The organism is Priestia sp. HNGD-A6 (genome assembly GCF_045784335.1).
In the GTDB taxonomy this organism is placed as follows: domain Bacteria; phylum Bacillota; class Bacilli; order Bacillales; family Bacillaceae_H; genus Priestia; species Priestia zanthoxyli.
This window is the reverse complement of sequence record NZ_CP138621.1, coordinates 3423358-3654043: the sequence shown is the minus strand read 5'-3', so window position 1 is coordinate 3654043 and position 230686 is coordinate 3423358. Positions and strand designations below refer to the sequence as shown.

Here is a 230686-nt window from a genome sequence, read left to right as displayed (position 1 = left end):
CAGGAGCTAGAAGCAACTACATATATGAAGCCTCCGTTCACCATGCAAATAAAAAAATCCGAACGAATGTGATTCTCCATCAAGAATCTCAACTCATCGTTCGGATCTTCTTCAACTAAAATATCTTTATTTCAACCTCTATTCTATTTTTAAAGGTTACGCATATGAATGTAAACCTGCAATAACTAGGTTCACGGCCACTAAGTTGAACATGATGATGGCAAATCCGCCAACTGCCAGCCAAGCTGATTTTTCACCGTGCCACCCTTTAGACAGCCGAAGATGAAGAAAAGCGGCATAAAATAAAAAGGTGATCAGCGCCCACACCTCTTTGGGATCCCATCCCCAAAAGCGCGTCCAGGCCATCTGAGCCCAAATCATAGCGAAAATAAGTGCTCCTAATGTAAAAATAGGAAATCCAATCGCCACTGCTCTGTAGCTTACTTCATCAAGCAAGTCGCTGTTTACCTGCTTCACAAGCGGCTGCAGTGCGGCTCCAATTCGCTTCCGTAAAATAAGACGAATCAGCCAATATAAGACAAACCCACCGGCTAACGACCAAATAACCGTATTTAATTTTTTAGCATTGATAATAGCCGGCATATCAACAAGCGGCTGTATGTCGTTCCCGTCTGTCCACTCACTTTGATGAGGCCCAACTAGCGGAACCATATGATATACGACTTGCTCTTGTTCGCCACTTTTATTAACCCAATTAAATGATGACTCGTAGTGAGCCGCATTAAAAGCCAGCGTCACCTCTACAAACCCAAGCGTACTAATAAGCGTATACAGGATGAATTCCAGCCAAAATGCTTTTTTATTTCGCTTGGATTGATCAATTGTTTTGATTAAATAAATCAATCCTGCAACAAAGCTAATGGAAAGCACGGCTTCACCCGTAGCTGCGGTTGTAACGTGAATATGCAGCCAATTCGTCTGGAGAGCTGGTATCAGCGGCGTAATTTCAGTTGGAAACATGCTTGCATAAGCAATGATTAAAAGAGCCACCGGCAAGGCAAAAAGTCCAAGCATGCTAAGACGATAAATAAAGTAAATAACAATAAATGCGCCAACAAGCATCATGCCAAAAAACGTCGTAAATTCAAATAAATTACTAACAGGAGCGTGGCCTGATGCAATCCATCTTGTAATGAAATAGCCAATCTGTGCAATAAAACCGATGATGGTAACCGCAATTCCAAACGTTGCCCACTTTGTTTTCTTTTGAGCTGCTCGCTTATCTCGAATAGCTCCTCCGAAAAAAAAGGTTGCAACTAAATAAGCAATAAACGCCACATACAGTAAATTACTACTTATACTCGCGTAATCCATGCTTTTTCCTCCTATTTTGTTTCTTTATCATTTTGGTCCTTCAGCTGTGTGAGGGATGTGGATTCTAATAAACCATTTAATTCTTTTTTAAGACCATACCAGTTTTTATTTGTATGTGCGGCCAACCATATCTCATTATTGACTTTTTGAATCCACATGCGGCGATGATTCCAATACATCCCTTGAATCACACCAATCATAAAGATGGCTCCGCCAATCCCTAAAAACCAAAGCGTATAGTCTCTGCGAACGGTTAATCCCGTTACATTTTTCGTTTCCACACCAGCAAAGGTCATTTTATAATCGTTATTTCCTAGTGGTTCCAAGTTCTCTCTAATTCCAACAAAAGCAACTTCGCCTTTTTTATGCTGAGGCGTAATCATTTTAAATACAAAAGCCGGGTTGTTAGGCACTCTTGTTTTTGTATTTGGGTTTCCTTCATCATCAAAGAAAAAGTCTGGAAAGTAGCTCATGAGCTTGACTTTATATCCGTTTTTTAAATCATATGTTGCTTTTGGATTATGTAAATCTACTGTAAGTGAACCAACGTTTTCATTTGCATTTTTATCTGTTAAATGGAAAGACATAGAGCTAAACTCATTTAACTTGAAGTCCACTTGGTACATGGCATATCCTTCAAACTTAAGCGGCTGATTCACACGAATCTCTGAATCTTTTATTTTTTTTAGCTTTGGATCTGCTCCCGGTATAAGCTTTCCTTCGCGCTTATACAGACTAACATCCGCTTCATATTTTTTGGCTACTTTATTATTCCCTGCACGATCAATTGCTTCTTGAAACACGGCGCTTTCGCTATCTTTATCATACGTTTCCACAGTAAAACGATGGTTTTTCAAAAAATACTCTCCGTTCGTCCCAGGAATAACTTTTGTTTCACCTTCACGGATCCAAAGAACTTCATCTATATACATACCTGGTACAAATCTAAGCATAGCACCTAGTAAAAAGATAATGAGACCGATATGATTAACGTATGGACCCCATCTTGAGAAGCGTCCTTTTTCAGCCAGCAGATTGCCCTTTTCTTCGCGAATAGAGTATCTTCTTTTTTTCAGCATGCTTTTTACATGTTCATAATCTTGATCCGTCCACGATGATGAAGTGCTGTATAAACGCTGTCTCTTTAAGAAGTTTGGATGTTTTGTTACGCTCTGCTTTTTTAGAGCTCGGTACAAAGGCACTACTCGATCTAAACTGCAAATGACTAACGACATTCCTAAAGCAGCAATTAAAAGCAAGTACCACCACGATTCATAGAGATGATGAAAACCTAACTTATAATAAAGCTCTCCTGTCCATCCATATTCCTTTTGATAATACTCACCTGCTGTCACATTAGGAGGTATGTAAGCTTCTTGAGGATAAATGGTTCCGACTGCAGACGCAACAAGCGTCACAATAATGATCCAAATGCCTACCTTTACAGAAGAGAAAAAATTCCATATTTTATCGATAACTGTTTTATTGTACGTTTGCGATCGCCTTGCGCTTCCTTCATAACGCATATCTACTAATTTTTCAGTTGTTTCTTCTGCAATTGGTTTACCACAGGCTTCACACAAAATCGTACCATGCGGGTTAACGTGTCCACATTCACATTTTACGTGTTTCATTGTCAACACTCCCTATGGTTTAATTTCTTCCATATATTCTTTTATTTTAGATTCTTCTAATCCGCCAATAAAGCTGTCTACAATCTTTCCGTTTTTATCAATTAAAAACGTAGTCGGAAGAGGATCTATCCCGTACGCACCCAACACTTGTGAATCTTTATCCATCAAAATTGGAAAAGATAGCCCATACTGTTTAGCAAACTGCTCTACCGCTATATTCGTTTCTGCAACGTTAACAGCTAAAATTTCAACGCCTTGCTTTTTATATGCTGCATACTGCTTTTCCATCGCCGGCATCTCTTGTTTACAGGGCTTGCACCATGTTCCCCAAAAATTCAAAAAAACTCCTTTGCCTTTGTAATCTGATAGCTGATGAGTTTCTCCATTAATATCTCTTAATATAAAGTCAGGTGCCTCATCTCCTACCGATACCTTTTGTTTATCAGCAAAAAATTGAGCATAAAGGGTATATCCAACCGCGCACAGTAAAACTGCTAATATAACTGTTCGAATAATCAAGCGCTTTTTTTTCATAGCACGAACTCCTTTTAACCGCTTTCAATACGCTTTTTTTCTACCATTATATCATTTTTTTGGTAGTGGCTTTCCGATAATATTTCGACGTTTCTGTGAAGTCTTCCTCTCATTCTACAAGTTCGACATTTTTTCAAAAAACCTTGCTTGATTTTCTAATTCACGACATTTTTCATAAAAAAAACAGGTAAGTGAAAATTACTTACCTGTTTGAGACATTGAATATAATTGTTTGACTTCATGAGCCGTAAGCTCGCGTGCTTCTCCTGCATTTAATCCGCGTAAGTCTAAAGGTCCGTAGCGCTCACGTTTTAACTTTAATACAGAATGTCCGATTGCATCGAACATGCGACGTACTTGACGGTTTTTCCCTTCGTGAATCGTCAGTTCTACGATTGCCGTCTGCTTGCTTTTATCAATGGAAAGAACTTTTGCACGAGCTGGTGCTGTTTTTCCGTCTTCAAGCATCACTCCGCGCTGCAGCTGTCTGATGCTTTCACGACTTGGGATTCCTTTAATTTTAGCCACATACACTTTATCCACTTCAAATTTCGGGTGCATTAGCTGATTAGCAAATTCACCATCATTTGTTAAAAGAAGTAGACCCGACGTATCATAGTCCAGACGTCCAATCGGGTAAATTCTTTCTTCTACATGCGGAAAGAAGTCAACGACTGTTTTTCTTCCTTTGTCGTCGTTAGCAGCTGAAATCACGCCTCTTGGTTTGTATAGCATAAAATAAACGGGCGCTTCGCTTTCTACCGGCACTTCGTCTACTTCAATTTTATCGTTAGGACCTACTTTCGTGCCCAATTCTTTTACAACTTTTCCATTTACTTTCACTCGGCCTTGGCCGATTAATTCTTCAGCTTTACGTCTTGATGCTACACCTGCGTGAGCAATCACTTTTTGTAATCGTTCCATTAACACTTCACCTCTTGTAACATCTTACTTGTTTACGAAGTAATACACAAGTCTATTTGCCACACAGAGGTAGAATTTTCGATTTCTTACCGGCCAAATACAAGGATTACGATCACAACTGATGCAATAATCCCTACCAAATCCGCCAGTAAACCAACCTTCAGCGCATCTCCCATTTTTTTAATACCTACTGCTCCGAAATAAACCGTTAAAATATAAAACGTGGTATCTGTACTTCCCTGCATGGTCGATGCCAAACGACCGATAAAAGAATCAGGTCCATATGTAGAAATTAGATCCGTTGTGATACCAAGAGCAGCCGTTCCAGATATCGGTTTAATAAGAGCTAAAGGTACAATTTCAGCCGGAACGCCGACTGCTTGCAGCATAGGTTTTAAAACAGATAAGAAAAAATCAAGGGCTCCTGAAGCTCGAAAAATAGAGATGCTCACTAACATGCCGACTAAGTAAGGAATGATGGAAAAAGCAATTTGTAATCCGTCTTTCCCTCCCTCTACAAACTTTTCATACGTAGGAATTTTTTTGTAGGTTCCATAAAGTAAAATACATCCTACGATAAGAGGAATAAACATCAATGATACTTGATTAAGCATCGTCATTTTCGTTTTCCTCCTTTTCGCGTACGTCGATAATAAAAGAAGCGATCGATGATGATAGCTCCTATTGTAGCTACAACAGTTGCTAAAAGCGTAGTACCCACAATTTCAGTAGGATTAGCCGAGTTATACGTAATTCGAATGGCAATAACTGTGGTCGGTATAAGCGTTAAACTGGTTGTGTTAAGTGCTAAAAGTGTGATCATAGAACGGCTTGCTTCGTCTCTGTCGCCGTTCAGTTTTTTAAGCTGCTCCATCGCTTTAATACCAAGAGGAGTTGCCGCATTCCCCAGCCCAAACATATTCGCCATCATATTGGACAATATGTATCCTAAGGCCGGATGATCTTTTGGAACATCAGGGAAAAGTCTAGTAATAATGGGTCGAAATAGTTTCGCTAACTTGTCGAGAAGCCCTGCACTTTGAGCAATATTCATCATACCTAACCAAAAGACCAGCACGCTGATTAACCCAATGCTGATGGTCACCGCTTCGCCTGCTCCTTGAAAAATTGCTTTGTTTACATCACCAATTTTCCCATTTATAATTGCAAAAACAATTCCGATAATGGTCAGCAACATCCAAATAATATTAACCATCTGTTTTGGCTCCAGACTGAATAAACATTAATCGCTTCACTCGATCAAAGAAACCTTCTTGCTGCTCGGCCTGCTTTTCGAAATAAATAGGAACACTGTCAATCGTTTCTCCACTTCTATAAATATCGAGCTTCCCTACAACATTGGGAACTTTCCCTGTTTCTTCCCACTGCTTTTTAGGCTGAATTAACGTTGTTTTCACTTCTACAGAGCTCTGTTCTTTCTTTGTAAGAGGATAGACGACATTTCGTTTAATATACAACTGATCTTTATAGAAAGAATCTTTTATATCTGCCAATTCGCCTTTTGCAGCTAAACTGGTCATATCATATTTATCAAATGCATTTTCATACATGGAAATGTGATCGTTCCAATCATCTGGCGCATTAATCGTTACGGCGATTAAATCCATTCCATCTTTTGTAGCAGTTGTCACAAGCGTTCGTTTTGCTAATTTTGTATATCCTGTTTTTCCGCCAGTACAGTATGCATATAGTGTTGTCAGCAGTTTATTTTTGTTTTTCCACACTCGATCCCATTTCTCTTCAGGGTGCTTCATTCGATAGACTTTTGTTCCTGAAATCTCTTTGAAAATTTTATTATTCATTGCATAGCGCATAAGCAGAGCCATATCGTGCGCTGTTGAGCGATGATTTTCATGATCGTCTAATCCATGCGGATTTTGAAATGTTGTATTCGTCATGCCAATTTCTTCTGCTTTTTTATTCATCAAATAAACAAATCCATCTTCGCTTCCTCCAACGGCTTCTGCGATAGCTACAGCAGCATCATTACCTGAGCGAAGCATCAAGCCATACACTAAATCTTTTAATTTTATTTTTTCACCTTCAACTAAATACACAGAAGAACCTTCAACGCCAACTGCGTTGTGGCTAACGGTAACTTTTTTATTTATTTTGCCAGATTCAATCGCCAGTATTGCTGTCATAATTTTTGTGATGCTAGCAATTCGGCTAACTTGATCTGCATTTTTAGCGTATAACACTCTTCCTGACTTCTGTTCCATCAAAATAGCACTATGAGCACTTACACTCCCTGCTGCAGATGATACGGAAGGCCAACCGCTGAGACATAGCAATACAATAAATAGATAGATGATACTTTTTTTGCTTCTTTTCATGTCATCCCCGTCCCTCTACCTGTTTGTACAAGTTTATGCTCGTCTTTTTTGGTTATGAATGAAAAGATTTGTCCATACAAAAAAGAACATAGAAAAACTCTATGTTCTTTTACGGTTTCACTTCATTTCTTGAAACGATTGAAAAAATAAATCTGCCTCTTGATCGGTTCCTTCTTGTAACAAATCTTCTGGAAGCGGCGGCAGCTCTTCGATACTTTTAAGCCCAAAATAGCCTAAAAATTCTTTTGTCGTTCCGTATAAGATGGCACGCCCTGCGCCTTCCGCTCGTCCCACTTCTTTTAACAGAACCTTTCCAATTAAAGTTTGAAGAGGTCTTTCCGTTTTCACTCCGCGAATCTCTTCGATTTCAGCTCTTGTAATTGGCTGCTTATACGCTACAATAGCTAACGTTTCAAGCGCTGCTTGTGACAATGATTGATTAGCAGGAGCTTCTACGAGCTTCTCAATATATGGTGCATGCTCTTTTTTTGTAACAAGCTGATAGGCCCCGCCTATTTCAACAAGTGTAACTCCTCTGGACTTACACTCTTGCTCTAAGCTTTCCAAAGCACCTTGAATGTCTTCATGAGGCTTTTCTATAATCTCAGCTAACCGGCTAATAGACAGACCTTCATCACCAGAAACAAAAAGTAAGCTCTCAATAATAGCCTGTAAATTATTCGTTGTCATTCCTCTTCATTCCTTTCTCGATACGATACATAAAGCTCGTCTAGATTGTGCTGCTGTTCCACAACGATTTCATTTTCTTTCATTAATTCCAGCACAGCTAAAAACGTTACAACAATATGATCACGCTCTTGATAAGGAAACAGCTGATAAAAACTTTTTTTCCCTTTAAAGGCTTTTAATTCATTCACAATTTCACTCATGCGCTTGTCAATTGGAATATCTTGTCTTGCTATTTTCGTCTGCACAGGCTTTTTGTTTTGCTTTCGTTTCATTAACTTTTGAAAAGCACTTAGCATATCATACAGTGATATATCCAATCCTTCGTCCTGAGGCTGCGTACGTTCTTCTGCATTTATTTGCACATTACTTGGAGGTTTTGTATACACATGACTTTGGTCTTCTTCCAGCTTTTGAAGCTCTACTGCCGCTTCTTTAAACTTTCGATATTCAATTAAGCGCTGCATCAATTCTTCACGCGGATCTTCTTCATCGACCATTTCAATTTCATCCATATCTTCTTCATACGTAGGCAGAAGCATTTTACTTTTAATTTGAAGCAAAGTTGCTGCCATGACTAGATACTCACTGGCAACGTCTAGCTGAAGCTCATTCATTGTATGTATAAACATCATATATTGCTCAGTAATTGTCGCTACTGGGATATCGTAAATATCAATTTCAAATCGGTTAATCAAATGCAGAAGAAGATCTAAAGGTCCTTCAAACGCATCTACTTTTACACTGTACTCCACTTTTATCTCACCAACACTTTTCAATTGCTTATCATTTCTGCTGCTTTATATAACGTTACTATCATTAGTATAGAGGATTATAGACACATGTCCAATACAAATTAACGTAAAAATAGGTCATTTGCCCATACAAAAAGTTTAAACATACATATGATGTCAAGGTAATAACATTTTCAAATGGCTGAAGGAGGAACTCGCATGGGTGAAAAATCTTGTGGATACGGTAGCGGTTTCGCTTTAATTGTTGTACTGTTTATTTTATTAATTATTGTTGGTTGTTCTTGCTTACGCTTCTAACCACACATATTGAATAAAAACAAACGTGTTCGCCATACCTTGAGCACGTTTGTCTCTTTAAAGGCACAGCGCTGATGAATAGCTAATTTTTGTGATACACTACATATAGAGTCTTACCAGGAGGGAACAAGATTGTATTCACAAGCCTATATTGATTATTTAGTTCATTTTCATGGCGACCGGGATTACTTTGAATGTCATGAACTGCTAGAAGAACACTGGAAAAAAGACGAAAGAGGACACCGCAATATTATTTGGGTTGGCCTTATTCAAATTGCTGTTTCACTCTATCATCATCGACGTCAAAATTTCGCCGGAGCCAAAAGAACGATGCAAAAGGCACTGGCAATTTTAACGAAGGAAGAAGAAAACATTGCACAGCTTGGACTTAATTATCCTTCACTGCTTAAACTTCTTCGCAAACAATTAGCTTTAATCGATACCTATCAGCCATATAAAAGCATTAACTTACCTATTGAAGATCCAGCATTATTACGAGCTTGCAAACAAAGAAGCACTGATAAACAGCTTGTCTGGTTATCAGCTTCTAATCTGCAAAATGATGCGATTGTTCATCGTCACAGTACACGAGATCGTTCAGATGTGATTGCGGAAAGACAAGCGAACTTATTGGCAAAACAAAACAACAGGTAGCTAGAAGCTACCTGTTGTTTTATGATGACTAAGATGTGAAAGACGCTTTCGCACCTCAACTAATCATGCTTTTTTTTATTCATCCGCCTGACACTTTTCATAAAAAGGAGCGATGATTTCACTCGGCTTAATTTGTGCAGTCGTATACATTTCTTTAAGAGCTTTAATCATTTTTTTGCCAATGCCCTGTTGGCGGTGTGAAGGGTTTACACTGACGTGTTGAACCTCAATCAAACTTTTATCGAGCATGGAAATGCCAACAATTCCAATAATATCTTCTTCTTGCTTCCAAAGATACAGCTGCCAATGTTCGTTTTGCTCATATTCTTTCATCGTTTGTTGAAGTTTTTTTAAATCTTTTTCCGTAGGTACAAACGATAGAAGACCCATGGCAATTTTTTCATAGTTTCGTTTATAGCGAATAAGCATACGATTCTCCCTCGTCCTCAAACTTTCCTACAAATTAATGCGCTGCGTTTTTTACTGCTTTTATCATACAAAATTTATAAGTAAATAGCAATATTACACAAAAGCTTGTCATATGTCACGCGTGTATGAGAAACCTAATCTATTACGCTTTTTGAGCTGTTGCGCGAAGAAAAAACGCCGTAACCCCCTGTAAAAGGTTGTTATGACGTTTTATTAGCTGATATCCATTTCTAGCAGTATGCTCTTATTCTTCCCAGACTTTTACTTCTTTCATTACGTCGCCATTTTTCATTTTCAACACTGTATCAAGTCCTTCTGTTACTTTTCCAAATACAGTGTGAACACCGTTCAAATGAGGCTGTGGCTCATGAACAAGAAAGAACTGACTGCCGCCTGTGTCTTTACCAGCATGCGCCATTGATAGAGAACCCGCTTCGTGTTTGTGAGGGTTTCCTTCTGTTTCACATTTAATTGAATAGCCAGGGCCGCCAGCACCTGTACCAGTTGGGTCTCCTCCTTGAGAAACAAATCCAGGGATAACGCGGTGGAACGTTACGCCGTTGTAGAATCCTTCATTAGCTAACTTTTCAAAGTTTTCTACTGTTCCTGGTGCTTCGTTCGGAAATAAATCGATTAGAATTTTTTCACCATTTTCCATTAAAATACTTGCTTTTTTCATATAAATGACCTCCAATATATGTATTAGTACCGCTACAGGCTCTATCTTCCCCGTCAAAGCGGCAAAACGTAAAAGTTGTAAATGCCACCTAGAGGCAGAACACTTACATTTATAAACTCACTCTATTCTACTACAAACAAGCTCATGAATTCAATGAATGCACTTTTTCACTTTCTTATCGTAGGGCTCTAAATAAAAAATAGTAGTTGTGAGATGAAACTTTTTATAGTATCATCCGTCTAATACAGTGATGGAGATACATAGATTTCATTTTATATAGAAATCTACGCCTCTAGACTGATTTATGGGAAAATGATGAATTGACTCTGTTACTTCAGACCTGCCCGTATTATAATAGGGCAAGTATGGGATTAAAGGAGGAAAAAGGTTTGAAATTAACGATAAAAGCAATGATGGTGACATTAGGTCTTCTTCTATTCCTAACCGCACCCTTAAAAAGTTTTGCAGATGCTGCTCCGGGCGATGTGATTATTACATTAGGTCAGGACTTAACCAGCTCTCAGAAGCAACAGGTATTAAATGACCTTGATGCACCAAGCAATGCTCAAACAGTAACCGTGACAAACCAAGAAGAGCATGAATACTTAGGTGACTTTATTCCAAAGGCTACTATTGGATCTCGTGCTATTTCATCTTCTAGTATTACCCTTGGTTCAAAAGATTCTGGTTTAAGCGTATCAACTCAAAATATTAATGGTATTACAGATGACATGTATATTAATGCTTTAATGACCGCCGGCGTTAAAGATGCAAAAATCCAGATTACTGCTCCATTTGAAGTATCTGGTACAGCCGCTTTAACAGGTATTATGAAAGCATATGAAGTTCAAACAGATCAAAAAATCCCAGAAGAAGTAAAAAAAGCAGCCAACGAAGAGATGGTCCAAACATCTGAACTTGGTGAAAAAATCGGTAAAGAAAAAGCAGCGCAGTTTATGGCAACGATTAAAGAAGAAATTGCTAAAGAAAATCCTCAAACAAAGGACGATTTACGCACGTTAATTCAGCGCGTGGCTGATGATTTAGGTATTAAATTAACAGATTCAGAGCTTAATACACTGGTTGACTTTTTCAATCGGTTAAAAGATATGAACATCGATTGGAACCAAGTAAAAGACCAGCTTTCTGCGACCAAGGAAAAAGTAACAACATTTCTTCAGTCAGAAGAAGGCCAATCATTTCTTGATAAATTAAAGCAATTCTTTGTTGATATTATTGATGCTATTAAATCGTTATTCTCATAAAAAAGAGCCTCTTGAACAAGAGGCTCTTTTTTTACGTTAATCACTCGTTACTTTTTTACCGTCACTTTGTATTTCACGTCATTTTTTACAATGTCTTCATACGTTTCGCGTTTTACGACTAGCTGTGCTTCTCCATCTTCTACGAACACGACAGCTGGCTTTGGCAAACGGTTATAGTGACTTGCCATAGAATAACCGTATGCGCCTGTACAAAACATCGCTAATAAATCATCTGGGTTTGCTTTTGGAAGATGTACATCCCACATCAGCATATCCCCCGATTCGCAGCACTTACCTGCGATGGATACGAGCTCATCACTCTCATCATTCATTCGATTGGCAATGACCGCTTCATATTTCGCTTGATACAGTGCGGGACGAATATTGTCGTTCATGCCTCCATCAATCGCTACATATTCACGTACATTCGGTACGTGTTTACGAGAACCGATTGAATACAGGGTCGTTCCAGCATCTCCTACAAGAGAGCGCCCGGGCTCAATCCAAATTTCAGGAATTTCTACTTCTAACTGTTTGGACTGCTTTTTGACCTCTTCTATAATAACTTCCACATACTGAGAAACAGGGATAGGCTGATCTTCTTCCGTATAACGAATGCCAAAACCCCCGCCTAAATTTAATACTTGCGGAACAAATTTTATACGTTGTTTCCACTCTTTCATTTTTGCAAAAAGCTTTTGAGTCGCCATAATAAATCCCGTTGTTTCAAAAATTTGCGATCCTATATGACAGTGAATCCCTAAAAGTTCTAGCCCCTTGCTATTTTGCACAAGACGCACAGCTTCGTCTGCTTGACCGTTTTGAAGATCAAATCCAAACTTCGAGTCTTCTTGCCCTGTCAAGATATAATCATGTGTATGAGCTTCAATTCCAGGTGTTAATCTGAGAAGAACAGGCATCTTTTTTTGATACTGTTCCGTTATTTCCTCAAGCAATGCAATTTCATAAAAATTATCAACTACAATGCATCCTACATCTTCTTTGACGGCCATTTCTAGTTCTGCTCGGCTTTTATTGTTTCCGTGAAAATGAATCCGTTCTTTTGGAAAGTCAGCTGCTAAAGCCGTATACAGTTCTCCCCCCGAAACAACGTCTAACGAAAGACCTTCTTCATGAACGACTTGGACCATTGCAATTGTCGAAAAAGCTTTGCTTGCATAAGCGACCTGTGCTTTCACCCCATGCTTTTCAAATGTTTCTTTAAATCCTCTAGCACGCTGCCGAATTAAAGCCACGTCATATACGTAAAGTGGTGTCCCAAAATTAGATGCTAATTCAACTGTATCAACTCCACCAATTTCCAGATGCCCCTGCTTATTTATGCGACTTGTTCCGTGTAAAAACATGTTTAGACCCCGTTCCTGTGTATAGTGTAAAAAAGACAGTTAACGGCAATTCGCTGCTAACTGTCTAAATATTTATTATTTTCCATATTTAAAACAAATCTATCACATCTTCATACAGGTTTCAACCACATATTTTGTTTAAGGTTTTGCAGGCTGGCGGTCTTTATCCTGCGGATGCACAATACTAGGTCGCGGATTCGCTCCAGGAACCGGTGTGCGGATGAGAATCTGCCACAAAGCCTGCGGATTAAATGGAAGAAACGGCCACAAATAAGGCGTATTTAATGATTTTAGTCGCGCCATGTAGAGAATGATACACGTTGTCGCAATAAGAAACCCTGGAGTATGAAAGGCCGCCACAAAAATTAACAGAAACAATCGCAGCATTTTATTTGCTACCGCTAACTCATAGCTTGGCGTCGCGAATGAACCAATTGCTGCAATAGCTACATACAAAATAACCTCCGGAACAAAAAGACCTACATCAATAGCAATTTGCCCAATAAGCGCAGCGGCAATCAAGCCCATCGCCGTGGCAAGCGGCGTCGGCGTATGAATGGCCGCCATCCTCAGAAATTCAATCCCAAAATCAGCTAGGAAAATTTGAACAACAGTTGGAATATTTGTTGCTTCGTTTGGTCCAATAAACTGCAATTTTGACGGCAGCAAGTCTGGCTCAAGTACAAATAACAGCCATAACGGTAATAAGAAAAGAGAAGCAAGAATTCCTAAAAACCGTATCCAGCGGATAAACGTACCGACAGAAGGAGCCTGCCTGTATTCTTCCGCATGCTGCACGTGATGAAACAGCGTAGTTGGCGTAATAATAACGCTTGGAGACGTATCGGTAATAATGATCACATGCCCTTCTAGCACATGAGCTGCTGCTGTGTCCGGTCGTTCTGTATAGCGTACCATTGGAAAAGGATTAATTCCTTGTTTGACTAAGAACTCTTCAATTGATTTGTCAGCCATCGGCAAACCATCTATATCAATTGCTTCCAGTTCATCTTTTATCAGTTTAACCAGCCCTGGATCAGCTACGCCATTTATGTACCCAATCGCTACGTCCAGTTTTGATCGTTCGCCTACCTTCATAATTTCAAAACGAAATCTTCCGTCACGAATTCGTCTTCTTGTTAACGCTGTATTGATAATGATGTTTTCAGTGTATCCATCTCTTGCTCCGCGAATCACTTTCTCTGTATCCGCTTCTTCAGGGGATCTGCCAGGATATGTACGCACATCGACTTCAAAGCCAACTTCTTCACCGTCAATTAAAACGAATAGCAGTCCTGATAAAACCGATACCATTCCATCATCCAGCGTCTTTAAAGGCTTGACTTGCTGATGAATAAGACGGTTTTCAACAATATCCTTTAACTTTGCCCGTTCAACTTCATTATCATTAATTTGAATGAGTACTTTTGCAATTTCAATAATAAATGAACTATCACACAGCCCCGTTACGTAGTAAATATGAACTTCTCGATCCAAAATAAGCAGTTTACGTACGCCCACATCAAAGCTTGTGTTCATACTAGCGTTTTCCTTGAACCACTGATCGTTTTTTTGCACTTTTGAAAAAATAGCTGTTTTCTTCTCTGCTAGCTTACCCAAACGAACCGCTCCTTTCTAAAATAAGCCTTGCTGCTTTTTCAGTAATAGGACATCCCAGTTTGACATCATCCATCCTAGCCATTTTGCCGATATCTCCTATTCCTACAACTAAGGGAATATCGAGCTGATCCAAGCAGTAAACTGTATCTCCATTAATTCGTCCGACTTCTAACTCTTGAATTCCGCTTTTATCCACGCCGTAATGCGATATTTCCCCAAAACGATCAATGGTCACATCCACTCTTGTCCATTCGCTTTGATGAGTTCGTGATGCAACGGCAATCACTCCAAGAACTTCTACTTGAGGATGCTTTGCTACATGCAGCAAAGCAATTTCCCCAGGTCCTTCCTCTAAGAAACCGCTATCGTCGAACATCACAAAGACAGGATCATATGGTGCTTGAAGAATTAAATCTACCGTTTGACTACCTGTTAACGTAGTAGGGTTTCCATATGACCTCGAAATGCACCTGCCACCAACCGATTTAGCTACATGCTCAATTGCTTTGCGCGCATATTCATCGCCATCGGTTACAATAATGATCCTTCTTTTTTTCATAATCTTTTATCCTTTCGGTTTAAAGATTAACGCGATAATAAAAGCAAATAAAATAGCTGCTGAAATTCCAGCGGAGGTAAGTTCAAAAATCCCAATCCCAATCCCGATAAATCCATGGTCATCTGCTTGCTTCATCGCTCCGTGCAGCAAGGAATGACCAAAGCTTGTAATTGGAACCGTCGCTCCGGCGCCAGCAAATTCAATCAACTTATCATAAAGACCAAATCCATCTAAAATCGCTCCTGCAACTACAAACGAACTCATAACATGCGCTGGAGTAAGTTTAGCAAGATCCAGCAGCAGCTGCCCAATAACGCAAATGATTCCTCCTACAGCAAAAGCTATTACATACTCCATTGATCATCCCCCTCCCCAATATGTTCTAAGACGACGCCATGAGCAATCGTTGGAATTGACTCTTTTTGCTGAATCATCGTTGGACTTAAAAGAGCTCCTGTTGCCACCATAAACACTTTCTTTAAGTTTCCCGATTTTAATTCATTTAAAATATGACCATACGTGACAATAGCCGAGCAGCCGCAGCCGCTTCCTCCTGCAAATACATTTTGGTCGGGGCGATATACCATTAATCCGCAATCATTATGATTGGTTGATATATCGTAGCCTTCGTCCTTGAGCAGCTGTTTTAAAATTGGACTGCCTACACCAGATAAATCTCCTGTTAAAATAAGATCATACTCGTTTGGAGCGACGTTTAAGTCTTCCAAATGCCTTTGAATGGTATCCGCAGCAGCTGGTGCCATAGCAGAACCCATATCGTTTGCGTTTTTAATCCCATAATCCATTACACGCCCAATCGTTGCAGACGTGAGACGCACAATACCTTTTTCTTTCGAGACCAGTGCTGCCCCTGCTCCCGTAATGGTTGCCGTTGCCGTATCTGGTTTTTGTCCTCCGTACTCGGTAGGATTTCGAAATTGGCGCTCAGCGGTTGCGTTATGACTGCTCGCTGATGCAATAACACGATTAGCAAATCCCGCATCCACAAGAGCTGCCCCTGTTGCCAGCGTTTCCATTGATGTGGAGCAAGCGCCAAACATGCATAGAAATGGAATTTGGTTATGCCTGGCTACAAAATTAGCCGTTACGTTTTGATTTAATAAATCTCCAGCCAAAAACAAATCAATGTCTTCATAGGATAAATTTATTTTTTGCAAGCAGGAGTCAATGGACTCCGTCATCAGTCTTCTTTCAGCTAACTCCCAGTTGTCTTCTTCACAGTGCAAATCTTTATGTGTAATATCAAATGTTTCTCCCAACGGTCCATCTGCTTCTTTTGGCCCTACTGCTGTTCCTGTAGCATTAATGTAAATAGGATTTTCATAAACCCACGTTTGCTTTCCAGTTTTTCTCATAATCCCCCTCTTTTCATAGCAAATAAGTTTTAAAAAGGTAGCGAATGATTCCTACAACGTAAGCCGAAACCGTCCCAAATACAATGACGTTTCCAGCCAGCTTGAACATGTTGGTCGCAACGCCGAGAACAATTCCTTCACTTCGATGTTCAAGCGCTGCACTCGTCATGGAATTGGCAAAACCCGTAACAGGAACGGCTGAACCTGCACCTGCGAACTGACCAATACGATCATATATCCCAAACCCGGTTAAGAGCGCAGATATTAAAATAAGGGTTGCGACGGTAGGATTACCTGCATTTTTTTCATTAAAGTCAAAAAATGCAATATAGAAATTTTGAATTGCCTGTCCTAATGTACAAATGATCCCCCCTACCAAAAAGGCCTTTAGGCAATTTGCCACATATGAAGGTTTAGGCTGAAATGGTTTAATGCTTTCTTGATAGTTATCTTTTAATTTTTGATTATTTGCCATGTTACATACATCCTTTTCTTATTGATTAACAAAATAAATCCAATGAAATAATGACCCGCATACTTTGCCTAGTACAATGGCCATTAACAATAAAATAAGCTTGCCTTCCATTCCTATTCGTTTCGTTAACGTCGGCAATACATTAAGCACTTCTGTTAAAGCCGCTGCCAGCATCCCAATAAAAATACCGCTCGTTAGACCTATGATCATAATAAGCACCGCAGGAAACTGCCACGTGTATTGATGAAGACTGCACCAACCGCCTGTAACGGCACCACCTACGACTCCCCACTCATATGCTTGAATGTATTTCATGGTTTTGGTCAGCTGCATCAAACGCGGAATAATGCCCAGCACCGTTAAAAATGCTACAAACCCAGCACCTGCAGCCAATCCTCCCGCAAGTCCAATTACAATGGTCATCACAATGTTAATGATCATCAATTTTTTTCATACTTTCTTTATTCTCGTGCATAATGACGTATTGATCTAAGTCTTGCTGGTAATTAAACATTTCGACTTCGAGAGGACTAGGCTCTTCATTAATTCGTTTTCTAAAGACGTGGTTAAAAAACAGAATCATTCCCAACCCTAAACCGATAGAGTAAGGCACTTGAATCAGCAAAGGCTGCTTATCTCTCAGACCGGTCAGCATATAGAACAATTTTTGATGTACTTGTCTCATACTCACATCTTCGTGAAAGTTCATAATTGCTAAAGCAGCTCCGATGAAGAGAAGAAACCAAACAGCTAGAAAAAACAAAAAGGAATATTGTCTCTTTTTATACACGACCTCTACAATTGTTTGAGCGGGTCCAATCGTCTGAATGTCTAAGTGCGGATACTGAGAGGCAACTTTTTCAATTACCTTCATTAAATCAACAATGATAATATTTCGATCACTCATACTTACTTGATAGACAATTAGCTTTTCAATTTGTTTTTGAACAGAATCTCCTGCTATAACCATTGCTAATTGTCCAATATTTACAGCTTCATCAGGTTTTACTTGAATACGATGCCTCATTTTAAGATAAAGAACGTTTTCCATTCATATCACACCTTACGATTCATTATCTCCCTGTACGTGTAGTATGGATTTTCTTAAATTTTCTAATTCACGTTTCTGAACAGACCATTAATTACCAAATAAAAAAAGCAATTCGTTTCACTATTCTTCTTTGAATAGCAAAACGGATTGCTTCTTAAGTATTACGTATCATTCATATGCAGCTTCATTTGTTTTAAGATTTTCTTCTCAAGCCTCGATACCTGAACCTGAGAAATTCCCAGCCTTGCGGCCACTTCGGACTGAGTTTGATCTTTGTAATACCTCAAATAGACAATGAGCTTTTCACGCTCATCAAGTTCTTCAATTGCTTCTTTTAAAGCAATTTTATCAAACCACTTCGCTTCCGTATGATCAGCAATTTGGTCAAGAAGGGTAATTGGATCTCCATCATTTTCATAGACGGTCTCGTGAATAGACGAAGGAGCACGATTAGCTTCTTGAGCTAGCACTACTTCTTCAGGAGTGAGATCCAAATGTTCTGCAACCTCAGCGACTGTAGGGACGCGTCCAAGCAATTTGGAAAGCTCGTCTTTTGCTTTACGTATTTTATTGCTCATTTCTTTCAGAGAACGACTAACCTTTACCGTGCCATCATCACGAATAAACCGCTGAATTTCACCAATAATCATTGGAACAGCATATGTTGAAAATTTAACATCATACGATAGGTCAAATTTATCAACGGACTTTAATAGTCCTATACATCCAATTTGAAATAAATCATCGGGCTCATAACCACGGTTAATAAAACGTTGAACAACCGACCAAACGAGCCGCATATTTTTTTGGACGATTGTATCTCGTGCAATTTGATCACCTTGCTGACTGCGCTTGATGAGGTCTTTAACTTCATGATCCTTTAAATACGGTTCGTTTTTATTTTTTTTGACCTCCACATCCATTGGCAAGTCTCCTTAATTACATAGCGCTTTACTATTTGTTAAGTGCTTTTTTAAATATAAGGTCGTACCTTCTAATACAGTAGACTCTACTCGAATTTCGTCCATAAAGTTTTCCATTATGGTGAAACCCATTCCAGAGCGTTCTAGATCTGGTTTCGTTGTGTATAAAGGCTGCTTTGCTTCATCCACGTTATCGATACCAATTCCTTCATCACGAATCATCAGCTCCACTACACCGTCTTCATGAAGCGTCACAGAAATATATACCACACCATCCGGATTGCTTTCGTAGCCGTGAATAATAGCATTTGTTACTGCTTCAGATACGACTGTTTTAATTTCTGTTAACTCATCCATTGTTGGATCTAACTGTGTAATAAATGATGCTACCGTGACGCGGGCAAACGATTCATTTTGACTAAGCGCGGAAAATTGGAGGTTCATTTGATTTTTCATTATGCCACCCCCAATTTTTGAAGCGCGTTTTCTTCATTAGGTTCAAAACGAATAATTTTAAATAAGCCTGACATATTAAACAAACGTTCTACAGCAGGAGAAATAGCGCATACAACCATTTCCCCACCGTTATTATGAACTTGTTTGTATCTCCCTAAAATAACCCCCAAGCCAGAGCTGTCCATAAAGGTTAAATGCTGTAGATTTAAAATCAAATGGCTGATAGATTCCTTCTCTATCGCTTGGGTGATTTTGCTTCTTAGCTCTTCTGCCGTATGATGATCTAATTCTCCTGTTAATCGAACCAACAAGACATCTTGTTTGAATTCCAATTCAATTGAAAGACTCACTATACAAACCTCCTCGGAAATCTTATAGTCAATCTTTCGCTGCCAACAGAATAGAATCCTTCTCACCGACAAAACTAGTTCTATTTCGTCACATTTAGCTGTTTAAGATGTTTGAGAGAAAATAGAGAACGTACGTTTAAATAGCTTCCACCAAGAAGCAGCATCGATATCTTCTTTTGCAAGAAGCGGTGAAGAACTCATTACTTTGTTATCCTTCTTAATGGTCAACGTTCCAATTTTGTCGCCTTTTTGAATAGGCGCATTTAACTTCTCGTTCATTTTCACTTCTGTTTTAACATCTTTGGCTGCATTTCCTTTTTTCAATAAAACAGAAATAGGCTCTGACGTAACGGCTGTTACCTGATCTTCACTACCCTTGTTTACATCTATCTTGGCAATAACGTCTCCTTTTTTGTATAAAGGCTTCGTTGTATATTGACTGAATGCGTAGTCTAACATTTTGGTTACTTGATTATTGCGATCTTTTGGCGTGCTTGCACCGAATACAACCGCTAACACACGCATATTTCCCTTTTTAGCGGTAGCTGTTAGGCAATACTTAGCTTGACCTGTAAATCCCGTTTTGAGTCCATCAACCCCGGGATAAAACTTCACTAAGCGATTCGTATTTACTAACCAAAACTTCTTATCTGTATCCGTGCGTAAATAAGCTTCGTATTTACTTGTATAGTTAATAATTTTTTCATACTTTAGTAGCTCTCTGCCCATCATGGCCATATCATGAGCTGTACTATAGTGATTTTCTACAGGCAGGCCTGTCGGATTTTGAAATTTTGTATGAGTCAAACCAAGCTCTTTCGCTTTTTGGTTCATCTTTGCTACAAATTTTTCTTCTGATCCAGCTAAATATTCAGCCATTGCCATAGAAGCATCGTTACCAGAACCTATCGCAATCCCTTTTAGCAAATCATTTACCGTCATTTCTTCTCCGGGCTCTAAAAAGATTTGTGAGCCTCCCATTGAAGCGGCATATTCACTTGCTCGCACTTTATCTTTTAAGGTAATTTTCCCTTTATCCAAAGCCTCCATAATTAAAATCATTGTCATAATTTTAGTCATACTGGCAGGGGGAAGTTCTTGATTACTATTTTTTTCGTATAGAATTTTTCCTGTATCCCGTTCAATTAAAATAGCTGATCTAGCACTGTCAGCAAGCTCAGAACTCTTTTTTTCTGCGGCTAAAACAGGTTGCGTCATAAGTGGAAATAAAAATATGACAACGAGTAACTTTACAATAGTTCGCTTCATCTCCACAAACCTCCATTCTTTATACAACCTATTTTTTCCAAGGTATAATCGATTTATACTAAACGAAATAAAAAAAGCATCGAGAAATTCTCGATGCTTGAAGTCATATTTTCTTCTTATTTTTGATCAGCTGGAAGTTGCTTTACTACTTCTTTTACAAGCGATAAAAACTGCTGTTTTACTTTTTCAGTCGTTTCAATCACTTCTTCATGATTTAAAGGCTGATCTAAAATACCAGCTGCCATATTAGAAATACAAGAAATACCCAGTACTTTCATACCTGCATGGCGTGCTACAATAACTTCTGGTACTGTAGACATACCGACCGCGTCTCCCCCGATAATGCGAAGCATGCGTACTTCAGCAGGCGTTTCATATGTTGGACCTGTATTTCCTACATATACACCTTCTTGTAAGGCGATATTTAAATCAGCTCCTACTTTCTTCGCTAATTGACGAAGGTCCTTGCAGTAAGCAGTTGACATATCCGGGAATCTTACGCCAAAATCAGAGTCATTAGGTCCAATCAAAGGGTTCGTTCCAAAGTTATTAATATGATCAGAAATAATCATTAAGTCTCCTGGATTAAAGGATTCGTTTACTCCGCCTGCTGCATTCGTTACAATCAACGTTTCTACACCGATTTCTTTCATTACGCGCACTGGAAATGTTACTTTATCAAGGGCGTACCCTTCATAAAAGTGAAAACGTCCTTGCATAGCTACAACCGGTACGTCATGAATGGTGCCAATGACTAATTGACCAGCGTGACCTTCAACTGTTGAAACCGGGAACTCAGGAATGTCGTTGTACGGAATTTTTACCGCGCCTTCAATTTCGTCAGCTAATACCCCTAGTCCAGAACCTAAAATAAGACCAATGGTTGGTGTAACAGCTGATTGATTTTTAATATATGCTGCTGCTTTTTCGATATATTCTTTTTTCATACTCCATTCCCCCTGCTTAATTCAGCTCTTGTAAAAAACTTTTTCCATGCTTAGGCATTGCTACGCCAAAATTTTCTGCTACCGTTGCGCCAATATCCGCAAACGTTTGACGAATAGAAAGTTCTTTTCCTTCTTTCATGCCTTTATTGTACACAAGAAGCGGCACGTATTCACGCGTATGGTCTGTCCCATGATGAACAGGGTCATTTCCATGATCAGCTGTAATAATCAATAAATCATCTTCTTTTAATAAATCAAATACTTCTTCCAAGCGTGCATCATATTCTTCAAGCGCTTGCCCATATCCTTGTGGATCGCGGCGATGGCCATAGAGAGCATCAAAATCAACTAAATTTAAGAAGCTCAAGCCTGTGAAGTCCATGTTTAATGTATCAACTAGCTTATCCATGCCGTCCATATTCGACTTGGTACGAAGAGATTTTGTGACCCCTTCTCCGTCGTAAATATCAGAAATTTTACCAATAGCAATAACATCGATGTCATTGTCTTTTAATTCATTCATTACTGTACGTCCAAAAGGCTTTAATGCATAGTCATGACGATTGGATGTACGAGTGAAGTTACCTGGTTCACCTAAAAACGGGCGAGCGATAACACGTCCAATCATATATGGATCATCAAGCGTTAATTCACGAGCAATCTCACAAATTTTGTACAATTCATCAATTGGAACAATTTCTTCATGAGCAGCAATTTGCAAAACAGAATCCGCTGATGTATAGACGATTAAGTCACCTGTTTCCATATGCTGTTTTCCTAGCTCATCTAAAATTTCTGTACCAGATGCTGGTTTGTTCCCAATAATTTTACGACCTGTTTTTTCTTCTAATTGTGAAATCAGCTCTTCTGGAAATCCGTCTGGAAACACATTAAAAGGCGTATCAATATTAAGGCCCATAATTTCCCAATGACCTGTCATTGTATCTTTTCCGGCAGAAGCTTCCTGCATTTTTGTATAGTAAGCGAGCGGCTTTTCGGCTCTATCAATTCCTTTAATTTCACGGATATTGCTTAGACCAAGCTTAGCCATATTAGGCATATGAAGACCGTTGCAGTGTTCTGCAATATGACCAAACGTATCGGCACCTTTATCATTGTATTTTTCAGCATCCGGTGATTCACCGATACCTACTGAATCCATGACAACTAAAAATACGCGTTTATATGTATGCGCCATTTTATTCCCTCCAAATATCAATTTATTTATTCTCTATAAAATTCCCGTTTGGAAATAATTTAACCATCTTCTCTTATTGGTCAGAAGTCTGACCTCTCTATTAGTATAGACGCTTTTTATTTTTTTGTACACAGGAATGAAAGTGTTCTCAATCAAAAAAACCAATGTCTATGAACTTACTGGACATTGGGATCTTCCTACGCTCGCGGGTGAAACTGATTGTATACATCTTTTAAACGAGCTTTTGTGACATGTGTATAAATTTGAGTGGTCGAAATATCCGCATGCCCGAGCATTTCTTGAACAGCTCTCAAATCCGCGCCGTTCTCTAACAAATGAGTAGCAAACGAATGGCGTAACGTATGTGGAGTTAATTCTTTTTCAATTTTTGCTTCAGAAGCTAACTTTTTTAATATTTTCCAAAACCCCTGCCTTGTCAAGCGCCTTCCATGATGATTAACAAAAAGTGCTTTGTCCTGTTCCTTTTGCTTTGTTAAAATACTCCGGCCATGCTGTAAGTACTCTTCAATCGCCTCTGTTGCCAACCTTCCGATGGGGACAATTCTTTCTTTATTCCCTTTTCCGATACACCGAATAAATCCCATCGTCAAATGTGCATCATCAATATTTAAGTTAACGAGTTCAGATACACGAATTCCAGTAGCATAAAGCAATTCAAGCATCGCTTTGTCTCGTATGCCAAAAGGCGTCGAAGTATCAAACACATTCAACAGCGCCTCTACTTCCTCTGCATTTAGCACTTTTGGCAGCTTGCGCTCAAGCTGCGGAGTATCAATATGAACGGATGGATCTGTATCCGCTGCTTTTTCTCTTAGTAAGAATTGATGAAAAGATCTAGTTGAAGCCACATGTCTCGCAATCGTTTTAGATGACTTTTGCTGATCACTTAAATATTTCAGAAAATTAACGATGTGGAGTCTTGTTACTTCATTAAATGATTTCAGCTGCTCTACATGCTCTAAATATTGAGCATACTTTTTTAAATCTCGTTCATACGAATCAATCGTATTTTTCGCCAGTCCCCGCTCTACTACTAAATAATGAATAAAATCTTGAATTTGATCATTCAATAGCCTCTACTCCCCGTTTTGATAAAACATAAATAAACGCTCCAGCCACGTCTGATCTTTGTTCACACTTGCTTGCATGACTTTAACTGCTGAACCCGACGGCTCATCATAACGTTTATAATTTTGATACTCTTGAGATACCCATATCATTCCAAAATAAAACAAAAGAGTAAACCCGGTAAATAAGATAAATACTTTACATGTATTATATACCATTTCAGCCCATGATTTCATGAAACAATTCCTCCAATTTTTGATTCTATTAGAAGATATGCCAATTGGGACAGGTTTTATACATGTTTCTTGCCTTTATACGCTGAGTTCTCTCCTTGTCATTTCCTTCCTTTCTATAAAACCATATAGCTTGTAACCTCGTTATTTTTTCTATTTATGTACAACAAAAAACCTTCTCCATTATGGAAAAGGCTTTTACTGCTTGTCTTCTTTATCCTGACAGCGATGGCAAATGCCATGAAATGTCAAGCGGTGATCTTTAATTTTAAAATTCCATTGCTTTTCCACAATTTCTTCAACGTCTTCAAGCAAATCTTCTTGAATTTCGTCCACAGATCCACATTCCATACACACAAGGTGATGATGAAAGTGTGCGGCTCCTTCTTGTCTTAAATCGTAGCGAGAAACGCCATCGCCAAAGTTTATTTTATCAACAATTTTAAGTTCAGTTAACAATTCTAACGTACGATAAACAGTTGCCAATCCAATTTCCGGAGACTTTTCCTTGACGAGGAGATATACATCTTCGGCACTTAAATGATCCTCTTCATGTTCAAGAAGTACTCTTACAGTCGCCTCACGTTGAGGTGTCAATTTATAGCTAGCTGAGTGCAACTGCTGCTTAATTCGCTCAATTCGACTTTCCATAATTATTCCCTCCCTCGCCATTCACTAATCCATTATATCAGATGTGTCGAGGGTGTCAAAATAAAGTTATTCTTAATAAGAAAAAAGAATTCTTTTTATTTAATACTTATTCTTACTTATTTAATAGAGCCATTACACTTTTCATTAAAGTAGGTGATACATAAGCTTCAACTGTAGCTGCACAGGCAACCAAACATATCATTGCAATCATCGTGCCGCTATAGCGTAAAAAGGATGCAGAAATAGGCTCCGCTGCTTTTTTAAAAAACTGCTGCCGCACGAGCTTCAAAGAAAAGGCAACTGAAGCTGCAGACAGAATCAGAAATGCCGGTATGAGAAAGATATTTTGCGGCATAACAGATACAAAAGATAGCGCAAACCCAGAGAGTCCCATTTGATTGACTAAAAAGCCTACGGTAAAACCAATCACCATTCCTTTTAAAAACAGCAGAATTAACACTACAGGCAAACCAATAATAGCAATTCCTAGTATCCAAATGAGCCCTAAGTATTTAACATTGTGAAAAAAACTTTGCTGAAACATTTCAACGCTGCTTGCTACTTCCCCACTCTTTACCTGTCCGAAAAACCGGTTTAAATAGAAGTACAGGTCTTCTTTTTGATCAAGCGTCAAACTATTTACAACAATAGCCCCAAAAATGATTCCCATTAAAAACAGCACGGTTACAAATAAATAAATAGAACTGTTTTCTTGAAAATGTCTTGCATACGATAATGGCAATTGTTTTTTTCTCATCGTCTTCCTCCTATTAATCGCTTAATAGAGTGTATGATAGAGTACAAAAACTATGCCAAGAATCTTTTAAATCTATCACATAAAAAAGAGATTAAGACATAATGAAATTAATCTAATCTAAATAAGAACAAATGAGATAGTATGGATAGCTTGTGACACCGCTGTTGATTTTCATGCAAGGCTTCGCTTTCCGCGGGCGGCCGGTGAGCCTCCTCGTCGCGTACGCTCCTGCGGGGTTTCACCTATTCCGCTTTTCCCGCAGGAGTCTTCGCCTTGACCTCCAATCAACCGCTAGAACCAACTACATAAATGAAAGCTACGTTCACCATCAACTTAAAAAAATCCGAACGAATTTGATTCTAAATCAAGAATCTCTATTTATCGTTCGGATTTTTCTTCAACTAATATATGGTTGTCACACATTTTTTAACCTAGAGATACGCGCATGCCTGTTTTTTCTCACATCAAATGACGTTTCAATGTAAACCTCTAAATTGCTAGATTGCCGTACGTATGTAAAAGAAAAAACTCTCTTACTCTCCTAATCCGCTTTTTAACTGTAAGTACTGCACAGCATATGCTGTTTTTGCATCGTAAATTTCTTTGTTTTGAATAAGAGTAAGGGCCTCATCTACAGTAACTTCCATCACTTCAACAAATTCATCTTCGTCCAATTCCGCTTTGGTGGTCATCACTTTTAAATCTTCTGCTAAATAAACGTGAACCAACTCATCTGCAAAACCTGGCGATGTGTAAAAAGAAATAATATGGCTAAGGGAATCTGTTGTATAGCCCGTTTCTTCTTCTAACTCACGTTTTGCCGTTACAATCGGCTCTTCTCCTTTTTCCAGCTTGCCGGCTGGAATTTCCACTAAAATACGATCCATCGGTCTGCGATACTGTTTGACCATAACCATTTTATGATCGCTTGTTAACGCAATGACAGCGACAGCTCCAGGATGCTTAACTACTTCTCTTGTACTCGTTTTTCCGTTCGGAAGCTCTACTTCTTCTAAGTACAAATCAATCACTCTGCCTCCAAACAGCTTTTCAGAAGACCGCATTTTTTCTGTTAAATGATCCATTTTCTCCACCTCGTTCTATTTTTTTGACTCTTACATATATTCTATCATACGAATCTTGGGAGGTAGAAAAAATGAAAGTTTATGTTCACGAGAAGCAAATCATTTTAGTCGGTAAAGCATGGGAAATTAAGCAAAAGTTAAAAGAATACAGCGAACAATTTCAGTATGTTGATGAGTGGACGAACGCTATCTCTCAAAATTTTAATTCTTACAAACAACAAGCAGACTGCAGACACTAATTGTGCTGCAGTTTTTTAATCTTCTTATTTGAGTTTCTCTCTATCATAGCGCTACAATAGATAGAAACAAGTAAAAAATAAGGAGTGGCATATATGGAAAAAAGACGCTTAGGTACTTCAGATTTGCTGGTCAGTACATTAGGTTTAGGATGCATGTCTCTTGGCACGGAACAGAAACACGCTGTCAATATGATTGATGAAGCTCTGGAATATGGCATTAATTATTTTGATACAGCAGATTTATATGACTTTGGCTTAAACGAGGAGTTTGTGGGACAAGCTTTAAAAAACCGCAGACATGATATTGTTTTAGCCACAAAAGTAGGAAATCGCTGGAATGATGCAAAAGACAGCTGGACGTGGGATCCGTCTAAAGCTTACATAAAAGATGAAGTAAAAGAAAGCCTGCGCCGGCTTCAAACGGATTACATCGATTTATATCAACTGCACGGAGGGACTGTTGAAGACAATATTGAAGAAACGATTGAAGCATTTGAAGAATTAAAACAAGAAGGCGTCATTCGCTACTATGGTATTTCATCTATCCGCCCGAATGTGATTCGAGAGTATGTGCAAAACTCTTCTATTGTCAGTGTCATGATGCAATACAGCTTGTTAGACAGACGTCCTGAAGAAAGTGCACTTCCCCTTTTGCACGATAACGGCATTAGCGTTGTAGCCAGAGGTCCAGTAGCCAAAGGGCTGCTAACCGAAAACGGAGAGCAAAAGCTTGCTGCATTCGAAGGTAAGGGATACTTAGACTATAGCGGTACGGAATTATCAAAAACGATTGAAGCATTTCGTCACGTACGACCAAATCACTCTCTGAATTCAACTGCACTTCAATACTGTTTAGCTAATCCTGCGGTAGCCTCAGTTGTAGCAGGAGCAAGCTCTTCTTCACAGCTTCGTGAAAACGTAAAGGCTGTCGAGACCTCCCCGCTACAGCCTACTGAAGTGAGCAAGCTGCACTCGATTTTTAAAGCAAATCAATATGAAGCTCATCGTTAAAAAATAAAAGCGCCTTTATCGGCGCTTTTATTTTTTAAACTCGGACCAGTTCATATCACTTTCATTTAACAGTTCTTCAAACGATTTATTTTTTTCTTTTTCTTTTCGAATTCGAGCAGCTTCTTTACGTTCTGTTTCTTTCTGCTCTTCTTCTTTTAAAGAAAGCGCCTGTTTTTTAGCCTGAAGCTGTTTTAATAAGCTATCATTTAGCTGATCTTTGATACTGAGCTGATCATTTTGTTTTTGTGCTGATTGTTTTTGCTTTTTTTTAGCCATCACAATTCCCCCGCTACTTTAATTGAGAGATATTGTATCATATTCTTGCTTTTGTTACCAAAAATCAAAATGCATCTAGTTTTACATGTTCATCAATGATTAAAGTTGGCTCTGTAGACTGTTGAATATCTTCTACCGTATAGCCTTTCGCTACTTCGACAAGTTTTAGGCCTTCTGCCGTAATGTCAATTACCGCTCGATCTGTAATAATACGATCTACTACCCCTTTTCCTGTCAGAGGGAGGGTGCACTCATTTAAGATTTTAGGTTGGTCTTTTCTCGTCACATGTTCCATAATAACAATGATGCGCTGCGCTCCATGAACTAAATCCATTGCACCGCCCATTCCTTTAATCATTTTTCCAGGAATCATCCAGTTAGCTAAGTCACCAGTTTTTGAGACTTCCATGCCTCCTAAAATCGCAATATTAATATGCCCTCCGCGAATCATGCCAAACGATTCAGCACTGTCGAAGTAAGAAGCCCCTTTTGTCGCCGTTACGGTTTCTTTACCTGCATTAATTAAATCAGGATCTACTTCTCCTTCTTTCGGATATGGTCCAATGCCTAACAGACCGTTTTCGGACTGAAGCACAACCGTTTTATTATCTGAGATATGATTAGCCACAAGCGTTGGAATACCAATTCCAAGGTTTACATAAAATCCGTCCAAAATTTCTTTTTCAGCACGTTTTGCAATTCGCTCTCTCACGTTCACGCCGTTTTCAATCATGAAAAATCTCTCCCCTTTTGTTATTTTTGAACGGTTAAACGCTCAATACGTTTTTCTTGTTCACCAATAATTAACGATTGAACATATACACTAGGTGTGTGGATAATATTTGGATCAAGTGAACCTGTTGGATGAAGTTCCTCTACTTCTGCTATCGTCACTTTTCCTGCTGCTGCAATCATTGGGCTGAAATTGCGCGCTGTCTTGTTATACACTAAATTCCCCATATGATCGGCTTTCCAAGCTCTAACCAAACTAAAATCAGCTTTTAACGCCTCTTCTAGTAAATATTCTTTCCCATCAAACACACGAACTTCTTTTCCTTCAGCAATGGGTGTTCCCACTCCCGCTGGTGTATAAAATGCAGGTATGCCCGCTCCGCCGGCGCGAATCTTTTCAGCTAGCGTGCCTTGAGGTAGCAATTCTACTTCAATTTCTCCTGACAATACTTGTCTTTCAAACTCTTTATTTTCTCCCACGTAAGAGCCAATCATCTTTTTAATTTGTTTGTTTTTCAGAAGCAGTCCAAGTCCCCAGTCGTCTACGCCGCAGTTATTTGAGATTACGGTTAAATCTTTTACCCCCGTTTCAACTAACGCTAAAATCAAATTCTCCGGAATTCCACATAAACCAAAACCACCGACCATCATCGTAGCACCGTCGTGAATATCTTTCACCGCTTCTTTAAACGACGTATGTACTTGTTTCATACATAACCACCCCTTCGTTATTTTTGAAAACGCTTTCTAATCTATTATAAAAGATTTTTATTTCTTTTTAAATATATATATAACTAAAAATTATAATTTAATCATTTTTTTGTCAAAAAAGTTATATTAGTAGACAAAATTCAAAGAAAAACAAAAACGCCACGAGTTCCAAAGCAGTATGTTTGGAATCTGTGGCGTTGTGATATAGCTTTAATGTTTGTTAAAGCTATATCAAAAATTAAGGACGTTCAACGATTGTTGCAACACCTTGGCCTCCGCCAATACATAACGTTGCTAAACCAAGTTTTGCGTCGCGTTTTTGCATTTCATGAATAAGTGAAACCAGGACACGTGTACCACTTGCACCAATAGGATGTCCAAGCGCAATTGCTCCACCGTTTACATTTAAAATATCATGGTTAAATTGAAGTTCACGATCCACAGCGATTGACTGTGCAGCGAATGCTTCGTTTGCTTCTACTAGTTGAACGTCTTCTAATGAAACAGCAGCTCTTTCAAGCGCCTTTTTCACTGCGCTTACAGGACCGATTCCCATAATGCTTGGGTCTACTCCAGCAGTTGCATTAGCTTTAATAGACACTAATGGTGTTAGGCCTAACTCGTCTGCTTTTTTACGGCTCATTACCACTACTGCAGCTGCACCGTCATTGATACCAGATGCATTACCAGCTGTTACTGAACCGTCTTTTTTGAAAGCTGGACGTAGCTTTCCTAGACTTTCAGCCGTTGTGCCTGCGCGTGGGAACTCATCTTGTTCAAAAATTGTTACTTGGCCTTTTCTTCCAGGCACTTCTACTGGCACAATTTCATCTGCGAAACGGCCAGATTGAATAGCTGCTTCTGCTTTTTGCTGACTTGAAGCTGCAAATGCATCTTGTTCGTCGCGAGTAATTTCATATTTATCACACAGGTTTTCAGCTGTAACGCCCATATGGTAGTCGTTAAATGCACACCATAATCCATCTTGGATCATGCTGTCGACTACTTTTTGATCGCCCATTTTAAACCCGTTGCGTGCATTTTTTAATAGGTATGGTGCTTGGCTCATGTTTTCCATTCCACCAGCAACAATCACATCAGCATCCCCAGCAAGAATCGCCTGTGTAGCGAGATGTACTGCTTTTAGTCCTGATCCGCATACTTTATTGATGGTTAATGCTGAAACAGTTTCAGGTAACCCTGCTGCTAAAGTTGCTTGTCGTGCTGGATTTTGTCCTAAACCTGCTTGTAAGACATTTCCCATAATAACTTCATCTACTTCGTTTGCTGATACCCCTGCTTTGTTTAAAGCTTCTTTGATTACAGTACCACCTAAAGTTGTTGCGGATACATTTTGTAAGCTTCCCCCAAAGCTGCCGATTGCTGTACGTACAGCGCTTACAATGACTACTTCTGTTTGACCCATGTCGAAAACCTCTCCTTACTGTTTGATTACTGTGATTAACTGTCACTTGTATTAATTTCGACATCGCTTGCGAAATTCCTCTTTTTTTGTAAAAATTTATAATTTTTATTGAATTTTAATTTTTTAGAATTAAAATAAATATTAGTAAGCGTTTACATTGTGGGAGGAGAGCGGTTTATGGGATTTCCTGAAAAAGTAACAATTATAGAAGTTGGTCCACGAGATGGACTTCAAAATGAAAAAAATTTTGTTCCAACTGATAAAAAAATTAATTTTATCAAAAAATTAAAAGAAGCTGGACTATCTGAAATCGAAATTACATCCTTTGTTTCTCCAAAATGGGTTCCTCAAATGAAAGATGCTTCTACTATTGCACCTATATTCCAGCCTGATACATGCCGAAACATTGTACTGGTGCCGAATCAAAAAGGCTTGGAAAAGGCACTGCAAGCTGATTGCCGCTCGGTTGCGCTTTTTATTGGCGTAAGCGATACTTTTAATCAAAAAAATATTAACAAAAACACCGAAGAAGCTGTTCAAACGCTGCTTCCTCTCATTCAGCAGCTTAAGCAGCAAGAATGTTTTATTCGCACCTGCATTTCCACCGCCTTTTATTGCCCATATGAAGGAAAAATAAATGAACGTGACGTGCTGAGCCTTTGCGAAAGCTTTGTGGAAGCTGGAGTAGATGAGCTAAGCGTTGCCGATACAATTGGCATGGCAAATCCTAAAGATGTATTTTCACTTTTCTCGAAATTAAAACAAAGTTTTTCCCACACGCTACTTGCTGCGCACTTTCACGATACGAGAGGATTGGCTATTGCAAATATCTATGCAGCTCTGCAAGCCGGTATTAACAGGTTCGATTCATCCGCTGGCGGGCTAGGAGGATGTCCATTTGCTAAGGGAGCAACGGGAAACGTAGCTACCGAAGATCTTGTCTTTATGCTTCATGAAATGGGTATTTCCACTTCTATTAATGAAGAAAAGCTGCTCGAAGCGGTCGATTTTATCGCTCCTTACATTTCAAGACCGATTGAAAGCAAGCAATACTCTTTATTTGCACAGCGTTAAAAATTAGGTTTTTATGAGAGCGATGCTATAATAACTAATAGCTATATTAACAAAAGGAGCCGCTAATCATGAAAAAATGGCTATTATTAGTAGGAAGCGTTCTCGGAGCATTTGCCGCTCTTGGCATCTTTTTTACAAATCAAATGATGTACATCCGTAAAAAGACCGACAAAGTTATTATTGACCGCGATACGGAAGATGGCTTTTATGATGAGAAAGTCTATAGCACTCTTCCTAAAGAAGCATTTGTACTTCCTTCTTCTCTAGGCTATAACATAGCTGGGACCGTTATTAAACAACACGATCACAACCGATTTATGATTCTTTCGCATGGAGTCACAGTTCATTCACTGAATTCTATGAAATATGCTCGGCTTTTTCTGAAGCTTGGATGGAACGTCGTTCTTTATGATCATCGCCGTCACGGCAAGTCTGAAGGGAAAACAACGAGCTACGGCTATTATGAAAAGCTGGACCTTCAATCTGTTGTTCACTGGGTAAAAGAACAATTCGGTTCAACTATTTCCCTTGGGATTCACGGGGAGTCTATGGGAGCTGCGACCACTCTTTTGTATGCTGGAATGGAAGACGGAGCTGATTTTTATATTGTCGACTGCCCTTTTTCAGACTTGGAAGAACTTCTTGCCTATCGCTTAAAACAAGATTTCCATCTGCCCAAACAGCTTGTGATGCCAGCAGCCAATATTATTTTAAAATGGCGAGAAGGCTATTCATTTAAAGACGTATCCCCCATTTCAGTCGTAGATCAAATAAAACATCCTGTTCTGTTTATCCATAGTAAAGAAGATGACTATATTCTTCCTAAAATGACGGAGCAGCTGCATGCCAAAAAAATGGGTGCAAAACGGATGTATTTGGCACCTGTAGGCACTCATGCCCGCTCGTATGCTGATAATCCAGGGGAATATGAACAAGTTATTGAATCATTTTTAGAAAAAATACAAAAAGAAGCGCATTAAAGCGCTTCTTTTGTTTTATCGATGAATGACATGCGCGGATTTAAAATTTGAGAAGGACATTTTAGCATAAACGCATATGCACTTTCATTGTAGTCAACCGTCATATTATCATCTAGAAATACTTGCTTTGTTTTTTCGACAAGAACGGGAACAAAATTCGTCTCGATGGTCACATCATCGCTCTCTTTTTCATCAACAATCCATAGCGTCGTTACACCGCTCACCACACAGCCGCATCCATCCGTATCGTATTTCAATTTTAAATATAGTGAAGAATCTTTTCCGTACTTTTCTTGTATTTTTGTTATTGCTTTATCTGTAAAGGTAATATTCATTTTCCTTTAACTCCTTTTAAACTAATTGTATAAACAAACGAAAATTGCTTATATAATGAGTATAATACACATCTTGCTTTCATTAAACTCTGGCGCTTCATATAGGTGTGTACAAAAAGGAGGTTTTTCTATGTCAAGAGTACAAATTAAAGTAATGGATAACGGTTCTTTCCGTGTCACTGGAGACGTTGAATTAATTGATGCAGACGGCAATAAATTTGAAACAAAGCCGACATTTTCACTATGCCGATGTGGCCAGTCGCAAAAGATGCCCTTTTGCGACGGAAATCATAAAGGAAAATTCGACTCTTGTGTGCGCGCTGCAAAAGTTTTAGACGAGCAGTAGATTCATAGAAATACAGCTTTACTGAACGAAAGCATTAACGAAAAACATTGATAACCTGTGATTAAAGCACAGGTTATTTTCTATTAAACGCATCCCCTGCCAATTTTTCTACGAGCCCCGGGGCAAGCTGGTACACCTTCGAACCCATGTTCATCCACTTAGGCAAGTTGACTTCTCGTTTTGGTTTCCCAATAATATTGACCGTTTTTTCAGCTACGTATTGAGGTGTTAACATAAACTTTTCTACACTTTTTTCATAGTTTCCTGACTGATCCGCTATTGAAAAAAAGTTGGTTTGAATAGGACCTGGATTCACTGCGGTTACATAGATATCCGTTTTTGCTAATTCCATTCGCAGGCTGTTGGTAAACCCTAGCACGGCATGTTTAGAAGCTGAATAGCCACTGGATTTAGGCGTTGCCAGTTTGCCTGCTTGAGAAGCAATGTTAATAATATGTCCTTTGTTTTCTTTTAGCATATAAGCTAAAATTTCTTGTGTACATGCAATTAATCCAATAACATTGACTTGAAACATTGATGCAATTGTCGAAATGGATGCTTCTTTCACTTCTTCAAATACACCAAAGCCTGCATTATTAATCAGCACATCAACACGCTTAATTTCACTTATCATTTTCTGAACAACACTTCTGACTTCCTCTACGTTCGCTACGTCAGCTTTATATATGTAAGAGGTAATCCCATACTTTTGATTAATTTGCTCAGCTACTCGCTGCAGCTTTTCTTCTGTACGTGCAAGTAAAACGGGGACGCCCCCTCTTTTGGCCACTTCATAAGCTAAATGTTCTCCAAGACCTCCTGAAGCGCCTGTAATCACGACATGTTGGTTCTTTAACGAGGATTTCAAATATAACACACCTTTTTTGTAAGTTAAGAGCACACAGAATAAATAAGCGTACTTTCCTTTTCATGTGTACTGATTTTATTTGCATCTTCTAAAAAATCGAGCTGACCAATTGTTTCAGAAAGAGTTAGCCCTAGTTCTTTTTCATAAATAGTAGGAAATAGCTGTTTGCAAATATCAAACGCTGTTTGAGGGCGTTCTTTTATCATGCTAAGCACTTTATCCGCTCGGTCGCTTTGCTTTTGTAACCTCTCTTGTACAAGTTCACGGACATGTAATACTTCATCTCCATGACCTGTATAGATACAGCTTATCTCTAAGTCAAGCAGACGTCTTAACGAATGATTATATTGAAGAAGCGTTTTAGGCCGCTCGCCGCTTGGTTTCATAGGAGGTTCAATAAGCGGATTAGATGAAATATGCTTTAACAGCAAATCTCCTCCAATCATAACCGCTGTTTTTTCATTGTATAATGCAATATGGCTTTGAGCATGACCGGGCACTTCAAGCACTTTCCAACTCTCTAGGCCCGGAATGTAATCTCCTTCCTGCACAGAAGTCGTAAGAGAACGGTGACATGAATACTTCATTGATGCTTTTAAACGTTTTAAATAGGGGCGAAATCTTTCATCTACGCCCGCTTTCGTAAAGTGATCTTCAAAAAACGCATCGTACCACTCAAAAAAATCCGGATTCTGAGAGATCCAAGGCTGATTTTTCGCATGACCGACTATGGCGATATCTTTATCAAAAAAATCAAGCATTCCTACGTGATCAGGATGGTGATGAGTTAGGACAACTTGTTTAATATCATCTGGTTTTAATCCTATTTCATTAAGCTTTTCTTTAAATACAGACCACGCTGCCTCCGTTTTAATACCAGCATCGATTAGCGTAACGGTCTGACCTTTTATAACAAAAACATTCACATCTCCTACCGCAAAAGGAGTAGGCAGCACAATTTTATACAATTGCTCATTCATCTGTATTTTTGCTCCTTTACCATCGCATTTTCTTTTAAGTTTACACGATTTTTCCCCTTATTTATACAATTGCTTTCGTTTTCTGAAAATTACATTGACATCCCTCTCTTTTTCATTGCATAATGACAGAAATATAGTGAAGTTTTATTCATATCTTTAGATAACTATGCATTTTATAAAGAAGAGATACACAAACACAAACCTTTAACAGATACTGAAATTTCAGTATCTGTTTTCATTGGATAGCAAATGACTGGAGGAAATTTTAATGAAAACGGATTTAAACATCGCCTTTATTGGAGCTGGATCAATGGCTGAAGCCATGATCTCAGGGCTGCTGTCAGATAAAAAGCTTCGCCCCAATCAAATCACCGTAACAAATCATAGCAGCGATAAAAGACTTCACGAACTTCGAAACGCCTATGGAATTAACATTACGCGTAATCATGCCTTGTTAATAGAAAAAAGCGATATCGTCGTGCTTGCTATTAAACCAAAAGACGTAGCCGAAAGCATCAATACGATTAAGTCCTATATTCGTCCCCATCACCTCGTTCTCTCTGTTTTAGCGGGTGTATCGACTGCCACAATTGTAAACTTGTTTGACCAAGAAGTAGCGGTTGTAAGAGCTATGCCAAATACATCTGCTTCTATTGGATTATCGGCTACAGCCATTGCACCCGGGAAGTTTGCTACAGCGGAGCATATGAGCGTTACTACTGCTTTATTTGAAACGATTGGTACGGTTACAACTGTAGAGGAAGAGCAGCTTCACGCTGTAACAGGACTATCTGGAAGCGGCCCAGCGTATGTCTATTATCTAGTAGAAGCAATGGAAAAAGCAGCTGAAAAACAAGGCTTGGATACGTCAGTGTCAAATGAACTAATTCTTCAAACGCTTATCGGTGCTGCAGAAATGCTGAAACAGTCACCTAAAACACCGGCCGTACTTCGAAAAGAAGTTATGAGTCCTGGAGGTACAACAGAAGCAGGAATCGAACAGCTTATTTCTCATAACTTCCAAGAAGCGATGATGCAGTGTATTGAACAAGCTACCATTCGCTCTAAATATTTAGGAGATACGATTGACGAAAAAATCTCGAGTAAACGTTCGTAAAGGTTCACCTCTTTCTAAAAAAAGAAAGAGGTTTTTTTATGATTAAAAATGGATAAGCAGATTATGTGAAAGATATTTCAATGCGGTGATATAATAACTTTTGTTTAGAGTATCGAAATAATTGGAGGTTAAACCGAATGACAACAAAACTATTTTCACCTTATACAGTGAAAGACGTAACATTAAAAAACCGAATTGTAATGTCACCAATGTGCATGTATTCATGCGAAAAAGAAGACGGAGTAGTAACCGACTTTCATATGGTTCACTACACAACTCGCGCGGTTGGACAAGTAGGTCTCATTATGGTTGAAGCCTCAGCTGTCGTCCCACAAGGTCGTATTTCAGCTCAAGACTTAGGGATTTGGAATGATGAGCAAAGAGATGGATTAACAAAACTTGTGACACAGCTAAAAGAAAACGGTGCAAAAACGGCCATTCAACTTGCACACGCAGGACGTAAAGCAACTGTTGAAGGCGATATTTATGCTCCTTCTGCGATTGCTTTTGATGATAAAAGTAAAAAACCTGTGGAAATGACCACAGAACAAATTCATGAAACGATTTCTGCCTTTAAAGAAAGCGCTCGACGCTCAAAGGAAGCTGGATTTGATATTATCGAGCTTCACGCGGCACACGGTTATTTAGTACATCAATTCCTATCACCGCTAAGCAATAACCGCAGCGACGAATATGGCGGCAGCGCAGAAAACCGCTATCGTTTCTTAAAGGAAATTATTGACGCTGTGAAAACAGAGTGGGACGGTCCTTTATTTGTCCGTGTTTCTGCTTCTGACTATACAGAAGGCGGATTAACAGTCGATGATCACGTTGTATTTGCAAAATGGATGAAAGAACAAGGCGTCGACTTAATTGACGTTAGTTCCGGTGCTCTTGTACATGCTCCAATTAACGTATACCCTGGCTATCAAGTTCCGTTTGCAGATAAAATTAAGCAGCAGGCAAATATTGATACAGGCGCAGTTGGATTAATTACAACTGGACGACAAGCTGAAGAGGTTTTACAAAGCGAACGCGCTGATTTAATTTTTGTTGCGCGCGAACTTCTGCGCGATCCGTACTTCCCGCGCACGGCGGCAAAAGAATTAAATGAAACACTTTCAGCACCCGTTCAGTACGAACGCGGATGGTAAAAAAAGCCGAGGATATCCTCGGCTTTTTTTATGAAATCGTAAACCTTTTTAAGTCTTCTGCTATATCGGTATTCGGAAAAATTTCTTTTGCTCCTTCTGCTAACTGGCTGACTGCGTCTCCTTGGTAACGCGAACTGATATGAGATAAAATAAGACGCTCGGCCGATGCTGTTTTAGCAATTTCAGCGGCTTCTTTTGCAGTAGAATGAAAATAGTTGTAAGCAAGCTCCTCGTCTCCCGCTGCAAACGTAGCTTCATGGATTAACACATTCGCATGCATAGCAAGCTGAACACTTTGCGTGCACCTTCTTGTATCTCCTAAAACCGTGATGACCTTCCCTTTTTTAGGTTCTCCTACAAACTCTTGTCCATTGATTAGACGCCCATCTTTTAATACTACTTCTTTCCCTTCTTTTAACTGCTGATAATGAGGCCCTGGGGGAATATTCATTTCTCTTAAACGCTGAACGTCCAGTGACCCTGGCAAATCTTTTTCGACAACGCGATATCCATAAGATAAAATGCCATGTTCAAGTTTGCCAAACTCCACTGAAAAAGTTTCATCTTCAAAAATCGTTCCACTTTCACTTTCCTCTTCTATTTCAACAACCTCTAGAGGATATTGCAGATGAGTTTGACTTACAGCAAGCGTGACTTCAATAAATTCTTTAATTCCTTTTGGCCCGTATACAGTAAGCAGCGATTCTCCGCCTTGAAACGAACGGCTTCCAAGGAGTCCAGGTAAGCCATAAATATGATCACCGTGAAGGTGCGTAATAAAAATTTTCTCAATTCGTCTCGGTTTAACGGTTGTATGTAAAATTTGATGCTGCGTTGCTTCTCCGCAATCAAAAAGCCACACCGCCCCTCTTTCTTGCAAAAGTTCGAGCGCAAGAGATGAAACATTCCGCTGTTTTGCTGGTACTCCTGCACCCGTTCCTAAAAATAACAATTCCATTTTCTACTTCCTCCTTCACACGCACAAAAAGCCTGTAAGTATATTATACAGGCTTTTTGCAAACTTACCTATTTGATGCTGTCAAGCGCATACGTAATAGTAGCTAATAACAGCTCAATATCACTTTCCTCAATGTTGAGCGGCGGCGAGAGCGTGAGAACATTATTATAGCCGGCTACCGTTGCTCCATTTTTCCCAATAATGACTCCTTTGCTTTTACATTTAGCAATCACTTCATTTACAAGATTAACGTCTAGCGGTTCCTTCGTTTGCTTATCAGCTACAAGTTCAATTCCGATTAAAAGCCCTTTACCTCTTACATCTCCAACGTATGGGTGGCTATCAATAAGCGACGTTAGCTCACTTAATACGTAAGCCCCGAGCTGTTTAGAACGATCAAACAGATTTTCTCTTTCCATAATTTCTAAATTCTTTAATGCCAGTGCACACGCAGCCGGGCTTCCTCCAAATGTATTAACGTGGCGAAAATACTCGTACTGATCGCTATCTTTGAACGCTTCATAGATTTCTTTTTTAACAGCAGTTGCCGAGAGCGGAAGATATGCGCTTGTAATTCCTTTTGCCATGGTAATGATATCTGGTTTTACATCGTAGTTCATAAAACCAAAGGCTTCTCCTGTACGTCCAAAGCCGCAAATAACTTCATCTACAATTAGAAGTGCACCGTGTTTTTCACACGTTTCTTTTACGCCTTTCATATAATTTTGAGGCGGTAAAAGAATTCCTCCACCTGTAATAATTGGCTCCATAATAACAGCGGCAATCGTTTCGCTTAGCTCCCACGTCATGACATTGTCAATATCTTTTACAGATTGAAGCTTCTCTTTTGGCGCATGGTAGTCATCTTGCCCTCGGTATGAATCAGGCGGCGCAACGTGAATAAAGCCAGGAGCAAGCGGTTCATATTTATATTTACGCTGAGCTTGGCCCGTTGCTGCTAGTGCGCCCATTGAATTTCCGTGATACCCTCGGTAACGTGAAATAAATTTGTAGCGGGAGTGCTCTCCTTTTTGCTGATGGTATTGACGCACAATTTTAAAAGCCGTTTCATTTGCTTCAGATCCGCTATTTGAAAAGAAGATAACATAGTCATCACCTAGCATTTCATTTAGCTTCTCTGCTAGTTTGATAGCAGGTACGTGAGATTGAGTGAGCGGAAAATAAGCCAGTTCTTTTAGCTGCTCGTAAGCTGCGAGCGCTAACTCATCCCGTCCATACCCGGTATTTACACACCAAAGCCCTGCCATTGCATCTAAATAGCGATTTCCTTGTTCATCTGTAATCCAAGCACCTTTTGCTTTTGTAGCTACCATCGTTGCATCCGGACTGTATGGTTTCATTCCATGCCATACATACTGCTCATCTTTTGCACGCAGATCTTTTTCATTTTGACTGACCTGTACCATCTTATCCACTCCCAAATCGCTAGCGCGGTATTTTTTTCTGTATGAAAAGACTTCGACAAAATGCCGAAGCCACTTGCTATATTCATCTATATGTTAAAAGTCAAAGCGTGATGTAACCATCTTTTTACGTGTAAAGAAGTTCAAACCGTCTTTGCCGTTTACATGCAAATCTCCGTAAAAAGAGTCTTTCCAGCCGGAGAATGGGAAGAAAGCCATCGTAGCAGGTACTCCTACGTTAATGCCGAGCATACCCGCATCTGCTTCTTCTCTAAATTGACGCACCGCTTTTGCATCTTTTGTATAAATCGTTGCTCCATTTCCAAAACGAGATTTTTCCATATAGCGAAGTGCTTCATCTAATGTGTCAGCGCGAAGCAAGCTTAGTACAGGTGCAAAAATCTCTTCTTTAGCAATGGTCATATCAGGAGTTACGCGGTCAAAAATGGTTGCTCCTAAGAAATTTCCTTCTGCATGTTCATCCATTTCTTTACGTCCGTCACGAATGAGTTCCGCCCCTTCTTTCAGGCCAAGTTCAATATAATCCAGCACCTTATCACGGTGCTCTTTTCGAATCACAGGCGTTAGAAGCACTTCATCATCAAATCCGCTTCCCATAATTAATTCATCTGCTTTTTGCTTTAATTTTGCGACGAATTCATCTCCTTTTTCACCAACTACGACCACGGCGCTGCAAGCCATGCATCGCTGGCCGGCACTTCCATAAGCCGAGCTGATAATATGGGATACCGCTTTATCCATATCGCAGTCTGGCATCACAACATGATGATTTTTAGCTCCGGATAAAGCCTGAACTCGTTTCCCTTGAGCTGCAGCTTGTTCATAAACATACTTTGCTACCGGCTGCGATCCGACGAATGAAATCGCTTTAACTTTTTCGTGCTCTATTAATCCATTCACGACATCATGTGCCCCGTGTACAATATTTAATAATCCATCCGGTGCTCCTGCTTCTGTAAAAAGTTCAGCAAGTCGCGTTGCTAAAAGCGGCGTTCGCTCAGACGGTTTTAATACAAACGTATTTCCACATACAATGGCAAGCGGGAACATCCACAGCGGTACCATCATTGGAAAATTAAAAGGTGTGATGCCTCCGACAACACCAAGTGGGAAACGGAACATTTCAGAATCAATTTCTTCCGCTATGTTATTTAATGATTCTCCCATTAATAAAGTAGGAGCACCCGCAGCAAACTCCACGCATTCAATACCGCGCTGTACTTCACCGTAAGCTTCTTTAAAAGCCTTGCCGTTTTCTTGTACAACTAATTTCGCTAACTCTTCGTGATGCTTAACGAGTAAATGCTGAAACGCAAACATTAATCTTGCTCGTTTTGGAGCAGGAACGTTACGCCATGTTTCAAATGTTTTTTGCGCTGTTTCCACCGCATTGGCTACGTCTTCTTTTGTAGAAAGCGGTACTTTTGCAATTACTTCGCCCGTCGATGGATTAATTACCTCTCCAAATTTTTGCCCTGCCGTATCAACCCATTTTCCGCCCACGTAATTTTTTAAAACTTGCGTATCATTATTCACAACTGACATGTCGCTTGGCCTCCTCAAAAAATAAGAAATGACAAATCTACCTTTATTATTGAATAAATAAATGGTGGTTGCATTAGACAAAATGTGAAACAACTCTAGATTCTCGTTTCACATTTTGCGCAGTGAACTCGGAGAAAGCATGAACTAAAATGAACATATAGTAAAATCATCCTCAACATAAAAAAACAGCTGTTTCCAGCTGCTTACTTATCCGTTTATAAATTCCGCACGCGACTTTTTCATCATAAACAAATATTCATATGCCATAATCATAAATTCAATCGCTAATCGTTTTTCCGGCTCCATAAAATCTTCACCCAGCAGCTTTTCTAGTTTTTCAATGCGGTGATACAGCGTTTGCCGCACAATGTATAAACGCTTAGCCGTCTCTTGTTTAGATCCGTTGCATGCTAAATAAATTTTTAATGTTTCCATGAGTTTTGCATTGTACGTTTCATCATATGTAATAACGGGCTGCAGATATTCAAACACCACTTCCTGTAAGTCTTCATGCTGATGTAAAAGCGAAATAATTCGGTACATATGCAAATCATCATAAAAATGAATAATGGTTTGTTTTTGCAGCATTTCTTGAATCGAAATCGTTTCTTTAGCCGTTTCATAGCTTTTATGCATACAGTCAAGCTGTTCACAGTATTGGCCAATTCCGATAAAGCTAATGGCGTTCCGCTTTGAGTTTTCATCCGATTCGTATTGATTCATCCAGCGGTGAAGGCTGCTTTCTAATCTCTCTCTCCACGTGCTAACCATTCGTTTGTTCAAAAGAATAAATAACACTTCGCGATTTCGCTCGGAGACTAATAAGTGAAAGCCTTCTTGTTCAAAGATGCTTCGTAAGATCAGCTTAAAATACGTTCGATCAAACTTTTCCCGTCTTTGCCACTTACAGCAAACAACGATACCCCCGCGAATAGGAGAATCTGAACACACCTCGTGCATAGAATCTTTTATTTGTTCAAGAGTTAGCTCTCCGTTCATCCATTTCGTCATCCATTCAGTTTCATCTACTCTTTTTTTCTCTTCGACATACAAGTCCTTCAAAAAATGCTGAGCAAGTGCAGTTGCCGTCCGGTCAACGGTGAGCACTTCAAGTTCTGTTAACGCTTCATTTATAGAGGCGACATACAGCTGAGCATAATCTTGTCCTAATAAATGAATAGGCTGCTCAGTAAAATGCGGACTCTCATTTTCCCTGCTTATATAATGAAGTAGAAGCTGCTGTTTGAGTAAGTCCATCTCCGGAGCAAAGGTAAGTAATTCATTTGAAACTTTAAGGCCGACAAGAAGCCCCGTAGATTCATATAAACACTGTAAGATAACGGCCGGGTCATTAACTGTTAACAGCAGCTGATTTAGCCGATGAGAATACTGTTCTAAATCGGAAATCATTTGATAATGCTGATTAATTAAAAGTGAGTGAACATCTTGCGTAATTTCAACGAACGGAACTTCTTCGTGAAATAAAATAATCGGAAAATCACATTCGTTCGCTTTATCAATGACAATTTGCGGAATCTTAGAAGTATAAGTGCCAAGTTCAATACACAGTCCTGATGCCTTACAAGAAATTAATTGCTGAAGAAATGATAAACAAGATTGAGGATCTTCTCCCCAGCCTACCCCTGTTGATAAAATGAGCTCGTTTCCTTTTAGCAGCTCATTAATGCGCGTCACTTCCATCACGTGCACCCACTTCACAGAATTAGTAAGCCCTTTCTCTCCAGCTATTACTTCACAGTTTACAAAATGTTTCCTTGTTAAAATCTCTGTTACTGTTAAATATGATTTCAAGTCAACACCGCCCCTAGCGAATTTCACATCATGTCTCCTGGATCATTAACGCGTATTTCGCATATGTGTAGAACAAAAGCTATATCTTCTTACATTATATTAAATATTTAGAAGAAATAAAATATTTAATAAAAGAAACGAAAAAAGCTGTAACGATAATGGATCGTTACAGCTTCTGAGCCGTTTGCTGTAATTTATTAAAAAAACCGTGGCGCTTAACCGCTTGTTCTTTAATTCGGTGAATTTCTTTTTTATAAAAACGCAAATCTTGTAGTGACACTGCATTTAACATTTCCATTTTTAATTTATCAATAATTTTTGTTTCTTCTTGTGTCATACACTGCGTAGCTTGATCCATCCGTGTCACACCCTTTTTATATTTAATAGATTTATTGTGAAAACGTTCTACTATAATATTTACTACAATTTACTAGATAACTAAACCTTTTCTCTTTCGATGTAAACGAAATGTAACAACTGTAATACAGTCAATGGATAATATCTAGTTATTTTGTTTCACATCCAAAACGAAAAAAACACAAAAACGGATCACTTTTGTCAGCCAATATAGTAAAAAACTTATAGGTCTTAGTAAACAAAGAAAGGGATTGAGACATAACTAAATTACTTCCATCAACATCTAGGAGCACCTGCATACGTGAAACCTACGTTCACCCTACCAATAAAAAAATCCGAACGATTCATCGTTCGGATCTTCCTTCAGCTAAAATAATTTTGTCTCAGCCTTCGTTTTTATACTTGTTGAATCAGTACGGATGAAAAATACTTTCTAGCATCCGCCGTCAATATATGAAGCGTTTCTTGTTCGGTTTGATTCTTTTCGATGCGTTCAAACGTCACAAACGCCCCGCTTAGATTCTCTGTTACAGCCGTTATTTTAAATCCTTTTTGTAGCAAAAAATCAATCTTTTCCCGCTCTGCCATATATTCATGGTAACTTGACATTCCCCTGCCTCCAATCTATTTTGGCATCTGTTTTTATAACGTTAATTTTTCAGCTTCGTTAGCCGTGTTTAACTCATTAAACTTTGCTCTTTTTGTATACTGTCCATAGCCTTTTTGACCGACAAACTGCTTATCTTTTACGACAAATTCTCCTCGGCAAAGCACTGAAACCGGCTCACCTGTAACTTTCATTCCCTCAAATGCGCTATAATCAACTGCCATATGATGCGTTTTAGCTGAAATCGCACGTTCAACAGAAGGGTCAAATATAAGCAGATCCGCGTCTGCACCAACTGCTATCGTTCCTTTTTTCGGATACAGTCCGAACAGCTTCGCGATTTTTGTTGATGTTATATCCACAAACTGATTGATATCAATTCGGTTTTTCACTACTCCTTCTGAAAATAAAAGGCTCATGCGATCCTCAATAATAGGTCCTCCGTTTGGAATCTTTGTAAAATCTCCTTTTCCTAGATCTTTTTGACCGTTAAAATCAAACGAGCACTGATCTGATCCAATCGTTTGCAAGTCGCCATTACGCAGGGCATTCCACAAAACATCTTGGTTCCATTTTTCACGTAAAGGCGGCGACCATACGTATTTTGCTCCTTCAAAATCCGGTTTCTCTAAATAGGTTTGGTCAAGCGTCAAATACTGCGGACACGTTTCGCCCCAGATATTTACGCCTTTTTCCCTTGCTTCAGCAATCTTTTTAACTGCTTCAGCGCAAGATACGTGAACAACATAGAGCTGTGAGTCAGCAAGCTCGGTTAGCACTGCGGCTCTTCCCGTAGCTTCTCCTTCTATTTCCGGAGGACGAGTGAGTGCATGATAGATAGGATCAGTTTGTCCTTGCTCCAGCGCTTTTGCCGTTAAATACTCAATAACATCTCCATTTTCAGCATGTACCATCACAAGCGCCCCTAGTTTTTTAGCTTGCACTAGCGTTTGGTAAAGGGTAGCATCGTCTGCTTGAAAAACATTTTTATAGGCCATGAACACTTTAAAAGAAGTAATTCCTTCTTTTTCAATAATCGTAGGAAGCTCATTTAATACATCTTCCGTGATTTCTCCAATCATTAGATGAAAGCTGTAATCGATAGCCGCTTTTCCTTTTGATTTTTCATGCCATGTGCCGATCGCTTTTTGGAGCGGTTCGCCTTTATTGGTTAAGCAAAAATCAATAACAGTTGTCGTACCTCCAAAAGCTGCTGCTCTTGTACCTGTTTCAAAGTCGTCTTTTGTAACGGTCCCTCCAAACGGCATATCTAAATGAGTATGGGGATCGATGCCTCCTGGGAATACATAGTTGCCTTTTGCATCAATTACTTCGCATCCCTGTTCTTCAAAAGCTGAGCCAATTGCCGAAATCAATCCATTTTCAATTAAAATATCGGCTTTATACGTATCTGTTGCTGTGACTATGACACCATTTTTAACGATTTTCTTCATTTCTTCATCCCCTTTGTGTTTATACGTCCAATCGCTGTGCAGCCGTCGCTTGTAAAGCAGCTTGGCGTTCATTCCACGTCATTGGCGGTTGTTCATTTGGTAATTCAACCATGGATATAGCTCCGTCCACAGGACATACAATCGAACATAAATTACAGCCTACACAATCTTCTTCTCGTACTTTTAAATAAGGTTTCCCTGAAGGATCTTTCAACATATCAATACATTGGTGAGAAGTATCTTCACAAGAAATATGACACTTATTGCAGTTAATACACGTATCAGGGTCGATGCGAGCCACTACTTTATAATTGAGATCTAAGTTGCCCCAGTCGGAATATTTTGAAACGGCTTTCCCTACAATATCGCTTACTTTTTCGATTCCTCTTTCATCCAAGTAATAGTTGAGACCTTGAATCATATCCTCTACAATGCGGAATCCGTGATGCATAGCAGCTGTACATACTTGCACACCTGTAGCACCCATGAGCATAAATTCCACTGCTTCTTGCCAGTTCGAAACGCCTCCCATACCAGATATTGGAACGTTAATAAACGGACTTCTTGCACATTCAGCAACCATGTTTAATGCAATCGGCTTAACAGCCGGGCCGCAATAGCCTCCGTGAGCGCCTTTTCCCGCTACGTGTGGAATTGTATTCCATGAATGAATGTCTACTCCTGCTAAACTATTAATGGTGTTAATCATACTAACAGCGTCGGCACCACCTCGAACCGCTGCTTCTGCTGTAACGGTAATATCTGTGATATTTGGGGTTAGCTTAACAATGACCGGCGTTTGGGCTACTTCTTTGGCCCAATACGTTTGTTTTTCAACTAAATCAGGGACTTGCCCAGAGGCAGCACCCATCCCTCGTTCTGCCATTCCATGCGGACAGCCAAAGTTCAGCTCTAATCCATCTACTCCTACATCTTCTACTTTTTTGACAATCTCATGCCATTTTTCTTGCTGAGGCTCTACCATAAGAGAGGCAATAATTGCGTGGTTAGGAAACTTCTTTTTCGTTTCATAGATTTCCTTCAAATTAACTTCAAGCGGACGATCGGTGATTAGCTCAATATTGTTAAAGCCGGCTACGCGCTGACCGTTGAAGCCAACGGCAGCAAATCGAGATGAAACATTTAAAATCGGATCACCAAGCGTTTTCCAAACTGCGCCTCCCCATCCTGCTTCAAATGCACGCTGCACTTGATAACCTGAATTGGTTGGCGGTGCGGATGCCAGCCAAAACGGATTTGGTGATTGAATACCTGCTAAATTTGTTGTTAAATCTGCCATAGATTTCTCCTCCTCCTGATTTTAAGCTGTTTCCATTGTTTCTTTTGTTAACTGCATATGAATATTTAACGCCGTTTGTTTTCCTTGCTGAGCAGCGGTCACAACCATTGCTTCTCCTTGTCCTTTACCAAAAATGACGTCTCCGCAAGCAAATACTTTTGGATTTGATGTTTGGAACGTCTCTTGATTGATTAAGACAACTCCGTCTTCATGGTTCAGCTGGAATTGTTGAATCAAGGACAGGTAACGTTCTTGACCAATTGCTTTAACAACAGCATCCACTGGAATGGTAAACGTTGAACCTTCAACCGGAACAGGCTTCCTGCGGCCGTCTGCATCTGGATCTGTTAGGGTCATTTTTACGCATTCAATTCCGCTCACCTTACCATTTTCATCTCCAATAATTCGTATAGGAGCCGTTAACCAGCGGAATTCAACACCATCTTGTTTCGCAAATTCAAATTCAAAATCATATGCCGTCATTTCTTCTCTTGTACGACGGTATAAAATTTGAACATTTTCAGCTCCTAAGCGCACGGAACACGTAGCACCATCAATCGCAGTATTTCCCGCACCAATGACGGCTACACGCTTACCAACAAATTCTGTTGATAGCGCTTTTGACTTCGTTTTTTTCACAAAATCAATCGCATCATACACACCGTCTAGCTCTTCACCTTCAACATGTAGAGAAGGCACCTTACTCATACCAATAGCTAATACAACCGCGTCATATGACTGCAGTAATTCGCTTGGAAGAATATCTTCTCCAATTCTTACGTTTGTTTTAATTTTTACATCTAAGCTTTTTACTTGTTCAACTTCCCAGAATGAAATCGCTTGAGGAAGACGGAACGACACGATTCCATATGTATTTAACCCTCCTGCTTGTTTTTCCGCTTCAAAAATGGTTACGTCGTACCCGAATCGGGCCAGTTCTCTTGCTGCAGAGAGACCAGCCGGACCTCCCCCAACAATCGCTACCTTTTTGCCGTTGGCTTTTCCTTTCTCAAACAGCACCTGTTCATTTTGAATAGCCCAATCCGTTGCGTAGCGCTGCAAATCTCCAATCATAATTGGTTTGGTTGAATGGTTTAGCACACACGCTCCTTCACATAGTTCATCGGTTGGACAGACTCTCGAACAGCTTGCTCCTACTGGATTCGAAGACATAATCGTTTCGGCAGAGCCCTTTAAATTGCCCGATGCAATTTTTTTAATAAACGTCGGGATGTCAATTCCTGTAGGGCATGCCTGAATACAGGGTGCATCATAACAGTACAAACATCGATTAGATTCTTCGACTGCTTCTCTATTGGACAACCCTTTTTCTACTTCATTAAAGTTTTGAATGATGGACTGCAAACTTTCCGGTGATCGCATTGCATCAACCTCCCAAGAATATCTGTTGATAAAACTTAAATTGAAAGCGCTTACATATTTTTTATATACGTTATTTTCAACTTCTACTTTGTAAAATGTATTACTAACTTTATTGTACAAAACGACCGTCTTTTCTTCATTATACATTATGTTAAAAAATTCAGACTATTTACTATTCACTATGTAAAAAGCCTTGCTTTTATATAAAAGCAAGGCTGCAACTATTATTTTGCTACTTCTTTAATAATCGACACTACTAGTTCAGATGTCTTCACCAGTTCTTCTACCGGAATTTTTTCATTGGTTGTATGAATGTCTTCATAACCAACTGCTAAATTTACTGTTGGGATATCAAAGCCTGCGATTACATTTGCATCGCTTCCGCCTCCGCTTTGAAGCAGGCGTGAAGGGCGATCGATATTAGCCACAGCTTTTTTAGCAACTTCGACAACATGATCTCCATCGCCAAATTTAAAGCCTGGATACATCACTTTAATATCAACTTCTGCACGTCCGCCCATTTCTTGTGCAGCTGTTTCAAACGCTTCTTTCATTTTCGCTACTTGTGCTTCCATTTTTTCTGGAATTAATGAACGAGCTTCTGCTAAAATATCGACGCGGTCACACACGATATTCGTTTGCGTTCCACCTTCAAAACGTCCAATATTCGCTGTAGTCTCTTCATCAATACGTCCAAGCGGCATTTTAGAAATGGCTCTTGAAGCAATCGTAATAGCAGAAACGCCTCGTTCAGGAGCTACACCCGCATGAGCTGTTTTTCCATAAATTGTTGCATTTACTTTTGCTTGCGTCGGCGCAGCAACAATAATGTCTCCCACTTTGCCATCGCTATCTAAAGCATAGCCGAATTTTGCCGTTACGAGACTAGAATCAAGAGCTTTAGCACCCACTAAGCCAGATTCTTCTCCTACTGTAATAATAAATTCAATTTTGCCGTGCGCGATGTTTTCTTCTTTTAATACGGTGATTGCTTCTAGCATTGCTGCTAAGCCTGCTTTATCATCCGCTCCAAGAATTGTCGTGCCGTCACTTTTAATATAGCCATCTTCAATAGATGGTTTAATACCATTTCCAGGTACGACTGTATCCATATGAGAAGTAAAGTAGATTGTGTCTACGCCTTCTTTTGTAGCTGGCAGTGTGCAGATTAAGTTGTTGGCTCCGTGGCCTGTTTTTTCTTTGGCATCATCTTCTACTACTTCCACGCCTAATGCGGTAAATTTTTCTTTTAGTACAACAGCGATTTTTTCTTCATGCTTTGTTTCTGAGTCTACTTGTACTAATTCAATAAATAAATCAACGATTCGTTGTTCATTAATCATAATATGTAATCCCTCCAAAAATAACCTACAATGGTATGTTACCATGTTTCTTTGCTGGACGCTCTTCCTTTTTATTGTGCAACATTTCAAGCGCTTGTATTAATTTTATTCGTGTTTCCCGAGGATCAATCACATCATCGACCATTCCAGCGCTTGCCGCTACGTAAGGATTAGCAAATTTCTCGCGATACTGCTCAATTTTTTCGTGTCTTGTTTCATCTGGGTTTTCGCTACCTCGAATGTCGTTTGCAAAGATAATATTTGCAGCACCTTGAGGACCCATAACAGCAATTTCTGCATTCGGCCACGAATACACAAGGTCGGCTCCAATCGATTTACTATTTAAAGCTACATACGCACCTCCGTACGCCTTTCGCAAGATCACCGTGATTTTCGGAACGGTAGCTTCGGAGTATGCATATAAAATTTTAGCACCATGTCGTATAATTCCGCCATGTTCCTGCTTGATACCTGGGAAAAAACCTGTAACATCTTCAAATGTAATGAGTGGGATATTAAATGAATCGCAAAACCGAATAAACCTTGCTGCTTTATCTGAGGAGTTAATATCTAAACTGCCTGCCATTACTTTAGGCTGGTTACACACAAGTCCGACAACTTTTCCATCTATGCGGGCAAAACCAATGACAATATTTCTGGCAAAGTCTTTTTGCACTTCAAAAAAGGAGCGCTCGTCCACTACTTGGTGAATGACTTGACGCACATCGTAAGGACGCACGGCATCGAACGGGACAACGTCTAATAAATCCGGACGGTAATGATCACTCTGTGCCTCTGAAGCTAAAGGAGGCTGCTCTTGACTAGACTGCGGAAGATAGCTTAAGAGCGTTCGTACTTGTTCTAGTACCTCTTGTTCTGTTGAACCTCTGAAATGGGCGTTACCGCTAATTTCGTTATGAACAGCTGCTCCTCCAAGATTTTCAGAGGAAATGCTTTCTCCCGTTACGGTTTCAATTACTTTTGGTCCGGTAATGAACATTTGACTTGTTTCTTCTACCATAAAAACAAAGTCCGTAATCGCCGGTGAGTACACGGCTCCGCCTGCACAAGGACCCATAATAACAGATATTTGAGGCATAACACCTGAATAAATGGCGTTTCGATAAAAAATATGACCGTATCCATCAAGAGACATGACGCCCTCTTGAATACGAGCCCCGCCTGAGTCATTTAAACCAATAAACGGCACGCCTGTTTTAGCCGCTAAATCCATTACGTGCGCAATTTTTTTAGCATGCATCTCACCTAACGCGCCTCCAAATACCGTAAAATCTTGCGAAAACAAATAGACTGAGCGACCGTTTATCTTGCCGTAGCCTGTTACTACCCCGTCTCCTGGTCCTACTTGATTATTCATACTGAAGTCAGCACACCGATGCTCAATAAACGGATTTAACTCGACAAATGTATGTTCATCCAAAAGAATTTCAATTCGTTCACGTGCCGTTAGCTTCCCTTTATGGTGCTGTTTTTCAATTTTTTCGTCTCCACCGCCTAACTCGATTTTCCGGCGCTTATCGTACAATTCATTTAATTTATCATAAATGTCAACCATGTTTCTTCTCCTCCTCTAGTGTTTTTTCACAGAGCTCATAAAGAACACCGTTTGCTGATTTTGGATGCAAAAAAGCAATGGATGCTTCCCCTGCGCCTTTTCGCGGAACATCGTCAATCATTTGTACACCCTTTTCCTTTAACTCGTTAATCCGTTCTTCAATCGTGCGCACACCTAAAGCAACATGATGAAGGCCTTCACCTCTCTTTTTGATAAACGCGCCGACCGCACTGTGTTCAAAGAGTGGCTCTAATAATTCAATTTTCACGTTGCCGCACTGAATAAAAGCAACTTTTACTCCTTGTTCTTCTACTTCTTCTACTTTTAATAGAGACAGTCCTAATACCTTTTCATAAAATGGGAGGCTGCCTTCAATTGATTTTACAGCTATTCCTATGTGGTCAATTCCTTTTATCACTTTCTCACCTCTTAAAAAAGCGTTTTCATTTACACATATTCTTGAAAACAAAAGAAATCTCCTGCTCGCGTATGTACAGAAAGTTGCTTGTCTAAGCGGCGGAAGACATGTAAAATAAGAAAAAAACGTGTAGGAGGACTTTGGTTGTATGTCTAATAAGAAAATCCAAAAAACCATTGTGTTTTTAATGCTTCTTGTCATGTTAATATCTACGCTTCTAGCGGGACTTGCGATGTGGTTTTAATCGAGACTGATGACTAAAAACATAGATGCACTGCTGTTTCTTTGTGCAATGCAAACATATAAAAAAGACTGGTGACTAGTCACCAGTCTTTTGCTGTATATTCACAATGCCTTTTTGAGCGGCTAACTCTTCAAAAGATTGATCTGTAGATACAATCCATACTTTTGTACCTAACGGGACTTGATCATATAAATGGCTTACTTCACGATTTTCTACGCGAATACAGCCATTCGATACATATTTACCGATGGAATCCGGCTGATTTGTACCGTGAATGCCATAAATACGTCCGTCAGTCTCTCTTGCATCAAACCCAATCCACCTTACACCTAGAGGATTTTGAGGAGCGCCTCCTTCAATGTTACTTCTCCGATAATAAGGATTAACAGCTTTTACTGTTACCGTGAACTCCCCTTCGGGCGTCAGATTAACTGTTTTCCCCGTTGCTACTTTAATAATTTGTTTAATTTCTTTATTTTGAATATAAGCAAGCTCATTGCTTTGTTTATTAATAATAATATAAGGATCATTTGGCAACGGATTTTCTCCTAATGGCCAAACCGGAGATAGTAGTAAAAGGATAAAAGCAAACATATGCACGTAATCCACCACCTTACGTTAGTCCTAAGTAAAAGACAAGAGAGACATCTCTTGTCTTATTTAGTGTTCGTAAGCAAGATAAACAACATGCATGCTATTTAACTTATTTTTAAGGTTTGTTTAATAACCAAATATTGTTCAATTTCTTTGACTACGTGCAGTAAATCGGCACGCGCTTCAAACTCTTCCCGAGTTTTGGGAAGCGGCATCTCTGCAAACGCTTCTCGTAAATGCTGAAGTTTGGCTAAAAATAATTTTGCTGTATTACCGGGGTGGATGGATAGACTTAATTCTTCAATGAAATCGGCAATCATGTAGCGCTGTTCTACCACCAAATCAATAGCGGTAATGAGAGGAAGCGTACGCTCAATAATTTCAAGCTGTTTTTCACGAATTTTAAAATAGCGGTAATAATAATTTTCCCCACGCACAAAATGATTTTCTACATCACGAAACGCAAGGCTTTTTGCTTTTTCTAAAATTTTTACCGTATCTGCAATTTCCTTACCGTCCCAGCTGCTGTCATTGGTTCTGAGATACAGGGCAATTTCCTTTAACATCGATCGGAAATTTTCTTCAATTTCTTGCTGATACGTGCGAAGCTCTTGATCTAAACTTGGCATATATAAATTCACAAGCAGGGCAACCCCTATCCCAATTACAATTAAGCCAAGTTCATTAAAGACGATTCCCCACGTCATATTGCCTTTGGAGTAAATATGAAGCAAAATAACGGAGCTTGTAACAATGCCTGCATTAACTTTGAATATCACCGTAACCGGGATAAACAAAAGCAGCATCAGTCCTATAACAAGTGGATGATAAGCAATCCCTTCAAAGAATATAAACGAAAACAGAATGGATAAAGAACAAGCAATAAAACGATCGCTTGCGCTTCGCAGCGATTTTTTCTTTGAATTTTGAATGCACAAAATGGTGATAATTCCAGCTGATACAAAAAACTCGAGGTGAAAGAACTGAGCTATAATAATAGCCAGTGATGTACCGACGGCTGTTTTAATTGTCCGGTACCCAATTTTAAATTTCATTTTCTAGACTCCTACATGTTGGTTTCTTTTTAGTGTGATAAAATACTCTATTCTTTATTAACACGAATAGAAAAATAACACAACCTTAAATCTTGCTGTACTTTATAAATTTCAATAAAAAAAGTGCAGAAAAGATCGTACTCTTCCTGCACTTTTTTTATTATAAAATCTTTTCTAAGAAATCTTTAGCACGCTTGCTTTTAGGGGCTGAGAAAAATTCGGCCGGAGGCGCATCTTCAACAAGCACACCGCCGTCTAAAAACAGCACACGATCCGCTACTTCTCGTGCAAATCCCATTTCATGCGTTACAATTACCATCGTCATTCCTGTTTCTGTTAGCGACTTCATTACATCTAGCACTTCTTTTACCATCTCTGGATCCAATGCTGATGTTGGTTCGTCAAACAGCATTACTTTCGGCTCCATTGCCAATGCTCTTGCAATAGCTACACGTTGCTTTTGACCGCCCGATAAGCGACTTGGAAACTCGTTGGCTTTTTGAGCAAGTCCAACTTTTTGGAGTAATTCTTTGCCTTTAGCAACAGCCGTTTCTCTTGACACGCCTTTTACCGTCATCGGAGCATACGTCAAATTTTCAAGCACTGTCATATGTGGAAACAAGTGAAAATGCTGAAATACCATTCCTACATTTTCACGCACACGCATAATGTTTGTTTTTTTATCTGTAATCACTTGACCGTTAATGGAAACTAATCCGCTCGTCGGTTCTTCAAGCAGGTTCATACAGCGTAAAAAAGTAGATTTACCAGAACCAGAAGGGCCAATAACAGCTACGACTTCTTTTTCCTTAATCGTAGTTGAAATACCTTTTAAAACGTCATTCTTACCAAATGATTTGTGTAAATTTTCAACGTTAATCACCTTTTCTCATTCTCCTCTCGACTGCTTTACCAAGGAGCGTTAAGCCCATTACCATTACATAATAAATCAACCCTGCAAAAATTAACGGTTCAAGGTAGGCGAATTTTTCTCCCCCTACAATGTAAGCACGGCGCATAATGTCGAGTGCTCCAATAACTGTAACGATAGCTGATTCCTTTGTTAATGTAATGAACTCATTCATTAAAGCAGGTAAAATATTTTTAAGTGCCTGTGGCAAAATAATTTGTCCCATCATGCGGCGATAAGGAATTCCTAACGCTAATGCCGCTTCACGCTGTCCTTTATCAACAGCTAAAATACCAGCGCGAATAATTTCAGATATATATGCTGCAGAGTTTAGCCCGAACGCAGCAACGGCCGCTGGAAACGGGGCAATATCAAACCCAAGCAGCTGAGGTAATCCAAAGTATATTAATAATAATTGCAGTACAAGCGGTGTTCCGCGAAACACAGACGTATATGCATCCGCAAACCATTGAAGAGGCTTATTGCGGCTGATTTTACATAAAGATAAAATAACTCCCAGCACAAACCCTAAAATTGCTGAAGCTAGGACTATCTGTATCGTTACCCCTATCCCTTTTAAAATATAAGGCATAGAAGGCACGATTTGCGAAAAATCCAAATTCATGCCTAGTTCCATTCCTCTCTAACTATCATTCTTATTTTTGGTCGTCAAACCACTTAACGATTAATTTATCCAATTCACCGTTTTCTTTCATTTTCTTTAATTCACGGTTAAAGTCATTCGTTAGCTTGCTGTCTTTAGGAAATGCGATTGCTGATCCTTTACTTGAATCGGGACGTCCTGTATCAGACATTTGCAAGCTTTTGTCTTTGTTCACATACCCTTTAGCTACTGTATCTTCAATAATCGCTGCATCGATACGATTTGATTTCATTTCTTGAATTAGTTCTGGAATACGGTCACGCGTTGTTACATTTACTCCGTCAACTTCTTTTGCAATTTCTTTTGCTTCGTCTGCTTGAATAGAAGAAGTTTGTACACCGACTGTTTTTCCTTTTAGTTCTTCTGCGTTTTTAATTGGCGCATCTTTCTTCGATACAATCATGTTTTTTGCTTCATAGTATACGTCTGAGAAGTCAACGTTCTTTTTACGCTTTTCAGTTGGCGTCATACCGGCTAAAACTAAATCGACTTTATTAGATTGTAAAGCTGGAATTAATCCGCCAAATTCCATATCCTTTACCTGCACGTCATAGCCTAACTTTTTACCGATTGTTTTTGCTAAATCTACGTCAAATCCGATTGCTTCACTATCACCTTTTGCCGTATCAATATATTCAAATGGTGGGTAATCTGCTGATGTTCCCATTACAAGTACTTTTTTATCTTTGTCGTCGCTGCTTGCTCCGCCATTAGACGTTCCTTCTCCTGCTCCGCATGCAGCTAAAACGCCTGCTGTTAAGAGACCAATTGCCGTTACCGATAACCACTTTTTCAATTTCATCTTCGTTCCCCCTAGTTTATTCCTTACATTATTTTTTAAAAATTAATAATATTATGAAATAAGTTTTTTACTATTGCAAGTAAATGTCGAAATTTAAATATATATTCATATAAATGTATTTTAACACAACATTATAAATATGCAATATCTTTTTTAAATATAAGTTTCACTATTTGAAAATACCTTTTCTCAACATTTTCCACTCATTAGAAAGCCTGCATACAGACGGGTAAAAAAATGCATAAAAAAAGAAGCCGTTCAAAACGGCTTCTCTCTTACACTTCTTCACAGTTCTGTTCGAACGCTTCTTGCAGCTTCATCACAACTGACATTGGCTCATGGCCTTCAATTTCGTGACGCTCTACCATTGTGATAATTTTTCCGTCTTTTAATAAAGCGAAAGATGGAGATGAAGGTGGATAACCTTCAAAGTATTCGCGTGCACGCGCAGTTGCTTCTTTATCTTGCCCAGCAAATACTGTAACCAAGTTTGTTGGACGTTTATCATAATGTACAGCGTGCGCTGCAGCAGGTCTTGCAATACCTCCTGCACAACCGCAAACTGAATTCACCATTACAAGCGTTGTGCCAGGCTGTTTAAACGTTTCATCTACCGCTTCAGCCGTCGTTAATTCTGTATAACCAGCAGCTGTAATTTCTTTACGGGCCTGACGAACAACGTCGTTCATAAACAAGTTAAAATCGATATTCATTTTCATACCTCCCTTTTGCTATCTATCCTTTATCATAGCAAACGAAAACTAAAAAGGCGATTGCTTTGACTCATTTTTTCTTGGTAATCAAGATTAAACAAGAAAAGAAATGGTGATACTGTTTTTACAGCTAGAAAACCATACTCTTAACTCCCTAGTGTAGAAGGATCCGCATAAAATGCAGGATCCTTTTTTACATTTCTTTCATCGCCTGCTGATAGATTTTAATCAAGTGTTGGAGAGCTTCAGCCATTGTGGCATCTCCAGTCATCATTTGTTTTTCAACATCCCCTAATGTTTGCTTAACTAAAGGATGTTCATAAAATGATTCTTGTAAATATTCATTAACACTTGCTTGTAACCATGCCTTCATTTGCTTTTGTCTTACTGCATAAAACAGATCTTTTTTATTCATCCATTCCTTATAGTCACAAATTATCTGCCATAAATGTTGAAACGACGCTTCTTCATAAGCAGAAGTTGTGATGACCTGTGGTTTCCACCCTCCGGAATGACCGTGAAGAAAACCGATGACACTTTTGTATTCTTTTGCAGTCACTTCTGCTTTTAGCCGGTTATCCCCGTCTGCTTTATTTACACAAATTAAATTAACCCATTCAAGCAGCCCTTTTTTAATTCCTTGCAAATCATCTCCTGCTCCGGTTAAAGCAAGCAAAACAAAGAAGTCTACCATCTCTTTTACAATCATTTCACCTTGGCCAACACCCATCGTTTCGACAAATATGATGTTATACCCAGCCGCTTCACAAAGAAAAATGGCTTCTCTCGTTTTAAGATGAACACCTCCAAGCGTTCCTTGAGAAGGTGAAGGACGGACAAAAGCGTTCTCTTGTTTGGCAAGCAGCTCCATTCTGGTTTTATCTCCTAAAATACTTCCTCCAGACAAGGTACTGCTTGGATCGACTGCTAAAACTGCAACGGAATGGCCATTTTTGCATAGATACGATCCAAATTTGTCAATCAGCGTACTTTTTCCTGCTCCTGGTACGCCAGTAAAACCAATGCGCACTGAATGCCCCGTATGGGGATAGATTTCTTTAATCAGCTGTTGTGCTATTGCTTTATGCTTCGGCGCTTTACTTTCAATTAAAGTAATGGCTTGAGCTAACGCTGTTCTTTTCCCTTCAAGCAGCCCTTGTTTATAATCTTGTACCGTTTTTAATTTCACCAATTGTCTTCACCAACTATTCTTCTAACCGTTTCTTTATTTCATGTAAGACGGAAACGGCCGCTTTTGGGATTACTGTTCCAGGTCCAAAGATTGCAGAAGCGCCGTGCTCTAAAAGAAATGAGTAGTCTTGTTTAGGAATAACACCTCCGACAATAACAACGATATCGTCGCGCTCTAATTTCTTTAACTCATCAACAAGCTGCGGCAGTAACGTTTTATGCCCGGCTGCCAAAGAGCTTATCCCAATCACATGTACGTCGTTTTCTACAGCTTGCCTTGCTGTCTCTTCAGGCGTTTGAAATAAAGGGCCAATATCCACATCAAATCCAAGGTCAGCAAAGGCTGTTGAAATCACTTTTGATCCTCTGTCATGACCGTCTTGCCCCATTTTCGCCACTAAAATCCTTGGGCGTCTTCCTTCTTCCTCTAAAAATTCAGCCGTGAGCTTTCGAACTTCTTCGATTTGATCTCGATGCGCAAACTCCGCACTGTATACCCCGCTGACTGACTTAGAAGTAGCCTGATGTCTTCCAGCCACTTTCTCAATGGCTTCTGAAATTTCACCTAGTGTAGCTCTAGCTCTTGCAGCTTCAACCGCAAAAGCAAGGAGATTCCCTTCGCCTGTTTTGGCACAAGTGGTCAGTCGATTAAGCGCTTCGAGTACCGCTTGTTCGTTACGTTCACTGCGTATTTTCTTTAGCTTTTCCAGCTGCTTCATTCGAACTGCTGTGTTATCAATATCAAGAATATCAAGCGGTTCTTCTTGCTCGGGCTGAAACTGATTCACACCTACAATAATTTCTACCTGCGAGTCTATTCTTGCTTGTCTGCGCGCAGCAGCTTCTTCTATCTTCATTTTAGGTACGCCTGCTTCTATTGCTTTTGTCATTCCGCCGAGCTGCTCTATTTCTTCAAGGTGCTTCCACGCTTTTATCATTAATTCATTCGTTAATGATTCCACATAATAAGAGCCTCCCCAAGGGTCAATGACGGAACAAATCTCCGTTTCATTTTGCAAATAAAGCTGCGTATTTCGAGCAATTCTAGCTGAAAAATCAGTCGGAAGAGCAATCGCTTCATCCAGTGCGTTTGTATGAAGCGATTGCGTATGTCCTGACACTGCAGCCAGAGCTTCGACGCATGTTCTAATAACATTATTAAATGGATCCTGCTCGGTTAAGCTCCATCCGGACGTTTGAGAATGCGTTCTAAGAGCGAGTGATTTAGGGTTGTCCGGCTCAAACTGTTTCATGAGTTTTGCCCACAGCAGCCTCCCCGCTCTCATTTTCGCTACTTCCATAAAGTAGTTCATTCCAATTGCCCAGAAAAAGGATAGTCTCGGTGCAAACGCGTCAATTGAAATTCCTGCTTTCAAGCCGGTTCGTACATATTCAAGTCCATCTGCAAGCGTATAAGCAAGCTCTAAGTCTGCTGGAGCGCCTGCTTCTTGCATATGATAGCCTGATATACTAATACTGTTAAATTTTGGCATATACTCCGCTGTATATTTAAAAATATCCGCAATGATTCGCATGGACATTTCAGGAGGATAAATATACGTATTGCGCACCATATATTCTTTTAAAATATCGTTTTGAATCGTTCCAGCCAGCTTTTCTTTTTTTACTCCTTGTTCTTCAGCTGTTACGATGTAGAAAGCTAAAATAGGAAGAACCGCCCCGTTCATCGTCATCGACACGGACATTTGATCAAGCGGAATCCCTTCAAACAGCTGCTTCATATCAATCATTGAATCAATTGCCACTCCTGCTTTCCCTACATCTCCAACAACTCTTGGATGATCAGAGTCATAGCCGCGGTGGGTAGCGAGGTCAAAAGCAACAGACAGCCCTTTCTGTCCAGCAGCTAGGTTTCGGCGGTAAAAGGCATTGCTTTCCTCCGCCGTTGAGTATCCTGCATACTGTCTAATCGTCCAAGGCCGATTCACATACATCGTTGCATACGGTCCTCTCACAAACGGTGGAATACCAGGTGCAAAGTGAATAAAGTCGAGGTCATCTCTGTCTGTTTTTGTATATAATGATTTTAATTCAATTTGTTCATTTGTTTGAAAAGCAGTGAATGAACTTTGAGTCACGTCATCTTCCCTTTGCTGCTTTGAAAATGATAATGGAATATTAGAAAAAGAAGGCTTTTTATACATGAACTTCTACCTCCAAAGCACATAATAACTTCTTAACGCATTGAATAACATTTGTCTTAAGATGTATGACGCTCATTACACCTTTTTGCTGCCACTGCGTTTTGCGTGATACGTGTTCTTCCCCTACTACGTACACATAAACGGAATCTTCCTCAAAATAAGTCATCGCTTTTGTTAAGAGCTTTTCCACGAGTTCATCACTTCCACAGATTACATATGCTTCGTGCTTTTGTTCATTCATCCAATCTGCTATCTCGACGTAGGAATCTATGTTTTTAATTGTTTCACACGCAAAGCCTGCGCTTTCAAATAAAGACCGGGCAATCTCAGCTTTTTTATGGCTGCTAGGATCGGCGAGCTCCATAATGCCAATGCTCATTCCCTTTGTATAAACCCGTATTTTTTCAAACTTCTCTGCTGCTCTCCACTTAGTGAGCGGCACAACACTGTCTGGCTGTGACTGCTTCGCCATTTGTTTTAGCATCCACCCTGCTGTTACCCCTTTAGATGCTAGCTTTGTATAGTCCTCTAGCGAAAGATTTGATGAAAATTCCGAAGTGTTCTGGTCACTGTATTTATTCATTTTTCTTTCTTCTTTTTTAGACAGAGTGCTTTTTATCTCTTCAGATGCAGCGTGTTGCTTAGGAGCATAGTGTGTGACTCCGATCAAGCGCTCAATTCGACACTCTATATCTCCTTGTCTTTTTACTCTCATTTGTTCAACTTCATCTTGAATTCGCCCTTGTTTTAAAGCTTCTTCCATTCCGCCGTGGTCTTCAATGTTGCCAAATAACTCCCAAGCTTTTGTCATTAATTCATGTGTGTAAGCTTCAACGTACCAAGAGCCTCCGGCAGGATCCATTACTTTTGATATATGTGTTTCGTGCTGCAAAATTAAGTGAGTATTACGGGAAAGGCGATGAGCGAACTGAGAAGATGAGGATGTAACGGAATCATATGGTTCAATATGCAGACTATCCGCTCCTCCTACAATAGAAGCAAACGCTTGAACCGTGCTCCTTAATGCATTTGTATACATATCTTCTTTAGACTGTGTAAGACGTGACGTTTCCGTATGAATAAACGGCACTGAAACGGCCGTGTCATCAAAAGCACGAACCACATTTGCCCAAAGCATGCGAAAAGCACGAAGTTTTGATATTTCCATAAATAAATGTGAGCTAACTGAAAAAGAAAAGGTCATGTGAGGTAAAACTTGATGTAAGGACAGACCGCGTTTCATGCATTCATCAATATACTGCACTCCTGTAGCAAGCATATAAGCTAGTTCTTGAACAGCGTTTGCACCGCTGTTATGGTAAGGAATGCTTGATACAATGATCGTTTTGAGCTCTGGAACATTACTGTGAGCCAAACGCGTTGCGTAAGCTAAATGATCGTATAAATCTCGAGTAGAAAGTGGAACTCTCCCGTATTCAGCAAGAGTGCCGAGCGGATCCATTCCAACCGTACCTGTTAGCTGTCTCATATCAAAGTTATGATCAACACAGTATGCTTTTAGAAACGAAAGAAGTGGAACGGATGTACATCCCGTATTTAAAAATAAAGGCACAGCTTCAAGAGCTACATGCTGAAACAAATGAGCAACATCCTCTAAAGTAGAAATTGTAGCGCCTGAGGCTACTTCAGCTTCAGTTGCTTCATCAACGTCTTTTCCTTGCCTCATTGCTTCACTGCACGTAAAAGCGGCCGTATTTTGTCCATTTCTCAAACTGTGTAAAAGAAGTTTATTGCTTTCTTTAATAGAAGGTAAGTCGATTTTTTGGGTGATTTCCCATTCCCCTAGTATGTATGATTCTTTACCGGCTCCTCTTAAACAATCTATTCCCGCCGGACTCTGCTGCAAGTAGTCTAAATGTGCCGTATCACTTTCAAAATAAAGCGGTTTCAAAAAGATGTTTTCTAACGTTTCTTTTGAGCGGAGCGCGGTGTTTTTGCTAACTTCCTGTGCCCAATCTTCTTTAGGTGTACGTGTAAATTCATGAAATGATAATGTATTTGTTTTCATTTCCATGCCCCTTTACAGTTAATAGCTGCCTGCTAGACCTAGATGATTACACTTTGAAGTTTGATGATTCTTCTTTTATTTTAATACATCTTTTACAAATTGTTCAATCATTGCTTCAAAATAAAAAAGCAAATGGAGAAAGCTCCATTTGCTTTTTTTAATAGACGGACGTATTCTCTTTAGACGTAGATTCTAAAATCTCTTTAACTCTTGCCAAGAACCTGCCGCACACCAAGCCGTCCAACACGCGGTGATCAAGTGATAAACATAAGTTAACCATATCTCGAACAGCAATCATGTTATCAATAATAACCGGACGTTTTACAATAGATTCTACTTGTAAAATAGCCGCTTGCGGGTAATTAATAATCCCCATTGATTGCACGGAACCAAATGAGCCTGTGTTGTTAACAGTAAACGTTCCGCCCTGCATGTCTTCAGACTTCAATGAACCCGTACGAACTTTTTGCGCAAGCTCTGTAATTTCACGCGCAATGCCTTTGATTGTCTTTTCATCGGCTTGTTTAATAACCGGCACAAATAAAGCATCGTCTGTTGCAACAGCAATGGATACATTAATATCTTTTTTCTGGACAATACGGTCTCCTGCCCACATTGAATTCATTTGAGGGAATTCTTTTAAAGCCTGAGCCACTGCTTTTACGAAGAACGCAAAATACGTTAAGTTAAAACCTTCTTTTTGTTTAAACTCCGCCTTTAATGAATCACGATAAGAAACTAAGTTCGTTACATCAACTTCAACCATTGTCCACGCATGCGGAATTTCGTGTTTACTGCGAAGCATATTTGCTGCAATAGCTTTACGCACGCCTGTAACAGGAATTTCTTGATCTCCTGCTGCAGATACAACAGGCGCAGGCTGCTGCGCTTTTGAAACAGCTTTTGGAGCAGATTCTGCTACAGGTGCCTCTGTTTGAACTGTTGGTGCAGGCGTTTCTTTCACTTCAGCAGCTCCGCCTTTTTCGATAACAGCTAAAATATCTTTTCTCGTAATGCGGCCGCCCGCTCCTGTTCCTGTCACGGTATCTAAATTAATATTATGTTCTTGTGACAGACGCATAACAGCTGGAGAGTATCGGCTTTTATTGGATTGACTGTCCGCTGTTTTTGGCGCTGATTCTTCTACAGTCTTATCAGACGTTTTCTGTTCTTTTTGAGGTACAGTTCCTTCTACTTCAATTAAACAAATCACTTCTCCCACGGGTAAAGTATCATCTTCACCTGCAATTAACTCTTTAATTGTTCCACTAAAAGAAGAAGGCACTTCAGCATTTACTTTATCCGTCATGACTTCAGCTAACGGGTCGTACTTATTTACGTGATCTCCAACAGAAACGAGCCATTTGCTAATTGTACCTTCTGTTACACTTTCACCGAGCTGCGGCATCGTAATTTTTTCAATAGCCAATTGATACAACTCCTTTTAAAATTGAGCTAATTCTCTCATTGCTTTTTCTACTTTATCTGGATTCACCATAAAATATTTTTCCATTGTTGGTGCATACGGCATAGCTGGAACATCAGGGCCAGCAAGGCGCTGAATTGGCGCATCTAAATCGAATAAGCAGTGTTCAGCAATAATAGCTGCTACTTCGCTCATAATGCTGCCTTCTTTGTTGTCTTCCGTTAAAAGCAGGACCTTACCTGTTTTAGAGGCTGCTTCAATAATAGCTTCTTTATCAAGCGGATAGACCGTTCTTAAATCTAAGATGTGTGCTGAAATACCGTCTGCTTCTAGTTTTTCAGCAGCTTGAAGAGCAAAGTGTACACAAAGACCATATGTAATAACCGTGATGTCGTCTCCTTCTCTCTTTACATCTGCTTTGCCAATCGGCAGTACATAATCATCTTCAGGGACTTCTCCTTTAATCAAACGGTACGCACGCTTATGCTCAAAGAAAAGAACTGGGTCATCATCACGAATAGCTGCTTTTAATAATCCTTTTACATCATAAGGCGTAGAAGGCATCACAATCTTTAACCCTGGCGTATTGGCAAACAGTGCTTCAACAGATTGAGAATGATAAAGAGCACCGTGAACTCCGCCGCCGTACGGAGCTCGAATTGTAATTGGACAACTCCAATCATTATTAGAACGATAGCGAATTTTCGCTGCTTCTGACACGATTTGATTGACTGCAGGCATAATAAAATCAGCAAATTGCATTTCCGCAATCGGACGCATGCCGTACATTGCCGCTCCGATTCCTACGCCTGCAATGGCGGACTCTGCAAGAGGTGTGTCAATGACTCTTTCTTCTCCGAACTGTTCGTACAGTCCGTTGGTTGCTTTAAATACGCCGCCTTTTTTCCCTACGTCTTCTCCTAATACAAACACGCGGGAATCTCTTTCCATTTCTTCACGAATGGCCATTGTTACTGCATCAATATATGAAATAACCGGCATATATTCTCCTCCTTACTCACCGTACACGTATTTTAAAGCCGATTCCGCTTCTGCATAAGGAGCGTTTTCAGCATAATCTGTTGCATCATTAACGATATTCATAATATCATCAAGCATTTGTTTTTCTCGTTCATCGGTTAACACGTTAACCTCTTTTAAATAAGCCGCAAAGTACGCAAGCGGATCACTCTTTTTAGCTTCAGACAATTCTTCTGCTCCGCGATATGCACGATCATCGTCATCACTTGAATGGGCAGTCAAGCGCTCTGAAACAGTTTCAATAAGAGTAGGCCCTTCTCCTCTGGATGCACGATCTCTTGCTTCTTTTACCACTCGGTATACTTCAAGGACGTCGTTTCCATCAATTGTGTAGCCCGGCATACCATATCCAATCGCACGATCAGATACTTTTGCGCATCCTAGCTGCTTTTCAACCGGAACAGAAATCGCATACTTGTTATTTTCACACATAAAGATAACAGGAAGCTTATGAACACCTGCAAAGTTCGCGCCTTCATGGAAATCTCCTTGGTTAGAAGATCCTTCTCCAAACGTGACAAACGTGACTAAGTCTTTTTTCTCCAACCGTCCTGCTAAAGCGATTCCTACTGCATGAGGCACCTGTGTTGTAACGGGAGAAGATCCTGTTACAATTCGCTTTTCCTTATGGCCAAAGTGACCTGGCATTTGACGACCTCCTGAGTTTGGATCTTCTGCTTTAGCAAACCCAGAAAGCATTAAATCGCGCGCAGTCATTCCAAATGCCAGCACAACACCCAGATCGCGGTAATAAGGTAATATGTAATCATTCTCTCTGTTTAAGGCAAAAGCTGCGCCAACTTGAGCGGCTTCTTGACCTTGACATGAAATAACAAAAGGCACCTTCCCTGCACGGTTTAATAGCCACATACGCTCATCAATTTTTCGTGCAAGCAGCATAGTGCGGTACATTTCAAGTACTTGTTCATCAGTTAATCCTAATGATTCATGACGGTTTTTTGTCATGTTTAAACCTCCTTTAATCATCAAAAATGAATCGCTTTTCCATCTACAGCTAATGAAGCTTCTCCCATCGCTTCTGAAAGGCTAGGATGAGGATGAATGGTATGAGCAATTTCCCATGGTGTAGCATCCAATACCTTTGCAAGACCCGCTTCAGAAATCATATCCGTCACGTGAGGTCCAATCATATGCACACCAAGAACATCATTTGTGTCGGCATCGGCAATAATTTTAACAAATCCCTCTGCCTCTCCATATACAAGAGCTTTTCCAACGGCCTTAAACGGAAACTTTCCAACCTTCAGCTGAAATCCTTGCTGTTTTGCTTCTTGTTCTGTTAATCCTACACTTGCTGCCTCCGGGCTGCTGTATACGCATTTAGAAATTGTTGTGTAATCAATCTTCAAAGGCTTGTCACCGTGTAAATGCTCAACAGCTACGATTCCTTCGTGAGAAGCTACATGTGCAAGCTGCAGTCCGCCAATCACATCTCCAATTGCGTAGATATGAGATTCTTTCGTTTGATAAAAATCATTTGTGGCAATCACACCGTTTTCTACTACAATATCGGTATTCTCGAGACCAATTCCTTCGACATTCGCTTGACGCCCTACAGATACAAGCAGCTTTTCTGCTTCATATTCTTGCATATCGTCTCCTACTTGAGCAGAAATTTTCACCTGACCACCAACAGACAGTGTATCAGCCATTACTTTAGCAGAAGTAATAATGGTCACTCCTTTTGCTTTTAAAAGCTTCGTCATTTCACGGGAGATATCTTGATCTTCTGTTGGTAAAATTCGATCGCTGTATTCAACAACCGTTACATCAACATCAAAATCTGTGAGCATTGACGCCCATTCAATTCCAATGACGCCGCCTCCCACAATAATAATAGAAGCAGGAAGTGTTTCCATCTTTAATGCTTCATCTGAAGTGATTACTTTCTCTCCATCGATTGTTAAACCAGGTAATGTTCTAGGACGAGACCCTGTTGCGACAATTACATTCTTTGGAATAAGCATTTCGTTTTCTTCACCGCTTTTTAATTCAACGGAGATGGTTCCTGGCATAGGAGAAAAAATAGAAGGTCCTAAAATACGTCCAATTCCTTCATATACGTCAATTTTACCTTTTTTCATTAGCTGTTTGACACCATTATGTAACTGTGAAACAATTTCTGACTTTCGTTCTTGTACACGAGCATAGTTCAATAGTACATTGGACGTTTCTATGCCAAATTCACTGCTTTTCTTAGCCGTTTGATAGACTTCTGCACTTCTTAGTAAAGCTTTGCTTGGGATACACCCTGCGTGCAGGCATGTGCCGCCTAACTTATTTTTTTCCACAACCGCTACCGATAGACCTAACTGAGAGGCACGAATAGCTGCTACGTACCCTCCGGTTCCACCGCCGAGAATGACCAAATCATATTCTTTTGCCACACTGCTTCACACCTTTCTGCAAACGCTATTAAGCGCCTTTATATTCCTTTACTTCTTCTTCACCTGTAAGCACTCGGAGAGCCCCTTCAGCTAGCGCTTGAAGCTCATTTTCTCCAGGATAAACAATGACATCTGCAATCCACTTTACATGATTAATAATCAGCTCAACAAACGCTTTTGAATAAGCAATGCCTCCCGTTAGAATAATGGCATCTACTTTTCCATGCAATACCGTACTGGCAGCTCCAATTTCCTTCGAAATTTGATAAGCCATTGCTTCGTAGATAAGCTTAGCTTTTTCGTTTCCATTTTTCACTAGCGCTTCGACTTTCTGCACGTCAGATGTGCCCAAATAACCGACAAGTCCGCCTTTTCCTACAAGCATTTTCATAATCTCCTCGCGGTAATACTGACCTGAAAAGCAAAGACGAACTAATTCACCAACCGGTACACCGCCAGCGCGCTCTGGACTAAAAGGACCGTCGCCGTGCAGGCCATTGTTCACATCAATTACTTTTCCGCACTTGTGAACTCCAACCGTAATGCCCCCGCCCATATGGGTAACAATAACGTTCATTTGTTCGTATGTGCTATTCATTTCTTTGGCCACTTTTCGAGCCACCGATTTTTGATTCAGCGCATGAAAGATGCTTTTCCTTTCCATAAAAGGAGTTCCTGAGATACGAGCGATGTCACTTAGCTCATCTACCACCACTGGATCAACAATGTATGCTGGAATATTTAATCCAGATGCAATCTCAAACGCTAAAATCCCGCCTAAATTTGAAGCATGATGGCCGGCATAACCGTCTTTTAAATCTTTGAGCATGGCTTGATTTACTTCGTATGTGCCGCCTTCAATCGGGCGTAAAAGCCCTCCTCTTCCACATACTGCACTTAATTTAGATAAATTAATCCCTTCTTCATCAAGTGCCTCTAAAATCGAGTTTTTACGGAACTCATACTGTGCATATATCGTCTCAAACTGATTCATTTGCTGTGAATCGTAGCGGATTGTTCGATCAAAAATTGGTTTATCGTTGTGAAACACGCCAATTTTTGTGGACGTTGAACCCGGATTTATTATCAGCATTCGATATTCGTACATATCCAACACATGTCCTCCTACCTTATCATTCTCATAAACGAAGGCTAGGTCGAAAGGATTTCATTTATTCCTTTTGCCTAGCCTTCAGCTCAAACATTAGCGCGTATGACGTCTACTTAAAATATGCTGTCCATTTTGTAAAAATTGACTGCGTGAACGACGCAGCTTTTCAATTCTTTCTTCAGCTAAGCGATCTGCTGCTAGATAGGTTGGAATGCCATCTCGCTTTGAGATTTCAACTACCTTTTCAATATTATCATAAATACCTTCAACTTTTTTCAGCGCACGCTCACGGTTATATCCAACTAGCTCATCAGCTACGTTAATAACGCCTCCTGCATTAATAACATAGTCCGGTGCATATACAATGCCTAATTCATGAATTAAATCACCATGACGCGTTTCTTTCAATTGATTATTAGCTGCCCCTGCAATAACTTTTGCTTTTATTTGAGGGATCGTTTCATCGTTAATCGTTGCTCCGAGTGCACAAGGAGCATAGATATCACATTCTACACCATAAATATCATTTGGGTCTACTGCTTGCGCACCAAATTCTTCTACCGCACGCTGAACAGCTTCTTTATTAATATCCGTTACAATAAGTTTTGCCCCTTCTTCGTGAAGGTGGCGGCATAAATTATATGCTACGTTTCCTACACCTTGGACAGCTACTACTTTTCCTTCAAGCATATCTGTTCCAAATGCTTCTTTTGCTGCTGCTTTAATTCCTCGGTATACGCCGTAGGCTGTGACTGGTGATGGATTGCCTGATGAACCGAAGGCAGGAGATACACCCGTTACATAATCCGTTTCCTCATATACAATATCCATATCCTCTACCGTTGTGCCCACATCTTCTGCTGTAATATATCGACCATTTAACCCTTGAATAAAGCGGCCAAATGCACGGAACATCGCTTCATTTTTGTCTTTGCGAGGATCTCCGATAATAACCGTTTTTCCTCCTCCTAAATTCAAGCCTGCTGCTGCATTTTTATAAGTCATTCCGCGTGATAAACGCAGCGCATCTTCAATTGCAGCCTCTTCTGATTCATATGTCCACATTCTCGTACCGCCTAGAGCTGGTCCAATTGTTGTATCATGAATCGCAATAATGGCTTTTAAGCCTGAATCTTTATCTTGGCAAAATAATAACTGCTCATAATCGTATGTTTCCATATAGTCAAAAATTTTCATTGTTAGTGCCTCCTAAGAATTCTGTTGAGCGACGCTGATAGCAAGCGCCAGTGAGTATAATTTACTTTCTGATGAATCTGCTCTGGATGTTAAGACGACCGGAGCTTTTGCCCCCGCTAGAATAGCTCCAACTTTTGCTTTAGCAAAATAAATAAGGGATTTATATAAGACGTTCCCTGTTTCAATTGCTGGAACGAGTAATATATCTGCTTGACCGGCAACTTCACTTTGAATGCCTTTTTGCTTGGCTGCTTCTATGTTAATGGCATTGTCGAGTGCTAAAGGTCCATCAATAACGCAGCCTTTAATTTGTCCTCTGCGGTTCATCTGTGTAAGAAGTGCAGCCTCTACTGTGGCAGGCATTAAAGGGTTCACAACTTCAACCGCTGCAACAGGAGCTACCTTTGGCACCTCTATCCCAATCGAGTGAGCAACGTTCACCGCGTTTTGAATGATTTGAACTTTCTCTTCCAGAGATGGCGTAATATTCATAGCTGCATCTGTTACAAGAATAGGGCGATCATAGTGAGGAACATCAAACACAGCTACGTGTGATAAAACATTTCCCGTACGCAAACCATGCTCTTTATTTAACACAGCTTTTAAAATAAGCGATGTGGATAAATTCCCTTTCATTACGATATGAGCTTGACCTTGCTGAACTGAACGCACAGCCAATTGAGCCGCTTCTAAAACGGACTCCGTATGTACGACCGTCACAGCCTTATGAGTGAGTAAGGATGGGCGGTACTGCCTGAATAATTCATTAATTGTTGTTTCGTTGCCAAACAAAATAAATTCAGAAACTTCCCTTGACACAGCTTCATACACTGCCTCAATTGTTTCTAAGTCTTCAGCTGCAGCAACAGCAACAGTCAAAGAAGACTGCTTAGCAACCCGAGATAAGATGGTAGCAAGAGTCATGGAATGTTCGACCTCTCCTTTTTCATTCTTTCTTTTGCCCCTTTTTAAAGAGCATACTGCGCGTTTATGCAGTCATTTAAAATATATGCAAGATTTGTGCCACACTCTGCATATATTACATAATATAGCTGCTTATATCCGTTTCTACGCACAAAAAATTTTTTTTATTGATTCTAACGACAAACAGAAAAAAAGAATACCTCTCTATTTATATGCAATAACTTGCACACCATGCATTTTATTGCATGCTGTTATTTGCAAGATTGTATTTTTCCAACTTATAATACAGAGAACGCAGGGAAATATTGAGCTGTTTTGCTGTTTTCGTTCGGTTATACTTGTTTGCAATCAGCACTTTTTGAATAAGTTCAGCTTCATAATTTTCCATCATGTGCGCTAAAGTCTTCCCTTCGAATACTACCTCTTCATTCGCCTGATTTTTTTCTTTTTTGCCCTTGCCTTCAAGTGAAGGGAGATGAACAGAATCAATCATTGTTTCCGTATAGTGCATATAAATAATAGCTCTTCCTAATATGTTTTCAAGCTCTCTGACGTTTCCTGGCCAGTCGTATGATCTCAATGATTGTAAGGCCCGCTCTGTTACCCCTTCAACATGTCGGCCGTAATCTTGATTAATTTTTGTAATTAAGTGTGTAACAAGCGCTCCAATATCCTCTTTTCTCTTCCGAAGAGGAGGTATGTGAATCGGAATTTTGTTTAGCCGATAATACAAGTCCTGTCTGATGCTTCCATCAGCCATTCCTTTTTCTAAATTCACATTCGTAGCTGCAATCACGCGAACATTCACCGGAATAGGGGTCGTGCCTCCAACGCGAATAAGCTCTTTTTCTTGAAGCACTCGAAGCAGCTTAGCCTGCATATGAGCTGAAAGCTCCCCGATTTCATCCAAAAAGATGCTACCGTTATTGGCTTCTTCAAAAACACCTCGTTTTCCGCCTCGTTTTGCCCCGGAAAAAGCTCCTTCTTCATACCCAAAAAGTTCACTTTCAAGCAAAGACTCAGAAAGTGCAGCACAGTTGATCCGAACAAATTTATTAAACTTTCGGCTGCTCGCATTATGAATCGCATGTGCAAACAGCTCCTTACCCGTCCCAGATTCACCTCTAAGCAAAACAGTAGCTGGTGTTTTAGCAGCAAGTCTAGCCTGCTCAATTGCTAACTGAAATTCTTCAGACTGACCAATGATATCAGCAAATGAATATTTCGCTTCAAGCGTTCGGATAATTTGACGCGCTCTTTTGAGTTCATTTGTAAGCTCTTGAATTTCAGACATATCATGAATAACTCCAACGCTGCCTTTTAATTTTCCATCGACAATAACGGGGGCAACATTCACAACTACGTCTCTTTTACTCGGACCAAGCCTCATTCTTACACCTCGAACAGGACGTCTTGTTTGCAGCACCTTCATGTGCATACTGTCTCCTTCAGAGATATCGGCAGTCGCGGGCTGACCAATAATATCCGTCTTTTTTAAACCCGTAATTCTCGTATAAGCAGGATTAATTAAAATCCCTCTTCCTTCTTCATCGACAACCGAAATAGCTTCTTCAGAAGATTGAATAATAGCTTGAAGCATAGTTTGTACTTCTTTTAAGTTCGTAACTTCTTCTGCCAATCCGACAACGTCCGTAATATCTTTAAAAATCGAAAAGGCACCAAACAGCTCTCTATTCTCGTCGAGTATTGGTATTCTAGTCGTAATGACCTTCCGTCCGCTATCTAACACAAATTCACTATTTTGATCAATCGTTTTTGTATGAAGAACATCAACAAGTTTACTATTTGGAATAACTTCATGAAGATGCTTACCAATTACATCTCTGTGTGAAAAGTTCGTCAAACGCTCGGCACTTTGATTAAATAGCGTAATATATCCATTCCTATCAATCACGACCATCGCATCATGAGCCGCGTTAAAAATAAGATCATATTTATACGATTCTTGCTTTAACCGCTGAATTAACTCTTCTTTTTCCTCCATCAGATTGGCCATAATTTCAGCAACCAATCCCGGAACTACCAGTGCATCAGCAGGTTTGCTTCTCTGCAATTGTTGAAAAACACCTTGTTTACCTGTTGTTTCAACAATGACATCGAGCTGCTTTATCATATAAGGCTCCCAATTCATTCCGGTTGAAATATCTTGTTCTTTCGCATACAAAACAGCCGGCGCGTCAGCTCGTACGTCTACTACACCAATCACTTTCATAAATTCGGTTTCCAATAAAATTTTCAGAATAGCTAATCCGCCTTTTCCTCCTCCAACGATCAACACATTTTGCATATTTTTTCACCTTTTCTACTTAATATGTACATGTTCCGTGCAAAATATTGCATATACCTATCATATAAAAAAAGAAACGCTCTTGACAATTTATTTAGTTCTTTTATGATTCAAGTATAACGGTTTTATAATGTAAACGCATTCATTTTAAAAAAGAGAAGCGAAAGGAGAAGCTATGGTTCGAATTATTGCCCTGCTAATCTTACTTATTCCTGGTATACTCGCTGGATATGGCATTAAACTGATGAGAGATATGATTTTTGGCATCCTGCAATCCCCGTTCCCTTCTTTATTTTTGCAATTTTCAGTCGGCCTTCTGTTATTTGTAATCGGCCTTGGATTTGTTGCTGGCTTTATTCTGCACAGAGACCGCAAGCGAAACAAAGTTCAAAACAGATTTCAAAAAGATAAAAAAACATCGCATTAATGCGATGTTTTTTTACGAAAAGCGTCCCCCAAATTGCTTCACCATTTTTTCAGGATAATCAGTAATAATGGATTCACATCCATATTTCCGAAGCTGCTCAGCTACTTTTACATCATTTACTGTGTAAGGTCGCACTGGAATTTGACAATCTTTTGAAGCGGCTACATTTACTTCATTCACGGTACGCTGATTAGGGTGAAGAGCTTTTGCGCCAAGATGCTGCGCATATACCCAAGGCTCATACATCGGATAAGAATATAAAATAGCTGTTTCAATCGTAGAATCCAAAGAACCAATTCGGGCTAAGCTGTTATGATTAAAAGATGAAATCATCGTTCGATCCTTCATCTTGTATAAATAAATTAAATCTAAAACTTTCATTTCTAAGTATGGATAGTCAATTATATTGTTTTTCAACTCGATATTTACACTAATTCCTTCACTTGAAGCCCACTCCATTACTTCATTTAACATGGGAATTTTACATACCCCGTACTTTTTTTTGAACTTATAGCTCGCATCTAATTTTTGTAAATCTTGATACGTAAAATCTTTTACATACCCTTTTCCATTCGTCGTTCGATCTACTTTTTCATCATGAATTACAGCAAGTTCTCCATCCTTTGTCATATGCACATCAAGTTCAATTCCGTGTGCTCCGACTCTCGCTGCTTCTTTGAAGGAAATCATCGTATTTTCAGGAAACGTTCCAGCTGCGCCGCGATGACCTATTACAAACATACTTGCTCAACTCCTCTATTATCACTTATTATTAACTTTAGCATTACTTAATAGTGAAAGCACGAATTTACTGTTTATACTTCTTCACTTTCATTACTTTATATGCAAAAGGAGGTCGTTGTGTATGAGACCACTGCAAATTTCTCCGGATACAGCCGTAAAATTAGCAGAACAATTAAATATCCCCCTCGAGCAATTGATGCATATGCCTCAGCATATTTTGCTGCAGAAGCTTGCTGAATTAAATGCGAGCGAAGATAAAAAAGGATCTGAATAACAGATCCTTTTTTCTTTCGAATTTTCGTTTCCAAAAATAGTATTACTTTCTTACTTCATTTTCCATAACATATATTAGAATATTTAATAATATAAATGTATTTTTAAAAATGCTTTTAAATAAGTAATTTAATACTTTTTTGTGTATATTTAATTATTTTTTGATTTTTCCATATAATTTCATTGACGAAATTATTGTTTTTCTACTAAAATAAAAATACATTATATTTATTCCAGTACTTATATTCTGATTTTTTGATCAATTCAAATAAAAGAATTAAATAGTATGAGAGAAATTTTAGGGGGACTTCATTATGCAAGCAGCTGTACAACACGAAAATCAGCAGCCAAATGAGTCTAGGAAAAAACACCCTCCTGGACTGTACTTATTATTCGCGACTGAGGCATGGGAAAGGTTTAGTTATTATGGAATGAGAGCCATTCTGGTTCTTTATTTAACTGCTACCGCTGCTCAAGGTGGACTCGGGGTAGATAAAGCAACTGCACTGAGCTTATATGGAACATTCACTAGTGCTGTTTACATTACGCCGATGATTGGCGGATATTTAACAGACCGCTTCCTCGGAAGAAGGCTAGCCATCACAATCGGTGGTGTGATTATGGCACTCGGGAATTTTTCCATCTTCATTCATCAAAGCGTAGCCGCTTTGTATATCGGACTTGCTTTATTAATTATCGGAAACGGATTTTTCAAACCAAATATCTCCACATTGGTCGGAGATCTTTATGCAGAAAATGATCCTCGCCGTGACGGTGCTTTTACCATTTTTTATATGGGTATTAACTTTGGTGCATTTTTCGCCCCATTAGTTGTTGGATTAATGAGTTATAAATACGGATTTTTAACAGCAGCTATCGGAATGGTTGTTGGACAAATTTTATTTAACCTACTGGCTAATCGCTATTTAGGTGATATTGGGAAAGAGCCTACAGGAAAAGTTCATGCAGCAGCATCTCAAACATCAACTGCTCCGCTGACAGCACGAGAAAAGAAAAGAACGGTTGCTATCGTTATTCTAGCTTTCGTTGTTATTGCTTTCTGGACAGCTTTTGAACAGGCTGGAAGTTCTTTAACGCTATATGCTCAAGATCAAATTGATCGTCAAATCGGTAGTTTTACGGTTCCAACAGAGTGGTTCCAATCATTGAATCCACTGTTTATCATGATTTTAGCACCAATTATGTCACTTGTTTGGTACAAGCTAGGAAATTCAAAACGCGGTGATTTTAAAACACCAACAAAAATGGGTATGGGACTTGTAACAGTCGGATTAGGATTCTTAATTTTAATTCCAGCCGTTATGTATACTGGTAATGACCCAGCTTTAAAAGTAAATATCCTATTTATGATTTTCACTTACTTCCTGCACACGCTAGCTGAGCTTATGATTTCGCCAGTAGGGTTGTCTATGGTAAGTAGACTGGCTCCATTAAAGCTTGCTTCTCTTTTAATGGGCGTATGGATGGCAAGCTCTGCTGTTGCTAATAAGCTAGCGGGTGTTCTTGCATCTTATACACAGTCGTTAGGTTATTTCGACATCTTCAGCTTAATCGGAGCTGTAACAATTGTACTTGGAATTATTGTTTTGTTCCTTTCAAAACCGATTGCTAAATTAATGGATTAAAAAAAGCAGCCTTTTCTGAAGGCTGCTTTTTTTATCATTTACTTATCCATATATGTAGATGAATTTTTTAACACATCTTCTAAATCTTCTTTCAAACACAAAGCCCTCATAACAATTAAATAAATTATTTCAATAAAATACACTACTATGGATCACAAGATGTACATTCCCTTAACCTCCCTATTTCCAACTCTTAAAACAAAATGAAAGGACCCATGAATGATTAAAATTCATCGGCCCTCCAGTAAAAAGTTTATTGGTTTTCAGTTTAATATCTAGTGTAAATTCCAAAAGTTTATCGGCATGTACTCTGTATTACAAAAGGTATCAGCTCACTCAAAACCCCGTAATTCCAGCAGTCCTATCCCTTTCAACTCGCTTTATGTTCAAGGCGTAATTTATCCGCAACCATGGCGATAAATTCACTATTTGTCGGCTTTGCTTTTGACATGCTGACAGTATATCCGAATAATGAAGAAATGGAATCAATGTTTCCTCGGCTCCACGCTACTTCAATAGCATGACGAATGGCGCGCTCAACGCGGCTTGCTGTTGTATTGTATTTTTTTGCAATGTCAGGATACAGCACTTTTGTAATCGACCCAAGCAGCTCAATATCCTTATATACCATTGAAATGGCTTCTCTCAAATATAAATAACCTTTAATATGAGCAGGTACACCAATTTCGTGAATGATGCTCGTAATGCTTGCATCTAAATTTGCTGGTTTGCTGTCGCGATGCGAACGCATGGAAGAAGATGAACGTTGCATAAATGAAGATGTTTGTCCGCTAACTTGACGAATATGATTCACTAAGTTTTCCATATCAAACGGCTTTAGAATAAAATAAGCAGCTCCTAAATCAACCGCTTTTTTCGTTACGTCTTCTTGCCCAAATGCTGTTAGCATGATGACATTTGGATAATTTTCTTTTTTCATTTCTTTTAACTGACCTAAAACTGCTAATCCATCTAGATGCGGCATAATAATGTCTAATACAAGAACATCCGGATCTTTATCTTTTAAAATGGATAAACACTCTTGTCCATTGTAAGCTACTCCGATTACTTCCATGTCTTCTTGCTCTGAAATATAATCTTCAAGCAAACCAATTAGTTCCCGATTATCATCAACCAAGCATACTTTAATTTTTTTCAATGCAGCTTCCTCCTCAGTCCTTTATGTTATACGTCGTTTCCTACGTGTCTCTATTCTTTATTCTAAAGGACAAATTCGACAATGCAACATTATTTCCTTTATTTTTTTAGAAAAAAGTCTTTTAAATGGAATTTATTCGATTTTCTCTTATTTTCTTTGTTTTTCGACGTTTTTCTCGTACATTTACGACAATAATTTTTATCAAAAAAAGCGAACTAATGACAACATTAGCTCGCTTTTTTTCGATTATTTTTATAAATATCGATTCCTGCTTCGTTAAGCATCCATTCAATATGGACACCGTAACCGGAGGTAGGATCATTTACAAAAACATGGGTAACCGCTCCAACGACTTTACCGTTTTGAATAATCGGACTCCCGCTCATTCCTTGAACAATTCCACCTGTTTTCTTTAACAATTTAGGATCTGTAATTTTAATAACCATTCCTTTAGTAGCCGGAAACTTTTGAGGTATAGTACTCATAATTTCAATATCAAATTCTTCCACTTGATCATCATCTACTACCGTTAGAATTTTAGCCGGTCCTTCTTTTACTTGATGAGATAGAGCAATTGGCATTGCTTTATCCATTATTCCGTTTTCCATCGTTGAAGACAATTTTCCAAAAATACCGAAAGGACTATTTCGTGTAATATTTCCAATGATTTGTCTATCTTCAGAAAACCTCGCTAGCTTTTCGCCGGGAACGCCATTCGAACCTTTCTCAATTGATGTAACGGTCGAACGGACAATTTGTCCATCTTCTACTACGATTGGCTTTTTTGTATCCATATCCGAAATAACATGGCCTAAAGCGCCGTACTTTTTAGATTTTGGATCATAAAAAGTCATTGTGCCAATTCCTGCAGCTGAATCACGGATGTATAAACCGATTCTGTACGCATAATCTTGCTTATCTTTTAACGGATACAGCTTCGTGTCAAACTGCTTTTTTTCTCTTAAAATATGCAGATTTAATGGTTCACCCGTTTTCCCTGCCTGCTGAATAAACGGTGTAATATCACTCATTTTTTCAATGGTTTTACCATTAATCTTCGTAATCATATCTCCAACTTGAATACCCGCAATTTCGCCAGGAGATTTTTTACCTTTTGCTGTATCTACCTGATGATAGCCTACAACAAGAACACCTTTTGAATTTAATTTCACACCGATTGATTGTCCACCAGGAATGACTTTAAAATCAGATAATACCTGCACGTCTACACGCTTTACAGGAATACCGGCTAAATGAAGCATCAACTCTTCTTTGCCTACCTGTTTGCCTGCTACGGTCAGCTTCGCCTTGTTACTTGTTACATCGTAAACAGGTGATGAAGCTTCTACGCTAAGCGGTAATGTCGTATTAATTTTTTCTTTTTGCTGTTCAAATAAGACGATTTGTTTTGGAATGTGTATATATTGTTGCACAACTGGAATAAATCCTACAAAAATGAACGAAACAAGGAGAATCGCACCAATTATATGTCTGTATCGATTTTGCATGTTTTCACTCTCCTCGCTTCCTCGCCTAAATGGCTACACATTTAATTTAGCCTTCTTAGAGCGCATTTATAACAGAAGTTCAGAGAAAAATGAAAAGAAGTGCAAGGAAACATTTTCAGTTCCTCCATTTTGTATAAAAAAACACCTTTAACACATACTGTTACGTGTTAAAAGGTGTTTTGTTAAATGGTCTGCTTCATCTTATCCGCTAAATCTAAAAGCTCTTTGGCATGCTCCTTCGTTAAGCTTGTAATTTCAGCTCCTGCAATCATTCGACCAATTTCTTTTACTTTTTCATCAAGAGTTAATGGAAGAACAGATGTCGTTGTACGATCACCTTTTATCTCTTTAGCAATAAAGAGATGAGTATCTGCCATAGCTGCTACCTGCGGCAAATGAGATATGCAAAGAACCTGCGAATCAACGGAAATGGCATGTATTTTTTCACCGATCGATTGAGCTACTCTTCCACTTACGCCTGTATCAACTTCATCAAAGATAATGGACGTCACGCCTTGATGCTTAGAGAAGATGCTTTTTAACGCCAGCATGATCCTTGACAGTTCTCCGCCTGATGCTACTTTCGCAAGAGGCTTTAACGGTTCACCAGGGTTGGTAGAAATATAAAACGCTACGTTGTCAATGCCGTCTTTAGTGAATTTTATTCTTTCGCCATTTACTTCAACGTCATTTTTACCTGCATTTACGACAGAGAATTTAATTTGAAATACGGTTTTAGCCATATAGAGTTCTTGAAGCTCATGATGGATGCTGTCCGTTAACTCCTGAGCAAGTTTTTTTCGAATAGCTGAAACGTTGTTAGCTTCTACTAATAAATCCTGTGCTACGCTGTTTAACTGTTCTTTGATCTTGCTCACGTGCGTATCTCGATTTTCAATACGATCAATTTCATCTTCAATTTGCGCTGCATATTCTAGAATTTCATCTACACTTTGACCGTATTTACGCTTTAAATGATTAATTTCATTTAAACGCGCTTCAATAAAGTCTAAGCGTTTCGGATCAAATTCTAATAAATCCAGCTGCTGACGAATTTTATAAGATGCGTCTTCTAACTGATAGAAGCTCGATGAAATAATCTCCGAAATTTCGGCATAGTTTTTTTCCAGTGACGAAATATCCTCCGTATGATTCATTGCTACGCCTACCCAATCCAGACCTTGATGTTCACCGTGCAGCGCATTGTACGCATCGTTTAGCGACGTATAGATCTTTTCAAAGTTGGAAATCTTCAAACGCTCTTCATTTAGTTCCTCGTCTTCATTGAGCTGCAAATTTGCGGCTTTGATTTCATCTAATTGAAATTGAATAAGATCGAGGCGATGTGCCATCTGCTGCTCATTTTCAGTTAATTGATCCAACTGCTTTTTTAGCGACGTATACCTCGAAAATACCTCTCGATACTCCGTCAAAGCCTCTTCTACTTTTTCTCCTCCATATTGATCAAGAAGAGTTAAGTGACGATCTTGATTCATTAAATCTTGGTGCTCGTGCTGTCCATGTATATCAATTAACGTCTGTCCGACTTCACGTAGGATAGCTAACGTTACGAGCTTCCCATTGATACGGCAAATACTTTTCCCATTTGTAGTGATATCTCGGCGAAGCACAATCATTCCATCTTCCACTTCCAAACCGACTTGTTTGGCTTTTTCGTGACTCGGATGCTGTTCTTCATCAAATAAGAAAAGCCCTTCAATTTCGGCTCTGTCTGTTCCATGGCGGACAAACTCCGAAGAGCCTCTTCCACCTACTAACAATGAAATGGCATCAATAATAATCGACTTTCCCGCTCCTGTTTCGCCTGTTAATACCGTTAAGCCTTTTTCAAATGAAACAGAAAGTTCATCAATAATCGCAAAGTTTTTAATGGATAATTCAGCTAACAACCTGCTTCACTCACCTTTATAACATTTCTAAGAATCGGTCTGATATAATTTGCGTATCTTCAGGAGTACGGCAAATAATCAAACATGTATCGTCTCCACAAATTGTTCCTAATATTTCATCCCAGTCCAAATGATCAATTAATGCGCCAATCGCATTTGCGTTTCCCGGCAATGTTTTCATCACCAGCATATGCCCGGCTGAATCAATTTTTACAAATGCGTCCATAAGGGAGCGCTTTAACTTTTGTAAGGGATTAAAACGCTGATCTGCAGGCAAGCTGTATTTGTATCGTCCGTCCATCAAAGGCACTTTGACTAAGTGCAGTTCTTTAATATCACGAGAGATTGTTGCCTGTGTTACATTAAAACCTTGGTTTTTTAAAATATCTACCAATTCATCCTGTGTTTCAATATCATTATTCGTGATAATGTCACGAATTTTAATATGTCTTTGCCCTTTATTCATGTTGGCACCTCACATTAATATGTAATCTTCTTTTTGTTTTGTTGTTTATAAGTCTTTCACTAATTAAGTATCATAATGTGTTCAACTTGATTATGCACCTTTTGTATAAAGAGTCATAATCAAATCGCCAATGCTAAGTTTTTGCTTAACATTGGCCATTATTACTTTTTCTCTTTTAACGTCTTATGTGCTTCTTCGACCACTTCACGCACAGTAAGCGGAGCTTGATTTTCACCAAGTTCACGCTCGCCTTTCCAGCTCAGGTGAAGAAGAAATTCGATATTTCCATCTCCTCCTGTTATCGGTGAATACGACATGTTATATACATCGTATCCTTGACGAAGGGAGAAATCCACCATTCCTTGAAGGACTTCTTCATGCACTTTTGAGTCACGCACGATTCCTTTTTTCCCAACTTGCTCTCTTCCAGCCTCAAACTGTGGCTTAACAAGTGCAACAACATCGCTGTATGGAACAAGAAGTGTTTTTAACACAGGGAGAATGAGTCTTAAGGAAATAAACGATACATCAATAGAAGCGAATTCAGGCAAGCCTCTTGATAAATCAGCTGGTGTCACATAACGGAAATTTGTTCGTTCCATTACTTCTACTCGCTCATCTTGACGAAGCTTCCAAGCTAGCTGATTATAGCCTACGTCTAGCGCATAGGACATCTTCGCTCCATTTTGAAGCGCACAATCGGTAAAGCCTCCAGTAGAAGAACCAATATCAATCATGATTTTATCCGCTACATGGACATTAAATTCTTTAATCGCTTTTTCAAGCTTAAAGCCGCCTCTGCTGACGTAAGGCATCACTGCACCTTTAATTGTCAGCGGCGTATCGCGTTCAATTTTCTCTCCCGGCTTATCCAAACGGACTTCATTCGCATAAACAAGTCCTGCCATCACTGTACGCTTTGCTTTTTCTCTTGTTTCAATCAAACCTCGTTCTACTAACAATACATCTACTCGTTCTTTTTTTGTCACTTAACTTCAAGCCTCTTTTGTGTTGGTGTTACGAGTTTTTTAACTCGATTTATAATCTCTTCTTTGGTTAAGCCAATTTCTTCTAAAAGTTTTGTTACGCTGCCGTGCTCGATAAAGCGATCTGGAATACCCATACGTTCAACGCGAGTATTATAATAGCCGTGCTCTGATGCAAACTCTAACACCGCACTTCCAAAACCGCCTTGAAGTACCGCTTCTTCCACCGTAATCACAGGCTTATTCGTTTGGAAAATCTCGTGAAGCATTTTTTCATCCAGCGGTTTAATAAAACGAGCATTGACCACTTTGACGCTGATTCCTTGCTTCTCAAGTTCTGATGCTGCATCCATCGCCATTGAAATCGTTGTACCAAACGTTAAAATGGTTGTATCCGAACCTTCTTTTAATACGTCCCATGTACCAATCGGAATGTTTTTCAGTTCTGAATCTAGTTCAACACCTAATCCGTTTCCTCTCGCATAGCGCATCGCAATCGGACCTTCTTCATAAGTCAAAGCAGTGTGAACCATGTGCTGACCTTCATTCTCGTCTTTTGGCATCATAATAACAAGGTTAGGCAAATGACGTAAAAACGCAATGTCAAATACACCTTGATGCGTTTCACCATCAGCACCTACTAGTCCAGCTCGATCAATCCCAATAAATACATTTAGCTTCTGACGGCAAATATCATGAACCACTTGATCGTATGCACGCTGTAAAAACGTCGAATAAATAGCTAAAAAGGGCTTCATATTTTGAGTTGCAAGACCAGCGGCCATTGTTGTTGCATGCTGCTCTGCAATCCCAACATCAAACATGCGATGCGGAAACTCTTTTTGAAACGCTTCAAGTTTTGAACCTACAGGCATTGCTGGCGTTACTGCTACGATACGCTCATCTTCTCTAGCCATTTTCAATACCGTATCACTTACTAATTTACTCCAAGCAATCGGAACATTTTTGTCTTTAATAAAGTCACCGGACTCAATTTTGTAAGGGCCTGTACCATGCCACGCTCCGCTTTTATCGCTTTCCGCTGGCAAGTACCCTTTCCCTTTTTTCGTAATCACATGAATCAGTACCGGTCCTTTTGTTTTCTTTGCATATTGTAACGTTTCCAATAAATCGTCATAGCTATGGCCGTCAACCGGTCCTAAATACGTAAAGCCAAGATCTTCAAAGAACATGCCTGACACAACCATGTACTTTAGGCCATCTTTTACACGTTCTGCCGTTGCCGCGAGCTTACCGCCTACCGCAGGCACTTTTTTCAGTAGAACTTCAAGCTCATCTTTTACCCAGTTGTATTTGCCCGCCGTGCGCAAACGCCCCAGAATGCTGTGTACAGCCCCGACGTTAGGAGCGATAGACATTTCATTGTCATTTAAAATAACGGTCATATCCGTTTGCTCGTGCCCGATGTGGTTAAGCGCTTCAAGAGCCATACCACCTGTTAAAGCTCCGTCACCAATGATAGGAACAATGTGAGCTTTTGTTTTTTGCAAATCTCTTGCAGCAGCCATTCCCATTGCGGCTGAAAGAGATGTAGAACTATGTCCCGTTTCCCATACATCATGCTCACTTTCATCTCGCTTTGGAAAACCGCATAATCCTTTATATTGACGTATTGTATCAAACTCTCCCGCTCGTCCTGTTAAAATTTTATGGACATACGACTGATGCCCGACGTCCCATAAAAATTTATCTTTTGGACTGTCGAACACTTTATGGAGTGCAAGCGTTAACTCAACAACCCCTAAATTTGGCCCTATATGACCACCAGTTGCAGAAAGCTTTGTAATTAAAAAACGACGAATCTCTTCACTTAGTTCTTCTAATTGTGTTACTGACATTTTCTTTAAAAACTCAGGATTTTTTATCGTTGTAAGATCCAAGGTGGATCACTCACTTTCGTACTTGTTATAAAGTTACCTTAATACATTGTCTATTGTTTTATACGTATAGTCAATTTTTAGTATTTCCTTATTACTTACAATACCTTTGATATTCTATCAGTAAACCAGTGATATTCAAAGGAAAATAGTGAAAAAATAGCCGCTAACACAAATGTGATAACGGCCACCAAGATATTGTATATGTCTTTCAAACCTATGCACTACGCTTTTATACAGTAGTAAAATCATTATAGCATAGCCCCTATTGGGACTCAATCTTATTTTACTGTATCACTCAAAAAACCTGACAGAAATCGTCATTAACTATCACGTTTTGCTATATATAAACAAATTTCTTCTAGTAATCCGTGCTTAATTTGAGCTTGACGTAACGAGAGAAGTGCTTGTTCAACATGATACTGTAACTTTTCTTTGGCCGCTTCCATACCTAATAAAGAAGGATATGTTGTTTTTTCATTTTCTGTATCACTGCCAATTGGCTTTCCTAACTTTTCTTCAGACCCTTCCACATCCAAGATATCATCTTGAATTTGAAACGCTAACCCTACATGCTTACTGAATTCTTCTAATAATTCTTGCTGTAGAGGCGTAGCTTTTGCAAGAATTGCTCCTGCTTTTACACAGAATCCTAGCAGCTTCCCCGTTTTATGAAGATGAATATATTCAAGCTCATCTAGCGTGAGCTGCTTTTTTTCACCTTCCATATCTGCAACCTGTCCGCTGATCATACCTTCTGTTCCGCTTGCTTTTACCAGTTCTGTAATGAGCTGAAGTTTCATATGTGATGTAATTTCAGGATGTACCGCTTCAGAAATGAGCTGAAAGCTATTTGTTAAAAGAGCATCTCCAGCTAATATAGCTGTTGCTTCGCCGTACACCTTGTGATTTGTCGGTTTACCTCTTCTTAAGTCGTCATCATCCATACTAGGTAAATCATCATGAATGAGCGAATATGTATGAATCATTTCCACTGCACAGGCTGTTTCTAATCCCATGCTCTCGTCTTTTCCAAATGCATGTAGCGTTGCAAACAACAGCACTGGGCGAAGTCGCTTTCCTCCTGCCGTAAGCGAGTAAAGCATGGATTCCTTTAAGTTAACCGGAGCATGTAATGCCTTTACCACTTCAGGCAAGCGTGTTTCTACTCGATCTTTTGTAAAAGAAATATACTCTTTTAAATTCATTTCATTCACCATCACTCTTCCTCCTGTACCGAGAATGGCTCAAGCGTTCCGTCTTCACGTAAAATAGTTTCCATTTGCTTTTCAATATGCTGAAGACGATCGTGACAGAATTTTGAAAGAGTCATTCCTTCTTGGAATTGTTGAATTGCTTCTTCTAAAGGCACGTCGCCTTCTTCTAGCTTGTTTACGATGGTTTCTAACTGCTCCATCGCCTCTTCAAACGTATACTCTTTATTTGTCGCCATTTTTCATCGCTCCTCTATTTTCGAAACTTCACACTGCAACTGTCCATCGGTCAAACGAACGTTTACCACATCACCTTTGGATACTTGTTTGGTTGATTTAATTAACTCTTTTTCTTTATCGTATACTAAGCTGTAGCCTCTTTCCATTGTTTTTAATGGACTAAGCGTATGTAATTTTGACGTTGCCGTGGCAAATAAAAGCTGTTTTTGCTTTAGCAGCTGCTGCATCTCTTTTGTCAGCATTTTCGTCAGCTGCTGTTGACGGTCTGCCGCTTTCGTTAACTGATGCTCGGGGTGATTGCGCAACAAAGCGGCTGTTAGCTGCTCGTAGTTCGTCCGTTTATGCTCAATGTACCTTCTACCTTCACGATAAAAACGCTCCATCAGCTGATCTAACTGCTGCTCTTTTTGCTCGACCAACTTTTGAGGGTAACGAAAAGCATACGATTTCTGAGACCGTTCAAGCCTGCGGCTACTAGACTGAAGCATCTCTTTCATCGAACGAAGAAGACGGATATTTCGCTGAGTCAATCTTTCTGTAATTTCACTGATATGAGGTACAGCCAACTCCGCAGCACCCGTTGGAGTAGGGGCTCGCAAATCTGCTACAAAATCTGCAATTGTAAAATCGGTTTCATGTCCAACCGCTGAAATAACGGGAATAGTAGAAGTGAAAATTGCACGAGCTACGCTTTCTTCGTTAAACGCCCAAAGCTCTTCAATTGACCCGCCGCCGCGGCCAACAATTAATACGTCTGCTTCTTTACGACGGTTTGCTTCTTCAATTGCCTTGATGATAGACGGTGCCGCATTCACTCCTTGAACAAGAGCGGGCATAACAATAATGTTCGCGTTATATCTGCGCTTTAATGTCGTAATAATATCCCGTACGGCGGCTCCAGTAGGAGATGTAATCACACCTATTGTTGTTGGATACTTCGGAAGTTTTCGTTTTCTAGCATGATCAAACAAGCCTTCTTTTTCCAGCTTTTTTTTCAGCTGTTCGTAGGCCAAGTATAAGTTTCCAACGCCGTCAGGCTGCATTTCTTTTACGTACATTTGATAATTTCCGCTTGGTTCATAAACCGAAATTTCAGCTCGAATCAGTACATTCATTCCTTCTTCAGGCTGAAAATTAAGCTGACGGTTATGCCCAGCAAACATAACGGCTGCGATACGAGCATTTTGATCTTTTAAGGTGAAATACATATGTCCTCGACTATGACGTTTAAAGTTAGAAATTTCTCCTTTAATCCATACATCTTGCATGTGAGGGTCTACGTCAAACTTGCGCTTGATGTATCGTGTAAGAGCCGTAACGGTTAGATAACGCACTTCACTCATCATTTTGCCTCCTTTGCAGTCACCCTCTCCCCTTTATATAAAGGAGAGAAGCATGTTAGTCACTTGATTTGGCAAGATGAACATTTATTTAGATAAAGTTGTTAACACTTTAGACAATACGCCATTGATAAACTTGCTTGATTGATCATCGCCAAATGTTTTTGCTAATTCAATCGCTTCATTTAACGTAACGCTCGTAGGAATTTCTTCTTCATACTTCATTTCGTATACGGCAATACGCAGGATTACGCGGTCTACAGTAGCTACGCGGTCTAACGTCCATTTTTCTAAATGATTGCGTAAAAGTTCATCAATTTCTTGCTGATGCTCAACTACACCTAGCACAAGACTTTCTAAAAATTGATCAGACTTTTCGTTTTGTACAACATTTCCGATTGCCTCCATTGGCTCGGTTTGCCCTAAATCATGCTGAAATAGTGCTTGTAATGCTTTTTGGCGTGCTGTATGTCTTTTCATTATTTTTGCTCCTTTATTTATCTTCTTCAACTAGTATACCTAGATAATAGCATAGTTTATGAAACGATACTTGATTGTTCTTATACGAAGTTTGTAGAACACGAAAAAGACCGTCTTTATGACGAGACAGTCTTTTTCACTTTACCATAGCTTGTGTTGAAAAGGAACAAGTAATCATACGTTATTCCATTTTAGCAACAGCCGTTAGGTAAACGTTTGTTTTATTCAACTTCTTCAATATCAGTTTTTTGCGTATCAAACTGAATCCCTACGATATGAATGTTTACTTCATCGAGATCAATAGCTGTCATATTTTTAAGGGCTTGACGAATGTTATCTTGTACTTGCTGCGCTACGTTTGGAATAGACACACCAAACTTCATCATACAAAACACGTCTACTTTTATCCCGTTTTCTGTTAAGTCCACTTTTACACCTTTACCGTGGTTTTTCTTTCCTAGTTTCTCCACAACGCCAGCTGCAAAATTTCCTCTCATTGCAGAAACGCCTTCTACTTCAGAAGCAGCAATACCCGCAATGACTTCAATAACCTCAGGAGCAATTTCTACTTTGCCAAGAGAATTTGGGTGTTCTTCCATTTCTAATACATGATTTTCATTCATGTACAGCACCTCCTATAGTTTATATTATACTAAGAATTCATTACGTCATATAGCTCAAGAAACTTCGTGTTGAATTCACCGCTAACAAATTTTTCATGATTTAATAGCTTTTGGTGAAAAGGAATAGTGGTCGCAACGCCATCGATAACAAATTCATCTAACGCGCGCTTCATTCGTTCAATAGCTTCCTCACGAGTTGGCGCATGAACAATCAATTTAGCCACCATTGAATCATAGTAAGGTGGGATTGCATAGCCCGGGTATGCAGCAGAGTCTACGCGCACTCCGTAGCCACCTGGCGGCAAGTACATTTGAATCGTACCTGGTGATGGCATAAAGTTTTTCTCTGGGTTTTCTGCATTGATTCGGCACTCAATTGCCCATCCGTTAAACGTCACTTCTTCTTGCGTAAACGGTAAAGTTTCACCATTTGCCACGTTGATTTGTTCTTTAATTAAGTCAACTCCTGTCACCATCTCTGTAACAGGATGTTCTACTTGGATACGCGTATTCATTTCCATGAAGTAAAATTTGTTTTCACGATAATCATAAATGAATTCCACGGTTCCGGCTCCTGTGTAATTAACGGCTTGAGCGGCTTTAACAGCAGCGTCGCCCATTAATTCACGCGTTTTTTCGTCCAACGCTGGAGAAGGCGTTTCTTCAATTAATTTTTGAAGACGGCGTTGAATCGAGCAATCACGCTCTCCTAAATGTACAGTATTTCCATGAGAATCAGCCAACACTTGGATCTCAACGTGACGGAAATCCTCAATGAACTTTTCAATGTACACACCAGGGTTACCGAAAGCTGTAGCAGCTTCTTGCTGCGTAATTGTAATACCTTTAATAAGCTCTTGTTCATTTTTCGCAACGCGGATTCCTTTTCCTCCGCCTCCTGCCGTTGCTTTAATAATAACAGGATAGCCAATATCATTAGCGATTGACATACCGTCTTCCACTGACTCTACAATTCCAGTGGAACCAGGAACAATTGGGACACCGGCTTCACGCATCGTTTCCCTCGCTACGTCTTTTGTTCCCATTTTGTTAATGGCTTCCGGACTTGGTCCTACAAATGTAACGTTACACTCTCTGCATAGCTCTGCAAAATCAGCGTTTTCAGCTAAAAAGCCGTATCCAGGGTGAATGGCGTCACAGCCCGTTAGCATCGCAACGCTCATAATATTTGTAAAGTTTAAATAGCTGTCTTTAGATGACGTTGGTCCAATACAATACGCTTCGTCTGCTAATTGTACATGCAAAGAGTCGCGATCAGCTTGAGAATGAACAGCTACTGATTCTACACCTAACTCTTTACACGCTCGAATAATTCGAACCGCAATTTCTCCTCGATTCGCAATTAATAGCTTTTTAATCATATTTACCGCTCCTTATTCAGGCTTTACTAAGAAAAGAGGTTGACCGTATTCTACAAGTTGTCCATTTTCAACTAATACGTCAACGATTTCACCTTTAACTTCTGCTTCGATTTCATTAAATAATTTCATTGCTTCTACGATACATACAACCGAATCTTTTTGTACTTTATCTCCAGGCGTTACGTATACATCTGATTCTGGCGACGATGACGCATAGAATGTCCCTACCATCGGAGATGTAATTTTATGTAAGCTTTCATCAACCGCTGGGGCCGCTTGTTCTTCTTTTGGCTGAGCAGACTGTGCTGCTGTGGCTAGCGCTGGAGCCGCTGCTGCCTGCGGTGCAGGTGCTGCTGCTTGTTCAGGTGCCGAAACCACTACTTGCTGCGCTTGTTTGGAAACAATTGCGTCTTTTTTCTTCATCTTGATTTTGGAGCCTTCGTGCTCATAGGTGAACTCCTCGATTGATGATTGATCAACTAGTTTAATGATCTCACGGATCTCTTGAATTTTTAACATATTGAACACTCCTACCTCATGAAAATAGAATTCTCTACAATGTTAATAATACGATAAATGGCTACAGCCATTCAATTCGTTTGGCAAACATTAAAAAGAAGTTCCACTTACTCTATAATAACTTTTTAGCGTTATTGTTTTATAAATGGAAACATAGCTTTACAGATGACAATACTTATGAAAACATTTGTCACCTAGTACTAATATAAGATTATGAAACCTATTATAACCGAAGTAAAAAAAGAAAGCCATGTTAAAATTTTTCCCGTCTCGCTTAGATTTTAGTCATTTCATAAAAAAAGAAGTGTAAACAACCCCAATTTGCGGCTGTTTTACACTTCTTTTATTCCCTTTATTTAGTTGGCTGAAACTCTACCGCTACTTCTTTTGGACCCATTTCTTTTTTGACTAGCTGAATGATTTGATTGGCTTTTGTTTTTGAGTGTTTTTCTGTCTTAACGGTAATTTGCACTTGTTTTCCATCTGCTCTTACTAGCGCGTCGCTGTATCCTTTTGCTTTAATTAATGTTTCGAGCGTTGCTTCTTTTTCCCCGAGCTTTGATAATTCATCGATTTTATCCATCGCTTTGCTTACTTCTGCAGGCGTTACATTTTTTGATGCCGCTACTTCCTGATACTCTTCTTTCAGCTGACTTCTTTCATCATTTAATTCCAAGCGGAGCGCCGTAAATAGCTCGTCGCTATCTGTGCTTGATACAACCGCTGATTCTTTTGCATTTTTAGCCGTTTCCTTTTTTACATCTTCTGCTGAGCCTTCAGTTTTTGAACCTTCTTTTGTTCCTGATTTCTCATCTGCCTGTTGTTTTGTATCTTCTGCAGGAGCCTTGTCATCAGCCTGTTTTTCGCTTTGTTTTTCATTGTCTACTAGCGCAACATTACTCTGAGGATTTTCTGGCGTTGTCATATAGTACACCGATAACACAACAACTAAACTTAACATTGTTAATAACCAAACCGTTTGCTTTTTTAATAACATATTCATTTCCCCCTCATCCTTTTTTCGCTAATACTGCTACTCTATGACTTGGTATATCGAGCGCTCTTGTCACGGCTTCAATAATAGATTTCTTTACCTCGATATTATCAGCTCCTTTAGCGACAACTAACACACCTCTGACTTTTGGCTTTTCAGTTTTGACTACAACAGGCTTTTCTTGTTCTCCACTTCTTACAATGACCAGCTGTTCATCTGTTGAGGAATCTTCAACTTTACGAGTCCCTCCTTCACGGTCCGTCTCGTTGGTCGTTTGCGATTTTGTCACGCTGTTTTTTTCATATATTTTGGATTCTGTTGCATCTAGGTTCACAATTACTTTTACCTTACTTACGCCTCTAACTTGATCTAAAATATCTTTCAATTCTTCCTCATACCGCTCTTCATAACCTGTCATCGTTGTTGTCTTTTTGGAGCTAAAAGCGGGAATATCTTGTGATACGGGTGGTGCGCTGGTTTCTTTGCTTGCACTCTTTAATAATCCGCCTGAATTCATAGATGTTGTGAGTGAGTTGCTAAATACCATAAAGATAACGCCTGCAGCTAGTAAAATACCTATATACATTAACTTTGAAGGTTTCTTCGTAGTTGATGACTGTTTAAATGAAAAGAACCGCTGAAAAAATGATGGGTCACCTTTTTCTGGCTTTTGACTCATTTCGTGTCTCCCTCCTCCATATTCACAACAACTTGGCCTTGTTTTACATCCCATTTTGCTGCTAAATAGTTGGATAATTTCTTGGATTCTGTTGGTTTGTTTGTTTCGATCGGTGTGGAGGTATCAATAGAAATAACTTTCACAGCTGAAACAACCTCGGAATCACCCGATGCTTTTTTACTTACGGCAACTGAAATGGATTTAATATTATCAGCGGTAGGTTCGTCGTTCGGCTTTTTTGTTTCAATGTGAATTCGATCAATTGCTACACCATACTGATCCATCAACTCCTCTTTTACATCTGCCTCCATTTGGACAGCCATTTGTTCTAAAATATATGCACGTTGTGAAGCTTGTATTTCTTTTTTCTGATTTTCTATTGAATTTTCTACCTGTTGATCGGATCGAATAGATGATAAGCTAAGTGATTTCAGCATTTGATTAACATCCACTTTAAAAATTTGAAAAACGGGTGTAATAATAATCAGCATCAAAAGAAGTCCAACCACCAGCTTCGTATACTTTTGAAAACTAGAATTGGGCAACAGTAAATTAATAATGGTAGCTAATAAGATAAAAAGAACGATATTCGTAATCCACGTCGTTAAGGCCTGCAATTTCTTCACCTCACCATCATTGTGACGTTGCTCGCTGTAATGATGACCGTTAAACATAAGAAAAACATAAGCGAGACAACAGCAAGCGCCGCAAAAATATAGATGACGCTTTTGCTGATAATGCTCAAGCAGGAAATAACCGGTCCTCCTCCAATGGGTTGAAGAAGAGCTGCTGCTAGCTTATAGATAAAAGCGAGCGTTAACACTTTAATAGCCGGAAATGCGACGATTAACAGTAAGACTGCTACTCCAGCAATCCCTACTGAATTCTTTAATAGAAGCGAGGCACTGATGACTGTATCAGCCGCATCTGTGAACACACGTCCTACAACAGGTATAAAGTTCCCTGTGACGAACTTTGCCGTTCGAATCGTAATACCGTCAGCAACAGCTGATGTGGCACCTTGGACGGATAGCACACCTAAAAAAACAGTTAGGAATATTCCAAGCACGCCAATGCTTATATTTCTCAACAGCTGAGCAAGCTGTGTAACCTTATGCTCATCTGAAATCGTACTCACAATGCTAAGCAGTGCTGAAAGAAAAAGCAGCGGCATCACTACGTATTGAATAAGCAAACCGCTGGTGTTCATTAAAAACAAAATCATCGGATGAAAAAAGGCTGCCGATACAACTCCTCCTGATGATGCCATTAAGGCAAGCAGCAGCGGCACCAGAGCTAAAATGAATTTGGTCATGGTCTCGATCGCTCCTGTTGCATAAGAAATAGCAATTTGAAAACTATTAAGAGCAATGATGATCAAAACCATATATACAAGCGCATACGCTACTTTACTTACGGTTTGCTGATTAAACGCACTTTGGAGCGTTTGCAAAAACACGCTAAAAACCGTTAGCATAATGAGTGTACCGAGGAGCTTTCCATTCGCTAATACTTCGTGAAATAAAAACTTTACAAGACCTCCTAGCCATTCTTTAAGAGAGAACTCTTTTTCTCCTTTTAAAAAATCGACTAAACTTCCCTTCTGACTCTCGGGTAAAAAGCCGCCGTATTGGGTAATAATATCGTCCCAAAACTGTTTGACTTCATCGATACCGAGCTTATCAATTTGTTCATTGACAAGTTCTTGCTGCTTCGGGGGTTCGGAAGCTTGTACATTTTCTGGAAAGAAAAAAAAGAGGAACAAAAGAAGAGCGAGTATATTCACTTTAAACGTCCACCGCTTCATTTCGTCACCTCATATTAAGTAAAATTAATTGGGCAGCATTGAAATAATCGTTTCAATAATGACCGTCAAAATAGGAATTGCCATGGAGAGAATCAGCACTTTTCCACCTAATTCAATTTTAGAAGCAATGGCACCTTGTCCTGCATCTTTCGTAATTTGAGCACCAAATTCGGCGATATAGGCAATACCAATGATTTTCAAAATGGTTTCCACATAAATCATGTTAACGTGGGCATTGATCGACAGCCGCTCGACCATCTTAATAATCTCGTAGATTTGATCAATTAAAAAAAGAAAGATCACGGATCCCACGAATACGACAAGTAAAAAAGCAATAGGTGATTTATGTTCTTTTAAAATGAGTGCCAAAAATGTCGCTACTAATCCTAAGCCCACAATTTGAAGCATTTCAATGGCAAATCACCCCTCTACCCTTGAAATAAAAAAACCGATTTGATTTTTTGAAATAAGTCCTCCACAATCGAAGCAACCATAAATAAAATATAAATAAAACCGATGAGGGTAACCCAATTCGCGTAATCTTTTTTTCCCATCTGTTCGAGTACGGTGACTAAAAAAGCTACGACGATACCAATCCCAGCGATCTGAAAAATGGTGTTCATATCAATTCCCACATTCAATCCTCCTCCATCGCTACATCAATAGGATGACCAGTAGCAATCCAGATAGAAAGCCTAAACTTTTAACCATTTTTTCATAGCGATTCTGCTTATCAACTGCATCTTGTTCTTCGCGTTCGAGATGGTTCAGCGTCAGCAAAATATGCTTTTGCTGCGAATAACGATCATGCTGACCAAGCGTTTCACCAAATTGTTTTAAGATTTCCAGTTCTCCTGTTTTAAGTGCGGTTTGTTTCCAAAATTGGTCCAACGTCTTTTCCCAAGCTTCCTTGACACTTTCAGTACCTTCTTTTAATTTCATTGAAAACTCACTAAATAAAGAAGCTAAAGGGTTAGGAAGCTGTAGAGATAACAAATGAGCAACTTCTTGAAGAGGCCGGTTGCTGTACATAATTTCCGCTTCTAACGACCGAAGAGCCGTTTTTAATTGCCTGAGCTGCCTAGGTCTTTCGCTAAGCTGCTTTGCAAACTCAAATCCTGTGTAAGTGGAAGCAAATAAGATAAAGATGGCACCAAACAGTTTCATACACCATCACCCTTTACTATTTTCAATAAGCGACTTTTCAGCGGTCAATTTCATGGAGTTATAATGCTCATCATAGATAGCCTGAAGTGTTCCAGGACCTCGGCTGTTCGATAGCACAACATACTTTTTAAATACGTGAAGTTTCATTAAAGCTTGCAAAGTGGGACGCTTCATTAAATCGTCAATGTCATACCCATGAACAGTCATAATGACACGAACACCAGCATTAACGGCTTCAAGTACGGCCTTACAATCTTCTTCACTTCCAACTTCATCCACGATCAGTACATCGGGACTCATGGAGCGAATCATCATCATCATGCCTTCAGCTTTCGGACAGCTATCTAATAAATCCATTCTAGATCCGAATGTATGCTGAGGAACCCCTTTAACAGCCCCAGCAATTTCTGATCGTTCATCTACAATCCCTACTTTAAACGGAGGAATCTTAGAGCGCTCTATGCCAGTGCTTATTACTCTGGCTAAATCACGAATCATGGTTGTTTTTCCTGTTTGAGGAGGTCCTATAATGACCGTACTTTGCCAATGGCGATTGTATAAAAAAGGAATAAGCTGATTCGAAATGCCAATCTTTTGTTTAGCAATCCGGATATTAAAGGATGATACATCACGAATCACACGAACCTGTCCATTTTCCGTTACAACTTTTCCCGCTAGTCCAACCCGGTGTCCGCCTTCAATGGTGACATATCCTTTTTTTAATTCTTCTTCAATCATATAAATCGAAAACTGGCTTAGTTTATTTAAGATAAATAAAGCATCTTCTGCACTTGGAAGATACGATTCGAAATAAGGCTGATTGTTGATTGTAAATTCGACAGGTCTTCCTATGCGCACTCGAATTTCTTCTAGCACATGAGAATGGTTTGTGACATAAAATTCAACAGTCTTTTTTAAATTAGGCGGAAAAATTGCAAGTATTTCGTTTAACATATTCATCCCCTCATATTTGAACTCACTTCAATGTATTATGAGCTTGACCATTTTATGCCTACCTTTTATTTAAAAACACCGATTAAAATGAAGAGCACTCCTATTACAATCATGATTAATTTTCCAAAAGATAATTGATCTGCTACGGACACTAAACCAATGGTGAAAGAACTCACCATTACAATCGGACCAACAAGCGCTAGCATTCCATTAATCATTAACGCTTTTTTCACATCATTGTTTGTGACAATTAAAATAGCGGCAATAAACTCAATAAATGAAGAAATAAATCGAAGGCACGCCATCGTTAATACCGTACCGTTTAAATGATCCAACCACTGCTTCATAAGCCCCTCCTATATCTCTGCGTTGTTTAGTACAACCTATGCAAAATAAGGAAGGGTTAGCACAAAAAAACACACAAAAAAGGCAGAGAATCATTCTCTGCCTTTTTCGTGTGTTTACAGCTTGCTTACACGACCGAATTACGCGCGTGATACGTAGCTGCTGTCTGTTGTGTTAATAATTAATACGTCGCCTTCATTTACGAAGAAAGGAACGTTTACTGTTAAACCAGTTTCAACAGTTGCTGGTTTTGTACCGCCAGAAGCTGTGTCACCTTTAATACCAGGTTCAGTTTCTGTTACTTTAAGCTCAACTGTGTTCGGAAGTTCAACACCTAATGTCTCACCTTGATACATCATAATTGCGACTTCCATATTTTCTTTTAAGAATTTTAGCTCATATTCAATTGCACTCGCCGGAAGCTCTAATTGCTCATAAGACTGGTTGTCCATGAATACGTGCTGATCGCCGCTTGCATATAGATATTGCATTTTACGATTATCAATTTGAGCTTTTCCTACCTTTTCACCTGCACGGAACGTTTTTTCTTGCACAGCTCCTGTACGAAGGTTACGTAGTTTTGAGCGAACGAATGCAGCGCCTTTACCAGGCTTTACGTGTTGGAAATCCATTACACGCCAAATACCCCCGTCTACTTCTACTGTCAAACCTGTACGAAAATCATTTACTGAAATCATGAAGAAATCCTCCTACATTTTATAAAATAATGAACTCTTTTGATGAGTGCGATAATGCCTCATTACCTTCTGCTGTGACGACCGTATCATCTTCAATACGAACGCCCCCTAAGTCTGGTATGTAAATACCTGGTTCAACGGTTACAATCATACCTGGCTGCAGTACATCTGTAGATTTCACAGAAAGCGATGGGCCTTCATGTACTTCTAACCCTACGCCGTGACCGGTCGAATGTCCAAAATACTGGCCGTATCCGTGTTCTGTAATATAATCACGCGTTAGCGCATCTGCTTCTTTACCCGTCATACCTGCTTTGATACCGTTCATTCCGTTAAGCTCTGCTTGCAGTACGACATTATAAATTTCTTTTAGCTTATCACTTACTTCACCGACGGCAAATGTTCGTGTGATATCTGAACAGTAACCATTATAGTATGCGCCAAAATCAAGCGTTACAAGTTCGCCTTTTTCAATTACTTTGTCAGAAGCAACACCATGCGGTAAAGCCCCGCGATGCCCTGAAGCAACAATTGTATCAAAAGATGAAGATGTTGCGCCTTGTTTTCTCATAAAGAACTCCAGTTCATTCGATACTTGAAGCTCTGTTAAACCAGGACGAACAAAGGTTAAAATATGTTCATATGCTGCATCTGCTATTTTTGCAGCTTCCTTTAATATCTTAATCTCTGAGTCACTCTTTATCAAGCGTAAGTTTTCGATTGCGTGCGAGATTGGAACAAGTTCCGCTCCGATATGCTTATCAAATAATTGATGCTGTCCATATGTAACATAATTCTGTTCAAAACCAAGCTTTTTAATTCCAAATTGTTTCACTACATTCGCTACTTCTTCTACAATAGGACCCTTGTGCTGAACGATATCAAAACCTTCTGTTTGACTAGTTGCTTGTTCAACATAACGAAAATCTGTTACAAATGCCGCTTTGTCTTCAGAAATGATAACGACACCAGCAGATCCTGTAAAATTGGTCATATAGCGTCTGTTATATTCACTTGTAACGACAACACCGTCTACATTCAACTTTGAAAACTGTTCGCGTAGTTTTTCGATTTTCATTTTATTTCCCCCTTAATTGTAAAAGTGCCTGCAGAGCAAGCTCGTATCCGTATAAACCTAACCCGACAATTTGACCATGCGTAACAGGTGCCGTCACCGAATGGTGGCGAAACTCTTCACGCTTATGTACGTTCGAAATATGCACTTCAATAACAGGAACAGATATACTGGCAATCGCATCTCGAATGGCATAACTGTAGTGAGTAAAAGCACCAGGATTGATCATAATCCCATCAAACTTTTCATCCGCTTCGTGAATCCAGTCGATAATTACACCTTCGTGATTAGACTGTACGCACTCAACTTCTACTCCGTGGTCTCTGCCTGCTCGCTGAAGCTTCTCTTCAAGATTTTGAAGATTATCTGTCCCATATACCGCTGGTTCGCGTACGCCTAAACGGTTTAAATTAGGACCGTTTATTACTAAAATCTTATTCATCTTATTTCAACACTCTCCCCTACTACGAACCCTTTATGCAGCTCACTTGTGTGAATTTACACTTTATTTTTCTTTTTAAATCATTATATAGAATATATTAGCATACGTTGGAACATTCACACTACTTATTCGCCGTTTGAAAATCTGTAGATTCGTCTTTTGTTTGAAGCTCTGCCGCTTCAAAAGAAATGGAATATCCGATGAATACACCATATAAAATATAAATACAGAGGGATGAAATAATTGTGTTAGCTGGAAGCTCTCCAATTGTTTTCAAGTTAGGAAAGAGCGGATTCAAAACAACGAATACGATTGCCCACCATAATAAGCCGTAAGCAAAACCTATCCAAATTGTTTTAAACTTCTTTAATAGGACGTAGTATAACAACCCGACAACAATAGATAATACCCCTATGAGAAAAATACTGACGATAACACCTATTCCTTTATCCTTCCAATCACCTAATGCCCATGGATCTAAAAGCATATTTGGATTGATAACACTAAAGCTAAACAGATAATTTAAATAGCCAATAAAGCTCCAGAAAACCCCTCCAAAAAAGGAAATAAAGATGGCTTTAAATAAAAAAGATATTTCCTGTTTATGCGTAGGTTGGTTATCCTGTTTTTTTTCATGCTGTTCTTTAGGTTCTGACATATTAATCACCTCTTGATGTAGTATGAACTTTTTTCTCATTTCCTACCGACTCATTTCTAAGTTTTTACGTTTATTACTCTTCCTATACGCAAGAAGGGCGCCTGATATCGCAGAGACATTTTAAAACTACTTCACACAGAGTTTCATAAAAAAATTTTATAAATGAAAGGAAAAAAATTCATATGAAGGGTGTGGAGATGAAAAATATTGGCTAAACTAGATAACATGCATCCGCCTAGAGGTTTATTTGATTTTGCTGTAGAATATAAAATACTAAGAAGTCTAGTCTAGTTAAGTTAGGTTGGTGCCTGAAATGTCTAAATTACAAAAACCTGCGTATGGTGGTCAAGCCGTTATAGAAGGTGTCATGTTCGGTGGCAAACGTATGATGGTGACGGCTATTCGCCGCAAAGATCAATCTATTGATTATTTTCATTCAAAAAGAAAATCAAATTCCGTACTCACTGCTTTAAAAAAAATTCCTTTTTTACGAGGAATTGCTGCTATTGTTGAAGCCAGTGCAAACGGTACGCAGCACTTGAACTTTTCCTCTGAACGCTATGACGTGAATCCAGAAGATGATGCTCAAGTAGCAGCAGAACAACAAAAAGAGAAAAAAGAATCAAAACTATCTTTAATATTTGGCGTTGCAACTATTGGTGTAATATCCTTTCTTTTCGGGAAAGTACTATTTACATTGATTCCTGTGTTTTTAGCACAATTGACACGTCCTGTTTTCACTTCAAGTGTAGCTCAAGTTTTTATTGAAGGAGTATTTAAACTATTATTGCTCCTTGGCTATATTTATGTGATTTCACAAACGCCACTTATTAAACGGGTGTTTCAATATCATGGAGCAGAACACAAGGTCATTAATGCATATGAAAACAATGCTGAACTTACGGTAGAAGCCGTTCAAGCACAATCTCGACTTCATTATCGCTGCGGAAGTAGCTTTATCCTCTTTACCGTAGTTGTAGGAATGTTTGTCTACCTACTAGTTCCAACGGATCCTCTTTGGTTACGAATTGTGGATCGCCTTGCATTAATTCCAGTTGTCCTTGGTTTATCATTTGAAGTGTTACAGTTAACCAATAAAGTTCGTCATGTCCCTCTTCTTCGCTTTTTAGGTTATCCCGGTTTATGGCTTCAGCTTTTAACAACCAAAGAACCAAAAGATGATCAAGTTGAAGTTGCGATTGCTTCATTTAAAGAACTTTTACGCGTTGAAAATGAACTTTCTTCTACCACTGACGAACAAGTTGTCTAATCCACACCGTTTTGCTTTCTTTTTTTACTATTTTAGGAGGTGAACAAAATGAGACGTCCATTCGTGAAACCACTTGTATATGGTCTAATCGGGTTAGGAGTCATTGGCTTTGCATTTACGTTGATTACAGATCCAGCTGTTTTATTACGTCAAGCAGGTTATATTTTTCTGTTTATCATTTTGTTTTACTTAGTTTATCGGTTTATTCTCCGCCCTTCTCAGACAAAAGGTCAAGATAGAGGCTATGTGCGCGCAGTAAAGCAATCGAAACTGCGTCAAAAAGAAAAAGAGCGAGGAAGCAACAAAGTTGATATGCATACGTACCGAAGCTCAAATAAGCGCCCGGTATCCAAATCAACGAAACCGCTAAAGAAAAAGAAAAACAACTCACACTTGACCGTCATCGAAGGTAAAAAAGGAAAAAAGAAAAATAGAGCATTCTTTTAAAAAAACAAGGAGAAAAGCCTCCTTGTTTTTTTAATAGCACCATTTTTTCAAAAATGCCCTTGTACGCTTTTTGCCAAACGCAATCAGCTCTTCCTTCCGTTCTTCTGTGAGGGTAAATTCTGTCGCAAAAACTTGATTAACAGGTAAAAAGATAATATTTTTCTCGTGACGTTTTGAAATATGTCTTGCATCGTGCGCATCTTTCATCGTCTCAAAAAGCGCACTGAATAAACCAACGGCATTTTTAATTTTATTCCGTTCTCTCTCTTCGTCCTTCGGACTCAGCTTCACACCAATTACCGGTCGTTTCTTCAAACTTTTATCATCATCAAATAAAAAAATTGGAAAGTTGCTTAACACTCCCCCGTCGACTATTAAACTGCTTGGAGTAGATTTTAATTTAACCGGCTCAAAAAAATATGGAATGCTGCAGCTCATCCGAACGGCTCTTGCTACAGAAAAACGATTCGGATCAATGTGATATTTAGGCAAATCATCTGGAAGAACAAGCATCGTACTGTTGGTCAAATCTGACGCAATAATACGCAGCGACTGATCAGGCAAATCAGCAAATGTACGAATTCCTCTGCTCCGCAACTTCTCAGCAATCCACTTTTCAAGCCTTTCTCCTTTATATAATCCCATTTTCCAATATAAAAACAGCCATTTTGTCAAGCTCGATGGTAAAAAGGACATTCTTTGATCTAGGAAAGAAGATAACTCAATTTCATTCATCATTTCAACGATTTCTTCACTTGTATAACCAGCTGCTACAAATGCACAAATAATGGAACCCGCACTCGTTCCCGCTAAGCGCCGAAAAATAAAGCCTTTTTCTTCTAGAGCTTGTAACGCACCAATCAGTGCAAGCCCTTTAATACCGCCACCTGAAAATACTCCGTCGACGTACACAGCCTCTCCTCCAAACTACCTACTCTACATTTGTAGTCGACTCAGCAACAAGTTATGATAAAAAGAAAAAAAGCAGTGACGCTATTGGCCGCTGCTTTTTCCTTATAATTTTTGCTCTTCTTCATTTCGTTTCTGTACATTGCGAAGATCTTGAATACGGTTATGATTTTCTTCAAAGTATTGAACCAAGTCCCCAATTCGATCAATGGAATTCCAGCTTAAATGATGTTCAATTCCTTCTACGTCATCATAAATATTCTTCTCATCCACGCCAATGATTCGCAATAGCTGCTCTAAGAGCTCGTGGCGATAAACAAGACGTTTTCCAATCTTCTGTCCCTTAGCTGTTAAAACAAGGCCTCGATATTTTTCGTAAATTAAGTACTCATCTTTGTCTAGTTTTTGAACCATCTTTGTTACAGATGAGGGGTGAACCGCCAATGCATCAGCAATATCAGACACTCGAGCGTATCCTTTATCTTCAATTAGCATATATATTTGTTCAATATAATCTTCCATACTCGGTGTAGGCATGAAATCTCCCCCAATTAATATTATGTATTGCTAATAATAAGTCATAAATGTCTGTTTCTTATAGTGATATCGTGTTCATGTTTGATAATCTATGTGAAAAAAAACGTGTAAATAAAGCGATGTCATAAGATAAAACTGGATAAAAGACATTCAATTAAAATCATACTACAATGCTTATTCAAATACAAGAACCGTTCTCTCCCGCTTCTTATTTATGCCCCATTTTCATACATAATAAAAGCCGACTCACTTGAGTCAGCTTTTACTAGTCAATCATGATTAAAAATTAAAGGCCGCATTTCAGCTGTGCACCACAGTTTGTACATGTGTTGCATCCGCCCATTTCCTCTACCGTTCCTTGACGGCAAACCGGACACGTATTACCTACTTCAGAACCGATTGTTACATCAGTTGAACGAATTTCATTAATTGTATCAACTAACACAACGTGTGGTTTTGTTTCTTCTTTTGGCGCTTCAATTTCTTCATCAAACGTATTTTCTTCTGCTTTTAGCGTTAAGACTTGTGCATCACGGCTTCCGTCTACGTACACCGTACCGCCTTTTGCTCCGCCTTTATACAGACGCTCGTACACTTTTTGAACTTGCTCTACCGTGTAACCACGAGGAGCGTTTACTGTTTTACTAATTGAGCTATCAATCCAGCGCTGAATCACACATTGCACGTCCGCGTGAGCTTGTGGTGCAAGTTCCATAGCTGAAATGAACCATTCAGGAAGATTGTTTGGATCTGCTTCTGGATGCTGATCTAAATACTCTTGAACGATATCAGCTTTCACTTCAATAAACTTACCCAAACGACCGCTTCGGAAGTATGAGAATGAGAAATAAGGTTCAAGACCCGTTGATACTCCAACCATTGTTCCAGTACTGCCAGTTGGCGCTACTGTTAATAAATGAGAGTTTCGGATACCGTGCTCTTTAATGTTTTCACGAATATCTTCAGGCATTTTTTTCATGAAGCCTGTATTTGTGAATGCTTCACGTAAAGAAGCCGTTTCAGCATCTGTTTCGCCCACTAAGAACGGGAAGCTTCCTTTTTCTTTTCCAAGCTCTACAGACGCGCGGTAAGCCGTCGTGGCAATTGTTTCAAACACTTTATCTACTAACTCATTGCCTTTGTCAGAGCCGTATTCTGTTTCACAATAAATAAGAAGATCGTGAAGACCCATTACACCAAGACCAACGCGGCGTTCGCCAAGCGCTTGCTTTTGGTTTTCTTCTAAGAAATAAGGAGTTGCATCAATAACGTTATCTTGCATTCTAACGCCCGTTTCAACCGTTTGACGTAGCTTTTCAAAGTTAACTGTTTTTGTTTCTTTATCTGCCATTTGCGCTAAGTTAACAGCAGCTAAGTTACAAACAGAGAATGGTGCAAGTGGTTGTTCACCACATGGATTCGTTGCAACAACGTGCTGACCATATGCTTGAGCATTTGTCATGTCATTGGCATTGTCGAAGAAGAAAATGCCTGGTTCAGCTGAGTACGTTGCACAAATATTAATTAAGTTCCATAGCTCTTTTGCACGGATAGTACGGTACGTACGAACTTTGTTTCCTTGTTTTGCCCACTCGCGCACGTCGCCTACTTCGTGCCAGTTTTCATTGTAGTTAGCCATTTCTTCTTTTGAATAGCTTTCTACGTCTGGGAAGCGAAGTTCGTATTCACCGTCGTTTTCAACAGCATCCATAAAATCTTTTGTTAAGCATACAGAAATGTTTGCTCCTGTTAAAAACTCTGAGTTATGAACGCTGTACGTTCCGCCTGTTTGCAGCTTTTCTTCTGCATCTTTAATGATTTTTTCACTGAACCCACCAAGACCAGGAATTTGTTTATAGTTAATGATTCCTTGGTACATTGCTTCTTCAGACTCTGTTAGCGGCGTGAACTTCAATTTATCTTGAGCGTGCTTTTTAATCATTTCGTCATTTGTGTTTTCAATTAAGAAACGTAAAATGCGAGGGTTTTGCATTTTAGAAATAATAAACTCTACAATGTCAGGATGCCAGTCGGCAAGCATGATCATTTGAGCCCCACGACGTGACCCACCCTGCTCAACAAGATGCGTCAGTTTAGCAATATCATCCAACCATGAAACCGAACCAGATGATTTGCCGTTTACACCGCGAGCCAGCGTGTTGCGCGGGCGAAGAGTTGAACCATTGGTTCCAACACCGCCTCCGCGGCTCATGATTTCCATTACTTGTTTGCGGTGTTCTGAAATACCTTCGCGTGAATCTTTTACATAAGGCATTACGTAACAGTTAAAGTAAGTTACGTCCGTGTCAGCACCTGCACCGTAAAGAACGCGGCCAGCGGGTACAAAGTTTAGCTGAACAAGCTCTTGATAGAACTTTTCAAACCACTCTTTGCGCTTTTCTTCTGTTTTTTCCACAGAAGCTAAGCCTGTTGCATTACGTTTTGCAATTTGCTCATAGAAGGCCTCTAGAGGTTTTTCAATGACATCTAAAGAACGAGTAATTAACCCATTTTCTGCTTCTTCAGGTGATAAAGCTCCTCTAAACTCATCTTCTACCTTGACAACAGCGGTTTTTTGCTCAAAATTAATGCTTTCCACATAGCCAAGTCCTCGTGCTGGAAATTTTGGGTCTTCCTTTACAGTTAGAACAACAAAATCTCCTTCTGATAACGTTAATTTTTCCGTATCTTTAAACGCATAGCGGTCTAACATTACCAATCTTGAAACACCTTTATGAGTTAACTTCATATCCGGTGTAATCGGATGTACTTGCGGAAAGCGTTCAATATCTGAATTGAGCTTTTCAACATTCATATTCACTTTTTGATTTAACAAAACAGTCATTCTCACAACTCCTTACCTATCGAACATCTATAAATTTATTAACTCTATTTCCTTTTAAAGGAAATAGAGTTTTTCAATCAACTATCAATAACTTACCACACGGCTTGGACGAATTCAATATATAGTATTTGACACTTCTCCAAACATCTACATATAGAAGGGTGTCAAGTGAAATATTTTTTTTTTCGTAAAAAAAGTGTTTGACTTTTCTTCCCTATGTATTCTATTAGCCAAGCATTGTTTCTAAAAATTCCAATAAAAAGTGCAACTTATAAGAAGTTGCACTTTTATCTATTTACCATCCGCATTCGTTTAGCGCTTAAAGTTCCATTCATCCGATCCGTACTTTGTGCGCGCTAGTTCTTCTACATATGCTTCCTCTTCTTCAGATAGTGTATACGGTTCTAAATCGATATCAAGAGCAGAAGCAAATCCTTTATAAAACGCTTCTTTTGCTTCTTCAATAGAGATTTTGCGGCCCGCAATTGCATTGATCGCTACCGCTTTAGAACGAAATGCGCGCTGCATTCTTTCTTTCACGCGGTCATTTGGGTAATTAAACACGCTGAATAATTTATCTTCATCAATCTCTAACAGGATAGAGCCGTGCTGGAGGATAACTCCCTTTTGTCTAGTCTGAGCACTTCCAGCAATTTTGCGGCCCTCTACAACTAGTTCATACCAAGAAGGAGCGTCAAAACATACAGATGAACGAGGGTTTTTTAAGCTATTTTTTTCTTCTTCTGAACGAGGAATAGCAAAATAAGCCTCGAGCCCTAACGAACGAAAACCTTCCAGTAAACCTTCTGAGATCACGCGGTATGCTTCTGTAACTGTCTTAGGCATATTAGGATACTCTTCAGATACAATGACGCTGTAAGTAAGCTCTTCATCATGAAGCACGCCCCTGCCGCCCGTTGGACGTCTCACAAAGCCTAATCCTAATTCTTTTACTTTATCAAAGTTAATTTCTTTTTCAGCTTTTTGAAAATAACCGATCGACAGCGTTGGAGGGTTCCATCCGTAAAAACGAATCGTAGGTGGAATTTCCCCTTTACTATGCCATTCTAATAACGCTTCATCTAACGCCATATTGTAATAAGGCGAACGGTTGTTGGAATCAATAAATCTCCACTTTGCTTTCATATACCTCATCCTCAGCTATATGTAATATAAAAAATAAATCCGTTTTTTAGTCTACCAAAAGATTGAGCTAAGGAAAAGCAAAGAGCAACATAAAACTGCGAATTCAAATGTGGTAGTTTTTTCATTTTGGGGAAGAAATCCGCTAGATTCAAGGCAAAATCGCTTTACTTCTAATTTCATTCACTTATATAATAAGAGTATGGATTTTGTCGAAGAAAGGAAGAATCAGCATGTCACCAATTACAGCAGTACTCATTTTACTTGGAGTAATCATCATATACTCTGTCGTTATGTTCTTTATCCAACGTCGCATTATGAAAACGTTAACTGAAGAAGAATTCCGCAGCGGCTACCGCAAGGCACAGCTAGTTGATATTCGCGAACCGAATGAATTCGAAAACGGACATATTTTAGGCGCACGAAATATTCCTCTTTCACAGTTCCGTATGCGCATTAAAGAATTTCGTCCGGATCAGCCTGTGTACATCTATTGTCAAAGCGGAATGCGCACAGGACGTGCAGCACAAATGCTTCGTCGCCACGGTGTTAAAGAAATCTATGATTTAAAAGGCGGCTTCAAAATGTGGAACGGTAAAGTAAAAAAGAAAAAATAATGGTATGTATATAGAAAAACCTCGCCTTTGGGCGAGGTTTTTTGTTAGACGTTTTGAACAGCCTGTTCTTTCTGATAGCGAAGAACTGGTTTTCTCGCTGCCAGCGTTTCGTCAAGGCGCTTCACAACCGTTGTATGCGGAGCTTCCTGTACGAGTTCAGGCGTCTCTTCTGCTTCTTTTGCAATTTGAATCATCGCATCGATAAACGCATCTAGCGTTTCTTTCGACTCCGTTTCCGTTGGTTCGATCATCATGCACTCTTCTACGATAAGAGGGAAGTAGATAGTCGGCGGATGATAGCCAAAATCAAGCAGTCGTTTCGCGATATCCAATGTGCGCACACCAAGCTTTTTCTGACGTTTTCCTGATAAAACAAATTCGTGCTTACAGTGACGGTCAAACGGCAGCTCATAGTGTTCTGCTAAACGACGCATCATATAGTTGGCATTTAGCACAGCGTTTTCCGTTACGGCTTTTAAGCCGTCTGGACCCATTGAACGAATATACGTATAAGCGCGAACGTTGATACCGAAGTTGCCGTAAAACGGCTTTACGCGTCCAATTGACTGAGGACGGTTATAGTCAAAGTGATAGCCTTGTTCTGTTTTCACAAGCACTGGTTTAGGCAGATACGGAATTAAATCTGCTTTTACCCCTACCGGACCAGAACCAGGACCGCCGCCTCCATGAGGACCTGTAAAGGTTTTATGAAGATTTAAATGAACAACGTCAAATCCCATATCTCCAGGACGAGCTTTGCTTAATACTGCGTTTAAATTTGCACCATCATAATAAAGTTTTCCACCTGCTGCGTGAACAATTTCAGCCATTTCTAAAATATCTTCTTCAAATAACCCTAGCGTATTTGGGTTTGTTAACATTAAAGCGGCTGTATCTTCTCCCACTACGCGGCGTAAATCCTCTAAGTCCACTAAACCATGTTCATTTGATTTTACCGTTACCGTTTCAAATCCCGCAACTGTTGCCGAAGCAGGGTTCGTTCCGTGAGCTGAGTCTGGAACAATGACTTTTGTTCGCTGCGTCTCACCATTTGCTTCATGATAGGCACGAATCATCATAAGCCCGGTCCACTCGCCATGAGCACCCGCTGCTGGCTGAAGTGTTACTTCATCCATTCCCGTAATTTCTGTTAAATGCTCTTGTAAATCATATAAAAGTTCGAGAGCACCTTGAACCGTTTGCTCATCTTGAAGCGGATGAATATGCGCTAACCCAGCAATGCGTGCTGCTTGTTCATTCACTTTTGGATTATATTTCATCGTACATGAACCAAGCGGATAAAACCCTGAGTCCACTCCGTGATTTCGTTTTGAAAGCGCAGTGTAATGACGCATAATATCGAGTTCTGATACTTCAGGAAGCTCAGGAGCTTCGGTACGGACATACGCTTTTCCAAGCAGCTCTTCAGCATTTACTTGCGGAACATCTAACTCCGGCAATGAATAGCCGATTCGCCCTTCTTTACTGCTTTCAAAAATAAGTGATTGATTTTGATTAAGCATGAAGATCCCCCAATTCATTTACAAGTTGGTCAATTTCCTCTTTTGTACGGAGTTCTGTAAAAGCAAGCAGCATGTGATTTTCAAGCGCTTGGTTATCACGGCTAAGATCATAACCGCCAATTATTTTTGATGCTAATAAATGATTGTTTGCTTCTGTTACCGAAACAGGAAGCTTCACGACTAGTTCGTTAAAAAACGGTCCTTCAAATGCTACATTTACCCCTTTTGCCTTTAACGCTTCATATGCATAATGCGTTTTTGATAAGTTTTGCAGCGCCATTTCTTTTACACCTTGCTTGCCTAAAGCTGTCATGGCAACTGATGCTGCTAAAGCATTTAACGCTTGATTTGAACAAATGTTAGACGTCGCTTTATCGCGGCGTATATGCTGCTCACGCGCTTGAAGGGTTAAAACAAACCCTCGCTTACCGTTTTCATCGACCGTTTGCCCTACTAATCGTCCTGGGATTTTTCGCATAAGCTTAGACGTAGTTGCAAAGTATCCGCAGTGCGGGCCTCCAAATTGACTTGGAATACCAAATGGCTGTGCATCTCCAATGACAATATCAGCTCCAAATTCTCCAGGAGGCGTAAGTAAACCTAATGATAAAGGATTGCTTGAAACCACAAACATACATTTTTCTTGATGAGTAATTTCTTCAATTTCTTTTAACGGCTCGATTTGTCCGTAGAAATTTGGATACTGGACAATAACAGCTGCCACGTCACTTCCCATCTCTTTTTCTAATGCAATCATATCTGTTACGCCGTCTGCTGCAGGGATTTCTACCACTTCAATATATTGACCCTTCGCATACGTTTTTAACACATCTTTTGACTCAGGGTGAACGGCCGCAGAGACAAGTACTTTTTTCTTTTTCGTTTGACCCGCACTGAGCATAGCGGCTTCTGCTAAAGCAGTTCCTCCGTCATACATAGAAGAATTGGCCACGTCCATCCCCGTTAACTCACAAATCATTGTTTGAAATTCAAAGATGGCCTGAAGTTCTCCTTGAGAAATTTCTGGCTGATACGGAGTATAGGCAGTATAAAATTCCGAACGAGAAATAACATGGTCAACAATAACCGGCATGTAATGATCATAAACTCCCGCTCCTAAAAAAGAAGAATATTCTTTCAAATGAGCATTTTTTGCAGCCATATTATTTAATTCTTTTAACAGCTGAGGCTCTGAAGCCGCTTTTTTAATATTGTATTCTCCTTGAAAACGAACGCGCTGCGGAATATCTGAAAATAAATCATCAACGGATGAAACACCAATTGCTGCTAACATTTGCTGCTGATCTTGTTCTGTCATTGGTAAATAGCGATGTAACATGTTAAATTCCTCCCCAAAGCTTACTTTGAACGTTTATAAAAAGGTGTTGAAACCACTTTTGCTTTTAAGCGTTTTTTCCGAACCTGCACTTCCACTTCTTGACCAAGCTCTGTATACTCTGCTGATAATAGCGCTAAACCGATGTTTTTCTTTAATGTCGGTGACTGTGTACCTGTTGTCACAAATCCAATTTGTTCTTCATCTGCAAATACTTCGTAACCGTGTCTTGGTATACCTTTATCAATCATTTCAATTCCTACCAGCTTACGAGGTGCCCCGCTTTCACGCTGTTCTTTTAACACTTCTTTTCCAATAAAGCTGTCTTTGTTCGTTTTTACTGCAAATCCAATTCGAGCTTCAATTGGCGTAATATCTTTTGAAAGCTCTTGGCCATATAAAGCCAAAGTAGCTTCAAAACGAAGCGTATCGCGAGCGCCTAGTCCGCAAGGCAACACACCGTCCTCACTTCCTGCTTCTAAAATAGCCGTCCACAAGTGAGAGGCGTCAGCTGAAGAACAATAAATTTCAAAACCATCTTCTCCGGTATATCCAGTACGTGAAACGAGAGCTTTTACATTCGCTACTTCTACATCATCAGCAAATGTAAATGGCTTTAATGAAGCTAAATTTTTATTCGTTAACGTTTGTAAAACTTTTTCTGCTAAAGGACCTTGTAATGCTAGCTGCGCAGTTTCATCAGATTGATTAACGAGCGTTACATCTCCTTGTTTGTGAGACACAAGCCACTCATAGTCTTTTTGAATATTAGCAGCGTTTACGACCAGCAAATACTCTTGATCTGCTTTTTTATAAATCAGCAAATCATCTACCGTGCCTCCGTCTTCATAACACATAGCTGTATACTGTGCTTTTCCATCTAGAAGGATAGAAACGTCATTTGTCATCGTGTGCTGAAGAAAAGCTAAGCTATCAGCTCCTGTTACAAGAATTTCTCCCATATGAGAGACATCAAAAAGACCTGCCTTTGTACGTACAGCTTCATGCTCTTCTTTAATAGAAGAAAATTGAACGGGAAGAGCCCATCCTCCAAAATCAATTGTTTTGGCACCATATTTTTGATAGATATCATAAAGCGGCGTTTTGTGTAATTCTGTTGTCATATTTATGTCCTCCTCTTTTTCACGTGAAACTTTTCATAACGGGGAGTTTTCAAATAGTGTGGGGATCACTATGTATCCAAACAAAAAAGGACAGAAAACCCCCTACTGTATTTAGTAGGAAGTCTCTGTCCTTTTCACCTGAAAGTTTACCTATAAACGAATAGGTTTGCCTCGTGGGTGGTCTATAAACGCATAGACACTCTCCAGAGCTGCGTCAAACAAGAGTCTTTTTGCCTGAGAGATTCACAATTTTATTGCTTGCTCCTTCGGCGCTACATTCAAGTAGTCTCTCCCCGTGTCGTCATTCGCTTCTATAAAGTTGATAAAGTTGGGCATACTACTGAAAGATGTATCTATCTTTATTCACACAATCATTTGTAAAGTGCTAATCTATTTTCTTTTTCAAATTTTCTAAATATATTTTTATCCTACCTGATTCTTATCATTTGTTCAATAAAAATTTTTTACAAAGGAGCATTTTTATCATGAAAGTGAAATTAAACATCGATGAAACATGGGAAGCAGCCTTCTCAACTAAATTGGAGCAAGACGGCCCTTGGTCTGCATGGGATTTGTATAAACTTGCCTATGAAATAGAAGACCAAACGCTTATCTCAGAATTTGAAGGGCTACAAAGCCCAAAACATCTAGCCGATTTAACGCCGCTTCCTCATCAGCTCGAAGTAGCCAAACAAGTAGTCGAAACAATGAATGGGAAAGCCATTTTAGCAGATGAAGTAGGACTAGGAAAAACGATTGAAGCAGGGTTAATTTTGAAGGAATATATGATTCGCGGGCTTGTTAGAAAAGTTCTCATTTTAGTTCCAGCTTCGCTTGTTTCACAGTGGGCTATGGAATTGAATCAAAAATTTTATATTCCCGCGGTCCCTCAAAGAAAATCATATGTGTGGGATCAGTGTGACATCGTTGTGTCTTCAATTGATACAGCAAAACGGTCTCCTCATCGAGAAATTGTGCTAGAACAAGACTACGACCTCATCATCATTGATGAAGCTCATAAACTTAAAAACAACAAAACAAAAAACTATGAATTTGTTCAAAGCCTGAAAAAGAAATTTTGTCTGTTGCTAACCGCAACACCGATTCAAAATCGAATTGAAGAAATTTTCAACTTAGTCTCTCTTTTAAAGCCTGGCCATCTCGGCAATAAAGACTATTTCGAAGAATTATTTTCTGCTAAAAAACGCTCTTTGCAAAACGATGAGCACTTAAAAGAGCTTGTTAACAAAGTTATGATTCGAAATCGCCGCCATGATACGGGTATCGAATGGACGAAGCGAATTGTTCAAACCATTCCTGTTGAATTTTCACCGAAAGAACGCGAGCTATACGATGCGATTACGTCTTTTAAAGGAAACGGACTGCACCCTTCAAGTGCTTTTTCAATTTTAACCCTGCAGCGAGAGGCCTGCAGCAGCCGTGAAGCGGTGTATATGACATTAAAAAACATGCTGGAACGTCAGGAAGATCAAAACAGCGCATTAACGGAACATATGATTACTCCGTTAATGCAACTACTTCAGCAAGTGCCGCAAAATGCAAAAGCAGAAAAAGTGCTAGAGCTCGTTCAAAAAATTGATGACAAAGTCATTATTTTCACTGAGTACAGAGCAACTCAACTGTATTTACAGTGGTATTTAAAACAGCATGGAATTACCTCTGTACCGTTTAGAGGCGGATTTAAGCGAGGTAAAAAAGACTGGATGAAGCAGCTTTTTGAAAGCCACGCGCAAGTATTTATTGCCACTGAAGCGGGCGGAGAAGGAATCAACCTTCAGTTTTGTCATCATATCATTAACTATGATCTACCGTGGAATCCAATGCGTCTAGAACAGCGAATTGGAAGGGTCCATCGTTTAGGTCAAAAACATGATGTTCACATTTACAATTTAGCCATTCAACATACGGTCGAAGAACATATTTTAAAATTGTTATACGAAAAAATAAACCTTTTTGAACGAGTTGTTGGAGAGTTAGATGATATTTTAACAAAGCTTGATTTAAAAAATATCGAAGAGCATATTCAAGATATTTTATTTCATTCACGGAGTGAAGGAGAAATAAAAATCAAAATGGAGAACTTGACGTCTATTATTCAATACGAAGACAGCGAGGAGGATCAGCATGCAGCAAACTGACATTCATCAATTTTTAAAGCGTTACTTTCTAGCTAATAATTGTTCTATTGTCACAGAAACACCCTCTTATCTAACGGTTCAATTAACAATCGAACTTGACAAAGAGTTGATGAATCGTCCATTTTATTGGCATTATGTTGAAAAGACAGGCGGAGAAGCAAATCCTGCTTCACTCACTTTCATTACAGACCCCGCGTTTGAAGACGATTCTGTTCAAGGAGAACGAATTCATTTTGGCTCACCTAGGCTGCATCAAATTTTCGCTTCTACTCAAAAGCTAGGCGGGTTTATTCACTTGTATGAACAAGTTTCATCAGCTCAGCCAACAAATCAGCCTTTACATCCTTGGCTTGCGTTAAATATTAAAGTCTCGTACAAATGTGATCGTAAAAAAGACGAGCTCTTGTCGCTTGGCATTAATTTAATCAATGGACAAATCGTTGAATCATTTCATGAATTAATCATTAATCAAAATTTGTCATCTAAAATCTCGGACTATTGCTTTACTCTTTCACCTTTTATTAAACCGAAAAGTGCGATTGCACGACTCACATCATACGTGACTGACTACGTTAAAACTCAACCGACTGAATGGGCAGAAAAAGCGCAGGAAAGATGGTACGAAGACTTAGCGCTTCTTGATCATTTTTACGAAACAGCAGAAGAGCTGCCAGAAATATATATGACCGAAAAAACAGCGCTTCAAGAGCTGTACGAACCGACCATCTTATTTAAGTTTATAAACGGTGGCTTATTTTACATATCGCCCGAAACGATGTCACGTCAATTTAATAAAACACAAGCCGGTTAAAAAAAGATGAGCATATGATATGCTCATCTTTCTTTTTTCTTGCGGTACCACAGCATAAACGACAGCGGAATCATTCCAAACCATCTGTTCGCAAAAGGTGCTCGCTCTTCTTTTTTTTGAATCTTTTTCGTTTTCCTCTCTTCTTTTGGCTGATCCATATATTGTACAAATTGCTGAGTCATATATTTTACATAATCATTCGTTTTCATATAATCATCTCCTCAGCACTATTATATCCGGAGGGAAAGAGACTTAATCCGTCCACTTCACAATGTGTTGGTCCTTTTTTTGAATATATGCGGTTTCTGTCAATGCTCTTCCTTGCAGTGTTTGACACTTTATTTTTAGGATAATCATCTGTTCATCTTCACTTACTACGTCGTATGAAACCGTACCCGTTTCTAACACTAAGGGTGCAGATGGAGATTTATTATGTTCTTTTATTTCTTTTTTTACATGTACAACCGCGTTTTCTAAAAGATGCTGCAGACGATTTTTCTGCTCTACTTCTTGATAAAATGAACTTTTCGTCACAAAATAAGTAGTTTGCTGAGCTACTAACAGAAGAAAAAGCGCACAAAATGCCAACACAACCGGGAGAATAAACCCTTGCTCATTATGTTTCATAAGCAAGCATCAAAAACGTCGTAATGGTTTCTTCTCTAACTTTGTTAACACCATCTGTTGAACGAATCAGCAGCCTTTCTTTTTGCTGTTCATACATGATATTCTTAATATGCTGCAGCACAACTTCATGACCGCTTTCATCCACTCGTCTTCTTATCTTGTCTTCGTATCGTTCATAAGTGATGATCTGATTATTTTCCATTTTCAACGTAAGCGTAGTCGCATGAATTCTCACTTCTTTTGCTTCTCGATATTCCATAGCAAGTTGATTCACAAAAATTTCCCACTCCATTTCATTCATACTAAAGTCTGGATTATATGTTTGCTTAGCTAGCGGAATGATAATGGGGAAAAATGAAACAATGATCAAAAAAAGACCAAAACTGACTAACATCTCTACAAGCGTAAAGCCTTTTTCACTTTTCACTTCAACATCACATCACACTTCTTTTTCATTTTATCAGCGGAATCTGTCCATTCTACACAAAGCTTTTGAGCAATTTCTCCGTTCCACTTCAGATAAAACACAACGTTTTCTTTTACGATTTTTTCTCGCCGTTTATATCCTGTTTCATATTTATATTTCAATAGTTCTTCGTGTAAGATAGCATCAGCTTGATACGAAACATATTGCTTCTTTTCTTCTTCCCTCATCTGAACATACAAAGGAATAATTGTACCGGTTAGGAGTAAAAGCATGCTAAATGAAACAAGCATTTCTAACAAGGTATAGCCCTGCTGACCCTTACATCTTGTCCACATAAAAACGCCCTCTACCTATTTGAAAAGTAACTTTGTATTTAAACTTTTGACTGCTGATAAAAATGGTCTTTGCTTGAGAAATATTGCCGTTTTTGTTGTATTGTATCGTGGAATTGCCGCTTCCAAACGTGATATGAATGGTGGAGTCATAGGCGCGCTTATAAAGAACGGCACGAGAATCAGAAACAATATATTCTGTTCCCTTCGGTGCAAAGTTAATTTTAATTGGAGATTCTCGATTCATGGCTGTCTGCTGCACATAAAACGTGTCGCTTTGCAGCTGTCGCAAGAATAATGTGATTTTGTAATATTCCACAAGCGGCCGAATGGTTACGATAATGGAAAACATCATCACTTGCACAATAAATAAAACCATCAGCATCTCAATGAGGGTAAATCCTTTTTGCTTAAGAAGAACCACTAGCCGTAACCTTTCCGGTACCGTCAATTTGAATAGCTTGACCATTTGGACACACGGTGCCTTCTTTTAAGTAGCCTCCTGCTTCAAGCTCTTCTAGACTTGGTTTTTCGCCGTTTTCAAGCTCATATACTTGTACCTCAGCCTCTACGGTTTTGACAAGAGCTGAGCAGCCTTTGTTGTTAATAACCGTATTATGCTTTAATACATTTGGAATCATAATGAGCAAAAGCACGGTAATAACGAGCATAACGATTAACATTTCAATAAGGGTAAACCCTTTATTACTTTTTAGAATCATATTCTTTCACCCTTCTACAAGCTCGACATCACTTCTAACATCGGAAGCATAACGGACATATACATAAGCAGAATGACCATTCCGATGAACAAAAATGTAAGCGGCTGTACATATTTTAAAATACGAAAAATAAATTGTTCCATTCTTTCCATCATAAATAGACTGTAATCATACAGCTCTTGAGAAAGCTCACCGTTCTGCTGGCCATGCACAATAACATGAGCCAAGTCTTTTTCATAATGAGATTTAGCTGAAACGATATGATCTAATCGCATTCCTGAGGAAAGTTGATCTGTAAAAGCAAAAGCTTCCACTTGAAAGAACGGATGATGCTCCTGCTTTTGAAAAAGAGCAAAACATTCATAAATAGATAAACCACCGTTTAATAAATTGCTCATATGAACAGAAAAAAAGTAGGAGTTAAATAGTCGTGTGAACGTTCGGATAACGGGAACTCTCATAAAAAGCTGCATTTGAACTACTGGAGGCAATTTTTTAATGTAAATTACATAAAACAAATAAAGGATGATTGGCATACTGATGACTGCAGGTAACACAAAAGGAAAGAACGACATCGCCTGCATAAATAAGAGGATAAACGAAGACTGCTTGTTTCCAAAGGATAAGTACAGAGCTTCAAACTGCGGAAGTAAAACCGTACTTAAAACAAATAAAATGGAAAGAATAAACAGAAGTAGCAATACGGGATATTGAACAAGCTTTTGAAATTTTTTACGATGCCTTACTTTTTCTTCAATCATTGAGCTACTTTCTTTTAAAGCAAATTGAAGGTTTCCATGCTGTTCCGCAAAATATAAATAGCTTAAAATATCACGGTGAAACTGAAGTTTAACAAAAGCATCGTGCAAAGATTCTCCTCGTTTTAACTGCTCAAGACATTTTTCAATATCCGTTTTTTCTTTGTTAGATACTTGAAACGTCAAAAATGAAAGAGCTTGAGAAAGAGTGTAGCCTTTTTCTAAGAGCTTGGAGACCTGCTTAAGAATTTTTGCTTGCTGAGCGAGAGACCACCTTTTTTGTCTATTTGTCTTTACCCCCATCCGTCTAGCGAATGCGGATATAAATAGCCTAGCGCGATTCCTTTTAGAATAACATCTCGGAGCGTCTTATAATCATAATCCGCATTTTCTCCTTTCACTTCTCTCATCACTGCGCTAAGCTCCTTGCCATAAAGCAATTCGTATATACTGGACTGACGATGCTTCCTCATTTTTTTACAAGCAGGGTGGCATTTTCCCGAACACAGCGGACAGCGAATTTCTACAAGACGCTGTGCAGCTACTGCTACAAGAGTCTGCTCCATTTCTTGAAAGCTAACGCCAAACTCAAGCAGCCTGTACAAAGATCCTTTTGTATCTTTAGTATGCATCGTTGTCAAAACCAAGTGTCCGGTAAGCGCTGCTCTCACAGCAATTTTGGCGGTCTCACTATCTCTTATTTCTCCCACCATGATAATGTCTGGATCATGGCGCAATATAGCTTTTAAACCAGTCGTATACGTAATCCCTGCGCGTTCATTTACCTGCACTTGAAGCACGGTTTCACTCGGTTTTTCAATAGGATCTTCTAGTGTAATAACATTTCGATTAAAAAGGTGCTTTACTTCGTGTAAAAGAGTATATAGAGTAGTGGTTTTACCTGATCCTGTAGGACCGGTAAAAATAATTAATCCATGAGAGAATTTCAAGAGAGAAATAAGCTTTTTAGTATGTTCAGGAAAAAGAGATAAATGTTTGAGAGAGGTAGATTGTTGATGAGGCAAAAGCCGAATAACAAGACTTTCATCATGAGAAGTAGGAAGAGTTGATAAACGCAAATTTACTTGATAGTGATCAACGGAAGTGGTCAATGCACCATTTTGAGGTTTTCTGCGCTCCCCAATATCCATTCCCCCTAAAAATTTAAAATGCGAAATGAGCCGTTCAGACATTTCCTTTGAAATAACCCTCTTTAAAATAAGCTCCTGGTCAATTCGCAGCTGAATCACAGCATCTTTCTTTCGGGGCACAATATGCACATCAGAACTTCGACACTCACATGCATCTCGTATAACGTAAGTAGCAAACTGTTCAATTTCGGTCAAACGATCATCACTCCTTTATTTGTAATGAAGATGATTCTTAAAACACCTAGAAACAGTAATTTCGACCTTTTTCGAGATTTTCCTTCTTCTTTTTTCATTTTTATAATTTTTTTCGTATACGCTTCTTTTCTTCGCTTCAGTCCTTGTACACGATGTACAACTTCTGTACACCTCTAAACGATTACGTAAAAAAAGACAACGTGATGTAAAACTCTACGCTGTCGTTTTATTCGTTATTTACTGAATTGAGCTTCTTCATCATGTATGCTTACACAACTAGAGACGCAAGACTTGTTTTTTTCTTGACCAAATTTTTAAGTGCAGATTCGTTATAACCTACTACAAGCTTTTTGCCATCCGTTAAAATGGGGCGGCGAAGCAAACGAGGATGTTCAATTAATAGATTGACTACTTGTGATAACGTCATGCTGTCCACATCAACATTTAACTTTTTATATTCCTGACTTCTTTTAGCAAGAAGTTCATCCATCCCTTCTGTTGTCATAGAAAGAAGTTCAAGCATTTCTTTATGAGTAGGTGTTTCTCTAAATAAATGACGCTCTTTAAAATTTACATCTTCCTTCACTAGCCACTTTTTCGTTTTACGACATGATGTACAGCTCGGGTACGTATAAAATTTAATTTCTTCCATATGAAACCCTCCCGTTTTTTAGTTATAGATTGTTTATATACATTGTACACGTTTTGTATAACATTTGTATAGTATTTTGCATACGTTTTGTATAACTTTTTTTCTTCTGTCGTATTTCAAGGAAAAGATAGCGTTTTCAGGAAAGAAAGGATGTATTATAATGGAAAAGTATCGATATAGTTTCATAAGTGCTTTCTAGTGCTTACACAGCGATGACATTCATCATGACACTAACTAAGTTTGATAAAGGAGGAAATGGACGTGGAACGAATGTACCGTGTAATGGGGTTCTGGACAGCAATTTTCACTGTAATGTTTTACCTCGGTCACATGCATAAGACTTCTTTACTCTTTTTAGCTCAAACAGGATTTTTTGTAATTCTTAGTTATTTAAAGCTGTCTGAAAGAATGTACATTTACGTTTTTGGAGCATATTTGACCGTCTTTTTTGTGGGGTTCACGTACTGGTCAACTTTTATGATGACACCAGGACAGTAAAGAGAAAAGCGATGGGCTTCCATCGCTTTTTGTATTCTTAAAACCCATTTAGAAAAGGATTTTGATCCATTTCGTGTCCCACAGTTGTTTCAGGTCCGTGACCGCTTAGTACAAGCGTATCTTCTGGAAGGGACAGCAATTTCGATTCGATGCTTTCTAACAGCTGAGCTTGATTACCTCCAGGTAAATCTGTGCGCCCGATGCCGCCTGCAAAAAGCGCGTCACCAGATACTACAAAGTTACCCGGTTTGAAATAATATGAAACGCTGCCAGGAGAATGACCAGGCGTTTCATACACCTCAAATTGGAATGAACCGATTGTTAAATTGCCTTCTGATGAAATAATATCGGTTGCATCTGGAGCTGTAATTTCTCCTAGGTCAAAAAATTTCGACCCGTTTAAGTCACTATTATGAAGCCATTCTTTTTCCTTTTTATGTACATAAAGCGGGATAGAGTAGTGATTCATCACCTCATCTACTCCTCCAATGTGATCGAAATGAGCGTGTGTCAGCAAAATAGCTAATGGTTTATACGTTTGTTTTTCGAGAAATTCAACGAGCTGTTTTCCCTGAGCTCCCGGATCAAAAATTAAACATTCTTTTTTTTCGTTAGCAACGACATAACAATTCGTTTGAATAGGTCCTAGCGGTATACGATGATAGTTCATAATGTGTCCTCCTTGTGTAAATTTATTTCCGTTATATGCATTATCATACACACATCATCTTATAAATGAAAGTAAGGACCTTTCTAAGCCAAAGAAGCAAAAGAAAGATTGGTTTCCATCTCGACAAACGGTTAGAAAAGTTTTACAATTGAAGGGATAAGCTAATGATAGCGCTTTAATTTTAAGTTACCTAAAGGAGGTTTCTTCGAGTGGGTCTTATGATTATTTTTGCACTAACAACATTGCTAGGCGTATTTGCAGCTATTTCATCTTTGAGAAATAAAAACATATTAGGCATTGGTTTTTCGGTACTAACATTCGGTGTATTCGGATGGTTTACCGTGATGACCATCATACATCACGGCTATCCGGCGGTACATCATTAAAAAAGCCATGCAAAGCATATGCTTTGCGTGGCTTTTTAAATAGACAGATAATCCATTGCCGCAACTAAAATAGCTTTAGTCGGATTATATACGCGCGATATTTGAGATAAAGGCAGCGGATTAATCCCTTTCCCCAATTCTAGGGTGAACCCCAGCTTTTTCTTTTCTAAAATAAACCAATCCTTGAATCCCGCGTGACTATCAATCGTTTTGACAGCTTTATAACCGCTTACCCTTTCAAAATAGCTTGCTATTTCCTCTGCTTCCTCAGGCTCTTCATTCATATACCCCCAATAAAATTCTTCTCCTTGGGTATGTAAAGCAATCACACAATCAAAATCATGACGCTCAACGAGTTTTACCATTGCCTGAGCTTCAGGTTCAGAGAGAGATTCATAGCCTGGAAAATCTCGATAATGCGGCGCTTTAGGTTCTTTACGCTTTTTTTCGATTTCCCAATAAGCCGGAAACTGATTGTTTAAGTCCACCCCTCGGATATTTGCTTTCCAGCTTTGAAAATCTGGAAAATCTCTCCCTATTTTAGAAAGAAAAGACGCATAAGGTTCGCCTACACCAGGACCTTTTAAGACCAGATCTACTCCGTCTGGGTTAACAATTGGAACTGCAGAAAGCGTAATTTGATTAAAAAGAGCTCTTGAATCTTGCCCGTTCAACGCCTGATCATAATGAAGAGCAGCTAAATAATCTTCCATAAAGTGTAGAAGAACATTTGTCGTAATCCATTCATTAGCATGAAACGACGCATTGATATGAACCTTTCTCTTTCCGTTTCCAATTAAAATATGAGGAATCGGCTTTCCAAGCACGCTGCACCCTATCCATTCAAGAGAACCATAGGGATAATAAGTCAAAAGTGTTTGTATGTCTTTTATGGTTCGCTTGTAATCGTAAGGCTTTTGGATATCTATAATTCGCATAATCTTCACTCCTTTACACTATGTATATGTAAAGATTGAAAAGATGCATGATAAAAAAGCGCTTTGACATTTAGTCAAAGCGCTTTTTTATCTCAGTTAGATTCATGCTTATTATTCAAAATAAGATTTAACTAACCAAGCTCCTCCAATAATTCCCGCATCGTTTCCTAAAGTAGCGATTGCTAGCTCAGCACCTTGCGCTACGCGAGGAAATGCAAAACGTTTGAAATAATCTCTTACCGGTGCAAGTAATACCTCGCCTGCACGAGATACACCGCCACCTAGAACGATTTTCTCAGGGTTTAATGCATTAGCAGAGTTTGCTAGTGCTAGGCCTAAATGAAAGGCAACTTTATCTACAACATGCATAGCTAACTCGTCTTTTGAACGAGCTGCATCAAATACATCTTTAGATGTAACTTGTCCGTTTTGTTCTAACACTGTGCGAAGCTCACTTGGTTTGTCCGTTTCCGTTAACTCTTCCATCGTTAAACGTACAATCCCAGTTGCTGAAGCAATTGTTTCTAAACAGCCGGTTTTGCCGCAGTTACACGGTGCCCCGCCTTCAGGAATAGATGTGATGTGGCCAATCTCACCAGCTGCTCCATTTACGCCTTGTACAATTTCACCGTTGGCAATGACACCGCCGCCAACACCTGTGCCAAGCGTAACGCACAGCAAATCTTTTGCTCCGTCTCCAGCACCTTTCCACATTTCTCCAATCGCTGCAATGTTTGCATCATTGTCTACTACAACAGGAAGGGAAGTTTCTACTTCCAAGATATCTTTGATAGGGAATTTTTCCCAACCTAAATTGACAGCTACTTCAATCGAACCGTTTGCAAAGTTGACAGGCCCCGGTGCACCAATACCAATTCCCACCAACCTTGACTTTACTTCTCCAAGATCGTTTAACTTTTTATCAATTGCTTTTGCAATATCTGTTGGAATCTTACGGCCTTGCTCGCTCACATCCGTATTAATTTCCCACTTGTGAATGATTTCTCCATAATGATTAATAAAGGCCATTTTTATTGTTGTACCGCCTAAATCAACTCCAACTAACCATTTGTCATCCATGTTCATTCATCCTTTTTCTCTTTTTGTTGTTTTAACTCTCGACGAAGCAAAAGAATTGCCATTTGGTAATCACGTACATCAATCAAATTAGACTGATATAATTCTTTTACTTCCGCTTCCATCAGCTCTAAATCAGCAGTACGATCGCCTACGTATATAAAAATGCCGAAGGACTTTAATAATTGTTGTACATCATATAGCGTATTCATTCTGTCACCTTTATCCTATTTTCTAGGTGATATGATTCATTTATTTTGAGATAACTCAACAGTCATTCAGTCATAAACAGCGGCCGTATTTAACGCCCACTGCTAGGTCTACATATTAATATTCTAGTAAACGTTCTCACAATAGTAAAGTATAAAATATTAAATTCGTCATTCAACAGTTTTAATTTTCTAGCTGTCGCTTCAGCTTTTCATATTTTTTACTTTGTGGTTCAAGCGCAATTGCTTTGTCGATATTTTGTGTGGCCGCTGAAATATCGTTCAGTTTTATATTCACCAAAGCTAAATAGTAATACGCCTCATGAAAAGTTGAATCATACTTTACAGCCTGATTCAATTGCTGTTTAGCTTCTTTATAATTTTCAAGATAAAGTTCTGCGCTAGCACTGATAAAATATATGTCACTATTGCTTGTCCCTTTTTCAATAAAAAGCTTGATGGCGTCTTTTGCTTCTTCATACTGTTTCTGCTGAAGATACGTAGCCGCTACGCTGAGTGCATATGGCTCATCTTGATAAACAGAACGCTCATGATATCCATAAAAAAGCAGACTTCCTACTAATAAAAGTGTGCAAATGAAAGCCGGAATCTGAATATACAGCTTTTTTTGTTTCGGTAAACTGACGATGCTTGCAGCTAAAAATCCGCCAACCAAACCGCCAATATGCCCTGCATTATCGACGTTCGGCGCAACAAATCCAAAAATCAAGTTAATCACAATGATGACAATGAAACTCGATCCCATTGTTCGAAAAAAGAAGCGTGGATTTGTTCTTGCTAAAAACAGTAAAGCTCCAAAGCAACCGAAAATGGCCCCTGAGGCTCCTGCGGAAATAGACGTATTCCATATAAAACTTCCTAGAGATCCTGCAAACCCGGCAAATATATAAATAAAGACAAAACGCCCGCTGCCATATATCCGCTCTACAAGCGTTCCTAAATAATACAGGGCTACACTATTCATAAGCAAATGCAGAAGTCCTATATGCAAAATTATAGGTGTAAAAAAACGCCACCATTCGCCTTCTATAATTAAGGGGTTATATTTAGCTCCGTATTGAATCAGAGTGAGCGTATTTTGCGTACTGCTTTTCCACTCCAGAAATAGAAACATTAAGATTTGCATCGCTAAAAATATATATGTAAAAATAGGCTTTCCGTATCCAGCTATTTGCTGTTCTTCGCTTTGTTTTTTCTGCACAAAAAGCACAATTTTATGTTTCCACTGTTCTATCTGCTGAGCTTCTTCTTCGGAAGAGAAATTGTCTGCGCTTTCTAATGTAAGACCCAGCCGTTCGAATAGAGATTCATAAGCGCTTGCTTTCTCTGCCGTTAGTTGTTCAACATAACTATTCACTTTAGAGGGACTCGGCGCACTTTCTAAGGACTGCTCTGTATAAAAAGGATCAAAATCAGCAAAGTAAATTGTGTTAAGAGTAAGCGTTGATTTACCGCCCTGCTTTCGCACATTCTCAGCTCTTTGTAATGCATACAATACATCTTTTTGCTGCTCAACGACTGATTTGAAATTACGGCGGACTATGCGAATTATTGACTTATCTTTGCGATAGTGAGATTGAAACCATAGCTCTGAAGCATCAGCTTTCATCGAAATCAGCTCATATGAAGAATGGCCAAGCAATTGCTGTGCCACCTGCAAATAATAAAAATCTTGCCTAGACAAATAGTCACCTCCTCACACTCTCTATATGTAAAGATGGCAGAAAGCCAGGAAAAAAGCAACGATTTTCCCTTTTTCTTTTTCTACGAAAAAACACCTTACATGTCTGTAAGGTGTTTTTTATGTATCTTTCGCTCTTAGCGGAAGACCTGCTTCATTAAACGATCCCGAACAAACGGCAAATTAAAAAATGAACGAACAGCTAGACTGCGGATAAATGAATTTCCAAACAGCGAATTTAAAACACGGTATCTCATTTGGTAGCCCAGCGTTCCAACAACTAAAAGCGTAAGTACTAATACAATATGTCTCATTTTCAAGCCTCCTTACGTTTACTTTGCTCCTATGACGAACATTTTATGCTCTTATATAGGTAAAAGCAGGATAAGGATTCCGCCTGTAAAAGCAGCAAGCAAAATAGCGGCAAGATTCACAACATCATTGTTAAAGAACGTTATTCCTTTTTCTTTTACGGTTGGCTTGCCGCAATGATCTTTCCGTTCCGTTTCAATACCGCAGCTTTGACAGCGAAAGCGAACTTGCACACTTGCTCCAAGAAGAGTGTCTATAGCGTTTCCAATAAAACCAAAGCACCCAACTAGCAATATACTACTCAGCGATACGGATGGAAAAGCAAAATAACAAGCGGCAGCAATAAGAAAAGCTCCGGCTGCTCCGGCTGCTGTACCTAAAAGTGAAACGGCTCCTGAAGTACCCGCTTCTACTCTCTTTAACGTCCAAATGTAAAACGGCGGCTTCTTACTAAGAGACCCTATTTCAGATGCCCATGTGTCAGCATTAGCAGCTGAGATACTAATCATAAACATCCACATGTAAACAGGCAAAGCTGTTGCAGCATATAACAAACCGCAAGCAGCAGCTACACCTCCATTAGCAAGGACTTGAATGTAATCTCGCCTGTCGTGCTTCTCTAGCTTTTCTTCTAATGCGCGTTTTTTTTCTTTTTTATACTTACTACACAACGTAGAAGTGCTAAAAAATAAGAGTAAGAGTAAAAAACCTTGAAGCGAAAAACCGATATAAACGCTCGCTCCTACGATGAAAGACATGCAGGCTCCCGATACTGTCAGTGCTTTTGCTATGTAGCCCGCTCCTGCCATGAGCAATATCACGATTATCATGACAGCATCAAACGGATTCACAGCAAATAAGCTCCTTCTCTGTCAAAATATATTCAACGGGAATATCATGAGATTCATATGGAACCTCTGAAACGACTTGACAATCAAACGCAAGGCTTAGCTTCTGTCCAGTATAATCTGTTAAATACCGATCGTAATAGCCGCCTCCATAGCCGATACGATATCCATTCTTGCTATATACCACGCCAGGCACAAGGAGTAAATCAATTGAAGATTTTGAAACGGGAACCGTTTCTTCAACAATTGGTTCGGCTAACCCGTAGTACACTGTTTCAAGCTGTGAAAAATTCGTAATCTCGTAGAAAACCATTTGAGATGTTGTGGGGTTGCATTTTGGAACAGCTACTTTCTTTCCATCTTTCCAAGCCCGTTCAATGATGGCTTTCGTATTAACTTCTTTATTTCTTGAAACCGTAGCTGCAATGACTCTAGCCTCTTTCCATAAACAAGTTTCATACAGTGCATTTGCTATGCTCGTTGAATGTGCCTCGTGCTGCTCTTCAGAAATTAAATTAAGAACGCGCTTCATCTCTTTGCGCAGATGAGATTTCATTTTAATTCCCCCCCTATAAAAAAAAACAGCAGGATTGTACTCCTACTGCTTACTTTGTTTCACGATGAAGTGTAACTTTTTTAAGTCTTGGGCTGTATTTTTTTAACTCAAGACGATCTGGGTTATTACGCTTGTTTTTAGTTGTAATGTAATTACGGTCACCAGTTTCAGTGCAAGCTAATGTAACGTTTACGCGCATCTATTTTCCCTCCAAACATTATAAACATAAATCAGACTTTAATATAATATCATTTTTCGAAAGGAAATGCCAGTCTGTTTTTTTGAAGAAAGTCATTTAATTTCATTTCTTCACTTTTTCTTTCCTCTTAGAGTCCTCAGCTCCTTCTCTGCTACGCCTTATATATAGATGAAGTTTCTTAAAATAGGCGGAACTCTTTTTATGAGAGGCGTACTTCCTTTCTTTTAAATAAAATCCATTATTTACACTCTTTGATATTCTTGTATTTTTTCTACAAAATATGCCGACAGCTTCTTGGCAGTCTGAGTGTTTAACGCCTCTGAATAAATATTTAATACAGGCAAGTGACCATCGGGCAAAATAAGCGTCCATTCATGAGGATCATGGTAAATTTTCAAACCATCAATGACATACACTTGTTTACCGATTGCTTCTTCTAATAACTTCTTCATCACTTGTTCTTGAATTTCTATCGGACATGAAATATAGCGCCAGTTCATATAAGCGTGAGGGACATATTGAATCATTTCAGAAATTCTACGCTGTTGCACCATAATTAATTCGATCAGCTGACATAAAGCGTACATGGCATCTAACTGAAATTGAACGGGCCCCAAAAGACTAAGCAAGTCACGTTTTTTTGCTTTTGTCCTCATAAATGATTGATTGAGAGATTGAGCAAATGTTTCTAGTGTGGATGAATAGTGTATAGGAATAGGAACGAATGCTACTTTTTTTGTCATGTATACGCTATAAATATAAAGCGACATAATTTCTGAGTCATTTACGCTGCAGCCTTTTTCATCATATAGAGCAAATGTTTCTCCATCTTCTTTAATCTGAATACAAAAAGACAGCTTATTTCGTTTAATTATTCGTTTGATTTCTTCTGTTTTCTCCCATTTGTTTAAAAATAAAACGCGGACACGAAGACGCTTACATAACAATTCGACAACTTCCTGTATAAACGGCGAACAAATTACGCCAATCCGCGTACTGTCTTCTAATAAAACATGCTGATTAATTGATTTTACTAAAGCATCACAATATTCTTCCCTGATATTTCCTATGCTTGTTTCTTTAAGTGAAACAGAAGTTGTTATGTTTGCTTGTTTAGCTTGAAGGTACATCCGCTCAATCTTTTTTTCAATAAGCTGATTAACTAATTGCCCTTTCTTGTCATATATTTCTAAAAAGAGGCCGCTGCTTTTGCTATCCACACCAATGTAAATACCAATCCTCGCTTGTGAAGTCATCATGTAATATCGAAATACCGGAAGAGCTTCTTTTTTAATATCATACACAGCTGAATGATTACTCCGTAAAAAAGAAAAGCATTCTTTGCGAAGTTGAATGGCTTCTCCTTCATCATCGCTTGCTAGACAGAACGCCCCTTGGTGTTTGCATACGAGTAATAACGCATTGTATAGTCTTTCTCGATCAACAGATGAATGTACATACAGGCGACCGTTTTTGAAGATAGAAACATCTGGTTTTACAGAAAGTTGAGGTAGCAATTGATTTTCAGCTACTGTATCTTGGACATACGTAGTCATTGCTTGAACATTTACATAGGGACCTATCGTAGCGTTGTATAAAAACGATTCTGCCCCCACCGTTACGTTTTGAAGCAAAATCGTTTTATCGATTGCAGCATGTGCTTCTATGATACTATTGGTTCCGATAATCGTGTAAGGACCAATTGAAGCACCTTTTCTAATCACCACATTTTCTCCTACGTAAACCGGATCGTAAATAGTCACCCCTTCTTCTATAAGCGCATCATCTGAGACAATACTTTCCTGTCTATTGCCGAACCACTTCCTCCACAGATCATAGTGTGCTTGACGATAATGGTGGATTTGCCCAATATCAATCCAATAATCTTCCGTTACAAAACTGCACACAGTATGATTATATTCCAAAAGCAGCGGGATAATGTCAAAGCTAAAATCTGTAGGACCATAAGAATTCACGTAATCAAGAACGGATTTTTTGATCACATACACTCCCGTATTAATCAATCGGCTATTGGCCTGTTCGTAGGTCGGTTTCTCTACAAATCCCGTGACTCGATTCCCTTCATCTATCGTCACCACTCCATAACCCCGCACGTCGTTTACTTCTTTTGTAACAATGGTCATTTCGCTTTTTTGTTCATAATGAAAATGAATAACGTCTTGAAGATTAATTTCTGTTAAGGCATCTCCACTAATAATAATACAGTCTTCCTCAATAAAGGCCTCTGCTCGCTTAATTCCGCCCGCTGTTCCAAGAGGCTCTTTTTCGATAAAATAAGTAAGCGTCACTCCCCACTGAGAGCCATCCCCAAAGTATTCAATAATTTGTTCATGCCTATACTGCAGCGTAATCCCAATCTCTGTAATTCCATGTTTCTTAAGCAGTTCAATGCTATATTCCATCACAGGTTTATCGTAAAGCGGCAGCATAGGCTTTGGAATCGTGTAGGTCAAGGGCTGCAGTCTTGTTCCTTTACCGCCAGCAAGTATAATGGCTTTCAATTTTTTGCCTCCCTCCTTTTTTTATCTTGGCAAATGTGATGTTGAAACAGCTTACTTGTATCAATAGCGATTTTCTCCCAGCTAAACATCGTTGTTGCTTTTCTATACCCATTTTCGCTGATTTTCGCAGCTATTTTTTCATTTTTTAACAAAAATTCAATACAGTTGATTAATTCGAGCGTATCTCCTCTAGCAAACGTCAGGCCCGTGTCGAAATGTGAAACAATATCGCTTAGACCTCCTGTATCGGCAACGATGGTTGGCTTCTTGGCTACCATCCCCTCTAAAGCCACAATTCCAAAAGGTTCATATAGACTTGGAAAAACAACCATTTTGCAAGCTTGAAGAAGTTGATTTCGTTCGTTATCGGTAATGTATCCAATAAAATACACGTATTTGTCTAATTGCTTTTCACTTACCTGTGTTCGAAATTCATGAAGTAAAGGCCCTTTTCCCGCCACAACAAATTGAACATCTATTTGTTTTTTCTTAAATAGTTCCGCTGCTTCAATAAATAACTGAAATCCTTTTTCATATACAATTCGTCCAATTGAAAAAATAATAGGGGCCTTTCTAAAATTATATTTCTTTTGTAAACTTTCTTTTAACCGTTCATTTACTGCGTCGACTACCAGCTGCTTGTCAATTCCATTTGGAAATATAGCAATTTTATCCTGTTCTACGTGAAATAAAGTGATTAATTCTTTCTTCATATAGTCGCTGCAGACAATGATTGAGCTTGATTGTCTAATCAGCTCCTCTTCTTGCAAGTGAATTTTCTGCTGCATGTCATTATGAATACCATTATTGCGCCCATGTTCTGTCGCATGAATGGTCGTAATTAGCGGCCTATCCGTTTTATCTGCTAAACATTTTGCTGCGGATGCAACAAGCCAGTCATGAGCATGAATAACGTCAAAAGACAGCTTGTAGCCTAACTGCAGTCCTCTAAGAGCCATAGCCACGTTCAAACTGTTTACCCATGTCAAAAAATCCGGATGATGAGGCTGCAGGCTTTTAACTCTGTAAACGTGAACACCGTATAAACGTTCATATTCCGGCAGCCCCTCTACATAGGTCGTTAATACACTAACGTGATGGCCCGCTCTAGCTAACGCTCTGGATAAATCAAATACATGTCGTGCAAGTCCTCCGATAACTAGAGGAGGGAATTCCCATGCAAGCATTAAAATGGCGAGACCGCCTTTATATTGATTTACTGATAAAGCCGACGGCTCTATCTCTTTTACAGGGTATAAAAAAGAACTTCCTGAAAGAAAACTGTTTTCACTATCCATCCTTGGATTCTCTTCGTGACAGAGAAAATCAAACAGCTTTATTTGCCTTTCGTATTCACCTCTGACTTTTTCAAAAGTATAAAGCCAATCGCTGCTACTTAAAAGGAGCCACTGTCGGTAGATAGCATTCACCACGCTAGGATGCTTAAAATCGATCACACCTAGCATCGCCTCTGACTTCTGTACGGTTGAAATAAACAATTGATTGTTCTCACTGACAAATTCGGCGCTTTTTGTTGCACCGTAGAGTGCAAGAGTTTCATTTTGATAAAACTCTATATCCCTCGCGTAATCTAAAGGATATTGAAATGTACCGCTTGCTGCTTGCATTCGCTGAAAGCCAAGCGTGTCCTTCGCTTTCAAATCCAAAACAGCGCTCGCTTTATTCATTGTTCCTTCCTCAACTTGTTTTCCTTGCTTAGGATATGGAAACAAGATAATACCAGCAGGGGACTTTTTTAGTTCATCTGTTGATGACTTCACAAAGGTATAGCGCATTTCATGAGATTTCAGGAGCATATCTACTTGATGAGTATACTCTCCTTGCTGTATAAAAAAACCGACGGGCTTTTTTTCAAAAAACTGTTGAAAAACACGTATTGCTTCTGTAATTTGGAGATTTAATGTTTGTTCTGTTTTAAGGATGGAAACGAACGCGTTCGTTACGGTAGTAGGAATACATTCCAGCATGTCATGCTGAAAGAAATATTTGCAGGCTGAGAACAAGCTCCCGTCCCATTTTTTTAAAAAAGTGAGTGCTCTCTGATGCTGCCGGCTTGAAAACTGGTGTAAATACTGAGCGTAACGAGTATTAAACTCCTCGTCGTTTAATACGTTCAAAAATACACAAGACATCACAGCTGTTGCACCTATCAATTTTTCAGACTCAATTTGATCTAAAAAAGGGATGAATTCGTTCGTTACTTGTTCAAACAGCGGATACTCACTCTCTGCTTGAAGTACATGTAGCAACGGATAATGCATATAAGTTAAAAGAATACAGTCATCACTATTCATATTGCTTCTTCACCTGCTCCAAGTCATTTGAATATAAGGAATATGTGCTAAATTCATTTTGAACACCCTGGTGAACTTTTACAGGTTCGTACATCCAGCTCAACGACGTTACATTCACTTGTTCATGCTGTTCTTTCATCAAATAAACCGGATTCGAACGAAGAAGGGAAAAAAAACTTCCTTCTTTATCTTGAATACCAATATCTATTACATACGTGCGCTCACTTTCCAAGCTATTCATAAATATGAAGTCTTGCTTAGGAGTAAGACCCTTCATATAATAGCGGTTTGATTCATGGCCGTTAAAATGAAGGCCTGTTATATCATACGTACACATAGCTAGATTCAATTCTTCCCATCGTGTCGAAAACATACTTTCTACCATTTCTCGAATATGCTCTGAAAACGACCAGTGAACATAAATACGAGATGAGTCAAGCTGAGTAGCTATACACACATTTAAGTTTTGAATAAGATTAGGAGCCACTGTTTTATCACTTCGTTTCTTAGATTGTTTTTTCTACATATAAATGCCGTATAAACTTATTAACATCTTACCATTCAGAAAAAGTTGCTACAATAAACGCAATTTGTCGATTTGTGTTAAAAAATCCAGGCCAGCAAATTGGATGCATGAGCCCGTATGAATCGTTTGTTACACCGCTGTTGATTTCCGTGCAAAATGTCGCTTTCCGAGGGCGGCGATGAGCCTCCTCGTCGCTTCCGCTTTTCCTGCAGGAGTCTTTGCCCTTCCCTCTCATTAACAGCTAGAAGCAGCTACATTAAACCTACGTTTCTCGATACAATGAAAAAAATCCGAACGATTCATCGTTCGGATCTTCCTTCAACTAAAACACTTTTGTCCCAGCCTCTTTTTCCACTATTCATTTAAATCGTAGCGTTTGCCTTTTACAAGGTAAAATACGCTTTCTGCTACGTTAGTGGTATGATCAGCCATACGCTCTAAATAACGGGCTACAAATAAAAGCTGTGTAATTTGGTTCATAGCCTCCTGCTTTTCTTTAGCAAGACTTAAAAGTTCTTTAATTGTTATTCCGTAAAGCTCATCCACTTGATCGTCCATTTCCGCTACTTTTTTAGCCAACACAAGATCTTCTTCGTGATAAGCTTTTAACGAAAGGCTCAGCATTTCAATCGAAATATCGTGCATTTTCTTTACATGTTCTAACGGCTTAATTAATTCTTCGTTTCCAATTCGTATAGCTGATTTTGCTACATTAACGGCAAAATCTGCCATACGCTCAACATCCGAAGCAATTTTAATTGCCACAATAATACGTCTTAAATCAATAGCCACGGGCTGCTGCTTTGCAATCAGTAGGATAGCTAGATCATTAATTTCTTCTTCTAAGTCATCCACGTATGAATCACCGTCGATAATTTCTAGCGCCAGCTCAACGTTACTTGTTTGCAACGCTTCAATTGATTTTGATAACGCCTCATGCGTTAAGCGCCCTATTTCTAATAATTTTTCACGTAATATCTTTAAATCACCATGAAACTTTTCGCGTACAACCACTCATCCCATCTCCTTGTATGTCTTAACCGAAACGACCTGTAATATAATCTTCTGTGCGTTTATCAGATGGCATTGAGAAGATTTTATCTGTTTCTGCGTACTCTACCACTTCTCCATTTAAGAAAAATGCTGTTTTATCTGAAATACGTGCCGCTTGCTGCATATTATGTGTAACAATAATAATGCTGAAGTCTTTCTTTAATTCTTGTACTAACTCTTCTACTTTTAATGTCGAAATTGGATCGAGTGCAGAAGTAGGCTCATCCATTAAAATAACGTCGGGTTCAATAGCCAAGCAGCGCGCAATACAGATACGCTGCTGTTGTCCACCTGACAACCCATTCGCATTTTGATTCAAACGATCTTTAACTTCGTCCCAAATAGCTGCTCCTCGTAAACTTTTTTCAACAATTTCATCTAGTTTTTTCTTGTTGCGAACGCCATGAATTCTTGGACCGTACGCGATATTATCATAAATAGATTTTGGGAACGGATTTGGTTTTTGGAAAACCATTCCTACTTGCGTGCGCAGCTCTTCCACATGGTACGATTTATCAAAAATATTTTTTCCTCTATACTCAATTTCACCTGATGTACGGACAATTGGCGTCATTTCTACCATACGATTTAACGTTTTAATATATGTTGATTTTCCGCAGCCCGATGGACCGATGATCGCGGTAACTTCGTTAGCATGAATGTCTAAATCAATATTTTTTAAGGCATGTGTGTTGCCATACCATAAATTCAAACCTTTTGTTTTATATACAATTTCTTTTGTTTGCGGAGTATTTACTTTTTCTTTGTTAGTCAATTCCATTGTTATTGCCATTGGATAATCCTCCTTCATCGTCTTTAACCGTTTTGAGCACAATAAAAGTCTCTCTATGTCTATTTAATATCTATTGTTTACTATTAGTGTAAATACATACGAGAAGCCGAACGCTTCCCCTTATTTTGATCATTTCTATTAATCCTTACACTTACAGAATAATAGCCGACTATTAATTGTGTTTTAACTCAATGTAAAGCTTTTGTAAACGAAGGCCTATCTGCGTGTTTTTTAGGTAAAAAACTAGTTCTTACGACCCTTAAATTCAATAAAAAACCATATATGTAAAGATTTCTAACAAAAAAAAAGAAGAGGTTGAGACATAACTAAATTAATTTGATATAAAGATAAGTAAATTAGATAAATAAGCCAGTACGAATCACTTCTGACACCACTGTTGATTTCCGTGCAAGCAGGCGGCCGGTGAGCCTCGTTGTCGCTTCCGCTCCTGCGGGGTCTCACTTCTTCCGCTTTTCCGGCAGAAGTCTTCGCCCTGCCCTCCAATCAACCGCTTAAAGCACCTACTTACATGAAATCTACGTTCACCCTCTCAATAAAAAAATCCGAACAGCGTTGATTCTTAATCAACGTCGTTCGGATCTTACTTCAACTAATCTGCTTTTTCCCAGCCTCTTTAATTGGCGTCGTTTGCAATGACAGCCTGTTGATTCTCTTCTTGATCTTTTACTTCTTGTTCACCTTTTTTCTTTAAATCAAAATACGTATCGAGCGCAGAACGAGCAAGCTCTTTTGTAATGGTATTTGGTGCACTTGGCACAAATGCCGATGGTACCACGACAGCTACTGCAATTTCAGGATCATTTGCCGGAGCAAAGGCCACAAAGTTTGAGTTATTAACTTTAATCGGATCCCCTCCGCTTGGGTTTTTCTCATAGGCTTGTGCCGTTCCAGATTTACCAGCAGGATTATAGTTCGCTGTATGGAAAGCTGCGTACCCTGTACCGCCTTGTTCCTGCGTAACCCGCTTAAAGCCATTTTGAACATCTTTAATGTATTCTTCTTTCATCGTGATACGATTTAACACATCAGGTTCAAATGAATGCTGCGTACCGCCAATTTCATCGGTTTTTATCGTTGGCTTTCGGATTTCTTTTACTAGCTGCGGCTTGATGCGATACCCTCCATTAGCTATTGCAGAAGTATATTGAACAAGCTGCAGCGGCGTGTACGTATCATACTGGCCAATTCCTAAATCAAGCGCTGTACCTGGAACATTGCTTCCGCCTTGTACACCTGTTGATTCGTTATCGAGGTTTATGCCTGTTGATACGCCTAAGCCGAACTGACTGTAGTACGAACGCAGTTCGCTGAATGTGTCAGGTTTAATCGGTAAAGTCATGTTCTTGTGGTACTGTAATCCAGCCATCGCCATTACCGTTTTAAACATAAATACGTTGGATGAATATTTTAACGCGGATGAATACGTTAAGGGTCCTAACCCCTCAGCCTCAGCTGATTTCTTAATTGGTGTTCCTTTAATTTTTAACGGTTCATCAACGAACACTGTGTTTGGCTTAATAGCTCCTGAATCTAAGCCAGCTAGAACCGTTGCCCCTTTTACAACAGAGCCCATTGTATAAGATGTTGAAATATTCCCTAATGCAAAATCTTCTATTTTAGGTACCCCAGTCTTCTTATCAATGGTGTATTTTTTACCTGCCATTGTTAAGATTTCTCCTGTGTGAGGATCCATCATAATCACAAAAGCACGGTCTAAAAACTGCGTTCCTTTCATTTTCTTTTTGGCTAAAAGCTGGTCCGTAATTTGTTTTTCTACCGCTTTTTGAAGCTCCATATCAATAGTTAAAACTAAATCACTGCCGCGTTCGCCTTTCGACACTTGAATTGTATCAAGGAGATTTCCTTTATCATCTGTTACATACTGGACTTTTTCTTTTTGACCGCTGAGCTGAGCTTCGTATTGCTTCTCTAAATAGCTCGTCCCAACTTGGTCATTTCGACTATAGCCTCTTGATAAGTAATACTGTACTTTATCTTTGGGCAGACCCTCGTTGGCAGAGGATACATTTCCAAGCAAAGTACGGAGAGTGCTGTTTTCTGGGTATGAGCGATCCCAATACGTTGTTGTATCAACACCCGGAAGTTCATCTAAATGCTCACTTACAACGGCATACTCTTCATTTGTCACACCGCTTTTAACAATTTGCGGGGTGTTAGAATAACCTGCCTCCATTTGGCGCTTAATAGCTAGAACTTCTAAATCACTCTTTAAACTTTCTAAATCTTTTTTAGAAATGCGGTCTAACTGACGTTGATACAGTTCGTCATCAGTCATTTCACCATCTTGAACTTTTTTACGATCAGCTTTCGTAATTTTCTGCTCCGCTTCTTTAGGGTGAAGCATAATCCAATAATCCTTCATGTCACGTTCTGTAATTTTTACCACGTTTTTAGCATCTTTATTCTTTCTATTTTCTGGAATATCAATCACATTTGTGGTGTAAGAAACATCGATCATAGTGGCTAACTTTTTAGCGATGCGCAGCCTTTCTTCAGCTGTATTTCCTTGAAAACGAGTATATGTAATCGTATTTAAAGAGGTATTATCTACAATTACGCGGTTATACCGATCGTACATTTTCCCTCGAGGAACAGGCGTACTGACTGTAACGTCCTGTGTTTTTTCGACTTCTCGTTCGTAATTCTCACCGTACACAATTTGAACAAGTCCCAACCGCAAAATTAATACGGAAAATAGGGCAAATACGGTCAAGAAAAGTAAGTTCACACGAAAAGGCACGTGACTTTTTCTTCTTTTTTTCTTTTTCATACCAACACCTACACTTTATAAAACATATATACCATAACACCATAAAATCAGACATTTAGCAAATAAATAGACACCTGGCAGGTGCCTATTTACACAACGTATTTATTCTAAAAGAAAAGCGAGGCATTTTCCATAGTACAAATGAAGGAGCTGATAATACTCTAAGCTGGAGACTCTCCGTCTCCTTCATTTAATACTGGAGGAGTAACAGTCGTTTCTTTTTTGTGCAGAGGCTGTGAGATATGTCTTACACAAAAATAAATGACCGTATGCCCTGCTCCAACAATAGCTAATAAAATGGGAATACTTTTTGCTTCATCAAAAAATAGTACGGCTATTAAAAATAAAGATATGGAAACAACGCGCCCAATATTCAGAAATACTTCTCTGACAACAATGTATTCGATTCTTTTTGAAACAACGTCCTTTGCTCGTCCAATCACATCGTACGTTAGAGAAATGAATGGAACCAACAAAATAGGATAGGCAATGGCAATACAAACAGCATATATAATTAACTTTGGATACGATAAGTTAAAGATAAGCAAAAAGACTGCTCCATAGAGAAGGAGGCCCCCGGTGAAAATAAATCGAAGGCGGTTTTTTTGCTTAATAAATCTTGAGGCTACATAGTATCCTACAAACGCCACCGCTGAATTCACCAGTCCATAAGTTCCTAAAGCTAATTCACTTCCCGTCGTAATAAATACCATAACGGATACGACAAAAATGAACGTACCTTCACGCAATCCTTGAAAGAAATGAGCCTGTAATATTCGATTCCAGTCTTTGTTGACTTTTCGTTCAGCCCACACTTCTTTAAATTTGTATACTCCTTCAGCTGCGCGTCTTGTAATAAAAAAACTAAGCACAACGGCACCGACAAACAATAGCAGAGATACACCAAACACAATTTTATACCCAAGTGATTCATACAAAGCGGAAATAACAAAGCCCGCTCCTAAAGGACCAATCATCCCTGCAAAAGAGTTTAAGATCCCTAAAAATCCGTTAAAAAAGTCTCTTGTATCAGGTTCTGTAATTTCAAAAGTTAGCACATTAAAAGCTAGCCAATAAAAGCCATATCCTATACCTAGCAGTCCACCAAGCAATACTAAATACTCGGCTGCGTTAGCTCCACTGACCAATACAGCGATATAAAAAACAGCTAAAAAAGATACGCCTAACCTTAAAACCACAACCCGGTCAATTCGTTTGGCCCATTTACCTGCTAAAATAAACGTAAGCGGCTGAAGCACCACTACCGCTAAATTATAAATAGCGAGATCCGAAAATTCGCCTGATTGTTTCCACAGATAAATGTTAACAAACGAATTGGAAATTGAAATAGCCAAGGCATAAAGACCGCCTATAATTAAAAGCAAAAGTAAATCTTTACTAACTTCTACATCTCCAACTACTTTTTTTAATAAAGGCATATCAAAAAACTCCTTTTCTCTTCTACACCTAGTGTGTGAAAAAGAAAAGGAGATATGTAAAAGAATTGGAAAACAAAAAAGCCAGTAAAGGTAATAATTACTTTACTGGCTCTTAAATACGTCTTCAGCTTATTTTGCAGCGTCGTAACGCTTAGCAACTTCGTCCCATTTTACAACATTAAAGAATGCTGAAATGTAATCTGGACGGCGGTTTTGATAATTTAAGTAGTAAGCGTGCTCCCAAACGTCTAGACCAAGAATTGGCGTTTTGCCTTCCATTAATGGGCTATCTTGGTTTGGTGTGCTTGTTACTTCTAATTCGCCGTTGTTTACAACTAACCAAGCCCAGCCAGAACCGAAGCGAGTTTTAGCTGCATTTGCAAATTCTTCTTTGAATTGATCAAAGCTGCCGAATTTGCTAGCGATAGCGTCTGCTAATTCACCAGTTGGAGCACCGCCGCCGTTAGGGCAAAGGATTGTCCAAAATAATGAGTGGTTCGCATGACCGCCACCGTTATTGCGTACTGCTGTACGGATATCTTTAGGAACAGCATCTAAGTTTGAAATTAACTCTTCAATACTTTTGCTTTCTAAATCCGCTTTGCCTTCAACAGCAGCGTTTAGGTTTGTAACATATGTGTTGTGATGTTTTGTGTGGTGAATATTCATTGTTTCTTTGTCGATATGTGGTTCCAGTGCATCGTATGCATAAGGTAGTTCTGGTAATTTGTAAGCCATGAATAATTCCTCCTTCAAAATATGTAAGCATTTTGGCGCAAAAGCACCATATACGTTTAGATTAGCAAATTTACCCTACTCTTTCAAATAAAAAGTACCTAATCCATGATTTATATTTACCTAATTCCCATTCGCTATTCTTTTAAACATAAAAAAAGCTTCTTTTTCTCAAAAGAAGCTTTGAATAGACAATAGTATGGCGGAGGAAGAGGGATTCGAACCCCCGCGGGCTTTAACACCCCTGTCGGTTTTCAAGACCGATCCCTTCAGCCGGACTTGGGTATTCCTCCAACCCTATAAATGGTGGACCCTGCAGGACTCGAACCTGCGACCGGACGGTTATGAGCCGTCTGCTCTAACCAGCTGAGCTAAGGGTCCACGTGGCTCCACAGGTAGGACTCGAACCTACGACCGATCGGTTAACAGCCGATAGCTCTACCACTGAGCTACTGTGGAACAATATGAATTATGTATGTCACAAACGTAAATTGGAAAATAGCGGCGGAGGGGATCGAACCCCCGACCTCACGGGTATGAACCGTACGCTCTAGCCAGCTGAGCTACACCGCCATGGCTCCACAGGTAGGACTCGAACCTACGACCGATCGGTTAACAGCCGATAGCTCTACCACTGAGCTACTGTGGAACAATATAACATTTACTAGCGACATTAAAAATTTAACATGTTTCTGGCCTAAAGTCAATATATTATTTTAAAACAGCGTATAAAAAATAGGCAATCATCAACAGTTGAATAAATCCTTTCGAGATAGCGCCACTAAAAAAGCCAATAACCGAACCTACTCCAATTTTTACTGCGTTGCTAATTGTGGTCCGATGAACAATCAGTTCTCCTACAATCGCTCCGATAAACGGCCCTAAAATAATTCCAAATCCCGGAATAACAAACGGACCCACAAGCAATCCAACTGTACTTCCCCAAACGCCTGCTTTAGTGCCTCCGAATTTTTTCACACCAATAATATTAGCGATATAGTCTGCTAAAAAAAGTGCGACAACTAACAATCCTTGTATCACCCAAAATAACCAGCTATAGGAGCTAAAATCATAAAATAAACCGTATATGACAAATCCTAGCGCTACAAATAGCACGCTTGGGATGATGGGATAAACCAACCCAACAAACGATACAACAAAGCTAATGATAACTAATGCCCAACATAAAATAGCCATGCCCGCACCTATCCTTTTTATTATTACTATTTATCATACAATAACCACTCCTATAAAGAAAGACCTTGCACCACGAGACCTTCCTTTATTTTACTTTCGAATATATCTTCAGATAACGATTTTTGAGTGTACCACTGCACTATTGACAGCACAGTCCTCAAACTGCCCGTAATAACCCCCAAAAACAATGACAGCAAAATCTGTACATATAAAGAAATGCTTTTGACAAAACGATCCATCGCACCATTGTAATTGGTAACGTTTTCTAAAATCTATTGTAAACCTTAAATTTCCGCTATAAAATAAGGTACAATCAGAATTTTCAATAATAGGAGGCTTTACAATGAGCATGCTGAAAAAGATAGCATGGAGTTTTACTTCCTTCAAAAAAATAAGGTCGCTTCGCTTTGAGCATACGAATAAAACAATTGGCTTTGTGCTGTTTTTAACATTCATTTCTTTGCTGCCTACATTTTTCTTTATGACTTTGACGATTGTAAACGGCTATCATACCGCGACTACAGATCTCCCGAAATCTGTTTCTTTTTTTTCTATTTCAAATTCACAGCTTACGTCAAGCCAACCTTTCACAAAAAAAGTAAACGGTACCGTTTTTACCTTAGACCCCTCACAGTCTATTGAACGGTTTCATTCCCCTGCTCATGCAATTGGTTTTTTAAAGGATGGAATTTACATTACGACTAATTCACAAACACAAACGTATTCATATGAGTTGCTAAACTGGCATCATAAAGATAAAAATGAACTGTTAAACTTGCTGCACGAACAAAAATTTTCTTTATACATACTTGTCCCTATCGCTATGCTTTTACTGTACGTATTAACATCTGGACTAAACTTCCTTTCTATTACCTGCCTTGCTTATGTTGGAAAACTGATTGGACTCATCACTAAGAAGCAGCTTCCTTTCAAACAGCTATGGGCACTGAGCGCTTATAGTACGGTAGCCTTCACGCTGCTTTATACGCTTTTTGAAGCTTCTTCTTTGTCTCTAGCAACACATAGCTCTCTTTACTGGATAGGAACGTTCTTCATTTACTTATTGCTCGTCACAAGGGTTCCTATGAGAAAAAAGGTAAAACCTAATAAAGCGATTGAAACATAACGAAATGAATCCAATCAACCGCTAGAAGCACCTACATACATAAAATCTATGTTTACCCTGCCAATGAAAAGCTCCGAACGAATTTAATTCTTGATCAAGAATCAAATTTGTTGGGAGCTTCTTCAACTAACATACTTTTGTCCCAGCCTCTTTATTTCTGTACAACTTTTCTTCTCCCCATTGCAGAAGAAAAAATTTTCAACTGATACAAAACCCACAAACCTCCTGCTGCGAGCAAACTAAAGCTATAAATAAACATCAGCCTTTCAGTATGCATCCACACTTCAAAAACAACGGGTCCCAACGCTACTCCTAAAAATCTCACCGTTCCATAAATGGATACAATAAATCCTCTTTCTTCGTCTGAAGCCGCTGAAGTAATCATCATATTAATACAAGGAAGAACAAATCCTAAGCCGCCAAAGGCGACTGTCAAACAAAACATCAGCACAGGAAGCGTATAAATCACCGTTAATACGCCAAACATTACAAATAAAAGAATCATTCCTACTATCATCAATTTTTTCATGAGCACTACATCTGTTTTGATTCGCTGACCGGTCCAATAAGAAACGAGCGTCATCGCTCCAAGAGGAAATAAAAAAGCGGTTCCTTTGAAAAAACCGTCTATATGATACGTTTCCTCTATTAAAAAAGATAAGTAATATAAAATGCCAAATAATAAAAACAACCCCAGTCCCCCGACAAAGAATAAAGGAAAAAGCGATTTTCTTTTATCATAGACAATCCCAATGGCTCTCTTTAAATACTCTCCAACAGATACTGAATCTGAACCTGTTTTCGCTTCTCTCACATACAAGGCTATACCTACTAAAGCAGCACCTGCAGCTAAAGGATACACAAAAAATGCGGCATACCATACAACGAGTGCCGCCGTTGCTCCAATTATAGGTGCAACCACTTTTCCAGCTCCATTATATACTTCTAAAATCCCAAGGACTTTTGCTCTTTTTTCCCCTGTAAATACATCTCCAGTTAATGCCATTGCCAACGTTGTAGTACCAGCAGCGCCAATCCCTTGAATCACTCTTCCAGCCATCAACACAGCAAAGCTTCCAGAAGAGACCAAAGCGCTACTAGCAGCGACAAGGCTACCGATTATCATCACGATGAGGGAATACATAATTAATTTTTTACGTCCATATCGATCTGATAAAATTCCTACCGCAGGAATACACAATGCAGCCGGAATCGAAAATACACTCAGTATCAAACTGGTTTGGACTCCACTTAAGTGAAGTGACTTTTGAATGCTTGGCAGCAGAGGAATGAGCATGGAATTTCCCAGCACCATGATGAAAGGCAATAAGCCTAATGAAACAATCATTAATTTTTCTTTCAATTTTCGTTCTCCAATCATATTTAAGTAAGACAAGCATAGGCTTTACACATAAGCAAAAGAATGAAGGAGGAGCGTAATGAAAAAGCTATGTGCATTAGCCGCTTTCGCTTTTATCGGATATATTTGTCACTACGACATTAAATACGGGACCATTCCTACTGCGACTGAAGCAGTTCAAGTCAGCAAAGCGCAGCCTGCAGAAACAAAAGCCGCCAGCTCTTCTTCCACCTATACAAAAATAAAAATTAAGCCAGGCGATACAGTTTTGTCCGTCATTGAAGAGCTTACAAAAAAATCGATACCGGTTTCTATGAACCAAATGATTAAAGACTTTAAGAAGTTAAATAACGGTACAGCGCCTGAAGATATTCAAATTGGAAAAACGTATAAGTTCCCTATTTACAAGTAATGACAGCATTCTTCTTGTCAAGATGGGATAGTCATTGTTAAAATAGCTAAGGTAGTACTTTCTACTAGTTATTTTGTTCATAAAGAGTTATTCTATTAATGAATTCAAATTCTTGATTTCATTTTGAAGGAGAGATTATCACGTGAGTGAAATTATACATCGTACAAAAACACGCCCCGTCAAAGTTGGAGATTTAACAATTGGGGGCAGTAACGAATTAGTTATTCAAAGTATGACAACCACTAAAACACATGATGTTGAAGCAACGGTTGCAGAAATTAAACGTTTAGAAGAAGCAGGATGCCAAGTTGTTCGTGTTGCTTGTCCAGATGAGCGCGCAGCAGATGCAATCCCTGAAATTAAAAAACGCATTAACATTCCATTAGTTGTAGATATTCATTTTGACTATCGCTTAGCGTTAAAAGCAATTGAAGGCGGAGCGGATAAAATCCGTATCAACCCAGGTAATATTGGACGCCGTGAAAAAGTGGAAGCTGTTGTAAATGCTGCAAAAGCTAAAAATATTCCAATTCGTATTGGAGTTAACGCCGGTTCACTGGAAAAACGTATTTTAGATAAATACGGCTATCCGACAGCAGATGGCATGGTAGAAAGTGCACTTCATCACATTAAAATTTTAGAAGACCTTGATTTCCATGACATCATCGTTTCAATGAAAGCATCCGATGTTAACTTGGCAATTGAAGCATATGAAAAAGCTGCTCAAGCTTTTGACTACCCTCTTCACTTAGGAATTACAGAATCGGGTACATTATTTGCGGGAACTGTAAAAAGTGCAGCAGGTCTTGGCGCTATTTTGTCTAAAGGAATCGGAAATACATTACGTATTTCTTTAAGTGCGGATCCTGTAGAAGAAGTAAAAGTTGCACGCGAGTTGCTAAAATCATTCGGTTTAGCTTCCAATGCTGCAACGCTTATTTCTTGCCCAACTTGCGGACGTATTGAAATTGATTTAATTAGCATTGCTAATGAAGTTGAAGAGTATATTTCAACTGTAAAAGCACCGATTAAAGTAGCGGTACTTGGCTGCGCTGTAAACGGTCCTGGCGAAGCTCGTGAAGCTGATATCGGGATTGCAGGAGCACGCGGTGAAGGTCTTCTATTCCGCAAAGGTGAAATCGTACGCAAAGTTCCGGAAGAAACAATGGTTGAGGAACTAAAAAAAGAAATTGATAAAATTGCTGCTGAATATCACGCAAAGCAAGAAGCTGAAAAAGCTGCAGCTAAATCATAACCAAAAAAAGCGAGGCGCATATGCGCCTCGCTTTTTTTATGAAAAGAACGGTAATATAAACGTACCGACAATAATCGATACAACTCCGATCCCTATTGCCCATGCTCCTAGCGTAAGTGCTCCTTTTCTGCGTGCGATAAACCCTAGAATAATCCCAGCGGCACCAAGAATAATTGGTAAAAAGAATAGTGAAAGAATCGAAAGCACGAGTGCGAAACGACCGTATCCCGTTCCTTCTCCTCGTCCAGCGACTTCATGATTGCGATTGCGGTCAATATCTATAACTTCACGCTCTGCATGTGGCTCTCCTACTCGGTAAGGAACGCCCACTTCAGCTGCAGTTTCTTCCATGAAATCAGCTTCATATACATCTTTTCTACGCCTTTGTTCTTCATTCTCCATGCTTAATCCCTCGCTTTCGTAAATAAGGAGCATTTATAGTATCTGAATGCGAGAAAAAATTATAAGTGTTAATCTTATACAGCTGCTCATTTTTTTGCAAAAATAGATACCTGCACGATTCCCACACCGTATAATCATCCTTATCTTTTTTCTTAAGGAGTATAAAAAGTATTACTGTTTCTCTTTAGGCTTTATGTTACACTAGACAAGAATAATCAAGCACCTAAGTAGAATAAACGTATTAAAGGAGTGCACGTAGTTGACAAAAAAGTTTGGAATTGACATTGATGGAACTGTTACCTCTCCTGAAACTTTTGTTCCTCATTTAAATAAAGCCTTTAACTTAAATTTAACACTTGAAGATATTACAGAATATGATTTCAGCCCTTTTGTAAATGTATCACCTGCAGAACTCGGGAAATGGTTTAAAGCAAATGAACGCTCTATTTACGAAACCTCTCCACTTGCAGACGATGCAAAAGCGGTTTTGCAAAAGTGGCATCAAAAGCACGAATTGTTCTTTATTAGTGCAAGGCACGATCAGCTATTGGACGTCACGGAAGAATGGTTTCAAAAAAATGAGCTATCGTTTCATCACATTGAGTTAGTCGGCTCTCATTTTAAAGTTGAGACAGCAAAACGATACGATGTTGATATCTTTTTTGAAGACAAACATGATAATGCTTGTGAAATCAGTGAAGAATGCAATATTCCCGTTATCTTATTTGATACTCCTTATAATCGCTTACCTGTTCCAAAAGGAGTGGTTCGCGTATATAACTGGCTAGAAGCAGATCAGTGGGTAGCCCACTGGTTAAAAGAACAGCAAAAATAAAAAAGAGAGGTGCTTAACGCCCTCTCTTTTTTATTGATTACATTCTATACATTGACCGTAAATTTCGAATTTATGGCCTGTAATATTATACCCTCGCAAATCCTCGTTTACGTGTTCCATCGGACAAGCTTCAATTTCTTTTGTTTTTCCACAATCTAAACAAATGAAGTGGTGATGATGATGAGCAGTTGCACATTTAAATCGAAAGTGCTTTTCGCTCGAAAGCTCCGTCATTTCAAGTACGCCTAACTCCACAAATAATGATAAATTACGGTAGATTGTATCAAAACTTAGACCAGGATAATCAGGCTTCATATATTCTAATACATCTTTTGCCGTTAAGTACTTATTTGATTTTGAAAACAAGGCAAGCATTTCTTCACGTTTTCCTGTATGTTTATATCCTTGATCTTTTAATAAATGAATGGCTTCAGTTAAATTCATTTTTGTTTCCCCTTCCGTCCTTTATTAATCATAATAGATATGATTAAAATAACAACAGCAATGACAACAATTGTACCGCCTGGTGCTAAATCCAAGTAGTACGCTGAAAATAATCCGCCTAAAACAGATATTTCACCAAAAATCACCGAAAGCAGAATCGTTTGTTTAAAGCCTCTAGCTAAACGAATGCTTGCTGCTACAGGAAGAGTCATAAGCGATGACACCAATAGAATACCGACGATACGCATCGATACAGCAATGACAAGAGCAACCATCACGATAAATAAAAAGTGCATCCACTTCGATTTAATTCCAGAAGCAGAAGCATGCTCCTCGTCAAAAGATAAAATAAACAATTCTTTATATAAGAAAAAGACAATAGCTATTACAAATACGGCTATGACAACAACTGTCCAAAGATCCGAACGACTAACTGCACTCACGCTTCCAAACAAATAATTCATTAAATCATTATTAAAACCGTCTGCCAGCGAGATACAAATTGCACTAATACCAATTCCGCCCGATAAAATAATCGGAATGGCCAGCTCTTGATAGTGCTTGTAGACCCCTCGAAGCTTCTCGATAAAAAGAGCCCCTGTAACGGAAGACACCATTCCTAAATAGACGGGGTTCACTCCTTGCATAAACCCTATTTTCTGACTAAGAAGCAAGCTCGCAGAAATTCCGGCTAGCGTCACGTGACTTAACGCATCTGCAATTAAAGAAAGACGTCTTACTACGATGAACGTGCCCAATAAAGGAGCTAAGACGCCAATAATCATACCTGTTAAAAATGCATTTCGCAAAAACTCAAATTGAAATAAACTGCTTATCATACGTGCTGCCCTCCATGATGATGATCATGGGTTAACACATGAACATTATGACCATAAAACATAGATACGTCATGTTCACAAAGCTGTTCGAATTCTTTGGCGTTCCCATGAAAGTGTAAAAATTTATTTAAACAAGCAACGTGGGTTACTTTTTCCGAGACAGTTCCAATATCGTGAGTAACAAGCACAAGCGTAATTCCTTTTTCTTTATTTAACTTTTCAAGAAGCTCATAAAAAGTGTATACATTTTGTGCATCCACTCCGACCGTAGGCTCATCTAAAATTAACAGCTCGGGCTCACTTACAAGCGCGCGTGCAATAAAAATTCGCTGCTGCTGACCACCGGATAGCTCTCCTATGTTTCGATTTAAAAATTCGCTCATCCCCACTGCTTCTACCGCTTCTTTTACCTTTTGTTTATGAGAAGCATTCATAAAGCGAAACAAACCTAGTTTTGAAGTAAGGCCCGTGGAAACCACTTCAAAAACGGTAGCAGGAAAGCCGCTGTTGAAACTATTCGCTTTTTGCGATACATATCCAATTTTACTTCGTTCTTTAAACCTTCTCTGATCTTTTCCAAATAAACGAATTGAACCTTGAGATGGTTTTTGCAAACCAAGCAAACATTTGATTAGCGTTGATTTCCCAGAACCATTTGGACCAACGAGCCCCAAAAAAGCTCCTTTTGGAATTGAAAAACTTATATCTTCTAATACATTCACTCCATCATATTGAAATGATAAATGATCAATTTCAATGATATCAGGTGTATTCATATGCGCCTCACCATTCTTTTTTTATATTTCTCCATACAAAAGAGGGCACGGTTTCTATCGTATACTCCGTTACCCATTTACTTTCTCAGAATCATTACGATTTAGTCATTAATGTAGTATACAGGATTGTGTTTTATTTGTAAACTAAGCCGTTTCACTCTTTCGCTTTCTTACCCCCGTAGGTTCATCCGACTCAAAATGTTGTTTTATTACACAATATAGTCACATCTTTCTTTTTTATTCATAAACTGTATATGACGAGGAGGTAATCATATGAAAATTGTACAGCAGATTGTCAATAAGAAAGTAAACAATATTACCCCGAAAGAGCTTTTAAAGTATAGCAAACAATACAACATCCCCATTACAGATCAGCAGGCACACACCCTTGTATCTGTCATTAGACAGCAGCCCGTAAATATTTATAACCTTGAAGAGCGCCGAAATTTAATCAAACAAATTGCTAAAGTAACAGATCGTGAAACTGCCAGACGCGTGAACGAATTATTTCAGCAGTTAATGTAAAAGAAGAGGTCATGTCTGTAGACATGACCTCTTTCAATCACATATGAAATTACATAAGCTTTTGTTTTAATTCTGAATCAAAGCTTTGTGCACGAATCATATCAATTTCCAATTGATATGGCGCTTTTTTATTTTTCTTATCTTCTCCTACATAAGGAGTTTCTAGAATTTTAGGAACTTCTTTAAACGCTGGGTGATGAACAATATAATTCAGTGCACCAAATCCGATTTCACCAAACCCAATGTTTTCATGACGGTCTTTTCGAGCACCGCATACATTTTTACTATCATTGATGTGAAGCACTTTAATTCGCTGTATTCCTACGGTTTTGTCAAATTCATTTAATACACCGTCAAAGTCTTGAACGATATCGTAACCAGCATCATGTACGTGACATGTGTCAAAACAAACAGAGAGCTTTTCATTGTGCGTCACACCATCAATAATTTGGGCGATTTCTTCAAAGCTTCTTCCACACTCTGTTCCTTTTCCAGCCATTGTCTCAAGCGCAATTTGAACTTCTTGATCAGCTGTCAACACTTCGTTTAGACCGTTGATAATTTGCTGAATACCAGCATCTGCTCCGGCCCCCACATGAGCCCCTGGATGAAGAACAATTTGCTTTGCGCCAAGAGCATGGGTGCGCTGAATTTCAGACGTTAAGAAATCTACTCCAAGCTCAAATGTTTCGGGCTTTGTTGTATTCCCTAAATTAATGATATAAGGAGCATGTACAACAATATCTTTCATTCCATGCTCTTTCATATGCAAAAGACCAGCTTCAATATTAAGCTCTTCAATCTTTTTGCGACGAGTATTTTGTGGAGCGCCTGTATAGATCATAAACGTATTTGCTCCATAAGAAGCTGCCTCTTCACTTGCCCCTAAAAGCATCTTTTTGCCGCTCATCGATACGTGAGAACCAATTTTCAACATTCTTTTTTACACCTCTAACCTATTGCGATTAACGATTGTTGCGTCTTTCACTACGCTTTTTCTTTTGCACGTACTTTGTAATTTCACGAGCACGTTTTTTCTTATAGCCAGGCTTTACTTTCTTAGGCTTTTGAATAAAGCGATGTGCCTCTTCTCCCACTTCATCCGCTTTCTTCACACGCTTTTTACGGCGGTTACGGTCATCAATAGAAACCCATTCTTGCTTTTGAAGATCTTTGTTTACAAATTCGATTCCCATTTTCTCTAGCTTATTTACTGCATCTTCATCTTCCACATCGAAGATTGTAGCAGCAATTCCAGAATGACCAGCACGAGCTGTACGGCCTACGCGGTGAATGTAGAAATCTAGATCTGAAGGAAGCTCAAAGTTAATAACGTGTGAAATCCCTTCAATATCAATACCGCGAGCTGCTAAATCTGTCGCTACTACGTATTGAAATTCTAAATTATTAATTTGCTTCATCATTTTCTTACGGTCACGAGGAGATAAGTCTCCGTGAATTCTTCCTACTTTTAAGCCTTTAGACAGTAGGTCATCTGCTACTTCGTCCGCCATTTTCTTTGTATTTGTAAAGACGATAGCTAAATAAGGATTATACGAAATAAGCATATCGTGCAGCAGCTTAAACTTGTTACGATGACGTAGTGGAACTAATACATGCTCTAATTTAGCCGCTGCTGCTTGCTTCGGCGAAACATGCGTAAATTTTGGATTTTCCATGTATTTTTTTAAGAATGGCTTTAATTTTTCAGGAATCGTTGCTGAAAAAACAAGCATCTGTAATTTTTCAGGCATGTTGCTTGCCAAACGGTCCACATCTTCTAAAAATCCCATATCAAGCATTAAATCAGCTTCGTCTACTACTAACGCCTTAGTTGTATAGACAACTAACGCTTTTTCATTTACTAAATCAAACAAACGAGCCGGTGTTCCTACAACCACTTGAGGCTGTTTCTTTAATTTGTCGATTGTACGCTGCTTATCTGTACCGCCGATAAAACATTTTGCTGAAATTTCTTCTCCTTCAGCACTGTGTTTTGTTAGCTTTAAGACTTCTTGATAAATTTGAGAAGCAAGCTCACGAGTTGGAGCGGTAATTACAACTTGTACTTCTTCTTTTTTAGGATCTACCTTTTCAAGTAAAGGCAATAAATAAGCGTGTGTTTTGCCCGTCCCTGTTTGTGACTGACCAATTACACTTTCCCCTTTTAAAACGGAAGGAATCAAGCGCTCTTGAATCTCTGTAGGCTGATAAAAACCTAATTGTTTAATTGCTTCTATTAAAAATGGTTGAAACTCAAAACGTTCAAAGTTTGTTTTTTCCATAATAGTCTCCTTTTTTACATTCACGTTCATCTTTTAAGGCACAATATATGATTATAATCGATTTTTCCTTCTGTGACTACTTCTCATTCATATTACTAAAACTTATTACCTGTTTCAAAAACATTTTATCGCGAGTTGCATACGATAGTAAAAGAAAATCTACTTTACTAAAGGAGGTGCGTCCTTTGCTACAGCGAAGACCACCATTTCCACCCGGTATGCAAAGAAGAATGATGCCAGGAATGCCACCGCAAAACGGTTTTGGGCAACAACCTGGTAACTTTGGCCAATTTAATCCATTACAGCAGTTTCGTAACTTTGCCCAGCAAACAAATGCTCAACAATCATTTTACCCGAATCAGCAAGGCCTGAACCGTGGAGGAGGTAACTTCTTAACTCGCCTATTCCGAAGAGGCGGGAATAGAAACATCCCCTTTCAACAAGCAGCAGCTGCTGCTCCTCGAGGTTCTTTGTTTTCAGGCCTTTCAGGAGCCCAAGGTGCTGCAGGAGCGACCAACTCTTCTTCCCTGCTTGGAGGTTTGCAAGGTTTAACGAACCCTGCTAACTTAAGCTCCATGATGGGAAATGTTCAGCGAGTATTAAAAGCTGCGGAAACGATGGGACCTATGATTCAACAATACGGACCTCTTGTCAAAAATGCTCCTTCTCTATGGAAAATCTATCAAGCCCTGCGCTCAAGTGACGATACAGATGAAGTACTCGAAGCAGAAGGAACAGAGATTGCTGAAACTGATGAAAGCAAAGACAGTAAGGTTTTGTCAACAGGCGCAGAAAGCACGGATTCATCTGATGATGAGCTGGATTTCTTCGAAGAAGAAATTGAACTTTCCTCTAGAGATCGAGTGTCTAAACCAAAACTTTATATTTGATAAATCTGCTAGTTCCGTAAGTAAAGACAGTAAGTAAAAAAAGAATATCTTTGTATTCTTCCTTCCTCTTTTATATAATAGAAGCGAGTTGAATTGCTCGTCAGGATTATGATGAGGAGGAAATTGAAATGAAAGTTATTAAAATCGCACCGCGCGGCTATTGTTATGGTGTAGTAGACGCAATGGTCATTGCACGAAACGCCGCTTTAGATAAATCATTGCCTCGACCAATCTATATCTTAGGAATGATTGTTCATAATAAACACGTTACAGATGCGTTTGAAGAGGACGGCATTATCACACTGGACGGTGCTAATCGCCTAGAAATCTTAGACCAAATAAATGAAGGAACCGTTATTTTTACGGCGCACGGAGTATCTCCAGAAGTAAAAGAACGAGCAAAAGAAAAAGGTTTAACAACAATCGATGCTACATGTCCGGATGTTACAAAAACCCACGACCTTATTCGCCAAAAAGAAAAAGAAGGTTATGACGTTATTTATATCGGAAAAAGAAATCATCCTGAGCCAGAAGGTGCACTTGGCATCGCACCAGATATCGTTCATTTAATTGAAAAAGCAGAAGACGTAGCCCATTTAAATATTCAACGTGAAAAAGTCATTGTAACCAATCAGACAACAATGAGTCAGTGGGACGTTGCAGATGTCATGGAAAAAGTAAAAGAAAAATATCCGCACGCTGAAGTTCACAAGGAAATTTGTTTAGCTACACAAGTTCGCCAAGAAGCTGTAGCTGAGCAAGCAGGTGAAGCAGATGTTACAATCGTAGTAGGAGATCCTAAAAGTAACAATTCAAACCGTCTAGCTCAAGTATCAATGGAGATTGCCGGCACTGAGGCATATCGCATCGGTGACATCTCAGAGCTTCAGATCGAATGGTTGATGAACGCGAAAACCGTAGCTGTTACGGCAGGCGCATCTACCCCTACTCCAATCACAAAAGAGGTCATCAATTTTCTAGATCAGTTCGATCCGGAAGATGAAACAACATGGACACGTGAAAAAAGTGTGCCTCTTTCAAAAATTTTACCAAAAGTTCGAACAAAAAAATCGTCTTAATAGACGCAAAAGAAGGTGTTGACATTCGTCAACACCTTCTTTGTTACATAAACGTAAATGGGTTTGTGTCTACTTTTGAATCAAATACTTCACACTCAAAGTTTTTCGCTTCAAAAAGACTGTTTAATACGCGTGTTACACCTTGTCTCATGACTTTTTCAACATGATGACCAGGATCTACAACGTTTAATCCCATTGCCATTGCATCATGCGCAACGTGGAAATACAAATCACCTGTTACATAGGCATCTGCTCCGCTAAATTTTGCGTTTGTAATATATTTGTTTCCGTCTCCGCCAAGAACAGCTACTTTTTTCACAGTGGCATCCATAGACCCTACTACTCTGACACCATCTACATCCAATGCTTGTTTAACGTGATCGGCAAACTGTTTTAACGTCATCTCTTCTTTTAACTTACCAATTCGTCCAAGTCCAAGCGTTTCGCCCGTTTGTTCCACTGGATAAATGTCATAGGCTACTTCTTCGTAAGGATGAGCACTGAGCATGGCACGAATAATTTTATTTTGTTGACCCGCTTCAAAAATAGTTTCAACTTTTGTTTCATTGACACGTTCTAGCTCTCCTTTTGAGCCAATGTATGGATTGGCTTCTGAAGAAGGTTTAAATGTGCCTTCGCCTTCTGTTGAAAACGTACAGTCGCTGTAAAGGCCAACATGTCCAGCTCCCGCATCACAAATAGCTGTGCGCACTGCTTCAGCGTCATTTGAAGGAACAAATACAGCTAGCTTTTTCAATTGAATCGACGTTGTCGGAACCAGCACTTTTGTCTCTTGTAGCCCCAACGCTTCGGCTAACAAGTCATTTACTCCGCCTTTAGCTATATCTAAGTTTGTATGAGCAGCATATACGGCAATATCATGCTTAATGCATTTCTCTAAAATACGTCCTTCAGGACGATCTGTAACCACTTGTTTTAGAGGTCTAAAAATAGGAGGATGATGAGCAATAATTAAATCCACTTGTTTTTCAATTGCTTCGTCTACGACCGTTTCAAGAACATCTAACGTTACCATTACTTTTTTTACAGGCTTGTTTAACGTTCCAATCTGTAAACCAATTTTATCTCCTTCAACCGCTAAATGCTTGGGAGAAAATGATTCAAATGCCTCAATTACTTGAAATCCGTTAGGGATTTTACTCATTTTAACGCCTCCTCAATTAATGAGATGTCTTGGGTAAGTTTTTGAAGTTTTGCTTTACTTTCCTCTGACTGAGCCTGTTCCATTTGACTGACAATTTGTTTAAGATGATTTAGTTCATGCGTCCACTTTGTCATAAAAGCAGAAGAGCGCTTTTCTTTTAAAATAGGGCCCATTAACACACCGGCTTCCACTTCCCCGTTATACGGAGCTAAAGGGTTTCCAGGTTCAGCGACGATGACTTCATACATACGACCGTCTTCTTCGATGATTTTTTCATCAATGATTTCCCAGTTGTGTTGAATCAGCCAGCTGCGAATATGATGTGAACCAATATTTGGCTGAAGCACAAGTCTTTTTACTCCTTCTAATTTTGCCTTTCCTTCTTCTAAAATCATCGTAATAAGCGTTCCGCCCATTCCGCAGATTGTAATACAGTCTACTTCATTCGGCGATATTACTTCTAGCCCGTTTCCTTTTCGAACATCAATAACATCCGTTAAGCTTGTTTTTTTCACCTGCTGAATAGCCGATTGCAGGGGACCTTCTGTAATTTCACCTGCTACAGCGCCGCTAATATATCCATTTAAATAAGCAAAACATGGCAAATACGCATGATCTGAGCCAATGTCTGCTATCTTTGCTCCCAAAGGAATCGACTTTACTACTTCTTCAAGTCTTGTTGATAAGTTTAATTCATTCATTTTGTCACCTATTCTCTATGTGATTACTGTTCATTATTTTAACATAGATAGCTGCATGATTCCTATTTCTCTTCATGTTTTCCTTTTAGCTGAATGCATATAAAAACATCATAAAAAAAAAGCCTGCTTTATAAATGAGCGGCTTTCCAGAAAATCATGTTTCTGAACTCTATTTAATTTCGGATACCCATTTAGCCATTTCCTTCGCTTTTTCCGGAGGAACCAGCCCCGGCGGCATGTTTCCTTTACCGTTTACAACAATATCTGCAATTTCGTCTTGAGAAACTTTTTTCCCAATTCCTTTTAACGAAGGACCTACTCCACCTTGATACTGATCGCCGTGACAACCAATACAAGTTTTTTGATAAATTTCTTCTGGTTTAGCTGAAGCCTGCTGTTCCGCGCCACCGCCTTCTTTTTCAGCCGCGATTTCTTTTGCATTGTTCAATCCGTTGAACGAAAGCGTTAACATTAAAGCAATCCCGATTACCGCAATTAATAAAAATGGTATTAGCGGATTTCGCTTCACTCACTATACCCCCTTTATGTATTCCCATCCCTAGAAATAACAAAATAGTATAAGCACTTTTATTTTACTTGAAAATGCTCATAAGTGAAAGGGTTTTATTTACATAATTAACTAATTTCTTATTGCTTATCTTAACAGCCAATTTGCCTTGCAATAACAGAGCGCTGAATTTCCGAAGTTCCTTCTCCAATTTCTAAAAGCTTGGCATCCCGTAAATACCGCTCCACGTGATACTCTTTCATGTAGCCGTATCCTCCATGAATCTGCACAGCTTGACTGGCTACTTCCATACAAATTTCAGAAGCATACAGTTTACACATAGCTGCTTCTTTCGTAAATGGCTTTCCTTGGTCTTTTAACCACGCTGCTTTATACACCATATTTCTTGCTAACTCAATTTTCATGGCCATATCAGCTAATTTAAACTGAATCGCTTGAAACGATGAAATAGCTTTCCCAAACTGCTTTCTTTCCTGCGCATATGACAGTGCTTTTTCATAAGCCGCTTGAGCGATTCCAACGGCCATTGCCCCAATTCCAATTCTTCCCCCGTCAAGCGTCATTAGAAATTGTTTGAATCCTTCTCCTCTTACACCGAGTAAATTCTCTTCAGGCACTTCAACATCCTCTAAAACGAGTTCAGTTGTATTTGAAGCATGTAGACCCATTTTCTCGTAATTGTCTATTACAGTAAAACCTCGAGCTTCTGTAGGCACGATAATAGCTGAAATTTCTTTTTTACCTTCTGTACGGTTTGTAACAGCTGTTAAAGCTAAAAACTTTGCATAGCTGGCATTCGTAATATAGCATTTACTTCCATTAATCCTAAATGTTCCATCCTTCAACACTGCTTCGGTCTCCGTTCCCCCCGCGTCACTTCCTGCGTTCGGTTCGGTTAAACCAAACGCTCCAAAAGATTCCCCGGAGCATAAAGCAGGTAGGTACTGTTCTTTTTGCTCCTTTGTTCCGAATAAATAAATAGGTGCCCCCCCGAGCGAAACATGAGCTGAGTATGTAATTCCTGTAGAGCCACAAGCTTTACTTAACTCCTCTACGACAATAGCAAAACTAACCGTATCTGCGCCTCCGCCACCATACTCTTCAGGAAAAGGAAGGCCCATTACACCAAGCTCACTTAACTTTTTAAAAACATCAAGCGGAAATTGCTTACTTCGATCGCGCTCTAGTGCATTTGGTGCTACTTCAGCTTCTGAAAATTCTCTCAGCGTCCGTTGAATCATCTTTTGTTCATTGGTTAATTCATAATTCATTTTTATTCCCCCTAAAAATGTATACGCTTACATTATCTAATTATAATTCATTTTTGTAAATTTTCTCAACTTTTAAAACGTTTTAATTTTTTCATGTTATAATAGAGGAGTATTCATCAATGCAAGAATAAAATGAGAGCGATTCCATTTTTTTCGGATGTTTAAATGAAATTTGAACATCTTACGCTTCTATAACAAAAGAATATAAAGGAGCATTTGCAAAACGAAGGACAATTCAGTAAAATATATGAAAGAAGAAAAGTTGGTAAAAAAATCAATATACTTCTTTAAAATGCGTTTTCATGAAATTTATTCCATAAAAAACAGACAGCCTCTTTCCGCAGGGAAAGAAGCTATCTCATAAGCGCTATTTACGCTTTTATCTATTCTAAGAAATCTTTTAGACGTTTGCTTCGACTAGGGTGACGAAGCTTGCGAAGCGCTTTAGCTTCAATTTGACGAATACGCTCACGCGTTACGCCAAATACTTTTCCTACTTCTTCAAGCGTACGCGTACGCCCATCGTCCAGACCAAAGCGGAGTCTAAGAACATTTTCTTCGCGATCTGTTAACGTATCAAGGACGTCTTCTAACTGCTCTTTTAATAATTCATATGCAGCATGTTCAGAAGGTGATGTTGCATCCTGGTCTTCAATGAAGTCACCTAAATGAGAATCATCTTCCTCACCAATTGGCGTTTCAAGAGAAACCGGCTCTTGGGCAATTTTTAAGATTTCACGAACTTTTTCTGGTGTTAAGTCCATATCTTCTGCAATTTCTTCAGGAGATGGTTCGCGACCTAAATCTTGTAGAAGCTGACGTTGAACACGAATTAGTTTGTTAATCGTTTCAACCATATGAACAGGGATACGAATCGTTCTTGCTTGGTCAGCAATCGCACGAGTAATAGCTTGACGAATCCACCATGTCGCATACGTACTGAATTTATAACCTTTGCGATAATCAAATTTTTCTACCGCTTTAATAAGACCCATGTTTCCTTCTTGAATTAAATCAAGAAACAGCATACCGCGTCCAACATAGCGTTTAGCGATACTTACCACAAGACGTAAGTTTGCTTCAGCAAGACGACGTTTCGCTTCTTCATCGCCTTCTTCAATACGTTTTGCTAAATTGATTTCTTCCTCTGCCGACAATAAGTCAACGCGTCCGATTTCTTTTAAGTACATACGAACTGGATCATTAATTTTCACACCAGGAGGTACACTTAAATCATTTAAATCAAACTCTTCTTCTTTTGACAGTTCTTGAATATCGGGATCGGCATCGTCATCATTTGCTTCAGATTCACTCATTACTTCAACACCTTGTTCTCCAAGGTATTCATAATATTCATCCATTTGATCGGATTCAATTTCGAAGTTCGCCATACGCTCTGCAATTTCTTCGTATGTTAGCACACCACGTTTTTTTCCGATTTCGGTCAATTGATCTTTTACTTGTTCAATTGTTAAATCTGAATCAAGTTGTTTTGATTGAGCTGATTTTTCAGCCATCAGATCCCCTCCTTCCAAAATTTTAAGGAAAACCTTCTAAAAGTGGGACTAATACGCAACATCGTTTATTTTAACGTTTTTTTCAACTGTAAAATTTCCATTGCTATTGTCGCAGCTTTTAAATAATCTTTTTGACGCTCTGCTTCTTGCTTTTCTGCTTCTTTTTTTTCTATCGCTACCCTTTGTGGATAAATCAATATCGTTTGGATATAATCATTCAAAGCTTGCTCCGACAATTCATCATTGATTGACATCATCGCCAATTCTGAAGCTAGACTAGACAACGAAGATTCGGGCAACCGCTCAATAAATCCGCTCGGATTAGGCTCGTGTCCTTCCTCGTAATAGGCATACAAATATAGAACAAGCGCACGATGTTCTTCGACATTGAACTGACCTTGAAGTCGGTCTTGAATTCTAAATGCTACATCCTTATCTTTCAACATATGAGCGATCAAAAAACGTTCTGCATTTTGATAAGCCGGTAATAAGCTTCTCTTTACGACTGGTTGTCTATTTATATTATTTCGATTTGGAGAATCATTATCCTTTTTCTTTTTTTCCGTTCGATACACTTGATACTGCTGTTCTTTAAGCGCATCTAATGAAATGGAAAACTCTTGTGCCAATTGGCGTAAATAATGATCTCGCTCTACAGCTTTTGTAAGGAGGCTTATTTCTTTCAAAACGTCTTCAATGTATTGCATACGTTCAGATTCATTTTGTAGATTTCGCTTTCGGCGGAGATACCTCATTTGAAATGCCATAAAGGTCAAGCTGCTATTAATAACATCATTTTGAAACTTCTCTGCCCCGTATTCTTTAATATAATCATCCGGGTCATAACCATCCGGCATCACAGCAATCTTAACGGTACAACCCACATTTGTTAAGATAGCAGTTGCTTTGTGCGCTGCTTCAATTCCAGCAGAATCTGCATCATAGCAAATGATAACGGACTCTACATTTCGGCGAATAATTTTGGCTTGTTCTTCTGTTAAGGCAGTTCCCATTGTTGCAATTGCGTTTGGGCACCCCGCTTTAACAGCTGAAATAACATCTGCAAATCCTTCAAATAAAATAACCTGCTGATTTTTGCGTATATGTTTTTTAGCGCGGTGAAAGTTGTAGAGTGTGCGACTTTTGTTAAAAATAGAAGTTTCGGGACTGTTTAAATATTTAGGCTGCCCTTTTATCTCTTTTAGCAGGCGCCCTGAAAATGCAATTGTTTTGCCTTGCAAATCAGCAATAGGAAACATAATTCGATCGCGAAAACGATCAAAGTACGTTTCATCTTGGTTGCGTTTAATGATTAAACCTGCATGTTCCATCTCTTGCGGATTAAACCCACGTTTTGTTAAGAACTTACTTACAAATTCCCACGAATCTAAAGCAAAACCTATCTCAAATTCATCGATAATTTCTCGTGAAAACCCTCGATTTATTAAATAATCATAAGCATCTTGGCCTTCTTTTGTATTTACCAATAAATGATGGTAAAATTTCTTTAAAAGCTCGTGTGCTTCAATCATTTTATTGCTAGGCTTTTGATTATCTTCTTCATGAGGATGTATCTCATGTTCAAAAGGAATGTCTCCTTTTTCAGCAAGCTGCTGAGCTGCTTCCGTGAAGGACAGTCCTTCTAATTCCATTATGAATGAAAATGAATTCCCTCCTGCACCGCATCCAAAGCAATGATAAATTTGTTTATCAGGCGATACTGAAAAAGATGGTGTGCTTTCCCCATGAAACGGACAGAGTCCAAAATAATTGCGCCCTTGTTTTTTTAGTTGTACATAATCGCTTATGACGTCGACAATATCTACTGAATGCCGAATACGGTCGATTACTTCATCAGGAATTCGATTTGCCATAGTAACAGCTCCGTATTTCATATAATATTCTTCACTAAGTGCTAAATTCCTGCAAGTTTCGACAACATTTTTTCAAAAGCTTGAATGAAATGCTGGCGATCTTCTTCACTAAATGCCTTTGGGCCTTTAGTATGACGCCCTGACCGTCGCTCTTTTGCAGAAACATAGCGAAAGAAAAGCACCGTATTCATTTCGTCGTCATTATAGTACTTTCCACGAGGAGACAGTGCGTAAACCCCTCGACTTACTAACATGCTTGCTAAGCCAGTATCTTGAGTTACGACAATATCCTGCTTGGCTGCGTGATTTAAAATATATAAATCTGCGGCTTCCTTTTCTGCATCTACATAGACCCATTTTCCTGGTGTAGGATTTGTTTGCATGTGAGCATAGGAAGCAACAAACACAAGCTCGATGTCATATGTATGTGTAAGTTCAACGATTTCTGCTTTAACAGGGCATGCATCAGCATCGACAAAAACTTTACTTTTTCTTTTGCTATAACTCTGTATTCTACATCCCTCCAGAGATTCCTTCTAACAATTTGTTATTTCCTGTAGATGGCATTTGTCGAATACTTTTTTCGATTTTGACTTGACTTTTATATAAATAGTTTATTCGTTCTTAACAAAGTCTAAACCTAAAACTATTCTTTTTTATCACAATTTTTTATTATAATATAAACAACCTATATTTTCTATACCAAAGTCACTTGTTTTTAAAAGTTCTGTCATATTCATCTTTGGTATATTTTCTTAGGCCTACAGCATACAAACATAAGAAAGCAATCTCCTTTCTGTCACGCACAGAGGAGATTCATCGTTTATTTCTTTTTGATGGTATTGAGAATGATACCAGCTGTTTCTTCTACGGCTCTGTTGGATACATCAACCACTTCACAGCCAATCTTATCTACAATTCCTTGGAAGAATTCAAGTTCTTCTTTAATACGGCCAATATTAGCATAAATTGCTTTATCGTTTAGCCCAAGAGACTTTAAACGCTCTTTACGAATATCGTTTAATTTTTCAGGACTAATAGTAAGTCCTATACATTTCTCAGGTGATACGTGAAACAGCTCTTCTGGCGGATCTACCTCAGGTACAATCGGAACGTTGGCTACTTTCAAACGCTTGTGTGCTAAAAACTGAGAAAGAGGTGTTTTAGATGTTCTTGATACACCGATTAATACGATATCCGCTCTAAGAATGCCTCTTGGATCACGCCCATCATCATATTTCACTGCAAATTCAATCGCTTCTACTTTCTTAAAATAATCTTCGTCTAACTTTCTAGCCATTCCAGGCTCATAGCGAGGAGAAAGTTGATAAGAAGATTGAATTTTATCAATTAAAGGTCCAATAATATCAAATACCTCTACCCCGTTTTTGGACGCTTCTTGAATTAAAAATTCTCTCATTTCGGGCTTTACTAGCGTAAAGCCAATAATAGCGTTGTTCAACTTCGCTACTGAAACCACTTCTGAAAGTGTTGCGATGTCCTCTACGTAAGGTACTCTTTTAATTACAAAGTCCGTCATATTGAACTGACTTGATGCAGCCTTTACAACTAGTTCAGCTGTCTCACCTACAGAATCCGAAATGACATAAAGACATGGGTTGTTCATATTTTGTGCATCCCCTTTTTAATCCTTTTTCACTTATAATACTTCATCATTTGCTAGTGCTACTAGTAATTTTGTAATATTTGTTTTGGTAATGCGTCCCACCACTTCAAAATTGCCTTCTCCCTCTTTAATAACGGGCATAGCATCAATCTGTTTTTCAATTAAGATCTTAGCAATATCCATTAACAAATCTTCCCGATAACAATATGTAATGTTGGGCATTCTCGTCATGATAATATGAACAGGAATAGATGTGAGCTCTTGCTTTCCGATACTCGCGCGCAATAAATCTTTACGCGACAGTACTCCCACTAGCTGTGATTTCTCATCCACTACAAAAAGGGTCCCCACGTCTTCTAGAAACATTGTACAAATAGCATCATATACCGACACATTTTCGTTCACGACTACAGGGATAGACTGATATTCTTGCACCTGTATTTTTTTTATTTTATCTGTAAGAAGCTGTGCTCCTGTTTTACCTGTGTAAAAGTAACCTACGCGCGGTCGCGCTTCTAGATAACCAGCCATTGTTAAAATAGCCAAGTCCGGTCTTAGCGTGGCCCGCGTAAGGCTAAGCTGATCTGCAATATGCTCGCCTGTAATAGGGCCTTCGTCTTTGACAATTTGTAAAATTTGTTCTTGTCGTTTGTTCAGTTCGATTGTACTCACCACCTAATCATTAAATGTGACATACTATTTATAAAACATTATATACTTTTTAAGCAAAAGTAAAAGCTATAACTTATTAATTTTAGCATTTTATCTTTTTAGAATGCCGTTTATTTTACCATGGCTTCTCAAAAAAAGCAGACATTACGCTTACAATAAGCGAAACTATCCCTTCGCTCCACAGTAAAAAGGGTGTCCTCTACACACTACGAGGCACCCTAGCGACAGCAATTCCTTGCATATCACTGATTATCTTTTCTATTTCTTATCAGAGAGCGATTGTTTTAAAGACTCCATCTGATTCAAAAACCGCTTTGTTTTTAAAAACAATCCTGAATATTCTTCATAATATTGATCAATTACAAACTTTAATTGTTTTTTTGTTTCGGGTTTAACAGAAATAGAACCTAACCGCTTTAAATCAATGTAATAAAATAGCCTTAATAGTTTAACCGTCATCGGACTAATTTTCAAATGATAAGGATCTTTTTCTAAGCATCGATGACAAATAAACCCGCCTTCTCGAATGGAAAAATGAAATGTTCCTTCACCTTGATGGCAGACTGCACATTCATTTAATGTAGGATGAAGACCTAGAACGTTTAACATTTTCATTTCATAAATAAATGTTAAGATCTCTGCATCATACTCTTCGTTCATATAATGAATGGTTTGGTGCAGCAGTTCAAATAGAAATGGATTTGGTTTATTGTTCTCAGTAGCTTTATCTGTTAATTCAAGAATATAAGAAGCATACGCTGTTGTGAAGATATCTTCGCGTATGCTTCTCATAGATGAGATAACTTCTCCTTGATGGAGAGTACCCATTCCTGAACCTGCTTGTATAAAAAAGTATCCATACGTAAATAATTGTGTGACGGAAGCTAAGCGACTACTGGGCTTTTTTGCCCCTCTTGCCATAAGACCCACTTTTCCGAGTTCACGTGAATAAATGGTGACAATTTTATTTGATTCACCGTAATCATTCGTTCGAATGACAATTCCTTCACACTTTTTAAACAATCATCATCACCGCCATCTTACAGAAGGCTAAGACAAGGGAGAATTGAGACTTTCGCTGTTGTCCTCATATGTTTCGGGTCTTTCTTTCACTTCATTTTCAAGTTCCTTAAAAATGAGATAAGTATCAATGCTACCTGTTTGTGAAAAAATGTTCCAAGTAAAATTCAACATAGAACTCCCACCTTTCTAACCATAAAGATCAGATACATATTTCAATTCCTTATGTTTAGAATAGCCTTCCGACGTAAAATCATGTAACACAATTTTTTACAAATTACCTTCTTTTATGAAGGGGTATAAATCGACGCCAACAAGAACTCAAATGATTAATATTCGTCTTCTCTAAATCCAAAGTCACGGAGATGCGACGCTCGGTTTCGCCAATCTTTTTGCACTTTTACCCATAGTTCTAAAAATACTTTTGAGCCTAAAAGAGCTTCAATGTCTGCTCTTGCTTTTCTTCCTACCTCTTTTAACATCTTTCCTTGCTTTCCAATTACGATGCCTTTTTGTGAATCTCTTTCGACGATAATTGTAGCGCCGACGTAAACAGCGCCATTATCTCGTCTTTGCATAGAATCCATCACAACGGCAATAGAATGAGGTATTTCTTCCCTCGTTGCATGCAGTACTTTTTCACGAATTAATTCCGTAATAATAAAGCGCTCTGGGTGATCTGTTACCTGATCTGCCGGGTAATACTGCGGACCTTCCGGCAATCGCTGCTTGATTTGATCAAGCAAGCGCTCCACGTTATTTCCTTGTAAAGCTGAAATTGGCACAATTTCAGCGAAAGGATATAAGTCTTTATAATTCGTGATAATTGAAAACAATTCGTCTGGATGAATTTCATCAATTTTATTAATCACAAGGAAAACAGGCGTTTTTGTATCTTTTAAACGCTCGATAATAAATTCATCGCCTCGACCTAAACCCTCTGTTGCGTTAATCATAAATAAAATTAAATCTACTTCTTTAAGCGTATTTTGCGCTACCTTCATCATAAAGTCGCCTAATTTATGCTTTGGTTTGTGAATTCCTGGTGTATCAATAAACACAATTTGCGCCTGATCTTCCGTGTACACACCCTGAATTTTATTTCTAGTTGTTTGCGGTTTGTCACTCATAATCGCAATCTTTTGACCGATTACTCGGTTCAAAAAAGTTGATTTCCCTACGTTTGGTCTTCCAATAATTGAAACAAAACCTGACTTAAATTCATTATTACTCATGTAAATCCTCCGATGAAAATGCTCCTGGAAGTAATTCTTCCACAGTTAGTTCTTGTATGTTATTTTTTAAATTGGTTAATATAACTTTCATTTCTTTTGGACAAAGCTCAGAGATTACTTGTCTGCATGCTCCACACGGAGAAACAGGACGATCAGTATCAGCTACTACAGCAAGTGCTGCATACTCTTTATCTCCTTCTGAATAGGCTTTAAATAAAGCCGTACGCTCAGCACAATTGCACATGCTATAAGCCGCATTTTCAATATTGCAGCCGCGATAAACCTTTCCATCTTTCGTCAATAAAGCTGCACCAACTTTAAATTTTGAATACGGTACATAAGCCATTTCACGAGCTTTTTTCGCCTCATCAATCAGTCCGGTCTTATCCATTTATCCGCTCTCCTTTTGCGCTTCTACATGTCTTTTAACTTGTCCTTTTTTATTATACCACGGGGGTGTAAAGAACCAAAAAGAATCCTTTTTAAAACAAATACTTTAAGAAAATAATTCCTCCTATAAGGACAGCAAAACACGCATAGACCAACACCGCGGCTGCGGCTGCATCTTTTGCGTGTTTTGCTAGTATGTGATATTCAGGAGAAACTAAATCAACAACTTTTTCAACCGCTGTATTCATTAACTCTAAGCTGAACATGCCTGCAATCAGAAGCAGCACAACCGTCCATTCACCAGCTGTAATTGACAGCACGGCTCCTAAGAGAAGGACGATGAAAGAAGCTGCTACGTGAATTTGCATATTTCTCTGTGTTTTACAAACATAGAGAAACCCCTCTATTGCATAACCAAAGCTACTGACAACTTTAGCTATCCCTTTTTTATCGCGAGAGTCCATATTGTTCTAAAATATCTTTTTGACGTGTAAACATCTCTTTTTCATCTTCTGATGTTTCATGGTCATACCCAAGCAAGTGCAAGAAACCGTGAACCGTTAAGAATCCTAGCTCCCTCATAAACGAGTGATTGTATTCTTCTGCTTGCTCATGAGCTTTTGGAATCGAAATGACAATATCCCCCAGGACTCTTGGCATCTCATCTCCGATAATTTGCATTTCATCTTCGCCCATTTCTTCTAGCGCAAACGATATTACATCCGTTGGCTGATTTTTATGGCGGTATTGATGATTGATTTCTTGAATTCGATCATTATCCACAAATGTAACGGATACTTCTGCATCCTCTTGAAGATTTTCATATATAGCAGCGGCTTCAAGCAGCTTCTCAAGCTCTTTTTGCTGCTCTTTACTCACTTCGTTTGTTTCATCAATAAAATCAATAACTAAACTCATACCTTCACCTTCTCTTTTTTTATCTCTGGATATTCAATTCGGGAATGAAAAATCCCATTTAAAGTTTCACATAGTGCTTGGCGAATTAACTCTAGCTCTTTGAGCGTTACGTTACACTCGCTAAGCTGCTCATCCTGCAAGCGATCTTTAATAATATTTCGCACCAAGTTCTCAATCTTTTCCGGAGTTGGATTGGACATTGACCTTACGGCTGCTTCTACACTATCAGCTATGCAAATAACCGCTGCTTCTTTTGACTGAGGCTTTGGTCCAGGATAGCGATATTCTTTTTCATCAATTTTTTCTTCTGTTTGTTCAAGTGCCTTATGATAGAAAAACTTAAGCAGGGTCGTTCCGTGATGCTGCTCTGCAATATCTACAATCTCTTTTGGAAACTTGTGATTTCGCAAAATGGTCGCTCCATCTGTAGCATGTGCGATTATAATATTTTTACTAGTCTTCGGACTTAGTTTATCATGCGGATTGATAATATTCATTTGATTTTCAATAAAATACTGCGGTCGCTTCGTTTTACCAATATCGTGGTAATAAGCCCCCACTCTCGCTAATAAACCGTTAGCTCCTATCGTTTCGCACGCCGCTTCAGATAAGTTTGCCACCATTACACTGTGATGATACGTTCCCGGTGTTTCGGTTAAGATTTTACGTAATAGCGGATGATTAGGACTCGATAATTCAATCAGCTTCATCGTAGATAAAATGCCAAATCCACTTTCAAAAAACGGAAGCAAACCTATAGCTAAAACGGAAGCAATAACACCAGATGCAATTGACATCATGCTGTAATAGCCAAGCTCTACAGTACCAATTTGGCCATTTTTAATAAAAATAATAGCAAAGCTAATAATTACGTTTACCATCGCCACAAATAGACCTGCCTGCAAAATCCGTGAACGCCTGTGCTGCCTGCTTAAAAATAAAATAGCAGCAATATTGCTAATTAAAAAGTAAATCCCAATGTTCATATTAAACGAGGTTGTCAATTCACCATTAAAAATAATGCTTCCACAAATAGCAAATACAATACTTGATAAAATAGCAATGCGTTCATCCATTAAAATTCGAATCAGCAAACCTCCCACTGCAATAGGAGCTAAGAAACCTATTTCCGATAAATCAATTTGCTGAAACACGCTTAAGATTTTCATGAGGCCAATCGTAATGGTTGCTACCAATACATACAACAACAAGGGCTGATATGTCTTGGTGTGAAATTCACGCAAATAGTAAATGAGGCCCGCTATCATCATCACAATCAGCAAAGCTAATCCCGCAAAAGGCTGAATAGATCCTTTATTATTCAACAATCCCGCGAGCTGGAGCTGACGATATATATCAGGATTAATAAGCTGATTTTCTTCTACAATAATCTGACCTTGTTTAATTCGAACAGGCTCCACTTTTTCCACAGCTGCTTGACGGTTTTCAGCTGTTTTTTTGGGATCATAAATCACATTTGGAATGATAGCGAATTTAGCAATTGCATTCATTGAATCCTTTAAGGAATTGCTGACATTGGTGTAAACAAGCTGACCTTCTACCTGGTCTTTTTTCTCTTCTACATCGCTAATCTTCACTTGATCTTTCATCACATGATGAACGGCTGTAACTACAGCGTCTTTCGCAATAGATAAATCACTGTTAGAAGACTGAAGCAGCTGCTTGATGGTATCCTTTGGCAAGTTTTTTTGAATGTCTTCAGGAAGCTTGTCCTCTAGCATTTTTTGTTTGGTTTTTAATACGGCATCGATACTGTCATCTTCATGATCTTCTTTTTCATATTCTGTATTAACTTCCATCATCGCATCAAAAATAGATGCAACAAGATCGACTTGGTTCTGTGCGTATTCTGTTTTTTGTGTATACACATCTTCAACGGCTTGTTCTGCCTCTGCCCGTTTTTTCTCTGTGCTCTCTTTATCTTCAATGGTAACGGGTGAGTAAATGGTTTGCGGGGAAATAGACAGTAGTCTAAGATCTAATTCCTGCGGCTTTACATTGCTATACATAGACGCAAACATCATTATACCTAACAAGGCATATAACCCAATTTGAATTAACCGTAATCGCTCGATCTGTGCCATTGTTTGCTTGATTATCCGAAACGTTGACACAAACGTACCCCCTTTACAAAAAATAGACCCTATTAAGAAAGGGTCTTTTGGTCAGCTTGTTCGTACGCTTGAATAATGCGTCCCACAAGTGGATGGCGCACAACATCTGACTGTTCTAGATGAACAAACGAAATACCTTTAACATTGGTCAGGATTTTCGAGACAGCCGCTAGACCAGACTGAGCTCCTTTTGGTAAATCAATTTGTGAAATATCTCCTGTAATCACCATTTTAGACCCAAATCCTAGTCGTGTTAAAAACATCTTCATTTGCGCCATCGTGGTGTTTTGTGCTTCGTCTAAGATAACAAACGCATCATCTAGTGTACGACCTCGCATATAAGCAAGGGGTGCTATTTCAATAACTCCGCGTTCGATTAGGCGTTGCGTATGTTCTGTTCCTAATACATCATGTAATGCATCGTACAGAGGCCGCAAGTACGGATCTACTTTTTCTTTCAAATCTCCTGGCAAGAAGCCAAGACTTTCACCTGCTTCAACAGCAGGACGTGTTAAAATAATACGCTGTACGTGACCATTTTTAAGAGCATTAACGGCCATGACAACGGCTAAATACGTTTTACCCGTACCAGCAGGCCCAATTCCAAATACCAAATCATTTTTCTTAATAGCAGAAATGTAGTGACTTTGTCCTAATGTCTTAACACGAATAGTCTTACCTTTTACGTTTTTACCAATCTCTTCTTCATATACATCTTCAAAAAACTCGAGAGAATTTTTCTTAGCTAATTGAATCGCATACACAACATCTCGTTCAGATATGGAAATATTTTTGCGGATAATGTTCAGTAACTTTTTAAGCATTTCTTCCACTAGCTGAACATTTTCTGTACTTCCGGAGACTACAACAGTCTCACCTCTTGAAATGATCGAGACCTGCATTTCTTCTTCAATTCGCTTTAAATTCGCATCTTGTACGCCAAATAATGAAATGGCTTCGTTTGAATCATCAAGTTGTACGTTAATTGTTACTAGCTGTTCTGACATTCATCAATCTCCTTGAATAATTGGTTGAGTGTTCGCAATATTTTCTATAACTTGGTAATGTATTGATAATCTAACTTTACCATTGTCCTGTTCTTGGTGCAAAACTTTTTCACCTTTTATTTTAGCATCCTCACCTAAAGTTGATAGTAATTTTTTTCGACCGATTTCCAAAGCTTTTTCCACCGCCTCTTGTTTAGAATAGATGCGCTGCGAATTCTGTTCTTCTCGTACAGCAACTTTCTCATACGACAGAGGTAATTTCCATTTTAAAAAATAGAGTGGATGCTCCACTTTTTCTGTCACCTTTGAGCCGTATTTCTCTTTGTTGAAAGCCCAAAGAGGCATTTTAAAAGCTTGAAAATCTAAATAGTGCTTCGTATATCCATTACCCGTTAATACTTGAAAATCAGTTTTTAAAGGCACTTCCACCTCAGACTTATACCATGTTTCACCGTAGACTTTCCCTTTAGCAGCTACTACTTTTTTATTTTTTTCGTTTCCAATAATACCGGAAACTAAGACCTCGCCTTCGTTGACAAAATCATTAACCTTGACTAAAGGTTGTCCTTTTTCGACAAACAAATTCGTAATAATAGCTTTCTTTTTAGCAATTAAATGTTGGTAAGGTGTTTTTTGCTGAGGCTTGGGCTCATTTTTTTCAACCACTTGGAAGTGATAAGAAGTGCCGCGCACTTCTACTCCCACCCAGGTAATATTGTTCATATTATCCGTTAAATAGCGCTGAATTTTTTCAGGACTCTCTAACAGAAATTGAAACTCTCCTCTTTTTACACCTATTTTGGCCAGCTGCTTCGTCATTTGATGTTCTGTTTGTGGTTCTGCACCGCTAATTTCCACTTTCCACACCATGTTGGAAAGCAAACCAAGAATAATAAAAAAAGAAAGAAAACCTAAAGCAAATCCACTATTTTTAATCACTCGTTTTGTTAAAAAAGGAAAACCTCGGCCTCTTATAAAATAAATTTTACAGTCTGCGTTGCGAATTAGTATACGAATTTTCTTTACATCTTTCAATAATATCGTTGCTGTCGCTAGCTGACCGTCAACTTTATGGACATTCGAGATCATAATCTGTTGTCTCACACAATTATTTAAAAAACGTTCAATTCCTTTTCCAACAATTCGAATACGTACGGTACCAATAACAAAGTTTGTCCATCCATTCTTCATTTTTTTCCTCCTTGTGTTATTGTTCTAAATAAAGAACTTGATTGATTTTACCTTCTAAAACCAGTTCTTCTGGCAGTATTACTTTAATGACCAGTCCTTCACCTCGAATTAACATTTGTCCCTGTTTTAGTAACACGCGTATTTCAGTATCAGAAAAGGCTAATAAACCTTTATGATTTTCAATATAAATGTGTATTTGTCCAACTAACGTAATACGGGGAAGATCCATTAATACATCAGCGGGTAGTTCCATTGTTTTTGTCATCCATCTTTTCATTTGGTGTCTCCACTTTTTGCTCATAAAAAGAACCCCCTTTCATCTCATGTTTATGAGAAAGGGGGTTAATGTATCACATCTATTTATCGTTTATATTTACGTTGTTTCGATTTTGGCGGCCCTAGAATTTCGGACCATATCACTCCTTGAACAGCTTCTTTACGAGAAATGGGCTTAAAAACGTTTTTCTCATCAGTTGTTTTTGGTTTTTCAACTGCGATTTTCTTTTGAATAGAAGGTTCATGATACGAACGGTTTTTTAGCTCTTCCAGTTTTTCTTGCAAAGGATTTGTTTCCGCTGAAGGAACAGTTTCTGGCTCCATACGAGCTGTTTTTGGCTCTTCTTTGACAGGGCGATATCTAGGTCTTTCCCGCCTTGAAGGATTGTTTACAGGAGGCATAGGAGCTCTTTTAGAACGCTGCTGTTCTTCCTCTTTTGACTGAGCCATAAAACGCTGCACAACGTTAAAAATAATCCCTCCAATGATGACAAAAATGAAAGCATTATTAATAATTAGTTTAATAAGCGTTTCAACGATATTCATTAGGAGAAAACCTCCTTGTTAAACTGATTCATTATTTCTCATCGTCTTCTTTAGACATTTTTCCAATTGAATCACGCATATCCGTATCAGCAGTCAAGTTTTGAATATTCATATAATCCATGACGCCAATATTGCCAGAGCGCAGTGCTTCTGCCATCGCTAATGGTACTTCTGCTTCTGCTTCTACTACTTTTGCACGCATTTCTTCTACTTTTGCACGCATTTCTTGTTCTTGAGCAACGGCCATAGCACGACGTTCTTCGGCTTTTGCTTGGGCAATATTTTTATCTGCTTCTGCTTGGTCTGTTTGAAGAACTGCCCCAATATTTTTACCAATGTCGATATCAGCAATATCAATGGATAAGATTTCAAACGCTGTTCCGGAATCCAACCCTTTTCCTAAAACCGTTTGAGAGATCATATCAGGGTTTTCCAATACTTTTTTGTGATCTTTTTGTGAACCGATTGTAGAAACAATCCCCTCGCCAACACGGGCAATAATCGTTTCTTCTCCAGCTCCCCCTACTAGTCGATCAATGTTTGCACGAACGGTAATTCGGGCTTTTGCTTTAACTTCGATTCCATCCATAGCCACCCCTGCAATAAAAGGTGTTTCAATAACTTTTGGATTAACGCTCATTTGTACAGCTTCTAGCACATCACGGCCCGCTAAGTCGATAGCTGCTCCGCGCTCAAATGTTAACTCAATATTTGCTCGGTGCGCTGCAATCAATGCATTTACCACGCGGTCCACGTTACCGCCTGCTAAATAGTGGCTTTCTAATTGATTAATGGTAATACCTAAACCGGCTTTACTTGCTTTAATTAACGGGTTCACAACGCGAGATGGTATCACTCGACGAAGTCTCATTCCGACCAGTGTGAAAATACTAATACGAACGCCTGCTGCTAATGCTGAGATCCATAACATAATCGGTACAAAAGTGAAAAAAACAGCTAAAGCAATAATTGCTAGGCCAATAACTACAAAAAACAATACGCTACCTGCTTCCATTAATTAAGGTCCTCCTTTTTCAAAGGCTCTGTGAGCTTCCGCACCACAACCCTTGATCCCTCTACTTTTATAATATTTACTAACACATCTTTGTCTAAATATCCGCCTTCAGTGACTACATCCACATACTCTTCATCGATGAGCACGGTGCCTGAAGGACGCAGCGGTGTTGTTGTTTTACCTTGTTTTCCTATTAATTCATACCGATTTTGATTCGATACATAACCAGATTCGGTATTAAGTGAATCATTAAGCACCATTTTTTTGAAAGGTGTAAGCTTTCTTTTAAAAAATTTCATCATCACAAACGCACCTCCCAGTGCCACCACTATTGCAATTACAAGAGAAATTCCCATTTCGACATTATTATCTGTTGACATAAAAAAACTTAAAATGATAGCTCCAAGCCCTAGCAGCCCTAAAACGCCGCCTGGCACTACAATCTCTAATAGAAGCAGTATAATTCCTGCTATAAATAAAACGAGGGCTTCCATTCCTGCTAATCCTGCTACCATATGACCATAGAAAAATAAAAGAAGTGAAGCTACTCCAATGGAGCCCGCAATACCGAATGAAGGCGTAAACAATTCAATTACAATTCCTAAAGCACCAATAGATAATAAAATGGGAACAACAAGCGGATGGGTAAGAAAACGAGCAATTTGTTCACTTACACTCATTTTTGCATACGTCAGTTTAGCATCTTCATAGCCAAGCACGCTCAGGAGATTATCTAAATTTTTTACAGTTCCTTCTGAATAACCAACTTGCTCGGCTTGCTTCGGAGTTAGCGTCAACAATTCGTTTCCTTTTAAGTTGAGCTCAGGTATGACCATCTTTGTGTTTGCCATCGCTTCTGCATATTTAGGGTTTCGGTTATTTTGTTCTGCTGCGCTCTTCATAGCCGATAACCAGTAGGACTGAGCTTTTTTTCCTGCTGCATTTCCCTGTTGGTCAATCACAGCTGCCGATCCCATTGTAGAACCGGGTGTCATATAAATTTGATCGGCGTTAAGTGCAATATACGCTCCGGCCGATAATGCTTTTTTGTCGACAAAAGCAGCGGTAGGAATAGGTGTTGAGGTTAAGCTTTTAGCTATTTCAGAAGCTGCATCTACAGCTCCTCCAGGAGTATCTATGTCCAATATAATCAAATCTGCACCGTCATTTTCCGCATCTTCAATGGATCTGTTTAAAAAAGAAAGCAGTCCATTTTCTACCGTTTTATTGACAGGAATAATGTGTACACGCTTCACGTCAGCGGTGCTAATAGTGGGGAATAACCCAGTGGCTAAAATAAGAAAGCACACGAAAGAAAATAAGATTTTCACCGAATACACTTCCCTCCTTCCATAGATAGTATGAGTATGTATCTGTATATACGAATAACTTTAACAATAGTTTCAAATTTTTTAAAATTTATCTATTTTATTCTTTGCACTAGAAAAATAAAACATACGTTCGATTGTTATCCATATAAAAAACACCTTACACAAGGTAAGGTGTTTTTTATGATAAGTGTTGAAGGACAAGCTTATTAACAAGAGAGCCATCCGCTTTGCCTTTTACTTTCGGCATAAGCGCTCCCATAACTTTCCCCATATCAGCTTTAGAGGAAGACTGCGTTTCTTCAATCGTCGTTTTAATAATTTCAGATAACTCTTCTTCAGTTAGCTGTTTAGGAGCGTAAACTTCTAAAACCGCTAATTCAGAATGAATTTTATCAACAAGATCTTGACGACCTGCTTTCTCAAATTCATGGAGGGAGTCTTTACGTTGTTTGAATTCGCGAGAAATAACCGTCAACTCGTCTGCTTCAGTTAGGTCAGTGCCTAACTTAATGGCTTCGTTTTGAAGAGATGCTTTGACCATACGAATGACCCCAAGCTTCTCTTTCTCTTTGTTTTTCATCGCTTGTTTCATATCACTATTTAAACGCTCGAGAAGACTCATAAATCCACCCTCTTATTAGAACTTGCGTTTTCTAGCAGCTTCAGATTTCTTCTTACGCTTTACGCTAGGCTTTTCATAGAATTCGCGCTTTCTTGCTTCTTGTAACGTACCAGTTTTTGAAACTGAACGTTTGAAGCGACGAAGAGCATCTTCAAGCGATTCGTTTTTACGAACAACTGTTCTTGACATTCTAATTCCCTCCCTCCGAACAAAACCACTAACATCATAATGAAATGACATGTTAGACATGTCTTTTGCAATTATAATATAATGATTCCTTAAGGTCAACCGCTTTACATAAAGTAATGCAGTTATTCCCCCTTTATTTTATGAACTTTCTTGATAAAACATTACTCGCTCAGCTGTTTTATACGTATGAAAAAAGCTGCGCAAACACGCAGCTTTCCAATAAGTGTTATGAGCTCATTTTCACATGATCTTGAAGATGAACCTCATCTAGCACGCGAACAAACTCACCTTCATTATAAGGATATCCAGCTTTTGAAATTTTCACTTTTACAAGCTTTCCAACCATTTCTTCAGACGCTTTAAACACAACCTTTAAGTAGTTATCAGTATATCCTACATATAAACCACTTTCAGGATCTTCTTTATATTTTTCTTCCGGAATTACTTCCAGTACTTCTCCTTCAAACGTTGAAGCATATTCTTTTGCCAATTGGTTTGAAAGTTCGATTAAACGGTGCACACGTTGATTTTTTACTTCTTCATCAATCTGGTCGGTCATACGAGCTGCTGGCGTACCTGTACGTTTAGAATACGGGAATACGTGAAGCTCTGAAAAACCGTGCTCTTTAATAAAGTTATACGTCTCCATAAACTCTTCTTCTGTCTCACCTGGGAAGCCGACAATCACATCTGATGTAATCGCTAATCCAGGAAGAGCTTCTTTAAGACGGTTTAAGCGCTCGCCAAAGAACTCCATTGTATACTTACGACGCATGCGCTTCAATACCGTATTTGAACCTGATTGAAGAGGAATATGCAAATGACGTACAACCATTTCTGATTGATCTAGTACCTCAATCACTTCGTCCGTAATTTGGCTTGCCTCAATTGACGAAATACGAATGCGTTTTAATCCTTTTACTTGAGACTCTAAATCACGAAGAAGCTGTGCAAGATTGTAATCTTTCATGTCTTCTCCGTATCCGCCAGTGTGAATACCTGTTAACACGATTTCTTTATAGCCTGCATCCACTAGCTGCTGTGCTTGTGCTACTACTTCTTTAGGATCACGAGATCGCATTAAACCGCGTGCCCATGGAATAATACAGAATGTACAGAAGTTGTTACAGCCTTCTTGAATTTTTAACGAAGCACGCGTACGGTCTGTAAATGCCGGTACATCTAGCTCTTCATATACGCGTGTTTTCATAATGTTTCCTACACCGTTAATCGGCTGACGCTCTTTTTTAAATTGTTCAATATACTCAAGCATCTTAACACGATCTTGTGTACCTACTACGATATCAACACCAGGAATGGCCATAATTTCAGCTGGCGAAGTTTGAGCATAACATCCAGTTACACAAATAACCGCATCTGGATTTTTTCGCACAGCTCTGCGAATAACTTGACGGCTCTTTTTATCTCCTGTATTTGTTACCGTACATGTATTAATTACATATACATCGGCAGTTTGTTCATATTCAACACGCTCATAGCCTTGGCCTTTGAACAATTGCCAAATTGCTTCTGTTTCATAGTGATTTACTTTACACCCTAGCGTGTGAAAAGCAACTGTTGACATAATCGTCACCTCATTAACTCAGTTTGATAAGATATAGCAGACAGCGCATATAATGGAGCTGTTTCTGCTCGTAAAATCCGCGGACCAAATCCGCTTATTGTAAATTCATTTTCTTCTAATACTTCTACTTCCTGCTCGGTCAAACCACCCTCGGGGCCTACAACCACAAGCACGGAATTGCCGGGTTTTAAAGCTGAAAGAACAGCATGCAGATGAGATGTTTCTCCTTGCTTTGCTCTTTCTTCATAGGCTACAACTTTATGAGTATAGTCACCGCTAATTTCTACTAGTTTCTTAAAAGAAATTGGGGCTTCTACTGCTGGTACAATCGTACGATGAGATTGTTCTGCAGCCTCTTTAGCAATCTTGTTCCAGCGATCTACTTTTTTTTGACTCTTTTTATCATCCCATTTAACAACTGAACGAGCCGCAATAAAAGGGATAAACCTATACGCTCCAAGTTCTGTCCCTTTTTGGATAATAAGCTCGAGCTTATCCCCTTTAGGCAGACCGTTCACAATTGTAACATGGACTGGAAGCTCTTTTTCTTCGCTTATCCATTCTATAATAGATGCTTTCACTTCGTTAGCGGAAATATTTTCAATTTCACACAAAGCAGCTTGCCCCTGTTCATTACAGGCAATAAACTGTGATCCTTCATTCATTCTCATGACGCGTGAGATATGATGGGCATCATCTTGTATCACTGTGACACTTTGCTCTTGAAATTGATCATTTGGCAGAAAATAACGTTGCATCTTGACACCTTCTCACTTGTTAAGCTTGTTTTTGCGCAATAATTGCTACCCAGTCTTCCATAAGCGTTACTTCTTGAATAACAAAGCCCGCTCCCGTTAACGCTTTTTTGACATCTTCTTTTTTCGCACTAATAATACCTGATGTAATGAACATGCCTCCTGGCTTTAATACCTTTGCAGCATCGTCTACAAAACGAACGATTACCTCAGCTAGAATATTCGCCACAACAATGTCAACCGGCCCTTCTATGCCTTGCAATAAGTTGTTTTGACCTACTGTTACGATATTTCCAACTTGATTCAGTTCAATATTTTCGCGGGCAGAACGTACGGCTACTTCATCAAGATCTAGAGCTTGTACATTACTTGCTCCTAACAGGGCTGCGCCAATACTTAGCACTCCTGAGCCTGTACCCACGTCAATAACGGTATCTCCTGCTTTCACTGTTCTTTCCAATGCTTGAAGAGACATAACCGTCGTTGGATGCGTACCTGTACCAAAAGCCATTCCGGGATCAAGCTCGATAATCAATTCATCTGTGCTTACTTTTTCATAGTTTTCCCAAGTTGGTACAATCGTAAAACGCTCTGAAATTTTCACAGGGTGGTAATATTTTTTCCAAGCAGTGGCCCACTCTTCCTCGTTCACTTCACTGATCGTAACTTTGTTAGCTCCTAAATCAAAGTCGTAAACAAGCAGTCCATTAATTTCTTTTTTGATACCATCCACAGTTTCTGCTAAAAAGCTGTTAACTGGAAGGTATGCTTTAATCACTACACCTTCCTCTGGGTAGTCTTCTACGTTTAAATCATAGATTTCACCAAAAGTTGTATCTCTGTCCTTCACTAAATCAGCAGGATCTTCAATGACTACCCCGCTAGCTCCTGATTCATGTAAAATATGAGAGATGGGTTCAATTGCTTCTTGCGCTGTATGAATACAAATTTCAGACCATTTCATTGCTACCAACTTCATCCTTTCTGCCTTCAGTAATATAGGATTTTAAATATGAACATGACAGATGACAGGTTGGCAAAGTACCTTTACCAACCTGTCTCTGTTTATTATGAAAGACAATTATTCTCCTTTAATTGCTCGTTTTACTTTTGCAAAAAAGGAATCATGCTGCTCATCAACGGCTTCTTGACCGCTCAGTTCAGCGAACTCACGCAATAATTGTTTTTGTTTTTCTGATATTTTTGTTGGCGTTACAACGCGAACGTGAATATGCTGATCTCCTTGACCATACCCTCGTACGTTTGCCACACCTTTTCCTTTTAAACGGAATTTCGTCCCCGTTTGTGTACCAGCAGGAATCTTCAGCTTCACCTTGCCGTGTAGAGTTGGTACTTCTACTTCATCACCTAGTGCTGCCTGAGCAAACGTTAAAGGCATTTCGCAGTAGATATCGTCTCCATCACGTTCAAAGAATTCATGAGTGCGCACGTGGAACACTACGTATAAATCTCCCGGAGGACCACCATTTACCCCTGGTTCTCCTTGAGCACTAACGCGCAGCTGTTGACCATCATCTACACCAGCTGGAATTTTAACATTAATTTTACGTCGTTTTGTTACTTTACCGTCACCGTGGCACGTTGCACATTTGTCTTTAATGATTTTTCCCGTACCATTACAATGATGACACGCACGTCGATTTACCACGCGACCAAACGGCGTGTTTTGTTCAACGTTTAACTGACCTGAACCATTACAGTGCGAACATGTATCAACTTTTGTTCCAGGTTTTGCACCTGAACCGTGACATGTTTCACACGTTTCTTCACGTGGAATTTCAATTGTTGTTTCTTTTCCGAAAACAGCTTCTTCAAAAGAAAGTGTCATCGTGTATTGTAAATCGGCACCTTGTCTCGGAGCATTAGGGTCACGTCTGCGACCACCACCACCAAAGATCGAGCTGAAAATATCTTCAAAGCCGAAGCCGCCAAAGTCTGAGCCGCCTCCACCAAAGCCGCCAAAGCCTTGATTTGGATCAGTATGACCAAATTGATCGTATTGTGCTTTTTTTTGGTCATCACTCAATACTTCATATGCTTCTTTTACTTCTTTAAATTTGTCAGCAGCATCTTCCGCTTTATTAATATCTGGATGATATTGTTTAGAAAGCTTGCGGTATGCTTTTTTTATTTCATCTTTTGTAGCGCTCTTACTGATACCGAGTACTTCATAGTAATCTCGCTTACTCATCAATACTCACTCCCGAATCGTTTCACATAAACGTAATTGTATCATTATTAATAATTCCATAGCAACATAAAAGTTACTTTCTATTGCTCACGTGCACGCAGAGAGCCAAGAGAAAAACTTCCCCTTTCGCTTTTCCACGTTAAAAAAGTCAAAGCCAAGAAATAAGCTTGACTTTGACTTTTTAAAAAGATGTGAATCGCACCATGGCGTCATTCACGTTAGTCGTCAAGATGCATTATTTTTTGTCGTCGTTTACTTCTTCAAACTCTGCATCTACAACATCATCATTTTGAGCGCCTTGTTCACCTGCTTGCTGAGCTTGTTGAGCTTGCTCATACAATTTTACAGTTAACGCTTGAACGATTTCTTGAAGTTCATCTTTTTTCGCTTTGATTTCTTCAAGGTCATTCTTTTCAATCGCAGCTTTTAAAGCATCTTTTGCTTCGTTAGCTTTTGTTACTTCAGCTTCTTCTACTTTTCCTTCAAGATCTTTTAATGTTTTTTCAGTTGTAAACACTAGTTGATCTGCTTCGTTGCGTAGTTCCACTTCTTCTTTACGTTGCTTATCAGCATCTGCGTTTTCTTCCGCCTCTTTTACCATGCGTTCGATTTCGTCATCTGATAAACCAGTTGAAGATTTAATTGTAATCGCCTGCTCTTTGTTTGTACCTAAATCTTTTGCACGAACGTTTACGATACCGTTCTTATCAATATCGAATGATACTTCGATTTGAGGTACTCCGCGTGGTGCAGGAGGAATGTCTGTTAATTGGAAACGTCCTAGCGTTTTATTGTCTGCAGACATTGGACGCTCACCTTGAAGAACGTGAATATCTACAGCCGTTTGGCTATCTGCAGCCGTTGAGAATACTTGTGATTTACTTGTTGGAATTGTCGTATTACGCTCAATTAGCTTTGTAAATACGCCACCCATTGTTTCGATACCTAGTGATAAAGGCGTTACGTCTAGTAATACAACGTCTTTTACATCACCAGTTAATACGCCACCTTGAATTGCTGCACCAAGTGCAACTACTTCATCAGGGTTTACACCTTTATGAGGATCTTGACCAGTTTCTTTTTTGATTGCATCTTGTACCGCTGGGATACGAGTTGAACCACCAACTAAGATTACTTTATCAAGTTCGCTTGCAGAAAGACCTGCATCTTTTAAAGCTTGACGCACAGGGGCCATTGTACGTTCAACAAGACCTGCTGATAACTCGTCAAATTTAGCACGTGATAAAGATACTTCTAAGTGAAGAGGACCAGCTTCTCCAGCAGTGATAAATGGTAAAGAAATTTGTGTAGATGTTACGCCTGATAAATCTTTTTTCGCTTTTTCAGCCGCATCTTTTAAACGTTGAAGCGCCATTTTATCTTTGCTTAAATCAACGCCGTTTTCTTTTTTGAATTCAGCTACTAAATAGTCGATGATTACTTGGTCAAAGTCGTCACCACCAAGGCGATTGTCACCTGCAGTTGCGCGAACTTCAAACACGCCGTCGCCAAGTTCTAGAATAGATACGTCAAACGTACCGCCACCAAGGTCATAAACTAAAACTGTTTGATCTTCATCTGTTTTTTCTAATCCGTATGCAAGCGCTGCTGCAGTAGGCTCGTTAATAATACGCTCTACTTCTAAACCAGCAATTTTACCAGCATCTTTTGTTGCTTGACGCTCAGCATCATTAAAGTAAGCAGGAACTGTGATAACAGCTTTTGTTACAGGCTCACCTAAATACTCTTCAGCATAACCTTTTAAATGTTGAAGAATGATAGCTGACATTTCTTGAGGCGTGTATTGCTTGCCTTCAGCTTCCACCTTATGGTCTGTACCCATATGACGTTTAACTGAAATAATTGTGTTAGGGTTTGTAATAGCTTGACGTTTCGCTACTTCCCCAACTTGACGCTCACCGTTTTTGAATGCCACAACTGATGGCGTTGTACGGTTTCCTTCTGGATTTGGAATTACTTTTGGTTCGCCGCCTTCTAATACAGCGACACAAGAGTTAGTTGTACCTAAATCGATACCAATGATCTTACTCATTGACAATGACCTCCTTCATAATATGTAGTGTTATTGATTCACTTTAACCATCGCAGGGCGGATGATTTTATCTTTTAATTTGTAACCTTTTTGAAGCTCTTCTACTACCGTGTTCGGTTCGTATTCATCGTCTTCTACTTGCATCACTGCTTGATGCTCGTATGGATCAAATGTTTTCCCAACTGACTCAATTGCTTCAACACCTTCTTTTTGAAGTGCCTCTACCAATTGACGGTATACCATTTCTACACCTTGTAGCACAGATTTGGTTTGTTCGTCCGCTGTGTTAACTTGTAATGCACGTTCAAAGTTATCAAGTGCTGGTAAAATATCCGCAACCAATGATTGAGCACGGTATTTTTGAGCAGCTTCTGCATCGAGACGTGAACGACGACGGAAATTATCGAAATCAGCTTGTAGACGTAAGTAGCGATTCTCTTCTTCTTCAAGCTGTTGCTTTAATTGATCATTTTCTTGTTGAAGAGGGTTTACTTCCTCAGACGCTTCAGCTTCAGTTGCTTCAGCAGCTTCTGTTTGAACTTCTTCAACCACTTCTTCGTTTTGTTCTTCTACTTGCTTTTCGTTTGACAATTCATTCACCTCCCTTAAATGTTTACACACATTTTCACATTTTAAACAACGATTTTTATTTTATCACAGGGAAAGGATGGAAGTAATATATTCCACCCGATTCCTTTATTCTTTATACAAGTTTGTTAACACTTGAGACATATCTGATGATAGCAGTGTAAGCAAACTAATCACACGCGCATATTCCATGCGGGTCGGTCCCAGTATAGCAATTGTGCCGAGCTGTTCGTGACCAAAAGAATAACTAGCTGTAATTAAGCTGCAGCCTACCATTTCATTCAACTTATTTTCATGACCAATTTTCACGTGTATGCCAGCCTCATTTGGGCTTAGCAGCTTATAAAACTGCTGCTCATGTTCAATAATGTTGAACAGCCCGCGAATTTTATTAAGATCATGAAATTCCGGCTGAGCAAACATATTCGTTTTGCCGCCAACTACTAATTTGCCATTCATGTTGAGCTTTAATGCATCATTGAGTATATCCATCGTCTGCTCATACCCTTGAATGTGGCTTTTTAAGAGCGTCGCTACTTCTTTGTACATTTTATCATGTAAATCAGTAATGCGAACGCCGATGAGCTTTTCGTTCAAAATGTTAACCATCTTTTCAATATCGGAAGGTTGAATACTGCTCGGTAACGTAATCGTCCGACTTTCAACGTGTCCTGTATCAGTCACAATAATGGCAACAGCTGACTGAGCCGTTAAAGGTAAAATCTGCAGCTGTTTTAACTTATGGCTGACCGCTTTTGGCCCTAGCACAATGGACGTTAAACTCGTTAAATCAGATAAAATTTGCGCTGATTTTTGAACGAGCTGCTCCAGTTCTACAATGCGCTCAGCAAATACCGAACGTACTGTAGAAACATCGCTTGCTTTCAAGTGCTGCGGGGACACTAGGTGATCAACATAATAACGATAGCCTTTCTCAGACGGAACGCGCCCTGAAGAAGTATGAGTTTTTTCAATAAATCCAAGTTCTTCTAGGTCTGACATCTCATTACGAATCGTAGCCGAACTAAAATTAAACTCTTCTTTCTTAGATAATGTTCGAGAGCCTACCGGCTGCGCAGATCGAATGAAATCATCAATAATGACTTGTAAAATTAATAACTGTCGATCAGTAAGCACGCTTCATCACCTCTGTTAGCACTCTAAAACTCTGAGTGCTAAATCTAATAATAAATTACCAAATCACTATAGCGATGTCAACGATTTGGTATTAGATTATCCCAATAAAGGCTTGAAAAACTTCATTCCCCAAAAATCGACCATTATGTGTTAAAAAGACGGAGCTATTGTCTTCACCCAAAAGTCCTTTCTCTTTGTATTCTTGAATAGGTTCTCCAAATACATCTTTTAATTCTCGATTGAATTTTTGCTTAAACTCCTCTTTTGAGACTCCTTTCGTTTTACGAAGACCCAAAAACATTTCTTCTTCCATTTTTTCAGCCTCGGTCACGCTCACTTCATTAAGATATGCATTTCCTTTTTGCTCGACTGAATCAATGTACTTTTTTAATGGTCCAATATTTGCTCGTCTTATTCCGTCAATATAGCTATGTGCGCCTGCACCAATTCCGTAATAATCGTCGTTGTTCCAATATGTTAGATTATGAATACTCTCGTAGCCTGACTTTGCGAAATTACTGATTTCATATTGATGAAAACCTTGTTTGTCCATTTCTTTCATAAGCAGCTCATACATAGCTGCTTCTTCTTCTTGAGCAGGCAGCGGCAGCTTCCCTTTATTCATTAAATTATAAAATACCGTTTTAGGTTCAATAATTAACGAATAGGCAGACATATGCTCTACCTCTAATGAAAAAGCGGTTTGAAGCGTAGAAGAAAAATCAGCTACCGTTTGTTCCGGCAAGCTATAAATTAAGTCTAAGCTTATATTCGACATTCCAATCTTTCTCGCTTGCTCAATACAATCAAATACCTGCCTATTTGAATGCACACGTCCAATTTTCTCCAATAACCTTTCATTAAACGTTTGTACACCAATACTTAAACGATTCACGCCATAGTCATGGAGAAGCTGAAGCTTTTCTTTTGTCAATTCATTCGGATTCGCTTCAAATGTAAACTCACCTTTCTCATCATAAGGAAGATACATACGAATGGATTCTAAAAAATACTCCAGCTGCTGTTCATCTAAGGCTGTGGGCGTTCCACCCCCAACGAATATCGTGTTCAAATTGGTCGTTGGATAACGTTCGACTGTTTGTTTCATTTCTTCTCGCATGCTTTCCAAATACGGCATAACGGGCTGATTTTTGAAAAACACTTTATTAAAGTCACAATAGTGACAAATATGATGACAAAACGGGATATGCAGATATGCTGCCTTCACCATGGACTTTCACCTCAATCACATTTATAAATGATAAAAATACCGCAGAGTCTCTCTGCGGTATTTTTATCTATGTTCGTTCACACTTATTTACAGCGCTCAAAACTCTTTACTATCGTATCAGATTCGCTTCATTTTCAAAACTAATTTGACATGTTAAATAATAGAATTTCAGCTATTAATCTTCGTCCATGCGAAGCACAGCCATGAATGCTTCCTGCGGTACTTCAACAGAACCGACCTGCTTCATACGTTTTTTACCTTCTTTTTGTTTTTCAAGAAGTTTACGTTTACGAGAGATATCTCCTCCGTAACATTTTGCTAAAACGTTTTTGCGAATGGCTTTAATTGTTGAACGCGCCACAATTTTTTGACCGATTGCCGCTTGAATCGGCACTTCGAACTGTTGACGTGGAATAAGCTCTTTAAGCTTTTCTACAATGACTTTACCACGATCATAAGCTGAATCTCTGTGAACGATAAAGGACAGCGCATCGACCGTTTCACCGTTTAAGAGAATATCCATCTTCACAAGCTTCGAAGGCTGATATCCGATAAGCTCGTAGTCAAACGACGCGTAGCCTTTTGTATTTGATTTTAGTTGATCAAAGAAATCATATACAATTTCAGCCAGCGGAATTTCGTATACAATACTCACGCGATTAGCATCCAAGTACTGCATATCAATAAAGTTGCCTCGCTTCTTCTGACAAAGCTCCATCACAGCACCAACATAATCGTTTGGTACCATCATTGTGGCCTTCACATACGGTTCTTCCACGCGTTCAATCTTTTGTGGGTCCGGCATATTAGAAGGGTTATCTACAGACAGATGAGTCTCGTCTGTTAAATATACGTCATAAATAACGCTTGGAGCTGTTGTAATTAAATCAATTTTAAATTCACGCTCAATACGCTCTTGGATAATCTCCATGTGAAGCAGTCCTAAGAATCCACATCGGAAACCAAACCCTAAGGCCTGAGACGTCTCTGGCTCAAACTGAAGTGCAGAGTCATTTAGCTCTAACTTTTCTAGTGCTTCACGAAGATCGTTATACTTCGCTGTATCAATCGGATACAGTCCGCAGTATACCATTGGATTCAGACGACGATAGCCAGGAAGAGGTTCACTTGCTCCGTTTTTGGCAAGAGTAATCGTGTCCCCTACTCGCGTATCTCCAACATTTTTAATAGCTGCTGTTAAAAACCCTACGTCGCCAACAGAAAGTTCATCTTTAGCAACGGCTTTTGGCGTTAACACACCTAGCTCCGTTACCTCAAACTCTTTTCCTGTTGCCATCATTTTAATTTTGTCGCCTACTTTTACTCGTCCCTGTACGATACGAATAGATGCAACTACACCTCGGTATGCATCATAAAATGAATCAAAGATTAGCGCTTGAAGCGGTGCATCTGGATCCCCTTCAGGAGCAGGAACTTTTTCAACAATTTGTTCTAAAATTTCTTCGATTCCGATTCCTGCTTTAGCTGAAGCTAATACAGCTTCCGATGCATCTAATCCAATTACGTCTTCAACCTCTTGGCGCACTCGCTCTGGCTCTGCGCTCGGCAGGTCAATCTTATTAATGACAGGTAAAATTTCAAGGTTGTTATCAAGCGCTAAATATACGTTTGCTAGTGTTTGAGCTTCAATACCTTGAGCTGCATCTACTACTAGAATAGCACCTTCACACGCGGCTAAACTTCGCGACACTTCATATGTAAAATCGACGTGTCCCGGTGTGTCAATTAGATGAAAAGTATACTCTTCTCCATCTTTTGCTTTGTATTGAAGCTGCACAGCATTTAATTTAATGGTAATTCCACGTTCACGTTCTAAATCCATCGAATCTAAAAGCTGAGCTTTCATTTCTCGCTGTGTTAACGCATTTGTTTTTTCTAAAATACGGTCTGCTAATGTTGACTTACCGTGGTCTATATGAGCAATAATCGAAAAGTTTCTGATTTTCGATTGTCGTTTCAATCTTGCTTCTCTATCCATATTTTTTTCACTCCTACTGAAAATCGGCAAAATACACTAAACTAAATTATAACAACACATTCGTCAACATTCAATAAGCATTCCATTGGGGATTTTTCCATACAAAAAAGCAGAAAGAGATTCTGCTTTTAATTAAGAAGATGATGGATAGCCTTAAAAGCTTTCCCTATTGTACTTTTCACGCCTTCCGCTAGACTTTGACCTAGCGAGGAGAAAAAGTTAAAAGCCTTTCGTTTTTCTAAAAGCTGCTGTTTTTCATCAATGTTCACAACTTTTTTTGAACCTAAAACAGCAGCTTCCACCTGACCATCTGACGTTTTAGACACATTAATAACATGTTCAATCGAAGGATCATTATATCCCTTCATTTTAATCAGCCCTTGCTGAGCCGTCTGCATTCCTAAAAATACGACGAACAGTAAAAAAATAGTTAGCACTACTGATTTTAAAGTAAATTTAATCATATTATTAGGCCCCTTACTTCTTTATCTTCTGTAGTACTAACCATTATGACTATATTCTGAAGAACTCATTCATCTAAAAGCGTATTAATGAGTATATGCCCCAAAGTTCTCTTGGTCCACTTCATGATGCAAAGCAGCGTTAAGTCCTCCTGCAACTACATTAGCCATATCTTCAATAAACATATCCACTTCTTTTGGTGTAACCATCAAATTATGACCTAAAGGTGCAAGCACTTCATGAATAAGACGTCTTTTTTCTTCATCGGGAAGAGTGCCAATCATACCGAGGTACGTTTGACGCTGCTCTTCATTGGGTAAATCATCCTCCGTGAGCTTCTTTTTTTCTCCAAACGTCATACCGGACGGAAGCAGCGACTTAGACGGCTTTCCCTGCTCTTTCATTTCTCGGCCGAAATGTTTTAAGATAAAGTCAATTGTATCGCTTGTAATGGACACAGCGTCCACCACCGTTGGAATACCTATTGCAATAACTGGAATGCCAAGTGTTTCATAACTGATTTCTTTGCGCTTGTTTCCAACCCCAGACCCAGGATGAATACCTGAATCTGAAATTTGAATGGTAGCATTTACCCGTTCAATCGAACGAGCGGCCAGCGCATCGATTGCAATAATAAAATCCGGATTCACTTTCTTTACAACGCCAAAGATAATATCACTTGTCTCAATACCCGTCATTCCCATTACTCCCGGAACAATGGCGCTAACGGGTCTAAAGCCATCTTGCACGCTTTCAGGCTGTAACTCAAACAAATGTCTTGTAATCAACAAATTATCTACTGCCTTTGGTCCAAGCGCATCTGGTGTCACACTTAAGTTTCCAAGACCCACTACAAGACAGCTAGCATCATCTGGAATGTTGAGGCTTTTAATAAAAAAATTCAGCTCTTTAGCAAATACTTCTTCCATAGCCTCTTGCTTTTCAGTATCCTGCTCGCGAATGCCTACCGATTCAAGGGTTACATATCGGCCTTTTTTCTTACCGATTGCTTCTGCGCCCTCTTCCGTAATTTCTACCATTGAAATTTTGACACCTTGTTCTTCTTTTTCTTTTACAATTACGCCGTTGATTTCTGACTGGTTATTCGGTTTAGGCTGATTTTCTAACGCTATGTCTTTTGCTTCGACAGCTAGATCCGTGCGCACGCTATATTGACTTAAATCAAGTTCTTTTTCCATTTCTTAACCTCCTAGACAATCTTTGTTGAAATTATTGTCACCGAGGACTGGCAGATTCATGCATTTAAGAAACGAAAAGTAGAAGGAAGGGCGCAATATCAGCTACAAGCTTTTAAAGAGAGGTCTGTCAGATAAAATTCCTTGTCAAGGCTATTGCATTCTGTCCTTGTGTTTGATAAAATATCTTTTGTTCTTATTGTGAAGAATGTCGAGTTCTATATAATCTCGATTGTTATCATTTCGGGAGGTGAAACGGATGCCAAACATTAAATCAGCTATCAAACGTGTAAAAACTACTGAAGCTCGCCGTGCTCATAACATTCAAGCTAAATCAGCTATGCGTACTGCAATCAAAAACTTTGAAGCTTTAGTTGAAAACAACGATGTAGATAACGCAAAAGCAGCATTTGCTGTTGCTTCTAAAAAATTAGACAAAGCCGCACAATCTGGTCTTATCCACAAAAATGCTGCAGCTCGTCAAAAATCTCGCTTAGCAGTAAAACTTAACGGTTTATCTGCATAATTGAGACAAAAACGATCCCATTAGGATCGTTTTTTTATTGCGCTCTTTTTAATAAAAACAGCTGTAAAATAAGCGCTTTATCCATTTTCCCCGTCTTCATTTCATAATCTGCCTCTGCTAAATCCTTTAAAATTCCTTTAAGCTGCTGTTCCTCAAAACTTCTGCTCTGCTGCAAAGCGATTTTCACACGAAACGGATGAACCTTAATCGTTTGAGCAATTTGCTGCTGACCGTACCCTTGACTAGACAGCTGCTTCGTATGATAAATTAAACGAAACTGCGTCGCTAACAAAGATAAAATTTTAATAGGCTCTTCGTTGTTACGCAGCAAATCCTGATACATATTTAAAGCGATAGAAACCTTTCGCTGAATAACAGCATCAATAAGCGTAAATACGTTTTGTTCAAGCGTTTTTGCCACAAGCTTAAGCACCACTTCTTTTGTAATGACTCCTCCTTGTCCAACGTATAACACCATTTTTTCAATTTCATTTGTCACGAGCGTTACATTAAGCCCCACAAGCTGAATAAGCAGCGTTTCAGCATCTTCATCCATATTCACTCCATCTTTTGAAAGCAAATTATGAATCCACTGCTTCATTTCTTTTTCACCAAATTCGTTCGCTTCGATGTAAGCTGCTTGTTTTTTTAATAATTTTGTTATTTTTTTTCTTTCATCCAGCTTTTCATAAGGGGCTAGAAGAATTAACGTTGAAAAAGACGGGGGCTGTTCGACATATTGCTGAAGTTTTGCCAGATCATGCTCAACTTTATCTTTTGATTTTTCAGCCGTTAAAAATGCTGCATTTTTCGCAACCACTACACGCTTGTCTCCTAAAAAAGGAAGCGTTTCAGCATCTTCTAGAACTTGATCAATCGATGTCTCTTCTAAATCGTATAGGGACAAGTTAAATTCTTTATCTTCTTCATTCAACGTATAGTCGACGATTTTATCTCTAATCTTTTTACTCATAAATGCATTAACCCCGTGTATTAAATAAACGGGGGCGATATTATTTTTGGTAATACTTTTTAAGCTATCAACTGCCAACGTATATACGCTCCTCTTTTTTTATTCATCTATATTGATTATGTATAGTTACTGATAAACAAAATACAATTTCTATCGTAAAGGTGTTATGAGTTTTTGGCAACAATACAAAAGGAATTGTCTTAAAACGACAATTCCTCAGTTTATGATAAACATCAACAATATAAGCCCTAGGTTACTTATTTGTTAATGATTAAACCCTTATCTCTATTTTCTCCTCATGCTCATAAAGTATAGTTGTTAACTGTTGTCAGTTTGTGAAAACGCTTTTAAATTGTCTAGATTTTTAAAAAAAGTTAGATTATACTGTAAACAGGAGGGGTGTTAATGAACCAATTTGAAGAAAGTGTCCAAAGTAAACGCAACGACGCTGTCGATTCTGCCGTAGGATTTGGTGTTTCATTTGGCTTTTTCACTGCCTTATTTGTTATTGCAACTGTGATTCACTACTTGGGTTCGTAAAATTGCTTCAAGGCTGCTTCTTAGCAGTCTTTTTCAGTTCGTTTTTCTTACTATAGACTATGGAAGTTGCTGCGAAAACGTTCCTGACTTTTTTGTAAATTCATACATTACCCCACCATCTTCATCCGTTCGGTAAATATACACCCCGTAGCTTTTCAGAAGCTCTAATATTTCTTGATGAGGATGACCATAACGATTTTTTTGCCCCGCTGAAACAAGCGCTACTTTAGGGTTTAAATGTTGAACAAACTCTTCTGAAGTTGAGGTTTTACTGCCATGATGACCCACTTTTAATACATCTGCTTTAAGGTTGGGAAAGTCTTTCAATATTCTTTGTTCTCCTTCCTTTTCTAAATCTCCGGTGAATAGCCATCTTAAATTTCCTAACTTAGCGTCTATTACAATTGAGCCGTTGTTGCTCGTTTCTTCGAAACCTGTCGGAGAAATAACCTGAAATAAGACACCTCCTTCTTGCCAGCTATCTCCTTGTTGAACAATTTGAACAGGCACGCTTTGTTTTTGAGCAGCGATCACCAAGCCAGTCTCTACGTCATTTAATTCGGCTTTTTTCCCAAGCACCAGCTCTCCGACAGCCACTTGTGAAAATAAATGCTGTGCCGCCCCTGCGTGATCATAATCGCCGTGTGTAATAATCATTTTATCTACCTTTGTCATTCCTTTTGAATGCAAAAAGGGAACAAGTACGTCTTCTCCCACGTCAAAAGAAGAACGGCGTTTTTGCCATGGTTCTTTTGGAAATGAAACGGTTCCTCCGGTATCGATCATATACACGCCTTTTCGATAAGGAAGCTCAATGATAAAGCAGTCTCCTTGTCCTACATCGACCATTGTGACCGTTCCTTTTGGATTCAAATAAGGATACATACATTGTGCGGCTAACAATGCCGCAAGAAGAAACATATAGCGAACGAAAAATTCCCCTTCTTCGACCGCCACAAATAAAGCATAAATGCATAGGTACATGCCCAAAAACAGCAAAATGTGGGGTTTTCCCGTTACGAAATCAGCGGGAATCCACTCAAAAAAATCAAGCAATTTTTCACAAGCAAGTAAAAGAACATGAAGAATTTGCTCCAGCAATTCACTCACTCCCGGCAAGATGATACGAACAAAAAGAATGAGCAAACAAAGAGGTAATACAACAAGAGAAAACAACGGTACAAAAACCATATTTAATGGCAAACTGAGGAGAGATACTCCATAAAAATAGTACAACAATAAAGGAAGTGAACTGACTTGTGCAATCGCTGAAACAGCCATGAGCTGGCTGAAAGAAGAATGAAAACGAGGTAAAATTGTCTGACTCGATAAAATCAAGGCAAAACTAACGGCAAAAGAAAGCTGAAATCCTACATCAAATAAATAGTACGGTTTGAAAAGCAGCATGCTCATAAAAGCAAGGCTGATGCTATCAACCAAAAGAATTTTTCTTTGTATTTTTATCGATATAAGCATCAGCATACTCATAAAAACAGCTCGGACAACTGAAGCGCTGCCACCGGCCAAAACCATGTATACAGGAAGAAGCAAAAGTAAAAGCGTAATGGCTCGCTCGCGCGTTATTCCAATCCGAATGAGCAAATAAAAACACATCGCTGTCAGCAGTCCAACATGAAGACCTGATATGGCAAGCAAGTGTATTAAACCAAATTGCTGATAGCGCTTGATACTCTCTTCTTCGATCCCAGTACGCTCGCCGTAAATTAGTGCCTGCATAAATCCAGCGCCTGGATCCGACATGTTTTGTTGAATATAATTAATTCCTTTTTGACGAATAAAGGTAAGGTACGTAAGTGGAGTTAAGGTGGGGAGCTGGCATTTTGCCAAATCAAGTCTCTTGACGTTAAGCTGCCAATGAATAGACTGATGGTATAAATATTGCTGATAATCAAATGCATGAAGGTTGCGAGCAGATGAAGGAGAAGTTAATTGCCCTGCTAGTTGACAAACTTGATGAATCGTTAGCTTTTCGAGCTGCTGTTTCTCTTCCAGCGTTTTTAGTTTATAAAAAGCTATGACTTCTTCATTTTGAACCGTAAACTTAAAAGTAAGCTTGTCGCCGTCACTATGCGGAACAGATGAAATTTCGCCTGTAAAAGTAGAAGATTCAGCTAAAAGAACCGTTTTGTTATGGTTATTTGCCTCAGCTAATAGGTAGACGCACAAAACGCTCAACAGTGTAGAAGCAATAACCACTTTCCTCGGACATTGTAGCCATTGAAAAATGAAAAGCACGATTAGCAAAAACAGGCTTACAGCGGAATGATTATCATATACATATAAGGCTAGCATCATGCTAAAAGCACAGTAAATATAATATCCTTTCACTTTTAGCTCCTTTCTTCCTTAAAAGAAAGAGGCTTCTTACTGTTACCAAGTAAAAAACCTCTTTTACCTTTAATTTGCCGTAAACAAAGCGAGAGCTTCACGCTGTAAATTCATCACTTCTGCTTCGTCAGCTCCGCTTTTTTCTAAACGAGCGAGAACATCCGTTACAAATTGAAGCTTCTCTTTACTTTTTAAGTCAATGATTGCTTCATCAAGTTCAACTTTTGCTGTTTTCACTCCCGCCTGTTCAAATAACTCAACAGCATACGGATGATTTTTGTAATCATTAGCATAATATACTGTTTTAATTCCCGCTTGAATAAGAGCTTTACAGCAGTTTAAACAAGGAAAATGCGTGACGTATACTTCCGCATCTTCTGTCTTCACACCAAACTTAGCACACTGCAAGAGTGCATTCACTTCTGCATGGACAGTTCTTACACAGTGGCCATCAATTACATAGCAACCTTCGTCAGCACAATGCACGCCTCCGCTGATCGAACCGTTGTATCCTCCAGCTATAATACGTTTATCACGCACCACTGTAGCTCCAACAGCCAGACGTTCACAAGTGCTTCTTAAAGCTAGCAAATGGCTTTGTGCCATAAAATATTGATCCCATGAAATCCGGTTCATCTCATTCCCTGCCTTTTTATTTAAAACTGAATAATGATACTTTTCTCTTTCATAGTGTAGCGTTTTTTTTCCTTTTTCGTCAATAAGTCTCTACTGTACCGTAATTTGAGCTTTGATTTTTTCTAGCGACTTCTCGCCAATACCTGATACTTTTCCCAAATCCTCTACTGTTTGAAACAAGCCATTTTCCTCTCGATATGAAACGATGGCACTGGCTTTTGAAGGTCCAATGCCATTTAACGTTTGCAGTTCATCAGTGTTCGCTGTATTGATATTAACAAGGGGCTGATCATTTGAAGTTCCTGAGGAAGAAATTGAAGAAACTGGAGACGAAGGGGGGATTTCTTCTCCAGCAGCTGGAATATACACAGCCATTTCATCTTGTAGCTTGCTAGCTAAATTGAGCTGTCTTAAGTCCGCTTCTTTCGTAGCGCCTCCGGCTTGTGCTAGAGCATCTTTTACCCTTGCATCTTTCGGGAGCTGGTATACACCAGGCTTCTGAACAGCTCCTTTAATATCCACCATCACAAACGGGGAATCTTGGCTTGAAATTACTTGATTAGACGACTCTCCTTCTTTTTTTGTACCAGAAGATTCTGCCTTGATTATATCTGAGGTTTGAAGAGAACTTTCCGGTTTCTCTCCTCCTGTTCGATAGATATAAAAAGCCAACCCAACTGCTAAGCAAATACACCCAATTAGCCATTGTTTTTTTGAAAAAGTCAACTTGTACACTCCTTTGAATTTTGAAGTAACGTCATAAATTCCATTACGTCTTCATAGTGTTTAGAAGAAAAGGCTTTTGAAGGAGGGAATGAATCAGTGAACATAGGGTTTATCGGAACAGGAAACATGGGGAAAATATTAATTGATGCGTTTATTGAATCAAAAGCCGTACGTCCTTCTAAAATTACTATTATGAATCGTACAAAAAAAAGGGCCAAAGAGATTCAACAGCAGCATAAAAAAATTCATGTTGCTGATACAGCTGAAGAAGTTGTTCACGCATCCAAAGTCATTTTTATTTGTGTTAAGCCATTGGATATTCACCCCCTTTTAATAAAATTAGAACCACTGCTGACGAAAGATCACTGCATTGTATCCATTACCAGTCCAATTAGCGTAGAACAAATCGAACGCCTCATTCCGAGTCAAGCAGCTAGAATTATCCCTAGCATTACGAATCGGGCATTAGCAGGTGTTTCTCTTTTCACGTTTGGAGAAAGATGTACGCCTTTTTACCAAAATTATTTACATGAATTATTTTCATCTATGTCAAAGCCTGTGGCTATTGATCAAACGATTACCCGCGTATCATCCGATATCGTAAGCTGCGGTCCTGCATTCTTCAGCTTTTTGCTTCAACGCTTTATTGATGCAGCAGTTCAAGAAACAAATATTTCTGAAGAAGAAGCTACCGTCATGGCCAGCGATATGATTATTGGAATGGGAAAACTGTTGGAAAAAGAAATATTTACGCTTCCTACCTTGCAGGATAAAGTATGCGTAAAAGGCGGTGTAACTGGAGAAGGTATTAAAGTTTTAGAAGCTGAACTCGGAGAGATGTTTGTGCACGTATTTCAAAAAACACACGAAAAATTTGACGAAGACATTGAGCTTGTTCACAATCAGTTTGATAGTCTTATTCCATAATTTCTGTAGAAATCCTGCTTTGAAACAAAAAAAGAAGCCTCTACTCGGCTTCTTTTTTTTGCGCAGAGAAAAAGATGCGCTCACTGTTTGAAGTAGGCTTACTCATTTTGAAATCTGCACTTACTTCTATATTTATAAAACCAGCTTGGCTCAACCATGATTGATAATGGTCAATCGACCAAGTGCGCTGAGCATGCACCTCATCAAAGCGATGATATGCATCGATTTCTTCATCATAAGCAAAAAACGTAATATCATGCTCTACACGCATGTCTGTATCGTCATAGGTGCAGTTCCAAATATATGACACGTCTTCATCTACATAAGAAAAAGATTGATTTCCAAATACGTCCTTCATCTTGTGCACTGAATGAACATCAAATATAAAGAGCCCACCTGGTTTTAAGTGTTTATATACACGTTGAATGGTTTCTTGAACTTCTTTATCACTTTGCAAATAGTTCAAAGAATCACAAAAGATTACTACACAATCAAACTCTTTCAATAACTCAAGTTCCGCCATGTTTTGCTGAAAAAGAGATAGCGTTACCCCTGCTTCTGCTGCCTTCTCTTGAGCTACCATAAGCATATCATCAGACAAATCAACGCCGACTACGGAGAAACCTTCTTTTCCAAATCGAACGGAGAGTTCTCCCGTGCCGCAGGCAAGGTCTAATATACTGTTAGGCTTTGTTTTTGCTTTTGCCACCTGCTGATTAAAAAATTCAGCCCAATCGTCATACGGAACGTCTGCCATTAGCTGATCATATACGTAGGCAAATTCTCCGTACCTGCTCATAGCTGTAGCTCTTCTGAACTTACAAATGGTGCATCTCCCCATAAGCGTTCTAAGTTATAATATCCGCGCTCATCTTTATGGAAAATGTGAACCACAACATCTCCAAGATCAACAAGCACCCACTTAGCCTGCTCAAACCCTTCTAAACGCTTCACAGAAATGCCTTGTTCGTGTGCTTTTTCTTTAATTTCACGAGCAATTGCCTGCACTTGTTTATCTGAGTTACCGTGACAAATAACAAAATAATCTGCCACAAGTGAGATTCCTTCCATATTTAACGCTACGATATCGATTGCTTTTTTATCATCGGCTGCTTCTACAACAAGAGATAGCAATTCACGTTCAGTCATGTGTTTGACCTCCTAAGATTAAATCATTATATGTCATCATCGTATCGGGATAAACGGCCTGATGTTTGGTCATTAAAAAAGAAATAGTATTCTTTAATGATTGAATAAGTGCTGCATTTAAGTCGGTTTTAGCTAACTCCCGCACTTCATCAACACCTGGAAATCTCCTTCCAGGTTCAATATAATCAGCAACGTACACAATTTTTTCAAGTAACGTCATGCCAGGTCTTCCGGATGTATGGTAAGCAATTGCATCCAATACTTCCTTATCCGTAATCCCTACTTCATTTCTCACTAAAAACGCGCCTACTGGAGCATGCCATAATTCGGTATTGTATTCCAATAAAGAAGGGTTCATGTTTTGATCAATAATAATTTGCTTCATCTCTTCCTTTGGACGAAACTTGGCATAGTCATGAAAAATAGCAGCCAGTTCTGCTTTTTTTTCATCTGCTTCAAAACGTTTAGCTAATTCAATTGCTGTTTCCATTACCCCGACAGTATGAATATAACGACGTTCTGTTAACTGTTTCTTTACGATTTCTAATGCCTCAGTTCGATTCATATAATTGATTCTCCTCGATATATTGTTTAACACCAGCAGGTATAAAATAACGAATGGTTTCTTTCTTTACTACTCGTTCGCGAATAAAGGAAGAGGAGACATCAAACTGCGGAACTTCTACTTCTTTTATCGGGTAAGGGGACGTAATGGTATACCCCGGGCGCTTTACACCTACAAATGTAACCAAATTGACTAATTCATCAATTTCATACCACTTCGGCAAATATTCTACCATATCAGCACCAATGATGAAATGAAACTGATACGTTGGATATTTCTCTGTTAGTATTCTCATCGTATCATATGTATATGAAGGTTCTTTGCGCTCAAATTCAATCGGCTGCAGGGTGAATTGATCATGTTCTTCAATAGCTAGCTTTAGCATTTGTAAACGATGATATGGCTCAATAGGCTCTTTGATTGTTTTATGAGGTGGAATATATGACGGCATGAACCATATCTCATCTAATTTCAAGGCATGCAAAACCTCATTTGCCATCATTAAATGCCCCAAATGAGGCGGATTGAACGTTCCACCTAAAATTCCAATACTCTTCAACAATCCCCGACTCCTTTAATTTACTTCATTTTTAAATAGAGCGGGTTTCCCCGCTCTATTTCATTTCACTTTTGGAAGCATTAACTGCTTATTTTCACGTGATTCTTTATATAACACAATTGTATTTCCAATCACTTGTACAAGCTCTGCTTTTGTTCCTTTTGTTAATCGAGCAGCAACCGTGTCACGATCTTCGTCACAGTTTTGCAGAATGCTTACTTTTAATAATTCTCTTGCTTCTAATGCATCAGCAATTTGACCAATCATATTTTCATTGACTCCACCTTTTCCTACTTGGAAAATTGGATTTAAATGATGTGCTTTTGAACGTAAAAAACGTTTTTGTTTACCTGTTAACATAAAAACCTCCGTTGTATCTTATCTCTTAGTTAGTGTTGAAAGAACAATGTGTTCCATTGCCTCTTCGTCAGGACGGACCTTCGTCCATTTTTCAAATGCAAGTGCACCTTGCAGTACAAACATACCGACACCGTTATGAGTGCCTGCCCCTTTTGCTTCAGCCTCTTTCAAAAGCTTTGTTTTTAAAGGGTTGTAAATAATATCGCTGACTACCGCTTCTTTTTGCAATAAAGTAAGTGCTAAAGGCAGCTCATCAACGTTAGGATACATCCCCACCGAAGTGGTATTAATAATAATATCGAATGTATCTAGTTGTTTTTCCGCATCAGAAATAGACATCGCCGCCGTTTTCGTCGAAAAAGGCAGCTCGTTAGCTAGTAAAGCTGCTTTTTCGACGGTACGATTGCATATCGCAATTACATCGGGAGCGTGCTGAGCTGCAATTGTATAAAAAATAGCTTTTGCAGCTCCTCCAGCTCCAATAATTAAAATGCTTTTTTGGGATAAGCCGCCTTCTACTGCTTTGAGTAAAGAAGTCACATACCCCTCTCCGTCGGTATTGTATCCAATATAACGGCCATCTTGATTAACAACTGTATTTACAGCGCCAATTGCCTTTGCTAATGAATCGACTTCATCCAAATGATTCATAATATCAACTTTATACGGAATCGTGACATTAAATCCTTGAATGTTTTTATCTTTTAGCTCTCCAATAGCTGACTCAAAATGAACAGGTTCAATTGGAAAAGCCTCATAATGCGCATCCATGTTCAGACGTTTAAAGGCATCATTTTGCATCAATGGCGATAGTGAATGCCCAAGCGGATAACCAACTAGCCCATATAATGTACTCAAGATTTTTTCCCCTTTTTGTTTAAATTAAAGAATCGCGCACAAATACGCCGACTCCTTTTGGTGCATGCGCCACAACTTTTGAACCTGACTCATTAACCGTCACCCAGCCAAGCCCTGAAAAAACAATATCCGTCTTTTCATTTTTGATTGTAAATTCATGTGCAACAAGTTCAGGAAACTCACTCATTTGCTCTGGGCGCGGCGGCTGAAGCAGTTCACCTGCTTGCTTTTCATACAACTCATCTGCTTTTTCAAGCTTTGTACGATGGATATGCAAATCATTCGATACATAACATGTTAACGACTTGCGGCCTCCCTGTACATAATCTAAGCGCGCCAGTCCTCCAAAGTATAACGTTTGCCCTTCGTTTAGCTGATAAACCTTCGGCTTTATTTCTTTTTTAGGAGAAATTAACTTTAAGTCTCGTTTATCTACATAGTGAGCCATTTGATGATGATTAATAATGCCAGGCGTATCATATAAAGACGCGCCGTTATCAAGCGGGATATCAATCATATCAAGCGTTGTGCCCGGATATTGAGACGTAGTAATAATATCTTTTTCTCCCGTTACTTCTTTAATAATGGCATTAATAAATGTCGATTTACCAACGTTTGTACATCCAACAACATATACATCTTTACCTTCGCGATAATGTTCAATGGCTTCGGCAATTTCTCGAATTCCTTGTCCTTTTTGCGCGCTCATGAGGAACACATCCACTGATTTTAGGCCAAGCTCTTTCGCTTCTCGCTTCATCCAATGAATTAGTTTATTTTTCTTTATAGACTTCGGCAGTAAATCTGCTTTATTTCCCACTAAAAGAACCTTATTATTTCCAACAAATCGATGCAAACCAGGTAACCAGCTGCCGTTAAAGTCAAAGATATCTACAACTTTTACAACCAAACCGTCCGTTTGACCAATTCCATTTAAGATTTTTAAAAAATCATCGTCTGTTAAGGAAACATCTTGTACTTCATTATAATGCTTCAAGCGAAAGCATCGCTGGCAAATAATAGCTTCTTTTTCTAATGCTGATTTTGGAGCGTAGCCAAGTTCATTCGGTCGTTCTGTTTGAATCTCCACTCCGCATCCTACGCACTGTATTTTTTCTTCACTCACGTTTTAATCCTCCCAGTTAATCATACCTTTTCGTTTCATCCAACCTAAAATTCTTCGTTCCATTTTACGGTTAAATTTCGTTACAAATCCATCTGTTTGCGCAACTGGTACAACCAAAACCGTATATACGCCTAGGCGATTTCCTCCTAATACATCCGTTAAAAGCTGGTCGCCAATGACCACAACCTCATCTTTTTGCAGCTCCATATCACGAAGAGCTCTTCTAAATGCTTTACGCATCGGTTTGCGTGCTTTATATACAAATGGAAGTCCAACTGGATCTGAAAACAGCTTGACTCGTTTCTCCACATTATTCGATACAATCGTAATTTTAATTCCACTATCTTTCATTAACTGAAACCACTCAATTAATTCCGGAGTGGCATCAGGGCGATCCCATTCCACCAACGTGTTATCTAAGTCGGTAATAATTCCTTTTATCCCGCGCTCTTTCAAATCGTCTGGCTTAATTTGAAACACGTTTTTCACATGTTCATTTGGTAAAAAAAGTTTCAACACGTATCATGCACCTCGAATATATAGTTACATACTAAAATTAACGCCGTCTATCATTATAACGACTTCTTGTTATTTTCCAACCTAAAATTTTATTCTCTTCAAAAACAGGTCTTTTCTTAGTATAAAGGATATGCCTTGTGAATGCTTTAACTTTATACAGAAAGTTATTGACAAAAGGCAGTAAACCTCCATTTGTTCGTGAGCTTACGATATATTTACCCACTGCAAACTTAAAATAAAAAATAGTGCAGAAAACGTTTATTACTTATCAAATAGGGTAAGTGGTAAACAAATTCTGTTAAAAGTTTTCGACAAAAAATGATAACCCCAACTATGTGGATAAGGTTATACACATTATCCTCTGTTATAGTTCAGCAATTAATGGTAATTATAAACAACATACCCACATTTTATCCACCGAAAGCTGTGGATAACAGAACGATTGTTCCTTTATTTGATTCATGTTAGATTATAAATAAGGAATTTATTAGCATTTAAATATAACTTTTTAGGATATTTATTTTAGTAGGAGGTGGCGGCAATCTTATGAGAAAATTATCAGATGAGCTGCTTATTGAGTCATACAGCAAAGCAACCGAACTGCAATTAAGCCCTGATTTTATAAAATTAATTGAAGAGGAAATTGAAAGAAGATCATTAAAGATTAGCATACAAATCCCTTCTTAACGAATAAAAGAGCCTTCTTAATAAAAGAAAGCTGCATCTTCATTTATCTATCTACTCTTTTATTATATAGGCTCTATTTTTTCAAATGAGCAATTGGTTCTCCACATTTTACGTAAGAACCTGAGTGGACGTTAGAATCAAAAGTGATTGAGTTCTTCTCAAATAATAAAATGACAGTCGAGCCAAACGTGAAGTAAGCCATTTCTTCCCCTTTTTCGACTACTTCTTTTTTAGAAACCGCTTCAATGCTGTTTATAAACATGGCTCCTACTTTTACCATCAGCATGTGACCATTTTCAAATGTTAACTCCGTGAGCTTCCGGAAATTTTTCACAAGCGGTTCTTTCCCATACTTGATTCCTAATGAATTTACTGGATAAGACTTTTGTCCAACGGTCCACGTATTCCCTACTTGTGCTTTAAGAGGACTGTGAATGCGATGATAGTCTTTTGGACTAAGATAGAGGATGATAAACTGTCCTTCTATATATTTTTCAAGAATGAGATCATTTGAAACCATTTCCTGTATAGAATAAGGTTTGTTTTTTACAATCATTTCTTTTTGAGGCGTAATGACTCCATATGCTTCTATCTTTGCATCTACAGGACTGACAACGCTGTCTTTCTGCTGATCGACCGGACGGGCAGAAGGCTTCAAACGACGAATAAATAGCTCGTGTAAGTTTTGATAATGATGCAGAGGCTTGTCCATTTCTTCTTTATTTACTTTAAAAACTTTTGTATAGGAGGGTATAATAAACCGACTCCATTTAGAGAAAGTGAATTTTCGAATGAGCTTCGATGATCCCTGGTGATTCGTAAGCTCAATAAACGTTCGATACAGGTGCTGCAACAATAATTTTACCTCCACATACTGAATAGTTCTTTACTAGAATAAGGTTTGCGTCTACAATGAAATTACCATTATTTTTACCTTTAGTTCATTCCATCCTTTAAAGGAGTGAGGAAATTGTTTTTATTAGACTATCTAGATCATACAATTAAAAAGCTGAGATCCCAAGCGGCAAACTCCTTAACGATTGTTAATTTAAGTTTAGGAAGCTTTGCTATTTTATTTGTCATGAAAAATGAATTGAACTTAAGTTTATTACTAATTTTTTTAGCAGCGTTAGCAGACCGATTCGACGGCATGGTAGCCAGAAAGCTGCAAATTGAATCTGAACTTGGAAAACAACTGGACTCCATGTGCGATATTATATCATTTGGCATCGCTCCAGCTCTACTACTTTATCAAAGTATTTTATCTCACTTTGGTGCTGCAGGTTCAATTGTTACCATCTGTTACATTGCTTGCGGAGCACTTCGTCTTGCCCGCTTTAACATCACAGAAAATACCGGGTATTTTACAGGGCTCCCTATTACCGCAGCAGGTTGTTTATTAACTCTTAGCTACTTGGGCGTCCCTTATTTGCCTTCACACTTTTATATGTTTTTAATTATCGTACTTGCTTGCTTGATGATTAGTACGTTCAAGCTAAAAAAAGTATAGAGCTCCATTTACTTTTACAAAGGAATATTATCATCTTGCTTCTTTTCTTAATTATAGAATAAATCATCTTCTTTAAGAAACAAAGCGAAAATTCCTTAAGAATTCTTAAAAATGAATGGTTCTATTCGGTAGGATATGTCATCTAAAAAAACTCATGCACATGCATGAGTTTTTTTTAACACCAGCAGCTAAAAAACCAATAGAAGCTTCCGAAAATTAATAACAGAACAAATAGAACAATCAACAATCCAAGTCCCCAGCCGAACCCTCCTCCGCATGGGTAAGCTGGATAATTAGGATAACAGCAGCCTCCGTAACCGTACATACTCTCCCTCCTTACACTATAAACTACTACTAGCGTATGTACATACTTTTTCTCTGTATAGGCTGGTAACTATCTCTAAAGAAAAATCTATGGACTTTTTCAAACTCTCTTGTCCCTGGGGGGAATTTTAAACGTACAGGCAAAGACATCCTTCTTTTTACATATAGTGTAATGTTAGTCTCTCACAGGTTGATATCCCCTTATGGAGGTGTAGAGATGTCTGCATTATTTACCGCACTAGGCTATTTCTTTAAAGAATTGGTTTTCCTTGTTTCCTACGTAAAAAACAATGCGTTTCCTCAACCCTTGTCTGCTGCTGAAGAAAAGAGATATTTATCTTTAATGGAACAAGGAGATCAAGAAGCGCGAAACCTTCTTATTGAACACAATCTCCGACTCGTTGCGCATATTGTTAAAAAGTTTGAAAACACGGGAGAGGATGCGGAAGATTTAATTTCAATTGGGACAATCGGTTTAATTAAAGCAATCGAAAGTTATTCGCAAGGAAAAGGAACAAAATTAGCTACTTATGCCGCACGCTGTATTGAAAATGAAATATTGATGCACTTGCGAGCGCTCAAAAAAACAAAAAAAGATGTGTCGCTGCATGATCCAATTGGCCAGGATAAAGAAGGAAATGAAATCAGTTTGATTGATGTATTAAAATCAGAATCAGACGATGTAATCGATATGATTCAACTAAATATGGAATTAGAAAAAATAAAAGAATATATCGATATCCTCGATGATCGAGAAAAAGAAGTAATTGTTGGCCGCTTCGGTTTGGATTTGCAGGATGAAAAAACCCAGCGAGAAATTGCAAAGGAATTAAATATTTCAAGAAGTTATGTTTCGCGAATTGAAAAGCGAGCGCTGATGAAAATGTTTCACGAATTTTACAGAGCCGAAAAAGAGAAAAAAAAGAGCGGAAAGAAGGAGAATTAATCCTTCTTTCCGCTCTTTTTTTAAAATAATTTCCAAATGATAATCCGCAGCAAACACATCATTACTCCCCCTACTAGTCATTTAGGTGGAATCTTTCTCCACAAGCAGCCATACAACGATATATCCTTTTTGATTAATCATCATTCATCCACTCCTTTCCACTATTCAAATTAGAAATGACGATAAAATTCATACTTGCGGTCTTTTATTTCTTCTTCTAATTGTCTTACATACTGTTCATGCTTAATTTCTTCCTCTGAGTATTGACGGGACTTTATGGTAATAGTTAAAAAGAAAATATTCAGTGTCATTCCAATCACCTCCTTATACAAAAAAAACCACAGTTATGCATAAGCATCCTGTGGCTGAAAGACAATAAAAACCACAGGGCTACTATTCGCACCTGTGGTGAATTAACGTGTTTTAACGATCAAGGTAAGAAAGTTACTTGATACAGGAACACGGCCGAATAGTATACATATATAGACGATTTTTGAACATAGCCCAAACTGAATGATCCATACCTGATAAACGTCTTAACATATGACTCGACCTCCTTTTAATAAAGTATTTTCCTTACAATGGTAATTATATCCACGAACTTATAAAAAGTAAACTGTTTTTTTGAAAAATAGGGAATTTTTTTATTTTTTTTAACCCTCATAAAAAAAAGACGATGGATCATCGCCTTTTTGTATCTATTATTCTTTTTCTTTCATTAATTCTTTTTTTAGTTTTTTAGTTTGATAACTAAAATAAAAAGCAAGGGCGGTAAAAAGAATAACGATCGCTTCCATTATTCCAAGCTGCATATCACTTTTTTCACCTTGGCCAATCATAACACCAATATACAAGAATGTACTTACGGCTAGAAGGACGTAAATAAAGCGGCTGTAATCTTCAATTTTTGCTTTGATGTGTTGAGCTTTCATACAATCACCTTCTCAGTAGAATGTTATAACTCTACTCTATCATAGATCTATAGGTCTATAAAAATCCTATTTTTACCACCTTTATTCCAATGCTCTTTCTAAGTCTTCAATTAAATCTTCTACATCTTCAAGACCTACAGAAATACGAATTAATCCATCTGTAATTCCTAGCTCTTTACGTCGGTCGCTCGGTATAGAAGCATGAGTCATTTTAGAAGGAATGGAAATGAGGCTTTCGATGGCTCCTAAACTTTCTGCTAATGTAAAATACTTCACTTTGCTCAGTACTTCTTCCGCTTTCTCTTCGCTTCCCACATCAAACGAAACCATTCCCCCAAAACCTCTTGCTTGCTTTTTAGCAATGAGGTGGTTTGGGTGGGTTTTTAATCCTGGATAATATACTTTTGCCACAGCAGGATGGGCAAGTAAAAATTCTACTATTTTCCCCGTGTTGAATTCGTGTTCTTCCATTCGTATTCCTAATGTTTTAATCCCTCTCATTAAAAGCCAAGAATCCTGAGGTCCTAAAATGCCTCCAGTCGCATTTTGGATAAAATGAAGGTCTTCAGCTAATTTAGGCGAATTCACCACTGCTAGCCCTGCTACAACGTCACTGTGTCCCCCTAAATACTTAGTTGCACTGTGCAGAACAATATCTGCGCCTTTTTCGATAGGATTTTGCCAATACGGCGTACTGAATGTGTTGTCAACGATGGTAAGTAAATGGTGTTGTTTAGCTACTGAAGAAGCATGCTGCAAGTCAGTAATTTTTAGAAGAGGATTCGTTGGAGTTTCAATAAAAATGGCTTTTGTGTTAGGGCGAATTTCTTTCTCGATATTTTGGATATCGCTTGTATCAATAAAAGTAGCCTCAATGCCGATACGGCTTAGTACCTTTGTGATCACTCGATACGTTCCTCCGTATACGTCATCTGTAATTAACACATGATCTCCGCTGTTAAACAGCATGAACACGGCAGTAGTAGCGGCCATACCAGATCCAAACGCAAACCCAGCATACCCTCCTTCAATTTCTTTGATAAGTTCTTCTAGGGCATGACGTGTAGGGTTACCGGTTCTCGAATACTCATATCCCGTATGTTTTCCCGCTCCCTCTTGTTTATAAGTACTCACTTGATAAATAGGAACAGAGACAGCACCCGTCTGTTCATCGCCAACAATTCCACCATGAATCAACTGTGTTTTACGTTTCATCTTATCTTCCTCCACTGTAAATATTTTTACTTAAGTACCGTTCACTGCTATCCGGAAAAATCGTGACGATATGAGCCCCTTTTTCTGCATTTTTTGCTTCGATAAGGGCTGCTTCAAAGGCTGCTCCTGAAGAGCTACCTACTAGTAACCCCTCTTTTAAAGCCAGCTCTTTCACTCTTTGAAAAGCATAAACATCTTCAACAGTATGAATAGCATTAAAATAAGATCGCTCCATATAATCAGGGATGAACTCCATTCCAATTCCTTCAGTTAAGTGAGGACCGGATTTCCCCCCGTTTAAAATTGAACCTTCTGGCTCCACGATGACTGTTTTTAGAGAAGGATTTTTTTCTTTCAAAAATTTCGCTGTACCCATAAATGTCCCCCCTGTACCTGCTCCAGCTACAAACACGTCAACTTTTCCATCAAGCTGTTCATATATTTCTGGCCCTAAGGTTTTATAATAAGTCATAGGGTTGGCCGGATTAGCAAACTGTTGAGGACAATAAGAACCAGGGATTTCACGCAGCAGCTCTTGAGCTTTGTTTATAGCACCTTTCATACCAGCTTCAGTAGGCGTTTGAACTACCGTTGCCCCCAAAGCCTTCATAAGCTGCTGTTTTTCAATACTGAATTTTTCTGGAACACATAGTATGACGTTTATTTCGTACTGAAGAGCAGCTAAAGCCAGCCCGATCCCCGTATTCCCAGCAGTAGGCTCAACCAGCGTTCCGCCTCGCTTCAGTCTTCCAGAGCCAAGAGCTTCTTGCAGCAGTTCTTTTCCTAAACGATCTTTTACACTTCCTCCTGGATTAACATATTCCAGCTTGGCAAATATCCTGATTTCCCTAGGTAAATCAAATTGTGTAATCTCAATCATAGGTGTGTTTCCAATCAATTCATGAACGTTTTTGACTACCTTCATAATCTTGAACACCTCGCTATCGAAATAATATAACTTAACCTATAAATAAAGTAGGAATTAAGATAAAAATATAGTCTACACCCCATGTTATGACAAACGATGCAGAGTGTAGACGAAAACAAACTCTATATTTTATGAACAGCTTATTTTAATTTTGTAATAAAATTCAATACTAATTTCGTTGAATTAACAGCTGCTTTTTCTAAAAATTGCTCAAAAGAAACATTTGATTCTTTGCCGGCGATGTCAGAAAGAGCACGAAGAATAACAAACGGTACGCCAAATTGATAGCATACTTGAGCAACAGCCGCTGCTTCCATTTCAGCTGCATAAAGGTCTGGAAACTTAGAGCGAACAAACTCTACGCGCACAGGATCGTTCATGAACGAATCTCCTGTAGCAATTAATCCTTTTACAATTTTCATATCCGTTACTTCAAGAGCGCTTTCTTCAGCAAGGCGAACTAGTTTTTCATCTGCTTTAAAAGCTGCAGGCAAGTTTGGCACTTGACCGTATTCATAGTTGAATACCGTTACATCTACATCATGATGACGAACTTCTGTTGAAATAACCGCGTCCCCTACGTTTAACTCTGGATGGAAACCGCCTGCTGATCCTGTGTTAATAACGTAATCAGGTTTGAACTTCTCTAGTAAGATGGCTGTAGATAACGCCGCATTTACTTTTCCAATACCTGATTTTAATAATACAACCTCCACGCCGCTGATTGTTCCTGTTGAGTATTCACATCCTGCGATTACTGTTTCTTGACGATTCTCAATTTTATCGCGTAAAATCGTCACTTCTTCTTCCATTGCTCCAATGATTGCTACTTTCATTTTAAAACCTCTTTCTACTATTGTTTCGTTGCCTCCAATACCCACACAAAGTGATTAAATTGTGTAAAGGTTATGTGAAAACCATTGCTTTCAAAGATTTGCTTTAAGACAGGGATCGTTGTATAGTATTCCCTCTCTAGATCTTCTGCTAGTTGCGTATACCCTTTTTGTTTTGCCTGAACAATGGTATCAGCAAATGAATCCGCTGTTTCAAACATTGTATCGGCAAACACTATTTTACCACCGGTTTGAAGTAACTTTCCATAGTTTATCACAGCTTCTTCTTTTTCTTTATCTGTTAAATGATGAAATGCATACGTACTAACTAAGCTCTCTGCTGGAAACAACGATGTATCAAACTGTAAAAAGTCTCCCGGTGTGACTAAAACATCTGCTCCTAATTTCTGGTGTGCCAATTGTCTCATTGGCACTGACGGTTCAATTCCTACTACGGTTAGTTCCTTTTCTAACAGTTTTTTTGTTAAGTTTCCAGTCCCTGTTCCAAATTCGATCACATGCCCTATTGAACGATTTGCTACATACTCTAAGATTTCATTATAATTGCGAAACACTTCTTTATACTGTTCATCTTTCCCGCTTACCGATGCATCATACTCATTCGCCCACTTTTCAAAGATATCTAAAAACTCTAGACCCATAAAAAACGCCTCCTTATAACTAATAATTCTTATGGATATAGTATGTTTTTAGTCATCGTTTGTTCTTCATTTACAAATATTTTAAGCTTTTAACTTTCTATTTGCTATACTATAGTAATGAGGTAAGGAGGTCGTAAGATGAATTTTGAATTTGAAATGATTGAAGATAAAATAGAATTTTTTGAAGCGCCTGATGTTAAAATGCTTGAGAAACAAATTGCGGAAAAAATTGATCAAAATAAAGCGATTTTGCTTGAGGTGCACAGCGTATCTCATCAAATGTCTGTGGACTATGAACAAGGTAAAAAACTGTACTCTGCAGTTGTTCATTTCAAATTAAAAAAGCAGCGCTAGCGCGCTGCTTTTCTTATTGAAGCTTATCCACTACTGCGGGCTTCCAGCCTTCTCCATCTACCCATTCAATTTGAACGCGGTATTTTGTTGATGAGTTGCCTTTAGGACTAACCGTAGCTACGGCTTTACCTACGCCACCGTTATTCCCTAAACGCCATACGGTCATATTGCTTGGGCTAATGCCTGATCCTTCGCCTACAGCTTTTAGCATTTCGTTCCAATCCGTTGATCCTTTTTTATAAGTTGCTGCAGGTGCATCTTGTGACGTACCTACTGAATCCCATGAAGGATCTACCTTGCGTTCTGCCACGCCAGGCTCTGGATTTTTCTCTACTTCAGCCTGTGAATCTGAGTCATTTGATTCTTCATCTGTTGCTTGATCATCTTCAGAGCTTTGGTCATCTTCAGAACTTTGATCGTCCGTTGCTTGATCATCTGTTGCTTGATCATCTTTCGAAGAATCATCGTCTTTTTTAGCCGTCTTGTCCGTTTTTTGGTCATTTGTTTGCGGATTGTTTTGAGTTGTTTCCGCTTGGTTATCCGATTTATTCTTGTTTCCAAGAATCATCGTACCACCGACAAATACAATTAAAACTGCTACGACAGCAATTAACAGATTATATAATCGGTTTACTTTTTTTTCTTTGTTTTCGTGTCTTGAAGAACGATTGTTATTCATTGCTACAATTTCCTCCAACTTTTATAATGCTTTATTCTAACATGTGTTTTCTTATACATGAAGCATCAAAATTTATTTGAAGTATATTTGTAATATTTTTTACAAATTCTTCTTGTTTTAACGTGTATTTAAGTCATACATCCCTTTAACAATATCATAAAATACGCTGTTTGTGGGAGATATCGCACTTTTTGTATTTAAATCCACCACTACCATTGCATATTTTGGATTATCTGCAGGAAAGTAACCGGCGAACCATTTATTGACGATATCGGCTTTCACATTGATTTCAGCAGTTCCTGATTTTCCTGCCACTTCATAAGGAAGCGTTTGAAATCTTCTTCCTGTTCCTTTTTCGCTCTGTACAACGCCTTTTAAAAGCTGCTGCATAGAAGCAGCTGTGGCTTCATTAATCGTATCTCCTTTTAGCTCATGCTCTTTAAACGTATACAGTGACGTATTGTTTTTATAGTCCAGCGCATCTACCGCTTTTACCTGCTTCTTTTCTCCTCCCCGTGCAATTGTCGCCATCATATTTGCTACTGCAAGCGGAGTCACTTTTACGTCAAGCTGTCCAATTGCTGTTTGCGCTACAGCATTTGGTACTTTTTTTTCTCTATCATTTGTCCAAACTCTTCCCGATTTTTCTCCTAAAAACTGCTTAAAATGTTCAAAGTGAAACACATCACCCGTCCATCCTACAGGCTGAAGAAGCCCTAACTTATCAGCATATTGTTCAATGATATCCGGATTAGATATTATCATTTCTTTTGCTAGCTGGGCAAACGTTGCATTACAACTTTGCGCAAAGCTTTCTTCAAACGTCAGCTGCCCTTTTTGATGATCTTCTTCTACATTATTGCCATAAATACTTTTATCGCAGTTATAGGTAAATGAAGGCTGAATTTTATTTTGTTCAAGCGCTGCAGCTGCTGTTACGGTTTTAAATATAGATCCGGGAGTTTGCGGCGTCAGCAAACGATTTTCCACGCTGTCTGAACCGTTTTGCTTTTTAAATGGATCTTTCTTATTAATTGAAGGCCTGCTGGCCATCGCAATTACTTTATTGTTTTTTATATCAATTAAGACGGCTCCTCCGTCTTTTAACTTATAATGATTCAATGTATTCTCCACTAGCTCCTGAGCAGACAAATCAAGCGTCGTACGCACACTGACTGGATAATAAGGGTTAGCTGTGCCCGTATATTTTACATCGATGCCAAACATAGGTCCACCTAGGCGATCAACATGATAAAGGAGCTTAGACTCTTGTTCAGGCAGCAAAAACTCGTCAAAAGCCCTCTGCATCCCTGAGATACCTACAGGCGTAGTTGATTTAATAGCTCCATTTTTCAATTTATCACTGTACTTCTCTTCAATTATTTGTTTGCTTTGTGCTTCTAGTCCGATTAAATGTTCAGCAAGAGGAACTGGACGCTCATCTTTTAGAGGAATTCCAAACACGCCAGGTACCTTTAATGCATTTATTTTTTCGACTTGTGCATGGGATAATTCTTTTGTAATAACAACCGGTGTTTTAGCATTCGCTAGTCTGTTCGTTAATTCCTGTGGTTGCATTCCCACAATTTCGCTTACTTGCTGAACGGGCCACTTCATTTTTTCTAAAAACGGAAATAGAACTAAGCGATTATGCGTGATAGATGTTAAAGACTGTCCATTTTTATCTTCGAATTTCCCTCGTCCGTCGTCTACCACCATTTCCTGCGTACGCTGTTTTACGCTTCCTTCAATTAAGTTAATATTTTTATCAGTAAAAGATTCTGTGCTGACAAGCTGGAGTTGAACAAGCCGTGCTCCCAGTCCACTAATTAATAATAAAATAAAAATAAGAGTAATATAAATTCGCTTTTGAATTATTTTCATGACTACACCTCACTCTTTACAAGTGTCGACGTTGCCATTACTTTTAAAACCATTATCTTAAGAAATATTCATTCTTTTTTTCATTCCATAAAAAAACTTGCTGATTCAGCAAGTTTTTATTATTCATTTTCCGTTAAAAATTGTTGAGTTGTTCGTAGCTTTCCTATTTTCGGAAAGATGTAAGAAAGAGTGGCTTCATGCTCTTCTTTTGTAAATGTCGCCATGGCATCCGTGATAAAAATTTGGTTATATCCATACTGAAATGCTTCACGAGCTGTGCTTTCCACACCAATATTTGTTGCAATTCCGCAAAGGACAATTGTATCAATTCCTCTTCGGCGAAGCTGAAGGTCTAAATCTGTCCCAAAAAAGGCTCCCCACTGACGTTTTGTCACAATGTAATCATTCTCTTGAACATTAAGTCTTGGATCGAATTCTGCCCAGTCTGCAGGTCTTTCTTGAGGAGCAGATGGCTTTTGATCCGTTTCTGGCGTCAACGCATCTTTTCCATCTTGAAAATCTACTCGTACAAAGCTAATAAATCCATTTTGTTCGCGGAAACGATTCACAAGCTGAACAGATTTTTCTACAATTTCGTCTCCTCCAATTGGAACAATCCCTTTTTGTAAATCAATTAAAACAAGCGCTGTTTTAGTAAAATCGATATCTTTCATCTTCATCTTTCCTTTCCTACATATCTTTTCTATTCTCTCCGTTTTTTTAAATCATATAAAAAAAGCTGACGCGTGTCAGCTTTTTCACTTACGAGCATTCAGTAGAACGCTTCCAACCATATGTTTTACTTAACAGATACAATTTTCACTGACATATCTCCACCAGGAGTTTGAACAGTTACTTGATCTCCAATTTGTTTGCCCATTAGACTTTTAGCAATTGGCGAATCATTTGAAATTTTCCCTTCAAATGGATCTGCTTCTGCACTACCTACAATTGTATACGTTTCTTCGTCACCATCTGGCAACTCTACAAATGTTACAGATTTACCTAATGATACGATAGAAGAATTTTCTACATCTTCTTCAATAATTTTCGCATTGCGAATCATATTCTCAAGCGTTGTAATACGTCCTTCCACGAAAGCCTGCTCGTCTTTTGCAGAATCGTACTCAGAGTTCTCCGATAAATCTCCAAAACTGCGGGCGATCTTGATACGCTCTACAACTTCTTTACGTTTTACTGTTTTTAAATATTCTAGCTCTTGCTCTAGCTTTAGCTTTCCTTCTTCTGTCATTGGAAATACTTTTTCTTGTGCCATAATCCCTTCACTCCTTCTTGAACTCAAAATCTCTAGTGTATACAGTCGATTTCTGTATGTACAAAAAATTTTCCACTCTGTGGAAAAATCAGTTAATAGAGAAATGACAGCTTCAAAATAGAAGCTGCTCGTTTCTCTATTCTTTATAATGTTTGTGTTTAGTTAGCAGAATATGTCTGCATTGTCTTCAAAAAAATTCCTGCATCTATGCTATGTTATTATAAAATGGCATTTTGTTCAAGAATTGTTTGAATTTTAGTGACCATCAAGTCAATCGCTACGTGGTTTTGACCGCCTTCAGGAATGATAATATCTGCATAGCGTTTTGTTGGTTCAACAAACTGATTATGCATCGGGCGAACGACAGATACGTATTGATCAACAACTGACTCAAGCGTACGCTCTCGTTCTTTAATATCACGAAGCATACGACGAATGATACGAAGATCCGCATCTGTATCTACGTATAGCTTGATATCCATTAAATTACGCAAGCGCTGATCTTCTAGTACAAGAATACCTTCTAAGATAATAACATCTTTTGGTTCTTCTTTAATTACCTTCTCAGAGCGCGTATGAATTGCGTAATCATATACCGGTTTGTCAATGCTCTCATAATTTAATAAGTTTTGCAAGTGTTCAATCAGCAAATCATTATCAAATGCTAGAGGATGATCGTAATTTGTTTGCAAACGCTGTTCAAACGGTACATCGCTTTGATCTTTATAATAATAGTCTTGCTCAAGAAGCATAATAGAATGCCCTTTAAAATACTCATAAATAGCTTTGGTTACAGTTGTTTTACCAGAACCGGATCCACCAGCGATACCGATTACAACGGGCTTTTTCCCCATTTTATATTTAAATCCCCTTTCGCATCATGTTATATGAAAATAGAGGTTGGTCCACTTTAAATTTCACAATTTGCAGCGGATGACGCGCAGCATCTAGTTCATTGCCATCTTCGTCCCAAATTTTATCTATTTTTTGCGTAAAGTTTTTAATTTCCGGACCAAAAAATTCCACTTCTTCTCCCGGTTTAAAATAGTTACGCTGTTGCAATGTCACGATGCTTGTTTCTTCATCATAATTCAATACTAAACCAGCAAAATCAAATTTTGTTTTCTTGCCGTGTACGCCAAACATTTGTTCATCCACTCCAGGAACCCCTTCAAAAAAGGCGGGAGCCGTATCGCGGTTCGCACATTTGTCTAGCTCATCAAGCCATTCTTTTTGAATCACAAAATTCTCAGGATCTGCACAGTATGCGTCAATCACTTTTCGATATACGCTCACCACTGTTGCAATATAGTGGATCGACTTCATACGTCCTTCAATTTTCAAGCTATCAATACCCAGCTCAATCATTTGAGGGATAGATTGAATTAAATTTAAATCTTTTGGACTCATTGCAAACGGATCGTCTTGCTCATCAAATAAAGGCGTTTCCGTTTTACCGTCTTCTACTTTAAATAAATCATAGTCCCAACGGCATGATTGACAGCAGCCTCCACGGTTTGAATCACGCGCTGTCATGTGGTTACTTAGCACGCAGCGGCCCGAATAAGCAATACACATCGCTCCGTGAATAAAAGCTTCAATTTCAATATCCACTTTTTCTTTCATTTCGCGCATTTCTTCAGCACCCGTTTCACGAGCAAGTACAACACGTTCTAATCCTTCTTCTTTCCAGAATTGAACGGCTTTCCAGTTTGAAAGTGATTGCTGGGTACTTAAGTGTACTTCAAGCTTAGGTGCAACGCGTCGACAGGTTTCGATAATTAACGGATCAGCTACGATGATTCCAGAAACGCCAGCGCGCTCTAATCCCATTAAATAATCTTCAAGTCCGTCCATATTTTCATTGTGAGCAAAAATGTTTGTTGTAACATAAATACGTGCGCCGTATTTGTTTGCAAACTGAACACCTTCTGCCATTTCTTCAAATGTAAAGTTATCTGCATTTGAACGAAGGCCAAACTCTTTTCCTCCGATAAACACAGCATCTGCTCCATAGTGTACGGCAACTTTTAATTTTTCAAGGTTACCGGCTGGAGCTAACAACTCAGGCTTTTTAGTAATAACTCGTTTACCTTCTACTACAGTATCGATTTGAACAGCCATCGTTTGTACCTCCTTTGTTTATCTTTCTTTGCATGCTTTTTAATATACCGTTTCTTTAAAGAAAAACCCTGTGTCTAACGGGCGGTTAATTGGCTGCAAGCTTTCAATTTCTTCTAACAAATCGTCTTTAACGTTTTCGTATTCTTCACGGTCATCTACACATAAATCAATCGCTTGACGATATTTTTTTGTTACTTCTAAAATATATTGCGGTGACTTTAATACGCCGTCAATTTTAAATACATCTACTTCAGCGTCAATCATTTCGGAAAGCTCATCGATAATGCACATATCATTTGGACTCATAATATGCGTTCCATTTTCATCTTCGAAAATTGGATACTTATTGTTTCGCTCATTATCAAGTAAAAACATATCTTTTTCTACTTTACGATTTTCAATTTCCATGACTTTTCCTTGATACTCAAAGTAGTTGCCAAGAAGTGAACGTTTCGATTGGAACATACACGTCATGCCATGCACCTGAACTTCAATTTCTACTTCGGCTTTTTCTATGATATCAATGATGCTATCCATGCTTAGCTCACGAGCAAGAACTGCACGCTTAGCTCCTTTGCGGCCCCAGTAGTTACATGAATACCAGTTTGTTCCCGTTGTTTCAGTACTCCAGTGCATCTTCATTTCTGGAGCTGTTTCACGCACTGCCATTAATACAGCCGGATCTCCAAATACAATCGCATCCACGCTTGCTTCTTTTAAGAATAAAATATATTCATTTAATTCGGCGATTTTATCATTGTGAAATAATCCGTTCATCGCTACGTAGACTTTTGCATCATGCTGATGAGCAATATTTACAGCTTCTACGATATCTTCACGTTTGAATTCACCTGCTAAACGCAAACCGTAGCGCTGTTCACCAACCATAATAGCCGTTGCTCCAGCTTGTAGTAATGATTCGATTTCCGAAACTGCAGTTGGTGTCACTAATAGTTCTGGTTTTTTCATTCTTGGTCACCTCTTTTAATACTAATCGCGATTCCGTCTCCAATAGGGAGAATAGTTGTATAATAATCGGGATGATTCATCAGCCACGTATTGTAGGCCTGAATTTTTTTAATTAAGCTGCGGCGTCGACGTGTTTCTACTTCCGCCAAATCGGTCGCTACGTGACCTTTAAATAGTACGTTATCCGAAATAATCATTCCTTTAGAAGATAGCATCGGCTCATAATGTTCGAAAAAACGCTGATACTGACCTTTAGCTGCATCGATAAAGACTGCATCATAAGGACCATGACGTTCAATTTCATCTCTAAGCTCAAGTGCATCTCCAAACAACGACACAATTTTATCTTGTTTTCCCGCCCGTTCAATAAACTCTTGCGCTTTTTGGTAACGCTCTTCATTTCGTTCTACCGTAACCACTCGTGCCTCTGGAAGCGCATGGGTGATTCGAATAGACGAATATGCAATCGCTGTTCCAATTTCTAATATATGTTTTGGCTGATGAAGACGAAGAATTTGCAATAGCGTTTCAACACCAATCAATTCCATAATCGGAACGTGATGTTCTTCTGCATAAGCTTCCATTTCTTCAATAAGCTCCTGGCGCTTAGGAATAAGCTTTTCCACATACTGCTCTACGTTTTGTAAAAGCAAAACACTTCCTCCGTTCTCAGAAGTACATTTTACATTATGTTTTCATAACGTTTCATTACTGCAAAATAGTAAGACAACTAGTCTATTATAAGTTTTTTTCGTTTTTACGTAAACCCGATATATTTTAACATAAAAGATGGGGAATGCGAAGTATCGCGATTCCCCAATTTTAAATTTCCAATTATTTTTCGGTATTTTGCTTTTCTTTACCTGTAATATGCTTGGCTTTTTCTTTGTTATGTTCTTCTAACGTTTTGGTAAAAATAACTTTTCCTTCAGGTGTAGCCAAGAAGTATAAATAATCTGTATTGGCTGGATGTAACGCAGCTTTGATTGACATCAATCCAGAGCTGGCAATTGGTCCTGGAGGCAACCCCTTTACTTTATACGTATTGTAAGGAGAGTCCACTTCTAAATGCTTATAGAACACCCGGTCTTTATGCTCTCCTAAGGCATATAATACGGTTGGATCCGTTTGAAGAGGCATGTTTTTTTCAAGGCGATTATAAAAGACACTGGCAATTTTTTCTCGGTCGACTTTCGCAGTCGCTTCCTCTTCAATTAGAGAAGACATGGTTAACAATTTATGTGCACTAAATTTTTTCTTTTCCATTTGCCCACTGTACTGACCTAATACATTATTTGTTTTCCCTACCATTTTATCCAATATTTCATCTAACGACACATTTTTATCATAAAAATCATACGTAACGGGATATAAATAACCTTCTAGCGGATGTTTAATATCTTTTTGCATCACTTCATCCGTTACTAAATCTGGATACTTTTCTTTCATTTTATTGATGAATGCCTTATCGTCTAGCTTTTTCATGACTTCGTCTTTTGTAAACTTTGTATTTTTAGCAATGATATCAGCAATTTCGACAAGCTGGCGTCCTTCTGGAATGGTGACACGAATATCAGGTTGTTTTGAAACCTCGCCTTTTTCCATTTTTTCAACCATTTCCCCTAAGCTCATGGAAGGAGAAAATAAATACGTTCCAGCTTGAAATCCAGATACATGGGTTAATTTTACGTAATAGCGAAAGGCACTTTTACTTTTAATTAAATCTTCTTTTTTCAATACCGTACCAATCGATTGAACGGAAGAACCTTGTGGAATGGTCACATTTACTTTTTTATTGCTGTTTCGATCCACGGGTGTTAAGCGGGATTGAGCATAGAAAAATGCACCGCCAACAAGTAAAAGAAGTACGATAATTGTAATAAAAATAACTCGTTTTTTCCTTGAACGATTAGGTGGTAAAAATGTTTGTTGCGACAAGCAGCTTCCTGGTTAAATCTACTTCTGTAAAAGAAGATACAACCAGTTTCACCTCTTTTCTTCTTGATTTTTTGTAAGTATGAACAGAGAGGATACATGAGATTGCGATTCATTCGTATCTCCTATAGGTGTGAGATGGTATCGCTTCCTTAAACTATCGCCTCTCCTAAATTTTTTCCATGATTTATGTTATTGTCTGCCCAAAGTCTAGTTTCATCCGTTCAAACAATGAATTCTTTTATTAAAATGCACTCTCACACGCAGGAATTATTATACTACAATTTATCTCATTTTTCGTCATTATCATACAATCTCCCCTAAGAATGCAAGGAAAAACCTTTTTATATCTAAAAAGAACGGCCGCTATGTAAAAAAAAGCTGATAACGATTGTCATCAGCTTTTTCACTATAATTATTCGCCTTCTTCGTCAAGGAATGTGTTAACCATTTCCTCAACCATGTCCCACTCTTCTTCTGTTTCAATCGGTTGAAGCTCGCCGTCTTGACCGTCTTCACTTGGTGTGAAAGCAGATGCATGAATTTCGATTTCTTCTTCATCATCTTGGTCTGCTCCGATTGGATAGTAAATTACATATGATTTGTTATATTGATCAGAATCAAATGTGAATAAAATTTCGCATAGCTGCTCATTTCCATTCTCATCGACGATTGTAATTTTATTTTCTTCTACGCTCATGTTTGCACCTCATTTTATATTGTAAGCTCTTAGCTTAACTTTTTCTTCAGCGAAAAGCAAGCTGTTCAGTTATTTCACTTCCCTTTTACGTACAAAAGAATATGTAAAAGGGAAAGTCATAACTTGTCAGCTTAAGCAAAGCCTGCTGCTTTTCTTATTGCTTGCTGTCTAAGTATCCTTGAAGAATCATAACAGCTGCCATTTTATCGATTACTTTTTTGCGTTTCTTGCGGCTTACGTCGGCAGACAGCAGTACTCGCTCTGCTGCCATCGTTGACAAGCGCTCGTCCCACATCATCGTTTCAATGTTAAGTTTTTCTTTGACGTTGTCAGCAAACTCGATGCACGCTTCGCCTCGAGGGCCAATCGTACCATTCATATTTTTAGGAAGACCCACTACGATTTTCTCTACGGAATATTCGTCAATTAACTGCTGTAAACGAGGATATGATTGCTCCATCTGCTCATCTGCAATTTTAATTGTTTCAATTCCTTGCGCTGTCCATCCCATTTCATCACTAACTGCCACACCAATTGTTTTGGTTCCTACATCTAATCCTAATACGCGCATTTATGAATCCTTTCGATGCTGTTGTAAATAAGATTTAACAAGTTCTTCAATGAGCTCGTCTCGCTCTAACTGGCGAATTGTGTTTCTCGCATCGTTATGACGAGGAATGTAAGCAGGGTCTCCTGATAACAAATACCCAACGATTTGGTTAATCGGGTTGTAGCCTTTTTCTTGCAGTGCGTCATAAACCGTAAACAATACTTCATGTACGTTTGTTTCAGCTGGCTCATCTTGAAAATTAAATTGCATGGTTTTATCAAATGAACTCACGGTCCCACCTCACTCTCTTAATTTGTGAACACATTGTGCACTATGCTAAGTCTTATTTATATTGTACACCAAGAAAGAGGAGAATTAAACGGATTTAACCCATTCTTCTACAGTGCCAAGTGCTTTTTCAATTTGGCTAGCGTCTTTTCCTCCAGCTTGCGCCATGTCAGGGCGTCCGCCTCCGCCTCCGCCGCAAATCGTTGCTACTTCTTTAACAAGTTTGCCAGCATGATGGCCTTTAGCAATTAAATCTTTTGTTACACCTGCAATAATATTTACCTTTTCACCTTGTGGAGAAGCTAATACGATCACAGCAGATTCTAATTTTTGTTTTAAATCATCAACCATTGCACGAAGGTTATTCATATCCGTTGCATTCACTTTTGCTGCTAGGACATTTACACCATTAATGTTTTTTACGCGGTCAACAAGATTGCCAGCTTCAATATTGCCAAGCTTTGTAGATAGTGAATCATTTTCACGCTGAAGATTACGAATTTCTTCTAGTAATCCTTCAACGCGCCCTACTAAATCGCGCGGGTTGGATTTTACTTTTGCCGCAGCTTCTTTTAGTAAACCTACTTGATCATTCATTAACTGATAGGCAGCTTTTCCAGTTACAGCTTCAATACGTCGAGTACCTGCACCGATTCCAGATTCTGATACAATTTTAAATAAACCGATAACAGATGTATTTGGTACGTGACATCCACCACATAATTCTAAGCTGTAGTCGCCTACTTGTACTACGCGCACGATATCTCCGTATTTCTCACCAAATAGTGCCATTGCACCCATCGCTTTTGCTTCGTCAATTGCTTTGTTTTCAATTTGTACAGAGATGCTGTCCCAAATCTTTTCATTAACGATTTGTTCAATTTTCTCAATCTCTTCTTGTGTCACTTGACCAAAGTGAGAGAAGTCAAAGCGCAAGCGATCCGCTGTTACTAAAGAACCCGCTTGATTAACATGCGTTCCTAACGTATCTTTTAATGCTTGATGCAATAAATGCGTTGCCGTATGGTTTTTCACAATCGCACTGCGGTTTTCTTCATCAAGCGTTGCCATGTATGTTTCACCTTTTACAAGCTCACCGCTTGTTACAGATACCGTTTGGACATTTTGACCATTTGGCGCTTTTTGAACGTCTTTTACTTCCGCTTTTCCTGAAGCACTTTGGATCGTACCTTGGTCCGCAATTTGACCGCCGCTTTCTGCGTAGAATGGCGTGTGGCTTAAGATGACTTGCGCTTCTGTTCCAGCTTCAGCACGGTCAACAAGCTCACCGTCTACAATAATTGCTTCAACAACTGTTTCTACTTCATTTTTATCATAGCCCACAAACTCACTTACAACCGTTACTTCACCAAGTACGCCGCCTTGAACTTGCATAGAACTAGAATCTTGACGAGCAGCACGCGCACGCTCACGCTGTGCTTCCATTTCACGTTCAAAACCTGCATGATCGATTTTCATGTTCTCATCTTCTGCGTATTCTTCCGTTAATTCAACAGGGAAGCCATACGTATCATATAGACGGAAAACATCTTCGCCTTGTACCGTATCACTGTTTTGCGCTTTTTCTTTTTTAATAACAGTTGCCAAGATAGCTAGTCCGTCATTTAACGTTTCGTGAAAACGCTCTTCTTCATTTTTGACTACGCGCTGGATAAAATCCGTTTTTTCCTTTACTTCCGGATAGAAATCAACCATGATTTCACCTACTACCGGCACTAGGTCGTACATGAACGGACGATTAATGTTTAACTTTTTAGCATAGCGAACTGCTCGGCGTAACAAACGACGCAGCACATACCCGCGGCCTTCATTTGAAGGAAGAGCACCATCACCTACAGCAAATGTTACCGTACGAATGTGGTCAGCAATGACTTTAAATGCCGTATCTTGCTCATCATTTGTACGATATTTAGCGCCTGAAATATTTTCTGTTGCTTCAATAATTGGCATAAACAAATCTGTATCAAAGTTTGTTTGCACATCTTGAATAACAGAAACCATACGCTCTAAGCCCATTCCTGTATCAATATTTTTCTTTGGAAGCGGCGTGTACGTATTATCAGGATTATGATTAAACTGAGAAAATACAAGGTTCCAAATTTCTAAATAACGCTCATTTTCTCCACCTGGATATAATTCCGGATCAGTTAGGTCATTTCCATATGCTTCTCCGCGATCATAAAAGATCTCTGTATTTGGACCACTCGGACCTTCTCCAATATCCCAGAAGTTACCTTCTAAACGAATGATACGCTCTTTAGGCACGCCCATTTTTTCATTCCAGATCTTAAATGCTTCTTCATCTTCAGGGTGAACTGTTACAGATAGCTTATCTGCGTCGAATCCAATCCATTTATCGCTCGTTAAGAATTCCCATGCCCATTGGATTGCTTCTTCTTTGAAATAATCACCGATAGAGAAGTTACCAAGCATTTCAAAAAACGTATGATGGCGAGCCGTTTTACCTACGTTTTCGATATCGTTTGTACGAATAGATTTTTGTGCGTTACAAATACGCGGATTTTGAGGAATAACACGACCATCAAAATATTTTTTTAATGTAGCTACTCCACTGTTAATCCATAATAAAGATGGATCTTCATGCGGAACTAAAGATGCGCTTGGTTCTACATCATGGCCTTTTTCTTTAAAGAAATCTAAATACATTTGACGAACTTGTGCTGACGTCAGTTTTTTCATGATTGGTCCTCCTTTAATACTCTTCTTATTTATAGACAAAAAAATGATGACATAAAAGCATCTATTTTCCCTGTGTCCAAAAGTAATTGCTAGTTATTTGCACACAAAAAAACTCTCATCCCTGTAGCAGGGACGAGAGTTGAACTCGCGGTACCACCCTGATTATAAATGCCAAAAGCATTTATCACCTTCATAGCGTTAACGTTGCTGACACGGCAGGTTTTAGCCTGCACTCTGGACTAGCGTTCAGCTGCTCTTTGTTTAGCGCTTCTTTCAGCCAAGGAAGCCCTTCTCTAAAAACCAGTGTGCAACGTACTCGATCCATCATTGTGTTCAAAATATGTAGCGTTTTCTTATGGCGATATTATGACAAATTAACCGCTCTTTGTCAATGTTTGAGCGTATAAGAGCGAATATGCAAAATAGATATTTTAACGACTGCTAAAATTGGCACAGCCAAAATGAGACCCAATACTCCTCCAAACTCTCCTCCTAAAAGGAGCGCAAGCATGATAAACAAAGGATGAATATGAAGGCTCTTTCCTACGATAAGCGGAGACAGCACATTTCCTTCTAGAAACTGCAGCACAAAGATAATAATGACAATGGTAATAACCAACTTTATCGAGATAGTTGCTGCAATAATAGCTGCTGGAACCGCACCAATAATCGGGCCAAAATACGGAATGATATTCGTTACGCCAATAATAAAGCCTAAAAGAAGTGCATAAGGTACATGAAAGAACCAAAGTGCTGCTGTGGCAATCACACCAATAATGAGACAAACAAAAAATTGTCCTCTAATATAATTGCCAAGCGATTCATTCACATCCGATAAAAAACGTTCGCCTGGTTTGTGCCACTTTTTAGGTGTGACATAAGCTGTTGCTTTCTTAATAGAGGAAAAATCCTTCAGCATATAAAAAACAATAAATGGAATAATGATTAAAATCAAAAAAGAGGTAATCAATGATTTTAATCCTTCCGCCACTTTTGTAAGCCACACGTTGAGCGTAGCCTCTACATCATCAATGCTGCCTTCAATTTTCTCATGTACACCGTTTGGAAGTGAAGTTGTACGATCATGAATCGATTCTACCCAATGTCTATATGTATTCGTAAAATGAGGCAGCTGTTCATTTAAATCTTTTACTTGTTCCACAAAAATAGGATACGACTTATAGGCTCCGAACCCGATTCCTCCAAAAAAGATAATGTAGATCAGTAAAATAGCTAGAGGACGAGGCACGCCTTTATCATGCGTTTTTTCAATAAGCGGATGAAGTAAATATGTAATGAATGCTGCAATAAAAAAAGGCAGCAGTGCTTTTAAAAACATGTAAATAACAGGCAGCCATAAAAACTGGACTTTAAAAAAGACTAATATGCACAGCAGTGCTAATAACAGCAGTCCGAATCTATAGAACCATTTGAATGAACTATCTTTCAACGTAAACTCCTCCTCTCTTCTATTTTTTGATAAAGAAAGGAGTTTATACATGCAGTTGTATCTTCTGCCTGCAAAAAAGCACTATTGCAGCTTAGTGCAATAGTGCTTTTTTATTAGTGAATAGCTTTCATCATACGTTTACGCATTTTTTTCATATTTCTTTTTGTAAACATCTCTCGATCATCTGCCATTTTAAATGCATAAGCTCCAAGACCGAAAGCGACTACTGACGGAATGATTCTGCCCATTGCTCTTCCTCCCGGTAAAAAAGAATTAGAAATTGATTGTGCGCTCGTCATCTGAGAACAAATCATCAAGCGAGCTCAATGTTCCATCTTCTTCTACTTGGTGAGTATTAATTTGTCCTTTTGAAATAGTCATTTCAATAAAACAATTCCAGCAGTAATACTGATTTACACCAATTTTGCCAACGTCAATACTTTTACAGTTTGGACATTTAAACAAAGTCGACACCTCTTTATACGTTCTACTTATATAAACGCATTATGTCCACTTTTTTTCACGCCCATACTTTATTTTCTGACAATTAGCAAAGAAGGATGGCAACAAAGGAGTTTATTTAACTCTTTGTTAGCATGCGAAAGGTTACATGAAATCATACGGCGTAACGTTTTCCATCCCAATATTTGCATCTTTCATAAATGGAATTTCGGGATCTTCTATGTCGTTATCCAAGCTTTCTCGAAGCAGGGGCTGTAAATTCGTTTGTCGAATGCTGTCTTCATTCCGGCTGACTCCAAGCTGAAACGCTTCGTCTTCGCCGCATAAAATTAAAAACTGTTTACTTCGCGTAACGGCGGTATAAAGTAAATTGCGTCGCAGCATCCGGTAATAGCTTTTGACAATTGGAAGCACAACAATGGGAAATTCACTTCCCTGCGATTTATGAATGGAACAGCAGTATGCATGAGTTATTTGATTAAAGTCTTGCTTTGTATAAGTTACTTCGTTTCCTTCATATGAAATAACCAGCATATCCTGTTTTTCGGTATTTTCTTTGGCAAAGAAAACTGAGACGATTTCTCCCATATCTCCGTTAAATACGTTGCTATCCGGCTGATTTACAAGCTGCAGCACTTTATCTCCGACTCGGTACGTAATATCTCCGTGCTTAAGCTCTCTTCTTTGCTCAGAAGCCGGGTTAAATAATTCCTGAAGAACTTCATTCAGTTTATCAATCCCTGCAGGACCTTTATACATAGGAGCTAGAACTTGAATATCTTTAGCCGTATAGCCTTTTTTTAACGCATTCCCGCAAACTTGTTGCACGACATTCGTGATGTGCTGTCCGTGACAGCGAATAAAGGAACGATCTCCTTGCTGCCTCGATAAGTCTTCCGGAAGCTTTCCTTTTTTTATTTCATGAGCCAAATCAATAATCGACGACCCTTCCGCTTGCCGGTATACATCTGTCAGACGGACGGTAGGAACTACTTCTGAACTCAGTAAATCTTTTAACACCTGTCCCGGACCTACTGAAGGAAGCTGGTCTTCGTCTCCAACTAAAATAACCTGTAAATTAGCAGGAAGAGACTTAAACAGCTGATGAGCAAGCCACAAATCTACCATCGATACTTCATCCACAATCAATAACTTTCCGTCAATTGGATTCTCCTCATTATGGTCAAATCCTTCTTGTCCGTTCCATTTTAATAATCTGTGAATCGTAACTGCCGGAAGTCCGGTCGCTTCGCTCATTCGTTTAGCAGCGCGTCCAGTAGGTGCCACAAGTAAAACAGGAAAAGCTTCATCTTTTTTATAATCCCCTGGATTTAACGAACATCCGTGAAGTTCTGCATAGAGTTCGACTATTCCTTTAATAACCGTTGTTTTCCCTGTACCTGGTCCACCTGTTAAAAGAAGCATTGGAGACATTAAAGCAGTTTGTATGCCCTTGCGCTGAGACGGTGCATATTGCACGTCTAATCGCTCTTCTAGTTCACCTAAAGCTAGTAAAAATTCTGATTCTGGAAACTGCTCTTCGTATTGCGTTTGGGCCATAATTTTTTGAATAGCTTTAACCAGCCCTTTTTCAGCATAGAAAAGGGGCGGAAAATAAATTTTTTCGTCTTGAATGATAAGCTTTTTGTCTGCTTTTAATGCGTCCACTTCTCTTGTAAGATCCATTTCAGACAGATTCTCATGCCTGCTTTTTCGAAGAAGCTCTGCTGTTTTTCCGTACAGCTGATCTGCCGTGACGTATACATGTCCCATTTGATTACATTCTTGCTCAATCACGTATAAAATACCTGCACGCAAACGATCAGGATGGTTGGTTGCCATACCAAGCCTCTTTCCAAGTTCATCAGCCCTGCTAAAACCAATACCTTGAATATCTTCTACGAGCTGATAAGGATTATTTTGAACAATTTCAAGCGCTTCTTGTTTGTACGCTTGGAAAATCTTCATCGAAAGCTGCGGTCCAAACCCGAGGTCTGTCAGCTTTACCATTACTTCTTCTAACCCTTGATGTTCACGAAGCTGCGTTACTAAAGCCTCTGCCTTGTCGGCTGAAAGCCTCGGAACCTCTTTTAGCACGGACTCATTTTGCAAAATACGAAAAATAGCGCGTTCTCCTAGAGCGTCCACAATATTTTCAGCGGTTTTTTTACCGATTCCGTGAAATAAATCGCTTGATAGGTACTGAACAACCCCTTGCCTTGATTGCGGAAGTTCTTTTTTAAATTGCTCAACATGAAATTGCAGACCAAACTTTGGATGCTCTTTGAAGTCCCCGTAAAATGTGTATAATTCATCTTCATTAAGCTTAGGAAAATAGCCTGTAACGACCGTTTCTTTATCTTCAATCTCTAAATTTGTTTTTTTGATCCGTATCCGCGTAACGTTATATAAGTTTTCTTCGTTATGAAAAACCGTTACAATTGACGTGCCGCTTATATAATGACGTTCTGGCTGTGAAGGGTTCACTAGTTCTTCGTTCATGTTATCCTTCCTTTACCCGCTTTCTTAATGTTCTAATGTAGACAGAACTTGTTTAGCATTTGCGGCCATTACGTGATCTGGCTGCACGTTTAAAGCTTCATCTAACATCTCAATTGCTTTGTCCTTATCATCTTTCATGGCATACGCTACGCCCAAATTATAGAAAGCATCGGCATGTTCTGGCTCTTGATTTACTACCTTAAGAAATTCAGCAATCGCTTCATCTACCATTTCGAGCTGTGCTAAACAAAGACCGTACTGAAATTTTGCTTCTACATCATGTTCGTTTAGTTCTACCGCTCGCTGCAGATAAGGCATCGCAAAACGAATTTCTTCCATATGAAACAGCGTTAAACCAAGCATAAAGTAGGCATCGGATGAATCTAAGCCTTTTTTGATTGCTAAATCAAAGTAGTGCTTTGCCTGCTCAAGCTGCTCTGCATTAAAATAAATATTTCCTGCTCCGTAATACGCTGTTGCCGTTTCTTCATCTAATTCAATCGCACGTTCATAAAATTTCAAAGCACGATCCATCTCACTAACAGCCGCTAACAAATTGCCAAAATTTACATACACAATTGGATCTTTTGGATTATCTTCAATTGCTTCTGAAAATGTTTTAGCAGCCTCTTCAAATTTCCCTTCCTGCATATACTGAATTCCTAGCTGATTTTTATCTGTCATTTTTTCGTTCACTCCACTGTTTTAGTTATGATTTAAAAGATTTTCACATCATGAAAATCTAGAATATGTAAGTTATTAGTTTACCCAATAAGTAAAGTATATCATAGAAAAACCTCAGCTATATACAGCTGAGGTTTTTCGTTCTTGCTTATATAAATTATACGTACCAAATTTGCTCTTCTTCTTGAAATACTTTGTCAATAGTTGCTCCGCCAAGACATTCGTCATCTTTGTAAAACACAACTGCTTGACCTGGCGTAATTGCCCGCACGGGTTCAGCAAAAATAACTTTAATTGTATCATCATCGACTTTTTCAACGGTTACTGCTGAATCGGTTTGACGATAGCGGAATTTTGCTGTGCACGTCATTGGTGACGACCAGTCACGGTCGCTTACCCAGCTGACATTTGTTGCTGTAAGAGATGTAGAATAAAGCAGCTCATTGTGAAAGCCTTGATCGACGTATAAAACGTTTTTTTCTAAATCTTTTCCAACTACAAACCAAGGTTCGCCGCTGCCTCCGATACCCAAACCATGGCGTTGACCAATCGTGTAGTACATAAGGCCGTCATGCTTGCCTTTCACTTCGCCGTCAAGCGTTTGCATCACACCTGGCTGAGCAGGAAGATACTGACTTAAAAATTCCTTGAAGTTGCGTTCGCCAATAAAGCAAATACCTGTGCTGTCTTTTTTCGTTGCTGTAGCAAGGCCTGCTTCTTTTGCAATTTCACGCACTTTTGATTTCTCAATTTCTCCAATTGGGAACATTACTTTTGAAAGCTGATCTTGTCCTAATTGATTTAAGAAATACGTTTGATCTTTATTTCCATCTACGCCTCGAAGCATTTTATACTCCCCGTCACGATACGCAACGCGTGCATAATGTCCTGTCGCTAGATAGTCTGCTCCTAGCGTCATTGCATGCTCCAAAAAGGCTTTGAATTTAATTTCTTTATTACACATTACATCAGGATTCGGTGTACGACCTGCTTTATATTCATCTAAAAAGTAGGTGAATACTTTATCCCAATATTGTTTCTCAAAGTTGACTGCATAGTAGGGAATACCAATTTGATTACATACGCGAATAACATCGTTATAATCTTCAGTCGCAGTACAAACTCCGTTTTCATCCGTATCGTCCCAGTTTTTCATAAAGATTCCGATCACATCGTATCCTTGTTGTTTTAATAAAAGAGCTGCTACAGATGAATCAACGCCTCCGCTCATTCCGACTACTACACGTGTATCTTTAGGTGATTTTGTCAACTTCGCCACCTCCGTTTTCTTCATTTTAATTAAATTGTTCGCTAAAAAGCGAAAGAAACGACACAAACCATCAGTGAGGGATGAAGACCCTACTGATGGCTGCTATTTACATCGTTAGTCGCTTAACGATGTTTGCTGTTTGACGTGCGGTTTTTTCAATTTGCTCAGCAGAGTTTCCTAGGCCAAAGCTAAATCGAATAGAAGTTGTTAAACGCTCAGACCCTTTTCCAAACATAGCAACAAGCACATGAGAAGGATCGATTGCTCCCGCTGTGCAAGCTGAACCGCTCGATGCCGCAATTCCTGCTAAGTCTAAATTTACGAGCATCGATTCAACATTTGTTTTTGGAAATGATAAATTTAACACATGTGGCAGAGCATTTTCAAGATGTCCGTTAATTTCAAATGAAATACCTTCTTCTTTCAACACAGCTACCATTATTTCTTTGTATCTTCTATATTCATCTGCACGTGTTTGCAGCGTTTGTTGCGAAATTTTCACAGCTTCTTCAAACCCGACGATACTTGTCATGTTCTCAGTTCCAGCTCGTCGTTTGCGCTCTTGTTCTCCTCCAAATAGCAAAGGAGACAGTGAAACGTGAGCAGCTGCATATAAAAAGCCCATCCCTTTTGGTCCGTTAATTTTATGAGCCGAAACGGATAAAAGATCGACACCTAATTGTTGCACATTTAACGGAATTAATCCATAAGCTTGCACTGCATCCGTGTGGAAATATGCTCCATGCTCTTTTAATAGAACTCCAATTTCTCCAATTGGCTGAATAGCACCTACTTCATTATTTCCAAACATCACCGACACAAGAATTGTTTGATCCGTTAGGGCTGATTTTATTTCATCCACAGATACTTGTCCGTACTCATTAACTGGTAGGTAAGTCACTTCAAAGCCCTGTGTTTCTAAATATTCACACGTATGAAGCACAGCGTGGTGTTCAATTTGCGTGGTAATAATATGATTTCCTTTATGGCGGTTTGCAAGAGCGACTCCGATCAGTGCCATATTATCTGCTTCTGTCCCACCACTTGTAAAAATCAGTTCATTTTCGTGTGCTCCAATACTTGCTGCAATCGTTTGGCGAGCTTCGTCTAAATAGCGTCGACTTTCCCGCCCGTAGTGATGAATACTAGACGGATTTCCAAAGTACTCATGCATAAAAGTCGTCATTTTCTCAACGACTGCTGGATGTATTGGAGACGTTGCTGCATGATCAACATAAATACGTTCCAAAATAAACGCCTCCTAGCTCATTATTAAATATAAAACATATAAGACGCTTGATCATCATCAGAATGATTTGCTAAATCTTCAAGCGTTGTACTATCTAGCACTTCTTTAACTGCATCTCGAATACGAATCCACAGCTCGCGTTTTGCAGGCTCTTCATCTTCAATTCCTTCTACAGGACTAATAGGACCTTCTAAAACGGAAATAATATCGCCAGAAGTAATATTAGCAGGTTCATGTGCCAAGATGTAACCTCCATAAGCTCCGCGCACGCTTTTTACAAGCCCAGCGTTACGCAGCGGTGAAATAAGCTGCTCTAAATAATGTTCAGATAAATCATGCGTTTGAGCAATAGTTTTAAGCGAGATAGGACCTTCTCCAAAGCGCTTCGCAAGCTCAATCATAATCGTTAAACCGTAGCGTCCTTTTGTTGAAATTTTCATACGATACACTCCTTCAATACACTTTTTTTATTTATGAAAAAAATAAGACCCTCACGTTGTCACTGAATGCTGTGATGAGTCGTTTTTTACTAAGCTATATGAACTTCTCTATACGCGTTTCTTGCAAACGTAACTGTTGATATTATAACATACTATGCCTATAAGATAAATTTCCACCACCTATTCACCTCTTGTGATACAGTGAAAGAAAAGAAAGGAGAAAAACATGTCTACAAAACCTCTCGCATTTCGAATGCGTCCGACTCATTTAGATGACGTTATCGGGCAGCAGCATTTAGTTGGCAAAGATAAAATGATTTATCGAATGGTAAAAGCAAATCACTTAAGCTCGATGATTTTATATGGGCCTCCAGGCGTCGGGAAAACAACAATTGCGACAGCTATTGCAAAAACAACCAACACGGCGTTTCGTCAGTTAAATGCCGTTGTAAACAATAAAAAAGATATGGAAATTGTCGCCGAAGAGGCCAAAATGTCAGGCAAAGTAATTCTTCTGCTAGATGAAGTTCATCGCCTTGACAAAGCCAAGCAAGACTTTTTGCTTCCTTATTTAGAAAACGGCATGATCATTCTAATCGGAGCGACAACAAGCAATCCTTATCACGCGATTAATCCTGCTATTCGAAGCAGATGCCAAATCTTCGAATTAAAATCTCTTACGCCAGATGATATCAAAATGGCGCTAACAAGAGCACTCAACGACTCATCCAATGGATTTGGGGATAGAAAAATTGCCGTAGAAGATGACGCCATGAACCACTTTGCCAACAGCTGTAACGGTGACGTGCGCTCGGCTTTGAATGCTCTGGAACTAGCTGTTTTATCAACAAGTGAAAGCGATGGTAAAATCGTTATTACCTTACAAACGGCAGAAGAATGTCTGCAGCAAAAGTATTTTTCACATGATAAAAATGGTGACGCTCACTATGATGTATTATCGGCTTTTCAAAAATCGATTCGCGGGAGCGACGTAAATGCCGCTCTTCATTATTTGGGACGGCTAATTGAAGCAGGAGACTTGATCAGCATCAATCGTCGCCTTTTAGTCATTGCCTATGAAGACATTGGACTAGCTGATCCGGATGCCGGCATGAGGACACTAGCAGCTATTCAAGCAACTGAGCGATTAGGACTTCCAGAAGCACGCATCCCGCTTGCAAACGCCGTTATTGAGCTTTGCCTATCACCGAAGTCCAACGCTGCTTACAAAGCATTAGATGAAGCGATAAGTGATATTAAAAAAGGGTTGTCCGGCGACGTTCCCATTCATTTGAAGGATGCTCATTACAAAGGAGCAGAGAACCTTGGACGAGGCGTTGAATATCAATACCCGCATGATTTTGATAACGGATGGGTCCTTCAACAGTATTTACCGGATCGCATCAAAAACAAACAATATTTTCATCCTAAACAAAATGGACAAGAAAAATACTTTTCAAAAGTTTTCAATCGTTTAGAGACATTAAAAAAAGAAAATGGCTGAAACTGTTGCTCAGTTTCAAAGCCATTTTCTTTTTTGTCTTTATCTATTAAGCTGCACTTTTAACGTCTTTTCGTTTTTTCGTTTTTGTTGAACCTTTAAAGTAGCTGTCTAAAAGTTTTGCTACTAAACGAGCGATGATATTAAACAACAGAACCATAATGATTAGAATAGCAGCTGACTTTGTTGCAATCAATCTCGCATCAGGTACAATTCCTTCAGAGTTTAATTTCCAAATGTGGACGGCAAGCGTCTCCGCTGGTCGAAAAATATTAAACGGGTTTACAGGACTCGTTAAGTCGGCATTTGAATTTAACATCGGCGTCGTTAAGCCAGCTGTATAAATCAGCGCAGCTGCCTCTCCAAAGATTCGTCCCGCTGTTAAAATAACGCCCGTGATAATTTGTTGAATTGCTGATGGAATCACTACTTTGACAATTGTTTGCCATTTAGTCGCACCCAAGCCTAAACTCGCTTCTTTTACACTCGCAGGAACAGATGCAATCGCACTTTCACATACGCGCGTTAAACCCGGTAAATTTAAAATTGTAATCACAAGTGCTCCGCCGATAAGCGTATAGCCCCAGCCTGAAAATGTGACGAAAATTAATAATCCAAATAAACCAACTACAATGGACGGTAATGACGCCATTGTCTCAATACATAAGCGGACGAAATTTAGGAAACGACCTTGCTTCGCGTACTCCGCTAAGTAAATTCCAGCTCCTAAACCAAGAGGAATAGAAATGATCAGCGTTAAAACAAGCATGTAAAACGAGTTAAACAGCTGCGGTCCAATACCACCACCTGCCATCGTATTGCTTGGCTTTCCAAATAAAAAGTTCGGATCCCAAAATCCCCAGCCCTTGGCGATAATTTCAACAACTAAATACACTAATAGCGCCACAACTAGAGCGGCAATGCCATAAAAAATACCTGTCCATATATTATTTACTGTGCGTGCATTTTTGTTTCTCATTGATGAGCACCTCGTTTCCCAATTGCTCGGATAATTAAAATGAACACGAAAGAAATAAGCAGTAAAATCATGGCTAACGTCCACAATGCGTTATTCCATGCCGTTCCGTTTAACGTATTAGACATATCCATTGTTAAAATACCTGTTAATGTTGCCGTTGGGCTGTATAAGCTTTCAGGAAGCTTAACCGTATTTCCGATAACCATTTGCACAGCTAGCGCTTCTCCGAATGCACGGGCAAGCCCTAACACGATACCTGTTAAAATACCTGTTTTAGCAGATGGAATAATAACTCGGCTAATTGCCTGCCATCTTGTTGAACCTAGTCCATAAGAAGCTTCTAAATATTCAGGTGCTACGCTTCGAATTGCATCGTCAGCAATACTTGCAATTGTCGGAAGAATCATGACGCTTAAGACAATAATTCCGGCAATCAAACTAAAGCCCACTCCGCCGAAGTTATCGCGAAGAAGCGGCACTAAAATGGTAACCCCTAAAAGGCCGTATACCACTGAAGGAACTCCGACTAAAAGCTCTAAAACCGGTCGTAAAACCGTTGACCCAAATTTAGGCGAAATATAGTTGTTAAAAATGGCAATAGCAATTCCAATTGGAGCACTTATAATAACGGCTCCGATTGATACAAGCATTGAACCCAGAATAAACACAAGTGCCCCGTATTCTTTATTGTTTGGGCTCCATTTTGTTGAAGTCAACATTTCACCGATTGATATATTGCTTTGTAAAAATGACTGTATGCCTTTTTCACAAATAAATACGATAATAGCTAACGTAACAAGTACAATTAAAATACCGCAAAATGTAGAAAGCGTACGGCCAATGTATTCGCTTTTTACATAATTAATGGATTTTTTCCCCTTCATCGCTCTGTCTCCTTACATATTCAGTATATATTCGCTTTTCTTTTTATTTGCTATATACTTTATTAAC

The 230686-nt window shown here is 38.9% G+C and carries 250 protein-coding genes, 5 tRNA genes and 1 riboswitch; of the genes, 36 read left to right on the top strand and 219 right to left on the bottom strand.

Translation table 11 applies throughout. The features are described from left to right. Positions 1-156: 156 nt before the first annotated feature. The 9 genes from ccsB to SCI76_RS18655 all read right to left on the bottom strand — a co-directional run bounded on the left by ccsB (position 157) and on the right by SCI76_RS18655 (position 8226). Positions 157-1335, bottom strand: a complete 1179-nt coding sequence (ccsB, locus tag SCI76_RS18695; RefSeq protein WP_407544090.1) for a c-type cytochrome biogenesis protein CcsB — start codon at positions 1333-1335, stop codon at positions 157-159. A gap of 11 nt (positions 1336-1346) precedes the next feature. Next, entirely contained in the window at positions 1347-2969 is a 1623-nt protein-coding gene (locus SCI76_RS18690) for a cytochrome c biogenesis protein ResB (protein ID WP_063248546.1), read from the bottom strand. A gap of 12 nt (positions 2970-2981) precedes the next feature. Further along, the gene (gene resA / locus SCI76_RS18685; RefSeq protein WP_028411536.1) at positions 2982-3503 is read right to left on the bottom strand and encodes a thiol-disulfide oxidoreductase ResA; all 522 of its coding nucleotides are present in this window, start codon (positions 3501-3503) and stop codon (positions 2982-2984) included. A 198-nt stretch (positions 3504-3701) separates the two neighbouring features. Further along, the gene (locus tag SCI76_RS18680; RefSeq protein WP_028411537.1) at positions 3702-4427 is read right to left on the bottom strand and encodes a pseudouridine synthase; all 726 of its coding nucleotides are present in this window, start codon (positions 4425-4427) and stop codon (positions 3702-3704) included. 86 nt (positions 4428-4513) lie between these two features. Further along, positions 4514-5047, bottom strand: a complete 534-nt coding sequence (locus SCI76_RS18675; protein ID WP_013084923.1) for a spore maturation protein — start codon at positions 5045-5047, stop codon at positions 4514-4516. Further along, positions 5044-5643 carry a nucleoside recognition domain-containing protein gene (locus SCI76_RS18670; protein ID WP_013059057.1) on the bottom strand — a complete coding sequence of 200 codons (600 nt, stop codon included), beginning with the start codon at positions 5641-5643 and terminating at the stop codon, positions 5044-5046. Before SCI76_RS18670 ends, SCI76_RS18675 begins: the two co-directional genes overlap by 4 nt. Then, a complete protein-coding gene (locus SCI76_RS18665; protein ID WP_028411538.1) occupies positions 5636-6784 on the bottom strand; it encodes a D-alanyl-D-alanine carboxypeptidase family protein in 1149 nt (382 codons plus the stop codon). The genes SCI76_RS18670 and SCI76_RS18665 overlap by 8 nt, the downstream gene beginning before the upstream one ends. Before the next feature lie 117 nt (positions 6785-6901). Further along, complete coding sequence (gene scpB, locus SCI76_RS18660) at positions 6902-7474, bottom strand: SMC-Scp complex subunit ScpB (protein ID WP_033579736.1); 573 nt, start codon at positions 7472-7474, stop codon at positions 6902-6904. After that, positions 7471-8226 (bottom strand): segregation/condensation protein A, encoded by a 756-nt coding sequence (locus SCI76_RS18655; protein WP_048019795.1) that lies wholly within the window; start codon positions 8224-8226, stop codon positions 7471-7473. The genes scpB and SCI76_RS18655 overlap by 4 nt, the downstream gene beginning before the upstream one ends. A 198-nt stretch (positions 8227-8424) precedes the next feature. Between SCI76_RS18655 and SCI76_RS18650 the strand changes: the two genes are divergently transcribed. Further along, on the top strand, positions 8425-8523 hold the full coding sequence (locus SCI76_RS18650) for a YjcZ family sporulation protein (protein WP_170836726.1): 99 nt from the start codon (positions 8425-8427) through the stop codon (positions 8521-8523). Positions 8524-8655: 132 nt separating this feature from the next. Beyond that, positions 8656-9177: a DUF309 domain-containing protein gene (locus SCI76_RS18645; protein WP_014458309.1), complete on the top strand. Its 522-nt coding sequence runs from the start codon at positions 8656-8658 to the stop codon at positions 9175-9177. Between the two features lie 75 nt (positions 9178-9252). Here the strand turns inward: SCI76_RS18645 and SCI76_RS18640 are convergent, their stop codons facing one another. Then, complete coding sequence (locus tag SCI76_RS18640) at positions 9253-9606, bottom strand: GNAT family N-acetyltransferase (RefSeq protein WP_013059063.1); 354 nt, start codon at positions 9604-9606, stop codon at positions 9253-9255. Positions 9607-9850: 244 nt separating this feature from the next. Continuing rightward, positions 9851-10285: a peptidylprolyl isomerase gene (locus SCI76_RS18635; protein WP_013059064.1), complete on the bottom strand. Its 435-nt coding sequence runs from the start codon at positions 10283-10285 to the stop codon at positions 9851-9853. A 389-nt stretch (positions 10286-10674) separates the two neighbouring features. Between SCI76_RS18635 and SCI76_RS18630 the strand changes: the two genes are divergently transcribed. Then, positions 10675-11550, top strand: coding sequence for a DUF1002 domain-containing protein (locus tag SCI76_RS18630; RefSeq protein ID WP_014458307.1), 876 nt, complete (start codon positions 10675-10677; stop codon positions 11548-11550). Between the two features lie 47 nt (positions 11551-11597). On the opposite strand, the gene lysA is transcribed toward SCI76_RS18630, so the two are convergent. The 19 genes from lysA to SCI76_RS18535 form a co-directional block, all read right to left on the bottom strand. After that, on the bottom strand, positions 11598-12917 hold the full coding sequence (lysA, locus tag SCI76_RS18625; protein ID WP_028411542.1) for a diaminopimelate decarboxylase: 1320 nt from the start codon (positions 12915-12917) through the stop codon (positions 11598-11600). Between the two features lie 138 nt (positions 12918-13055). Then, positions 13056-14537, bottom strand: a complete 1482-nt coding sequence (locus SCI76_RS18620; protein ID WP_028411543.1) for a spore germination protein — start codon at positions 14535-14537, stop codon at positions 13056-13058. Next, complete coding sequence (locus tag SCI76_RS18615) at positions 14530-15096, bottom strand: stage V sporulation protein AE (protein WP_014458304.1); 567 nt, start codon at positions 15094-15096, stop codon at positions 14530-14532. The genes SCI76_RS18620 and SCI76_RS18615 overlap by 8 nt, the downstream gene beginning before the upstream one ends. Positions 15097-15102: 6 nt before the next feature. Next, entirely contained in the window at positions 15103-15453 is a 351-nt protein-coding gene (gene spoVAE / locus SCI76_RS18610) for a stage V sporulation protein AE (RefSeq protein WP_013059069.1), read from the bottom strand. Then, the gene (gene spoVAD, locus SCI76_RS18605; RefSeq protein WP_048019792.1) at positions 15441-16472 is read right to left on the bottom strand and encodes a stage V sporulation protein AD; all 1032 of its coding nucleotides are present in this window, start codon (positions 16470-16472) and stop codon (positions 15441-15443) included. The genes spoVAE and spoVAD overlap by 13 nt, the downstream gene beginning before the upstream one ends. Before the next feature lie 13 nt (positions 16473-16485). Then, positions 16486-16947: a stage V sporulation protein AC gene (gene spoVAC, locus SCI76_RS18600; RefSeq protein WP_028411545.1), complete on the bottom strand. Its 462-nt coding sequence runs from the start codon at positions 16945-16947 to the stop codon at positions 16486-16488. 18 nt (positions 16948-16965) lie between these two features. Next, positions 16966-17388: a stage V sporulation protein AB gene (locus tag SCI76_RS18595; protein ID WP_014458301.1), complete on the bottom strand. Its 423-nt coding sequence runs from the start codon at positions 17386-17388 to the stop codon at positions 16966-16968. Beyond that, the gene (locus tag SCI76_RS18590; protein WP_028411546.1) at positions 17378-17998 is read right to left on the bottom strand and encodes a stage V sporulation protein AA; all 621 of its coding nucleotides are present in this window, start codon (positions 17996-17998) and stop codon (positions 17378-17380) included. Before SCI76_RS18590 ends, SCI76_RS18595 begins: the two co-directional genes overlap by 11 nt. Before the next feature lie 161 nt (positions 17999-18159). After that, a complete protein-coding gene (gene sigF, locus SCI76_RS18585) occupies positions 18160-18921 on the bottom strand; it encodes an RNA polymerase sporulation sigma factor SigF (protein WP_013059074.1) in 762 nt (253 codons plus the stop codon). A 12-nt stretch (positions 18922-18933) separates the two neighbouring features. After that, a complete protein-coding gene (spoIIAB, locus tag SCI76_RS18580) occupies positions 18934-19377 on the bottom strand; it encodes an anti-sigma F factor (protein ID WP_013084935.1) in 444 nt (147 codons plus the stop codon). Further along, positions 19377-19727, bottom strand: coding sequence for an anti-sigma F factor antagonist (gene spoIIAA, locus SCI76_RS18575; RefSeq protein ID WP_014458299.1), 351 nt, complete (start codon positions 19725-19727; stop codon positions 19377-19379). Before spoIIAA ends, spoIIAB begins: the two co-directional genes overlap by 1 nt. A 102-nt stretch (positions 19728-19829) precedes the next feature. Then, positions 19830-20996 carry a D-alanyl-D-alanine carboxypeptidase family protein gene (locus tag SCI76_RS18570; RefSeq protein WP_033579732.1) on the bottom strand — a complete coding sequence of 389 codons (1167 nt, stop codon included), beginning with the start codon at positions 20994-20996 and terminating at the stop codon, positions 19830-19832. Positions 20997-21112: 116 nt separating this feature from the next. After that, positions 21113-21943, bottom strand: a complete 831-nt coding sequence (locus SCI76_RS18565) for a purine-nucleoside phosphorylase (RefSeq protein ID WP_028411548.1) — start codon at positions 21941-21943, stop codon at positions 21113-21115. A 16-nt stretch (positions 21944-21959) separates the two neighbouring features. Further along, the gene (gene deoB, locus SCI76_RS18560; protein ID WP_048019791.1) at positions 21960-23141 is read right to left on the bottom strand and encodes a phosphopentomutase; all 1182 of its coding nucleotides are present in this window, start codon (positions 23139-23141) and stop codon (positions 21960-21962) included. Positions 23142-23338: 197 nt separating this feature from the next. After that, complete coding sequence (gene xerD / locus SCI76_RS18555; protein ID WP_028411550.1) at positions 23339-24232, bottom strand: site-specific tyrosine recombinase XerD; 894 nt, start codon at positions 24230-24232, stop codon at positions 23339-23341. Positions 24233-24238: 6 nt separating this feature from the next. Next, entirely contained in the window at positions 24239-24466 is a 228-nt protein-coding gene (locus SCI76_RS18550) for a YqzK family protein (protein ID WP_013059081.1), read from the bottom strand. A gap of 195 nt (positions 24467-24661) precedes the next feature. Next, positions 24662-25114: a Fur family transcriptional regulator gene (locus tag SCI76_RS18545; RefSeq protein WP_013059082.1), complete on the bottom strand. Its 453-nt coding sequence runs from the start codon at positions 25112-25114 to the stop codon at positions 24662-24664. 112 nt (positions 25115-25226) lie between these two features. Beyond that, the gene (gene spoIIM, locus SCI76_RS18540) at positions 25227-25871 is read right to left on the bottom strand and encodes a stage II sporulation protein M (protein ID WP_025750451.1); all 645 of its coding nucleotides are present in this window, start codon (positions 25869-25871) and stop codon (positions 25227-25229) included. A 533-nt stretch (positions 25872-26404) separates the two neighbouring features. Beyond that, the gene (locus tag SCI76_RS18535) at positions 26405-26956 is read right to left on the bottom strand and encodes an NUDIX hydrolase (protein WP_028411551.1); all 552 of its coding nucleotides are present in this window, start codon (positions 26954-26956) and stop codon (positions 26405-26407) included. Positions 26957-27027: 71 nt separating this feature from the next. On the opposite strand from SCI76_RS18535, the gene mciZ reads away from it, so the two are divergent. Both mciZ and SCI76_RS18525 read left to right on the top strand, forming a co-directional pair. Beyond that, positions 27028-27195 carry a Z-ring formation inhibitor MciZ gene (gene mciZ, locus SCI76_RS18530; RefSeq protein WP_063248544.1) on the top strand — a complete coding sequence of 56 codons (168 nt, stop codon included), beginning with the start codon at positions 27028-27030 and terminating at the stop codon, positions 27193-27195. Between the two features lie 93 nt (positions 27196-27288). Continuing rightward, positions 27289-28206 carry an aldo/keto reductase gene (locus SCI76_RS18525; RefSeq protein ID WP_048019790.1) on the top strand — a complete coding sequence of 306 codons (918 nt, stop codon included), beginning with the start codon at positions 27289-27291 and terminating at the stop codon, positions 28204-28206. Between the two features lie 27 nt (positions 28207-28233). Here SCI76_RS18525 and SCI76_RS18520 read toward each other — a convergent pair whose 3' ends face one another. The 4 genes from SCI76_RS18520 to SCI76_RS18505 all read right to left on the bottom strand — a co-directional run bounded on the left by SCI76_RS18520 (position 28234) and on the right by SCI76_RS18505 (position 31351). Then, complete coding sequence (locus SCI76_RS18520; protein WP_033579729.1) at positions 28234-28482, bottom strand: YqkE family protein; 249 nt, start codon at positions 28480-28482, stop codon at positions 28234-28236. Between the two features lie 64 nt (positions 28483-28546). Beyond that, on the bottom strand, positions 28547-29215 hold the full coding sequence (locus SCI76_RS18515) for a CoA transferase subunit B (protein WP_028411554.1): 669 nt from the start codon (positions 29213-29215) through the stop codon (positions 28547-28549). 20 nt (positions 29216-29235) lie between these two features. Then, entirely contained in the window at positions 29236-29925 is a 690-nt protein-coding gene (locus tag SCI76_RS18510; protein ID WP_028411555.1) for a CoA transferase subunit A, read from the bottom strand. A gap of 238 nt (positions 29926-30163) precedes the next feature. Further along, on the bottom strand, positions 30164-31351 hold the full coding sequence (locus SCI76_RS18505) for an acetyl-CoA C-acetyltransferase (protein ID WP_028411556.1): 1188 nt from the start codon (positions 31349-31351) through the stop codon (positions 30164-30166). A 177-nt stretch (positions 31352-31528) separates the two neighbouring features. Here SCI76_RS18505 and SCI76_RS18500 point away from each other — a divergent pair, with 177 nt between their 5' ends. Both SCI76_RS18500 and SCI76_RS18495 read left to right on the top strand, forming a co-directional pair. After that, positions 31529-32425, top strand: a complete 897-nt coding sequence (locus tag SCI76_RS18500) for a hydroxymethylglutaryl-CoA lyase (RefSeq protein WP_028411557.1) — start codon at positions 31529-31531, stop codon at positions 32423-32425. 68 nt (positions 32426-32493) lie between these two features. Next, entirely contained in the window at positions 32494-33405 is a 912-nt protein-coding gene (locus SCI76_RS18495) for an alpha/beta hydrolase (RefSeq protein WP_033579727.1), read from the top strand. Here SCI76_RS18495 and SCI76_RS18490 read toward each other — a convergent pair. Next, on the bottom strand, positions 33402-33740 hold the full coding sequence (locus tag SCI76_RS18490) for an iron-sulfur cluster biosynthesis family protein (RefSeq protein ID WP_028411559.1): 339 nt from the start codon (positions 33738-33740) through the stop codon (positions 33402-33404). The genes SCI76_RS18495 and SCI76_RS18490 overlap by 4 nt on opposite strands. Positions 33741-33870: 130 nt before the next feature. On the opposite strand from SCI76_RS18490, the gene SCI76_RS18485 reads away from it, so the two are divergent. Continuing rightward, positions 33871-34086, top strand: a complete 216-nt coding sequence (locus SCI76_RS18485; RefSeq protein ID WP_048019788.1) for a CDGSH iron-sulfur domain-containing protein — start codon at positions 33871-33873, stop codon at positions 34084-34086. 73 nt (positions 34087-34159) lie between these two features. Here SCI76_RS18485 and SCI76_RS18480 read toward each other — a convergent pair whose 3' ends face one another. Together SCI76_RS18480 and SCI76_RS18475 are read right to left on the bottom strand one after the other, a co-directional pair. Continuing rightward, the gene (locus SCI76_RS18480) at positions 34160-34954 is read right to left on the bottom strand and encodes an SDR family oxidoreductase (RefSeq protein WP_047749858.1); all 795 of its coding nucleotides are present in this window, start codon (positions 34952-34954) and stop codon (positions 34160-34162) included. A gap of 23 nt (positions 34955-34977) precedes the next feature. Beyond that, a complete protein-coding gene (locus tag SCI76_RS18475; RefSeq protein WP_063248542.1) occupies positions 34978-35934 on the bottom strand; it encodes an MBL fold metallo-hydrolase in 957 nt (318 codons plus the stop codon). Positions 35935-36202: 268 nt separating this feature from the next. Between SCI76_RS18475 and proI the strand changes: the two genes are divergently transcribed. Both proI and namA read left to right on the top strand, forming a co-directional pair. After that, positions 36203-37051: a pyrroline-5-carboxylate reductase ProI gene (proI, locus tag SCI76_RS18470; RefSeq protein WP_063248541.1), complete on the top strand. Its 849-nt coding sequence runs from the start codon at positions 36203-36205 to the stop codon at positions 37049-37051. Positions 37052-37188: 137 nt separating this feature from the next. Further along, on the top strand, positions 37189-38205 hold the full coding sequence (gene namA / locus SCI76_RS18465) for an NADPH dehydrogenase NamA (RefSeq protein WP_407544071.1): 1017 nt from the start codon (positions 37189-37191) through the stop codon (positions 38203-38205). Between the two features lie 28 nt (positions 38206-38233). On the opposite strand, the gene rnz is transcribed toward namA, so the two are convergent. From rnz to mce, 12 genes are all read right to left on the bottom strand, one after another. Next, entirely contained in the window at positions 38234-39163 is a 930-nt protein-coding gene (gene rnz, locus SCI76_RS18460) for a ribonuclease Z (RefSeq protein ID WP_033579725.1), read from the bottom strand. 68 nt (positions 39164-39231) lie between these two features. Next, positions 39232-40590 (bottom strand): aspartate aminotransferase family protein, encoded by a 1359-nt coding sequence (locus SCI76_RS18455; protein WP_063248540.1) that lies wholly within the window; start codon positions 40588-40590, stop codon positions 39232-39234. A 93-nt stretch (positions 40591-40683) separates the two neighbouring features. Beyond that, positions 40684-42153 carry a CoA-acylating methylmalonate-semialdehyde dehydrogenase gene (locus SCI76_RS18450; protein WP_063248539.1) on the bottom strand — a complete coding sequence of 490 codons (1470 nt, stop codon included), beginning with the start codon at positions 42151-42153 and terminating at the stop codon, positions 40684-40686. A gap of 207 nt (positions 42154-42360) precedes the next feature. Continuing rightward, the gene (locus tag SCI76_RS18445; protein WP_098112926.1) at positions 42361-43992 is read right to left on the bottom strand and encodes a PucR family transcriptional regulator; all 1632 of its coding nucleotides are present in this window, start codon (positions 43990-43992) and stop codon (positions 42361-42363) included. Between the two features lie 139 nt (positions 43993-44131). Beyond that, positions 44132-44323, bottom strand: coding sequence for a hypothetical protein (locus SCI76_RS18440; protein ID WP_013059103.1), 192 nt, complete (start codon positions 44321-44323; stop codon positions 44132-44134). Positions 44324-44718: 395 nt separating this feature from the next. Beyond that, the gene (locus SCI76_RS18435; protein WP_048019782.1) at positions 44719-44931 is read right to left on the bottom strand and encodes a hypothetical protein; all 213 of its coding nucleotides are present in this window, start codon (positions 44929-44931) and stop codon (positions 44719-44721) included. Between the two features lie 33 nt (positions 44932-44964). Further along, a complete protein-coding gene (hydA, locus tag SCI76_RS18430) occupies positions 44965-46383 on the bottom strand; it encodes a dihydropyrimidinase (RefSeq protein WP_407544067.1) in 1419 nt (472 codons plus the stop codon). 19 nt (positions 46384-46402) lie between these two features. After that, positions 46403-47683 (bottom strand): NAD-dependent dihydropyrimidine dehydrogenase subunit PreA, encoded by a 1281-nt coding sequence (gene preA / locus SCI76_RS18425; protein WP_028411570.1) that lies wholly within the window; start codon positions 47681-47683, stop codon positions 46403-46405. 21 nt (positions 47684-47704) lie between these two features. Then, positions 47705-49066: an NAD(P)-dependent oxidoreductase gene (locus SCI76_RS18420; protein WP_034270985.1), complete on the bottom strand. Its 1362-nt coding sequence runs from the start codon at positions 49064-49066 to the stop codon at positions 47705-47707. Positions 49067-49290: 224 nt separating this feature from the next. Further along, positions 49291-50409: a tripeptidase T gene (locus SCI76_RS18415; protein WP_013084962.1), complete on the bottom strand. Its 1119-nt coding sequence runs from the start codon at positions 50407-50409 to the stop codon at positions 49291-49293. A gap of 25 nt (positions 50410-50434) precedes the next feature. Then, complete coding sequence (locus SCI76_RS18410) at positions 50435-51985, bottom strand: acyl-CoA carboxylase subunit beta (RefSeq protein WP_063248534.1); 1551 nt, start codon at positions 51983-51985, stop codon at positions 50435-50437. Continuing rightward, on the bottom strand, positions 51978-52403 hold the full coding sequence (gene mce, locus SCI76_RS18405) for a methylmalonyl-CoA epimerase (protein ID WP_081214033.1): 426 nt from the start codon (positions 52401-52403) through the stop codon (positions 51978-51980). Before mce ends, SCI76_RS18410 begins: the two co-directional genes overlap by 8 nt. Before the next feature lie 148 nt (positions 52404-52551). Here mce and prli42 point away from each other — a divergent pair, with 148 nt between their 5' ends. Next, the gene (gene prli42, locus SCI76_RS18400; protein WP_149917156.1) at positions 52552-52647 is read left to right on the top strand and encodes a stressosome-associated protein Prli42; all 96 of its coding nucleotides are present in this window, start codon (positions 52552-52554) and stop codon (positions 52645-52647) included. 75 nt (positions 52648-52722) lie between these two features. Here prli42 and SCI76_RS18395 read toward each other — a convergent pair whose 3' ends face one another. The 17 genes from SCI76_RS18395 to SCI76_RS18315 all read right to left on the bottom strand — a co-directional run bounded on the left by SCI76_RS18395 (position 52723) and on the right by SCI76_RS18315 (position 73185). Further along, complete coding sequence (locus tag SCI76_RS18395; RefSeq protein WP_238939890.1) at positions 52723-53241, bottom strand: L,D-transpeptidase; 519 nt, start codon at positions 53239-53241, stop codon at positions 52723-52725. 104 nt (positions 53242-53345) lie between these two features. Then, a complete protein-coding gene (locus SCI76_RS18390; protein ID WP_013059112.1) occupies positions 53346-54296 on the bottom strand; it encodes an aromatic acid exporter family protein in 951 nt (316 codons plus the stop codon). 160 nt (positions 54297-54456) lie between these two features. Continuing rightward, entirely contained in the window at positions 54457-55179 is a 723-nt protein-coding gene (locus tag SCI76_RS18385) for an amino acid ABC transporter ATP-binding protein (RefSeq protein WP_028411574.1), read from the bottom strand. Next, complete coding sequence (locus SCI76_RS18380; protein ID WP_013059114.1) at positions 55172-55831, bottom strand: amino acid ABC transporter permease; 660 nt, start codon at positions 55829-55831, stop codon at positions 55172-55174. The genes SCI76_RS18385 and SCI76_RS18380 overlap by 8 nt, the downstream gene beginning before the upstream one ends. A gap of 31 nt (positions 55832-55862) precedes the next feature. After that, positions 55863-56666, bottom strand: a complete 804-nt coding sequence (locus SCI76_RS18375; RefSeq protein ID WP_026106695.1) for a transporter substrate-binding domain-containing protein — start codon at positions 56664-56666, stop codon at positions 55863-55865. A 281-nt stretch (positions 56667-56947) separates the two neighbouring features. Continuing rightward, entirely contained in the window at positions 56948-57385 is a 438-nt protein-coding gene (locus SCI76_RS18370) for a BrxA/BrxB family bacilliredoxin (protein WP_028411575.1), read from the bottom strand. Between the two features lie 193 nt (positions 57386-57578). Further along, positions 57579-58574, bottom strand: a complete 996-nt coding sequence (gene meaB / locus SCI76_RS18365) for a methylmalonyl Co-A mutase-associated GTPase MeaB (protein WP_033579718.1) — start codon at positions 58572-58574, stop codon at positions 57579-57581. A 16-nt stretch (positions 58575-58590) separates the two neighbouring features. Then, positions 58591-60741 carry a methylmalonyl-CoA mutase gene (scpA, locus tag SCI76_RS18360; protein ID WP_063248533.1) on the bottom strand — a complete coding sequence of 717 codons (2151 nt, stop codon included), beginning with the start codon at positions 60739-60741 and terminating at the stop codon, positions 58591-58593. Beyond that, positions 60734-62770, bottom strand: coding sequence for a methylmalonyl-CoA mutase family protein (locus SCI76_RS18355; RefSeq protein ID WP_063248532.1), 2037 nt, complete (start codon positions 62768-62770; stop codon positions 60734-60736). Before SCI76_RS18355 ends, scpA begins: the two co-directional genes overlap by 8 nt. Positions 62771-62927: 157 nt before the next feature. Then, positions 62928-64199, bottom strand: a complete 1272-nt coding sequence (locus SCI76_RS18350; RefSeq protein ID WP_275210715.1) for a dihydrolipoamide acetyltransferase family protein — start codon at positions 64197-64199, stop codon at positions 62928-62930. A gap of 15 nt (positions 64200-64214) precedes the next feature. Then, on the bottom strand, positions 64215-65198 hold the full coding sequence (locus tag SCI76_RS18345; protein WP_013084975.1) for an alpha-ketoacid dehydrogenase subunit beta: 984 nt from the start codon (positions 65196-65198) through the stop codon (positions 64215-64217). Positions 65199-65210: 12 nt separating this feature from the next. Continuing rightward, the gene (locus SCI76_RS18340) at positions 65211-66203 is read right to left on the bottom strand and encodes a thiamine pyrophosphate-dependent dehydrogenase E1 component subunit alpha (RefSeq protein ID WP_014458261.1); all 993 of its coding nucleotides are present in this window, start codon (positions 66201-66203) and stop codon (positions 65211-65213) included. 20 nt (positions 66204-66223) lie between these two features. Then, entirely contained in the window at positions 66224-67645 is a 1422-nt protein-coding gene (gene lpdA / locus SCI76_RS18335; RefSeq protein WP_407544060.1) for a dihydrolipoyl dehydrogenase, read from the bottom strand. A gap of 28 nt (positions 67646-67673) precedes the next feature. Then, complete coding sequence (gene buk, locus SCI76_RS18330; RefSeq protein ID WP_372497474.1) at positions 67674-68753, bottom strand: butyrate kinase; 1080 nt, start codon at positions 68751-68753, stop codon at positions 67674-67676. 96 nt (positions 68754-68849) lie between these two features. Continuing rightward, positions 68850-69953, bottom strand: coding sequence for a branched-chain amino acid dehydrogenase (bcd, locus tag SCI76_RS18325; protein ID WP_013059125.1), 1104 nt, complete (start codon positions 69951-69953; stop codon positions 68850-68852). 12 nt (positions 69954-69965) lie between these two features. After that, positions 69966-70877, bottom strand: a complete 912-nt coding sequence (gene yqiS / locus SCI76_RS18320) for a phosphate butyryltransferase (protein ID WP_028411582.1) — start codon at positions 70875-70877, stop codon at positions 69966-69968. Positions 70878-71115: 238 nt separating this feature from the next. Then, positions 71116-73185, bottom strand: a complete 2070-nt coding sequence (locus SCI76_RS18315) for a sigma-54-dependent Fis family transcriptional regulator (protein WP_063248529.1) — start codon at positions 73183-73185, stop codon at positions 71116-71118. 175 nt (positions 73186-73360) lie between these two features. Here SCI76_RS18315 and SCI76_RS18310 point away from each other — a divergent pair, with 175 nt between their 5' ends. Continuing rightward, on the top strand, positions 73361-73612 hold the full coding sequence (locus SCI76_RS18310) for a DUF2627 domain-containing protein (protein ID WP_028411584.1): 252 nt from the start codon (positions 73361-73363) through the stop codon (positions 73610-73612). Positions 73613-73624: 12 nt separating this feature from the next. Here SCI76_RS18310 and SCI76_RS18305 read toward each other — a convergent pair whose 3' ends face one another. Continuing rightward, positions 73625-74353 (bottom strand): glycerophosphodiester phosphodiesterase, encoded by a 729-nt coding sequence (locus SCI76_RS18305; protein WP_063248528.1) that lies wholly within the window; start codon positions 74351-74353, stop codon positions 73625-73627. Between the two features lie 124 nt (positions 74354-74477). On the opposite strand from SCI76_RS18305, the gene SCI76_RS18300 reads away from it, so the two are divergent. Then, complete coding sequence (locus SCI76_RS18300; protein ID WP_013059130.1) at positions 74478-74630, top strand: YycC family protein; 153 nt, start codon at positions 74478-74480, stop codon at positions 74628-74630. Between the two features lie 313 nt (positions 74631-74943). After that, positions 74944-76275 (top strand): peptide MFS transporter, encoded by a 1332-nt coding sequence (locus SCI76_RS18295; RefSeq protein WP_033579713.1) that lies wholly within the window; start codon positions 74944-74946, stop codon positions 76273-76275. A 370-nt stretch (positions 76276-76645) separates the two neighbouring features. On the opposite strand, the gene spo0A is transcribed toward SCI76_RS18295, so the two are convergent. From spo0A to SCI76_RS18165, 26 genes are all read right to left on the bottom strand, one after another. After that, entirely contained in the window at positions 76646-77434 is a 789-nt protein-coding gene (spo0A, locus tag SCI76_RS18290; RefSeq protein WP_013084985.1) for a sporulation transcription factor Spo0A, read from the bottom strand. 227 nt (positions 77435-77661) lie between these two features. Beyond that, positions 77662-78942 (bottom strand): SpoIVB peptidase, encoded by a 1281-nt coding sequence (gene spoIVB, locus SCI76_RS18285; protein ID WP_028411587.1) that lies wholly within the window; start codon positions 78940-78942, stop codon positions 77662-77664. 182 nt (positions 78943-79124) lie between these two features. Then, positions 79125-80852 (bottom strand): DNA repair protein RecN, encoded by a 1728-nt coding sequence (gene recN / locus SCI76_RS18280; protein WP_014458250.1) that lies wholly within the window; start codon positions 80850-80852, stop codon positions 79125-79127. 16 nt (positions 80853-80868) lie between these two features. Beyond that, positions 80869-81318: a transcriptional regulator AhrC/ArgR gene (ahrC, locus tag SCI76_RS18275; protein ID WP_013059136.1), complete on the bottom strand. Its 450-nt coding sequence runs from the start codon at positions 81316-81318 to the stop codon at positions 80869-80871. 161 nt (positions 81319-81479) lie between these two features. After that, entirely contained in the window at positions 81480-82307 is an 828-nt protein-coding gene (locus SCI76_RS18270) for a TlyA family RNA methyltransferase (RefSeq protein WP_028411589.1), read from the bottom strand. Next, positions 82304-84205 carry a 1-deoxy-D-xylulose-5-phosphate synthase gene (gene dxs / locus SCI76_RS18265; RefSeq protein WP_049166193.1) on the bottom strand — a complete coding sequence of 634 codons (1902 nt, stop codon included), beginning with the start codon at positions 84203-84205 and terminating at the stop codon, positions 82304-82306. Before dxs ends, SCI76_RS18270 begins: the two co-directional genes overlap by 4 nt. A gap of 320 nt (positions 84206-84525) precedes the next feature. Then, entirely contained in the window at positions 84526-85422 is an 897-nt protein-coding gene (locus SCI76_RS18260) for a polyprenyl synthetase family protein (protein WP_033579711.1), read from the bottom strand. After that, positions 85422-85655, bottom strand: a complete 234-nt coding sequence (locus SCI76_RS18255) for an exodeoxyribonuclease VII small subunit (RefSeq protein WP_013059140.1) — start codon at positions 85653-85655, stop codon at positions 85422-85424. Before SCI76_RS18255 ends, SCI76_RS18260 begins: the two co-directional genes overlap by 1 nt. Before the next feature lie 3 nt (positions 85656-85658). Then, on the bottom strand, positions 85659-86999 hold the full coding sequence (gene xseA, locus SCI76_RS18250; protein WP_034271010.1) for an exodeoxyribonuclease VII large subunit: 1341 nt from the start codon (positions 86997-86999) through the stop codon (positions 85659-85661). An 84-nt stretch (positions 87000-87083) separates the two neighbouring features. Then, positions 87084-87476 carry a transcription antitermination factor NusB gene (nusB, locus tag SCI76_RS18245; RefSeq protein WP_013059142.1) on the bottom strand — a complete coding sequence of 131 codons (393 nt, stop codon included), beginning with the start codon at positions 87474-87476 and terminating at the stop codon, positions 87084-87086. 221 nt (positions 87477-87697) lie between these two features. Further along, positions 87698-88099 (bottom strand): Asp23/Gls24 family envelope stress response protein, encoded by a 402-nt coding sequence (locus SCI76_RS18240; protein ID WP_013059143.1) that lies wholly within the window; start codon positions 88097-88099, stop codon positions 87698-87700. A 29-nt stretch (positions 88100-88128) separates the two neighbouring features. After that, the gene (gene accC, locus SCI76_RS18235) at positions 88129-89481 is read right to left on the bottom strand and encodes an acetyl-CoA carboxylase biotin carboxylase subunit (protein WP_028411593.1); all 1353 of its coding nucleotides are present in this window, start codon (positions 89479-89481) and stop codon (positions 88129-88131) included. A gap of 12 nt (positions 89482-89493) precedes the next feature. Further along, a complete protein-coding gene (gene accB / locus SCI76_RS18230; RefSeq protein WP_407544058.1) occupies positions 89494-90000 on the bottom strand; it encodes an acetyl-CoA carboxylase biotin carboxyl carrier protein in 507 nt (168 codons plus the stop codon). A 352-nt stretch (positions 90001-90352) separates the two neighbouring features. Further along, on the bottom strand, positions 90353-91003 hold the full coding sequence (locus SCI76_RS18225; protein ID WP_230683451.1) for a SpoIIIAH-like family protein: 651 nt from the start codon (positions 91001-91003) through the stop codon (positions 90353-90355). Positions 91004-91010: 7 nt separating this feature from the next. After that, positions 91011-91673: a stage III sporulation protein AG gene (gene spoIIIAG / locus SCI76_RS18220; RefSeq protein WP_048019768.1), complete on the bottom strand. Its 663-nt coding sequence runs from the start codon at positions 91671-91673 to the stop codon at positions 91011-91013. Next, positions 91670-92299, bottom strand: a complete 630-nt coding sequence (gene spoIIIAF / locus SCI76_RS18215; RefSeq protein WP_224980536.1) for a stage III sporulation protein AF — start codon at positions 92297-92299, stop codon at positions 91670-91672. Before spoIIIAF ends, spoIIIAG begins: the two co-directional genes overlap by 4 nt. Continuing rightward, positions 92296-93480, bottom strand: coding sequence for a stage III sporulation protein AE (gene spoIIIAE / locus SCI76_RS18210; RefSeq protein WP_013059149.1), 1185 nt, complete (start codon positions 93478-93480; stop codon positions 92296-92298). Before spoIIIAE ends, spoIIIAF begins: the two co-directional genes overlap by 4 nt. A gap of 24 nt (positions 93481-93504) precedes the next feature. Further along, positions 93505-93888: a stage III sporulation protein AD gene (gene spoIIIAD, locus SCI76_RS18205; protein ID WP_013059150.1), complete on the bottom strand. Its 384-nt coding sequence runs from the start codon at positions 93886-93888 to the stop codon at positions 93505-93507. Between the two features lie 20 nt (positions 93889-93908). Then, the gene (gene spoIIIAC, locus SCI76_RS18200) at positions 93909-94115 is read right to left on the bottom strand and encodes a stage III sporulation protein AC (protein WP_013059151.1); all 207 of its coding nucleotides are present in this window, start codon (positions 94113-94115) and stop codon (positions 93909-93911) included. A 19-nt stretch (positions 94116-94134) separates the two neighbouring features. After that, positions 94135-94647: a stage III sporulation protein SpoIIIAB gene (gene spoIIIAB / locus SCI76_RS18195; protein ID WP_028411597.1), complete on the bottom strand. Its 513-nt coding sequence runs from the start codon at positions 94645-94647 to the stop codon at positions 94135-94137. A 6-nt stretch (positions 94648-94653) separates the two neighbouring features. Further along, positions 94654-95601, bottom strand: a complete 948-nt coding sequence (gene spoIIIAA, locus SCI76_RS18190) for a stage III sporulation protein AA (RefSeq protein WP_063248524.1) — start codon at positions 95599-95601, stop codon at positions 94654-94656. A 65-nt stretch (positions 95602-95666) separates the two neighbouring features. Continuing rightward, positions 95667-95948 carry a YqhV family protein gene (locus SCI76_RS18185; RefSeq protein ID WP_028411599.1) on the bottom strand — a complete coding sequence of 94 codons (282 nt, stop codon included), beginning with the start codon at positions 95946-95948 and terminating at the stop codon, positions 95667-95669. A 138-nt stretch (positions 95949-96086) separates the two neighbouring features. Beyond that, positions 96087-96644: an elongation factor P gene (gene efp / locus SCI76_RS18180; RefSeq protein ID WP_013059155.1), complete on the bottom strand. Its 558-nt coding sequence runs from the start codon at positions 96642-96644 to the stop codon at positions 96087-96089. A gap of 19 nt (positions 96645-96663) precedes the next feature. Then, entirely contained in the window at positions 96664-97722 is a 1059-nt protein-coding gene (locus SCI76_RS18175; RefSeq protein ID WP_033579709.1) for a Xaa-Pro peptidase family protein, read from the bottom strand. Position 97723: 1 nt separating this feature from the next. Next, positions 97724-98161, bottom strand: coding sequence for a type II 3-dehydroquinate dehydratase (aroQ, locus tag SCI76_RS18170; RefSeq protein WP_013059157.1), 438 nt, complete (start codon positions 98159-98161; stop codon positions 97724-97726). 121 nt (positions 98162-98282) lie between these two features. After that, entirely contained in the window at positions 98283-98819 is a 537-nt protein-coding gene (locus tag SCI76_RS18165; protein ID WP_028411601.1) for a YqhR family membrane protein, read from the bottom strand. Between the two features lie 313 nt (positions 98820-99132). On the opposite strand from SCI76_RS18165, the gene SCI76_RS18160 reads away from it, so the two are divergent. Continuing rightward, entirely contained in the window at positions 99133-100089 is a 957-nt protein-coding gene (locus SCI76_RS18160) for a DUF1385 domain-containing protein (RefSeq protein WP_014458240.1), read from the top strand. A 48-nt stretch (positions 100090-100137) separates the two neighbouring features. Beyond that, entirely contained in the window at positions 100138-100536 is a 399-nt protein-coding gene (locus tag SCI76_RS18155) for an SA1362 family protein (RefSeq protein WP_013059160.1), read from the top strand. 30 nt (positions 100537-100566) lie between these two features. Here the strand turns inward: SCI76_RS18155 and SCI76_RS18150 are convergent, their stop codons facing one another. From SCI76_RS18150 to SCI76_RS18135, 4 genes are all read right to left on the bottom strand, one after another. Beyond that, positions 100567-101448, bottom strand: a complete 882-nt coding sequence (locus SCI76_RS18150) for a patatin-like phospholipase family protein (protein ID WP_028411603.1) — start codon at positions 101446-101448, stop codon at positions 100567-100569. A gap of 102 nt (positions 101449-101550) precedes the next feature. Continuing rightward, positions 101551-101982 carry a transcriptional regulator MntR gene (gene mntR / locus SCI76_RS18145; RefSeq protein WP_013085004.1) on the bottom strand — a complete coding sequence of 144 codons (432 nt, stop codon included), beginning with the start codon at positions 101980-101982 and terminating at the stop codon, positions 101551-101553. 286 nt (positions 101983-102268) lie between these two features. Then, positions 102269-104827 carry a vitamin B12-dependent ribonucleotide reductase gene (locus SCI76_RS18140; RefSeq protein ID WP_255905614.1) on the bottom strand — a complete coding sequence of 853 codons (2559 nt, stop codon included), beginning with the start codon at positions 104825-104827 and terminating at the stop codon, positions 102269-102271. A 312-nt stretch (positions 104828-105139) separates the two neighbouring features. Beyond that, complete coding sequence (locus tag SCI76_RS18135) at positions 105140-105973, bottom strand: biotin/lipoate A/B protein ligase family protein (protein ID WP_013085005.1); 834 nt, start codon at positions 105971-105973, stop codon at positions 105140-105142. 230 nt (positions 105974-106203) lie between these two features. Between SCI76_RS18135 and SCI76_RS18130 the strand changes: the two genes are divergently transcribed. Next, a complete protein-coding gene (locus tag SCI76_RS18130; RefSeq protein ID WP_049166196.1) occupies positions 106204-106587 on the top strand; it encodes a rhodanese-like domain-containing protein in 384 nt (127 codons plus the stop codon). Between the two features lie 44 nt (positions 106588-106631). Here the strand turns inward: SCI76_RS18130 and gcvPB are convergent, their stop codons facing one another. Genes gcvPB through gcvT form a run of 3 tightly spaced genes read right to left on the bottom strand, consistent with a single transcriptional unit; the run spans position 106632 to position 110570 of the window. Beyond that, on the bottom strand, positions 106632-108110 hold the full coding sequence (gene gcvPB / locus SCI76_RS18125) for an aminomethyl-transferring glycine dehydrogenase subunit GcvPB (protein WP_028411605.1): 1479 nt from the start codon (positions 108108-108110) through the stop codon (positions 106632-106634). Next, on the bottom strand, positions 108103-109449 hold the full coding sequence (gene gcvPA, locus SCI76_RS18120) for an aminomethyl-transferring glycine dehydrogenase subunit GcvPA (RefSeq protein WP_033579704.1): 1347 nt from the start codon (positions 109447-109449) through the stop codon (positions 108103-108105). The genes gcvPB and gcvPA overlap by 8 nt, the downstream gene beginning before the upstream one ends. A gap of 20 nt (positions 109450-109469) precedes the next feature. Next, a complete protein-coding gene (gcvT, locus tag SCI76_RS18115) occupies positions 109470-110570 on the bottom strand; it encodes a glycine cleavage system aminomethyltransferase GcvT (RefSeq protein WP_255905615.1) in 1101 nt (366 codons plus the stop codon). 212 nt (positions 110571-110782) lie between these two features. Next, a riboswitch (glycine riboswitch) is annotated at positions 110783-110875 on the bottom strand. 180 nt (positions 110876-111055) lie between these two features. Here gcvT and SCI76_RS18110 point away from each other — a divergent pair. After that, on the top strand, positions 111056-112729 hold the full coding sequence (locus SCI76_RS18110; protein WP_255905616.1) for a DEAD/DEAH box helicase: 1674 nt from the start codon (positions 111056-111058) through the stop codon (positions 112727-112729). Further along, complete coding sequence (locus SCI76_RS18105) at positions 112716-113540, top strand: YqhG family protein (protein ID WP_221832016.1); 825 nt, start codon at positions 112716-112718, stop codon at positions 113538-113540. Before SCI76_RS18110 ends, SCI76_RS18105 begins: the two co-directional genes overlap by 14 nt. A gap of 23 nt (positions 113541-113563) precedes the next feature. Here SCI76_RS18105 and SCI76_RS18100 read toward each other — a convergent pair whose 3' ends face one another. The 9 genes from SCI76_RS18100 to SCI76_RS18060 form a co-directional block, all read right to left on the bottom strand. After that, a complete protein-coding gene (locus tag SCI76_RS18100; RefSeq protein WP_013059170.1) occupies positions 113564-113749 on the bottom strand; it encodes a YqzE family protein in 186 nt (61 codons plus the stop codon). Positions 113750-113792: 43 nt separating this feature from the next. Next, entirely contained in the window at positions 113793-114167 is a 375-nt protein-coding gene (gene comGG, locus SCI76_RS18095; RefSeq protein ID WP_033579700.1) for a competence type IV pilus minor pilin ComGG, read from the bottom strand. Further along, positions 114157-114594, bottom strand: coding sequence for a competence type IV pilus minor pilin ComGF (comGF, locus tag SCI76_RS18090; RefSeq protein WP_048019759.1), 438 nt, complete (start codon positions 114592-114594; stop codon positions 114157-114159). Before comGF ends, comGG begins: the two co-directional genes overlap by 11 nt. After that, positions 114591-114929 (bottom strand): type II secretion system protein, encoded by a 339-nt coding sequence (locus SCI76_RS18085; protein WP_221832014.1) that lies wholly within the window; start codon positions 114927-114929, stop codon positions 114591-114593. Before SCI76_RS18085 ends, comGF begins: the two co-directional genes overlap by 4 nt. Beyond that, positions 114913-115350: a competence type IV pilus minor pilin ComGD gene (gene comGD / locus SCI76_RS18080; RefSeq protein ID WP_016765559.1), complete on the bottom strand. Its 438-nt coding sequence runs from the start codon at positions 115348-115350 to the stop codon at positions 114913-114915. Before comGD ends, SCI76_RS18085 begins: the two co-directional genes overlap by 17 nt. After that, a complete protein-coding gene (comGC, locus tag SCI76_RS18075) occupies positions 115337-115648 on the bottom strand; it encodes a competence type IV pilus major pilin ComGC (RefSeq protein ID WP_221832012.1) in 312 nt (103 codons plus the stop codon). Before comGC ends, comGD begins: the two co-directional genes overlap by 14 nt. A gap of 14 nt (positions 115649-115662) precedes the next feature. After that, the gene (gene comGB / locus SCI76_RS18070) at positions 115663-116709 is read right to left on the bottom strand and encodes a competence type IV pilus assembly protein ComGB (protein WP_033579696.1); all 1047 of its coding nucleotides are present in this window, start codon (positions 116707-116709) and stop codon (positions 115663-115665) included. Then, positions 116700-117752, bottom strand: a complete 1053-nt coding sequence (gene comGA, locus SCI76_RS18065; RefSeq protein ID WP_028411611.1) for a competence type IV pilus ATPase ComGA — start codon at positions 117750-117752, stop codon at positions 116700-116702. Before comGA ends, comGB begins: the two co-directional genes overlap by 10 nt. Before the next feature lie 268 nt (positions 117753-118020). Beyond that, entirely contained in the window at positions 118021-118404 is a 384-nt protein-coding gene (locus SCI76_RS18060; protein ID WP_028411612.1) for a Spx/MgsR family RNA polymerase-binding regulatory protein, read from the bottom strand. A gap of 261 nt (positions 118405-118665) precedes the next feature. Between SCI76_RS18060 and SCI76_RS18055 the strand changes: the two genes are divergently transcribed. Then, a complete protein-coding gene (locus tag SCI76_RS18055; RefSeq protein ID WP_013059179.1) occupies positions 118666-118902 on the top strand; it encodes a DUF2626 domain-containing protein in 237 nt (78 codons plus the stop codon). A 37-nt stretch (positions 118903-118939) separates the two neighbouring features. On the opposite strand, the gene SCI76_RS18050 is transcribed toward SCI76_RS18055, so the two are convergent. Further along, positions 118940-119572 (bottom strand): MBL fold metallo-hydrolase, encoded by a 633-nt coding sequence (locus SCI76_RS18050; RefSeq protein WP_063248514.1) that lies wholly within the window; start codon positions 119570-119572, stop codon positions 118940-118942. A 209-nt stretch (positions 119573-119781) separates the two neighbouring features. Between SCI76_RS18050 and SCI76_RS18045 the strand changes: the two genes are divergently transcribed. Next, positions 119782-119958 (top strand): DUF2759 domain-containing protein, encoded by a 177-nt coding sequence (locus SCI76_RS18045; protein ID WP_028411614.1) that lies wholly within the window; start codon positions 119782-119784, stop codon positions 119956-119958. Positions 119959-119993: 35 nt separating this feature from the next. Here SCI76_RS18045 and SCI76_RS18040 read toward each other — a convergent pair whose 3' ends face one another. The 24 genes from SCI76_RS18040 to SCI76_RS17925 form a co-directional block, all read right to left on the bottom strand. Continuing rightward, the gene (locus SCI76_RS18040) at positions 119994-120896 is read right to left on the bottom strand and encodes a M14 family metallocarboxypeptidase (RefSeq protein WP_063248513.1); all 903 of its coding nucleotides are present in this window, start codon (positions 120894-120896) and stop codon (positions 119994-119996) included. Positions 120897-121007: 111 nt separating this feature from the next. Then, positions 121008-121976, bottom strand: a complete 969-nt coding sequence (locus SCI76_RS18035) for an ROK family glucokinase (protein WP_013059183.1) — start codon at positions 121974-121976, stop codon at positions 121008-121010. Between the two features lie 2 nt (positions 121977-121978). Then, entirely contained in the window at positions 121979-122185 is a 207-nt protein-coding gene (locus SCI76_RS18030; protein ID WP_028411617.1) for a YqgQ family protein, read from the bottom strand. A gap of 181 nt (positions 122186-122366) precedes the next feature. Beyond that, the gene (locus SCI76_RS18025; RefSeq protein WP_221832010.1) at positions 122367-123887 is read right to left on the bottom strand and encodes a rhomboid family intramembrane serine protease; all 1521 of its coding nucleotides are present in this window, start codon (positions 123885-123887) and stop codon (positions 122367-122369) included. 134 nt (positions 123888-124021) lie between these two features. Beyond that, positions 124022-124198, bottom strand: a complete 177-nt coding sequence (locus SCI76_RS18020) for a hypothetical protein (protein WP_013059186.1) — start codon at positions 124196-124198, stop codon at positions 124022-124024. A 51-nt stretch (positions 124199-124249) separates the two neighbouring features. Next, complete coding sequence (locus SCI76_RS18015; RefSeq protein WP_047749836.1) at positions 124250-125047, bottom strand: DUF92 domain-containing protein; 798 nt, start codon at positions 125045-125047, stop codon at positions 124250-124252. Then, positions 125034-125600, bottom strand: a complete 567-nt coding sequence (locus tag SCI76_RS18010; RefSeq protein WP_028411620.1) for a 5-formyltetrahydrofolate cyclo-ligase — start codon at positions 125598-125600, stop codon at positions 125034-125036. The genes SCI76_RS18015 and SCI76_RS18010 overlap by 14 nt, the downstream gene beginning before the upstream one ends. Positions 125601-125649: 49 nt before the next feature. Beyond that, the gene (gene rpmG / locus SCI76_RS18005) at positions 125650-125799 is read right to left on the bottom strand and encodes a 50S ribosomal protein L33 (protein WP_013059189.1); all 150 of its coding nucleotides are present in this window, start codon (positions 125797-125799) and stop codon (positions 125650-125652) included. Between the two features lie 242 nt (positions 125800-126041). Then, positions 126042-128321 carry a sugar phosphate nucleotidyltransferase gene (locus SCI76_RS18000; protein ID WP_221832008.1) on the bottom strand — a complete coding sequence of 760 codons (2280 nt, stop codon included), beginning with the start codon at positions 128319-128321 and terminating at the stop codon, positions 126042-126044. Further along, entirely contained in the window at positions 128318-130636 is a 2319-nt protein-coding gene (locus SCI76_RS17995; protein ID WP_221832005.1) for a glycosyltransferase, read from the bottom strand. The genes SCI76_RS18000 and SCI76_RS17995 overlap by 4 nt, the downstream gene beginning before the upstream one ends. Next, positions 130629-131123: a DUF4912 domain-containing protein gene (locus SCI76_RS17990; RefSeq protein ID WP_034271122.1), complete on the bottom strand. Its 495-nt coding sequence runs from the start codon at positions 131121-131123 to the stop codon at positions 130629-130631. The genes SCI76_RS17995 and SCI76_RS17990 overlap by 8 nt, the downstream gene beginning before the upstream one ends. 67 nt (positions 131124-131190) lie before the next feature. Next, a complete protein-coding gene (locus tag SCI76_RS17985; protein WP_155404466.1) occupies positions 131191-131397 on the bottom strand; it encodes a hypothetical protein in 207 nt (68 codons plus the stop codon). 119 nt (positions 131398-131516) lie between these two features. After that, positions 131517-132176 (bottom strand): phosphate signaling complex protein PhoU, encoded by a 660-nt coding sequence (phoU, locus tag SCI76_RS17980; protein WP_013059193.1) that lies wholly within the window; start codon positions 132174-132176, stop codon positions 131517-131519. A gap of 22 nt (positions 132177-132198) precedes the next feature. Continuing rightward, positions 132199-132996, bottom strand: coding sequence for a phosphate ABC transporter ATP-binding protein PstB (pstB, locus tag SCI76_RS17975; protein ID WP_370506071.1), 798 nt, complete (start codon positions 132994-132996; stop codon positions 132199-132201). A gap of 391 nt (positions 132997-133387) precedes the next feature. Then, entirely contained in the window at positions 133388-133516 is a 129-nt protein-coding gene (locus SCI76_RS17970; protein ID WP_255256887.1) for a hypothetical protein, read from the bottom strand. 126 nt (positions 133517-133642) lie between these two features. Then, positions 133643-135820 (bottom strand): penicillin-binding protein 2, encoded by a 2178-nt coding sequence (locus SCI76_RS17965; RefSeq protein ID WP_221832003.1) that lies wholly within the window; start codon positions 135818-135820, stop codon positions 133643-133645. Positions 135821-135981: 161 nt separating this feature from the next. Continuing rightward, positions 135982-137259, bottom strand: coding sequence for an MFS transporter (locus tag SCI76_RS17960; protein WP_221832001.1), 1278 nt, complete (start codon positions 137257-137259; stop codon positions 135982-135984). A 129-nt stretch (positions 137260-137388) separates the two neighbouring features. After that, a complete protein-coding gene (sodA, locus tag SCI76_RS17955) occupies positions 137389-137997 on the bottom strand; it encodes a superoxide dismutase SodA (protein ID WP_407544057.1) in 609 nt (202 codons plus the stop codon). A 197-nt stretch (positions 137998-138194) separates the two neighbouring features. Next, positions 138195-138287 (bottom strand) — tRNA-Ser (locus SCI76_RS17950). Between the two features lie 11 nt (positions 138288-138298). Beyond that, positions 138299-138375, bottom strand: a tRNA-Ile gene (locus SCI76_RS17945). Between the two features lie 3 nt (positions 138376-138378). Next, positions 138379-138453: transfer RNA gene (locus SCI76_RS17940), tRNA-Asn, on the bottom strand. 40 nt (positions 138454-138493) lie between these two features. Continuing rightward, positions 138494-138567 (bottom strand) — tRNA-Met (locus tag SCI76_RS17935). A 1-nt stretch (position 138568) separates the two neighbouring features. Further along, positions 138569-138643, bottom strand: a tRNA-Asn gene (locus tag SCI76_RS17930). Positions 138644-138705: 62 nt separating this feature from the next. Beyond that, positions 138706-139191: a DUF456 domain-containing protein gene (locus tag SCI76_RS17925; RefSeq protein WP_028411626.1), complete on the bottom strand. Its 486-nt coding sequence runs from the start codon at positions 139189-139191 to the stop codon at positions 138706-138708. A 343-nt stretch (positions 139192-139534) separates the two neighbouring features. Between SCI76_RS17925 and SCI76_RS17920 the strand changes: the two genes are divergently transcribed. Further along, on the top strand, positions 139535-140317 hold the full coding sequence (locus SCI76_RS17920) for a DUF1189 domain-containing protein (RefSeq protein WP_255905617.1): 783 nt from the start codon (positions 139535-139537) through the stop codon (positions 140315-140317). 151 nt (positions 140318-140468) lie between these two features. Here the strand turns inward: SCI76_RS17920 and SCI76_RS17915 are convergent, their stop codons facing one another. Then, positions 140469-141680, bottom strand: a complete 1212-nt coding sequence (locus SCI76_RS17915) for an MFS transporter (protein WP_053074054.1) — start codon at positions 141678-141680, stop codon at positions 140469-140471. A gap of 76 nt (positions 141681-141756) precedes the next feature. Between SCI76_RS17915 and SCI76_RS17910 the strand changes: the two genes are divergently transcribed. Together SCI76_RS17910 and ispG are read left to right on the top strand one after the other, a co-directional pair. Next, positions 141757-142089, top strand: coding sequence for a hypothetical protein (locus SCI76_RS17910; protein ID WP_028411630.1), 333 nt, complete (start codon positions 141757-141759; stop codon positions 142087-142089). A gap of 151 nt (positions 142090-142240) precedes the next feature. Beyond that, positions 142241-143344, top strand: coding sequence for a flavodoxin-dependent (E)-4-hydroxy-3-methylbut-2-enyl-diphosphate synthase (ispG, locus tag SCI76_RS17905; RefSeq protein ID WP_201763664.1), 1104 nt, complete (start codon positions 142241-142243; stop codon positions 143342-143344). Between the two features lie 36 nt (positions 143345-143380). Here the strand turns inward: ispG and SCI76_RS17900 are convergent, their stop codons facing one another. Next, positions 143381-143746, bottom strand: a complete 366-nt coding sequence (locus tag SCI76_RS17900) for a hypothetical protein (RefSeq protein ID WP_013059205.1) — start codon at positions 143744-143746, stop codon at positions 143381-143383. 259 nt (positions 143747-144005) lie between these two features. Between SCI76_RS17900 and SCI76_RS17895 the strand changes: the two genes are divergently transcribed. Next, positions 144006-144581, top strand: a complete 576-nt coding sequence (locus SCI76_RS17895) for a 5' nucleotidase, NT5C type (protein ID WP_221831997.1) — start codon at positions 144006-144008, stop codon at positions 144579-144581. Between the two features lie 30 nt (positions 144582-144611). Here the strand turns inward: SCI76_RS17895 and SCI76_RS17890 are convergent, their stop codons facing one another. The 3 genes from SCI76_RS17890 to SCI76_RS17880 are packed head-to-tail and all read right to left on the bottom strand — an operon-like array spanning position 144612 to position 146640. Next, positions 144612-145025 (bottom strand): Fur family transcriptional regulator, encoded by a 414-nt coding sequence (locus SCI76_RS17890; RefSeq protein WP_221831995.1) that lies wholly within the window; start codon positions 145023-145025, stop codon positions 144612-144614. Continuing rightward, positions 145022-145864 carry a metal ABC transporter permease gene (locus SCI76_RS17885; protein WP_028411633.1) on the bottom strand — a complete coding sequence of 281 codons (843 nt, stop codon included), beginning with the start codon at positions 145862-145864 and terminating at the stop codon, positions 145022-145024. The genes SCI76_RS17890 and SCI76_RS17885 overlap by 4 nt, the downstream gene beginning before the upstream one ends. After that, complete coding sequence (locus SCI76_RS17880; protein ID WP_028411634.1) at positions 145861-146640, bottom strand: metal ABC transporter ATP-binding protein; 780 nt, start codon at positions 146638-146640, stop codon at positions 145861-145863. The genes SCI76_RS17885 and SCI76_RS17880 overlap by 4 nt, the downstream gene beginning before the upstream one ends. Before the next feature lie 273 nt (positions 146641-146913). Here SCI76_RS17880 and SCI76_RS17875 point away from each other — a divergent pair, with 273 nt between their 5' ends. Then, a complete protein-coding gene (locus SCI76_RS17875; RefSeq protein ID WP_221831993.1) occupies positions 146914-147165 on the top strand; it encodes a DUF2624 domain-containing protein in 252 nt (83 codons plus the stop codon). A 49-nt stretch (positions 147166-147214) separates the two neighbouring features. Here the strand turns inward: SCI76_RS17875 and SCI76_RS17870 are convergent, their stop codons facing one another. After that, positions 147215-148102 (bottom strand): deoxyribonuclease IV, encoded by an 888-nt coding sequence (locus SCI76_RS17870; RefSeq protein ID WP_028411635.1) that lies wholly within the window; start codon positions 148100-148102, stop codon positions 147215-147217. A 28-nt stretch (positions 148103-148130) separates the two neighbouring features. Next, on the bottom strand, positions 148131-149450 hold the full coding sequence (locus SCI76_RS17865; RefSeq protein WP_013059212.1) for a DEAD/DEAH box helicase: 1320 nt from the start codon (positions 149448-149450) through the stop codon (positions 148131-148133). 185 nt (positions 149451-149635) lie between these two features. Here SCI76_RS17865 and SCI76_RS17860 point away from each other — a divergent pair, with 185 nt between their 5' ends. Together SCI76_RS17860 and SCI76_RS17855 are read left to right on the top strand one after the other, a co-directional pair. Continuing rightward, positions 149636-150340 (top strand): YqfQ family protein, encoded by a 705-nt coding sequence (locus SCI76_RS17860; protein WP_063248503.1) that lies wholly within the window; start codon positions 149636-149638, stop codon positions 150338-150340. 128 nt (positions 150341-150468) lie between these two features. Further along, entirely contained in the window at positions 150469-151419 is a 951-nt protein-coding gene (locus tag SCI76_RS17855) for a 4-hydroxy-3-methylbut-2-enyl diphosphate reductase (protein ID WP_028411638.1), read from the top strand. 43 nt (positions 151420-151462) lie between these two features. Here SCI76_RS17855 and SCI76_RS17850 read toward each other — a convergent pair whose 3' ends face one another. The 35 genes from SCI76_RS17850 to gpr all read right to left on the bottom strand — a co-directional run bounded on the left by SCI76_RS17850 (position 151463) and on the right by gpr (position 185871). Beyond that, positions 151463-152584 (bottom strand): Nif3-like dinuclear metal center hexameric protein, encoded by a 1122-nt coding sequence (locus SCI76_RS17850; RefSeq protein ID WP_048019743.1) that lies wholly within the window; start codon positions 152582-152584, stop codon positions 151463-151465. Next, on the bottom strand, positions 152581-153285 hold the full coding sequence (locus tag SCI76_RS17845) for a tRNA (adenine(22)-N(1))-methyltransferase TrmK (RefSeq protein WP_028411640.1): 705 nt from the start codon (positions 153283-153285) through the stop codon (positions 152581-152583). Before SCI76_RS17845 ends, SCI76_RS17850 begins: the two co-directional genes overlap by 4 nt. A gap of 169 nt (positions 153286-153454) precedes the next feature. Beyond that, positions 153455-153814 (bottom strand): cytochrome c550, encoded by a 360-nt coding sequence (gene cccA, locus SCI76_RS17840; protein ID WP_013059217.1) that lies wholly within the window; start codon positions 153812-153814, stop codon positions 153455-153457. Between the two features lie 131 nt (positions 153815-153945). After that, a complete protein-coding gene (locus SCI76_RS17835) occupies positions 153946-155085 on the bottom strand; it encodes an acyl-CoA dehydrogenase family protein (protein ID WP_028411642.1) in 1140 nt (379 codons plus the stop codon). 383 nt (positions 155086-155468) lie between these two features. After that, positions 155469-156602, bottom strand: coding sequence for an RNA polymerase sigma factor RpoD (gene rpoD / locus SCI76_RS17830; RefSeq protein WP_013059219.1), 1134 nt, complete (start codon positions 156600-156602; stop codon positions 155469-155471). A gap of 65 nt (positions 156603-156667) precedes the next feature. Then, positions 156668-158476: a DNA primase gene (gene dnaG, locus SCI76_RS17825; protein ID WP_016765586.1), complete on the bottom strand. Its 1809-nt coding sequence runs from the start codon at positions 158474-158476 to the stop codon at positions 156668-156670. 41 nt (positions 158477-158517) lie between these two features. Beyond that, positions 158518-158988, bottom strand: coding sequence for a YaiI/YqxD family protein (locus SCI76_RS17820; protein ID WP_028411643.1), 471 nt, complete (start codon positions 158986-158988; stop codon positions 158518-158520). 311 nt (positions 158989-159299) lie between these two features. After that, complete coding sequence (locus tag SCI76_RS17815) at positions 159300-160103, bottom strand: pyruvate, water dikinase regulatory protein (RefSeq protein ID WP_014458195.1); 804 nt, start codon at positions 160101-160103, stop codon at positions 159300-159302. 33 nt (positions 160104-160136) lie between these two features. Then, positions 160137-160775 carry a helix-turn-helix transcriptional regulator gene (locus SCI76_RS17810; RefSeq protein WP_221831991.1) on the bottom strand — a complete coding sequence of 213 codons (639 nt, stop codon included), beginning with the start codon at positions 160773-160775 and terminating at the stop codon, positions 160137-160139. A gap of 258 nt (positions 160776-161033) precedes the next feature. Continuing rightward, positions 161034-161798: a DNA repair protein RecO gene (gene recO, locus SCI76_RS17805; RefSeq protein ID WP_033579683.1), complete on the bottom strand. Its 765-nt coding sequence runs from the start codon at positions 161796-161798 to the stop codon at positions 161034-161036. A 27-nt stretch (positions 161799-161825) separates the two neighbouring features. Further along, a complete protein-coding gene (locus SCI76_RS17800) occupies positions 161826-161969 on the bottom strand; it encodes a YqzL family protein (protein WP_014458193.1) in 144 nt (47 codons plus the stop codon). A 155-nt stretch (positions 161970-162124) separates the two neighbouring features. Beyond that, positions 162125-163030, bottom strand: a complete 906-nt coding sequence (gene era, locus SCI76_RS17795; RefSeq protein WP_013059225.1) for a GTPase Era — start codon at positions 163028-163030, stop codon at positions 162125-162127. Beyond that, positions 163023-163421 carry a cytidine deaminase gene (locus tag SCI76_RS17790; protein ID WP_033579682.1) on the bottom strand — a complete coding sequence of 133 codons (399 nt, stop codon included), beginning with the start codon at positions 163419-163421 and terminating at the stop codon, positions 163023-163025. The genes era and SCI76_RS17790 overlap by 8 nt, the downstream gene beginning before the upstream one ends. Before the next feature lie 91 nt (positions 163422-163512). Continuing rightward, positions 163513-163884: a diacylglycerol kinase family protein gene (locus SCI76_RS17785; protein WP_016765589.1), complete on the bottom strand. Its 372-nt coding sequence runs from the start codon at positions 163882-163884 to the stop codon at positions 163513-163515. Then, entirely contained in the window at positions 163868-164338 is a 471-nt protein-coding gene (gene ybeY, locus SCI76_RS17780) for an rRNA maturation RNase YbeY (protein WP_028411646.1), read from the bottom strand. Before ybeY ends, SCI76_RS17785 begins: the two co-directional genes overlap by 17 nt. After that, positions 164335-166443 carry an HD family phosphohydrolase gene (locus SCI76_RS17775; RefSeq protein ID WP_407545246.1) on the bottom strand — a complete coding sequence of 703 codons (2109 nt, stop codon included), beginning with the start codon at positions 166441-166443 and terminating at the stop codon, positions 164335-164337. Before SCI76_RS17775 ends, ybeY begins: the two co-directional genes overlap by 4 nt. Before the next feature lie 62 nt (positions 166444-166505). Continuing rightward, on the bottom strand, positions 166506-167480 hold the full coding sequence (locus SCI76_RS17770; RefSeq protein WP_033579680.1) for a PhoH family protein: 975 nt from the start codon (positions 167478-167480) through the stop codon (positions 166506-166508). A gap of 3 nt (positions 167481-167483) precedes the next feature. Continuing rightward, positions 167484-168671 (bottom strand): sporulation protein YqfD, encoded by a 1188-nt coding sequence (gene yqfD, locus SCI76_RS17765; protein ID WP_221831989.1) that lies wholly within the window; start codon positions 168669-168671, stop codon positions 167484-167486. A gap of 16 nt (positions 168672-168687) precedes the next feature. Continuing rightward, the gene (gene yqfC / locus SCI76_RS17760; RefSeq protein WP_013059232.1) at positions 168688-168972 is read right to left on the bottom strand and encodes a sporulation protein YqfC; all 285 of its coding nucleotides are present in this window, start codon (positions 168970-168972) and stop codon (positions 168688-168690) included. Positions 168973-169031: 59 nt separating this feature from the next. After that, positions 169032-169493: a hypothetical protein gene (locus SCI76_RS17755; RefSeq protein WP_048019738.1), complete on the bottom strand. Its 462-nt coding sequence runs from the start codon at positions 169491-169493 to the stop codon at positions 169032-169034. Between the two features lie 31 nt (positions 169494-169524). Then, complete coding sequence (gene floA / locus SCI76_RS17750; protein ID WP_028411651.1) at positions 169525-170508, bottom strand: flotillin-like protein FloA; 984 nt, start codon at positions 170506-170508, stop codon at positions 169525-169527. Continuing rightward, positions 170508-171839, bottom strand: coding sequence for a nodulation protein NfeD (locus SCI76_RS17745; RefSeq protein ID WP_063248497.1), 1332 nt, complete (start codon positions 171837-171839; stop codon positions 170508-170510). Before SCI76_RS17745 ends, floA begins: the two co-directional genes overlap by 1 nt. 178 nt (positions 171840-172017) lie before the next feature. Beyond that, positions 172018-172461, bottom strand: a complete 444-nt coding sequence (locus tag SCI76_RS17740; RefSeq protein ID WP_013059236.1) for a GatB/YqeY domain-containing protein — start codon at positions 172459-172461, stop codon at positions 172018-172020. A 15-nt stretch (positions 172462-172476) separates the two neighbouring features. Continuing rightward, positions 172477-172650 carry a 30S ribosomal protein S21 gene (gene rpsU / locus SCI76_RS17735; protein ID WP_013059237.1) on the bottom strand — a complete coding sequence of 58 codons (174 nt, stop codon included), beginning with the start codon at positions 172648-172650 and terminating at the stop codon, positions 172477-172479. A 226-nt stretch (positions 172651-172876) separates the two neighbouring features. Next, complete coding sequence (gene mtaB, locus SCI76_RS17730) at positions 172877-174235, bottom strand: tRNA (N(6)-L-threonylcarbamoyladenosine(37)-C(2))-methylthiotransferase MtaB (protein ID WP_221831987.1); 1359 nt, start codon at positions 174233-174235, stop codon at positions 172877-172879. 5 nt (positions 174236-174240) lie between these two features. Further along, a complete protein-coding gene (locus SCI76_RS17725; protein ID WP_033579675.1) occupies positions 174241-174993 on the bottom strand; it encodes a 16S rRNA (uracil(1498)-N(3))-methyltransferase in 753 nt (250 codons plus the stop codon). Positions 174994-175012: 19 nt separating this feature from the next. Beyond that, entirely contained in the window at positions 175013-175954 is a 942-nt protein-coding gene (prmA, locus tag SCI76_RS17720) for a 50S ribosomal protein L11 methyltransferase (RefSeq protein ID WP_028411654.1), read from the bottom strand. A gap of 117 nt (positions 175955-176071) precedes the next feature. Then, positions 176072-177202, bottom strand: coding sequence for a molecular chaperone DnaJ (gene dnaJ / locus SCI76_RS17715; RefSeq protein ID WP_013059241.1), 1131 nt, complete (start codon positions 177200-177202; stop codon positions 176072-176074). Positions 177203-177437: 235 nt separating this feature from the next. Then, positions 177438-179255, bottom strand: coding sequence for a molecular chaperone DnaK (dnaK, locus tag SCI76_RS17710; protein WP_014458181.1), 1818 nt, complete (start codon positions 179253-179255; stop codon positions 177438-177440). Positions 179256-179285: 30 nt separating this feature from the next. Beyond that, a complete protein-coding gene (gene grpE, locus SCI76_RS17705; protein ID WP_028411655.1) occupies positions 179286-179846 on the bottom strand; it encodes a nucleotide exchange factor GrpE in 561 nt (186 codons plus the stop codon). A 105-nt stretch (positions 179847-179951) separates the two neighbouring features. Further along, entirely contained in the window at positions 179952-180980 is a 1029-nt protein-coding gene (gene hrcA, locus SCI76_RS17700; RefSeq protein WP_013059244.1) for a heat-inducible transcriptional repressor HrcA, read from the bottom strand. A gap of 91 nt (positions 180981-181071) precedes the next feature. Beyond that, complete coding sequence (hemW, locus tag SCI76_RS17695) at positions 181072-182211, bottom strand: radical SAM family heme chaperone HemW (RefSeq protein WP_047749825.1); 1140 nt, start codon at positions 182209-182211, stop codon at positions 181072-181074. A 175-nt stretch (positions 182212-182386) separates the two neighbouring features. Further along, entirely contained in the window at positions 182387-184210 is a 1824-nt protein-coding gene (gene lepA, locus SCI76_RS17690) for a translation elongation factor 4 (protein WP_013059246.1), read from the bottom strand. Between the two features lie 128 nt (positions 184211-184338). Then, positions 184339-184674, bottom strand: a complete 336-nt coding sequence (locus SCI76_RS17685; protein WP_028411657.1) for a YqxA family protein — start codon at positions 184672-184674, stop codon at positions 184339-184341. Positions 184675-184758: 84 nt separating this feature from the next. Continuing rightward, positions 184759-185871 (bottom strand): GPR endopeptidase, encoded by a 1113-nt coding sequence (gene gpr, locus SCI76_RS17680; protein WP_028411658.1) that lies wholly within the window; start codon positions 185869-185871, stop codon positions 184759-184761. Positions 185872-186127: 256 nt separating this feature from the next. On the opposite strand from gpr, the gene rpsT reads away from it, so the two are divergent. Beyond that, complete coding sequence (gene rpsT, locus SCI76_RS17675; protein WP_013085065.1) at positions 186128-186394, top strand: 30S ribosomal protein S20; 267 nt, start codon at positions 186128-186130, stop codon at positions 186392-186394. Positions 186395-186428: 34 nt separating this feature from the next. Here rpsT and holA read toward each other — a convergent pair whose 3' ends face one another. Next, positions 186429-187445, bottom strand: a complete 1017-nt coding sequence (holA, locus tag SCI76_RS17670; RefSeq protein WP_099331296.1) for a DNA polymerase III subunit delta — start codon at positions 187443-187445, stop codon at positions 186429-186431. Positions 187446-187772: 327 nt separating this feature from the next. Between holA and SCI76_RS17665 the strand changes: the two genes are divergently transcribed. Then, the gene (locus tag SCI76_RS17665; protein WP_013059251.1) at positions 187773-187907 is read left to right on the top strand and encodes a YqzM family protein; all 135 of its coding nucleotides are present in this window, start codon (positions 187773-187775) and stop codon (positions 187905-187907) included. 57 nt (positions 187908-187964) lie between these two features. Here SCI76_RS17665 and SCI76_RS17660 read toward each other — a convergent pair whose 3' ends face one another. The 3 genes from SCI76_RS17660 to SCI76_RS17650 all read right to left on the bottom strand — a co-directional run bounded on the left by SCI76_RS17660 (position 187965) and on the right by SCI76_RS17650 (position 191618). Further along, a complete protein-coding gene (locus SCI76_RS17660; RefSeq protein ID WP_221831983.1) occupies positions 187965-190256 on the bottom strand; it encodes a DNA internalization-related competence protein ComEC/Rec2 in 2292 nt (763 codons plus the stop codon). A 69-nt stretch (positions 190257-190325) separates the two neighbouring features. Continuing rightward, on the bottom strand, positions 190326-190892 hold the full coding sequence (locus SCI76_RS17655) for a ComE operon protein 2 (RefSeq protein WP_028411661.1): 567 nt from the start codon (positions 190890-190892) through the stop codon (positions 190326-190328). Positions 190893-190982: 90 nt separating this feature from the next. Next, positions 190983-191618, bottom strand: a complete 636-nt coding sequence (locus SCI76_RS17650; protein ID WP_028411662.1) for a helix-hairpin-helix domain-containing protein — start codon at positions 191616-191618, stop codon at positions 190983-190985. 96 nt (positions 191619-191714) lie between these two features. On the opposite strand from SCI76_RS17650, the gene comER reads away from it, so the two are divergent. Next, on the top strand, positions 191715-192545 hold the full coding sequence (gene comER, locus SCI76_RS17645) for a late competence protein ComER (RefSeq protein WP_025750559.1): 831 nt from the start codon (positions 191715-191717) through the stop codon (positions 192543-192545). 40 nt (positions 192546-192585) lie between these two features. Here the strand turns inward: comER and SCI76_RS17640 are convergent, their stop codons facing one another. From SCI76_RS17640 to SCI76_RS17605, 8 genes are read right to left on the bottom strand one after another with little or no spacing between them, the layout of a single operon-like run. Next, complete coding sequence (locus SCI76_RS17640; protein WP_221831981.1) at positions 192586-193344, bottom strand: class I SAM-dependent methyltransferase; 759 nt, start codon at positions 193342-193344, stop codon at positions 192586-192588. After that, positions 193341-193694 (bottom strand): ribosome silencing factor, encoded by a 354-nt coding sequence (gene rsfS, locus SCI76_RS17635; RefSeq protein ID WP_013085071.1) that lies wholly within the window; start codon positions 193692-193694, stop codon positions 193341-193343. Before rsfS ends, SCI76_RS17640 begins: the two co-directional genes overlap by 4 nt. Continuing rightward, the gene (yqeK, locus tag SCI76_RS17630; protein ID WP_028411664.1) at positions 193687-194259 is read right to left on the bottom strand and encodes a bis(5'-nucleosyl)-tetraphosphatase (symmetrical) YqeK; all 573 of its coding nucleotides are present in this window, start codon (positions 194257-194259) and stop codon (positions 193687-193689) included. The genes rsfS and yqeK overlap by 8 nt, the downstream gene beginning before the upstream one ends. Next, positions 194246-194818 carry a nicotinate-nucleotide adenylyltransferase gene (locus tag SCI76_RS17625; protein WP_025750563.1) on the bottom strand — a complete coding sequence of 191 codons (573 nt, stop codon included), beginning with the start codon at positions 194816-194818 and terminating at the stop codon, positions 194246-194248. The genes yqeK and SCI76_RS17625 overlap by 14 nt, the downstream gene beginning before the upstream one ends. A 60-nt stretch (positions 194819-194878) precedes the next feature. After that, complete coding sequence (yhbY, locus tag SCI76_RS17620) at positions 194879-195178, bottom strand: ribosome assembly RNA-binding protein YhbY (RefSeq protein ID WP_013059260.1); 300 nt, start codon at positions 195176-195178, stop codon at positions 194879-194881. Between the two features lie 18 nt (positions 195179-195196). Continuing rightward, on the bottom strand, positions 195197-196036 hold the full coding sequence (aroE, locus tag SCI76_RS17615; protein ID WP_080968622.1) for a shikimate dehydrogenase: 840 nt from the start codon (positions 196034-196036) through the stop codon (positions 195197-195199). A gap of 19 nt (positions 196037-196055) precedes the next feature. Next, positions 196056-197162 (bottom strand): ribosome biogenesis GTPase YqeH, encoded by a 1107-nt coding sequence (yqeH, locus tag SCI76_RS17610; RefSeq protein WP_028411666.1) that lies wholly within the window; start codon positions 197160-197162, stop codon positions 196056-196058. Positions 197163-197165: 3 nt separating this feature from the next. Then, the gene (locus tag SCI76_RS17605) at positions 197166-197678 is read right to left on the bottom strand and encodes a YqeG family HAD IIIA-type phosphatase (RefSeq protein WP_013059263.1); all 513 of its coding nucleotides are present in this window, start codon (positions 197676-197678) and stop codon (positions 197166-197168) included. 549 nt (positions 197679-198227) lie between these two features. On the opposite strand from SCI76_RS17605, the gene SCI76_RS17600 reads away from it, so the two are divergent. Further along, positions 198228-198368: a sporulation histidine kinase inhibitor Sda gene (locus tag SCI76_RS17600; RefSeq protein ID WP_013059264.1), complete on the top strand. Its 141-nt coding sequence runs from the start codon at positions 198228-198230 to the stop codon at positions 198366-198368. Positions 198369-198441: 73 nt separating this feature from the next. Here the strand turns inward: SCI76_RS17600 and SCI76_RS17595 are convergent, their stop codons facing one another. Beyond that, positions 198442-199224, bottom strand: coding sequence for a phosphatidylserine decarboxylase (locus tag SCI76_RS17595; RefSeq protein ID WP_028411667.1), 783 nt, complete (start codon positions 199222-199224; stop codon positions 198442-198444). Positions 199225-199338: 114 nt separating this feature from the next. Here SCI76_RS17595 and pssA point away from each other — a divergent pair, with 114 nt between their 5' ends. Continuing rightward, positions 199339-199878, top strand: coding sequence for a CDP-diacylglycerol--serine O-phosphatidyltransferase (gene pssA, locus SCI76_RS17590; RefSeq protein ID WP_013059266.1), 540 nt, complete (start codon positions 199339-199341; stop codon positions 199876-199878). A 175-nt stretch (positions 199879-200053) separates the two neighbouring features. Here pssA and SCI76_RS17585 read toward each other — a convergent pair whose 3' ends face one another. Continuing rightward, a complete protein-coding gene (locus SCI76_RS17585) occupies positions 200054-200203 on the bottom strand; it encodes a hypothetical protein (RefSeq protein WP_014458166.1) in 150 nt (49 codons plus the stop codon). Between the two features lie 216 nt (positions 200204-200419). Between SCI76_RS17585 and sigK the strand changes: the two genes are divergently transcribed. After that, positions 200420-201148, top strand: coding sequence for an RNA polymerase sporulation sigma factor SigK (sigK, locus tag SCI76_RS17580; RefSeq protein WP_013059268.1), 729 nt, complete (start codon positions 200420-200422; stop codon positions 201146-201148). Positions 201149-201318: 170 nt separating this feature from the next. Here the strand turns inward: sigK and SCI76_RS17575 are convergent, their stop codons facing one another. The 6 genes from SCI76_RS17575 to SCI76_RS17550 form a co-directional block, all read right to left on the bottom strand. Continuing rightward, positions 201319-201459, bottom strand: coding sequence for a YrzI family small protein (locus SCI76_RS17575; protein WP_014458165.1), 141 nt, complete (start codon positions 201457-201459; stop codon positions 201319-201321). A 390-nt stretch (positions 201460-201849) separates the two neighbouring features. Next, on the bottom strand, positions 201850-202080 hold the full coding sequence (locus tag SCI76_RS17570) for a YrhC family protein (protein WP_028411668.1): 231 nt from the start codon (positions 202078-202080) through the stop codon (positions 201850-201852). 81 nt (positions 202081-202161) lie between these two features. Then, the gene (locus SCI76_RS17565) at positions 202162-203295 is read right to left on the bottom strand and encodes a bifunctional cystathionine gamma-lyase/homocysteine desulfhydrase (protein ID WP_028411669.1); all 1134 of its coding nucleotides are present in this window, start codon (positions 203293-203295) and stop codon (positions 202162-202164) included. A 1-nt stretch (position 203296) separates the two neighbouring features. Then, positions 203297-204220 carry a PLP-dependent cysteine synthase family protein gene (locus tag SCI76_RS17560; RefSeq protein WP_028411670.1) on the bottom strand — a complete coding sequence of 308 codons (924 nt, stop codon included), beginning with the start codon at positions 204218-204220 and terminating at the stop codon, positions 203297-203299. A 143-nt stretch (positions 204221-204363) separates the two neighbouring features. After that, the gene (mtnN, locus tag SCI76_RS17555) at positions 204364-205059 is read right to left on the bottom strand and encodes a 5'-methylthioadenosine/S-adenosylhomocysteine nucleosidase (RefSeq protein ID WP_028411671.1); all 696 of its coding nucleotides are present in this window, start codon (positions 205057-205059) and stop codon (positions 204364-204366) included. 17 nt (positions 205060-205076) lie between these two features. Next, on the bottom strand, positions 205077-205718 hold the full coding sequence (locus SCI76_RS17550) for a class I SAM-dependent methyltransferase (RefSeq protein ID WP_028411672.1): 642 nt from the start codon (positions 205716-205718) through the stop codon (positions 205077-205079). Between the two features lie 138 nt (positions 205719-205856). Between SCI76_RS17550 and SCI76_RS17545 the strand changes: the two genes are divergently transcribed. Beyond that, positions 205857-206072 carry a DUF2536 family protein gene (locus tag SCI76_RS17545; RefSeq protein WP_013085082.1) on the top strand — a complete coding sequence of 72 codons (216 nt, stop codon included), beginning with the start codon at positions 205857-205859 and terminating at the stop codon, positions 206070-206072. A 13-nt stretch (positions 206073-206085) separates the two neighbouring features. Here SCI76_RS17545 and SCI76_RS17540 read toward each other — a convergent pair whose 3' ends face one another. From SCI76_RS17540 to cymR, 21 genes are all read right to left on the bottom strand, one after another. Further along, positions 206086-206751 (bottom strand): YrrS family protein, encoded by a 666-nt coding sequence (locus tag SCI76_RS17540; RefSeq protein WP_071270540.1) that lies wholly within the window; start codon positions 206749-206751, stop codon positions 206086-206088. A 117-nt stretch (positions 206752-206868) separates the two neighbouring features. Further along, positions 206869-208635, bottom strand: a complete 1767-nt coding sequence (locus tag SCI76_RS17535) for a penicillin-binding protein 2 (RefSeq protein WP_221831979.1) — start codon at positions 208633-208635, stop codon at positions 206869-206871. A gap of 119 nt (positions 208636-208754) precedes the next feature. Next, the gene (locus SCI76_RS17530) at positions 208755-209315 is read right to left on the bottom strand and encodes an isochorismatase family protein (RefSeq protein WP_372452322.1); all 561 of its coding nucleotides are present in this window, start codon (positions 209313-209315) and stop codon (positions 208755-208757) included. Between the two features lie 119 nt (positions 209316-209434). Next, positions 209435-209911 carry a transcription elongation factor GreA gene (greA, locus tag SCI76_RS17525; protein WP_013059279.1) on the bottom strand — a complete coding sequence of 159 codons (477 nt, stop codon included), beginning with the start codon at positions 209909-209911 and terminating at the stop codon, positions 209435-209437. Between the two features lie 218 nt (positions 209912-210129). Further along, positions 210130-210765 carry a uridine kinase gene (udk, locus tag SCI76_RS17520; protein WP_028411675.1) on the bottom strand — a complete coding sequence of 212 codons (636 nt, stop codon included), beginning with the start codon at positions 210763-210765 and terminating at the stop codon, positions 210130-210132. A gap of 7 nt (positions 210766-210772) precedes the next feature. Then, complete coding sequence (locus tag SCI76_RS17515; protein WP_028411676.1) at positions 210773-212035, bottom strand: U32 family peptidase; 1263 nt, start codon at positions 212033-212035, stop codon at positions 210773-210775. A gap of 39 nt (positions 212036-212074) precedes the next feature. After that, entirely contained in the window at positions 212075-213004 is a 930-nt protein-coding gene (locus SCI76_RS17510; RefSeq protein WP_407544056.1) for a peptidase U32 family protein, read from the bottom strand. Beyond that, complete coding sequence (locus tag SCI76_RS17505; protein WP_028411678.1) at positions 213001-213657, bottom strand: O-methyltransferase; 657 nt, start codon at positions 213655-213657, stop codon at positions 213001-213003. The genes SCI76_RS17510 and SCI76_RS17505 overlap by 4 nt, the downstream gene beginning before the upstream one ends. A gap of 181 nt (positions 213658-213838) precedes the next feature. Further along, a complete protein-coding gene (gene mltG / locus SCI76_RS17500; protein ID WP_028411679.1) occupies positions 213839-214942 on the bottom strand; it encodes an endolytic transglycosylase MltG in 1104 nt (367 codons plus the stop codon). A gap of 412 nt (positions 214943-215354) precedes the next feature. Beyond that, complete coding sequence (locus tag SCI76_RS17495; RefSeq protein ID WP_013059285.1) at positions 215355-215639, bottom strand: DUF1292 domain-containing protein; 285 nt, start codon at positions 215637-215639, stop codon at positions 215355-215357. A gap of 154 nt (positions 215640-215793) precedes the next feature. Next, positions 215794-216210, bottom strand: a complete 417-nt coding sequence (gene ruvX / locus SCI76_RS17490; protein ID WP_013059286.1) for a Holliday junction resolvase RuvX — start codon at positions 216208-216210, stop codon at positions 215794-215796. Continuing rightward, the gene (locus tag SCI76_RS17485; RefSeq protein ID WP_013059287.1) at positions 216211-216480 is read right to left on the bottom strand and encodes an IreB family regulatory phosphoprotein; all 270 of its coding nucleotides are present in this window, start codon (positions 216478-216480) and stop codon (positions 216211-216213) included. A gap of 84 nt (positions 216481-216564) precedes the next feature. Continuing rightward, positions 216565-219198, bottom strand: a complete 2634-nt coding sequence (gene alaS, locus SCI76_RS17480) for an alanine--tRNA ligase (RefSeq protein WP_221831977.1) — start codon at positions 219196-219198, stop codon at positions 216565-216567. A 388-nt stretch (positions 219199-219586) separates the two neighbouring features. After that, entirely contained in the window at positions 219587-220648 is a 1062-nt protein-coding gene (locus tag SCI76_RS17475; protein ID WP_048019728.1) for an AI-2E family transporter, read from the bottom strand. A 113-nt stretch (positions 220649-220761) separates the two neighbouring features. Beyond that, positions 220762-220896 carry a YrzQ family protein gene (locus tag SCI76_RS17470; RefSeq protein WP_013059291.1) on the bottom strand — a complete coding sequence of 45 codons (135 nt, stop codon included), beginning with the start codon at positions 220894-220896 and terminating at the stop codon, positions 220762-220764. Between the two features lie 25 nt (positions 220897-220921). Further along, positions 220922-221113 carry a hypothetical protein gene (locus SCI76_RS17465; RefSeq protein ID WP_013059292.1) on the bottom strand — a complete coding sequence of 64 codons (192 nt, stop codon included), beginning with the start codon at positions 221111-221113 and terminating at the stop codon, positions 220922-220924. Positions 221114-221254: 141 nt separating this feature from the next. Then, positions 221255-223612, bottom strand: coding sequence for an ATP-dependent RecD-like DNA helicase (locus tag SCI76_RS17460; protein ID WP_407544055.1), 2358 nt, complete (start codon positions 223610-223612; stop codon positions 221255-221257). Between the two features lie 24 nt (positions 223613-223636). Beyond that, complete coding sequence (locus SCI76_RS17455; protein WP_013085089.1) at positions 223637-224296, bottom strand: lipopolysaccharide assembly protein LapB; 660 nt, start codon at positions 224294-224296, stop codon at positions 223637-223639. Between the two features lie 157 nt (positions 224297-224453). After that, a complete protein-coding gene (gene mnmA, locus SCI76_RS17450; RefSeq protein WP_028411683.1) occupies positions 224454-225566 on the bottom strand; it encodes a tRNA 2-thiouridine(34) synthase MnmA in 1113 nt (370 codons plus the stop codon). Positions 225567-225672: 106 nt separating this feature from the next. Continuing rightward, positions 225673-226815: a cysteine desulfurase family protein gene (locus tag SCI76_RS17445; RefSeq protein ID WP_028411684.1), complete on the bottom strand. Its 1143-nt coding sequence runs from the start codon at positions 226813-226815 to the stop codon at positions 225673-225675. A 23-nt stretch (positions 226816-226838) separates the two neighbouring features. Then, complete coding sequence (gene cymR / locus SCI76_RS17440) at positions 226839-227255, bottom strand: cysteine metabolism transcriptional regulator CymR (protein WP_013059297.1); 417 nt, start codon at positions 227253-227255, stop codon at positions 226839-226841. A 226-nt stretch (positions 227256-227481) separates the two neighbouring features. On the opposite strand from cymR, the gene SCI76_RS17435 reads away from it, so the two are divergent. Next, complete coding sequence (locus tag SCI76_RS17435) at positions 227482-228759, top strand: replication-associated recombination protein A (protein WP_028411685.1); 1278 nt, start codon at positions 227482-227484, stop codon at positions 228757-228759. Between the two features lie 46 nt (positions 228760-228805). Here the strand turns inward: SCI76_RS17435 and pstA are convergent, their stop codons facing one another. Together pstA and pstC are read right to left on the bottom strand one after the other, a co-directional pair. Next, positions 228806-229735: a phosphate ABC transporter permease PstA gene (gene pstA / locus SCI76_RS17430; protein WP_025750576.1), complete on the bottom strand. Its 930-nt coding sequence runs from the start codon at positions 229733-229735 to the stop codon at positions 228806-228808. Next, complete coding sequence (pstC, locus tag SCI76_RS17425) at positions 229732-230619, bottom strand: phosphate ABC transporter permease subunit PstC (protein ID WP_013059300.1); 888 nt, start codon at positions 230617-230619, stop codon at positions 229732-229734. The genes pstA and pstC overlap by 4 nt, the downstream gene beginning before the upstream one ends. Positions 230620-230686 lie beyond the last annotated feature (67 nt).

What these genes read in the sequence shown, in the direction of transcription:
- ccsB (WP_407544090.1), bottom strand. Translation starts at nt 1,335, where the DNA reads ATGGATTACGCGAGTATAAGTAGTAATTTACTGTATGTGGCGTTTATT.
- SCI76_RS18690 (WP_063248546.1), bottom strand. Translation starts at nt 2,969, where the DNA reads ATGAAACACGTAAAATGTGAATGTGGACACGTTAACCCGCATGGTACG.
- resA (WP_028411536.1), bottom strand. Translation starts at nt 3,503, where the DNA reads ATGAAAAAAAAGCGCTTGATTATTCGAACAGTTATATTAGCAGTTTTA.
- SCI76_RS18680 (WP_028411537.1), bottom strand. Translation starts at nt 4,427, where the DNA reads ATGGAACGATTACAAAAAGTGATTGCTCACGCAGGTGTAGCATCAAGA.
- SCI76_RS18675 (WP_013084923.1), bottom strand. Translation starts at nt 5,047, where the DNA reads ATGACGATGCTTAATCAAGTATCATTGATGTTTATTCCTCTTATCGTA.
- SCI76_RS18670 (WP_013059057.1), bottom strand. Translation starts at nt 5,643, where the DNA reads ATGGTTAATATTATTTGGATGTTGCTGACCATTATCGGAATTGTTTTT.
- SCI76_RS18665 (WP_028411538.1), bottom strand. Translation starts at nt 6,784, where the DNA reads ATGAAAAGAAGCAAAAAAAGTATCATCTATCTATTTATTGTATTGCTA.
- scpB (WP_033579736.1), bottom strand. Translation starts at nt 7,474, where the DNA reads ATGACAACGAATAATTTACAGGCTATTATTGAGAGCTTACTTTTTGTT.
- SCI76_RS18650 (WP_170836726.1), top strand. Translation starts at nt 8,425, where the DNA reads ATGGGTGAAAAATCTTGTGGATACGGTAGCGGTTTCGCTTTAATTGTT.
- SCI76_RS18640 (WP_013059063.1), bottom strand. Translation starts at nt 9,606, where the DNA reads ATGCTTATTCGCTATAAACGAAACTATGAAAAAATTGCCATGGGTCTT.
- SCI76_RS18635 (WP_013059064.1), bottom strand. Translation starts at nt 10,285, where the DNA reads ATGAAAAAAGCAAGTATTTTAATGGAAAATGGTGAAAAAATTCTAATC.
- lysA (WP_028411542.1), bottom strand. Translation starts at nt 12,917, where the DNA reads ATGTTTTTACACGGAACAAGTCGCATAAATAAGCAGGGGCATCTGGAA.
- SCI76_RS18615 (WP_014458304.1), bottom strand. Translation starts at nt 15,096, where the DNA reads ATGAAAAAAAGAAGGATCATTATTGTAACCGATGGCGATGAATATGCG.
- spoVAE (WP_013059069.1), bottom strand. Translation starts at nt 15,453, where the DNA reads ATGGAGTATGTAATAGCTTTTGCTGTAGGAGGAATCATTTGCGTTATT.
- spoVAD (WP_048019792.1), bottom strand. Translation starts at nt 16,472, where the DNA reads ATGAGAAAAACTGGAAAGCAAACGTGGGTTTATGAAAATCCTATTTAC.
- spoVAC (WP_028411545.1), bottom strand. Translation starts at nt 16,947, where the DNA reads ATGGCAAATAATCAAAAATTAAAAGATAACTATCAAGAAAGCATTAAA.
- SCI76_RS18595 (WP_014458301.1), bottom strand. Translation starts at nt 17,388, where the DNA reads ATGATCATTAACATTGTGATGACCATTGTAATTGGACTTGCGGGAGGA.
- SCI76_RS18590 (WP_028411546.1), bottom strand. Translation starts at nt 17,998, where the DNA reads ATGGAAAACGTTCTTTATCTTAAAATGAGGCATCGTATTCAAGTAAAA.
- sigF (WP_013059074.1), bottom strand. Translation starts at nt 18,921, where the DNA reads ATGGATGTGGAGGTCAAAAAAAATAAAAACGAACCGTATTTAAAGGAT.
- spoIIAB (WP_013084935.1), bottom strand. Translation starts at nt 19,377, where the DNA reads ATGAAAAATCAAATGAACCTCCAATTTTCCGCGCTTAGTCAAAATGAA.
- SCI76_RS18570 (WP_033579732.1), bottom strand. Translation starts at nt 20,996, where the DNA reads ATGAAGCGAACTATTGTAAAGTTACTCGTTGTCATATTTTTATTTCCA.
- SCI76_RS18565 (WP_028411548.1), bottom strand. Translation starts at nt 21,943, where the DNA reads ATGAAAAAAGAATATATCGAAAAAGCAGCAGCATATATTAAAAATCAA.
- deoB (WP_048019791.1), bottom strand. Translation starts at nt 23,141, where the DNA reads ATGGCGCATACATATAAACGCGTATTTTTAGTTGTCATGGATTCAGTA.
- SCI76_RS18550 (WP_013059081.1), bottom strand. Translation starts at nt 24,466, where the DNA reads ATGAAATCATGGGCTGAAATGGTATATAATACATGTAAAGTATTTATC.
- SCI76_RS18545 (WP_013059082.1), bottom strand. Translation starts at nt 25,114, where the DNA reads ATGGAAAGTCGAATTGAGCGAATTAAGCAGCAGTTGCACTCAGCTAGC.
- spoIIM (WP_025750451.1), bottom strand. Translation starts at nt 25,871, where the DNA reads ATGAGAAAAAAACAATTGCCATTATCGTATGCAAGACATTTTCAAGAA.
- SCI76_RS18535 (WP_028411551.1), bottom strand. Translation starts at nt 26,956, where the DNA reads ATGGATCATTTAACAGAAAAAATGCGGTCTTCTGAAAAGCTGTTTGGA.
- mciZ (WP_063248544.1), top strand. Translation starts at nt 27,028, where the DNA reads ATGAAAGTTTATGTTCACGAGAAGCAAATCATTTTAGTCGGTAAAGCA.
- SCI76_RS18525 (WP_048019790.1), top strand. Translation starts at nt 27,289, where the DNA reads ATGGAAAAAAGACGCTTAGGTACTTCAGATTTGCTGGTCAGTACATTA.
- SCI76_RS18520 (WP_033579729.1), bottom strand. Translation starts at nt 28,482, where the DNA reads ATGGCTAAAAAAAAGCAAAAACAATCAGCACAAAAACAAAATGATCAG.
- SCI76_RS18515 (WP_028411554.1), bottom strand. Translation starts at nt 29,215, where the DNA reads ATGATTGAAAACGGCGTGAACGTGAGAGAGCGAATTGCAAAACGTGCT.
- SCI76_RS18510 (WP_028411555.1), bottom strand. Translation starts at nt 29,925, where the DNA reads ATGAAACAAGTACATACGTCGTTTAAAGAAGCGGTGAAAGATATTCAC.
- SCI76_RS18505 (WP_028411556.1), bottom strand. Translation starts at nt 31,351, where the DNA reads ATGGGTCAAACAGAAGTAGTCATTGTAAGCGCTGTACGTACAGCAATC.
- SCI76_RS18500 (WP_028411557.1), top strand. Translation starts at nt 31,529, where the DNA reads ATGGGATTTCCTGAAAAAGTAACAATTATAGAAGTTGGTCCACGAGAT.
- SCI76_RS18495 (WP_033579727.1), top strand. Translation starts at nt 32,494, where the DNA reads ATGAAAAAATGGCTATTATTAGTAGGAAGCGTTCTCGGAGCATTTGCC.
- SCI76_RS18490 (WP_028411559.1), bottom strand. Translation starts at nt 33,740, where the DNA reads ATGAATATTACCTTTACAGATAAAGCAATAACAAAAATACAAGAAAAG.
- SCI76_RS18485 (WP_048019788.1), top strand. Translation starts at nt 33,871, where the DNA reads ATGTCAAGAGTACAAATTAAAGTAATGGATAACGGTTCTTTCCGTGTC.
- SCI76_RS18475 (WP_063248542.1), bottom strand. Translation starts at nt 35,934, where the DNA reads ATGAATGAGCAATTGTATAAAATTGTGCTGCCTACTCCTTTTGCGGTA.
- proI (WP_063248541.1), top strand. Translation starts at nt 36,203, where the DNA reads ATGAAAACGGATTTAAACATCGCCTTTATTGGAGCTGGATCAATGGCT.
- namA (WP_407544071.1), top strand. Translation starts at nt 37,189, where the DNA reads ATGACAACAAAACTATTTTCACCTTATACAGTGAAAGACGTAACATTA.
- rnz (WP_033579725.1), bottom strand. Translation starts at nt 39,163, where the DNA reads ATGGAATTGTTATTTTTAGGAACGGGTGCAGGAGTACCAGCAAAACAG.
- SCI76_RS18455 (WP_063248540.1), bottom strand. Translation starts at nt 40,590, where the DNA reads ATGGTACAGGTCAGTCAAAATGAAAAAGATCTGCGTGCAAAAGATGAG.
- SCI76_RS18450 (WP_063248539.1), bottom strand. Translation starts at nt 42,153, where the DNA reads ATGTCAGTTGTGAATAATGATACGCAAGTTTTAAAAAATTACGTGGGC.
- SCI76_RS18440 (WP_013059103.1), bottom strand. Translation starts at nt 44,323, where the DNA reads ATGGATCAAGCTACGCAGTGTATGACACAAGAAGAAACAAAAATTATT.
- SCI76_RS18435 (WP_048019782.1), bottom strand. Translation starts at nt 44,931, where the DNA reads ATGTCAAGTTACCATGAATATATGGCAGAGCGGGAAAAGATTGATTTT.
- hydA (WP_407544067.1), bottom strand. Translation starts at nt 46,383, where the DNA reads ATGAAGAAAATCGTTAAAAATGGTGTCATAGTCACAGCAACAGATACG.
- preA (WP_028411570.1), bottom strand. Translation starts at nt 47,683, where the DNA reads ATGGCAGATTTAACAACAAATTTAGCAGGTATTCAATCACCAAATCCG.
- SCI76_RS18420 (WP_034270985.1), bottom strand. Translation starts at nt 49,066, where the DNA reads ATGCGATCACCGGAAAGTTTGCAGTCCATCATTCAAAACTTTAATGAA.
- SCI76_RS18415 (WP_013084962.1), bottom strand. Translation starts at nt 50,409, where the DNA reads ATGATTAATGAACAACGAATCGTTGATTTATTTATTGAATTAGTACAA.
- SCI76_RS18410 (WP_063248534.1), bottom strand. Translation starts at nt 51,985, where the DNA reads ATGGTTGACATTTATGATAAATTAAATGAATTGTACGATAAGCGCCGG.
- prli42 (WP_149917156.1), top strand. Translation starts at nt 52,552, where the DNA reads ATGTCTAATAAGAAAATCCAAAAAACCATTGTGTTTTTAATGCTTCTT.
- SCI76_RS18395 (WP_238939890.1), bottom strand. Translation starts at nt 53,241, where the DNA reads ATGTTTGCTTTTATCCTTTTACTACTATCTCCGGTTTGGCCATTAGGA.
- SCI76_RS18390 (WP_013059112.1), bottom strand. Translation starts at nt 54,296, where the DNA reads ATGAAATTTAAAATTGGGTACCGGACAATTAAAACAGCCGTCGGTACA.
- SCI76_RS18380 (WP_013059114.1), bottom strand. Translation starts at nt 55,831, where the DNA reads ATGAATTTGGATTTTTCGCAAATCGTGCCTTCTATGCCTTATATTTTA.
- SCI76_RS18370 (WP_028411575.1), bottom strand. Translation starts at nt 57,385, where the DNA reads ATGAATATCGATTTTAACTTGTTTATGAACGACGTTGTTCGTCAGGCC.
- scpA (WP_063248533.1), bottom strand. Translation starts at nt 60,741, where the DNA reads ATGTATAAAAAGCCTTCTTTTTCTAATATTCCATTATCATTTTCAAAG.
- SCI76_RS18355 (WP_063248532.1), bottom strand. Translation starts at nt 62,770, where the DNA reads ATGAAAACAAATACATTATCATTTCATGAATTTACACGTACACCTAAA.
- SCI76_RS18345 (WP_013084975.1), bottom strand. Translation starts at nt 65,198, where the DNA reads ATGCCGGTTATTTCATATATTGATGCAGTAACAATGGCCATTCGTGAA.
- SCI76_RS18340 (WP_014458261.1), bottom strand. Translation starts at nt 66,203, where the DNA reads ATGACAAAAAACCGTCATGAATCATTAGGATTAACTGATGAACAAGTA.
- buk (WP_372497474.1), bottom strand. Translation starts at nt 68,753, where the DNA reads ATGTACGAATATCGAATGCTGATAATAAATCCGGGTTCAACGTCCACA.
- bcd (WP_013059125.1), bottom strand. Translation starts at nt 69,953, where the DNA reads ATGAAAATTTTTGACTATATGGAAACATACGATTATGAGCAGTTATTA.
- yqiS (WP_028411582.1), bottom strand. Translation starts at nt 70,877, where the DNA reads ATGACTCTTGCTACCATCTTATCTCGGGTTGCTAAGCAGTCTTCTTTG.
- SCI76_RS18315 (WP_063248529.1), bottom strand. Translation starts at nt 73,185, where the DNA reads ATGCAAAATGTGTTGATCGTTGGAGGAGGAAAAGGCGGATTAGCTATT.
- SCI76_RS18310 (WP_028411584.1), top strand. Translation starts at nt 73,361, where the DNA reads ATGGTTCGAATTATTGCCCTGCTAATCTTACTTATTCCTGGTATACTC.
- SCI76_RS18305 (WP_063248528.1), bottom strand. Translation starts at nt 74,353, where the DNA reads ATGTTTGTAATAGGTCATCGCGGCGCAGCTGGAACGTTTCCTGAAAAT.
- SCI76_RS18300 (WP_013059130.1), top strand. Translation starts at nt 74,478, where the DNA reads ATGAGACCACTGCAAATTTCTCCGGATACAGCCGTAAAATTAGCAGAA.
- SCI76_RS18295 (WP_033579713.1), top strand. Translation starts at nt 74,944, where the DNA reads ATGCAAGCAGCTGTACAACACGAAAATCAGCAGCCAAATGAGTCTAGG.
- spoIVB (WP_028411587.1), bottom strand. Translation starts at nt 78,942, where the DNA reads ATGCAAAATCGATACAGACATATAATTGGTGCGATTCTCCTTGTTTCG.
- ahrC (WP_013059136.1), bottom strand. Translation starts at nt 81,318, where the DNA reads ATGAATAAAGGGCAAAGACATATTAAAATTCGTGACATTATCACGAAT.
- SCI76_RS18260 (WP_033579711.1), bottom strand. Translation starts at nt 85,422, where the DNA reads ATGGTGAATGAAATGAATTTAAAAGAGTATATTTCTTTTACAAAAGAT.
- SCI76_RS18255 (WP_013059140.1), bottom strand. Translation starts at nt 85,655, where the DNA reads ATGGCGACAAATAAAGAGTATACGTTTGAAGAGGCGATGGAGCAGTTA.
- xseA (WP_034271010.1), bottom strand. Translation starts at nt 86,999, where the DNA reads ATGAGTGAAGTGCGTTATCTAACCGTTACGGCTCTTACACGATACATC.
- nusB (WP_013059142.1), bottom strand. Translation starts at nt 87,476, where the DNA reads ATGAAAAGACATACAGCACGCCAAAAAGCATTACAAGCACTATTTCAG.
- SCI76_RS18240 (WP_013059143.1), bottom strand. Translation starts at nt 88,099, where the DNA reads ATGAATGAAAATCATGTATTAGAAATGGAAGAACACCCAAATTCTCTT.
- accC (WP_028411593.1), bottom strand. Translation starts at nt 89,481, where the DNA reads ATGATTAAAAAGCTATTAATTGCGAATCGAGGAGAAATTGCGGTTCGA.
- accB (WP_407544058.1), bottom strand. Translation starts at nt 90,000, where the DNA reads ATGTTAAAAATTCAAGAGATCCGTGAGATCATTAAACTAGTTGATCAA.
- SCI76_RS18225 (WP_230683451.1), bottom strand. Translation starts at nt 91,003, where the DNA reads ATGAATATGTTATTAAAAAAGCAAACGGTTTGGTTATTAACAATGTTA.
- spoIIIAG (WP_048019768.1), bottom strand. Translation starts at nt 91,673, where the DNA reads ATGAGTCAAAAGCCAGAAAAAGGTGACCCATCATTTTTTCAGCGGTTC.
- spoIIIAE (WP_013059149.1), bottom strand. Translation starts at nt 93,480, where the DNA reads ATGAAGCGGTGGACGTTTAAAGTGAATATACTCGCTCTTCTTTTGTTC.
- spoIIIAD (WP_013059150.1), bottom strand. Translation starts at nt 93,888, where the DNA reads ATGCTTCAAATTGTGGGCTTAGGATTAGTAGCGACATTTTTGGCACTC.
- spoIIIAB (WP_028411597.1), bottom strand. Translation starts at nt 94,647, where the DNA reads ATGAAACTGTTTGGTGCCATCTTTATCTTATTTGCTTCCACTTACACA.
- spoIIIAA (WP_063248524.1), bottom strand. Translation starts at nt 95,601, where the DNA reads ATGTTAAACGAAATACTTGCAATTTTTCCGCCTAATTTAAAAAAGACT.
- SCI76_RS18185 (WP_028411599.1), bottom strand. Translation starts at nt 95,948, where the DNA reads ATGAAGCAGTGGTTGGATCATTTAAACGGTACGGTATTAACGATGGCG.
- efp (WP_013059155.1), bottom strand. Translation starts at nt 96,644, where the DNA reads ATGATTTCAGTAAATGATTTTCGTACAGGTTTGACAGTAGAAGTAGAC.
- SCI76_RS18175 (WP_033579709.1), bottom strand. Translation starts at nt 97,722, where the DNA reads ATGAAAATCGAAAAACTACGCGAACAGTTTTCAAAGTTGAATGTAGAC.
- aroQ (WP_013059157.1), bottom strand. Translation starts at nt 98,161, where the DNA reads ATGAATAAGATTTTAGTAATAAACGGTCCTAATTTAAACCGTTTAGGC.
- SCI76_RS18165 (WP_028411601.1), bottom strand. Translation starts at nt 98,819, where the DNA reads ATGTCAGAACCTAAAGAACAGCATGAAAAAAAACAGGATAACCAACCT.
- SCI76_RS18160 (WP_014458240.1), top strand. Translation starts at nt 99,133, where the DNA reads ATGTCTAAATTACAAAAACCTGCGTATGGTGGTCAAGCCGTTATAGAA.
- SCI76_RS18155 (WP_013059160.1), top strand. Translation starts at nt 100,138, where the DNA reads ATGAGACGTCCATTCGTGAAACCACTTGTATATGGTCTAATCGGGTTA.
- mntR (WP_013085004.1), bottom strand. Translation starts at nt 101,982, where the DNA reads ATGCCTACACCGAGTATGGAAGATTATATTGAACAAATATATATGCTA.
- SCI76_RS18140 (WP_255905614.1), bottom strand. Translation starts at nt 104,827, where the DNA reads ATGACTGTTTTGTTAAATCAAAAAGTGAATATGAATGTTGAAAAGCTC.
- SCI76_RS18135 (WP_013085005.1), bottom strand. Translation starts at nt 105,973, where the DNA reads ATGAAAGCAAAGTGGAGATTTATTGATTCCAACAACCGTTCGCCTTAT.
- SCI76_RS18130 (WP_049166196.1), top strand. Translation starts at nt 106,204, where the DNA reads ATGTCACCAATTACAGCAGTACTCATTTTACTTGGAGTAATCATCATA.
- gcvPB (WP_028411605.1), bottom strand. Translation starts at nt 108,110, where the DNA reads ATGCTTAATCAAAATCAATCACTTATTTTTGAAAGCAGTAAAGAAGGG.
- gcvPA (WP_033579704.1), bottom strand. Translation starts at nt 109,449, where the DNA reads ATGTTACATCGCTATTTACCAATGACAGAACAAGATCAGCAGCAAATG.
- gcvT (WP_255905615.1), bottom strand. Translation starts at nt 110,570, where the DNA reads ATGACAACAGAATTACACAAAACGCCGCTTTATGATATCTATCAAAAA.
- SCI76_RS18110 (WP_255905616.1), top strand. Translation starts at nt 111,056, where the DNA reads ATGAAAGTGAAATTAAACATCGATGAAACATGGGAAGCAGCCTTCTCA.
- SCI76_RS18105 (WP_221832016.1), top strand. Translation starts at nt 112,716, where the DNA reads ATGCAGCAAACTGACATTCATCAATTTTTAAAGCGTTACTTTCTAGCT.
- SCI76_RS18100 (WP_013059170.1), bottom strand. Translation starts at nt 113,749, where the DNA reads ATGAAAACGAATGATTATGTAAAATATATGACTCAGCAATTTGTACAA.
- comGG (WP_033579700.1), bottom strand. Translation starts at nt 114,167, where the DNA reads ATGAAACATAATGAGCAAGGGTTTATTCTCCCGGTTGTGTTGGCATTT.
- SCI76_RS18085 (WP_221832014.1), bottom strand. Translation starts at nt 114,929, where the DNA reads ATGTGGACAAGATGTAAGGGTCAGCAGGGCTATACCTTGTTAGAAATG.
- comGC (WP_221832012.1), bottom strand. Translation starts at nt 115,648, where the DNA reads ATGATTCTAAAAAGTAATAAAGGGTTTACCCTTATTGAAATGTTAATC.
- comGB (WP_033579696.1), bottom strand. Translation starts at nt 116,709, where the DNA reads ATGGGGGTAAAGACAAATAGACAAAAAAGGTGGTCTCTCGCTCAGCAA.
- SCI76_RS18060 (WP_028411612.1), bottom strand. Translation starts at nt 118,404, where the DNA reads ATGGAAGAAATTAAATTTTATACGTACCCGAGCTGTACATCATGTCGT.
- SCI76_RS18050 (WP_063248514.1), bottom strand. Translation starts at nt 119,572, where the DNA reads ATGAACTATCATCGTATACCGCTAGGACCTATTCAAACGAATTGTTAT.
- SCI76_RS18040 (WP_063248513.1), bottom strand. Translation starts at nt 120,896, where the DNA reads ATGCGAATTATAGATATCCAAAAGCCTTACGATTACAAGCGAACCATA.
- SCI76_RS18035 (WP_013059183.1), bottom strand. Translation starts at nt 121,976, where the DNA reads ATGGATGACAAATGGTTAGTTGGAGTTGATTTAGGCGGTACAACAATA.
- SCI76_RS18030 (WP_028411617.1), bottom strand. Translation starts at nt 122,185, where the DNA reads ATGAATACGCTATATGATGTACAACAATTATTAAAGTCCTTCGGCATT.
- SCI76_RS18020 (WP_013059186.1), bottom strand. Translation starts at nt 124,198, where the DNA reads ATGAGACATATTGTATTAGTACTTACGCTTTTAGTTGTTGGAACGCTG.
- SCI76_RS18010 (WP_028411620.1), bottom strand. Translation starts at nt 125,600, where the DNA reads ATGAAATCTCATCTGCGCAAAGAGATGAAGCGCGTTCTTAATTTAATT.
- rpmG (WP_013059189.1), bottom strand. Translation starts at nt 125,799, where the DNA reads ATGCGCGTAAACGTTACATTAGCTTGCACTGAAACTGGTGACCGTAAT.
- SCI76_RS17995 (WP_221832005.1), bottom strand. Translation starts at nt 130,636, where the DNA reads ATGAATAGTGATGACTGTATTCTTTTAACTTATATGCATTATCCGTTG.
- SCI76_RS17985 (WP_155404466.1), bottom strand. Translation starts at nt 131,397, where the DNA reads ATGAGAGGGAAGGGCAAAGACTCCTGCAGGAAAAGCGGAAGCGACGAG.
- pstB (WP_370506071.1), bottom strand. Translation starts at nt 132,996, where the DNA reads ATGGAATTGACTAACAAAGAAAAAGTAAATACTCCGCAAACAAAAGAA.
- SCI76_RS17965 (WP_221832003.1), bottom strand. Translation starts at nt 135,820, where the DNA reads ATGAAAAAGAAAAAAAGAAGAAAAAGTCACGTGCCTTTTCGTGTGAAC.
- SCI76_RS17960 (WP_221832001.1), bottom strand. Translation starts at nt 137,259, where the DNA reads ATGCCTTTATTAAAAAAAGTAGTTGGAGATGTAGAAGTTAGTAAAGAT.
- sodA (WP_407544057.1), bottom strand. Translation starts at nt 137,997, where the DNA reads ATGGCTTACAAATTACCAGAACTACCTTATGCATACGATGCACTGGAA.
- SCI76_RS17925 (WP_028411626.1), bottom strand. Translation starts at nt 139,191, where the DNA reads ATGGCTATTTTATGTTGGGCATTAGTTATCATTAGCTTTGTTGTATCG.
- SCI76_RS17920 (WP_255905617.1), top strand. Translation starts at nt 139,535, where the DNA reads ATGAGCATGCTGAAAAAGATAGCATGGAGTTTTACTTCCTTCAAAAAA.
- SCI76_RS17910 (WP_028411630.1), top strand. Translation starts at nt 141,757, where the DNA reads ATGAAAAAGCTATGTGCATTAGCCGCTTTCGCTTTTATCGGATATATT.
- SCI76_RS17900 (WP_013059205.1), bottom strand. Translation starts at nt 143,746, where the DNA reads ATGGAGAATGAAGAACAAAGGCGTAGAAAAGATGTATATGAAGCTGAT.
- SCI76_RS17890 (WP_221831995.1), bottom strand. Translation starts at nt 145,025, where the DNA reads ATGAATTTAACTGAAGCCATTCATTTATTAAAAGATCAAGGATATAAA.
- SCI76_RS17885 (WP_028411633.1), bottom strand. Translation starts at nt 145,864, where the DNA reads ATGATAAGCAGTTTATTTCAATTTGAGTTTTTGCGAAATGCATTTTTA.
- SCI76_RS17880 (WP_028411634.1), bottom strand. Translation starts at nt 146,640, where the DNA reads ATGAATACACCTGATATCATTGAAATTGATCATTTATCATTTCAATAT.
- SCI76_RS17875 (WP_221831993.1), top strand. Translation starts at nt 146,914, where the DNA reads ATGAAAATTGTACAGCAGATTGTCAATAAGAAAGTAAACAATATTACC.
- SCI76_RS17870 (WP_028411635.1), bottom strand. Translation starts at nt 148,102, where the DNA reads ATGTTGAAAATTGGTTCTCACGTATCGATGAGCGGCAAAAAGATGCTT.
- SCI76_RS17865 (WP_013059212.1), bottom strand. Translation starts at nt 149,450, where the DNA reads ATGGAAAAAACAAACTTTGAACGTTTTGAGTTTCAACCATTTTTAATA.
- SCI76_RS17855 (WP_028411638.1), top strand. Translation starts at nt 150,469, where the DNA reads ATGAAAGTTATTAAAATCGCACCGCGCGGCTATTGTTATGGTGTAGTA.
- SCI76_RS17850 (WP_048019743.1), bottom strand. Translation starts at nt 152,584, where the DNA reads ATGAGTAAAATCCCTAACGGATTTCAAGTAATTGAGGCATTTGAATCA.
- SCI76_RS17845 (WP_028411640.1), bottom strand. Translation starts at nt 153,285, where the DNA reads ATGAATGAATTAAACTTATCAACAAGACTTGAAGAAGTAGTAAAGTCG.
- SCI76_RS17835 (WP_028411642.1), bottom strand. Translation starts at nt 155,085, where the DNA reads ATGAATTATGAATTAACCAATGAACAAAAGATGATTCAACGGACGCTG.
- rpoD (WP_013059219.1), bottom strand. Translation starts at nt 156,602, where the DNA reads ATGGCTGAAAAATCAGCTCAATCAAAACAACTTGATTCAGATTTAACA.
- dnaG (WP_016765586.1), bottom strand. Translation starts at nt 158,476, where the DNA reads ATGGCAAATCGAATTCCTGATGAAGTAATCGACCGTATTCGGCATTCA.
- SCI76_RS17815 (WP_014458195.1), bottom strand. Translation starts at nt 160,103, where the DNA reads ATGAACAACCCATGTCTTTATGTCATTTCGGATTCTGTAGGTGAGACA.
- SCI76_RS17800 (WP_014458193.1), bottom strand. Translation starts at nt 161,969, where the DNA reads ATGTTGAATTTTACTTGGAACATTTTTTCACAAACAGGTAGCATTGAT.
- era (WP_013059225.1), bottom strand. Translation starts at nt 163,030, where the DNA reads ATGAGTAATAATGAATTTAAGTCAGGTTTTGTTTCAATTATTGGAAGA.
- SCI76_RS17790 (WP_033579682.1), bottom strand. Translation starts at nt 163,421, where the DNA reads ATGGATAAGACCGGACTGATTGATGAGGCGAAAAAAGCTCGTGAAATG.
- SCI76_RS17785 (WP_016765589.1), bottom strand. Translation starts at nt 163,884, where the DNA reads ATGGACTCTCGCGATAAAAAAGGGATAGCTAAAGTTGTCAGTAGCTTT.
- ybeY (WP_028411646.1), bottom strand. Translation starts at nt 164,338, where the DNA reads ATGAGTTTAGTTATTGATTTTATTGATGAAACAAACGAAGTGAGTAAA.
- SCI76_RS17775 (WP_407545246.1), bottom strand. Translation starts at nt 166,443, where the DNA reads ATGGCACAGATCGAGCGATTACGGTTAATTCAAATTGGGTTATATGCC.
- SCI76_RS17770 (WP_033579680.1), bottom strand. Translation starts at nt 167,480, where the DNA reads ATGTCAGAACAGCTAGTAACAATTAACGTACAACTTGATGATTCAAAC.
- yqfD (WP_221831989.1), bottom strand. Translation starts at nt 168,671, where the DNA reads ATGAAGAATGGATGGACAAACTTTGTTATTGGTACCGTACGTATTCGA.
- yqfC (WP_013059232.1), bottom strand. Translation starts at nt 168,972, where the DNA reads ATGAGCAAAAAGTGGAGACACCAAATGAAAAGATGGATGACAAAAACA.
- SCI76_RS17755 (WP_048019738.1), bottom strand. Translation starts at nt 169,493, where the DNA reads ATGAATATCGTTGAAACGCTTATTAAACTAATTATTAATAATGCTTTC.
- floA (WP_028411651.1), bottom strand. Translation starts at nt 170,508, where the DNA reads ATGGAAGCAGGTAGCGTATTGTTTTTTGTAGTTATTGGCCTAGCAATT.
- SCI76_RS17740 (WP_013059236.1), bottom strand. Translation starts at nt 172,461, where the DNA reads ATGAGTCTTCTCGAGCGTTTAAATAGTGATATGAAACAAGCGATGAAA.
- rpsU (WP_013059237.1), bottom strand. Translation starts at nt 172,650, where the DNA reads ATGTCAAGAACAGTTGTTCGTAAAAACGAATCGCTTGAAGATGCTCTT.
- mtaB (WP_221831987.1), bottom strand. Translation starts at nt 174,235, where the DNA reads ATGTCAACAGTTGCTTTTCACACGCTAGGGTGTAAAGTAAATCACTAT.
- SCI76_RS17725 (WP_033579675.1), bottom strand. Translation starts at nt 174,993, where the DNA reads ATGCAACGTTATTTTCTGCCAAATGATCAATTTCAAGAGCAAAGTGTC.
- prmA (WP_028411654.1), bottom strand. Translation starts at nt 175,954, where the DNA reads ATGAAATGGTCTGAAATTTGTATTCATACAGCGCAAGAAGCAATTGAA.
- dnaJ (WP_013059241.1), bottom strand. Translation starts at nt 177,202, where the DNA reads ATGAGTAAGCGAGATTACTATGAAGTACTCGGTATCAGTAAGAGCGCT.
- dnaK (WP_014458181.1), bottom strand. Translation starts at nt 179,255, where the DNA reads ATGAGTAAGATCATTGGTATCGATTTAGGTACAACTAACTCTTGTGTC.
- hemW (WP_047749825.1), bottom strand. Translation starts at nt 182,211, where the DNA reads ATGGTGAAGGCAGCATATCTGCATATCCCGTTTTGTCATCATATTTGT.
- lepA (WP_013059246.1), bottom strand. Translation starts at nt 184,210, where the DNA reads ATGGATAGAGAAGCAAGATTGAAACGACAATCGAAAATCAGAAACTTT.
- SCI76_RS17685 (WP_028411657.1), bottom strand. Translation starts at nt 184,674, where the DNA reads ATGATTAAATTTACTTTAAAATCAGTAGTGCTAACTATTTTTTTACTG.
- gpr (WP_028411658.1), bottom strand. Translation starts at nt 185,871, where the DNA reads ATGGAAAAAGAACTTGATTTAAGTCAATATAGCGTGCGCACGGATCTA.
- rpsT (WP_013085065.1), top strand. Translation starts at nt 186,128, where the DNA reads ATGCCAAACATTAAATCAGCTATCAAACGTGTAAAAACTACTGAAGCT.
- SCI76_RS17665 (WP_013059251.1), top strand. Translation starts at nt 187,773, where the DNA reads ATGAACCAATTTGAAGAAAGTGTCCAAAGTAAACGCAACGACGCTGTC.
- SCI76_RS17655 (WP_028411661.1), bottom strand. Translation starts at nt 190,892, where the DNA reads ATGAACCGGATTTCATGGGATCAATATTTTATGGCACAAAGCCATTTG.
- SCI76_RS17640 (WP_221831981.1), bottom strand. Translation starts at nt 193,344, where the DNA reads ATGAGCAGGTACGGAGAATTTGCCTACGTATATGATCAGCTAATGGCA.
- rsfS (WP_013085071.1), bottom strand. Translation starts at nt 193,694, where the DNA reads ATGACTGAACGTGAATTGCTATCTCTTGTTGTAGAAGCAGCCGATGAT.
- yqeK (WP_028411664.1), bottom strand. Translation starts at nt 194,259, where the DNA reads ATGAATCGAACTGAGGCATTAGAAATCGTAAAGAAACAGTTAACAGAA.
- yhbY (WP_013059260.1), bottom strand. Translation starts at nt 195,178, where the DNA reads ATGTTAACAGGTAAACAAAAACGTTTTTTACGTTCAAAAGCACATCAT.
- SCI76_RS17600 (WP_013059264.1), top strand. Translation starts at nt 198,228, where the DNA reads ATGAGAAAATTATCAGATGAGCTGCTTATTGAGTCATACAGCAAAGCA.
- SCI76_RS17585 (WP_014458166.1), bottom strand. Translation starts at nt 200,203, where the DNA reads ATGTACGGTTACGGAGGCTGCTGTTATCCTAATTATCCAGCTTACCCA.
- sigK (WP_013059268.1), top strand. Translation starts at nt 200,420, where the DNA reads ATGTCTGCATTATTTACCGCACTAGGCTATTTCTTTAAAGAATTGGTT.
- SCI76_RS17575 (WP_014458165.1), bottom strand. Translation starts at nt 201,459, where the DNA reads ATGACACTGAATATTTTCTTTTTAACTATTACCATAAAGTCCCGTCAA.
- SCI76_RS17570 (WP_028411668.1), bottom strand. Translation starts at nt 202,080, where the DNA reads ATGAAAGCTCAACACATCAAAGCAAAAATTGAAGATTACAGCCGCTTT.
- SCI76_RS17565 (WP_028411669.1), bottom strand. Translation starts at nt 203,295, where the DNA reads ATGAAACGTAAAACACAGTTGATTCATGGTGGAATTGTTGGCGATGAA.
- SCI76_RS17560 (WP_028411670.1), bottom strand. Translation starts at nt 204,220, where the DNA reads ATGAAGGTAGTCAAAAACGTTCATGAATTGATTGGAAACACACCTATG.
- mtnN (WP_028411671.1), bottom strand. Translation starts at nt 205,059, where the DNA reads ATGAAAGTAGCAATCATTGGAGCAATGGAAGAAGAAGTGACGATTTTA.
- SCI76_RS17550 (WP_028411672.1), bottom strand. Translation starts at nt 205,718, where the DNA reads ATGGGTCTAGAGTTTTTAGATATCTTTGAAAAGTGGGCGAATGAGTAT.
- SCI76_RS17545 (WP_013085082.1), top strand. Translation starts at nt 205,857, where the DNA reads ATGAATTTTGAATTTGAAATGATTGAAGATAAAATAGAATTTTTTGAA.
- SCI76_RS17540 (WP_071270540.1), bottom strand. Translation starts at nt 206,751, where the DNA reads ATGAATAACAATCGTTCTTCAAGACACGAAAACAAAGAAAAAAAAGTA.
- SCI76_RS17535 (WP_221831979.1), bottom strand. Translation starts at nt 208,635, where the DNA reads ATGAAAATAATTCAAAAGCGAATTTATATTACTCTTATTTTTATTTTA.
- SCI76_RS17530 (WP_372452322.1), bottom strand. Translation starts at nt 209,315, where the DNA reads ATGAAGATGAAAGATATCGATTTTACTAAAACAGCGCTTGTTTTAATT.
- greA (WP_013059279.1), bottom strand. Translation starts at nt 209,911, where the DNA reads ATGGCACAAGAAAAAGTATTTCCAATGACAGAAGAAGGAAAGCTAAAG.
- udk (WP_028411675.1), bottom strand. Translation starts at nt 210,765, where the DNA reads ATGGGGAAAAAGCCCGTTGTAATCGGTATCGCTGGTGGATCCGGTTCT.
- SCI76_RS17515 (WP_028411676.1), bottom strand. Translation starts at nt 212,035, where the DNA reads ATGGCTGTTCAAATCGATACTGTAGTAGAAGGTAAACGAGTTATTACT.
- SCI76_RS17510 (WP_407544056.1), bottom strand. Translation starts at nt 213,004, where the DNA reads ATGAAAAAACCAGAACTATTAGTGACACCAACTGCAGTTTCGGAAATC.
- SCI76_RS17495 (WP_013059285.1), bottom strand. Translation starts at nt 215,639, where the DNA reads ATGAGCGTAGAAGAAAATAAAATTACAATCGTCGATGAGAATGGAAAT.
- ruvX (WP_013059286.1), bottom strand. Translation starts at nt 216,210, where the DNA reads ATGCGCGTATTAGGATTAGATGTAGGAACCAAAACAATTGGTGTGGCA.
- alaS (WP_221831977.1), bottom strand. Translation starts at nt 219,198, where the DNA reads ATGAAAAAACTGACGTCAGCACAAGTTCGTCAAATGTATTTAGATTTC.
- SCI76_RS17470 (WP_013059291.1), bottom strand. Translation starts at nt 220,896, where the DNA reads ATGGGCAGAATCATTCCGTCAGTAGTCGCTTTCGGTCTTGGAGCTTAT.
- SCI76_RS17460 (WP_407544055.1), bottom strand. Translation starts at nt 223,612, where the DNA reads ATGAACGAAGAACTAGTGAACCCTTCACAGCCAGAACGTCATTATATA.
- SCI76_RS17455 (WP_013085089.1), bottom strand. Translation starts at nt 224,296, where the DNA reads ATGACAGATAAAAATCAGCTAGGAATTCAGTATATGCAGGAAGGGAAA.
- cymR (WP_013059297.1), bottom strand. Translation starts at nt 227,255, where the DNA reads ATGAAAATTTCAACAAAAGGACGCTACGGTTTAACGATTATGATTGAG.
- SCI76_RS17435 (WP_028411685.1), top strand. Translation starts at nt 227,482, where the DNA reads ATGTCTACAAAACCTCTCGCATTTCGAATGCGTCCGACTCATTTAGAT.
- pstA (WP_025750576.1), bottom strand. Translation starts at nt 229,735, where the DNA reads ATGAGAAACAAAAATGCACGCACAGTAAATAATATATGGACAGGTATT.
- pstC (WP_013059300.1), bottom strand. Translation starts at nt 230,619, where the DNA reads ATGAAGGGGAAAAAATCCATTAATTATGTAAAAAGCGAATACATTGGC.